The organism is Pseudomonas sp. IT-93MI4, assembly GCF_949767635.1.
Classification (GTDB): Bacteria; Pseudomonadota; Gammaproteobacteria; order Pseudomonadales; family Pseudomonadaceae; genus Aquipseudomonas; species Aquipseudomonas putida_A.
This window is the reverse complement of record NZ_CATKPP010000003.1, coordinates 1-226,458: the sequence shown is the minus strand read 5'-3', so window position 1 is coordinate 226,458 and position 226,458 is coordinate 1. Positions and strand designations below refer to the sequence as shown.

The window sequence follows — 226,458 nt, the reverse complement described above, 5'->3', positions numbered from 1 at the left end:
AAGCGCGACGCCGCCCCTTCAGCGCCACCCGCTCCGGCGGCGCCAGCCAACGATGCCGTGGCCGAGCAATTGGCGGCCAGCGTGTTGCTCAATCAGCAGTTGCAGAAGACCGTGGACGAACTCAACGCCAGACTGCAGGCGCAAGATGTGCAGATTGCCGACGGCAAAAAGCAGGTCAGTGATCTGCAAACGCGTTTGAGCGAATTGCAAAAGCCAGCGGCACCGGCCGTTACGCCGCCAACACCCGCGCCGGTCACCACCGCGCCTGAAGCTGCCGACGATGGCCTCAACTGGCCGCTGCTCGGTGGCTTGCTGGTGCTGTTGGGATTATTGGGTACCGGGTTGTTCGTACGACGTCGCCGGCAACTGGCTGAGGGCGCGGCGCCACTGGCAGCTCTGCCGGCAGATCGGCAAGCAGATCCTGAAGACCCGCCAGCCACTCAATCGGCGAGCATCCGCGCAGCCACCGAACACCGTGAAGAACCGGCGGCCGGCGATGTGCTGGAGGCGGTGGGGATCTATCTGGCTTATGGGCGTTTGAGTGAGGCGGTCGGGTTGTTGCGCAATGCCATGGACAAGGAGCCCGAGCGCACCGAATTGGGTGTGCAATTGCTCGAAGTGCTGGGGCGGCAGGGCGACAGCGCTGCTTATGAACAACAGGAACATCGCCTGCGTGATGCCGGGGTGGATCCTCAGCAACTGGCCGCGATCCGTGAACGGCATCCAAAATTGACCGGCGCTGCGCCGATAACCCCGGCAGTGCCGATGGTCGCTGCCGCAGCGGTGGCGCAGGCGCCCGAGGATGATTTCGAATTGAATCTGGGTGAGCTGTCGATGGCGTCCAGTTGGGATCTTGAGGGCAGTCGCTCTGCACCTGAGCAGCACCCGGATCTGTCTGCATCGAACTCAGGACTTGAGATCCTGCCAGCAGACTTCGAGTTACCCGAAACCGGGGCCAGCGAAGAGGCGGAGCTGGAGTGGATCCCCGAACCGGACGCGCAGCCGCTGGACGATGACTTTCTCAATGCGTTCGGCGATCCTCCGTCCACTCTGGCGCTGGAGCCGCTGAGCTTGCAGGAGCCGGAACCTGCTGTCGGGTCAGTGAAACTCGAACAGGCACAGACCTGCATTGATGATGGGGATATCGACAGCGCGATTGCCTTGCTTAATGAGTTGCTCAAGGAAGGGGATGAACCCCTCAAGCAAACGGCGCGGACGTTATTGGCGGGGATTCGCTGAAGGTTGAGTCAGCGGAATTGTTCGCTGACTGAACTATCGCCTTCGCGAGCAAGCCCGCTCCCACAGTTGGAATGCGTTTCAGTGTGGGAGCGGGCTTGCTCGCGAAGGCGGCCTGGCAGGCAATATAGATCCACCTGAATGATCAGAACGTCTGCCCCAGATTCAGATAAACCGCCTGCTCGTTCGCATCATTCAAGCCATAGGTGAAGTTCAGCGGCCCCAACGGCGTATCGAAGCCGATAAACACACTGGCGGCATTGATGTAGCCGCTGTCGAATTCATTGTCGTTGTTCCATGCCCGCCCACGCTCCAGCGAAGCCCCGGCATACAGCGGGAAATCGAGCGGCAAATAAGAGCGTGGCGTCAACCGGCGGTAGTACACCGCGCGCATCAGGCTGACGTTCTGCCCGGAAATCGAATCCTCGCGAAAGCCCGATAACTGTCGCGCACCACCGAGCAGGAAACTCGACGTCACCACATTGGCATCGTCCAGCGTTCGGCCATAACGGCCGCCGAGAATCAGTGTATCCGGGCCATGGCTCATGGCTTTGTCCAGCTTGAACTCCCATTGTCGGTAGCGCGTGTCCGAGCCGAGGCCCGGTTCGAATTGCATCAGGGTCAGGCTGACGTCCTTGCCCTCGTGGGGAAAGTAGACGTTGTCCAGCGAGTCGAACGAGTACTTCAGCGAGTAGAACCCTTCAGTGAAGTTTTCTCTCGGCAGGTCCTGATGGCCGATGCGCACATCCGCTTTGCCCCAGGCCTCGCCGACCCCGAAGCGGATTTCACCGTTATTGCCGATCTGCCGGCCGAAATTGAGGCCGAAACCGTAGCGTTCGACGCGGTATTGGGCGATCGGATCGTTGTCGAGCACGGCATCGACGTTCTGCGCCTCAAACGCAGCATACGGCGCGACGAAGTAGCGCGAGCCGACGTCCAGCGGCTGATAGAACTCGGTGTAGAGCTCCTGTTTGTCGCCGATCTGCGCCCGGGTCAGCCATTCCGCGCCGAGGCGGTTGATGCCGTTGATGCGGTAGCTGGCGCCGAGGTTGAAGGCGCTGTCACCGCGCATATCGTCAGACAGGTTCAGGCCGACCCGCAGGTAATCGGTGCCGCTGCGTTTGCCCCGGGCGCTGATCACCAGCGTGTGATCCTGGCCCTTGTGCACTACGCGGTACTGCACCTGTTCGAAGTAATCGAGGCCGTACAGCGTACCCATGTCCGAGTGCAGTCGGCCCAGATCCAGCGGCTCGCCGATCGGCTGACGGATGTAATAGCGAATCACCTCATCGCCGACTTTCGAGTCGTTCTCGACCCTGATCGCGGTGATGATCGGCGTGCGCTGGCCTGGGGCGCGGGCGGCATTGAGTTCGGCGTCTTGAGATTCGTGAGGTTTGAGCTGAGCGAGGCGGGCGTCGAGAATCCGCGTGGCGCGGTAACCGGCGTCAATCATCTCCTGGGCCTTGCCGAAATCGGTGACGCCGAATGCCGCCAGCGCCGGTTGGATCAGCACGTCGGTGGGTTTGAGGGCGGCCAGTTGCTCTTCGGAGTTACGCCGGGTCATCAGGGTGATCGACTGGTTCAGCACATCGACCACGGTCGTCAGTTGTTTGCGGTTGCGCAGCGGCGTACCGATGTCGACCACGATTGCCACGTCGACACCCATCTCCCGCGCGACGTCGAGCGGGATGTTGTCAGTCATGCCACCGTCCACCAGCAGCCGCCCGTCCAGTTCGACCGGGGCAAACACCGCCGGAATCGACATGCTGGCGCGGATCACCTGCGGCAGGTGGCCTTTGCGGAACACCACTTTTTCGCCATTGGCGATGTCGGTGGCCACGGCGCGGAACGGGATCGGCAGTTTGTCGAAGTCGCGGGTATCACTGGTGTGCGCCAGCAGGCTTTCCAGCATCAGCGCCAGGTTCTGGCCCTGAATCACCCCCAGCGGCAGGCCGAGGCTACCGTCATCGCGAAAACTCAGCTGCTGTTTCACCAGAAAGTCGCGGTCGTCCTGCTTGCGGCGAAACGGCACGTCTTCGCGTGGCGGCGCGTCGGACAGCGCCTGTTGCCAGTCGATGTTCAGCGCGAGTTTTTCCAGTTCATCGATCTTGTAGCCCGAGGCATACAGGCCACCGACCACCGCGCCCATGCTGGTGCCGGCAATCGCATCGATCTTGATGCCTTGCTCCTCAAGCGCCTTGAGCACGCCGATGTGCGCCAGGCCACGGGCAGCACCGCCGGACAGCACCAGGCCGACTTTCGGGCGGGGCGCTTCGGCGGCATGCACGGTGACATTAGCAAAGAGGGGCAGGAAGCCAAGCAGCAGGCAGAACAGCAAACGGCGCATGGTGAGTCTCGGGGCAAGCGATAAAGCCGGCTATTATAGCGGCGCCCTCTGTCTCAGGAGTTTCAGCGCACATGAGCGTGAAAAAAGCGGAAGTCGTCATCACCTATTGCACCCAATGCCAGTGGCTGCTGCGCGCTGCGTGGCTGGCGCAGGAACTGCTCAGCACTTTCGGCGATGACCTCGGCAAGGTGTCTCTGGTGCCGGGCACCGGCGGGGTGTTTCACATCAGCTGCGACGACGTGCAGATCTGGGAGCGCAAGGCCGACGGCGGTTTTCCCGAGGCTAAGGTGCTCAAGCAGCGGGTGCGCGATCAGATCGACCCTGAGCGCGACCTTGGCCACAACGATCGCACTCAGTGAGACGCGGCTTCGGCAGCCACGGTTTTCTTGTCGGCGCTGCCTGACATCCGCGCCGAGACCACGATGGCGATGATGATCAGCGCCCCCCCGATCAGCATGCGCACGGTCGGGTTTTCATCGAACAGCAACCAGGCGACGGTGATTCCGTAGACCGGCTCCATGGCGAACACCACGGCGGCGGTGCGCGCCTTGATCACCGCGAGGCTGGCGACAAACAGGCTGTGGGCGACACCGGTGCAGAACACTCCGAGCAGACCGATCCACAGCCAGTCCAGCGCGCGCACTTCGCTCAGTTGCGGGGCAGCGACCGGCAGCAGACACAGCGCCACCACCACGTTCTGGCACAGCGCGGCCTGCACCGCCGGAATCCGTCCAGAGCTGGCGCGGTTGGTCAGCGACAGCAGGGCGAACAGCAAGCCCGACAGCACCGCCCAGAGCAACCCGGTGGTGGCGCCGCTGGCCAGATCGAACGCCGGGGTCACCAGCACCAGACCGACGCTGACCAGCACCACCAGCACGATTTCATTGGCGCGGATGCGTTCGCGGAAAATCAGCCCTTCGAGAATCACCGTGAACGCCGGGAAACTGGTAAAGCCCAGGGTCGCGATGGCCACGCCGGCGACCTTCACCGCGATGAAAAAACTCACCCAGTGCCCGGCCAGCAACACGCCGCTGAGCGCCAGACGCCGCCAGTCGACCGCCTGCAGTGTCCGCCAGCCGTGCTGACTGGCGAAGCGGGCAAAAAAGGCCAGGGCGAGCACGGCAAACGCGGCACGTCCGAAGACGATCACTGCCGGCGAGGCGGCCGCGAGTTTGCCGAACACACCGGTCAGGCCGAACATTAAAGCGCCGATATGCAGGGCGCCGAGGGCGGTACGCGGAGTCATTGCAATCCTTAATCCGAACACGGTTTCAATGTTGCCCATTGAAACGTGTTGCGGCGCAGAAGTCTGTCGGCGAACTAGCGTTTTTTGTCGCAGGAGTCGCGGCGTAACTGCCCCGGTGAAGCGCCGAACTCGCGCAACACCGCCGCCGCGAACGCGCTTTGCGAACTGTAGCCGACCCGACTGGCGATCTCACCGATGGGCAGCGCCGTGTCACGCAGGAGGCAAACCGCCTTGTGCAGGCGCCGGCTGCGAATGTAGTCCATCGGCGTCTGCCCGCATTCAGCCATGAACCGCGCATGCAGGCGGGCGCTGGACAGCCCGGCGATCTGCGCCAGATCGGCCACCTGCAGCGGGTAGGCGGCGTATTGTTCGATGTGCGCATCCAGCGCCGCGTAGGGCAGGCGCCGCGCCGAATGTTCGGCAGGTCTGGCGTGATTCAGGCTGGCCAGCAGCAACACTGCGCCTTGCTGGGCGATCAGCGGATCGCTGACCGGGCTGTGTGCCAGCCAGTGGACCAATTGGCTTTGCCCGGCATCAAGCGACAATCGCGCAGGCTGGTCGAGCAAGCGCTGACTGGCGTCGGCGTGCTCGCCCAGTGAGTCGTTCAGCCATTGCCCGTCGGGCACGTCCAGCACCAGACAACGACTGCCATCGGGGCTGCCGCAGGCGTGATGCGCGCCGCCAGGGACGACCACGAAACTCTGCTGGCGCACCTGGCTGCCCTGACCCTCGACTTCGAAATCCAGCGCGCCGGACAGACCGAACACCAGTTGCGCGTGGTCGTGGCTGTGGACGATCAGGTCGTGGGTGTATTGGCGCAGGGTGAGGATCGGGCGCATGGAAGAAGTCTCCGAAGTGAGCGCCAGTCTACACCGGGGCGACGGGCTTGCGCGCTGTCACACGACTGACGCCTGTCTGTCATGGTCGATTCACCCGGCACGTGCACAGTGGCGAAAACATCGCAGAGGGTTGCCCATGACCAGCGCCGAGCTCGCCAAACCCAGCCGCAAACAACGGGTGCGTACCTTGTGGATTTCCGACGTGCACCTGGGCACGCGGGATTGCCAGGCCGAGCACTTGTCGCAATTTCTCAAGGGCTACCACGCCGACAAGATCTATCTGGTCGGTGACATCATCGACGGCTGGAAGCTGCGCGGTGGCATGTACTGGCCGCAGGCGCACACCAACGTGATCCGTCGCCTGCTGACCATGAGCAAGCGCGGCACCGAGGTGATCTACGTCACCGGCAACCATGATGAATTCCTGCGCCGCTATTCGAAGCTGATTCTCGGCAACATCCAGTTGGTCGACGAGGCGGTGCACGTCACGGCGGATGGCCGGCACCTGCTGGTGATCCATGGCGACCAGTTCGACGTGATCACCCGCTACCACCGTTGGCTGGCCTTCCTCGGCGACTCGGCCTACGAATTCACCCTGACCCTCAACCGCTGGCTCAATCACTGGCGAGCGCGTTATGGCTACGGCTACTGGTCGTTGTCGGCGTACCTGAAACACAAGGTGAAGACGGCAGTGAGCTTCATCAGCGACTTCGAAGAAGCCATCGCCCACGAATGCGTGAAACGCGAATTGCACGGCGTGGTCTGCGGGCACATTCACCATGCCGAGATCCGCAAGGTCGGCGAGGTGGATTACCTCAATTGCGGCGATTGGGTGGAGTCGTGCACGGCGTTGATCGAGCACTGGGATGGCACGATCGAGCTGTATCGCCTGGCGGATGCACAGGCGCGGGAGGCACAGCTCAAGGCCGCCAACGTTGCCGAGATTGCCTAGACCCCAGATATCTCCTGTGGGAGGGGGCTTGCTCCCGAATGCGGTGTATCAGTAAGTACATGTTTATCTGACACACCGCCTTCGGGAGCAAGCCCCCTCCCATGTTGAGTTGTGGTGTTCTCAGGCCGGGCTATGTTCTTCCATCGCCGCCTTGTAGATCGAGTGCTTCGGCTGGGCAAACAACCGCTCCATCATCGGCTCGAAGAAGCTCAGCGGCAGGGTTTCATAGGCCGGGTCGAACGCCGCCGCATCGTACCTGGCGCAAAATTCCGCCGTGGCCTGATACTGCGGATGCGCGGCGAATTGCTCGCGCAGATGCCGATCCATGCCCAGGTGATGGAAGAAGTAATAACCCTGAAAGATCCCGTGCTTCTCGACCATCCACAGATTCTCGGCACTGACGAACGGTTTGAGAATCGCCGCCGCGATGTCCGGGTGGTTGTAGGAGCCGAGGGTGTCGCCAATATCATGCAGCAGCGCACAGACCACGTATTCCTCGTCACGACCATCGCGATAGGCGCGGGTCGCGGTTTGCAGCGAATGGGTCAGGCGATCCACCGGGAAGCCGCCGAAGTCACCTTCCAGTAACTTCAGGTGCGCGACGATCCGCGACGGCAATTGCCGAGCGTAGGCGCTGAAGTCCGCGGCGATGATCGCCCAGTCTTCCTGCGTGCCGTCCTGCATGTGAGTGAAGCGGGCATTGGCGTTCATCGGCAAGGCTCCTGGTGGGTCGGGTTTCAGAACGCCACGCGGCCGAGGATCATGTCGCGGTACATGACGAAATCGCCGAGCAGACTGTACAGCGGATGCTGGAAAGTCGCCGGACGGTTCTTTTCAAAGAAGAAGTGGCCGACCCAGGCAAAGCTGTAACCGGCCAGCGGCAGGGCCAGCAACAGCAGCCAGGCGCCTTTGGCGATGGTCATGGCCAGAATGAAAATCACCAGCGTGGTGCCGATGAAATGCAATCGTCGGCAGGTACTGTTGGCGTGTTCGCTGAGGTAATACGGGTAGAACTCGGCGAACGTATTGAATTGCTTGATGTTTTCCACGACTGCGATCTCTGTGGTTATTGTTCTGACGGCAAGTTGTTCGGCGGGTAGCTTATTTGAGTCTAGAGTGAACACTGGCATCAGCCAGTGACAATGGGCGCCACTTTAGTATCCTTCGCAAATCGGGTCGTCACATGCGATCCATCATGTAAAAGAATAACGCCATGAGCGAACGAACGACTTCTGCAAGCTGGGCGATGGGGATTGTCAAAGCATTGGAGATGGACGGCCTGGATTGCCGGGTACTGTTCAAGCAACTGGGGCTCGATTACGCGGCCCTGGATGATCCGGATGCGCGCTTCCCGCAAGATTCCATGACCCGCCTCTGGCAACGGGCGGTCGAGCTGTCCGGCAACCCGGCGATCGGCCTGAACATGGGCAAGGTGGTACGCCCGGCGTCGTTCCACGTTGCCGGCTATGCCTTGATGTCGAGCAACACCCTGGCCGAAGGCTTCCAACGCCTGGTGCGTTATCAGCGGATTATCGCCGAGAGCGCCGACCTGAGTTTTCGTCTGCTCGAAGAAGGCTATGCGCTGATTCTGACGGTGCATGGCGATCACCTGCCGCCAACCCGGCAGAGCGCCGAAGCCTCGCTGGCCTGTGCGCTGGGCCTGTGCGGCTGGTTGACCGGGCGCACCCTGCATCCGGTCAAAGTGCTGTTTCAAGGCGACGAGCCCGCTGACCTGCAACCTTACCGACAAGCCTTTCATGCGCCGCTGATGTTCAACGCGCCGTACGATGCGTTGATTTTCGAACGGGCCGATATGGAAGCACCACTGCCCACCGCCAACGAGGCCATGGCGCTGCTGCACGACCGGTTTGCCGGGGAATACCTGGCGCGATTCTCTGAAAGCCGCGTGACCCACAAGGCGCGCCAGGTGTTATGCCGTTTACTGCCGCAGGGCGAACCCAAGCGCGATACCGTGGCGCAGACCCTGCATCTGTCGCAGCGCACCTTGCAGCGCCGGTTGCAGGAGGAGGGCACCAGTTTTCAGCAGTTGCTCGACGACACCCGCCGCGAACTGGCCGAGCAGTATCTGGCGCAGCCGAACATGACCTTGCTGGAGATCGCCTATCTGCTGGGGTTTGCCGATCCGAGCAACTTCTTCCGTGCGTTCCGCCGCTGGTTCGACACCACGCCCGGCGATTACCGGGCGCGGCTGTTGCAGGCGCCGGTCAGTGACGCCAAAAGGCCGGAATACACAGCACAAACACCGTAATGATCTCCAGTCGGCCGAGCAGCATGCCGAACGACAGAATCCACTTCGCGGCATCCGGCAAGGTGGCAAAGTTGCCCGCCGGGCCGATGGTCTCGCCCAGGCCCGGGCCGACGCCGGACACGGTGCTGGCAGCGCCGGTCAACGCGGTCATCCAGTCGACGCCGAGCAGCGACAGCAGCAGGGCGATCACGCAGATGGTGATGGCGAAGAAGAACGAAAAGGTCAGGATCGAACGCACGATCTCTTCGTCGAGACGGTGGCCGTTGTACTTTTGCTTGATCACCGCGCGCGGGTGAATCAGCTGGTTAAGGTTGGCCTTGAGCAGGATGTAGGCGACCTGGAAACGGAAGATCTTGATCCCTCCCGCCGTCGAGCCGGAGCAGCCACCGACAAAGCCCAGATAGAAAAACAGCATCAGCGAAAAGTTGCCCCACAGGCTGTAGTCGCCGAGGGCAAAACCGGTGGTGGTGACCACCGACGTTACGTTCAGCGCCACGTGCCGCAGCGCTTCCAGCCAGTGCAGCTTGGTGGTCCACCAATACCAGGTGCCGAGCACCAGCCAGGTCACCAGCAACATGCCGAGCAAACCCTGCACTTGCTGATCCTTGATCAGCGCACGACGGTTGCCGCGCATGGTCGCCACGTACAGGGTGAACGGCAGGCTGCCGAGAATCATCACGACCACCGCGACCCAGTGCACCGCCGGTTGCGTCCACTTCGCCAGGGACTGGTCGGAGGTCGAGAAACCGCCGGTGGAAATCGCCGACATCGCGTGGTTGATCGCATCGAACGGGCTCATCCCGGCCCACCAGAACGCCAGGCTGCCGAGGATGGTGATGCCGACGTAGGCCGCCACAATCAAACGCGCCACCATGTGCGAGCGCGGCATGACCTTTTCCGAGCGGTCGGACGATTCGGTCTGGAACAGGCGCATGCCACCGATGCGCAGCAACGGCAGAATCGCCACCGCCATGCCGATGAAGCCGATACCGCCGAGCCAGTGCAGCAGCGAGCGCCACATCAGAATCCCCGGCGACATGGTGTCGAGCCCGCTGAGTACGGTCGAGCCGGTGGCGGTGATGCCGGACATGCTTTCGAAGAACGAGTCGGTGTAGCTGATGTGCTGGGTCAGCAAAAACGGCAGCGCGGCGAAAATACACACCACCAGCCAGCTGCTGACGGTCAGCAGGTACATGTCGCGCGGGCGCAGGTGGATATGTTCGGGGCGGCCGGGGATCACCAGTGCGAGGCCGGCGAGGAAAGTGATCATGCTCGCCCAGAGGAACGACGGCAGATCGCCGGTGCGCTCGAAAATCACCAGGGTGGCCATGGGCACAACCATGGCGATGGCCAGGGTGATCAGGAAGATGCCGATGATGAAACCAATGATCCGTAAGGTCGGCAACGCCATGAAGTCCGCTCGGGCTGATGTAGGAAGGGCGCCATTCTACCCGTGGGGCAGGGCATGTAAACCGGCACCCTGTTGCCGGATACCGCTAGAATAGCCGCACATTTTTCTCAGGAGGTGGCCGATGCAGGCTCTCGACGCTTTGCTCAACCGTGTTTCCGTTCCACGTCTGGTCGAACCGGCCCCTACCGCCGAGCAGCGCGAAGCCCTGTTTGGCGCAGCCCTGCGCGCGCCGGATCACGGCCACTTGCAGCCGTACCGTTTCCTCACCGTCGAAGGCGCGGCACGTGAGCAAATGGGCGAGTTGCTGGCCGAAGCGGCGCAGATGCAGGAAGGCGAAGTCACTGAAGCGATGATCGACAAGGCGCGCAACGGCCCGCTGCGGGCGCCGCTGGTGGTCGTGGTGATCGCGAAACTGCAGGATCACGTCAAGTATCCGAAGGCCGAGCAGTTGCTGGCGGCGGGGTGTGCGGCTCACGGGATTCTGCTGGCGGCGTATGCTCAGGGGATCGGGGCGGTGTGGCGTACTGGTGATCTGGCGTATTCGAAACATGTGGCCCAAGGGTTGGGGCTGGCAGAGGGCGAAGAGGTGATCGCGTTCCTGTATCTCGGCACGCCGCAGAAGGAGCCGCGTGTGGCCGAGAAGGTTGATCTGGCCGAATTCGTCAGCGCCTGGCCGGGCAAGGCCTGACACCACCGATCAAATGTAGGAGTGAGCCTGCTCGCGATAGCGGTGGATCAGTCAATGAATTTTTGTCTGATCCACCGCTATCGCGAGTAGGCTCACTCCTACAGGTTTGATCAGGGTTGCACGACGGCGCCCGGCACTAACGGCAATTCCAGGCTGGCGACAAACCCGCCCTCAGGATGATTGGCCAGCAGCAGGCTCCCGCCATGCCGCTCCGCCGCGCGCCTGGCAATCGCCAACCCCAGACCATGTCCCGGCGCCGTCTGACCCGGCGCCCGGTAGAACGGCTCGCCCAACTGGCTCAGATGCTCGGCCTGCACACCCGGCCCGTGGTCGCGCACACTCACCACAATTCGTTCGCCCTGACGCGTGGCCTGCATCTCGATTGCCTGATCCACCGGGTTGAAGCGTTGGGCGTTGCGCAAAAGGTTATCGACGGCGCGCTCGATCATGGTCGGCCAGCCGGTCAGCGTCAGGTGTGGTTCGGCATCCAGGCGCACGGTCTGCTCCGGCGAGCCAAGTTGCGCGTCTTTCTGCAAGGTGCCGAGCAGCGCATTCAGGTCTACCGCTTCGGCACTGGCGTTGTCGGCATCGACCCGTGCCAGCACCAGAATCTCGCTGATCAGCGCTTCCAGCCGATCACATTCGCGGGTCAGGCGTGGCCAGAGCTTTTCCCGTTCTTCGGGGTTGGCCCGTTCCGCCAACGCCAAGGCGATGCGCAGCCGTGCCAAGGGTGAGCGCAGTTCGTGGGACACATCGCGCAGCAACTGGCGCTGACTGCCGATCAGGCTTTGCAGGCGCGCGCCCATGCGGTTGAAGTCGTTGGCCAGCACGCCGAACTCATCGCGACGGTTGGCCAGTTTCGCCAGGCTGTTCTGCTGATAGGTGGTCTGCCCCAGATCATGCACCGCACCGCGCAAACGGCTGAGCGGGCGGGTGATGGAGAAGGTCACCAGCAGGCTGAACAGGGTCAGCACCACCAGCGCAATGCCCAGCGCACTGAGCGGCCAGAGCAGACTTTCGCGGTGCCAGGCGTCGAGCTCCGGGTGCGGGATGCGGAAGATGAACAGATAGGTGTCGCCGGTTTTTTCGCTGGTGAATTCGTCGGTCAGGCGCCGCCAGGGCAGGCGTCGGTCATCGTTGTTCTGCCGGGCTTCGAAGGCGGCGGCGCGACGCGGGAAGGTGCCACGCACCACCGGGTCGCCGCTTTCGTTCAGCACCTGCACATCGATGTGATATTGGCGTTTGCGCTGTTCGAGGATGTCCTGCGCGGCGTCTTCGCCCTGGGCTTCGTAGGTTTGCGTCCATTCGGCGGCCAGAGTGTTGAGGCCCGGATGGCGGCTGAGGATCCACGCGTCCTGGTTGAGCATGTGCCCGAGCAGAATCGACAGCCCCGCCACCAGAGCAATGGCCAGCCAGAAGCTTGCGAGAATACGCCAGAACAATGAACGCACAGAAAATCCTCAATCAAACAAAAAACTCAACAATGTGGGAACGGGCTTGCTCGCGAATGCGGTGTGTCAGTCAACATTACTTTGTCTGATACACCGTATTCGCGAGCAAGCCCGCTCCCACATTTGGATTGAGTGGCAACAGAACCGACGGCGCTTAGCCGTCGGATCCGAGGTTATCGCATTATTGCGCTTTTTGCGGTTGTTGCTCTTTCCACGCTTTGAACTCGGCCCATTCGGCGCGGCGTTCAGCCTGTTTCTTCTGGATCTCGTCGAATTTCTTCTGTTGATCCGGTTTCAGCAGGTTGCGTACATCAGCTTCGGCTTTCTTGTGGTTGGCGGCCATCTCGTCTTTCATGGCTTTCTGGTCGGCCGGCGAGAGTTTTTCCAGGTACTTCTCGACTACCTGGCGACGCTCATGCATCTGCTCGCCCATGATCTTGCGGATCTGATCACGTTGTTCACGGGACAGGTCGAGTTGGCTGTACGGGCCTTTGCCGTGCTCGCCGTGCATCTGACCGCCGTGGCGTGGGCCGTCGAGCGGGCCACCCATCGGGCCGCCATCCTGTGGCATGGCCATGGCGACGGTTGGCAGAGCGGCAGCGAACATCAGAGCGATAAGAGTCTTGCGCATGGTGTATCTCCTTGTCTCGTTCCCGGTACGTTCCGGATGAGTTCAGATTACGGAGATCAAGGTCAGCGGCGGTCAGCGCTGCGTAAAGCTTGGGTAAAGACGCTTCGATCCCGACCTGACAAATATCTCTGGCAATCCGCCTGTGGCGAGGGAGCTTGCTCCCGCTGGGCAGCGAAGCGGCCCCTCGCTTTTCAAATCAAAAACGAGGGACTGCTGCGCAGTCCAGCGGGAGCAAGCTCCCTCGCCACAGAGAAGCAAACGGTTTACAGGCTGTAGTAATAACCACGGCTGCGCAGGGCGACGATTCGCGGGCGACCGTCGGGGTGGGGGCCGATCTTCTTGCGCAGGTTGCTGACGTGCATGTCGAGGCTGCGGTCGTACAGGGTCAGCTTGCGGCCGAGGGCCAGTTGCGCCAGTTCCTGTTTGTCCAGCGGCTCGCCGGGCTGCTTGAGCAGGGCTTCGAGCAAACGACTTTCGGAAACGGTGAGAGTCAGTTCTTTCTCGTCGATGCTGACCACGCCACGCACCGGGCTGAAGCTCAGGTCGCCGAGTTCGAGCTGGGTCGATACAGCGGCCGGGTGACTGCGGCGCAGCACGGCGCGCAGGCGCGCGGTGAGTTCACGCGGATCGCAGGGTTTGGCCAGGTAATCGTCGGCGCCCAGCTCCAGACCGAGGATGCGATCCAGCGGTTCGCCCCGGGCCGAGAGCATCAGCACTGGCAAATCGGCGTGTTCGCTGCGCAATTGCTTGAGCAGTTCCAGACCGCTGCCGTCGGGCAGCATCACGTCCAGCACCACCGCCGCAGGCGCCGATTCGGCCAGCGCCTTGCGCGCGCTCTGGCCATCGTGGCAGGCGCGTACCTGGAAGCCTTCCTGGCTCAGCCAGCTACTCAGGAGTTCGCACAACTCCTGGTCATCATCAATCAGTAACAGCTCGCTCATGACTCACTCAATTTAGCCATTGCCGACGTTTTCGGCTTGCTCCACTGGCAAAGATACCGCACAGCAGCGCCAATAGCGCTACCCCGGCGCCGGTGACGAACCATTGTTGCTGTTCGGTCAACAGACGCGGCAATGGACTGGCCTGGGCTTCCTTGAGTTGCAGCTTCAGGCGCTGATTCTCCTGGCGCAACCGGGCAAGCAGGGCGCTTTCGCGGGTGTTGTCGGCATTTTGCAGTTGTTTGCTCAGTTCTTCCCGCTGCTGCTCGCTGGCCTTCAGGCGCTGCTGCAGTTCGGTAATCTGACTGCCGGCACTTAACGACAATGGCGTGGAGCTGCCGCTTTCGGTGGTTTCCTCACCATGGGCGGGCGCCATGATCGACAACGTGACCCACATCAGACACAACGGACCTTTGCGCATTGCGATTCCTGCTTGCAAATGGATATTGGGCAGGTTGTCGGCAGGCAAACGAGAATAATGAGCGATTGAGAGCGGTGAGAAGCGTGAAGGTTCAGTGCTTGGAGTGGGTTGAGTGTGGCGAGAGAGCTGTTGTGGTGAGGGGATTCAGCGAAACGTCGCACCGCCCCGATGGGCTGCGAAGCAGACCTGAAATGGGAGCATGCGGTGTGTCAGGCACACCGCATTGGATGGCTTTGGGTTGCTGCGCAACTATCGGGGATAAATCCCCTCGCCACAGAGCCCCTCCACATTCCTTGGTTACGGCAAAACTTGCTTGAACGGCTTGACGATCACGTTGGCGTACACGCCGGCGGCGATGTACGGATCGGCGTCGGCCCAGGCCTGGGCGGCGCTCAGGGAGTCGAATTCGGCGACGATCAGGCTGCCGGTGAAACCCGCAGCGCCCGGATCATTGCTGTCGACCGCCGGGTGCGGGCCGGCCAGTACGATGCGGCCTTCGCCCTTGAGCACTTGCAGGCGTTCGAGGTGGGCCGGGCGCGCGGCGAGGCGGGCTTCGAGCGAGTTGGCGACGTCGGTGGCAATGATTGCGTAAAGCATGTCAGTCCTCGGTTTTTGGCGTTGTGGTATCGGCGTCATGCAGATGGCGGGACAGGTAGATGCCCTGACCGACCAGGAACAGCACGGTCATGCCCAGGCTGCCGAACACCTTGAAGTCGACCCAGATGCTCTGGAAGGTGAATGCCACAAACAGGTTGGCAGCGCCGCAGAACAGGAAGAAGGCGATCCAGGCGATGTTCAGGCGGGTCCAGACCGGATCCGGCAGGGTCAGCGCGTGGCCCATGATGCGTTTGATCAGCAGGCGGTCACCGATGAAGTGGCTGCCGATGAAGGCCAGGGCGAACAGCCAGTTGACCACCGGGGCTTTCCATTTGAGGAAGGTCTCGCTGTGGAAGGCCAGGGTCAGGCTGCCGAACACCAGGCAGGCGATCAGGGTCAGCCATTGGCTCTTTTCCAGCTTGCGCTGTTTGATGAACAACGCGCCGTAGACCACCAGGGAGCTGATGATCAGCATCGCCGTGGCGCTGTAAATACCACCTACAGTGACTTCGTGACCGGCGATATCGACAACCCGTGGATCAAGTTTGTAAACGATGAAAAACAGCAGAAGCGGGATGAAATCGATGAATTGTTTCACAGTGAGAGCCAGAAGCTGGATGTGGCGGCATAATAACAAACATATGGGCGCGCGATAGCGCCAGCTGATTTGAGGTTACAACTCCCCGTGAATGTTGATTTGCACTGCCACAGCACGGCCTCCGATGGCGCCCTGGCGCCGGCGGTTCTGGTTGCGCGTGCGTTCGAAAACGGCGTGCGAGTCCTGGCGTTGACCGATCATGACACCCTCGAAGGCCTCGCCGAAGCGCGCAGCGCCGCCGAAGAACTGGGCATGCAACTGGTCAATGGCGTCGAACTGTCCTGCACCTGGGGCGGCGCGACCATCCACGTGCTGGGCTACGGTTTCGACGTCAACGCCGCGCCACTGGTCGAGGCGATCGCCCGATTGCACGATGGCCGCTGGCTGCGGTCGGAAGAAATAAGCCGCAAGCTCGGCCTCAAAGGTATGCCCGGTGCCCTCGACGGCGCCCGGCAGATCCAGCAGGAGCTGGGCGACAGCGGCAACGCCCCGGCCCGTCCGCATTTTGCCGACTGGATGGTGCGTGAAGGTTTTGTAAAGGATCGCGCCGAGGCGTTCCGTAAATGGCTCGGCGCCGGCAAGCTGGGTGACGTCAAGCAACACTGGCCGACGCTGGAAGACACCGTCGGCACCCTGCGCGCCGCCGGAGCGTGGGTCAGTCTGGCGCATCCATGGCACTACGATTTCACCCGCAGCAAGCGCCGAAAGCTGATTGCCGACTATATTCAAGCGGGCGGGCATGCAATCGAAGTGGTCAATGGCCATCAGCCCGCGGAACAGGTCGGCAGCCTGGCAATCCTTGCCCGCGAGTTCGGTCTGCTGGTCAGCGCCGGCAGTGATTTCCATGGCCCTGGAGGCTGGTCCGAGATTGGCCAGTACCGGCCGGTTCCCGAGGACCTTCCACCCCTGTGGTGTCGGTTCAAACATGACACAGATATTGCCGCCGTCTGAACAGGTAGAAAACGTGAGTCAATTTTTCCAGATCCATCCGGAAAACCCGCAAGCGCGCCTGATCAAACAGGCAGTCGAGATCATCCGCAAGGGCGGGGTGGTGATTTATCCCACGGACTCTTCCTACGCCATCGGTTGCCAGATCGGCGACAAGACCGCGATCGAGCGCGTGCGCCGTCTGCGCCAGCTCGACGAGAAGCACAACTTCGCGCTGATCTGCAGCGACCTGTCGCAACTGGGCAACTACGCCAAGATCGACACCGGCACTTTCCGCATTCTCAAGGCGCATCTGCCGGGGCCTTACACCTTTATCCTCAACGCCACCCGCGAAGTGCCGCGTCTGCTGCTGCATCCGAAGAAACGCACCATCGGCCTGCGGGTGCCGAGCCATCCGATTGCCCTGGCGTTGCTGGCCGAACTCGGCGAGCCGCTGATGAGCGTGACCCTGATCATGCCCGGCGATGAAGATCCGCTGAGCGATCCGTACGAAATGCGTCAATTGCTCGAACACCAGGTGGACCTGATCATCGACGGCGGTTTCGGCGGGATCAAGGCGTCCACCGTGATCGACCTGACCGGCGACGACCCGGAAGTGATCCGCGTCGGTTGCGGCGACCCCGCGCCGTTCATGGTCGAGGCCTGAATGTCCGCAGTGGAAACCGTTGTCGATCCCCAGGCCGGCGCCCAGCAGGAACTGCCGTTTGCCATGGTCTATGGCCAAGCGGTCACGGAAATGCCGCTGGACCTGTACATCCCGCCGGATGCGCTGGAAGTGTTTCTCGAAGCCTTTGAAGGCCCGCTTGACCTGCTGCTGTACCTGATCCGCAAACAGAACATCAACATCCTCGACATCCCGGTAGCGGAAATCACCCGTCAGTACATGGGCTATGTCGAACTGATGCAGTCGGTGCGTCTGGAGCTGGCCGCCGAGTACCTGGTGATGGCGGCGATGTTGGCCGAGATCAAGTCGCGGATGCTCCTGCCGCGCGCCGAAACCGTCGAAGACGAAGAGGACGACCCGCGCGCCGAACTGATCCGCCGCTTGCAGGAATACGAGCGCTTCAAGGCTGCCGCCGAAGGCATCGATGGCCTGAGCCGGGTCGGTCGCGATGTGGTCGTGCCCAAGCTCGACGCCCCGGAAGCCCGGGCGCGCAAGCTGTTGCCGGATGTCGCGCTGGAAGAGATTCTGATGTCCATGGCCGAAGTGCTGCGCCGGGGCGACATGTTCGAGAGCCACCAGGTCAGCCGCGAGGCACTGTCGACCCGCGAGCGCATGAGCGATGTGCTGGAACGGCTCAAGGGCGGTGGTTTTGTGCCATTCGTCGAGCTGTTCACTGCCGAGGAAGGTCGCCTCGGTGTGGTGGTGACCTTTATGGCGATCCTTGAACTGGTCAAGGAATCCTTGGTCGAGCTGGTGCAGAATGAGCCGTTCGCCGCGATCCACGTGCGAGCCCGAGCCGAATAACGAGTCGAAACATGAACCTGACTGAACCCCGCGAGCTGGCGCCCCTGCTTGAAGCCTTTCTGTTGGCCTCGGGAAAACCGCAATCGCTTGAACGCCTCTACGAACTTTTCGAAGAAGGCGAGCGCCCCGAACCGCCGGTCTTCAAGAAAGCCCTGAGCCTGCTGGCCAAGTCCTGCGAGGGCCGCGCGTTCGAGCTCAAGGAAGTCGCCTCCGGCTACCGCCTGCAGATCCGCGAGAAGTTTTCGCCGTGGGTCGGACGTTTGTGGGAAGAACGTCCGCAGCGCTATTCCCGGGCGCTGCTGGAAACCATGGCGCTGATTGCCTATCGCCAGCCGATCACCCGCGGCGAGATTGAAGACGTGCGGGGCGTGGCGGTCAACACCAACATCGTCAAAACGCTGATCGAGCGCGAGTGGATCCGCATCGTCGGTTACCGCGACGTGCCGGGCAAACCGGCGATGTTCGCCACCACCAAGGCGTTTCTCGATCACTTCAACCTGAAGAACCTCGAAGACCTGCCACCGCTGGCTGAGCTGCGCGAGATGGAAACCGAGCCAGTTCTCGATTTCGACGACGCACCGGTACCGCAGGGTCTGCAGGAACAGGCCGACGCCAGCGCCGAGCCGGAAGAACCGAAGGAAGAAACCAGTTTCCACACGCTGTTGCTGGAGCTGGACAGCATGGAGGAGGGGATCAAGACCGACTTCGATGATCTGTTACGCGATGCGGCTGATGGTGAAGCGTCGACGACTGAGCCGGAAGTCGAGACCGTCGAGCCAGCGATTGAAGTTGAACTCGAGACCGAGCCAGAAGCCGAACCGGAAGAGGACATTCTTGGCGTTGCCGAAGCCCGGGAAAAACTCCTGGCCGCCGTCGCCGCCCTCGAACAACCGGTGCCAGCGCCCGAACCCGAGCTGAGCGAAGAAGAAGCCGAAGCCCGTGCGCTGGCGGAAGCCATCGAGGCCGAACGCCGCGAGTTCGAGGACTGACACGGTTTTCAAGATCACTGGTCAACCCCTGTGGGAGCGGGCTTGCTCGCGAATGCGGTGTGTCAGATATGCATGTATTGCCTGATACACCGCATTCGCGAGCAAGCCCGCTCCCACAGGGGCAAGTGTCGTTCTGGAGTATTCGATGAGCTCAACCAAAGACCCGTGCATCAGCCTGTGCAAGTTCAGCGACGACATCTGTCTCGGCTGTGGCCGCAGCAAGCGCGAGATCCGTGCCTGGAAGAAACTCGACAAGGACGACAAGCGCACGGTGCTGGCCGAAGCCGCGCTGCGCCTGATCAAACTGGGCGCCGCCGGTCGGCGGAAAAAGAAATAACTGGCGATCGATCAGCTAGTCTCTGATGCGCGATGGCGCACATCCGCGTATGATTCGCGACCCTTCGGCGATCCCTTCGCCCGAAAACCAGATTTCAATGCTTCAGGCGTCGCCTGAACAGACCACACCGGGAGGTGCCCAGATGAGTGACATCAATCAGCAAGACGACCAGGAAATCGGCCCAGCAGGCGAAAAACTGCAGAAAGTCCTCGCCCGTATCGGCGTTGGCTCGCGCCGTGACGTCGAAGCCTGGATCAGCCAGGGCCGGATCAAGGTCAATGGCAAAGACGCCACCCTCGGCCTGCGCGTCGACATGCACGACGCGATCACCATCGATGGCAAGGTGATCAAGCGCGAAGAGGCTGCCGAATCGGTGCGCCGCGTGATCATGTACAACAAGCCCGATGGCGAGATCTGCACCCGTGACGACCCGGAAGGCCGTCCGACCGTGTTCGACAAGCTGCCGCGTCCGAAAGAAGGCCGCTGGATCAACATCGGTCGTCTCGACATCAACACCACCGGTCTGCTGATGTTCACCACTGACGGTGAGCTGGCCAACCGCCTGATGCACCCGTCCTACGAGATGGACCGTGAGTACGCCGTGCGTGTACGCGGTGAAGTCGACGATGAAATGATCGAGCGCCTGAAGGCTGGCGTGGTGCTGGAAGACGGCCCGGCGCGCTTCACCGACATTCAACAGGCACCGGGCGGCGAAGGCTTCAACCACTGGTATCACTGCGTGGTGATGGAAGGCCGTAACCGTGAGGTTCGTCGTCTGTGGGAATCTCAAGGGCTGGTGGTCAGCCGTCTGAAGCGCGTGCGTTTCGGTCCGGTGTTCCTCAACTCTGATCTGCCGATGGGCCGCTGGCGCGAAATGAGCCAGTACGAAGTCGACGTGCTGAGTGCCGAAGTCGGTCTGACCCCGGTGGCGATGCCGCAACTCAACGCCAAGAGCAAGGACAAGCTGGAACGTATGCAGCGCAAATCGTCGCGGCCGATGGCCAAGACCGAGCGCGTGCGTACCCTGCGTCCAGCCGCTGGCGCGCCGACCGGTCCGCGTCCGAGCCGCGAGCCGCAGATCGAAGGCGAGCGTCCTGGCCGCAAGCCGGTTGCCCGTGATGGCGAGCGCGCACCGCGCCCGGCCAACGGTCGTACCGAGCGTGGCGAAGGTCGTGCGCCGGCCGGTCGCGGTACGCCGGTGGCGGATCGTCCTGCCGACACCACCAACAAGCGTCCGGCCAAGCCTGCACCGAAGCGTCCGGGGATCAAACTGGTCGACGGCGACAAGCCGTCGGGCAAGCGTCGTGGTGCTCCGGCCGGTTCCGGTCAGCGTCCGGGTTTCGGTCGCAAGAAGCCGGAATAAGCAGTTGTGTGCTTTGAGCGGCAAGCTTCGAGCTAAAGCAAAAAACGCCAACCGCAGGGTTGGCGTTTTTTTTCGTCTGGCGGAAGGTATGTAGCGTCTGATTCGGCCTCTTCGCGAGCAGGCTCGCTCCCACATTAGAATTGCGTCGAACACAAATCTCCTGTGGGAGCGAGCCTGCTCGCGAAGGCGTCAGTCGCCTAAAACACAAACCGCCCATCAAACACTGGCTTGTCATCCAGCGCCAACACCCCGCCGGAGAAGATCAGGTCCAGGTGATGACTGCCCTTGGCCCCACCGCCCAGTCCCAGATGCAACCCACAATGCCGCTCTTCGAACCCGGCATTGCGCGCATACAGATCTTTCACCCCTTCATTGGTACCAATCCCCAATTCCTCGATGCGTCGGTTTGACGGGTTGGCGTCCAGGTATTTGTTGAAGTCGTGTTCCAGCCCCGGCACATCGGTGGCGATGCGGCTGATGGTCGAATTCTCGATCCACAGTTCCAGTGGCGACTCCAGCACGCCGTACTTGCGTGCAAACGGGATGGTGCTGAGGAACGTACCCTTGAATTTCACATGGCCGTTGATGGCTTCGCTGTGGGTGGCGATTTCGCCGGGGGCCAGGTCGAAGTTGCCGACACCGTTGATGTCGGTCCACTTTTTGATGCTGCTCAGCGGCGTTTCAAACCAGGAGCCGTGGTCGTCCTTGAAGCTCAGCGTTGTCGCTTGGGACATGCGCTGGATCAAGTGGCTGTTGAGCCCGGCGATGCGCTGCGGGGTGACGCTGAAAGTGTCGTAGAAATAGTCGCCGTAATCCTTGAACAGCAGCGACTTCTTCCAGTTTTCCGCCATCACTCCCTGCAGGGCGCGAACGAACTCCGGGCCGTCGGGGCGCGGGTTGGGCAGGGTGGAAGAGTCGTAGAAGAAAATGTACAGATCGCTGTCGGCAATCGCCGCGGTCAGCGTTGCGGTGCTTTCCAGATCCAGGCGACGGGCACTGAACGTGAAGCGGGGATGATCGCCGGCCTGTTCGGCGATGGCGCCGGTCAGGGCTTCGTAATCGGCGGTGTGGCCGAGCAGTACCTTCGCCGAATCGAGACCGGCAAGGGCAGGGTGATGTTCGAGGTAGTAAAGGAAATGCGAGATCGCGCGGGGCTTATCCATGAGTCCTCCCTGACTGACCGTGAAGAAAGTGGCAGGCACGACCGGCCGGATCGTGCCTGCCCGGGGATGTCTTACAGAGGCCACATCGCCGTGCCGAACGGAACCACCGCGTCGGCTTGCATCATTTCCACAGCCGCCTCATGGGTCGGTGCTTCGAACCATTCGTCCAGTTGCAGTTCGGTGTCCAGGTCTTTTTCCAGTGCTTGCATGGTCGATCTCCTAGATGACTTTCACGGTTATGACTGGCCGGTCGAGTTGGCCGGCAAGACGTGAAGAACCTAGTTCAGGGTGTTTTGTAATGCAAAAAATTATTTATTTAAAATTTAAATAAACTTTTTATTCTGTTTTTAAGCGGCGGATTTCTTATTTGAAAACAAAAAACTAAGCGGCAACTTTCATTAGCAAGCTTGCTACCGTCAATTTGCAGACGTCCTACAGAATTTTCCGAAATGGAAAATCTGCGTTACGCCTCGTAAAGAAAAGTTTACGAAAACACCGGTAAAGCCCAGTGGATTTACCCCTCTGCAGACGCTGTAAGGAAAACCTGCCGAAGCCCGGCTGCAAAGGCGTCGCGCAGGGCTCTGGCGCGCTTGTTTCAGCGCTGTTTGCAGGGTGAGATGCGCCTCATGCCTGTCGTGCAGGTGCATAACAAGAAGGAGGCGCAATGAACGCCGTGATCGATCTCCACTTCTCTCCGTGGGGCGGTTTTTCGCTCGTCCCCGTCGATGGCCTGCAAAGGCCTGACTCAATTTTTGCAGCCGCCCGATTGTCTCGAGGCGGACCCACGCAATCCCGGCAAGCGCCACGCTGATCCAGCGGGGTCTGGCAGCAGGGGGTTAGCGGTGTACAATGCGCCGCGTTTTAACTGTGACCCTCTGCGTAATCGCGCAAACCTCAAGGTTATCCGCCTTGTTCACTCCGCCACGTCACAAGCGTGTCGGGTTCGATTTCGTCACAGATAAAAACAAACAGGTGACGCATGACCGTTGTAAAAACGCTGAATTCCTGGTGCTTGCGCTGGGGTTTGATCGGGGTTGTCTGAAATCGCAACCTTGCAGCAACGTCTACTGAACATCATCAAACCTTGCGTGGGACCTTTTTCATGAGTGGACAAAACTCGCAATCAGGCGAGCTGAAACGCGGCCTGAAAAATCGCCATATTCAACTGATCGCCCTCGGTGGCGCGATCGGTACCGGATTGTTCCTCGGCTCGGCCGGGGTCCTGAAATCCGCCGGCCCGTCGATGATCCTCGGCTACGCCATCTGCGGCTTCATCGCCTTCATGATCATGCGCCAGCTCGGCGAGATGATCGTCGAAGAGCCGGTGGCCGGTTCCTTCAGCCATTTCGCGCACAAGTACTGGGGCGGTTTTGCCGGTTTCCTGTCGGGCTGGAACTGCTGGATTCTGTACATTCTGGTCGGCATGTCGGAGCTGACCGCGGTCGGCAAGTACATCCACTACTGGGCGCCGGACATCCCGACCTGGGTCACCGCCGCCGCCTTCTTCGTGCTGATCAACGCGATCAACCTGGCCAACGTCAAAGTCTTCGGGGAGGCCGAATTCTGGTTCGCGATCATCAAGGTCGTGGCGATCGTCGGCATGATCGCGCTGGGCAGCTACCTGCTGGTCAGCGGCCATGGCGGCCCGCAGGCCTCGGTCAGCAACCTGTGGTCGCACGGCGGGTTCTTTCCCAACGGCGTCAGTGGCCTGGTGATGGCCATGGCGATCATCATGTTCTCCTTCGGTGGCCTGGAAATGCTCGGTTTCACTGCAGCCGAAGCCGACAAGCCGAAAACCGTGATCCCGAAAGCGATCAACCAGGTGATCTACCGCATCCTGATTTTCTACATCGGCGCGCTGGTGATCCTGCTGTCGCTGACTCCTTGGGACAGCCTGCTGGCAACCCTCAACGCGTCCGGCGATTCGTACAGCGGCAGCCCGTTCGTGCAGGTGTTCTCGATGCTCGGTAGCAACACCGCCGCGCACATCCTCAACTTCGTGGTGCTGACCGCAGCGCTGTCGGTGTACAACAGCGGCACCTACTGCAACAGCCGCATGCTGCTGGGCATGGCCGAGCAGGGCGATGCGCCGAAAGGTCTGGCGAAGATCGACAAGCGCGGCGTGCCGGTGCGTTCGATCCTGGCGTCCGCGGCTGTCACGCTGGTGGCGGTGCTGCTGAACTATCTGATCCCGCAGCAGGCGCTGGAACTGCTGATGTCGCTGGTGGTTGCAACGCTGGTGATCAACTGGGCGATGATCAGCTTCTCGCACTTCAAGTTCCGACAGCACATGAACAAGACGCAGCAGACACCACTGTTCAAGGCGCTGTGGTACCCGTACGGCAACTACATCTGCCTGGCGTTCGTGGTGTTCATCCTTGGCGTGATGCTGCTGATCCCGGGCATCCAGATCTCGGTGTACGCGATTCCGGTGTGGGTCGTGTTCATGTGGGTCTGCTACGTGATCAAGAACAAGCGTGGAGCGCAGCAGGCGCTGCACGCGGCGGGTTCTGCCGCGAAGTAAGCCAGACGCAGAAAGTGAGAAACCCGGCCAATGTGCCGGGTTTTTTATTGGTCGTCAGACGTATTCGGCGATGGGATGGGCTGTGCAGAACGCTTCGGTCTGCAACCGGAATTGCTCGCGCAAGGCCGGTTCCAGCAGGTAATCCTGCTCGCTGATCGGTCTCACACTGTCGAGGATCCGGCAGATCAGATCGACGATCTGGCGACATCCCTGCGGATCGATTCTGCGCTGCGCGATGGAGCCCGTGCCGATGCGCAGACCGCTGGTAATGAGTGAAGGGCGTGTCTCGCCCGGTACACGATATTTGTCCACGATAATTGCGCAACGCTCCAGCGCCGACTCGGCAATGGCGCCGGTGATGCCGCCACGCAACCGAATCAATACCGTATGGTTCTCACTGCCCCCGCCGACGACTTCGTAGTCGTGAGCCTGAAAGGCGCTGGCGAACTCGTCAGCCGTGCTGCGAATCCGCCCCATGCTTCTGTCGAACTCCGTGGACTTTGCGTAAGCCAGAGCCGCCGCCTTCGCAGCGATCATGTTGACGGCAGGCGCGCCCTGCATTCGCGGATAAACGGCTTGGTCGAGGGCGCGGCTGAATGTCGTCCTCAAGCCGGGCACCTTGGTGTTCGCCGCTTGACCCGAAAGGATCAGACCGCCGCGCGGGCCCATGAGTTGTTTGTGGGTGCAGGTGGTGGTGACGTGTGCGACGTCGATCGGACTGGGATGCCGCCCTGTGGCAACCAGTCCGGCGATATGCGAAATATCGGCGAGCAGGATGGCGCCGGCTTCATCGGCAATCTCGCGAAATCGTTGGAAATCGATGACCCGTGAGTACGCCGTCGCGCCGCACATGATGATGCGTGGGCGATGGGCGAGCGCCAGTTTGCGCACCTGGTCGTAATCGATGACCCCCGCTGAAGTCGTGCCGTACCGAATCGCCTTGTAGTAAATGCCGGCGAATGAGGTGGAACTGCCATGGGTATGATGGCCGCCGTATTTGACGCCCATTCCCAGCAAGGTATCGCCTGGTTCGAGCAGGGCGGTCAGCACGTGGTAATTGGCGTTTGATGCCGAATGCGATTGCACGCTTGCGTACTGGGCATCGAACAGTTCCCGCGCTCTGCGGATGGCAAGCGCTTCGACCAGATCGACGTTTTCGCACCCGCCGCCGTAACGTCTGCCGGGCAGCCCCTCGGCCGTCACATTGACCAGTGCCGAAGCGGAGGCGGCCAGGGTCATGGGCCTGACGGCGCAAGAGGAGGAGACCAGCGACAGCACCTGGTGCTGACGGGCAACTTCCGCGTCGAGGATCCCTGCCAGTTCGGCGTCTTGCGCCCACAGATCCGCCAGGCCCCGTTGCAGCAGATCAGCCTGGTTCATGAGCGGTTCGGTATGGACTGCCATTGTCTGTATTCCTTCCCTGTGTGCAGCGCGCTGCGAACGAGCGCGACTTCCTTGGTTTTACCGGAGGGTGCGTGCGTTTCTGCCCTTGCCCGACCGGATACAGCGGATTCCTTGTTTTCGCGGCACTGCGCGCAAACTAATCTCTGTATCGCCGGCCCGTTTTCTGTTGACTGCGGTCGCTGCCGACAGTCCGGTCTGCCCGACGCATCATAGGTTTTTCACGGCGGAACACCAGAAAATTAATCAGAAAAATGAACATTGTTCAAATAAAATGATTCTTTTCTCCGGGCCTCAGGGTGTAAAACTGCAGGCGGGAAGGATCGCTATTCACGAGATTCTGCTGCCCGATAAGCAGAACTGACGGGTCAGTACAGAATTCGAATTGTTCTTTCTGGTTCACACCAGCGGTGTTGTTCACACTATGTTTATGCCGAAATCAGGGAGGGGGAATGCTATGATCTGCCGCGGCTCTAATACCCGTATAACTATTTCCTAGTGGGCCTGTTGAGTCCCTGAATGATGATTCGAGGGGTATTTCCAAATTGCCTTTATAAAAGACGGTAAGCATTCCATGCACAGAAGAGAACGATCGGAGAATCTGAAGAACAATATCAAGTACCTGATAAAGAGTCGCGGGGAAACGCAGCTGTCGTTATGTAATTCCAGTGGACTGACCCGAACCACGATCTACAACATTCTTGAAGGTAAAGTGGTCAACGTACAGCAGTCCACTGTGCGCAAGATTTCCGACTTTTTCGGAGTGTCCTACGAAGAGATAGAGACGATCTCGTTTGAAGAAAAGGAAATCATCGACAGCAGCATCTCGCCGCAGGGCAACATGAACCCGGCGGCAGTGCCTGTCATCAAGGAAAGTCTGCTTCTGCAGAATCTGGATAAGCGAATCGGCGAGTTGGCGACGATTTTTCCACTGACTTACTATTTTGGAACGTCCTTCAATTTGATAGGCGTCCTGCTGGAAAATGAAGTCAGTGGCATGAATGAACCGGGCGACCTGCTGATCGTGCAGAAAGGCGCGGCAAGCATCGACAAGGAAAAACTGGTGTATGACAAGGTCAGTAAAAGGTTATTCATAACAACTGAAGTTGATCTTGCGCTGGAGAGTGTTTGTGTTGTCGGGGATATAATCGAGGAACGATTTAATGGATTGCAGCGTTGAAAGGGAAAATACCAAATATAAGCTGTTGGGGTTCGAAAACGGAAAAAGCCTGGCGGTGATCATGGTCATTGCGACAGGCAAGATAATTAAAATAAAGCTGAGTGAAGTGTTGAATAGTGAGATTATGGATAATCTGAACAAGATAGAAGTAAAGAATCTGTACAAGAAATTCTACTCCCAGGGAGGGTCGCTTACCGCTTATGAAATAAATGATCGCCACGAGAGTTCCTGGATGATTTATATCATTCTGAACCTGATGCTGTTCACGCTTTATATTTTTACCAGCATTGCGGCGACCAAGCCTATCTATCTGGAATATTTTGATATTGTCGTAACACCGGGTACTTTCCTGTATCCGCTGACGTTTTTGATCGTTGACTTGCTGAATGAAACCTTCGGCCTCCGGTTGGCGCGCAAGGCGATACTCTTCGCGTTCATCAGTAATGCGGCCATTATCATTTTGCTGGCCATGACTACGTACCTTCCCGGGCTACCCGGGTGGAAACTCGACGGGCCTTACAATGATGTGATCAGTCAGTTGTCGTCGGTGCTGGTAGCTTCGTCTATATCGTTTCTGGTGTCGGAAAATATAAACTCTTATCTGTTGTGCAAAATCAAAGAACTGACCAACTCCCGATTTCTCTTCTTGCGGGTGTTTCTGAGTACTTTGTTTGCGGTGATAATCGACAGTTTTCTTTTCTGCTACATCGCCTTTTACGGGACGATGGAGAACAGCGCGATACTCAGCATGATTTACGTCCAGATCGCGATAAAGGTCGGTTTTGCGTTCTTCAATATCATGCCGGCATACGGTGCCAGGTCATTGTTCAAGAGGTATCTGACGGGTAGTCAGGCTTGATGGATTAAATAATGCGCTCACTCGAAATTTTCAAGTGAGCGCATTTTTATATGCTGGGTGCTTTATTGCAGATTCAGCTTCGTTTTCAAGCTGTTCATCACCTCATCCTTGTTTTCCAGAAACTCATTGAGGCCTTTTGCGCGAAGATTGCAAGCGTCGCAATTTGCACATCCGCTACCGGTTATGCCGTTGTAGCAGGTCAGTGTCTGGTGGCGAACCAAATCAAGCTGATGGTAATGATCGGCCAATGCCCAGGTTTCCGCCTTGTTCAGCCACATCAGCGGAGTATCAAGTTTCAATGGGTAATCCATGCCCAGCTCAAGGGCTTTGTTCAGTGCCTTGACGAACTCGTCCCGGCAATCCGGATAGCCCGAGAAGTCTGTTTCGCAAACCCCGGTGATGACCGTTCTGGCTTGTACCTGATAGGCGTAAATAGAGGCGAGGGTCAAAAACAGGATGTTTCTTCCCGGCACAAAGGTGCTTGGCAGACTTTCGCCAGAACTATTAACCGTCGGAACCGGGATGTTGTCGCGAGTCAGGCTGCTGATGGCCAGCTCATTCAGCAAAGATACATCCATCACTTTATGCACGGTCACGCCGAGCTGTTTGGCCAGTTGCTGCGCGACTTCGATTTCCGCGCGATGACGCTGACCATAGTCAAACGTGATGCAATGAATTTCGTCATAGTGGCTCAGTGCATGGATCAGACAGGTCGTCGAGTCCTGTCCGCCACTAAAAACGATAACTGCTTTATTGCTCATGCTTATGCTTCCTGCATTGAACTGGTAAATTTTCGCTGGGGATCATAACGCGAAACGATTGATGCAAGAAGTTGCGCATGGCCGCAGGAGGCCTGCTTTGTGGTTAATCGCGGTATCCTGCACGCTCTGAATTCGGACTTTTTTCCATGCTGGTGATTTCCAACAACGTGCATCTGCCGGATGCCGAGATCGAACTGACGTACATCCGCGCGCAAGGCGCCGGTGGGCAGAACGTCAACAAGGTCTCCAGCGCCGTGCACCTGCGCTTCGACATTCCGGCCTCGTCCTTGCCCGAGTTCTACAAGGAGCGACTGCTGGCGCTGCGTGACAGTCGCATCACCAGCGATGGCGTGCTGATCATCAAGGCTCAGCAATACCGCACGCAGGAAGCCAACCGTGCCGATGCGCTGGAGCGTCTGACCGAGTTGATCCTCAGCGCCACCAAGGTCGAAAAGAAGCGCCGCCCGACCAAGCCGACCCTCGGCTCGAAGAAGCGCCGGCTCGAATCCAAGACCAAGCGCGGCAGCATCAAGGCCGGGCGCGGCAAGGTGGATTTTTAAGGGTTGGTGTCATGGAGTTGTTCCATTTCATCCGGAGCGGGCATTGTATCCATTACGCACCTCTCAACTTAAATCAATTTCCGGACATTGAACGACTCTTTTATAACTAATTGGTCTACATGACTGTCATATCTGACAGGTGTGCCGGATTGCTGTTACACGTTTACTGAGCTCTCTTTTCATTGATTGAGCAAAAGTAAATGAATAACTTAAATGTTGTGCGTGGTACTCCCGATACTGATTTTGGTGTGCGCAGTGAGGTCGTTTTATACGGAGAACAAGGTCAGAGGCTTCAACCTCGGGTCGTCACTCTTCTCTCAGAACCGAACAGGATTCTTTGCGCAGCAACTGACGAGGAGCGGCAAGAGATTTACCTGTGCATGCTTGATGAGGAAGGAGGTATCGACGAGAGTTTCGGAAAAGCGGGTAGTGTTTTTTTTAAACTCTCGGAGTTTTTTCCTGGGTGGGATTTGCCGCAGCCCTATAGCGTGAAGTTTGATAGTGTTCATGGCAAGTATGTGTTGGGGTTCTTCGCTCGTAAAGACGGCTTTAATCGTGCTACGGGCCTGGCTCGATTCGATTTGAATGGGAAACTTGATGAAGGGTTTGGCAGCGAAGGCGTCATGTTGTGGAGTCTGGATCTGAAAGAGGTTGTTCCTGCAAGTTTAGATGTTCCAAAGATGAAGCAACCTCTGGCGGATAAAGGCCGCGACTACCACGGAACTATGGAATTGTTGGACGATGGCGGAGTTTTGCTTCTGACCACGCTTGACGACAGAGGATTTTTCGATAGGGCGTTTGTGGTCAAGTTAAAAAATAATGGTGGGTTGGACGAAACGTTCGGTAATGGCGGGTACCGATTGGTTTCTCGAGGTCCATCTGTTTTAGTCATAGGACAGGATATGTTTCGCCAAGGGAATGGTTATGTTGTCGCCGCGTCAGACGGTCTGCGTGATAAACGTTGGTTTGTTGGCCGGTATGATGCCCGTGGTGATCTTGACTCCAGTTTTGGGGCCGGAGGTTATTATGATGGAGTACCTTCGGTTAAAAATGTGATTCTGAAACGTGACGATAAGTTTTATATTGTAGGTACTTCGGATAATGGAGTTCCGCAGTATCTGTTTCTCCAGCTTCAACGTCGTGGGTCGAATGGTGAGGAAGATGACCTTTTTGGCAAACAAGGATGGGGAAGATTTATCAGTGATGATTTCAGCGATATCTATATGACGAAAGCAGTACTCTATAATTTGAAATCAACCGTTGTGGTAGCAGGTTATGCTTATTTGCGTGGCGGGTCGGATAGTCAGGCATTTATTGCCAGTCTTGAACAAGACATGGGTTGGGACGAGGGGTTTGGTAATGTTGGAAAGGTTGTATTTCCAAAAGACCAGATTATTCACGATCTCGCGGTCCAGGAAGATCGAAAAATTGTGTTTGTATCCAGTAAAAATAGAGAAAACGGTAGCTTCGCCATTTTCCGTTTGCATGGATAGCTTATAAAAGCCGCGGTTGTGCATTGGCCATTCGGAACCAATGAATGGCCAATATTGGGCGATCAATGAAAGTGGTGTTTTGGTTTAATGCGGTACAAATACACACTCAGCATCAGGCCGCTCAGTGAGGCAATGGCGGCAAACAGAAAGATCGAAGCAAAACCGAAGCCCGCCGCAATCGCCCCCGCCAATGGTCCGGTGATCCCCAGCGACAAGTCGATGAACAGCGAGTACGCGCCGACCGCCGCGCCACGGCTGGAGGCCGGCACCAGATTCACCGCCTCCACGCCCAGCGCCGGGAACACCAGCGAGAAACCGAAGCCGCTCAACGCCGCCCCGGCCAGCGCCCAATGTGCATCCGGTGCCAGCCACAGCAGCAACAGGCCGAGGGTTTCCACCGAGAGGCAGGCGATCGCTACGCGGAAGCCGCCGAGGCGGTTGATCAGGTTGCCGAACAGCAGTCGCGCGCCGATGAAGCTGGCGCCGAACAGGCTCAGGCACAGCACTGCGTTGTCCCAGTGCCGGGTGGCGTAATACAGGGTGATGAAGGTGGCGATGGTGCCGAAACCAATCGAGCCTAGCGCCAGGCCGCAGCCGTGGGGGAACACGCGACCGAGCACATGCATGAACGGTAAGCGCTCACCGGCGACAATCGGCGCCGCGGTTTTCGGCCACGCCAGCAGCAGTCCCAGCACTGCCAGCAGAATGATGCTGACGCCCATGCTCCACAATCCCAACTGACCGACCAGCCACACCCCGAACGGCGCGCCGACCGCCAGCGCGCCGTAACTGGCGATGCCGTTCCACGAGATCACTTTGGCGGTGTTCGCCGCACCAACGCGGCCGATGCCCCAGCCGATAGAGCCGGAGCCCACCAGACTTTCCGCGCTGCCCAGCACCAGACGCCCGATCAACAGGCTGATCAGGCTGAGCATCGGCAAGTTCGGTGTCCACGCCGAAATCAGCATGAACACGCCACTCAAGCCACAACCGGCCAACCCAATCATCACCGCGCGCTTGCTGCCCTGGTTGTCGATGATCTTACCGGCGTACGGACGGCTGAGCAGGGTGGCGAGGTATTGCACGCTGATCACCAGCCCGGCGATCACCGCGCCGAAACCCAGGTCACTGTGGACGTAACCCGGCAGCACGGCGAGCGGAATGCCGATGTTCAGGTAGCCGATAAAGGTGAAGAGGACGATGGACACGACTTGCAGCGTGACCGCCAGGGGGCGCTGGGGTTGTGGCATAGAGGACGACATGAGAAACGATCCACGGCAAAGCAGAATTAGATAGGCTGCTTATGATACCGGCGCGAACGAGTCAGGGGCGGGGAAAAGTAAAACTATTTGCCGCAGGGCAGATTCATGACTTGGCCGGGGCGACCAGTTGTGTGGTGACGAGGGCGGCGAGGGCGTTTTCTTCGCTGCCGAAACGGGCGAGCAGGGCGGCCTGTTTTTCCGGGGAGAGGCGGTTCCAGATCTCGATCATTTTCTCGGTGGCGCCGATCAGGACGGCGGCTTGGCTTTCAGAGAATTCGTCGGTCATGGCGGGCTCGGTTTCAGGCAGTGTGGAAAGCGCATCTTAGCGCTTTCCACACGGTCTGTACGGCGGGTTTTACTCTTCGCTGTCGGCCTGGCGGCTCTCAACGGCTTCTTTCGGCTCGGGCTGTTGGGCACCGGCTTGTTGCGTGGTCGTCTGCTCAGGTACGTGCAGGCTTGGGAAGGGGAGATTAGGAATCTCGTGCATGGTTGCGCTCCTCGCTAAGTCTGTTGATAGATCTGGTAGATCCGCGCTTCTTGAAAGCCTGCGCAGGATACAGCAGGAAAAATGACAATCAGACTTTTAATTGAAAATAATGCGACAGATGGCCGCAGGGGGGGCGCGATAACAAAGGTCGCCGCAAAAACAACTGTAGGAGTGAGCCTGCTCGCGATGGCGGTGTGTCAGTCAACTCATATGCTGGCTGATACGCCGCTATCGCGAGCAGGCTCACTCCTACAGGGGGATTGCGGGGTTATTTGCAGGCGTTGGCGATGGCCTCGGCCAGCAATGCCAGGCGCGTGGCGTCGATCCCGGCGACGTTGGCCCGACCCGAGCTGACCATGTACACGCTGTGCTGCTCACGCAGTTGTTTGACCTGCTCCGGCGACAGCCCGGTGTAGGAGAACATTCCGCGTTGCACGCCAATGTGCGCAAAGCGCTCGCGCAGACCGTGTGGTTCCAGTGCTTCGACCAGACCGCTGCGCAATTGGGCGATGCGCAAACGCATGGCTTCCACTTCATCGGCCCAGCGCGCTTTCAGCTCAGGGTCGGCGAGGATGGTCGCCACCACGGCCGCGCCGTGATCCGGTGGCGTCGACCACAGGTTGCGGGCGATGTTGGCCAGTTGGCTGCGGATGTCGATCAGCTTGTCGGCGGTTTTCGCGCAGACAATCAGCGCGCCGGTACGGTCGCGGTAGAGGCCGAAGTTCTTTGAGCAGGAACTGGTGATCAGCAGCTCGGGCACTTCGGCGGCGAACAGTCGGGTCGACCATGCGTCCTGCTCCAGCCCATCGCCAAAGCCCTGGTAGGCAAAGTCGATCAGCGGCAGCAGGTCACGGCGGCGCACCACGTCGAGCACACGCTGCCAGTCGTCATGGTTCAGGTCGAAACCGGTCGGGTTGTGGCAGCAGGCATGCAGCAGCACCACGTCGCCTTGCGGCACTTCGTTGAGTGCGGCGAGCATCGCATCGACGTCGAGGCGGTTGTCGCTGCCCACGTACGGGTAGTGACTGACCTTGACCCCGGCGGCGGCGAAAATCGTTTCGTGGATCGGCCAGGTCGGGTTGCTCAGCCACACGCCTTTGCCCGGCAGGCACTGGGCGATGAAGTCGGCCGCCAGACGCAGGGCACCGGTGCCGCCAGGAGTCTGGGTGGCGCCGGCGCGCTGTTCGGCGATCAGCTTCGAGTCGGCGCCAAGCACCAGTTCATTGATGACTTTGCCGAACAGCGGATTGCCGTGCCCGCCGATGTAGGTCTTGGTGTCCTGGCTTTCGACCAGTTGCGCCTCGGCGATTTTCACCGCTTCGGGGATCGGCGTCAGGCCCTGGGCATCCTTGTAGACGCCAACGCCGAGGTCGAATTTGCGCGGGTTAGTGTCCTGCGCATAGGCCTCCATCAAACCGAGGATCGGGTCGCCGGGTACCCGGCCGATGGCGTCAAAGTGCATTACTTGCGTCCTTCTGCGGTCTTGGCTACTTCGTCAGTGCGCGCGGCCATGATGAAGTCGTTGCGGTGCAGGCCTTTGATCGAGTGGCTCCACCAGGTCACGGTGACTTTGCCCCACTCGGTCAGCAGACCCGGGTGGTGCCCTTCGGCCTCGGAGATCTCGCCGACGGCGTTGGTGAACGCCAGAGCATGCTTGAAGTTCTTGAACAGGAAAACTTTCTCCAACTGCATGATGCTGTCGCGTACTTCGATGTTCCAGTCCGGGATCTGCTTGATCAGGATCGGCAGTTCTTCGTCGCTGACTTGTGGCGCATCGGCACGGCAGGCTTCGCAGTGGGCTTGGTTCAAAGTGGACATGGTGTGATTCCTGAAATCGAGTGTGTTTTTTTTTATAGAAGCTATCGGCCCGTCAATGCCGTCACGCTAAAACAAAGTGACGGCGACTGACAGACTCAATTGTCAGCAAAAGACGCGGATCACGCGGCTTTCGGTTTTGGCGGAAACTTCGGTGCGTGCAACCCCAGCTGCATGCCTTGGCGAACCATGGCCATGATGTCTTCATGGGCGACGTCGAACAGGCGCTTGAGGTTCGGCAGGACAAAATACAGCGGCTGCAGGATGTCGATGCGATACGGTGTGCGCATGGCTTCCAGCGGATCGAAGGCCTGATGCTCGGGTTCGTCCGACAGCGAGTAAACGGTTTCCTTCGGCGAGGACAGGATGCCGCCGCCATAGATGCGTTGGCCTTGCGGGGTGTCGACCAGGCCGAACTCGATGGTCATCCAGTACAGGCGCGCCAGATACACGCGCTCTTCCTTGGTGGCCTGCAGGCCGAGCTTGCCGTAGGTGTGGGTGAATTCGGCGAACCATGGGTTGGTCAGCAGCGGGCAGTGGCCGAAAATCTCGTGGAAAATGTCCGGCTCTTGCAGGTAGTCCAGTTCTTCGCGGGTACGAATGAACGTGGCCACCGGAAACTGTTTGCTGGCGAGCAATTCGAAGAAGGTCTGGAAGGGGATCAGTGCCGGGACGCGGGCAACCTGCCAACCGGTGGTCTCACCGAGCACCTTGTTGATCTCGCCCAGCTGCGGAATGCGGTCGTGGGGCAGACCGAGTTTTTCGATACCGTCCAGGTACTCCTGGCACCCCCGACCCTCGATCACTTTCAACTGGCGGGTGATCAGCGTGTTCCACACCGCATGCTCTTCGGCGGGGTAGTCGATAAAACCTTGCGCATCGGGCTCGCGGGCCACGTATTGCGTCTGCTTCATACTGCTCTCCTGCTAGGGGAATTCGTTCTTGTTATGTCCAGCGATGGACTGAGAATTACCCGAGAGTGCGGCGTGATGCAGCAGGTTGAGTGCGTTCCTAGTAGGAACAACCACTGCATTTCGTAAAAAAATCGTTACGCTTTGGCTGATATCGCGCATTTGCAGTGATTTGCAGGTTTGAAAAGGGCTGTGGCTGTCACATAATCTTGACAACTATCTGCGCGCCTCGACAGAAAAGTCGGGGCGCTATCCCTGTGGGAGCGGGCTTGCTCGCGAAGGCGGTGTGTCAGTCACCATTCATTCAGCTGACACACCGCCTTCGCGAGCAAGCCCGCTCCCACAGGGATTGTGTTTAACCCCTCATCCTCGTCGGGCCTCTTTATATGCGTATCAAAGTCCACTGCCAAAACCGCATCGGCATCCTGCGCGACATCCTCAACCTGCTGGTGGAGTACGGGATCAACGTTGCACGCGGCGAGGTCGGCGGCGAGCACGGCAACGCGATCTATCTGCACTGTCCGAACCTGATCAACATCCAGTTCCAGGCGCTGCGGCCGAAGTTCGAGGCGATTGCCGGGGTGTTTGGGGTCAAACGCGTCGGGCTGATGCCCAGCGAGCGTCGGCACATGGAGTTGAACGCGTTGCTCGGTGCGCTGGAATTTCCGGTGCTGTCGATCGACATGGGCGGCTCGATCGTTGCGGCCAACCGCGCGGCGGCGCAGTTGCTCGGAGTGCGCGTGGATGAAGTGCCGGGGATTCCGCTGTCGCGCTATGCCGAGGATTTCGACCTGCCGGAACTGGTGCGCGCCAACAAATCGCGAATCAACGGCATGCGCGTCAAGGTCAGGGGCGACATCTTTCTCGCCGACATCGCGCCGCTGCAATCGGAGCACGACGACAGCGAAGCCATGGCCGGTGCGGTACTGACCTTGCACCGCGCCGACCGCGTAGGTGAGCGCATCTATAACGTGCGCAAACAGGAATTGCGTGGCTTCGACAGTATCTTCCAGAGCTCGAAAGTGATGGCCGCTGTCGTGCGTGAAGCGCGGCGCATGGCGCCGCTGGATGCGCCGCTATTGATCGAAGGCGAAACCGGCACCGGTAAAGAGTTGCTGGCCCGTGCCTGTCACCTCGCCAGTCCGCGTGGGCAGTCGCCGCTGATGGCGCTCAACTGTGCAGGGCTGCCAGAGTCGATGGCCGAGACCGAACTGTTTGGCTACGGCCCCGGCGCGTTCGAAGGGGCGCGCGCCGAAGGCAAGCTTGGTCTGCTGGAACTGACGGCGGGCGGCACGCTGTTCCTTGATGGCGTCGGCGAAATGAGCCCGCGCTTACAGGTGAAGTTGCTGCGCTTTCTGCAGGACGGCTGCTTCCGCCGGGTCGGCAGTGATGAAGAGGTGTATCTGGACGTGCGGGTGATCTGCGCGACCCAGGTCGACTTGTCCGAGCTGTGCGCTCGCGGCGAGTTTCGTCAGGATCTGTATCACCGCTTGAACGTGTTGTCGCTGCACATCCCGCCGCTGCGCGAATGCCTCGACGGTTTGACCCCGCTGGTCGAGCACTTCCTCGATCAGGCCAGCCGCCAGATCGGTTGCTCGCTGCCGAAACTGGCGCCGGCGGCGATGGATCGCCTCAGTCATTATCACTGGCCGGGCAACGTGCGGCAGCTGGAGAACGTGCTGTTCCAGGCGGTTTCACTGTGCGAGGGCGGCACGGTCAAGGTCGAACACATCCGCCTGCCGGATTACGGCGTGCGTCAGCCGCTTGGCGATTTCTCGCTGGAGGGTGGGCTGGACGAGATCGTCGGGCGTTTTGAGAAAGCCGTACTGGAGCGGCTGTACTCCGAACACCCGAGCAGTCGGCAACTGGGTAAGCGGTTGGGGGTTTCGCATACCACCATTGCTAATAAGTTGCGTGAGTATGAGGTCGGTAAAGACCCCGAGATTTAACAGCAACACTGTGGTGAAAAGAGCTTTTGTGGTGAGGGGATTTATCGCCGATGGGTGGCGAAGCCGCCCCAAACCCGGCAAATGCGGTCCATCCGATACACCATCAATGGATGGATTGGGCTGCTGCGCAGCCCATCGGGGATAAATCCCCTCACCACAGGTTCTTTTTCCATCTGCAACAATCGGGATTGCCGCCCAGCGGCATAACACCGCCGGTTTTTCGACTTCGATACATTTCCAATTTCCCCGCAAAACCCCGCAAGTCCTTTGTTTACCGGGCCGCAAGCCGCCAGAAAAAAGTTGGTCTGCAAATTGCTTATGGCTCAGCAGTACAGCGGTGGGCGGCAAACGTCCGGCATGCAGAGGAAAGAGTGTGGACAAGTACCTTTATGTGGCAATGACCGGCGCCAGTCAGAACGCACTGGCGCAAAAGGCCCATGCCAACAACCTGGCGAACATCTCCACCAATGGTTTTCAGCGCGACCTGGAGCAGGCGCGTTCGATGCCGGTGTTCGGTGACAGCTTTCCGGCGCGTGCGTTTGCCATGAGCGAACGGCCCGCCACCGACTTCACCGCCGGTTCGCTGGTGCAGACCGGGCGTGACCTCGACGTCGCCGTGACCGGCAACGGTTTTATTGCCGTGCAGAACCCTAACGGTGGAGAAAGCTACGTGCGCACCGGCAGCCTGAACATCGACGCCCTCGGCGTATTGCGCGCCGGCAACGGCATGCCGGTACTCGGCAACGGCGGTCCGATCGCCGTGCCGCCGGAGCAGCAGGTCGAAGTCGGGGAAGACGGCACCATCAGTATTCGTGCGATGGGCGAAGGCCCGCGCGTCATGGCGGAAGTCGACCGGATCAAACTGGTCAACCCGGACATCAAGAACCTCAACAAGGGCCTCGACGGTTCGATCTACACCAAGGATGGCCAGCCGGCGCCGGCCGATGCCAACGTCAAACTGGTGTCGGGTTTCCTTGAGTCGAGCAACGTCAACGCCGTGGAAGAAATGACCTCGGTGCTGGCGCTGGCCAAGCAGTTCGAGTTGCACGTCAAGATGATGAACACCGCCAAAGACGACGACCAGGCCATGGCTCGGGTCTTGCAGATCAGCTAATTATCAGAACGTCGCGCCGTAAAACAGGCGCACGAGGAGAATCGAATGCTTCCGGCTCTATGGGTTGCCAAAACCGGTCTGTCCGCCCAGGACACCAACCTGACCACCATTTCCAACAACCTGGCGAACGTCTCGACCACGGGTTTCAAACGTGACCGTGCCGAGTTCCAGGACCTGCTGTATCAGATCAAGCGTCAGCCAGGCGCCCAGTCGACCCAGGACAGCGAACTGCCGTCGGGTCTGCAACTGGGTACCGGTGTGCGCATCGTCGGCACCCAGAAAAACTTCACCGCCGGCAGCCTGCAAACCACCGAGCAGCCGCTGGACATGGCCATCGACGGTCGCGGTTTCTTCCAGATCCTGCAGCCGGACGGCACCACGTCCTACACCCGTGACGGTACTTTCCACCTCGACTCCAACGGTCAGATCGTCAACGCCAGCGGTTTCGCCCTGGAACCGGCCATCGTCATCCCGAACAACGCGCAGAGCTTCACTGTCGGCACCGACGGCACCGTGTCGATCACAGTGCCAGGCAACCCGGCCGCTCAGGTGATCGGCAACCTGCAAACCGCCGACTTCATCAACCCGGCCGGTCTGCAGGCAGTGGGCAACAACCTGTTCCTGGAAACCGCTGCTTCCGGCGCGCCGCAAATCGGCACCCCGGGCCTGAACGGTTTCGGTACCACGCTGCAGAACACCCTGGAAGGTTCCAACGTCAGCACCGTTGAAGAGATGGTCAACATGATCACCACTCAGCGCGCCTACGAGATGAACTCCAAGGTGATCTCCACCGCCGACCAGATGCTCTCGTTCGTAACGCAGAATCTGTAATCAAGTCTATGGGGCGGCCATGAGGTCGCCAGCAACACCGTGAGGTAGGGTCATGAAACGCTTCGTATCTGTTCTGGCATTGGGTGGGGTCGTCTCGCTCGCGGGCTGCGTCGCACCGACGCCCAAGCCCAATGACCCTTATTACGCTCCGGTGTTGCCACGCACGCCATTGCCGTCTGCGGCCAACAACGGCTCGATCTATCAGGCCGGCTTCGAGCAGAACCTGTACAGCGACCGCAAGGCATTCCGGGTCGGTGACATCATCACCATCACCCTGAACGAGAAGACTCAGGCGAGCAAAAACGCCAACTCGCAAGTGGCCAAGAACAGCAAGACCGGCATCGGCCTGACTTCGCTGTTCGGCGGCAGTGGCACCACTAACAACCCGTTGGGTGGCAATGACCTGAGCCTCGACGTCGGCTACAGCGGCGACCGTGCGACCAAGGGCGATAGCAAAGCGGCGCAGGGCAACACCCTGACCGGTTCGATCACCGTGACCGTGGCCGACGTGCTGCCCAATGGCATCATCGCCGTGCGCGGCGAGAAGTGGATGACCCTCAACACCGGCGACGAGCTGGTGCGCATCGCAGGTCTCGTGCGTGCCGATGACATCGCCACCGACAACACCGTGTCGTCGACCCGTGTCGCCGATGCGCGCATCACCTACTCGGGCACCGGTTCGTTTGCCGATGCGAGTCAGCCAGGCTGGTTCGACCGTTTCTTCCTCAGCCCGCTGTTCCCTTTCTAGGTGGCGACTTTGAATTTCAAGAGCCTCATGCTGGCTGCGGCCCTGTTGTCCGCAACCTTTGGTGCCCACGCCGAGCGGCTGAAAGATATCGCCAGCATTTCCGGCGTGCGTTCCAACCAGTTGATCGGTTACGGCCTGGTGGTCGGGCTTAACGGTACCGGCGACCAGACGACGCAAACCCCGTTCACCCTGCAGACCTTCAACAACATGCTGTCGCAGTTCGGCATCAAGGTGCCGCCGGGATCGGGCAACGTGCAGTTGAAAAACGTCGCAGCGGTGTCGGTCAGTGCCGATCTGCCGGCGTTCGCCAAACCAGGGCAGCAGGTCGACATCACCGTGTCTTCGATCGGTAACTCCAAGAGTCTGCGCGGCGGCACCCTGTTGCTGACCCCGCTCAAGGGTATCGACGGCAACGTCTACGCCATCGCTCAGGGCAACCTGGTGGTCGGTGGTTTCGATGCCGAAGGTCGCGACGGTTCGAAGATCACCGTCAACGTTCCGTCGGCCGGTCGCATCCCGGGTGGTGCGTCGGTGGAGCGTTCGGTACCGAGCGGTTTCAACCAGGGCAACAGCCTGACGCTGAACCTCAACCGTTCCGACTTCACCACGGCCAAGCGTATCGTCGACAAGATCAACGACATGCTCGGCCCTGGCGTGGCGCAAGCCATCGACGGCGGCTCGATCCGTGTGACCGCGCCGCTCGATCCGAGCCAGCGCGTCGACTATCTGTCGATCCTCGAAAACCTCGAAGTCGACCCGGGTCAGGCGGTGGCGAAAGTCATCATCAACTCGCGCACCGGCACCATCGTCATCGGCCAGAACGTGAAAGTTTCGCCGGCCGCCGTGACTCACGGCAGCCTGACCGTGACCATCACCGAAGATCCGATCGTCAGCCAGCCGGGTCCGCTGTCCAATGGGCAGACGGCCGTCGTGCCACGTTCGCGGGTCAATGCTCAGCAGGAAGCCAAGCCGATGTTCAAGTTCGGCCCGGGCACCACCCTCGACGAGATCGTGCGGGCGGTGAACCAGGTTGGCGCGGCACCGGGTGACCTGATGGCCATTCTCGAAGCACTGAAGCAGGCCGGCGCGTTGCAAGCCGACCTGATCGTGATCTGAGGACGCCGACCATGGATATGCGCAAAGGCAGTCTGGTGGGCACTGGCGATTCGGGTTCGTACTCCGACCTCAATCGTCTGAACCAGCTCAAGGTTGGCGACAAGAACAGCGATGCGAACATGCGCAAGGTGGCGCAGGAATTCGAATCGCTGTTCCTCGGCGAAATGCTCAAGTCGATGCGTTCGGCCACCGAGGCGTTGGGTAAAGACAACCCGATGAACACGCCGGCGGCCAAGCAATATCAGGAAATGTACGACCAGCAACTGGCGGTGTCGCTGTCCCGCGAGGGCGGCGGTATCGGGCTGGCCGACGTGCTGATGAAGCAGATGTCGAGGAATAAACCGCTGGCACCGGGTGAGGCTGCAGCCGCGTCCGCCGCCAAGCAAGAGGCGGCGAAAGCCGCTGCGGTGCAGACCCCGATTGCCGCCGGCACCACCGCCACCAATGGGCCGTTATCGCGGCTCAATGGCGAGCGTCCGTTGTGGGCCTCGCGTTCCGGGCGTGTGGCTACTACCGAAGCCTCGCACAGCAATGACATGGCAATGATCAACAAACGTCGCCTGGCGCTGCCGCCGAAACTGGCCGATCGTTTGCTCGCCGGTCTGGTGCCGTCCGCCACGCCGACCGCCACCAATGCCTTGCCACAACGTGCCGTGACCACGGCCGCCACCGGCGCCGGCCCGCTGTACAACGGCGACTGGCTGACCCGTGCCGAAGACGCCAAGGCGTCCGGCGGGCAGATGCAGATTTACGGTCGGGCGATGGCGCAGATTCCGCTGGCGCCGGCCAAGCGCGCTTTCAGCTCCGCCGACGAATTCGTCAACACCATGCTGCCGATGGCCAAAGAAGCCGCCGCGCGTATTGGCGTCGATCCGCGTTATCTGGTGGCGCAAGCCGCACTGGAAACCGGCTGGGGCAAATCGGTCATGCGTGCCCAGGATGGCAGCAGCAGTCACAACCTGTTCGGCATCAAGGCCAGCAGCAACTGGACCGGCGATTCGGCCCGAGCGATCACCAGCGAGTTCCGTAACGGGCAGATGGTCAAGGAGACGGCGCAGTTCCGTTCCTATGCCTCGTACAAGGACAGTTTCCACGATCTGGTGACTTTGCTGCAGACCAATAATCGCTATCAAGATGTGGTGAAGTCGGCCGATAACCCAGAACAGTTTGTACGCGAGTTGCAAAAGGCCGGTTACGCGACCGACCCGAACTACGCGACGAAGATTTCGCAGATAGCCAAGCAGATGAACAGTTTCGAAAACTACGCTGCGGCCGGCGTTTCAACGACGCCTCTATAAACACACGGTAAGGTTTGAATCATGAGTTTGCTCAATATCGGGATGTCGGGGTTGTCTGCGAGTTCTTCCTCTCTCGCGACCACAGGTAACAACATTGCCAACGTCGACACCGCCGGGTATTCACGCCAGCAAACCGTGCAGAGCACCAAGTCATCGCAGCAGTTCGGCAACGTCTTCATCGGTACGGGGACGACCCTGGCCGATGTGCGCCGGGTCTACAACTCTTACCTCGAAAACCAGCTGCATACCGCGACCTCGCTCAATAGCGAAGCGGCTGCGTACGGTGCCCAGGCCACTGCGCTGGATGCCTCGATGTCCGATACCAACACCGGCCTGACCGGTGTGCTGCAAAAGTTCTTTACCTCGATGCAGGGCGTGGCGACCTCGGCCACTGATGACACCTCCCGTCAGTCGGTGCTGACCGGTGCGCAGGCCCTGACCAGCCGTTTCAATGCGCTGGCCAAACAGCTGAACGATCAGAACACCACGATCAATGGCAACCTGGGCGACATGACGTCCCAGGTCAACAAGCTGGCGACTTCGATTGCCAACCTGAACCAGAAGATCGGCGAGATTTCCACCAGCGGCGGCCAGCCGAACGATTTGCTCGACAGTCGTAACGAAGCGGTGCGCCAGCTCTCCGAGCTGACCGGGGCGCAGGTTGTCGAACGTGGCACCAGTTTTGACGTGTACATCGGCACCGGCCAGCCGCTGGTGATCGGCAACACCACCAACACCCTGAGCACCGTGCCGAGCAAGGACGATCCGACGCGCATGGCGATTCAGCTGGACCGCGGCTCAAGCGTGATCGACATCACGTCGGCCATGAGCGGTGGCGAAATCGGTGGCCTGCTGACCTATCGCAAAGAAGTGCTCGACCCTTCGCTCAATGAGTTGGGGCGTGTCGCGCTGGTAGTGGCCGATCAGGTCAACAGCCAACAAGCCCAGGGTATCGACAAGAACGGTGACTTCGGCGCCGCGATCTTCAACAACATCAACAGTGCCGCACTGGTCAGTCAGCGCAGCATTGCGCAGTCGACCAATAGCGCCGGCTCGGGCAACCTCGATGTCACCATCAAGGACACCGGCAAGCTGACCACCAGCGATTATCAGGTGACCTTCACCAGCGCCACCAACTATTCGGTCAAGCGCTCCGATGGCACCGACATGGGCTCGTTCAGCACCACGACCACGCCACCGCCAGTGATCGATGGCTTCACCCTGGCGCTCAACGGCGGCGCCCTGAGCGCTGGCGACACCTTCAAGGTGACCCCGACCCGTAACGCGGCAAGTACTATTCAGACCGTGCTGACCGATCCGAAGAAAATCGCTGCGGCAGCACCGCTGACCGGCGTGGCCAGTGCGAACAATTCCGGTACCTACACCCAGCCGACGCTGACTGATTCGTTCGACATCTACAACCCGGCGTCGCAGACCGAGTTGCAGAATGCGCTCAAATATTCGACGCCGGTCAAACTGGTGTTCGGTGCGGTCGCCAGCGGCAGCCAGTCGTACAACATGGTCGACGCCAAGGGCAACACCATCGGTTCGGGCACCATCGTGCCGGGGCAGGCCAACACCTTGAACCTCAAGGTCGGCATGGTCGACTCCACCGGTGCTCCGGTGATGGACACCACGGTCACGCCGAACGTGCAGAAGACCTTCACCGTACAGACCACCGTGGGCGCGACGCCGAAGTCCGGCGAAACCTTCACCATCAACCTGACCGGCGCGGCGTCTTCGGACAACCGCAACGCACAGACACTGGTTGGCCTGCAGACCAAGCAGACCGTGGACACCGGCAGCGGCAGCAAGGGCATCAGCCTGACCGACGCCTATAACAAACTGGTGACCAACGTTGGTACCAAGGCTGCGCAGAGCAAGTCCGACAATGAAGCCACCTCGGTGATCCTCGATCAGGCCAAGGGCGCGCGTGATTCGCTGTCCCAGGTCAACCTCGATGAAGAGACCGGCAACCTGGTCAAGTATCAGCAGTACTACACAGCGTCTTCGCAGATCATCAAAGCTGCGCAGGAAACTTTCGCCACGCTGATCAACAGTCTTTAAGGAGTCGTAATTCATGCGCATTTCCACCGCCCAGTATTACGCGACGCAAGCTGCTCAATATCAGCGCAACTACAGCAAGACGGTCGCGACCGCCAACGAAGCGAGCAGCCTGCAGCGCATCAACACCGCTGCCGACGATCCGATCGGCGCCGGTCGCCTGCTCAAGCTGGGGCAGCAAAGTGCGATGCTCGACCAGTATCAGGGCAACATCGACACCACCAAGAGCTCGCTGACCGTGCAGGAGTCGACGTTGAACTCCATCACCACGGCTCTGCAGCGCGCCAAGGAAATCGGCCTGGCCGCCAACAACGGTATCGCTACCGACGACAACCGCAAGGCGTACGCGGCGGAACTGAGCCAGATCCAGCAACAAGTGCTGGGCCTGATGAACTCCAAGGATGCCAACGGCAACTACCTGTTCTCCGGTTCCAAGACCGATACCGCGCCGTACTCGCAAAACGTCGACGGCACCTACACCTATAACGGTGACCAGACCCAGATCAACCTGGGCATTGGCGACGGTATGTCGGTCGCGACCAATACCACGGGTTGGGACGCCTTCCAGCAGACCATCAACACCAGCCGCACCCAGACCACCATGACCGCTCCGGCGGTGGATGACGGTCGTGTGGTGCTGTCCAACGGTACGGTCGGCACCGCAGCGACCTACAACGCCAAGTTCACGGCGGGCCAGCCATACACCGTGGATTTCATCAGCAGCACGCAGTTGAAAATCACCGATGCCCTGGGCAACGACGTGACGTCCGAGGCCAGCCAGAACGGCCTGATCAGCAACAGCAATGGTGCCAACCAGACCGTCAGCTTCCGTGGCGTCGACATGAAGTTGAACATCAACCTCAAAGCCGGCGACACCAACCCGGATGCGGTCATCGCCGGTCACAGCTTCCAGCTGTCGGCCACACCTGACTCGTTCACTACCGCGCGCAGCCCGGGCAACCCGTCGACGGCGGTCATCACCGGCTCCAGCGTGACCAACCAGGCGGCGTACAGCGCGGCCTTCCCGTCGGGCGGCGGCGCGGTGCTGAAGTTCACCAGCGCCACCGATTTCGACCTGTACGCGGCCCCTGTGACCGCTGACAGCAAACCGGTGTCGTCGGGCACCATGGTCGGCAGCAACGCCACGGCCGCCGGTGTGACCTTCGCCATTGGCGGTACGCCGGGTGCGGGCGATCAGTTCTCGATTCAGTCCAACAACCACCAGACCCAGAACGTGCTCGACACCCTGGGGCAGATGGTCACGGCGCTGAACATGCCGGTCGATGGTGATCCGGTAGCCAAGCAGAAATTCCAGGGGGCCATGGAGTCGGCGCTGGGCAACATCGACAGCGCCTCCAACCAGATTGGCGCTGCGGTGACCTCGATCGGTGCGCGCGGTCAGTCGCTGGATGACCAGGACACCACCAACCAGAGCCTGATCCAGGCCAACACCACGACCCAGGGTTCGATCCGTGATTCGGATCCGGCCGAGGTGATGACCCGCCTGACGTTGCAGCAGACCATGCTGCAAGCCTCGCAACTGGCGTTCAGCAAGATCAGTCAGTTGGGTCTGTTCAACAAGATCTGACATTGGACGGGCGCGCAGGCGCCCGTTTGTCTTGTCCTTCAGTTAATGTTTTTTTGCGGTTTCATGGGCTCGCTTTACCGAGCGGGCTCGTACCGCCTGTGAGCCCGCCGTGAATCCACTTCCTCTCGTCAGTCTGGTCATTCCCGCCTTCAATCCGCGCTTCTTCGAGCGGACCTTGAACAGTGCGGTGAGCCAGACTTATGGCCAACTCGAAATCATCGTTTGCGACGACAGCCGCGGCAGCGAGATTGAGGCCATCGTTGCGGCGGTAGTCGAGCAGTCCGGCGTCGCCGTGCGTTACGTGCGCAATCCGCGCACCCTGGGCATGGTCGGCAATCTCAAGGCCTGCCTGGAACAGGCGCAGGGCCAATTGGTCAAATTTCTGTGCGACGACGACCATCTCTATGCCGCCTGTGTTGAACAGCAAGCGCAGGAAATGGTGCGTGAGGAAGTCCGGCTGGTGCTGGCTCAGCGTCTGTTCTGGGACGCTGACGACATCATTCTTCCGGCACGTCTGGAAAACACTTCGCTGTCTCCGCTCAGTGGCTTGTTCAAGGGCGACGACCTGCTGGGCATCTTTGAAAAGTTTCCGGTCAATGTGCTGGGTGGGTTCACCAATGCGCTGTTTCGCCGGGAAGATCTTGTCGAGTTGCTGCCGGCGTTGACCCAGGAAGGCCACTGCTTTGTGGCAACCCTGGATTTCGCGCTGTTCGTCTGTCTGATGCGGCGCGGCAATGTGGCGGTGTCCAACAATGTGCTGAGTGCCGAGCGACTGTACCCGGAGCGCCTGTGCGCCCAGCAGTCGATGAAAGATGCGGTTGAAGTCGAGCGCGAGTGGATTCTGCAAATGCTCAAGGCGCGCAGCGGCGAATCTGCGCCTGCGCCGGGTTGGGTTCGCTACATCCCGCTGACCAAGGCTGATGAGACACCCCGGGTCTGGGAAGAGCTGCCTCTGAGCCGCACCCTGGGTACCAAACAAAGTCGCCAGGAGTGGTGTGTCGGCATCGACAGCTGGAGTTTTGCCGAGCTTTATGCGCAATGGCTGGAGTGCCGGGTGCTCACCGAGGGGCAGCGCAAGTTGCTGCCGGAGACCCTGGCTGGCTGGTCGCATCAGCCGCGCATCGTCCCGATCGTCATCGATCGCGACGGCAGTCGCGAGGGTGTCGAGCGCACGCTGGAGGCGCTTGCCGCACAGGATTATCTGCCGGAGTTGATTCTGGTGCTGTCCGCTGCCTGTTCCGAGGCCGAGCTCGATGGTCGGGTGTTCCGCATGCCGTTGCAGGACGACGGACTGGAGCAGATCAATGCATTGTTACCGCAACTGGAAGGGGCCGACTGGTTCTACCTGTTGCAGGCCGGCGATCGTCCGGTGGTGCCGGCGTTGTTGATCATGGCCGAGCGCATCGCCTATTCTCCGGCGCTGACGTGTCTGTACAGCGATGAAGGCAGCCTGCGCAACGGCGAATCGGCGGAGCCTGCGTTCAAACCGGATTTCAACCTCGACCTGCTGCGCAGTTACCCGTACGTCGGGCGCGCGCTGGCGTTCAAGCGCGAACGCTTTCTGGCGCTGGGCGGATTCGCGGCGATGTTCGCCGAACTGGCCCCCCACGACGTGCTGTGGCGCATGGTCGAGAGTGATGGTACGCAGGTGGTCGGGCATGTCGCCGAAGTTCTGGTGCAATCGCCCTTCGATCTGTCCGCCTGGCTCGCCGCTCCGGCGGTCATCGAGCAGAATCCGCGTGTACTCGAGGCCCATCTGCAGCGCCTGGGGATTGCCCACGAAATCCGCCGTGGCAGTTCCGGGTTGCTCAATCGTGTCGACTATCGCCATGCCCGGCGTCCGCTGGTGTCGATCATTATTGTGACCAAGGACCAGACGGCTGCCTTGCAGCGCTGCGTCGAGACGCTGTTGGAGAAGACCGCTTACTCCGAGTACGAGTTGTTGCTGGTCGACAATGGCAGTGAAAGCCACGAGGCGCGGGCCTGGCTGGACGGTATGGCGCAACTGGGCGGCGAGCGGATTCGTGTCCTGAACTACCCGCAGCAGGGCAACGCAGCGGCGCTGCATAATTTTGCGGTAGGGCAGGCGCGTGGTGAATACGTGCTGCTGCTCAATTCGTTTGCGGTAATCACCCAGGCCGACTGGCTCGACGAACTGCTCAATCATGCGCAGCGTCCGGAAGTCGGCGTGGTCGGCGCCAAGCTGTTCAATCCTGATGGGTGCGTACTGCACGCGGGTCTGATTCTTGGTCTGCAAGGTGCAGTGGGTTTGCCGTTCTATGGTCAGTCGTTGCAGTCGGATGGTTACATGTTCCGGCTGCAAGCGGTCCATGACCTGAGTGCCGTCAGTGGCGATTGCCTGATGGTGCGCAAGGCGGTTTATGAAGCTGTCGCCGGTCTCGATGAGCAAGCGCTGAAACAGGCGCTGAATGTCGTGGATCTGTGCCTGCGGATCGGTCAGGAAGGATACCTGGTGGTGTGGACCCCTTATGCCTTGCTGGCACTGGGCGCACGCCCCAGTGTTCAGGCGACGGCAGAGGAGGAGCAATTGCAGCTTCAGGAGCAGGAAACCTTCTACCAGCGCTGGTTGCCGCGCATTGCCCGTGATCCGGCCTTCAACGTCAATTTGTCGTTGCAGGGTGTCGGTGCGACGAGCTTCAGCCTGGAACCGGGCCTGCGTACCGGCTGGAGTGCATTTTCCCGGGCGCAGTTGCCGAACGTGCTTGCCGTGCCGATCAACGCCTCGGCCATCGGTCACTACCGCATGAGCCAGCCGCTGATCGAACTGGAAGCGGCCAACCGCGCTGAAGGGCGGATTTGCTATGGACTGCCGTCGATCATTGATATCGAGCGTCAGTCCCCGGACGTGATTGTGCTGCAGGGGCGTTATTCGCAGGGTGCCATTGATGAGATTCCGCCACTGAAGAAATTCAGTCATGCCCGGCGCATCTTTGAGCTTGATGACTATGTGATCGACGTTCCTCATCGCAATGCGCATATTCGCAACATGCCCAATAAACAGGAAATGGAGCGGATGGTGCGCAGTGCGATCAGCCTGTGTGATCGGGTGGTGGTATCGACCCAGCCACTGGCCAATGCGTTGTCGGACATGCACCACGACATTCGCGTCGTCCCCAACATGCTCGCACGCAACTTGTGGACTGACTTGCGCAGCCAGCGCCGCACTTCGAAAAAACCACGGGTCGGCTGGGGCGGTGGGACCAGTCACCACGGCGACCTGGCGGTGATCGCCGATGTCGTGCGTGAGCTGGCCAACGAAGTCGACTGGGTGTTCTTCGGCATGTGCCCGGATGATCTGCGTCCGTACATGCATGAATTCCACGGGGTAATCCCGTTGGAAGTGTACCCGGCGAAACTGGCAAGCCTGAATCTCGATCTGGCGCTGGCGCCACTGGAATTCCACATCTTCAACGACTGCAAGAGCAACTTGCGTCTGCTGGAGTACGGCGCCTGCGGTTACCCGGTGATCTGCACCGATACCGAGGCCTATCGCGGCTACCTGCCGTGCACCCGGGTCAAGACCAACAGCACCGATGAATGGCTGCAGGCGATCCGCATGCACCTGGCCGATCCCGATGCGAGCTATCGCATGGGCGATGAACTGCGAGAAATCGTATTGCGCGACTACGTACTGCGGGGCGACAACCTGCGCTATTGGGAAAACGGCTGGCTGGCGGATTGACCGGCACTGCTGAAAAAGGCGACTTTCGAGTCGCCTTTTTTGCGTCTTCAATATCCTGTTTGTATCAGTATCGACACTTTTTTACCGCAGAGCCTCAAGCATAGCGCTTTTCCTGTCGATACTTCTCTATTCGCTGACCTCGGACGGTTGCTGCTGGCGTGATCGGCTTGTTACCGGGAGGCAGGTTTCCGGATTCAACAACAATGCAAGGAAGAAGCAAATGGCAGTGATTTATGGGACGAGTGAAGCCGATGTCATGAGCGGCAGTGAAGGCAATGACGAGCTCTTCGGACTGGAATCGGATGATCAGATCTGGGGGACTGCCGGAGCCGATCTGCTGGATGGTGGCGAGGGTTTTGATTCCGTGGATTATCGAATCATGTCTTCGGGCGTCAGCGTCGATATCCGCCAAGGGCTTGCCAGCGTCACGAAGGCAGATGGTTCCATTGACACGCTGGTTGCCATCGAAAAAGTGGTCGGCAGCTTCCTTGATGACACCCTTGCCAGTTCGGTTTCCGGCGTCACGCTGGAAGGCAGCGGCGGGGATGACGTTTACATCATCGGCAGTGAGGGCGTGACGATCATCGAAGACGAGCGCGGCGGCTACGACGAGTTGCGCACCAGCGTTAACATCCAGAAGATGGACCCGTTCCTCGACAAAATGACCTTCACCGGAACCGGCGACTTCAAGGGCTACGGCAATGCCGAGCACAACGTGATCATTGCCGGCGCCGGTAATGACTGGCTGTGGGGTGGTGACGGTGGCGACCGGTTTGTTGGCGGTGAAGGATTCGATACCGTCAGCTACACCGACAGCCTTGAAGGCGTCAGTATCGAGCTCTCGAGCATGTGGGGCGCCACTGGTATTGCATTCGGCGATACCTACTCGAGCATCGAGGCCGTGCAGGGTTCGAATTTCAACGATGTGATCTTCGCCGGCGCAGGCGCAATGGTCATGGACGGTGCCGATGGCTTTGACGCCGTCGATTACAGCCGTTCCAACGACGCGGTCAGCATCGAGTTTCGTGATGGCAAGGGCTTCGGTTCCGGCGACTACGCCGAGGGCGACACCTTGATCAATGTGGAAAAGGTTGTCGGGACTAACCTGGACGATCACTTCACTGCCAACTCGGGCGGCGTGACCTTCGAAGGTGGCTGGGGCAGCGACGTCTACACGATCAACAGCGAGGGTGTGACCATCGTCGAGACAGACTCAGGCATGGGGTTTGACGAGCTGTACACCAGCCTGTCGGTCATGAAGATGGACCCGTTCATCGAGAAAATGACCTACACCGGTACAGCCGATTTCACCGGTTATGGCAATGATTCCGACAACTACATCTTCGGCGGCAGCGGCGATGACCTGTTCTACGGTGGCGCCGGACGGGATGTCTTCGTGGGCGGCGCGGGAACGGACATCGTCAGCTATGAGGACAGCGACACGGGTGTGGTGGCCACGCTGTGGAGAATCGGCCAGAACGGCACGGCTGACGGTGACACGCATTACGATGTCGAAGGCTTGCGTGGCAGCCATTTTAACGATGAGCTGGGTGCCAACAGGGAAGATACGATTCTGGAAGGCAGCAGTGGTGACGATACCCTGAACGGCAACGATGGCAACGATCATCTCTATGGCGGGCTGAAGTCCGGTCTCGACGGCGACGCGGCGCAGGCTGACAAATTATTCGGCGGCAACGGCGATGACGTCATCGTTAGTGCTGCGAATGACCTGGGCACTGTGGCGGACGGTGGACAAGGCAGTGACACCATCACGGTCCACAACGGCAGTGCCTTTGGTAATGACGGTTTTGACGTGCTCACCGGCACCGGCAACAGTTATCTGTTGTCAGGTGGCAGTGGCAACGACGTGCTGAACCTCAATCTCACGGGGCAGTCGGGCACTGGCGGCATCGCATTGGGCGGTATGGGTGACGATACCTATATCGTGAACACCACTGGGTTGGTATCGATTCAGGACGAGGGCTGGGATATCAATGACACCCTGATCCTGAACACCATCGCCAATATCAGCCAGTTGAACGTCACCCGCATCGGTGACGACGCCTATCTGCATGGTGCCAACGACGGCAGCGCCGGCGTTCCCGACAACGGCGTGAAGCTGCAGGGCTGGTACGCCGGGTACAACAACATCGAACATCTGCAGACCGCTGACGGCCAGTCCTACGACCTGCCGGCCACGATCGATGGATTCGCGATGTTTGGCTGATCCGTCCGTTTCATTGAAGTCGCTTGATGAAGGGGATGATTCCGGCAACGGACTCATCCCTTTTTCATGCCTTGAATTCCCGCCGACGCAGCGTTCGCGGAGCTGGCGCGTTTCCTGCAAGTCCCCCTCAAATCGCCATAAAACGAGCGCTCGCGGTCATCGCAGCGGCGCCGCAGGCGGCAAAAGGGTTAGCCAGACGGCCCGCATCGCTCAACCAAGCCATGCGCAGCCCGGTGACGAACGAGAGGGGAGACGATGAAGGCAGTTATTTTGGCGGGTGGCCTCGGCACGCGCATCAGTGAAGAGTCGCACCTCAAGCCCAAACCCATGATCGAGATCGGCGGCAAGCCAATTCTCTGGCACATCATGAAGCAGTATTCCGCTCACGGAATTCACGACTTCGTGATCTGCCTGGGCTACAAGGGCTACGCGATCAAGGACTTCTTCGCCAACTACTTCCTGCACACCTCCGACGTCACGTTCGACATGCGCAACAACCGCATGGACGTGCACCAGAACTACAGCGAGCCGTGGAGCGTCACCCTGATCGACACCGGCGAGGAAACCATGACCGGTGGCCGTCTGCTGCGTGCCGGCCGTTACCTCAAGGATGAAGAGGCGTTCTGTTTCACCTACGGCGACGGCGTTTCCGACATCAACATTGCTCAACTCGTCGATTACCACAAAGCCCACGGTCGCCTGGCCACCGTCACCGCGGTGCAGCCGCCGGGACGTTACGGTGCCCTTGAGCGCCAGGGCGATCAGGTGCTCGGTTTCACCGAAAAACCGCGTGGCGACGGTGGCTGGATCAACGGCGGCTTTTTCGTGCTGTCGCCCAAAGTCCTGTCCTACATCGCTGGCGATGAAACCACCTGGGAAGCCGAGCCGCTGGCGCGTCTGGCTCAGGACGAACAGCTCAACGCCTTCGAACACGAAGGCTTCTGGCATCCGATGGACACCCTGCGCGACAAGAACCACCTCGAAGCGCTGTGGCAGAGCGGGGAGGCCCCATGGAAGCAATGGGCCTGAGTGCGGATTTCTGGCGCGGCAAACGCGTACTGATTACCGGCCACACCGGTTTCAAAGGCAGCTGGCTGACCCTGTGGCTGCAAAGCCTCGGCGCGCAAGTCAGCGGTTTCTCGCTGGATCCGTCGACCGAACCGAGCCTGTATGAACTGGCGCGGGTTCACGAAGGGATCAACGATCAACGCGGTGATCTGCGCGATCTCGGCGCGTTGCTGGAGATCATCGCCGACACCGAGCCGGAGATCGTCCTGCACCTGGCCGCGCAACCGCTTGTGCGTGAAGGCTATCGCGATCCGCTGGGCACTTACTCCAGCAACGTCATGGGCACGCTGAACCTGCTCGAAGCGATCCGTCAGGTCGGTTGCGTGCGCGCCTGCGTGCTGGTGACCACCGACAAGGTCTACGCCAACAAGGAATGGCTGTGGCCGTACCGCGAGGACGAAGCCCTCGGCGGCCACGATCCCTACAGCAGCAGCAAGGCTTGCTGCGAACTGTTGGCGCAGTCTTACGCCGCGTCGTTTTTCCCGGCTGACAAGTACGCCGAACACGGTCTGGCCCTGGCCACCGCGCGCGCCGGCAACGTCTTGGGTGGCGGTGACTTCGCCCCTGAGCGGCTGATTCCCGACGTGCTCAAGGCCTGGACTGCAGACGAGCCGGTGACCCTGCGTTACCCGCAAGCCGTGCGCCCGTGGCAGCACGCGCTGGAACCGCTGGCCGGTTACCTGCAACTGGCTGCCGGCCTCTACGAACAAGGCCCGGAATACGCCGGGGCGTGGAACTTCGGTCCGGGCGAGGCGGACATGTGCAGCGTCGGCGAAGTGGTCGAACTGCTCGCCAGTCGCTGGCCACAGGCACGTGGTCTGCGCATCGAAAAAAGCGAACTGCACGAGGCTGGTCTGTTGCGTCTGGACAGCAGTCGCGCCCGTCAGGTACTCGGCTGGCAGCCACGCTGGACCTTGCAGCAATGCCTGACCCAGACCCTCGACTGGCATCTGGCGTGGCAGAACGGCGATGACATGCGCAACGTCACTCTCGGCCAACTGAACCTGTACCGAGGCGCGCTGTGAGCGAGTTTTCCTTGAAACCGTTGCCGCTGGCCGGGCTGTTCAGCGTCCAGCACAGACGCTTCGAAGATCAGCGCGGGCATTTCGCCCGGCTGTTCTGCGAAGGCAGCCTGAGTGCGTTCGGCAGCGAATTTCACATCCGCCAGATCAACCATTCCTGCACCCGCGAGAAGGGCAGCGTGCGCGGTCTGCATTATCAGAATGCCAATGCGCCGGAAGCCAAGCTGATCACTTGCCTGCGCGGTGAAGTGTGGGACGTGGCGGTGGATCTGCGTCCGGATTCCGCAACCTTTCTGCACTGGCACGCCGAGCACCTCAAGGCTGGCGACGGTCGCAGCCTGTTGATTCCGGCCGGGTTCGCCCACGGTTTCCAGACCCTGACCGATGACGCCGAACTGCTTTACCTGCACAGCGCCGATTACGCGCCGGAGCACGAAGGCGGCTTGTCGGTGAACGATCCACGGCTGGCGATTGCCTGGCCGTTGCCTGTCAATAATTTGTCAGCGCGTGATGCCAGCCATCCCGCGCTTGATCAACACTTTGCCGGAGTGCGTCTATGAACTGCCGTGGGTGCGCCGCACCGCTGAGCCTGCCGCTGATCGACCTCGGCACCTCGCCACCGTCCAACGCCTACGTGCACGCCGAGCGCCTGGAACAGGCCGAGCAATGGGTGCCGCTCAAGGTTGCGGTGTGCCAGCAATGCTGGCTGGTGCAGACCGAGGATTACACCCGCGCCGACAGCCTGTTCGATGCCGAGTACGCCTACTTCAGTTCGTTCTCCAGCACCTGGCTGGCCCATGCCGAGCGTTATGTCGCCGAGATGGTCGAGCGCTTTGACCTGAGCGCCGACAGCCGTGTGGTCGAAGTCGCAGCCAACGACGGTTACCTGCTGCAGTACGTCGCCGCTCGCGGCATTCCGTGTCTGGGTGTCGAGCCGACCCGCAGCACCGCGCAAGCGGCGCGGGAAAAGGGTCTGCAGATTCGTGAAGTGTTCTTCGGTCGCGACAGCGCTGCGCAGCTGCACAGCGAAGGCTGGGGCGCCGACCTGATGGCCGCCAACAACGTGCTCGCGCATGTTCCGGACATCAATGATTTCCTGGGTGGTTTCGCCACGCTGCTCAAGCCGACCGGCGTCGCTACTTTCGAATTTCCGCAACTGCTGACGCTGATGGCTGGCGCGCAGTTCGACACGCTGTACCACGAGCACTATTCCTACCTGTCGCTGACCGCCGTGCAGACCTTGTGCGAGCGCAATGGTCTGGAAGTGTTCGACGTCAGTCAGTTGAGCACTCACGGCGGTTCGCTGCGGGTGTTCGTGCAGCGCCAGGACGGAGAGCGTCGTGCTGTGCAGCCGGCGGTGCAGCAACAGTTGCAGGCCGAGCTGGATGTCGGGGTGAAAACCCCTGAGTACTACGCGACCCTCGCGCCTGCTGCCGAACGCATCAAGCATGAACTGCTGCGCTTTCTGTTGCAGGCCAAGGCCGACGGCAAGCGGGTGGTCGGTTACGGCGCGGCGGCCAAGGGCAACACCTTGCTCAACTACGCCGGGGTCAAGCCGGATCTGCTGGCGTGGGTGGCCGATGCCAACCCGCACAAGCAGGGCAAGTTTCTGCCGGGCAGCCGTATCCCGATTGTCGCGCCGGCGCAGATCGACATCGAAAAACCGGACTACGTGCTGGTGTTGCCGTGGAACCTGCTGCACGAAGTCAGTCAGCAACTGGCGCAGGTGCGTCAGTGGGACGGGCGCTTCGTGATCGCCGTGCCTGAGATGAAAGTCCTGTGAAAGTCCTGGTTACCGGGGCCACGGGCTTCGTCGGTCGGCATCTGGTCGCGGCGTTGCTGGCGCGTGGCTGCGCGGTACGTGCGGTGGCGCGTAACGTCGAGACTGCGGCGAGCATGCCGTGGATCAACCACGTCGAATTCGTCGCGGCGGATATTCACGCGGCGGATCTGGACATTGCGGCGCTCACCGACGGTATTGACATCCTCGCGCACCTGGCCTGGCCGGGGTTGCCGAACTATCGGGCGCTGCTCCATTTCGAGCACAACCTGATGGCCGACTACCGCTTTATCAAAGGCGCGGTCGAGGCGGGTGTGGCGCAAGTATTGGTGACCGGCACCTGCTTCGAGTACGGCATGCAAAGCGGGCCTCTCAGTGAGCAGGTCGAGCCGCAGCCGAGCAATCCTTACGGTCTGGCGAAACACACGCTGCACCTGTTTTTGCAAAATCTGCAGCAGGAAAAACCGTTCACCTTGCAGTGGGCGCGTCTGTTCTATCTGCATGGCGAAGGGCAGAACCCCAACAGTCTGCTGGCGGCGCTGGACCGGGCGATCGATGCCGGCGAGACGTCGTTCAACATGTCTGGCGGCGAGCAACTGCGCGACTTTTTGCCGATCGCCAGCGCTGCTGATTACCTCGCCGCGATCCTGCACCAACGTGATTTCAACGGCGTGATCAATTGCGCCAGTGGCCAACCGGTATCGGTGCGCGCACTGGTTGAACAACGGCTGCGCGAGCGCGGTGCGGCACTGAAACTGAACCTCGGCCATTACCCGTATCCGAGCCATGAACCGATGGCGTTCTGGGCCGTGACCGAGCGTTTGCAACAGCTACTGGGAGAGCCGCAATGAGGCACGAGTTGTATCGGGTCACCGACCTGCCGGTGTTGCAGAACCGCACCTTCGCCGACCCGGAGTCGGCCAAGGCTTCGGCCAGCGCCGACATGCTGCTGGTGCAGGATGAGCGCAGCGGCCTGATCTTCAACGCCGCGTTCGATGCCGACAAGCTCAGCTATGACGCCGACTATCAGAACGAGCAGGCCCATTCGGGCCAGTTCCAGAAGCACTTGAGCGACGTCGAAGGCATCATCGCCAAACACTTCAAGGGCCAGGAGCTGATCGAAGTCGGCTGCGGCAAGGGCTACTTTCTTGAGCTGCTCAAGGGCCTCGGTTATTCGATCACCGGGATCGATCCGGCCTACGAAGGCGAGAACGCCGACGTGATCAAGGCGCCGTTCACCCGTGGTCTTGGCCTGGCAGCTGACGCCATTGTCCTGCGCCATGTGCTGGAACACATCGAAGACCCGGTGAGCTTTCTGGCGGTGATCGCCGAAGCCAATCAGGGCGGGCAGATCTACATCGAAGTGCCATGCTTCGACTGGATCCTCGAGCACAAGGCCTGGTTCGACCTGTTCTACGAGCACGTCAATTATTTCCGCCTCGATGACCTGCGCCGGATGTTCGGCACCGTGCACGAGGCCGGCCACCTGTTTGGCGGCCAATACCTGTACATCGTCGCCGACCTTTCGACGTTGCGCCTGACCCCGGAGCAACCGGTGCCACGCCTGACGCTGCCGGACGGTTTCACCGCCAGCCTTGAGCGCGCGGTGCAGATCATTCAGTCCGCACCCGAGCAGGGTTCGGCGATCTGGGGCGCGTCGTCCAAAGGCGTGATCTATTCGCTGTTCCTGCAACGCGCCGGTGTGGCGGTGGATCGCGTGGTGGATATCAACCCGGCCAAGCAGGGGCGTTATCTGCCGCTGAGCGGCGCGCGGGTGTCCTCGCCGCAAGAGGCGATGGATGCGCTGCCCGAAGGCGCCCACCTGTTTGTGATGAATTCCAATTACCTCGAAGAAATCAAGCGGATGACCGGTGGACGCTACGTCTATCACGCCGTCGACAGCGCTTCGTTCCAGTGACCATTGAGACTTTGAACATGACCGACAACAGCATCAACCAAGCTTTCGAAGCCGAGTGCCGCGAGCAGATCGCCCAGCAGGGTGACGACCAGAAACTCACTGGCCTGGCCCGTGATTTCTTCAACGAATCGGCCAAACACAAGTACAGCTATCACTTCTCGTGGATGGGCCGCCCGATCATCCAGCTGCCGCAGGACATGATGGCAATGCAGGAGATCATCTGGCAGGTCAAGCCGGATCTGGTCATCGAGTGCGGCATCGCCCACGGCGGTTCGATCATCTACTACGCCTCATTGCTGGAACTGCAAGGTCACGGTGAAGTGCTGGGCATCGACCTCGACATCCGCCCGCACAACCGTGAAGCGATCGAAAGCCACCCGATGGCCAAGCGCATCAAGATGATCGAAGGTTCGAGCATCGACCCGGCCATCGCCGCTCAGGTGCAGGCTGCGGCCAAAGGCAAGAAGGTCATTCTGGTGCTCGACTCCAACCACACCCACGACCACGTGCTCGAAGAGCTGCGCCTGTATGCGCCGCTGGTCTCGGTCGACAGCTACTGCGTGGTGATGGACACCGTGGTCGAAGACATGCCGGCCGATTTCTTCCCGGATCGTCCATGGGGCCCGGGCGACAATCCGAAAACCGCGGTGTGGAAGTACCTGGAAGAGAACCAGGACTTCGAGATCGACCAGCAGTTGCAGAACAAGCTGCTGATCACCGTGGCGCCGGACGGCTATCTGCGTCGCGTTCGTTAATTCGCACCATCACCAAAGCGTTATCTCGGCGAGTCGCCGGTTGTGGAGAGAAGTTATGCAAGGCAAGTACAGTTCTGAACTGGCGCTACCGCTCAACGAGCTGTTGACCGTGGTGCTGATTACTCACAATCGGCCGGCGTTCCTGCGTCGGGCGGTGAAGTATTACAGCAGCTTGCCCTGCCGGATCATGGTGCTGGACTCCACACCCGAGCGGCCGGAGGGGGATTTTTCCGCCGTCGATTACCATCACGTGCCGCAATTCGCCTACTGGGGCATGCAGGCCAAACTGGCGTACGGTGTAGAGCGACTGACCACGCCATACATGGTGCTGGCGGCTGACGACGATTTCATCCTGCACGATTCGCTGGCCGAGTCCGTCGGTTTCCTGCAGGCGAATCAGGACTACGGCATGTGCCACGGCTATTGCCTGATGTACCTGACGCTGTCCGGTGGTGTGAGCTATTACCGTCGCGACAAGAAAGTCCAGGAAGATTATGCGTCCGAGCGGGCTCAGGATCGGGTTATCGACTACATGAGTCAGTACATCCCGCCGTTTTATGCGGTGACCCGTACTGACCTGATGAAAACCTGGCACTCGGCATTGCCGCCGGGGACCAATTTCCAGTGGCAGGAAATCGGCCACGTGTACTTCCTGCTGGCGAGTGCCAAGGCGCGGATTCTGCCGATGCCCTATGTGGTGCGCGAGATCAACTACGGCAATTCCGAGCACAGCACCGAGGTGTATCACTCGTTGACTTACGTCGACGCCAAATCGGTCGCCGAGCGAGAAGCGTTCGCTGAATTCCTCGCGTCGCTGCCGACCGGTATCAAGGATCTTGATGCGCAACAGGGCAAGGCGTTTGCCCTGCAGAGCTTCGAGGCGATGGTCGACAGCCTGCAAAGCGGCCGGGCACTGACGGCGGAGCTGATTATTCAGTCCACCTGGAATCAGTCGCTCAAGAGGCCTGATCGGCGGTTCGGGCCTTTGCAATACGTCGAGATGCCGTTTTACAACCAGCCATTTTTCGATCGTCTGGAACAGTTCGAATTCATGCTGCACGCCATGCCCGCCGGGCGCATTCAACTGCGCGACCTGGAGGGTGTGTGGACTCGTCAGGCGCACTTGCTGCAGGCGCGCAACAACGATACCCCGGAAAGTGTTCTGGATCGCTTGTGGCAGGCGCACGACCTCAATGCGTTCAACCGCACCGTGGTCAAGCGTCTGGCACAACAGCTGGAACTGGCCGGCGAGGACGAAGAAGCGCAGAACATGCGCGACTGGAATGCTCGTCTCGAAGCGTTGACGCTGGAAGACCATCATCAGGTGTTCGACCAGACGCAGTCCGGCCGACTGCTCAAGTGGCTGGATTCGCGTCAGGCCGATGGTGCTCAGTTGGCATCGATTGCCGAGCACCTGTCGGTCAACGGCGGTGGCCCGCAGTTCGGCATCTTCCTGCTGGATCTGGACGATGACATCGACAAGTTGCAGGTCAGCCTCGACAGCCTGCTCGAAGGCCAATGCAAGGCGTTCAGAATTGTCGTGTTCACCACCGGCGAAGCGCCGGCGGCCACCACGGCGCAGAACACTTTGCACTTTGTCCGGGTTACGCCGGCCAACCTGGTCGATAAACTCAATCAGAGTGCCCGTCAGTCGCCGTGCGACTGGGTGCTGCTGGCCGAGGCGGGCGACGAGTTCACCGCCAGTGGTTTGTTGCGCGCCAGCCTGGAGTTGATGTCCGCAGGCGATTGCCGTGCTGTTTCCACCGACGAGATTCAGCGCGGGGAGAAGGGCGCGCTGATGGATGTGTTCCGTCCCGGCTTCAACCTTGACCTGCTCTTGAGCCTGCCGGGCCTGATGGCGCGACACTGGCTGGTTCGGCGTGACGCTTTGATCGAGATAGGCGGCTACCGCGTCGATTTCAACAAGGCGCTGGAATTTGACGTGCTGCTGCGCATCATCGAAGAGCACGGTTTGAACAGCCTGGCCCACCTCGACGAGCCGCTGCTGATCACCGAAGCCGCGTCGCTGGAAGAAAACGCGCATGAGCGTCTGGCGCTGTTGCGCCACCTGGGCAATCGCGGCTACAAGGCCAAGGTCACCTCGGCGGTGCCGGGCATTTATCAGATCGATTACCACCACAGTGATCGTCCTCTGGTATCGATCGTGATTCCGGCCGGCGATGACCTGCCCGCCCTGCAACGCTGTCTCGAAGGGGTGCAACTGCGCACCCGTTATCACCATTACGAGATCCTGATCGCCACCACGGCCACGCAATCGGCCCAGGTCAATGACTGGCTGGGTACGTACCAGCATCCGAAAGTCCAGGTGCTGCGTGCCGATCAATCGCTGAGCGTACCGGCATTGCTCAACGCCGCCAGCCGCCAGGCGCAGGGCGAATACCTGGTATTGCTTGCGGCCGACGCGGAAGTGGTCAACCCGAACTGGCTGGACTCGCTGCTCAACCATGCCCTGCGTCCGGAAATCGGCGTGGTTGGGCCGAAGCTGGTCGATCGCGACGGCAAAGTCAGCCAGGCCGGGCTGATCCTTGGTATGCATGGCGGGGTGGGTTCGGCGTTCGTCGGTGAGAAACATGATGCCGACGGCTATCTGTACCGGTTGTCGGTGGAGCAGAACTGCTCGGCGGTATCGAGCGTGTGCCTGATGGTGCGCAAAGAACTGTTTGAAGCATTGGGTGGTCTGGACGACAGCACATTCGGCGACGCTTTCAACGATGTCGATCTGTGTCTGAAAGCCGCTCAGGCCGGTTACCTCACGGTATGGACGCCGTCGGTGCAGGTCCTGCATCAGGGCGCGATTGCCCAGGCACCCCAGGCACTGGCAGCGCTACAGGAAAAATGGGCCGCCGCGTTCGCTCAGGATCAGGCGTACAACGCCAACCTGAGCCTGAGCGGCAAAGGGTATGGTCTGAACGACAGTGCGTCGCTGGACTGGTCGCAGTTACTCGCTTGAGTCCGTCGGACAAGGAACAGGAATCAGCACATGTTCAACGGTAAATCGATCTTCATCTCCGGCGGCACCGGCTCGTTCGGGCGCAAATTCATTGCCCGTCTGCTTGAGCAATACCAGCCCAAGCGCGTGGTGGTGTTCTCCCGCGATGAGCTCAAGCAGTATGAAATGCAGCAGACGTTCAACGCGCCGTGCATGCGCTACTTTCTCGGTGACGTACGCGACGCCGATCGTCTGCGGCAGGCCATGCGCGGCATCGACTACGTGGTGCACGCGGCGGCGCTCAAGCAGGTGCCGGCGGCGGAGTACAACCCGACCGAATGTATTCGCACCAACGTCAATGGTGCGGAGAACATCATCGCCGCCGCCATCGACAATGGCGTGAAGAAAGTCGTCGCGCTGTCCACCGACAAGGCCGCCAGCCCGATCAACCTGTACGGTGCGACCAAGCTGCTCTCGGACAAGTTGTTCGTCGCCGCCAACAACATTGCCGGCGAACAACAAACGCGTTTTGCCGTGGTGCGCTACGGCAACGTGGCGGGCTCGCGGGGTTCGGTGGTGCCGTTCTTCAGCAAGCTGATTGCCGACGGTGCGCAGGAATTGCCGATCACCGACGAGCGCATGACCCGCTTCTGGATCACTCTGGATCATGGCGTGCAGTTTGTCCTCGACAGCTTTGCGCGGATGCACGGCGGTGAAGTGTTCGTGCCGAAGATCCCGTCGATTCGCATCGTCGATCTGGCGCGGGGCATGGCCGAGCATCTGCCGCACAAGAACGTTGGTATTCGTCCCGGGGAAAAACTGCATGAACTGATGGTGCCGCTGGACGATGCGCGGATGACCCTGGAGTTCGAAGACCACTACACCATCCAGCCTTCCATCCGCTTTACCAGCGTCGATGTCGATTTCTCCATCGACAAGCTCGGCGAACATGGGCGGCCGGTGAGTGAGGATTTCGAATACCGCTCCGACACCAACCCGCACTACCTCTCGGTCGGGCAGATCGCCGAGCTGCACGCGAAGTTGTCGGCATGATTCCCTACGGTCGGCAGAGCGTTGATCAGGCGGACATCGATGCAGTGGTCGAGGTTTTGCAATCGGACTGGCTGACTCAAGGCCCGACTATCGAGCGTTTCGAGCAGGCAATGGCCGAACGATGCCAGGCCGACTTCGCGGTGGCGGTGTGCAACGCCACCGCGGCGCTGCACATCGCTTGCCTCGCTGCCGGCCTTGGCCCGGGTGATCGCTTGTGGACCACGCCGAACACTTTTCTGGCCTCGGCCAACTGCGGGCGCTATTGCGGCGCCGATGTGGATTTCGTCGACATCGATCCGCTGACCTGGAACCTCGATGCCTTCGCCCTCGCCGCGAAGCTCGATCAGGCCGAGCAGGACGGCACGCTGCCGAAAGTGTTGGTGGCGGTGGCGTTCTCCGGGCAGAGCTGTGACCTGCGCAAGATTGCCGAACTGGCCGAGCGCTACAACTTCACGGTGATCGAAGACGCCTCGCACGCGGTGGGCGCCAGCTACGCCGGGCGCCCGGTGGGGTGCGGGGAATTTGCGGCGATGACCGTGTTCAGTTTCCACCCGGTGAAGATCATCACCAGTGCTGAAGGCGGCATGGTCCTGACCAATCGCCCGCAACTGGCCGAGCGTCTGCAACGCCTGCGCAGCCACGGCATGACCCGCGATCCGCAGCAGATGAACGAACCCAGCCACGGCCCGTGGTATTACCAGCAGATCGAGCTGGGCTTCAATTACCGGATCACCGATTTGCAAGCGGCGCTGGGTCTGTCGCAACTGGGCAAACTGGACAGCTTTATCGCCCGTCGCCGCGAACTGGCGGCGCGCTACGACCGTTTGTTGGCCTACCTGCCACTGAGCTTGCCCAGCGCGCAGCCGGAGGCGGAATCGGCGTGGCACCTGTACGTGGTGCGCCTGCAGACCGAGCGCATCGGCCTGACCCACCGTCAGGTGTTCGAAGGCTTGCGTGCCGCCGGCATCGGCGTGAACCTGCACTATATTCCGGTGCATTTGCAGCCGTACTATCGCGACCTGGGCTTTGCCGAAGGTGACTTCCCCGAAGCCGAACGTTATTACGCCGAGGCGATCAGTCTGCCGCTGTATCCGCTGCTCAGTGACGAGCAGCAGGATCATGTGGTCGAGCAATTGCGCCGGCTGACCGAATGAATCCCGCTGCGGCGGCGAATGAGACTGTGCAATGCGTGATCTGAGTGAACAGGAAAAATTCTGGCAGGGCGATTTCGGCAACCAGTACGTCGATCGCAACGTCGGTCAGCCGCTGGTCGCGGCCAACCTGGCGTTGTTCGCCAAGGCCCTGAGCCGCGCCGGGCGCATCGACAGTGTGGTCGAGCTGGGCACCAATGCCGGCAACAACCTGCAGGCGCTGCGTCAACTGCTGCCGCAAAGTGAATTGTTCGGGGTCGAGATCAATGAAAACGCCTGTGCTCAGGCGCGGGCACTGGGCATCGCGCAGATCTGGCACGGCTCGCTGTTCGACTTTCCGCGCGAGCGCAGTTACGACCTGACTCTGAGCAAAGGCGTGCTGATCCATCTGGCGCCGGAGCTGCTGCCGACCGCCTATGCGCAGTTGTATGCGTTGAGCCAGCGCTACATCCTGATCGCCGAATACTACAATCCGGCACCGGTGGAAGTGTCCTATCGCGGCAACAGCGGCAAGCTGTTCAAGCGCGATTTCGCCGGGGAAATGCTCGATCGTTATGCCGATCTGCACTTGCTCGATTACGGCTTTGGTTATCACCGTGACCCACAATTCCCGGTGGACGACATCACCTGGTTCCTGCTGGAAAAACGTCCTTGAACAGCGTCGCAATCATCCCGGCCCGTGGCGGCAGCAAGCGCATCCCGCGCAAGAATCTGTTGCCGTTCGACGGCGTGCCGATGATTGTCCGCTCGATCCGAACGGCGCTCGACAGTGGCCTGTTCGAACAGGTCGTGGTCAGTACCGATGACGCGGAAATTGCTGAGTTGGCGCTGGCCCACGGTGCGCAAGTGCCGTTCCTGCGCCCGGCTGAACTGGCGGATGATTTCACCGGCACCGCTGCGGTGATCGTGCATGCCTTGCAGCAACTGCCAGCCTTCGATTACGCCTGCTGCGTGTACGCCACGGCGCCGTTGTTGCAGGCGCGCTTCCTGCGGCAAGGATTTGAGCTGTTGCAGCAGCACCCGGACAAAGCCTTTGCGTTCTCCGTGTGCAGCTTTGGTTTCCCCGTGCAGCGGGCGCTGACGCTGGACGGGCAGGGCGCATTGACCGCGTTGTACCCGGAATTTCGCCAAACCCGCTCGCAGGATCTGCCCGAGGCCTTTCAGGACGCCGGCCAGTTTTACTGGGGTCGCAGCGAGGCGTGGTTGCGCGGTGAAGTGTTGTATTCGTCCGCGAGTCTGCCGGTCATTCTGCCGCGACATCTGGTGCAGGACATCGACACGCTGGAAGACTGGAAACGCGCCGAATACCTCTACGCCGCGCTCAAGGCCGGCGGAGAACTGCAATGAGAGTGCTGATCCGCGCTGACGCTTCGCCGACCATCGGCAGTGGCCACATTGCCCGTTGCCTGACGCTGGCGCGAGTGCTGCGCAAACAGGGCAGTCATGTCGCGTTTGCCTGTCGGCGGTTGCCCGGGCATCGGCTCGATGCCTTGGCTGCCGAAGGTTTCGAGACCTTCGCCTTGCCGGACGTCTACCTCGACGAAGACCCGCAGCAAGCCATCGAATCGATGCTGCCGTGGCAGGCAGACATCGAGGAGCTGGACGCCTTGCTGGCAGGTCACGGCGCATTCGACTGGATCATCGCCGACCACTACGGCCTCGATCATCATTGGCAAACCGCTGCCCGTCGTTGGGCGCCACGGATTGCGGCGGTGGACGATCTCGCCACCCGCCGCTACAGCGTTGATCTGCTGCTCAATCAGAATCTGTCCGGTCTCAGCGCAAACTATGCGCCGCTGCTGCCCGAAGACTGCCGCACCTTGCTCGGTCCGCGCTACGCCATGCTGCGCGAGGAGTTCGTCTGTCCGGCCATTGCGATCAAGCCCAAGGCGCGCCGGGTGCTGGTGAATTTCGGTGGTTTCGATGCGGCGATGCAGACCCATCACGCGATGTTGGCGCTGAAGGATTTCGCAGAGCTGGAAGTGGATTTCGTCGCCGGTGCAGACAATCCTGCGTGGGCGCAAATGCAGGCACTGGCCGCAACACGGCCGCATTGGCGCCTGCACAGTTTCGTCAGCGATTTCCAGCAACGCATGACCGCGGCCGATCTGTTTATCGGCGCGGGTGGCGGCACCAGTTGGGAGCGTGCAGCCCTCGGCCTGCCAACCCTCTGCATCGCGGTATCGAACAATCAGCAGGCCAACGGCGAAGTCATGGCAGCGGCGGGGGCGCATGTGTTCATGGGCGCCCGCGAGCAGGTCAGCGTCGAACAACTGCGCGACGCCATCGGTTTTGTCGTCGACAATTTCTATCTGCGCCTGAGTCTGGCCGAGCGTTCACGGCAACTGGTCGATGGGCGCGGTGCTTTGCGCGTGGCGGCGGCACTCGCCGGTGCAGTGCTCAAGCTGCGCCTGGCGACTCTGGATGACGCGCAATTGCTGTTCGACGGGCGCAATGCCGAGGCTGTACGCCGTTGGTCACTGGACACGGCTGCAATCGAATGGCCGCAGCACCTGAGCTGGCTGAATGCGAGCCTGCGCAATCCGCAGCGTCTGCTGTTGATTGCCGAGGCCGATGACGGCGCGGTCGGCGTCTTGCGTTATGACTTGCGCGGCTTTGAAGCCGAAGTGTCGCTGTATCTGCTGGAAGGACGGCTCGGTCTCGGCTGGGGCAGGGCGCTCCTGGCGCGAGGCGAGGTATTCGTCCGCGAGCACTGGCCGCAGATGACCGTTGTCACCGCTCAGGTGCTGCCGGGCAATCGCCCCTCTTTGAATGTGTTTCGTGACGCCGGATTCACCCAGAGTGCCTGCGCGTTCACCAAGGTTTTGAAGGATCACCGCGATGAGTAGTTTCAAGATTGGCGAGCGTCTGATCGGTGCCGATGCGCCGCCGTTCATCATTGCCGAGATGAGCGGCAACCATAACCAGTCGCTGGAGGTGGCCCTGCAGATTGTCGAAGCCGCCGCCAAGGCTGGCGCGCACGCCTTGAAGTTGCAGACGTACACCGCGCAGACCATGACCCTGGATCTGGCCGAGGGCGAGTTTTTCATCAAAGACCCGAATAGCCTGTGGGCGGGTACTTCGCTGTACGACCTGTATGAGAAGGCCCACACCCCGTGGGAGTGGCACGCGCCGATTTTCGCCCGGGCCAAAGCGTTGGGCATGCTCGCGTTTTCGACGCCGTTCGATGACACGGCGGTGGACTTTCTCGAAAGCCTCGATGTGCCGGCGTACAAGATCGCCAGTTTCGAAAACACCGACCTGCCGTTGATCCGCCGTGTGGCCGCGACCGGCAAACCGCTGATCATCTCCACCGGCATGGCCAGCATCGCCGAGCTCGACGAAACCGTGCGCGCCGCCCGCGAGGCAGGGTGCAAGGATCTGGTGCTGCTCAAATGCACCAGCACTTACCCGGCAACCCCGCTCAACAGCAATGTGCGCACGATCCCGCATCTGCGTGAGCTGTTCGGTTGCGAGGTGGGTCTTTCCGATCACTCCATGGGCGTTGGCGTGTCTGTGGCCGCTGTGGCGCTCGGGGCGACGGTGGTGGAGAAACACTTCACCCTCGACCGTTCGGCGGGCGGGGTCGACGCCAGTTTCTCGCTGGAGCCGGCGGAACTGGCCAGCCTGGTGGTGGAAACCGAACGCGCCTGGCAGGCCATGGGCCAGGTGCATTACGGCGTCACCGAGGCCGAGCGCAAGTCGCTGGTCTATCGCCGCTCGCTGTACGTCACTGCCGACATGGCGGCCGGTGAAGCCTTTTCCGGGGACAATCTGCGCGCCATTCGCCCAGGTCTGGGTCTGCCGCCCAAGCACACCGAGTCCGTCCTCGGTCGCCGCGCTCGCCAGGCGATCAAACGTGGCACGCCGCTGGACTGGTCGTTGGTCGAATAACCCGATCTGCAACCGATTCGGCAAAATAGCGTGACCTGCGAGTCATAACGCGCATCTTCACTGTATTGTATTGACCGGGGAGATGGCGCCTGGCCGTGTAATCGGTTCCAGTGATAGCCCTTTGCGCTCCCCGTGGCTGCCCTTTGTGGCGGCCGTTTTCTGTTTGTCGGCGCCCCTCGAATCCTTGCGAGCGGTGGTTTTGGGCTGTTTTTTATTGGGAAGCCGTAATGATTGGCATAAAAAGCATTGCGAGCTACGTTCCTGTAGCCGGCGTGGACAATTACGCACAAGGTGCAAAATTCGAGAAGGATGAAGAATTCATCCTCGGCAAAATCGGTTCGGCTTTCCTGCCGCGCAAAGACGCTGAACAGGAAACCTCCGATCTGTGCGTGGAAGCGGCCAATGCGCTGTTTGCCAGCAACCCTGAACTGAAGCGTGAATCGATCGACGCGCTGATCGTCGTCACCCAGAACGGTGACGAAGAAGGTCTGCCGCACACCGCGGCGATCGTCCAGGACAAGCTCGGTCTGCCGACTAATGTCGCGGCGTTCGATATTTCCCTGGGCTGCTCCGGTTACGTCTACGGCATCTACGCGATCAAGGGCTTCATGGAAGCCGCCGGCCTGAAGAACGGCCTGCTGATCACCGCTGACCCGTATTCGAAAATCGTCGACCCGGAAGACCGCAACACCACCATGCTCTTCGGCGATGCCGCCACCGCGACCTGGATGGGCGAAGATCCTTCATGGGCGCTGGGCAAGGCCAAGTTCGGCACCGACGGTTCCGGCGCACCGCACCTGAAAGTCACCGATGGCGTGTTCTTCATGAACGGCCGTCAGGTGTTCAACTTCGCGCTGCTCAAAGTCCCGGCGCACTTGCACGAATTGCTCGACGACTCCGGCCTCAAGGCTGACGACATCGACGCCTTCTGCATTCACCAGGGCAGTGCGGCGATTGTCGATGCGGTGGCCCGCCGTTTCGAAGGCGAGCCGGAGAAGTTCATCAAGGACATGGTCGAGACCGGCAATACGGTGTCGTCGAGCATCCCGCTGCTGCTGGAAAAACACGTACTCGATTCCGACTGGCAGCGCATTGCCCTGAGCGGTTTCGGTGTCGGTCTGTCGTGGGGCTCGGCGATCATCTATCGTCCTTGAGTTGGTCAAAAACGGCGGATACAAAAATAGCGTTCAAGGTTACCCTTGAACGCTATTTTTTTGCCTGAATGGAGCGCTAGGCGGCATGAGCGAGTTTTTCCAACCCAACGCCCAGGTCATCCAGCAACGCTGGCCGGCGTTGTTCGAGCGGCTGATGGCGGAAGACAGTTCAGCTCTTCAGGCCGAGCTGGTGCAGGGCTTGGGCTCGACGCTCAGCGTCAATGGCATTCAACTGACCAGTCGCCACGACCGGGTCCACGAAGCCCGCATCCAGGCTGCCAGTCTGGCGGAAAAGCCGCAGTTGCACGTCTATGGCACCGGCCTCGGCGATTTGCCAACGGTGCTGCTGGAGCGCGCCGGCCTTGAGCGGTTGTACGTGCATATCCTCAATGGCGCGTTGTTCGCGCTGGTGCTGCAACTGCTCGATCAGCGCCAATGGCTGGAAGATCCGCGTGTGCAGCTGTTCTATGCCGGTGATCTGTCAGACATCTGCACACCGTTTTTCGCCCTGCCGGCCGAGATGCTGCTGGCTGATGACTTCAACGCGAAGATCCGCGATCGGCTGGTCAGCGAAGTGCACCTGAGCTTCAACAATCGTGAGTTCGATCCGCACTTGCCGTTCATTCAACAGCGTTTGCAGGACTGCCTGCCGGTGTTGCTCGGCGATGATGATGTGGCGCAGTTGTTCGGCAGCGCCAATGGCCGGGAAATCTATGTGATCGGCACCGGGCCGACGCTGGAAGGGCATTTCCAGCGTCTGGCGGCGGTGCATGCGCAGGCTGAACGTCCATTGTTGATGTGCGTCGATACCGCTTACCGGCCACTGCGCGAACACGGCATCGTCCCGGATCTGGTGGTCACCATCGATCAGCGCATCAGCTTCCGGCATTTGCCGTTCGAGGACTCCGCTGGCATCCCGCTGGTGTATCTGCCTATGAGCGATCCTGCGGTGCTGACCGCCTGGAAAGGCAAGCGCTATGGCGGTTACTCGGCCAGCCCGGTGTACGCCGCGTTGCGTGAGCAATACCCGCGCGGACAACTGCATGTCGGTGGCAGCGTGATTCATCCGGCGGTGGATCTGGCGGTGAAGATGGGCGCGTCGCGCATTACCCTGTTTGGCGCTGACTTCGCGTTCCCGATGAACAAGACCCATGCCGGTTGGAATGACGGTGATCTGGGCCCCGGTGTTGATCAGGCGCGGCATTGGGTGCAGGACGGCCATGGCCAGCGGGTCAGCACCCAGCTGAATTTTCGCGGCTATCTGTGCGTACTGGAGCGCTATATCGCCGCGCATCCGCAGGTGCAGTTTTTCAACAGCAGTCGAGCGGGCGCACTGATCGCCGGGACGCAGTTCAATCAGGAGTTTGTGCAATGAAGACGATTGAGCGCTGCGTCGACGAGTGCCGCCACTGCGCCGGGCTGTTTCGTCTAGGGCGTGATGTCGAGGCGGCGCTGGATATGGTCGAGGTGTTCGAGGGCGCGCAGCAGTTGTTGATAGCTGCGTCTACGCCGATTCAGCAGGACTGGTCCTTTGTACTCACGCACATGCTCGATTGTCAGGAGCGTCAGGACTGGTTGGGGCTGGCTGACTGGATGGAGTACGAGTTGATCGAAGTGTTGCAAAAAGCACGATCGGCAAAATGAGCGACCGCACTGGCCCGCGGCTTTGCGCGCGGGTCGGTTTTATGGCGTCATTTTTTCGCAGGTGGGGGGCGCTAAGCCCTTGTTTTCTCGGGGGTGGCAGGGTGATGGCAAATTTTTTTCAAAAAGCCCTCAAGCAACTTGCCAACCCGACGATAACTATTACGAAGGTTCTCTAGGCCATTCCAGGCGGTTGCCAGGGCCGGAAGCCGCAGTACCCAACCAACGAGGAATTCGTCATGGCTTTAACAGTAAACACCAACACCACGTCGCTGAACGTTCAAAAGAACCTGAACCGCGCTTCCGACGCTCTGTCGACTTCGATGCAGCGCCTGTCTTCCGGCCTGAAAATCAACAGCGCAAAAGACGACGCTGCTGGCCTGCAGATCTCGAACCGTATGTCTTCGCAGATCCGTGGTAACACCCAAGCCATCCAGAACGCCAACGACGGTATCTCCGTTGCTCAGACCGCTGAAGGCGCTCTGCAAGCTTCGACCGACATCCTGCAGCGTATGCGTGAACTGGCTGTTAAAGCACGTAACGGCACCAACGGCACTGCTGACCAGACCGCAACCAACGCTGAATTCGCTCAGATGTCTGACGAAATCACCCGTATCTCGGCTGCTACCAACCTGAACGGCAAAAACCTGCTGGACGGTTCGGCTGGTACTGTAACCCTGCAAGTTGGCGCAAACACCGGTTCGGCTAACCACATCGACCTGGTACTGAGCTCCAAGTTCGACGCCGTCAGCCTGTCCGTAGGTAGCGGTACTGTAGTTCTGACTGGTACCACCGGTACTGGCGCTGGTTCTGCTTCGCAGAACATCGACAACGCGATCACTGCAATCGACGCCGCTATCGCTGCAATCGGTGCAACTCGTGCCAGCCTGGGTGCTTCGCAAAACCGTCTGACCAGCACCATCCAGAACTTGCAGAACATCACCGAGAACACCACTGCTGCACAAGGTCGCGTACAAGATACCGACTTCGCCGCAGAGACTGCTAACCTGACCAAGCAGCAAACCCTGCAACAGGCTTCGACCTCTGTTCTGGCTCAAGCCAACCAACTGCCTTCCGCTGTACTGAAGCTGCTTCAGTAATTTCGGAATGAGTTTGGGCGGGAGGGTGCGCTGGTCGCGCTCTCTCGCTTTTTTACGTTAGGAGGTGATGAGCATGGACATGAGCGTAAAGCTTAACGTGTCTTATCCGGCTCCCAAGCCAGCGACGCCTGTTGCTGATAAGCCGTCGGAGACGCCAAAGGCTGTACCGGCCGACGCACCGGTCGCTGACAGGAAAAGTCAGCAAACGGATGACGCCAAGTTGAAACTGGCCGTGCAAGAGATCGAGAAGTTCGTTCAATCGATCAAGCGTAACCTGGAGTTCTCGATCGACGAGCACTCTGGCAAGGTCATCGTCAAGGTGATCGCAAGCGAGACGGGTGAGGTCGTACGCCAGATCCCCTCCGCAGAAGCACTCAAGCTCGCAGACAGCCTCGCCAACGCAAGCCATGTGTTGTTCGACGCCAAAGTCTGATAGCTGGCATGAATAGTGTTTGTCTTTCTTGAATGACGCCTGGATGGGTCAAAAGTCTGGCAACAATCTGAAGGGAGATGCACATGGCAAGTCCAATTCTACCGGGTTCCGGACTGGGTTCCGGCCTGGACATCGGCGCGATCGTGACCGCGCTGGTCAACGCCGACAAGTCGCCGAAGCAGACGCAGATTGATTCCGCGACCAAGACCAATACCCTGAAGATTTCCGGTGTCGGTACGTTGAAGAGTGCGCTGACCGCGTACCAGACGGCGATGACCAACCTGGGCAGCAAGACCAACCCGGCATTTGCCGGCTTCACGGCGACCTCGAGCAACACAGCGATTCTCGGCGCCACCTCCGATAACACCGCGGTGTCGGGGACTTACAACGTTGTTGTCAATCAATTGGCCACTGGCTCGAAAGTTGCCAGCGCTTCTTTCGCCGGCGGTGCTGCCAGTGCCATTCCGAGTGGTACCCTGAAAATCAGTCAGAATGGCACTGATTACAATGTCACGATCCCGGCCAATGCGACCTTGCAGAGCACCCGTGACGCAATCAACACGGCTCAGGGCTCAAATGGTATTTCTGCCAACATCGTGACCGACAGCAGCGGTGCTTCACGCCTGGTGATCAGCTCGAACAAGACGGGCGCAGGTACCGACCTCTCTGTCAGCGGGATTGCCGGTCTGGAGATCGACGGTACTCAGCCGATGGGTACCAATCCGGCGGCAGGCGCCTCTGGCAACGTCAATGGCCCTGCACAAGATGCCAAGGTGACCATCGACGGCCTGCAGGTTTCCAGCAAGAGCAATACGGTCAGTGGTGCAATCAGCGGCCTGACCCTGAATCTGACCACTGTCAGTCCTCTCGTTGGTGGCGTTGCCACGCCGACCGTTGTCAGCGTCGATACCAACACCAAGGGGCTGCAGGCGTCGGTTCAGGCGTTTGTTGACGCCTACAACACCCTGAAGACCACCATCGACACGCTTTCCAAGGCTACGCCTGATGAAGACGGCAAACTGACAGTGCAGGCGGCGTTTACCGGTGACTCGTTGCCGCGTTCGCTGATCGCCGACATCCGTGGCCAGTTGACTGCTCCTGGTGCTGGTGCAAAGGGTTCTTTGTCCTATCTGTCGGAGATCGGTGTGATGACCGACCGCAACACCGGCAACCTGACATTTGATACTGCTGCGTTCACCAAAACCATGGCTCAGCCCGGCAAGGCTGGCCAGGTGCAGCAGATGTTCACCGGGACCGACGACACCAACGGTCTGCTGGCGCGCATGAACAAGGCAGTGGATCCGTATCTGAAGGCGCCTGCCGGTAGCGCCCCTACTGCCGTAGGCCTGCTTGATCAGCGCATGTCCATCCTGAACAACAACACCAAGAGCCTGACCAGCCAGCAATTGGCGCTGGATCTGCGTGTTGCCAACCTGACCAAGACGTTGACTGCCAAGTACAACGCCATGGACTTGCTGGTAGGGCAGATGAAGGCGACGGCGAGCAATATCACGTCGTTCTTCAGCTCGCTGAACGCTCAGCAATCCGCGAAGTAACAGGCAATAACGACAAAAACCCGGCTACGCTTTATCGGCGTGCGCCGGGTTTTTGTCTTTTGATCTAAAGTTCTGTGATTCGTTGGCGATACACTGGTTATACGAGTCATTGTGGCAATGAGGTAGAACATGAACCCAATGTTAGCCCTTCGGCAATATCAGAAAGTCGGCGCGCACGCCCAGACCTCCGAGGCGAGCCCGCACCGTCTGGTGCAAATGCTGATGGAAGGCGGGTTGGCCCGCATCGCTCAGGCCAAGGGTGCCATCGAGCGCAAGGATATTCCTGGCAAGTGCACCTCGATCAGCAAGGCCATTGGCATTGTCAGCGGGCTGCGCGAAGGTCTGGATCTGGAAAAATGTGCCGATGAACTGGCCGATCTGGACGGGCTGTACATCTACATGATGAAGCGTCTCGCCGAGGCCAACATCACCAGCGATCCGCGCATTCTCGATGAGGTCGCCGGCTTGCTGAGCACGGTAAAAGAAGGCTGGGATGCCATCGCCCCCGAGCCTGCTCCGCAGTTTTAAAGGAGAGCACCATGAGTCTTGTATTGCAGCGAATCGCCGACACCCGTGAAGCGCTGGTCAGTGCGCTGGCCGAACGCAACTGGGAAGCCATTGGCGAGCTGGATCTGGCTTGCCGTTCCTGCATGGAAGACGTCATGGCCGAGGCCTCGCTGGATGAGGAGGCCTTGCGCAGTAACCTTGAGGAATTGCTCCATGTCTACAAGGAGCTTCTGGAGGCGGCGATGGGTGAGCGGCAGGCGATAGCCAATGAGATGTCGCAGATCACCCAAGCGCAAAAGGCGGCAAAGGTTTACCATCTGTTTGGTTAATTAACCCCCAGTTAATCCAGACATGTGCGCCATAAATTTGACTGTGCACGGTTTTTTGACTTAACTAGTGGCTGTTTTCAGATTTCAGGCGTCTACAGGCACAAGGTGTCCTGCAAGCGTCTCGCTTGCCCCATTTTTCGGGCATTGAGTTGACTAGGGAAGTTGCTATTGCATGTGGCGTGAAACCAAAATTCTGCTGATCGATGACGATAGCGTCCGCCGCCGCGACCTGGCGGTGATTTTAAATTTTCTCGGCGAAGAAAATTTACCCTGCGGCAGCCATGACTGGCAGCAGGCTGTCGGCTCTTTGTCATCGAGTCGTGAAGTCATCTGTGTACTGATCGGGACGGTAAATGCTCCGGGTGCACTTTTGGGCTTGTTAAAGACACTCTCGACGTGGGATGAGTTCCTTCCGGTTTTGCTGATGGGCGATAATTCTTCCGTCGACCTGCCGGAAGATCAGCGCCGCCGGGTGCTTTCGACCCTGGAAATGCCGCCCAGCTACAGCAAACTGCTCGACTCCCTGCACCGTGCCCAGGTCTATCGCGAGATGTACGACCAGGCCCGCGAGCGCGGTCGTCATCGCGAGCCCAACCTGTTCCGCAGCCTTGTCGGCACCAGCCGGGCGATTCAGCACGTCCGGCAGATGATGCAGCAAGTGGCTGATACCGACGCCAGCGTGCTGATCCTCGGCGAGTCCGGCACCGGCAAGGAAGTGGTTGCGCGCAACCTGCATTACCACTCCAAGCGTCGCGACGCGCCTTTCGTGCCGGTCAACTGCGGGGCGATCCCGGCAGAGCTGCTGGAAAGCGAACTGTTTGGCCACGAGAAGGGCGCCTTCACCGGTGCGATCACCAGCCGTGCCGGGCGTTTCGAACTGGCCAACGGCGGTACGCTGTTCCTCGACGAAATCGGCGATATGCCGCTGCCGATGCAGGTCAAGCTGCTGCGCGTGCTGCAGGAACGCACTTTCGAACGCGTGGGCAGCAACAAGACCCAGAGCGTCGACGTGCGCATCATTGCCGCGACCCACAAGAATCTCGAAAGCATGATCGAGATCGGCACCTTCCGCGAAGACCTCTACTATCGCCTGAACGTGTTCCCGATCGAGATGGCGCCGCTGCGTGAGCGCGTCGAAGACATCCCGCTGCTGATGAACGAACTGATCTCGCGCATGGAACACGAAAAGCGCGGTTCGATCCGTTTCAACTCGGCCGCGATCATGTCGCTGTGCCGTCACGGCTGGCCGGGCAACGTCCGCGAGCTGGCCAACCTGGTGGAACGCATGGCGATCATGCATCCGTACGGGGTGATCGGCGTGGTCGAGTTGCCGAAGAAATTCCGCTACGTCGACGACGAAGACGAGCAGATGGTCGACAGCCTGCGCAGCGATCTCGAAGAGCGCGTGGCGATCAACGGTCATACGCCGGACTTTACCGCCAACGCGATGCTGCCGCCGGAAGGCCTGGACCTCAAGGACTACCTCGGTGGTCTGGAACAGGGCCTGATCCAGCAGGCGCTGGACGACGCCAATGGCATCGTGGCGCGTGCCGCCGAACGCCTGCGTATTCGTCGCACCACGTTGGTGGAGAAGATGCGCAAGTACGGCATGAGCCGGCGCGAAGGAGACGAACAGGCGGATGATTGACGCCTGTTTTTCAACGCCTTCATTTATAAGCAGTTTTTTTTAGGCACGGGTATTGCTACATCCCTCGCAACGTTCCGTTTAACTGACGGTCAGCCAAGCGAGAGAACACAATGCCCCACGCCCAGATGTCATCTGCCTCCCATGCCGAGGGGCAACCGTCGTCCGTAGAGCAGGCGAGCCGTCAGGGTCTTGAGCACGCGTTCGCGCTGTTCAATCAGATGTCCAGTCAACTGACCGATTCCTACAGCATGCTTGAAGCCCGGGTTACCGAGCTCAAGGGCGAGCTGGCGGTGGTCAGTGCCCAGCGCATGCAAGAGCTGGCCGAAAAAGAACGCTTGGCCAACCGCCTGCAAAACCTTCTTGATCTGTTGCCCGGTGGCGTCATCGTGATCGACGGCCACGGCATGGTGCGCGAAGCCAACCCGGCGGCGATCGATTTGTTGGGGCTGCCGCTGGAAGGCGAGTTGTGGCGCCACGTCATCGCCCGTTGCTTCGCCCCGCGTGAAGACGACGGTCATGAAATTTCTCTGAAAAACGGTCGACGCCTGTCGATTGCCACCCGCTCGCTGGATGCCGAGCCGGGGCAGTTGGTGCTGCTCAACGACCTGACAGAAACCCGCCACCTTCAAGATCAACTGGCGCGCCACGAGCGTCTGTCGTCGCTGGGACGCATGGTCGCCTCGCTGGCCCATCAGATCCGCACGCCATTGTCCGCTGCGTTGCTCTACGCCAGTCATTTGACTGAGCAGGAATTGCCCGTCGCCACCCAGCAGCGCTTCGCCGGCCGTCTCAAAGAACGCCTGCATGAGCTGGAGCATCAGGTGCGCGACATGTTGGTGTTCGCCCGTGGCGAGCTGCCACTGACCGACCGCATCACCCCGAATACTCTGATGCAGGCGCTGCAAGCGGCGGCGCTGACTCATGTGCAGGATCTGCCAATCCGCTGGCAGTGCGACAGCCATGCCGGCGAACTGCTGTGCAACCGCGACACCCTGGTCGGGGCGATTCTCAATCTGATCGAAAACGCGATTCAGGCCAGCGATGGCAACGTGCGCCTGAAGGTGCACTGCTACACCCGCGACAACAGCCTGCGCCTGTGCGTCAGCGACAGTGGCAGCGGCATTGATCCGCTGGTGCTCGAGCGTCTCGGCGAACCGTTTTTCACCACCAAAGTCACCGGCACCGGGCTGGGCCTGACCGTGGTCAAGGCAGTGGCGCGAGCGCATCAGGGAGAATTGCAGCTGCGCTCGCGGGTCGGGCGCGGCACGTGCGCGCAGGTGATCCTGCCGCTGTTTTCCGCTGTACACGGAGCTGAGTAAACGTCATGGGCATCAAGGTTTTGCTGGTCGAGGATGACCGCTCGTTGCGCGAAGCGCTGGCCGACACGCTGTTGCTGGCGGGCCACGACTACCATGCAGTCGGCAGCGCCGAAGAGGCGTTGCAGGCGGTCGAGCGCGAAGCGTTCAGTCTGGTGGTCAGCGACGTCAACATGCCCGGCATGGATGGCCATCAACTGCTCGGTTTGCTGCGTGCGCGGCAGCCGCAATTGCCGGTGTTGCTGATGACTGCGCATGGCGCGGTCGAGCGCGCAGTGGATGCGATGCGTCAGGGCGCAGCGGATTATCTGGTCAAGCCGTTCGAGCCAAAGGCTCTACTGGACCTGGTGTCGCGACATGCCTTGGGCAGCATCAGCACCACAGATTGCGAAGGTCCGGTGGCGGTCGAGCCGGCCAGCGCGCAGTTGCTCGAACTGGCGGCGCGGGTGGCGCGCAGTGATTCCACAGTGTTGATCTCCGGCGAGTCCGGTACCGGCAAGGAAGTGTTGGCGCGTTATATCCACCAGCATTCCCATCGTGCCAATCAGCCGTTCATCGCGATCAACTGCGCGGCGATTCCCGACAACATGCTCGAGGCCACGCTGTTCGGCCACGAGAAAGGCTCGTTCACCGGCGCCATCGCGGCGCAGGCCGGCAAATTCGAGCAGGCCGATGGCGGCACCATTCTGCTCGACGAGATTTCCGAGATGCCCTTGGGCCTGCAAGCCAAGTTGTTGCGGGTGCTGCAGGAGCGTGAAGTCGAGCGCGTCGGTGCGCGCAAGCCGATCACCCTGGACATTCGCGTGGTCGCCACCACTAACCGTGATCTGGCCGGCGAAGTGGCGGCGGGGCGTTTCCGTGAAGACCTTTTTTACCGTCTGTCGGTTTTCCCCCTGGCCTGGCGTCCACTTCGCGAGCGCACTGCCGATATCTTGCCGCTGGCCGAGCGGTTGCTGAACAAACACGTCAATAAAATGAAGCATGCGGCGGCGAAACTTTCGCCAGAAGCCCAGGCTTGCCTGACCCACTACCCGTGGCCGGGCAACGTGCGTGAGCTGGATAACGCGATTCAACGCGCGCTGATTCTGCAGCAGGGCGGTTTGATCCAGCCGCAGGATTTCTGCCTGACCGGCGCAGTGACCTACACCGCGGCGCCGGTGCAACCGCTGGTGCGCGAAATCGAAGTCGAGGCTGAATCCGCCGGGGCGCTGGGCGATGACCTGCGGCGCCGGGAGTTCCAGATGATCATCGATACCCTGCGCACCGAGCGTGGCCGGCGCAAGGAGGCTGCGGAAAAGCTCGGTATCAGCCCGCGTACCCTGCGTTACAAACTGGCGCAGATGCGTGATGCCGGGATGGACGTCGAAGGTTATCTGTTCGCCACCTGAAACTCGCCGCGAACAATGTGGAGCGAGCCTGCTCGCGAAGAGGGTGTGTCATTCAAGCTTGTGTGCGCCTTCGCGAGCAGGCTCGCTCCCACAGTTGTTTTTCAGTGTTTGTAGTTGAGCCACAGCCTCTAGCCGCTTTTATGAAACAAGACCAGCCGAGCTGGCACCCTTGTTGCTAACACCTGTGTACCCGCCGAGTGAGTGTCAAAAAATTGCGGGCCGCCCAAGAGAGTAGACCATGAGCCAAGGTATTGAATTCAATCGGTTGATGATGGACATGAAGGCCATGAAAATGGACGCCATGGCCACGCCGAAAACGACTGCCGCCGTCCCTGAACTGGCAGGCAGCAGCTTTTCCGACATGCTCGGTCAGGCCATCAACAAAGTCAGCGATACCCAACAGGCGTCGACTCAGTTGGCCAACGCATTTGAAATCGGCAAGAGCGGCGTCGATCTGACGGACGTGATGATCGCCTCGCAGAAAGCCAGCGTGTCGTTCCAGGCTCTGACCCAGGTGCGCAACAAGCTGGTTCAGGCTTATCAAGACATCATGCAGATGCCGGTTTAAGGACGAGATTGAGTCATGGCAGAAGCAGTCGCCGATAACGTTCCGGCCAAGGCCACCCCGATAGACGGCAAACCGCCGCTGTTCGGCCTGTCCTTCCTGGAAAACCTCTCCGAGATGACCATGCTGCGTCAGGTGGGCCTGTTGGTCGGCCTGGCTGCGAGCGTGGCGATTGGCTTTGCCGTGGTGCTGTGGTCGCAGCAGCCGGATTACCGTCCGTTGTACGGCAGCCTTGCCGGCATGGACGCCAAGCAGGTCATGGACACCCTGGCCTCCGCCGACATCCCTTACACCGTCGAGCCGAACTCCGGCGCCTTGCTGGTCAAGGCTGACGACCTGTCCCGTGCGCGGATGAAACTCGCGGCCGCTGGTGTCACTCCCAGCGACGGCAACATCGGTTTCGAAATCCTCGACAAGGAACAGGGTCTGGGCACCAGCCAGTTCATGGAAGCGACGCGTTACCGTCGCGGTCTCGAAGGCGAACTGGCGCGCACCATCTCCAGCCTGAACAACGTCAAGGGCGCCCGCGTGCACCTGGCGATTCCGAAGAGTTCGGTGTTCGTGCGTGATGAGCGCAAGCCAAGCGCTTCGGTACTGGTCGAGCTGTACTCCGGGCGTTCGCTGGAGCCGGGTCAGGTGGTCGCGATCATCAACCTGGTGGCGACCTCCGTGCCTGAGCTGAGCAAATCGCAGATCACCGTCGTCGATCAGAAGGGCAACCTGCTCTCCGATCAGGCGGAGAACTCCGAAATGACCATGGCTGGCAAGCAGTTCGATTACAGCCGCCGCATGGAAAGCATGCTGACTCAGCGCGTGCACAACATTCTGCAGCCGGTACTGGGCAACGATCGCTACAAGGCTGAAGTGTCGGCCGACATCGATTTCAGTGCCGTCGAATCAACTGCCGAGCAGTTCAACCCGGACCAGCCGGCATTGCGCAGCGAGCAGTCGGTCAACGAACAACGCACCGCCAGCAATGGCCCGCAAGGTGTGCCGGGTGCCCTGAGCAACCAGCCGCCAGCGCCGGCCTCGGCCCCGCAAACCACCGGTGGTGCGCAAGGCTCTACCGGCATGATTCAGCCAGGTCAGCCACTGGTCGATGCCAACGGTCAGCAGATCATGGACCCGGCCACCGGCCAGCCAATGCTCGCGCCGTACCCGGCGGACAAGCGTCAACAATCCACCAAGAACTTCGAGCTCGACCGTTCCATCAGCCACACCAAACAGCAGCAGGGTCGCCTGAATCGTCTGTCGGTGTCGGTGGTGGTCGACGATCAGGTCAAGGTCAATGCGGCCAACGGTGAAACCACCCGCGCGCCGTGGAGCGCCGATGAACTGGCGCGCTTCACCCGTCTGGTGCAGGACGCGGTCGGCTTCGATGCCAGCCGTGGTGACAGCGTCAGCGTGATCAACATGCCGTTCTCCGCCGAACGCGGTGAAGTGGTTGCCGATATTCCGTTCTACTCCCAGCCATGGTTCTGGGACATCGTCAAACAAGTGCTGGGTGTGTTGTTCATCCTGGTGCTGGTGTTTGGTGTGCTGCGTCCGGTGTTGAACAACATCACCGGCGGCGGCAAAGGCAAGGAGCTGGCCGGTCTGGGCAGCGACGTGGAACTCGGTGGCATGGGCGGCCTGGACGGCGACCTGGCCAACGACCGCGTGAGCCTCGGTGGTCCGCAGAGCATTCTGTTGCCGAGCCCGAGTGAGGGTTACGACGCACAACTGAATGCAATCAAGAGCTTGGTGGCCGAGGATCCGGGTCGCGTGGCTCAGGTCGTGAAAGAGTGGATTAACGCAGATGAGTGATAACCGAGCCGCAACCGTCAAACTGAACAAGGTCGACAAAGCCGCGATTCTGCTGCTGTCCCTGGGTTCGACCGATGCCGCGCAAGTGCTGCGCCACATGGGCCCGAAAGAGGTTCAGCGGGTCGGTGTGGCCATGGCCCAGATGGGCAACGTCCATCGCGAGCAGGTCGAGCAGGTCATGAGCGAGTTCGTCGACATCGTCGGCGACCAGACCAGCCTCGGCGTCGGCTCCGACGACTACGTGCGCAAAATGCTTACCCAGGCGCTGGGTGAAGACAAGGCCAACGGCCTGATCGACCGCATCCTGCTCGGTGGCAACACCAGCGGCCTCGACAGCCTGAAATGGATGGAGCCGCGCGCTGTTGCCGACGTGATCCGTTACGAACACCCGCAGATCCAGGCGATCGTGGTGGCGTACCTCGATCCGGATCAGGCCGGTGAAGTACTGGGCAACTTTGACCACAAGGTGCGTCTGGACATCATCCTGCGCGTCTCGTCGTTGAATACCGTGCAACCGGCGGCGCTGAAAGAGCTGAACCAGATTCTCGAGAAGCAGTTCTCCGGCAACTCGAATGCCTCGCGCACCACCCTGGGTGGCATCAAGCGTGCGGCGGACATCATGAACTTCCTCGACAGCTCGATCGAAGGCCAGCTCATGGACTCGATCCGCGAAGTCGACGAAGACCTGTCCGGTCAGATCGAAGACCTCATGTTCGTGTTCAACAACCTGGCCGACGTCGACGACCGTGGCATCCAGGCGTTGTTGCGCGAAGTGTCCTCCGACGTGCTGGTGCTGGCCCTCAAGGGTTCGGACGAAGGCGTCAAGGAGAAGATCTTCAAGAACATGTCCAAACGTGCGGCCGAACTGTTGCGCGACGACCTCGAGGCCAAAGGCCCAGTGCGCGTCAGCGACGTGGAAACCGCGCAGAAAGAAATCCTCACCATTGCCCGTCGCATGGCCGAAGCCGGCGAAATCGTGCTCGGTGGCAAGGGCGGCGAGGAAATGATCTAAGCCCATGGACAAGCATGACGAGTCAGTAACGGATCTGATCCGCGCCCGCGATGTCCGTGGTTTCGAATCCTGGGCACTGCCCAGCTTCGATCCGCCGAAACCGGAACCCGAGCCGGAACCGGAGCCCGAACCGCCGGAAATGGAAGAAGTGCCGCTGGAAGAAGTCCAGCCACTGACCCTGGAAGAACTCGAAAGCATCCGTCAGGAGGCTTACAACGAGGGCTTTGGCATCGGCGAGAAGGAAGGTTTTCACAGCGCCACGCTCAAGGTGCGGCAGGAAGCCGAAGTGGCGCTGGCGGCAAAACTGGCCAGCCTCGAGCAACTGATGACCCACCTGTTCGAGCCGATTGCCGAGCAAGACACCCAGATCGAAAAGTCGCTGGTCGACCTCGTGCAACACATCACCAGACAGGTGATCAAGCGCGAACTGGCCATCGATTCCAGCCAGATCGAACACGTCATGCGTGATGCGCTCAAGCTGCTGCCGTTGGGCGTGGACAACGTGCGTCTGTACGTCAATCCGCAGGACTTCGAACAAGCCAAGGCCTTGCGCGAGCGTCATGAGGAATCCTGGCGCATCGTCGAAGACGACTCGCTGCTGCCGGGCGGTTGCCGGGTTGAAACCGAGCACAGCCGCATCGACGCCAGCATCGAGACCCGCGTGACCCAAGTCATGGCCAAACTGTTTGACCAGTTGCACGAACAGGCTCTGCACCCGGCCGCGCCGGACCTGAGTCTGGACATTCCTGAAGAAAGCCAACTGGCGGCTGCGCCTGAAGAGCCGCTCGCGGACACCCCCGATGCGCCTTGAACGCACCAGTTTCGCCAAGCGCCTCAGCACCTATGCCGACGCCACTGAAATCGCCGGCGCGCCGATTCTCGAAGGCCGCCTGCTGCGCATGGTCGGCCTCACCCTCGAAGCCGAAGGCCTGCGCGCCGCCATGGGCACGCGCTGCCTGGTCATCAATGACGACAGCTATCACCCGTCCCAGGTGGAAGCGGAAGTCATGGGTTTTTCCGGCAGCAAAGTCTTTCTGATGCCGGTCGGCAGCGTCGCCGGCATTGCCCCGGGCGCCCGTGTGGTGCCGCTGGCCGAAACCGGGCGCCTGCCGATGGGCATGAGCATGCTCGGTCGCGTACTCGACGGCGCCGGACGTGCACTGGACGGCAAGGGCGGGATGAAGGCTGAAGACTGGGTGCCGATGGACGGCCCGACAATCAACCCGCTCAACCGCGACCCGATTCACGAACCGCTGGACGTCGGCATCCGTTGCATCAACGGTCTGCTGACGGTCGGGCGTGGTCAGCGTCTGGGTCTGTTCGCCGGTACCGGTGTCGGTAAATCGGTGCTGCTGGGCATGATGACCCGCTTCACCGAGGCCGACATTATCGTCGTCGGTCTGATCGGTGAGCGGGGTCGAGAAGTTAAGGAGTTCATCGAGCACATCCTCGGTGAAGAAGGCCTCAAGCGTTCGGTGGTCGTCGCCTCGCCGGCGGACGATGCGCCGCTGATGCGTCTGCGCGCGGCGATGTATTGCACGCGCATCGCCGAGTATTTCCGCGACAAGGGCAAAAACGTTCTGTTGCTGATGGATTCGCTGACCCGTTTCGCCCAGGCCCAGCGGGAAATCGCCCTGGCCATCGGTGAGCCGCCAGCGACCAAGGGCTATCCGCCCTCGGTGTTCGCCAAACTGCCGAAACTGGTGGAGCGTGCCGGTAATGCGGAGAAGGGCGGCGGTTCGATCACCGCGTTCTACACCGTATTGTCCGAAGGCGATGACCAGCAGGACCCGATTGCCGACTCGGCGCGGGGCGTGCTCGACGGCCACATCGTGTTGTCCCGGCGTCTGGCCGAGGAAGGGCACTACCCGGCCATCGACATCGAAGCGTCGATCAGCCGGGTGATGCCGGCCGTGGTCTCGGCGGAGCACATGCAGCGCGCGCAGTATTTCAAGCAGCTGTGGTCGCGCTATCAGCAGAGCCGCGATCTGATCAGCGTCGGCGCTTACGTCGCCGGTGGCGACCGCGAGACCGATCTGGCGATCTCGCTGCAACCGCAACTGACTCGCTACCAGCGACAGGGCCTCAACGACAAGATCAACATGGGCGAGAGCCAGGCTTACCTCGAAACCCTGTTCGCGCCTGCGGCGGGTGGGTAACCGGCCATGGCCGTGAGCCGAGCTGCGCGTCTGGCACCGGTGGTGGAAATGGCCGAACAGGCCGAGAAAACCGCCGTGCAACGCCTGGGTTACTTTCAGGGTCAGGTCAAAGTCGCTGAAAGCAAACTCGCCGACCTCGACGCCTTTCGTCTGGATTATCAGGAACAGTGGATCGTGCGCGGCAGCGACGGAGTTTCCGGGCAATGGCTGCTGGGTTATCACGGCTTCCTCGCGCAACTGGACACCGCGATCGACCAGCAGCGCCAGAGCCTGGTCTGGCACCAGAACAACTTGATCAAGGCGCGCGACGCCTGGCAGCAGGCATTCGCCAAAGTCGAAGGCCTGCGCAAACTGGTACAGCGCTACCGCGAAGAGGCGCAACGCCTCGAAGACAAGCGTGAGCAGAAGCTGCTGGACGAGTTGTCGCAGCGCTTGCCGCGGCACGATCCGTATTAACGTGCCGCAGCAGTAGTGCTAGAGGATGGTCTGGGTCATTTGTCCAATATATTGAACTTGAACATTTCGGATAAGCCAAGATACTTGCCGTCACGTATTACGGTGAAGAACGCATATATCTGTTTGCCCACAACATCCCAATCAACGTGAGTATTGATATGTCTGCGGAATTCAAACCTATCATCTGTGGGTGTATGTATATATATGGAGGGATAGCCGATGTCGGCTATAAAGTAAATGGTGATTAAGTCGCCTTTTTTACCAGGGTAGCGCGCCACAACGGCGGATTTCTCATCTTCGTATTCTGCGTATGTGACGATGGTTGGTGACGCGGTCTTATACAGGGACGGTTTTTCGAAAATTGCATTAGGCGATTTCATGATGCAGTCCTTTGACCTTAGCGCAGCGAAATTGCTGCCGCTTGATTAAGGGCTATGCTTCTTTCCTCGGTCTACTGTCAGATCTGACAGTGGCGACAAGCGGCAGTCGCGGAGTGGCTGCCGGGCATCGGTTCTCCTGCGCAAACGGGTGCAGCGCTACGGCGAAGAGGCGCAACGCCTCGAAGACAAGCGCGAGCAGAAGCTGCTGGATGAGTTGTCGCAGCGCTTGCCGCGGCACGATCCGTATTAACGTGCCGCGGCAGTGGTGCTGGAGGATGGTCTGAGTCATTTGTCCAATATTGTGAAGCTGAAGCCTTTGGAACGACCCAGGAGCTTGGAGTCACGGATCACTTCGAAAAACACACATATTTGTTTGCCCATGAACTCCCAATCCAAGGCGTAATCGAAGGTTTTAGCGTAATCCGGCCGATCACTAAGGTTTATTTGCTCCTTTGTACTGGTATAGGTGTCGTCGGCAACCAGGTAAAACGAAAGTTTGTCGCCTGTTTTACCTGGGTAGGTCGCCTTCACGCCGGAATCACCCCCTAGGAGTTCATCATGAGTAATGATGGTTGGTGACAGGGTTCTAATCAGGGACGGTTTTTCGAAAATTGCACTAGGCGAGTCCATGATGCAGTCCTTTTGACCTGAGCGCAGCGAAATTGCTGCCGCTTGATTAAGGGCTATTCATATTTTCTCGGTCTACTGTCAGATCTGACAGTGGCGACGAGCGGCAGTGGCGGATTGGCTGCAGCGCACTGTTTCTCCTGCGCAAACGGGTGCAGCGCTACCGCGAAGAAGCGCAACGCCTCGAAGACAAGCGTGAGCAGGAGCTGCTGGATCAGTTGTCGCAGCGCCCCCCGCGACACAACCCTTTTCAAATTGCCCAAAAACTCCCTGTGGGAGCGGGCTTGCTCGCGAAGGCGGTGTGTCAGAGACAGCAATGTTGACTGACACACCGCCTTCGCGAGCAAGCCCGCTCCCACATTTGCTTGTGCGCTGAGCCTTGCCCCAACCCTGTCCAGGTGCTAAACCTTGTACACGTTCGTCAATGACAAGGAAGCCAGTCAATGTCAGTCGTTACAGAAGTCTCTCCGGATGGTCAAAAACTGACGATTTCGGTCAAGGGGCGGTTCGATTTTGGGCGCCATCAGGAGTTTCGCGAGTCCTATGAGCGACTTGACCAGAAACCCGACTCCATCGTGGTTGATCTGAAAGATGCCACCTACCTCGACAGCTCCGCGCTGGGCATGTTGCTCCTGCTGCGCGATCATGCCGGCGGCGACGACTCGGACGTGCGCGTGATCAACAGCAACTCCGACGTGCGCAAGATTCTCGCCATCTCCAATTTCGACAAACTCTTCGACATCAGTTGACGGCCATGCAGGCGCAAGAGCCGCTGACGATCCTGATCGCCGAAGACAGCGCCGCCGACCGGCTGCTGTTGTCGACCATCGTCCGCCGTCAGGGCCATGAAGTGCTGACCGCCGCCAATGGCGCCGAAGCGCTCGAGGTATTCAAGCGTCAGCCACCGCATCTGGTGCTGATGGACGCAATGATGCCGGTGATGGACGGCTTCGAAGCGGCGCGGCAGATCAAGGCGCTGGCGGGGGAAACCCTGGTGCCGATCATCTTTCTGACTTCGCTGACCGAAAGTGAAGCGCTTGCCCGTTGTCTGGAGGCAGGTGGCGACGACTTTCTGGCGAAGCCCTACAACCAGGTGATCCTCGCCGCCAAAATCAAGGCGATGGATCGCTTGCGCCGCTTGCAGGCCACGGTGTTGCAGCAGCGCGACCTGATCGCCAGACATCACGATTACCTGATCAACGAACAGCGCGTGGCCAAAGCCGTTTTCGACAAGGTCGCGCATTCCGGTTGCCTGAGCGCGCCGAACATCCGCTACCTGCAATCACCGTATGCGTTGTTCAACGGCGACCTGCTGCTGGCGGCCTACACCCCGGCCGGCGACATGCATGTGCTGCTCGGTGATTTCACCGGTCACGGATTGCCGGCGGCGGTGGGGGCGATGCCGCTGGCCGAAGTGTTCTACGGCATGACTGCCAAGGGCTACGGCCTGGCCGAAACCCTGCGCGAGATGAACGCCAAGCTCAAGCGCATCCTGCCGGTGGACATGTTCTGCTGCGCGACCATGCTTTGTCTGAGTTTTCAGCGGCGTTCGGTAGAGGTGTGGAACGGCGGCATGCCTGACGGTTATCTGCACCGGATCGCCACCGGCGAACGTGTGCCGCTGGCGGCGCGCCATTTGCCGCTGGGGGTGCTCAGTCCGCAAGCGTTTGATGATCGCACCGAAGTACAGACCATGGCCGTGGGTGACCGGGTGTTCCTGCTGTCGGACGGTGTGATCGACACCACTGACGCCGACGACCGCTTGTTCGGTGTCGAGCGTTTGCAGCAGCTGTTTGCCGCCAATCGTGAGCCGGACAACCTGTTCGCCGAGATCGAGCAGGCCTTGCACGCCTTTCGCGGCGAGCCCCGCGACGATGTGAGCATGGTCGAGATCAGCTTGCTGGAGGCGGCGCAGGTGATGCCGTCGGCGCCGGTGTATTCCGACAGCGGTCAATCCTGTCCGCTGGACTGGTCGGTAAGTTTCGAGTTTCGCGGGGCGACGCTCAAACGCTTCAATCCTTTGCCGTATCTGCTGCAGTTGTTGCAGGAAGTGCACGGTTTGCGCACCCAGGGCGGGGCGATCTACAGCGTGCTCGCCGAGCTGTACTCCAACGCGCTGGAGCACGGTGTTCTTGGCCTGGATTCCAGCCTGAAGCGTGATGCCAGTGGCTTCGCTCGTTACTATGAACAGCGCAACGAGCGGCTCGAAGCCCTGCAGGACGGTTACGTGCGCGTGCATCTGCAGGTCAAGCCGCAAGGTGCCGGGGGGTGTCTGGTGATCCGCGTCGAGGACAGCGGCAAGGGTTTTGACGTGGCGCGGGTGATGGAGCGGCCGCTGGATGGTGTCCGTCTGTCGGGGCGCGGGGTCAGCCTGATCCGGCAGTTGGGGCATAACGCCAGTTGGTCGGACGAAGGTCGCAGTGCTTGCGTGGAGTTTTTCTGGGAGGGTTGAGGCATAATTCGCCGATTCTTGATCAAGGAGTGAACAAGTGACTGACACACATATTGATCGCGAGGCGCTGAGCGTACTGCGCGAAGTCATGGAGGAGGGTTATCCGGAGCTTCTGGATACCTTTCTGGCCGATTCCGAAAGTCGCTTGGCTGAGCTGCAGAACACGGCAGATGCCAAGGCTTTGTCTGAAGTTGCCCACAGCTTCAAGGGCAGCGCCAGCAACATGGGGGCTGTCCGGTTGGCGGCGCTCTGCCAGGAGCTGGAATCGGAAGCCAAAAATAAAAGCCCCTCGGATATTGCCAGGCTGGTGGCTGACATCAGTCGCGAGTTCGCCGATGTTCGCCCGATCTACGAAGACGAACGCCAGCACGCCCTGACCCATTGAACCCTGCCGTCCGGCGCTTTTCGCAAGCGCCGGACAAATCTGGCCCGACACTTGCAATAATCCCCGTCAACTGTACCTACGATCCCAGTGCAGCGGAGACCGTGTCATGCCTGCGACCCCCAATGTTCTTCTTCAATCTGCCGCCCAGGCCAAGGCGCAAGCCGCCGCCGCGAAAACGCCGGTCATGGCCGCAGACACCGGGGACAAGGCCTCAAGCTTCGCTCAGGTGTTCGCCGATCAAGGCCCGAAAAAGACTCTTGCGAACTCTGACAGTTCGTTGAAACCGGCGCGCGACAAGGTGGCCGACAACAGCGACAAGAAAGATTTCGCCAAGGATAAGTCTGCCGCCACACAACAGACCGTTGCCGATAGCGGCAATGCCTTGCCTGCCGACAAGACCGCGTCGACCACCTCCGATGATCAGGCCGCCGCTGACAAGGCCGCCGCCGATGCGGCCGCCGACAGCGCGCAGACGCCAGTGGCCGACACCACCCCGGTGGATCCGGCGCTGGATCCGGCACTTGCGCAAACCGTGCAGCCGCTGGTGACCGCGCCGGTGGTGGCAGCGCCAGTCGCTGCAACACCGGAACCGGGCAAAACCGAAACGCCGGTCGTGGCCGCCACTTTGGCGCCAGCCGTGGTCAAAGATCCGGCGGCATCAACCGATAGCGCGTTCGACCCGGCGGCCGATCCACTCGACTCGTTGCCGGCGCTGCGTATGGCGATGGAGCAGGGCGGGCACATTTCCGCCAGCAGCCAGGCCCAACCCAAAGCTACACCGGCCCAGGCTCAGGCCGACGGTGAATTGACTGCGGCGCAGAACTTCGCTGCCGGCATGGCGAGCATGCTCGACGTGCAGGCCGACAAGGACAGCACCAGTCAGAATGGTGAAAAGGCCTTCAGCGGCCTGATCGACGATGGCCTGAAAGATCTGAAGGCTGCTACCAGCGACACCCGTGTCGATGATTTCGCCAACCGTCTGGCGGCGCTGACTCAGGCGGCCACTCCGAAAACCGCGAACGCGGTGCCGGTGAATCAACCGATCGCCATGCATCAGAGCGGCTGGACCGAAGAAATCGTCAACCGCGTCATGTACCTGTCCAGCGCCAACCTGAAGGCGGCGGATATTCAATTGCAGCCGGCGGAACTGGGGCGTCTGGATATTCGGGTCAACATGGTTCCGGACCAGCAGACCCAGGTGACCTTCATGAGCGCGCACCCAAGCGTGCGCGAAGCGCTCGACGGTCAGATGCATCGCTTGCGTGACATGTTCACCCAGCAGGGCATGGGCCAGGTCGACGTCAATGTCTCCGACCAGAGCCGTGGCTGGCAGGGTCAGCAGGGTCAGGAACAGGCGCAGCAGGGCCAGAGTGGTCGCACCAGCGCTGCGGGTGGTCGACTGGATTCGGCGGAAGAGGAGCTGACGCCGGCAGCGGTGGCGGAAGCTGCTGCGCAAACCACCAGCGTGATCGGCAGCAGCGCCGTCGACTACTACGCCTGATTCAAAGTATCCACAAAAACCTGTGGGAGCTGGCTTGCCAGCGATGGCGGCGGCACATTCAAAACTAATGTGTCAGACAAATCGCTATCGCTGGCAAGCCAGCTCCCACAGGGCTTGCATCGATTCATGCTCCCACTCCTCCAAAGCTCCGACACTTCTGGCATAACACTTGCTCTTGCCTTGCCGTGCGACTGTGAAAACCCGATTAGTGACGGATTATTGGCATGGCGAAGAGCGAAGCAGCAGCTGTAAAAGACCCCGCGACCAAAGGCAAACTCAAGATGATCATCCTGATCGTGGTGGCTCTGCTGCTGGCGATCGGTGTGTCCGTGGGCGCGACCTGGTACTTCATGCACAGCGCTCAGAGCAAGCCTGCCGCAGCGGCCGAGGCTGCGCCGGTCGGCAAGCAACCGGCGATCTTCGAGCCGATGGCGCCGGCGTTTGTCGCCAACTACAACCAGAACGGCCGTCAGCGCTACATGCAGGTGAGCATCACCATGCTGGCGCGTAACCAGGCCGATCTGGAAGCGCTCAAAGTGCACATGCCGGTGATCCGCAACAACTTGGTGATGCTCTTCTCCGGTCAGGATTTCGCCACGCTGGCGACCCCGGTCGGCCAGGAGATGTTGCGCCAGAAGGCTACCGCCAGCGTCCAGGAAGTGGCGCAGAAAGAGCTGGGCAAAGTGGTGATCGAACAGTTGCTTTTCACTAATTTCGTACTGCAGTAGGAACACGACATGGCCGTGCAGGATCTGCTGTCCCAGGATGAAATCGACGCGCTGTTGCATGGCGTCGACGATGGTCTGGTACAGACCGATAACGCTGCCGAACCCGGCAGTGTCAAAAGCTACGACCTGACCAGCCAGGATCGCATCGTCCGTGGACGCATGCCGACTCTGGAGATGATCAACGAGCGTTTTGCCCGTTACACCCGCATCAGCATGTTCAACATGCTGCGCCGCTCGGCGGACGTTGCCGTCGGTGGCGTCCAGGTGATGAAGTTCGGCGAATACGTGCACTCGCTGTACGTGCCGACCAGCCTCAACCTGGTCAAGATCAAACCGCTGCGCGGCACCGCGCTGTTCATCCTTGACGCCAAACTGGTGTTCAAACTGGTGGACAACTTCTTCGGCGGCGACGGCCGTCACGCCAAGATCGAGGGGCGTGAATTCACCCCGACCGAATTGCGTGTGGTGCGCATGGTGCTGGAGCAGGCGTTCGTCGATCTGAAGGAAGCCTGGCAGGCGATCATGGAAGTCAATTTCGAGTACATCAACTCGGAAGTGAACCCGGCCATGGCGAACATCGTCGGCCCGAGCGAAGCGATCGTGGTCTCCACCTTCCACATCGAACTCGATGGCGGTGGCGGCGACCTGCACGTGACCATGCCGTACTCGATGATCGAGCCGGTGCGTGAAATGCTCGATGCCGGTTTCCAGTCGGACCTCGACGATCAGGACGAGCGCTGGGTCAACGCCCTGCGTCAGGACGTGCTCGATGTCGATGTACCGATCGGCGCCACTGTGGCTCGCCGCCAGTTGAAGCTGCGCGACATCCTGCACATGCAGCCGGGGGATGTGATCCCGGTCGAGATGCCGGAAGACATGATCATGCGCGCCAACGGCGTACCGGCCTTCAAGGTCAAGATGGGCTCGCACAAAGGCAACCTCGCGTTGCAGGTGATCGAGCCGATCGAGCGTCGCTGAAGCGGCGCTTTTCCCCCACGCACTTAACTGAATTGTTGCCCGCCGAGGACAAATGATGAACGACGAAATGAACGCCCAGGACGATCAGGCACTGGCCGACGAATGGGCTGCGGCCCTGGAAGAGACCGGTGATGGCAGCCAGGCCGACATCGACGCGCTGCTGGCCGCCGACGCTGGCGCTGCAAGCTCCAACCGTCTGCCGATGGAAGAGTTCGGCAGCGTGCCGAAGAACAACGATCCGGTGACCCTGGACGGTCCGAACCTGGACGTGATCCTCGACATCCCGGTGTCGATCTCGATGGAAGTGGGCAGCACCGACATCAACATCCGTAACCTGCTGCAACTGAACCAGGGTTCGGTGATCGAGCTCGATCGTCTGGCCGGCGAGCCGCTGGACGTACTGGTCAACGGCACGCTGATCGCGCACGGTGAAGTGGTGGTGGTCAACGAGAAGTTCGGCATCCGCCTGACCGACGTGATCAGCCCAAGCGAACGCATCAAGAAGCTGCGCTGAGTGAAACGGTTTCTCTGGGCTTTGCTGGCACTGCCATTGAGCGTGCTGGCCGCCGAGCCGTCGACGGCGACGACCGTGCCTGCTGCCACCGCGCCGATGGTCAGCAGCGGCGTGGCCGGGCAACTGACGCAACTGGTGTTCGGTCTGTTGCTGGTGCTGGGCTTGATCTTCTTCCTCGCCTGGCTGCTGCGCCGGGTGCAGCAGGCAGGGCCGGCGGGCAAGGGCCAGGTGATCGAGCTGATCGGCTCCCGTGCGCTCGGTCCGCGTGACCGCTTGATGCTGGTGCAGGTCGGCAACGAGCAGATTCTGCTCGGCCTCAGCCCCGGCACCATCACCGCGCTGCATGTGCTCAAGGAGCCAGTGCAAGTGCCGAGCAGCAGCGAAAAAGCGACCCCGGAATTTGCCCAGCATCTGCTGAAGATTCTCGGCAAGGATCAGAAGGATAAGAAGTAATGGGTGCGCTACGCATCGTCTTTTTACTGGCCCTGATGCTGGCCGCGCCGCTGGCATTCGCCGCCGACCCGTTGTCGATTCCGGCGATCACGCTGGGCACCAACGCCGATGGCGCGCAGGAATATTCGGTCAGCCTGCAGATCCTGCTGATCATGACGGCGCTGAGCTTCATTCCGGCGGCCGTGATTCTGATGACCAGTTTCACCCGGATCATCATCGTCTTCTCCATCCTGCGTCAGGCCCTCGGTCTGCAGCAGACGCCGTCGAACCAGATCCTCACCGGCATGGCCCTGTTCCTCACCATGTTCATCATGGCCCCGGTGTTCGATCGGGTGAACAACGATGCGCTGCAGCCGTATCTGGCGGAAAAACTCACCGCGCAGCAGGCGGTGGAAAAGGCTCAGGTACCGATCAAGGATTTCATGCTCGCCCAGACCCGCACCAGCGATCTGGAGCTGTTCATGCGTCTGTCCAAGCGCACCGACATCGCCACCCCGGATCAGGCGCCACTGACCATTCTGGTGCCGGCGTTCGTCACCTCTGAGCTTAAAACCGCCTTCCAGATCGGCTTCATGATCTTCATTCCGTTCCTGATCATCGACCTGGTCGTGGCCAGTGTGCTGATGGCGATGGGTATGATGATGCTCTCGCCGCTGATCATTTCGCTGCCGTTCAAGATCATGCTGTTCGTGCTGGTGGATGGCTGGGCGCTGATCATCGGCACCCTGGCCAGCAGTTTCGGAGGTGTCTCGCCATGACGCCGGAAGTTGCGGTCGATATCTTTCGTGAAGCGCTGTGGCTGACCACCTTGATGGTCGCGATTCTGGTGGTGCCGAGCCTGTTGGTCGGTTTGCTGGTGGCGATGTTTCAGGCGGCGACGCAGATCAACGAACAGACCCTGAGCTTCCTGCCGCGTCTGCTGGTGATGCTGGTGACCCTGATCGTCGCCGGCCCGTGGATCGTGCAGACGTTCATGGAATACATCATTCAGTTGTACAAAAACATTCCGATGGTCATCGGCTAAGCCATGCAATCGCTGCTTCAGTTGACCGACACCCAGATCAGTACCTGGGTGGCGTCGTTCATGTTGCCACTGTTTCGCGTCGCCTCGATGCTGATGGTCATGCCGGTGTTCGGCACCACGCTGGTGTCGCGGCGGATACGCCTGTATTTCGCCGTGGCCATTACCGTGTGCATTGCGCCGAGCCTGCCGCCGATGCCAGCGGTCAGCCCGCTGGATCTCAGTGGCCTGCTGCTGATTGCCGAGCAGATTCTGGTCGGTGCGGTGCTGGGGTTTTCCCTGCAACTGTTTTTTCAGGCGTTTGCCGTGGCCGGGCAGATTGTCGCGATCCAGATGGGTATGGGCTTCGCCTCGATGGTTGACCCGGCCAACGGCGTCTCGGTGGCGGTGATCGGGCAGTTTTTCACCATGCTGGTGACCTTGCTGTTCCTGTCGATGAACGGCCACCTGGTGGTCTTCGAAGTGCTCACCGAAAGCTTCACCACGCTGCCGGTCGGCGGCGGCTTGATGACCGCGCAATACTGGGAGCTGGCCGGCAAGCTTGGCTGGGTTCTCGGGGCGGCGTTGTTGCTGGTGCTGCCGGCGGTCACCGCGCTGCTGGTGGTCAACATCGCCTTCGGCGTGATGACCCGCGCCGCGCCGCAACTGAACATTTTCTCCATCGGTTTCCCGCTGACTCTGGTGCTGGGCCTGTTCATCGTCTGGGTCGGTCTGGCGGACATCCTCAATCAGTATCAACCGCTGGCCTCCGAGGCCTTGCAGTTGTTACGCGAACTGGCACGGGCGCGCTGAGCCATGGCAGAGAGCGAAAGCGGTCAGGACAAAACAGAAGACCCCACGGACAAACGAAAAAAGGACTCCCGTGAGAAGGGTGAGATTGCCCGTTCCAAAGAGCTCAACACCCTCGCCGTGATGATGGCCGGTGCCGGTGCGCTGCTGGTGTTCGGCGGCATGCTGGCCGAAGACCTGATGGAGCTGATGCGCCTGAACTTCACTCTCTCGCGCGAGGTGATCATGGATCAGGGGGCCATGGGCAGGTTCCTGTTGCAGTCGGGCCAGATGGCACTGTTGGCGATCCAGCCGATCATGATCACCCTGTTGCTTGCGGCGCTGATCGGGCCGATCTCCCTCGGTGGCTGGCTGTTTGCCGCCGGTTCCATGGCGCCCAAATTCAGCCGGATGAACCCGGCGGCAGGCCTGAAGCGGATGTTCTCGTTCAAGGCTGTGGTCGAGCTGCTCAAGGCGCTGGCCAAGTTTCTGATCACCCTGGGGGTGGCGTTGGTGGTGTTGTCGGCGGACGTCGATGATTTCTTGCGGATCGCCCACGAGCCGCTGGAAATGGCGATCATTCACAGTGTCACGCTGGTCGGCTGGAGTACGTTGTGGCTGGCCTGCGGCCTGATCATCATCGCCGCCGTCGACGTGCCGGTGCAGCTCTGGGAAGCCCACAAGAAACTGCTGATGACCAAGCAGGAAGTGCGCGACGAGCACAAGGATCAGGAAGGCCGGCCGGAGGTCAAGCAGCGTATCCGCCAGACCCAGCGCGAGATGTCGCAGCGGCGGATGATGGCGGCGATTCCCGACGCCGACGTGGTCATCACCAACCCGACTCACTACGCCGTCGCGCTCAAGTACGACTCGGAGAAGGGCGGCGCGCCAGTGCTGCTGGCCAAGGGCAGCGACTTCCTCGCGCTGAAGATCCGCGAAATCGCCGTCGCCAACAACGTCATGCTCCTCGAATCGCCGGGGCTGGCGCGCTCGATCTACTACTCCACCGAACTCGAGCAGGAAATCCCCGGCGGCCTGTACCTGGCGGTCGCCCAAGTATTGGCCTACGTCTACCAGATCCGCCAGTACCGCGCCGGCAAGGGCAAACGCCCGGATCCACTGAAAGACGATCTGCCGATCCCGCCGGATCTGCGGCGCGATTCCTGACTTGACAGTGACGCAATAAAAACCGCCATCCCGATTGAACGGGGCGGCGGTTTTTTTATGCCTGAAGACATGTGTCGGCTGTGAGGCCGCCTTCGCGAGCAAGCCCGCTCCCACAGGTTCGGCGTGCAGGCACAGGTTTGTGATCGACCCCAATCCCTGTGGGAGCGGGCTTGCTCGCGAAGACGTCAGCAGCCACAACGCTTCATTCAAGGCTTGTCACCAATTCCTGCTACTGCGGCAACCCCAGATTATCCAGCGCCCGATTCACCGCCAACTCGCCGAGCATGATCAGTTGCGCGATGCCCAACAGCGTCCTGCGCTGCGACGCCGGTATCAGATGGGCGAAGTCATTGGCGATGGTTCTGGCTGAAGCGAGTGTTTCGCAAGCATCGGCCAGCAGTTCTTCGTTTTTGAAGTCTGCGGTCACGGCGTACATCGAGCGGGTTTCAAGCGCCCCAATTGAGGCGCTTACAGAAATCAGTTGAACATAAAGTTATCGAAAATTACTTGCTCTTCGCCTCCGTTATAAAATTCAATGTAATTGATGTTCGCCGCTGAAAAAATTAACTGTGAAGTGCCTGCGCCGCTTATTAGTGGTCTTTCGTCTATATATCCATCTGGGCCGTAGAATAGGATTTTGCCTTGGGTGGCTTGAACGTCAGCGTAGTGGAAGCTTAATCTTTGCACGGGGGCTTTGAGCTCTATCCTGAATTTGGTTACAGCGCTCTCGTTAATTAACACGTTTCCTTCTATCGCCCCTGAAGCGCTATCCCTATTAAATGTGACGATTTTCAGTGATCCTGTTGAGCTTTGATTAATGATGCTTATCGCACCAGTATCCAAAGTTTCCAATGGCCCTATAAGTTGAGGCGGGACATTATCAAAGTTTTCATCTCTCTGGGTGCCTCTAAGGTTATAGATTCGAGGTGGGCAGGCTGTCGCGGTCAACTCACTGGCTATTCCGTCAAGATTTACTTTCACGCTGATCGTCAGCTCAGTTCCGTCCTTCAGTTCTTTTAACCACTCAATCGGAGCCGCCAGGGACAATCCATCCGGCGAATCATTGGGCTCTCCCGACCTGACGTCGTTGGTTATCGGCTCGCCGTTCTTGTCAAAGCCTCTACAGGTTGCCCAGATCGGTTGTCCTGGTTCGAACAACGGCCATCTTTCCGCGAGAATCCGTGCGTCTGTTGTGAGGTCTTGAACGCTCAACTCTTTACTGGTGTTGCCGTCGATATCAGGTGTAGGAAGGCGCGGGTCTTCATCGATAATTTTCAGCAGTCTCACCTTGATCGCGTCTGATTGGCCAGCGTGGCCACCATTGCGATACAAGTTCCCGCGCAGCTCGATCACCGTTCCATGTCGCGCCGCCAGGAATGCGGGGCTCAACAGTGTGTTCACTCGCTTGTTGCTGTTGAATTCCACCAAAGGAAACGGCGGCCAACCTGCCGGTGGATTGTCTTCCTCCAGGCATGCCTGGTCGCCGCTCAATGCTTCAAGGAATTCGATACGCACCGTCACCCCGTCCGGGTAGGCCAGGATATCAATCGGATCGGTGGCCGGTGCTACAAGGAACGGTGGCGGTAGCTCCCCCAGCGCCGTCCCGATGCGCAACGTCAACTCATGAGAATGCCCCAGCGTCTCGCCCGCCCGCTGAATGCTGTAATCGGCGACCACAGTACCGTTCAGGTTGGTGGTCACGTATTTTTTATCCACGGTAATGCGCACAGGCCTGCCGGCGGTGGCGGGGATGAGGTCGACATGGTCGCTGACGCTGCCGCCGCTGGCAGAGCCGCGCCAACGGTAGTTCACACGATCCTTGTCGCGGGTGCCGAGGTACGGCATCACCAGCGTGGCACCGGTGGGTGGCACGTTGTCCGGATCGAGCACGTCGTTGGCATCTGCGCCCTCGACTTCCGGCCGGTCGAACGTCGGCAGTGCCACGCCGACCTGCATCATGAACGGCAGCGACTCGCGAACGCTCAACAGCCCGGTTTCGCTGTTGGTGACGACGTAATAGACCTTGACGTTCAGGCCGTTGAAACGCTGGATTTCGGCATTGCTCACGCTGCGCAGGACGGGCTGATTGTCCTCTACGTTGCCGACCGGGCGGGGATCTTCGTAATAAACGGTGTCGTTACCGGGCGCCTGGGCCGACCAGATCAGGTTGATCAGGTCGCTGCTGTTGCGACCGGGATACCAAGGGATCTGCACGGTTGCCCAGCGCGTTTCGGGTGGCAACGTTCCGCCCGGTGCCTCGTCGACGGTAGGGGCAACTAACTGGCTGATGTCGCCAATCACGGTGACGCTGGCATTTTTTGAGCGGCGGTCGCTTTCATCGCTGCGACGGCGCACATAGCCGACCGAGGCTGCGCCTTTGGCAATGGCTTTGACGGCGGCGTTGGGGATGGGGAAATCGAGTTGTAAGGGCACGTACGACACCTCTTTCTCCAGCGGCCCGACGATGATCTGCGAGCCTTGCGCCGGGGTGCCGATCCAGGTCAGGAGCACCTTGTCGCCCACCGCAAAATCGTCCTTGGTGATGTACACGCGGGCGATCACATCGTCATCCCCGAGCTGGTCGAGGTCGATGCTGGTGGTTGGAATGCCGTTGACCAGCACCTGCGGTTCGTCCAGCCGATTGCCCCCCAGGTCCACCAGCAATTCACGCGTCGCTGACCACGGCGCACGTTCGTCCGGGTAATTACCGCAGCGGTCAATGACCTGATAAGCCACCGCGACACGATCACCGTCCCCGGCGGCGTCGATAACGGCGCGGCTGAAGACAACCTCGATCGGGTTTCTGATCGGGTCCTGGGCCTGTTCCGGCGTAACGACATGCACCACTTGCTGGCTGCCCCAGCGGGCGAGAATGCGGTCGTATCGGGTGAGGTTGCGGTAGGGCACGATGTGCATCGTCACCCCGCTGGGCGGCAGGTTTTCATCGACCTCTTTATGGGAGAGGGAGAACTTGAGATCGGAGTGGCCGTCATCGCCGGGAATGTCATCGTACCCCCCGGGACGCGTGAGTTTGACCAGCAGGGTCATGACCGGTTTCGAGTCCTCCGGGGCGCCCTGGTTCTTGCGCGTGATCCGGTAGAACACTGGCGTGGCATCCCCCTCAAGTACCTGGCCCTTGGCAATGGTGAAAACCAGGTCCTGGTTGAGCTCGGCATCGTGCTCTAGGGTCTTGCTCCAGACCGCGGCGCTGTCATTGCCCCAGAACACCTCGGCCAGATCGCCAATGGACATGGTCAGCCAGGCGGGGATGATGCCTTGCAGATCGCCTTCCACGGCTCTGATGGGTATGCCGCCGTCATAGTGTTCGGCAGGGCTGAGGTTGACCAGTGCCGGAAAATACGGAGGTCTGAGGGCTCGAGGGGGTTGCTGGCTGGACATTTGGCGAACTCCGGTCGGGGGGCTGGGTGACGGAGTTATTGAGCGCGCGTTGGAGGAATTAGGCACCTGTCAGATCTGACAGGTGCTGGCGGGTTTCCGACAAGTGGTCATGTGGGCTGAAGAAAAGAGCCGACAAACCGCAGCCCGGTTAAATGAGGTGGCGGTTTTTTTATGCCTGAAGACATGTGTCGGCTGTGAGGCCGCTTTCGCGAGCAAGCCCGCTCCCACAGGGATTGGGGTCGATCACAAACCTGTGCCTACACGCCGAACCTGTGGGAGCGGGCTTGCTCGCGAAGACGTCAGCAGCCACAACGCCTCACTCAGGGCTTGTCACAGATCCCTGCTACTGCGGCAACTGCAGATTATCCAGCGCCCGATTCACCGCCAGCTCGCCGAGCATGATCAGTTGCGCGATGCCCAGCAGCGTCCTGCGCTGCGACGCCGGTATCAGATGGGCGAAGTCATTGGCGATGGTTCTGGCCGAGGCGAGTGTTTCGCAGGCATCGGCCAGCAGTTCTTCGTTTTTGAAGTCTGCGGTCACGGCGTACATCGAACGGGTTTTACGTTGAATGGGCGTGGCGCCGGGCGAGCAGAGGTAGTGGTCGAGGGCGCGGTCGGCGGCTTCGTGGAGCTTTTTTGAATCGAGGGATTCGTAGGGGGAGGTGGCGTCGGTTTCGGGTGGGTTGGGTGTTGGTTTGATCATGCTGAGGCTCCTAGAGTCGACGGAGCTGCCACATTTCGCTGCGATACGAAAGGGAGGTGGCAGCTATACGCGGGTCGCAGACCGGGACTCTAGAACCGGCAGACCCAAAGGTCTCCCACGTACAGCCGCCATAAAACGAGGACGGAAGTTGTGCGTCTAGAAATCAGCGGGCTGCGAGACCCGATCGCTGATTCGTCAGCGACCGACCCACAATAGAACCCGCCCCCAAGGCGCACAAGCCGGCGGATTCTGGCGTAGCTGTAGGCAATGGCGCAAGGATGTGTAGCCCGCAAGGCGTGTCTGGAGGTGTCTATCAAACGCCAGCGTTTAAAAGTGCTGCTCATGACTCTGTGGTGTCGCGGATGGCCTCTTCGCGAGCAAGCCGCTCCCACAGGGGATCTGTGTGATACCGCCAATCTGTGTTCATTGCGGCGCGATTCCTGATAAATCAAAAGACCGCGGCCTTCCGTTTATCTGAAAAAGACCTCTACCTGTTAGTTCTGACAGTGGACACAATGGGCATTCAGCTATTCCATGTTCCTTGGCAGGTTTCACGGGCAAGTCGCCTTCTGACCTGTCTTTAACATTCGCCAAGGAGAAGGTCATGCCAGATAACTACAGAAAGCTTGAAGGAATGAGGTTTGAGTTCGTTTCCGGGTCGGTGGTGAAAGAGTCTGATCATATCGCTTGCACGTTCTCTTTTATGGCGATGTTGGACTTCACGCATTTCGTGCACATGAGCGATGCGTATGTGCCGGGCTATCTCGATTCGTATATCAATGCGATCACGCCAAGGTTGGACGGGGTAGCCCACCATGGTCTCTACAACAGATTCAATAGTGCCGCTGGCAACATTGGCACCGTTAAAGAGTTGGTCAGCGTTTTCTCTTCGCCCAACAACTACTACGATATATGGAGCAGCATTGGCGGTGGCCTACTGATGCGTTATCACAAACCACAATTTCACATGGTCGGTGATCAGTTACAGGTCACGGGAGGACAGGACTTTCGATGGGAGATCGAGCCGCGGATCAAGAGGAAGATCGAGCCGCAGGATGTGCCGGACATTTACTTTGTCTGGGCACTGAGTGTGTTGAAGGCAGATCCCGACAATCCTTTTCATGAGCCTGAGAAAATCGTGACTTTGGGCGATTCTGAGGAGGCGCTTGTCGACGTGGGAGGGAAGCAGATCCGTAAGGGTACGCGCTACCTGGTGGGCCGCAATTTGCGTCTTGGTGAGATTAATCCAGAGCAAATTTTGACTGCCGGGTATCCGTGAGTACGCGGGTTTTCTGATTTTTTTCACCTGGGCTAAGGGTGATAGCCGTCTGCGTCTGTTTTGCGGTCGGCTCCATGGCGCCCAGCTTCTGGCAAGACAATTCCCCTGAAGCAAACCTCAATTTCAATCCCCGGCAAAAGTTGGAAGGCTTCTTGCAGTAGCCGCCGTGCGCCTGCTTTGGGCGTCAAAAGTTTGCTTTAAAGGAACGGGGAAAACCGGTGGATCGCTCTCAGTTATTCAACACTGCTCGCTCGAATGTTGCCGACCTCAGTCGAGGCAATCTGGGCGTGCCGTTGTTGCTGCTGGTCATGCTGGCGATGATGATGTTGCCGGTGCCGCCGTTCCTGCTGGACGTGTTCTTCACCTTCAACATCGCCCTGTCGATCGTCGTCCTGCTGGTCTGCGTGTATGCGCTGCGGCCGCTGGATTTCGCGGTATTCCCGACCATTCTGCTGGTGGCGACGCTGCTGCGGCTGGCGTTGAACGTGGCCTCGACGCGGGTGGTGATGCTCCACGGTCAGGACGGCCACGCCGCCGCCGGTAAGGTGATCCAGGCCTTCGGTGAAGTGGTGATCGGCGGTAACTACGTGGTCGGTATCGTGGTGTTCGCGATCCTGATGATCATCAACTTCGTCGTGGTGACCAAGGGTGCCGGGCGGATTTCCGAGGTGAGCGCACGCTTCACCCTCGACGCGATGCCCGGCAAACAAATGGCGATCGACGCCGACCTCAACGCCGGTCTGATCGACCAGAACCAGGCCAAGGCCCGCCGTCAGGAAGTGGCCCAAGAGGCCGAGTTCTACGGTTCGATGGACGGTGCCAGCAAGTTCGTCCGTGGTGACGCCATCGCCGGCCTGCTGATTCTGTTCATCAACCTCATCGGCGGTATGGCCGTCGGTATCTTCCAGCACAACATGACCTTCGCCGACGCGGGCAAGGTGTACGCCTTGCTGACCATCGGTGACGGTTTGGTGGCGCAATTGCCATCACTGTTGTTATCGACAGCGGCGGCGATCATGGTGACCCGTGCTTCCGGTTCGGAAGACATGGGTAAACAGATCAACCGCCAGATGTTCGCCTCGCCCAAAGCCTTGGCGGTGGCGGCCGGCCTGATGGCAGTCATGGGCCTCGTCCCGGGCATGCCGCACTTCTCGTTCCTGAGCATGGCCGCGCTGGCTGCCGGTGGTGCGTACCTGTTCTGGAAAAAACAGAACGTCGCCAAGGTCCAGGCGCTGCAAGAAGTTCAGCGTCAGCAGGAACTGTTGCCGTCGCCGGCCCGCGCCATGGAAACCAAGGAGCTGGGCTGGGATGACGTGACGCCGATCGACATGATCGGCCTGGAAGTCGGCTATCGCCTGATCCCGCTGGTGGATCGCAATCAGGGCGGTCAGTTGCTGGCGCGGATCAAGGGCGTGCGCAAGAAGCTCTCGCAGGATCTGGGCTTCCTGATGCCGACCGTGCACATTCGCGACAACCTCGATCTGGCGCCGAGCGCCTATCGCCTGACCCTGATGGGCGTGATCCTGGCCGAAGCCGAGATCTACCCGGACCGCGAACTGGCGATCAACCCGGGGCAGGTCTACGGCACGCTCAACGGCATTACCGCCAAAGATCCGGCTTTCGGCCTGGAGGCGGTGTGGATCGAAGTCAGCCAGCGCGCCCAGGCGCAATCGCTCGGTTACACCGTGGTCGACGCCAGCACCGTGGTCGCGACCCACTTGAACCAGATTCTGTACAAGCACTCCAGCGAGCTGATCGGCCACGAGGAAGTGCAGCAACTCATGCAATTGCTGGCCAAAAGCTCGCCGAAACTGGCTGAAGAGCTGGTGCCGGGTGTGGTTTCGCTGTCGCAGTTGCTCAAAGTGCTGCAGGCGTTGCTCGCCGAACACGTGCCGGTACGCGATATCCGCAGCATAGCCGAGGCTATCGCCAACAACGCCGCCAAGAGTCAAGATACCGCCGCCTTGGTCGCCGCAGTACGCGTCGGCGTATCCCGCGCCATCGTCCAAAGCATTGTAGGCACTGACTCCGAGCTGCCTGTGATCACCTTGGAACCAAGGTTGGAACAAATATTGCTCAATAGTCTGCAGAAGGCAGGACAAGGCTCTGAAGAGGGCGTTCTGCTGGAGCCAAGCATGGCCGAGAAGCTGCAGCGTTCGCTCATCGAAGCGGCGCAGCGCCAGGAAATGCAAGGTCAACCGGTGATCCTGTTGGTAGCAGGCCCGATCCGCGCGATGCTCTCGCGTTTCGGCCGCCTCGCAGTTCCAGGGCTGCACGTGCTGGCCTACCAGGAAATTCCGGACAACAAGCAAGTGACCATCGTTGCGACAGTAGGGCCCAACGGCTGAGGTAGTGGTTTATGCAAGTTAAGCGTTTTTTCGCCGCCGATATGCGTCAGGCCATGAAGCTGGTTCGTGATGAGCTGGGCGCTGATGCCGCCATCATTGGCAACCGCCGCATTGCCGGCGGCGTCGAGCTGACGGCGGCGCTGGATTACAAATTGTCGGCGCTGGCGCCACGGGTTCCGAACATGGAACTCGAGGACGAGCTGCGCAAGACCCAGTCGCGCATCGTGACCGCCCAGGCCGAACTGAGCCTGCGTGGCGAAGCCGACGGCAACACCAATCGCCAGTTGTTCGCCGGGCTGCCGTTGACGGCCGGCCTGCCGCTGACCGCTGCCGAGCCGTTGAGCGAACCGACTTACGCCGCCCCGGCGCGTCCGGCGCCCGCGCCTGCCCAGTCGTCCGCCGGCATCGATCCGCGTGCGCTGGATTCGATGCGTTTCGAATTGAACAGTTTGCGTGAGCTGATGGAAGTGCAGCTCGGCACGCTGGCCTGGAATCAGCTGCAAGGCAGCCGTCCGGCACAAGCCAATCTGTATCGCCGTCTGCAGCGAATCGGTCTGTCCGGGCCGTTGTCGCGCGATCTGCTGGCGATGATCACCGATATTGAAGAACCACGTCAGGCCTGGCGCATGCTGCTCGCGCACCTGGCGCGAATGATTGCCGTACCGGAAGTCGAGCCGCTGGAAGAGGGCGGGGTGATTGCCATGGTCGGCCCGGCCGGCATGGGCAAGACCACCACCCTGGCCAAACTCGCCGCGCGCTACGTGCTCAAGTACGGCGCGCAGAATGTCGCGCTGGTCAGCATGGACAGCTTCCGCATCGGCGCGCAGGAACAACTGAAGACGCTGGGGCGGATTCTCAATGTGCCGGTGACCCACGTCGATCCGGGCCAGTCGCTGGTTCAGGCGCTCGACCCGCTGCTGCGCAAGCGCGTGGTGCTGATCGATACCGCCGGCTTGCAGGCCAGCGATCCGGCCTTGCGCATGCAGCTGGAAAGTCTGGCCGGGCGTGGCATCCGTTCAAAAAATTATCTGGTGCTGGCAACCACCAGCCAGAAACAGGTTCTAACCGCCGCGTACCACAGTTACAAGCGTTGCGGGCTAGCCGGCTGCATCCTGACTAAACTGGATGAGACGGCCAGCCTTGGCGAAGTGTTGAGCCTGGCGATCAGTCATGAACTGCCGGTCGCGTACCTGACCGATGGCCCACGGATTCCGGATGATCTGCATCTGCCGCGCCGTCATCAACTGGTCAGCCGCGCCGTCAGCGTGCAAATGCAGGAAGAACCCAGCGAAGAAGCCATGGCTGACATGTTCGCTGATATCTACCACAGCCCGACCAAGCAGGTTGGCTGAGGTAATGAACCGTTTTTGTACCTACATCGATGGTCTGCCATGCATTGTTCCGGTTGAGAACGCGCAGCCAGTAATGTGGCCTCCGTCTATGCAAGACAAGGTAAAGAAATAACATGGGCAGCATGCATCCCGTACAGGTGATCGCGGTGACCGGCGGCAAAGGTGGCGTCGGCAAGACTAACGTGTCAGTGAACTTGTCTCTGGCGCTGGCAGAGCTTGGCCGTCGGGTCATGCTGCTGGACGCCGATCTGGGGCTGGCGAACGTCGACGTTCTGCTGGGACTGACCCCCAAACGTACTCTGGCCGATGTGATCGAAGGCCGCTGTGAGCTGCGCGACGTGCTGTTGCAGGGACCCGGCGGGATCCGCATCGTGCCGGCTGCTTCCGGCACCCAAAGCATGGTGCACCTGAGCCCGGCGCAACATGCCGGTCTGATTCAGGCCTTCAGCGACATCGGCGACAACCTCGATGTGCTGGTGATCGACACCGCTGCGGGTATTGGTGACTCGGTAGTCAGTTTTGTCCGCGCCGCGCAGGAAGTGTTGCTGGTGGTCTGCGACGAGCCGACCTCGATCACCGACGCCTACGCGCTGATCAAACTGCTCAACCGCGACTACGGCATGAACCGCTTCCGCGTGCTGGCCAACATGGCGCAGAGCCCGCAGGAAGGGCGCAACCTGTTCGCCAAGTTGACCAAGGTCACGGATCGCTTCCTCGACGTCGCCTTACAATACGTCGGCGCCGTGCCGTACGACGAAAGCGTGCGCAAGGCAGTGCAGAAGCAGCGAGCGGTCTATGAAGCCTTTCCGCGTTCCAAGTGCGCGCTGGCGTTCAAGGCGATCGCGCAGAAGGTCGATACCTGGCCGCTGCCTGCCAACCCGCGTGGCCACCTTGAGTTTTTCGTCGAGCGCCTCGTGCAGCAAACAGCAGGGCCTGTGTTATGACCGCGAGCGGTATGAACTACTACAAGAAGTCGGCACGTGACGCGCAGTACGAGTTGATCGAGCGTTACGCGCCACTGGTCAAGCGCATTGCCTATCACTTGCTGGCGCGCTTGCCGGCGAGTGTGCAGGTTGAAGACCTGATTCAGGCCGGGATGATCGGCCTGCTCGAAGTCTCGACCAAATATGACGCCAGCAAAGGCGCCAGTTTCGAAACGTACGCGGGCATCCGGATCCGCGGCGCGATGCTCGATGAAGTGCGCAAAGGGGATTGGGCACCGCGCTCGGTTCACCGCAATACCCGTATGGTCAGCGATGCCATTCGCTCAATTGAAGCTAAAACCGGCCGTGACGCTAAAGATCACGAGGTTGCGGCCGAACTCCAATTGAGTCTCGACGATTACTACGGGATTTTGAATGACACCCTGGGCAGCCGGCTGTTCAGTTTCGACGACCTGTTGCAGGACGGCGAACACGAAGGGCTGCACGAGGATGGCGCCAGTGCTCATCTTGAGCCGTCACGCGATCTGGAAGATGAACGCTTCCAGGCGGCGCTGGCGGACGCGATTGCCAATTTGCCGGAGCGTGAGCGACTGGTGTTGGCGCTGTACTACGACGAAGAGCTGAACCTCAAGGAGATCGGTGAAGTCCTTGGCGTCAGTGAATCGCGGGTCAGCCAGTTACACAGCCAGTGCGCGGCCCGTTTGCGGGGGCGTTTGGGGGAGTGGCGAGCGCGCTGAAGGCAGTGTGGGGACACTGCGAACGAGGCTGGTGCGGTGAGAACGGCACCGGTCTTGCTCTGTTGTGCTCCAGACAGTCTTCGAGTGCTGCGCCGATTGATTGAAGTGGCGCGTCCAGGTGCTGGGCGCGTTTAAGACTGCTTGGAGGTCGAATTGAACAAAGACATGAAAATCCTCATCGTTGATGACTTCTCAACGATGCGGCGGATCATCAAGAACCTGCTGCGCGATCTCGGGTTCACCAACACCGTCGAGGCCGACGATGGCACTACCGCCATTCCGGTACTCAACAGCGGCAGCATCGACTTTCTGGTAACGGACTGGAACATGCCGGGCATGACCGGTATCGACTTGCTGCGCCACGTGCGTGCCGATGAAAAACTCAAGCATCTGCCGGTGCTGATGGTGACCGCTGAAGCCAAGCGCGAGCAAATCATCGAAGCCGCTCAGGCCGGTGTGAACGGCTACGTGGTCAAACCTTTCACGGCTCAGGCGTTGAAAGACAAAATCGAGAAGATTTTCGAACGCATCGGCTGATGACGCGCGGGGGAGCTATGGAGCATAACGAATCTTCACAGGGCGATTTCGAGTCGACCCTGAAAAAACACGCGGTCGAACTGGTCGAGAGCCTTGAAAAAGGCAGGTTCGGCGACGCTGTGCAACTGATCCATGAGCTCAATCAGACCCGTGACCGCGGCCTGTATCAGGAAGTGGGCAAGCTCACACGCGAACTGCACAGTGCGATCGTCAATTTCCAGATCGATCCGCACATGCCGCAGGCCGAGGAAGTGTCGCAAATCACCGACGCCACCGAACGCCTGGGCTATGTGGTCAAGCTGACCGAAGCCGCGGCCAACCGCACCATGGATCTGGTGGAAAGCGCCACCCCGGTGGTCAATGGCCTGGCTGAAGAAGCCCAGGCGCTGAGCACCGATTGGGGCCGCTTCATGCGTCGTGAAGTCGGAGCTGAAGAGTTCCGCGAACTGGCGCGCCGGGTCGACGGTTTTCTGTCACGCAGCAGCACGGACAACCGTGCGGTGTCGAGCAACCTCAACGACATCCTGCTGGCTCAGGATTACCAGGACCTCACAGGTCAGGTGATCAAGCGTGTGACCCAACTGGTCACCGAAGTCGAAAGCAATTTGCTCAAACTCGTCCTCATGGCCAGTCAGGTTGACCGCTTTGCGGGCATCGAACACGACCGTGCCGCGATGCTTGCAGAAAAAGATCCACAAAAACATCTCTCGCAGGGTGAAGGTCCGCAGATTCATGCCGATAAACGAGAAGACGTTGTGTCCGGTCAGGACGATGTGGACGATTTGTTATCCAGCCTCGGATTCTAGAGTTTTGGAATTTTAGGTTTTTTGGGTTTTTAGACCTGTAGGAGCACCCCATTAATGAGCTTCGGCGCCGATGAAGAGATCCTTCAGGATTTCCTGGTTGAGGCCGGCGAGATTCTTGAGCAACTGTCCGAGCAACTGGTCGAGCTGGAAAGCCGCCCGGATGACGCAGATCTGCTCAACGCAATTTTTCGCGGTTTCCACACTGTAAAAGGGGGCGCCGGCTTCCTTCAGCTCAACGAGCTGGTGGAGTGCTGTCACATCGCCGAAAACGTGTTCGACATCCTGCGCAAGGGTGAGCGTCGCGTTGATGCAGAACTGATGGACGTGGTGCTTGAAGCACTGGACGCGGTGAACAGCATGTTCAGCGAAGTCCGTGAACGTGCACCGATCACTGCTGCAACCCCGGAACTGCTGGCCGCGCTGGCGCGTCTGGCCGAGCCGCAAACGGCCGACGAAGCCCCGGCTTCGCCAGTGGCCGAGATGATCGAAGAGCTGGTCGTCGAAGGCGATGCGAGCGATTCGGGCGACATCACCGATAACGAATTTGAACAGCTGCTGGATTCGCTGAACGCCGTCAAGGCCGAAGCCGAAGCCCCGGCTGCTGCTGCACCTGCGCCGGCTGCCGATGCGGCCGCCAGCGATGAAATCACCGACGCCGAATTCGAGTCGTTGCTCGATCAACTGCACGGCAAAGGCCAGTTCGCGCCAGACGCCGTCGCACCGACTGCGGCTGCTCCGGCGGCACCGGCGGCGGGCGACAGCTCGGACATCACCGACGACGAATTCGAAGCACTGCTCGATCAGTTGCATGGCAAGGGCAACTTTGCCGTGGAAGCGCTGGAGTCGGCGATCGCCTCGGCACCGGTTGCGCCTGCCGCACCGGCGGCCGCCGCTGCCGGCAGCGATCTGATCAGCGATCACGAGTTCGAATCGCTGCTCGACGAGTTGCACGGCAAAGGCAAGTTCACCGACGTTGGCGCCGCTGCTGCGGGCACCGCGTCGACTGTGGCCGCGCCTGCCGCCAAGGCTGCTGCCGCTCCGGCTGCTGCGCCGAAGGCTGCGCCCAAGCCTGAGCCGAAAGCCGAAGCGCCAAAACCGGCCGCCGCTGCTGCACCGGCCCCGGCCCGTGCTGCCGCTGCTCCGCCGCCGGAAAAACCGGCGAGCGAAGCCGAGACCACCGTGCGGGTCGATACCGCGCGTCTCGACGAAATCATGAACATGGTCGGCGAGCTGGTGCTGGTGCGTAACCGCCTGGTGCGCCTGGGTCTCAACAGCGGCGACGAAGCCATGTCCAAGGCTGTGTCGAACCTCGACGTGGTCACGGCTGACTTGCAGACCGCGGTGATGAAGACCCGGATGCAGCCGATCAAGAAGGTCTTCGGGCGCTTCCCGCGTCTGGTTCGCGACCTCGCGCGTCAGCTCAAGAAAGAGATCAACCTGGAACTGGTGGGTGAAGAAACCGACCTCGACAAAAACCTTGTCGAGGCCCTGGCCGACCCGTTGGTCCACTTGGTGCGTAACGCGGTCGACCACGGCATCGAATCGCCGGAAGAACGCGAAGCTTCGGGCAAGGCCCGTGGCGGTCGCGTGGTGCTGGCAGCCGAGCAGGAAGGCGACCACATCCTGTTGTCGATCTCCGACGACGGCAAGGGCATGGACCCGAACGTCCTGCGTTCGATCGCGGTAAAACGCGGTGTGATGGACAAGGACGCGGCCGATCGCCTGAGCGATACCGAGTGCTACAACCTGATCTTCGCCCCGGGTTTCTCGACCAAGACCGAGATCTCCGACGTGTCCGGCCGCGGTGTCGGCATGGACGTGGTGAAAACCAAGATTTCCCAGCTCAACGGTTCGATCAACATCTACTCGACCAAGGGCCAGGGCTCGAAGATCGTCATCAAGGTGCCGCTGACGCTTGCGATCATGCCGACCCTGATGGTGATGCTCGGCAATCAGGCGTTTGCGTTCCCGTTGGTCAACGTCAACGAAATCTTCCACCTCGACCTGTCGACCACCAACGTGGTGGATGGCCAGGAAGTGGTGATCGTGCGGGACAAGGCGCTGCCATTGTTCTACCTCAAGCGCTGGCTGGTCAGCTCCGCCGCTCACGAAGAGCAGCGCGAAGGCCATGTGGTGATCCTTTCGGTGGGCACCCAGCGGATCGGCTTCGTCGTCGATCAACTGGTCGGCCAGGAAGAAGTGGTCATCAAGCCATTGGGCAAAATGCTGCAGGGCACTCCGGGCATGTCCGGCGCCACCATCACCGGTGACGGCCGCATCGCGCTGATTCTCGATGTTCCAAGCATGCTCAAGCGTTACGCGACGAAGCGTATTTGAATCCGGGGCAGCGGGGCGACGACGTCCCGCCGCACCTAATGGAGTGTTTATGGCAGTCAAAGTCCTGGTGGTGGACGATTCGGGTTTTTTCCGCCGCCGCGTCTCGGAAATTCTTTCAGCGGATCCGAGCATCCAGGTGGTCGGCACGGCCACCAACGGTAAAGAGGCGATCGATCAGGCCCTGGCCCTCAAGCCGGACGTGATCACCATGGACTACGAGATGCCGATGATGGATGGCATCACGGCGGTGCGGCACATCATGCAGCGCTGCCCGACCCCGGTGTTGATGTTCTCCTCGCTGACGCACGAAGGCGCCCGGGTCACCCTGGATGCGCTGGACGCCGGCGCGGTGGATTTCCTGCCGAAGAATTTCGAAGACATCTCGCGCAACCCCGAGAAGGTCAAGCAACTGCTGTGCGAGAAGGTCCACAGCATCTCGCGCAGTAATCGTCGTTTCAGTGCCTACAGTGCGCCGGCTCCGGCCGCTGCACCGACGCCTGCGCCAGCCCCGGCGGCTTCGAGCTTCAGCAGCCACAGCGCTGCTGCACCGACGCGTCCGGCGCCTGCTCCAGCACCTGCGCGTGCGCCAGCCGCCAGCGCGTCGTCGCCGGCACCGAAACGCAAAGCCTACAAACTGGTTGCCATCGGCACTTCGACCGGCGGCCCGGTTGCCCTGCAACGGGTGCTGACCCAGTTGCCGGCGAACTTCCCGGCGCCGATCGTGCTGATCCAGCACATGCCCGCGGCGTTCACCAAGGCCTTTGCCGAGCGTCTGGACAAGCTGTGCCGCATCAGCGTCAAGGAAGCCGAGGATGGCGACATCCTGCGTCCGGGCCTGGCGCTGCTGGCCCCGGGTGGCAAGCAGATGATGATCGACGGCCGTGGCGCGGTGAAAATCCTGCCGGGCGACGAGCGTCTGAACTACAAGCCGTGCGTGGACATCACTTTCGGTTCCGCAGCCAAATCCTACGGTGACAAAGTTCTGGCGGTGGTGCTCACCGGCATGGGCGCCGACGGTCGTGAAGGCGCGCGTCTGCTCAAACAGGGCGGCAGCTCGGTATGGGCGCAGGACGAAGCAAGCTGCGTGATCTACGGCATGCCGATGGCCATCGTCAAAGCTGATCTGGCTGACGCGGTCTACGGCCTGGACGACATCGGCAAGCACATCGTCGAGGCGTGTATCTGATGGATGTTCTAAGCCTTATCGGGATTATTCTGGCGTTCGTCGCCATCATCGGCGGCAACTTCCTTGAAGGCGGCCACCTCGGCGCGCTGGCCAACGGCCCGGCGGCGCTGATCGTGCTCGGGGGCACCATCGGTGCCGCGCTGTTGCAATCGCCGATGAGCGCCTTCAAGCGCGCCATGCAGATTCTCGCCTGGATCCTTTTTCCGCCACGGGTGGACCTGGCCGGCGGCATCGACCGCGTGGTCAACTGGAGCCTCACCGCACGCAAGGAAGGCTTGCTCGGGCTGGAAGGCGTGGCCGATGCCGAACCGGACAACTACTCGCGCAAGGGCCTGCAACTGCTGGTCGATGGCGCCGAGCCGGAAGCGATCCGCAGCATTCTCGAAGTGGATTTCTACACTCAGGAAGCCCGCGACATCGAGGCTGCCAAAGTTTTCGAAAGCATGGGCGGCTATGCGCCGACCATCGGCATCATCGGTGCGGTGATGGGCCTGATTCATGTGATGGGCAACCTCGCTGATCCGACCCAATTGGGCAGCGGTATTGCCGTGGCATTCGTCGCGACCATCTACGGCGTGGCCAGTGCCAACCTGGTGTTGCTGCCGGTGGCGGCCAAGCTCAAGTCAATCGCGTTGCGGCAGTCGCGTTATCGCGAAATGTTGTTGGAAGGTATTTTGTCGATCGCCGAAGGTGAAAACCCTCGCTCTATCGAGCTGAAGCTTCAGGGCTTCATGGATTGATGGGGGTAATGGACTATGGCTCGCCGCAGGCATCAGGAAGAACACGTTAATCACGAGCGCTGGCTCGTGTCCTACGCGGATTTCATCACGCTGCTGTTCGCGTTCTTCGTGGTGATGTATTCCATCTCGTCGATCAACGAAGGCAAGTACAAGGTCATTTCCGAGGCGCTGATCGGGGTTTTCACTGACTCCGATCGCTCGCTCAAGCCGATCCCGATCGGTGAGGAACGGCCGAAAACCGTGACCCCGGCCAAGCCGCTGGTCAAGGACAGCGAGCAGGTCGATGCCGGTATCGCCGGGGCCAGCGATCCGCTGAAAAGCATTGCCGATGACATCAGTGCCGCGTTCGGCGACTTGATCGCTTCCAACCAGATGACCGTGCGCGGCAACGAGTTGTGGGTCGAGATCGAACTCAATTCCAGCCTGTTGTTCGGCAGTGGCGACGCAATGCCGAGTGATATCGCGTTCAACATCATCGACAAGGTCGCGGCGATCCTCAAACCGTTCGACAATCCGATTCACGTCGAAGGCTTCACCGACGATCAGCCGATCCGCACCGCGCAGTACCCGACCAACTGGGAACTGTCCTCGGCGCGTTCGTCGAGTATCGTTCGGATGCTGGCGATGCAGGGCGTCAACCCCGGGCGTCTGGCCTCGGTGGGTTACGGTGAGTTTCAGCCGGTGGCCAACAACGCCACCGCCGAAGGCCGGGCGAAAAACCGTCGTGTGGTGCTGGTGGTGTCGCGCAACCTCGATGTGCGCCGCAGCCTGACCGGTACCGGTACCGCCAATGCGCAACCGGACGCGGCATTGAAGCGCGCTGGCACACAAACTGCACCGTCCCCGGTCAAGACGCCGGGACGCGAGAGTGCCGTCAATTCTCCGTCGCCCGCATTAATACGCTGAGCTATGTCTCGGTCGAGCATCTCGGCCGGGAGGAACGAACCGAATGAGAGTCTGGGCAGTCGCCAATCAAAAGGGTGGTGTCGGTAAAACCACATCTTCCATCGCTTTAGCCGGATTGCTGGCGGAGGCGGGCAAGCGCGTGGTTGTGGTCGATCTCGACCCGCACGGCTCGATGACCAGCTATTTCGGCTACGACCCCGACAGCCTGGAACACAGCAACTACGACCTGTTTCTGCACAAGGGCAGCGTGCCGCAAGGCTTGCCCGGACAGTTGCTGCTGTCGACCAGCGACGAACGCATTTCCCTGTTGCCGTCGAGTACCGCACTCGCCACCCTTGAGCGCCAGTCGCCGGGGCAGAGTGGTTTGGGCCTGGTGATCGCCAAGAGTCTGGCGCAGCTGTGGCAGGACTTTGATTACGCGATCATCGACAGCCCGCCGTTGCTCGGCGTGTTGATGGTCAACGCCCTGGCCGCGAGCCAGCAACTGGTGATCCCGGTGCAGACCGAGCACCTGGCCGTCAAAGGTCTGGAGCGCATGGTCAACACCCTGGCGATGATCAACCGCTCGCGCAAACAGGCGCTGCCGTTCAGCATCGTGCCGACCCTGTTCGACCGCCGCACCCAAGCGTCGCTGGGCACCTTGCGCGTGCTGCGTGACAAATTCCCGGAAGAGATCTGGCAGGGTTACATCCCGGTCGACACGCGTCTGCGCGACGCCAGCCGGGCCGGGGTCACGCCTTCGCAGTTCGACGGCAAGAGTCGTGGCGTGCTGGCTTACCGCGCGCTGCTCAAGCATCTGCTGGCGCAACAACTTGTTCCGCAGGTGGCTTGAGATGACCGTGTTCCGATCACCCATGCCTGACTTGCACAAATCCTGTGGGAGCGAGCCTGCTCGCGAAGCAGGCGACGCGGTTCTCCTGTCTGGCGCTGTTGACCGATGAACCGCCCAATCAAGCTGACATCGCGTCCGCAACTGGCGTTGCAGTCCTATCTGGACAGCTTGCTGCAGGAAATCCCTGACGAGTTGCCGCCAGTGGAAGTGCCGGTCGAGGCGCCGGTCGAGGTGGTCGAAAGCGCTGCGGCGCTGGATGAATTCCAGGCTGCGGTACTGGAAGAGCAGGCGCGTGATGCGCAGAAAACCACCAAACCTGCCGCCCCGGTTGTCGCGCCTGCCGCCGCACCGATCGCCAAGGCGCCAGTGGCGTTGATCGAAGAAGCCGAGCCGCCGCGCGCGCCGGTTTCGACACTCGCACCGCTGTTGCAAACCCAATTGCTGAAAACCGCGCCGGAACCGGTCGTGGCCGAACCGGCGCCGGTGGTACCGGCACCCGTCGAACAGACGCTGGTGCCGCCAGTGGTGGAAGTGCACCTGCCACCGAGCAACACGCCGCCCCCGGTGGAAACCGATGGCCGTCCGGCCTGGGCTTCGGAAGCCTTCGAATGCCTGTTGTTCGATGTTGCCGGACTGACACTGGCGGTGCCGCTGGTGTGCCTCGGTTCGATCTATTCGCTGGCCGGCCACGAGTTGACGCCGCTGTTCGGGCAGCCGGAATGGTTCCTCGGGATTCTGCCGAGCCAGGCCGGCAATCTGAAAGTCTTGGACACGGCGCGTTGGGTCATGCCGGATCGCTATCGCGATGACTTCCGTCAGGGCCTGCAGTACGTGATTTCGGTACAAGGCTACGAGTGGGGCCTGGCGGTGCATCAGGTCAGCCGTTCGTTGCGTCTGGATCCGAATGAAATCAAATGGAGAAGTCACCGGGGTCAGCGGCCATGGCTTGCCGGCACGGTGATCGAGCACATGTGTGCATTACTTGATGTAGCCGCGCTGGCCGAGTTGATCGCCAGCGGCGGGGCAAAGCACTTGGGCGGCCACAAGCCGCTACATAAATCGACATAGCAGCCGACATAACAGTCAGGCGAAGGCATTTTTCAATGCCTCCACACAGAACACACACCGCCCAGTGCGGTTTTTTCGAGGGGTCAGGGTATGAGTAGTCAGGCGACGAATGCAAAAGGTTCTGAAGATCCGATCCTGCAATGGGTGACCTTCAAGCTGGACAACGAAACCTACGGCATCAACGTGATGCGCGTTCAGGAAGTCCTGCGTTACACCGAAATCGCGCCGGTACCGGGTGCGCCAAGCTACGTGCTGGGCATCATCAACCTGCGCGGTAACGTGGTCACCGTGATCGACACCCGTCAGCGCTTCGGCCTGAACAGCGGCGAGATCAGCGACAACACCCGTATCGTCATCATCGAAGCCGACAAGCAAGTGGTCGGGATCATGGTCGACAGCGTGGCCGAAGTGGTTTACCTGCGTCAGTCGGAAATCGAGACTGCGCCGAACGTCGGCAACGAAGAGTCGGCCAAGTTCATCCAGGGCGTGTGCAACAAGAACAACGAGTTGCTGATCCTGGTCGAACTGGACAAGATGATGAGCGAAGAAGAATGGTCGGAACTGGAGAGCATCTGATTGATTCTCGAGGTTGCGGTCATTGTCCTGTTCCTCTTCTGGGCAGGCACGCTGGCAATGTTTCTGGCGTACATCAAGGCGCAGCGGGTGATCGCTGCGCAACAGGCTCAGGGCGATGCGCTGCGTGATCAGCGCATCAAGGACCTGGCCAAGCGTGTCGACGACTACCAGAACGGCAACGTGCGCATGGGCGAAGCCCTGCACGAGCTGCGCTCGGTCGTCGGTCCGTTGCCGGACAAGATAGTCGCGCTGGAACAACGCGACCCGTCGAGCCTGTCGTTCGCCCAGGCGGCGAAACTGGTGGGCATGGGCGCGAGCGTCGATGAGCTGACCCAGTCCTGCGGCTTGACCCAGGCTGAGGCGGAGTTGATGCGCAAGCTGCACAGAAGTTGATATGCGTTGAGGCATGTCATTTGAATAAGAATCGCCGGTCATGCCGGCGATTTTTTTTGCGCTCGATTTTGTTGCCTGATTCGCCCATGGCCGTCTGTCTGAACTGTTATTTCTGACAGTAGAGAATTTCGCTCATCGCTCCTCACACTGCTCGTGACTCGCGATAGTCCCGTCGGCTTTTCAGGCAGACGCGTCTGATCGCCAATTCACCGATCCAGCCAATCGTGGAGTGGGTATGCATTTGCCAGCCAGAATCGAGCGCGCGAGAAAAGTGCAGTCACCCGGTGTTGCCGCCCTGTGGCTGGCAGTCGTGCTGCTCCTGACGGCTTGTCAGGCTCAGGTCAGCAGGCTTGCTCCAGAAGCCAATATGGCCGACCGGCAAAATTGTCACGGTGTCCACCTGGTCAATGTCGTTGCGCATATGGACGACGATCTGCTGTTTATTGATCCGCGGATTTCGCAAGTTCTGGCTGCCGGCGGCTGTGTGACCAGTATCTTCATGAACGGTGGCAGTTCTGGCGCCGGCTTCGACTATGTACTGAAGCGCGAAAGCGCATCGACAAAAGCCTATGAGAAAATGCTGGGTTTTGCGACCGGATGGACGCCTTACCTGATATTCACTGATTCAGCCATTGTGATGAGCGTCAAGGCCAATGAGCGACCTGGATTGAAGCTCATATTTTTGCGTGTGCCGGGAGGGGACGTTCGTGGTGGAGATGTGCCGCTGGCCGATTTGCTCGACCTCGATAAAACTGTTCGGAGTTGGCCCTATCTGGACTCGGCTTCAGGTCCGGTAAACCTCTACAGTCGAACATCTTTTGTGCAGCTCTTGACTGAGCTGATCGTCAATGAAGGAGCCACCCGGGTGTATGCACTCAATCCGGACACCGTCCCGTACACGGAGCATCCTGACCATATTTATTCGGCACGTTTGACGCGCCTGGCCTTGCGCGGGATCAGTGCAGATATCCCGGTGGTTTATCACGAGACCTATCCCTCGGCGGCCGTCGCTCCTAACGTGGACCCGGCAGCGGTGCAGGCGAAACGGCATGTTGTCGCCAGTTACTTTCATTTTGAAGGGGCTGAGCCAGTCAGCAGTGCGTACAGTGAAGCCACCTGGAATGGCAATTGGGTGGCGCGACTCAATTTCACGCTCAGCCATGCTCACGCTGCCGGGCCACTGGTCAATATCCCTTTCAGACCGCTAGTCAATTTCCAGACGCAACAGTGCCTGGTTGCCAATGGATTGGGGCAGCAGGTGACACTGGATGGATGTGAGCCAGACGCTGACCAGCGCTGGGCGTTTGTGCCCTCCGACATTGCAGTCGGCGCGAGCAGGGGAGTTGCACTGCTGAAAACAGCCTCTGGCCATTGCATAGCGCGTCAGAATGGCCAATTGGTCGAACGCGCATGTGAAAGCAATGAGCCCTCTCAACACTGGACTCCGTGGGATTTCGGGAAAATCTATGTTCCCGGAGCGCAGGGGCAATGCCTGGACGGAGTACAGCCGAGCTTGATAGCGGATTGCAGGGAGTTTGCGGGTTCTACGTTGTGGGTGCGCAGCATCGATAACATCGACAGCAATGATTCGATGGAAGTGGCGCTGACGGGGGATGTCATCGGTGACGGGACGAACCGGACGGTACAAGTGCAGCGCCGGCAGGATGGTCCAGGTGTCGATATTTGGGTCACGTCGCTGGACGCAGACGCGATTGCATCCGAGAAATGGTATGAGGACAGACTTCTATTTGATCCAGACTCTTTTGATTCCGGGTGTGCTACAGCCCTTTGCTACGACACTACGCGCTATCTGCTGGCGGATTTCACAGGTGACGGCAAGGCTGATCTGATGGCGATATCGCCCGGAAACGCTGACGAAACCATTTTCAGGCTATTGAAGAATGAAGGCGGGCATTTTGCTGATCCGGTTATCTGGCGTTCGGTTCCGCAAGGGCATGCCTACCGGCAAGCTCAGCAATATCTGGCTGGCGACTTCAGAGGCGTCGGCAAGCAAGATGTGTTGATCGTGCAAACCCTGAATAACACAGTGTCCGATTTTTGGCTGATGGAGAATAAAGGGGCGAGTCTGGGCGTTCCTGCTCACTGGGGAGATGCTCGAAAAAACCCATTGCCGGTCCATTTCTACAGCGCCAGGCTGGACAGCGATGGCAAAGATGATGTGCTCGCTGTTGATTCAAGTGCACAGTTCTTGAAGCTGCTCACCTACAGGAGCAGCGGCCGTTCTCTGGATTTTGAGAAAGCCTTGGAGTTGCGGGGCTTCTATTCTGCGCGTTCAAAGACCGCAGTGCTGGATTCGCCGATTACCAAACTGACCGATGTATGGGTGCTGCACGCTCGATCAGACGGTAGTGATATCAATTTCTGGAAAGTCGCAAATCTTGGCGGCGGAGAGTTCGAAGAGCCTTCGTCTCCGGCTTTCGAGACGAGCGTGCTTAATTGGGCCGACGTGCGGCCTTATGGGCTGGGGACGGGCAGGCAGATCCTGCTTCCCTATCGCGTCAACGATCCTGTGCATGAGTATTACTGGCGAATCGGGAAAATCGGCTTCAAGGCACTGAATCTGTCCGAGCAAGGTAGGCCCCTCGAGATCAAGGATTATGGACGTTCACCACGGTTTGAATGGGCGAACCTGCAGTGGCGAGCGCGCTTGAACTGAATGTCGAGCGGGGACGCGTGCACTTGAGCTTGTATCCGGCGCGGCCTAGTAATCAGCCCCGCGTTCGGTAACGTCCTTCTCGACCATCGGCGCATCCGGATCCTGCCCCTCGGGGAATTTCCCCTTCAGATTCCACGCGAACGCGATGATCTCGGCGATCGTGCGGTACAGCTCCTCGGGAATGCTGTCGCCCAGTTCCATCCGCGCCAACAGCCGCACCAGCTCGGCGTTTTCATAGATCGGCACTTCGCAGTCGCGGGCGATGCGCAGGATTTCTTCGGCCAGTTCCTCGTCGCCCTTGGCGGTGAGGGTCGGGGCGTTGTTGCCGTCGTATTTGAGGGCGATGGCCTGGCGTGGAGCAGTGGAGTCGTTCATGCGGTTTCGTCGACCCAGCGATGTTCGAGGCGGGTTTGGTTGCCTTGCGGCGGGGTGCCGAGGTGGCAGTCGAGATCGCCGACATTCAGGCCGCGATCGAGCAGGCGCTGGCGCAGGGCGAACAGATTGTTGCCGATCAGGTCGGCGGTGTATGGGCGTTCGGCCCAGAGCTGGCTCGACAGGCTGCCGGCAATCAACTGCGCCTGAATCTGCATCGGCCCCAACGGCTCCATGTCGAACGCCAGGTCGACGCGCCACAGCTGCTGTTTGGGCTCGCGTTCGTCACGGCGTTCGTTGGGTTGCGGTTCTCTTTCCGGCGCTTCTTCGCGCTGAAACTTGACCTGCAACGGCACGATGTCCTGCAGGTTGCGCATGGGGATTTCCAGCTGCCAGGTGCTGAGCAGACGGCCGTCATCGGTGACACCGGTCTGTTCCAGGCTCGACAGCTGATGGCTTTGCAGGCGCGACACGGCTGCCGCGGCGAGGCGTAGCAGATGTTCCAGATCGCCTTCACCTTCGAGGCTTTGCAGCAGGCGGTCGGGCAGCGGGAAACTGCTGGGCAGCGGTTTGGCGCTGACCTGACCGAGGGTGCCGAGGGCGTTGCGCACGAAGCTCGGCAGTGCTTGCGCCAGCGTGTTTGCAGCGATGATCGCGTTGAAACTGGCATTGCCCGGCGCACCCGGCGACAGTTGCGCGATCAGCTTGAGCAGATCGGCTTTCATGTCCGGGGCCAGCGCCGGATTCTGTCCGGTCAGCAATTTGGCTTCGAGGAAGGCGCCACTGTTGGCCAGGGCCAGGGCCACGCCTTTGGCGGTGCTCATTTGCTGCACATCGGGCAGGTTGGCGAGCAGGCGCGTGACGGCAGCGCGCAGATCCTGCGAGGTCTGATCGTCGTCGCTCGGCAGGTTTTGCAGAGCATTGAGCAAACCGTCCAGCGAACCTTGGCGAGTCTGTTGGCCGAGCAGTTGCTGGCTCACCGCCAATTGCTCCTGACGGCTGCTCAGTGGCACGAACTTGAGGGTTTGCGAATCTTCGACCAGTGCCGAGAGCAGGGTGCCGATGCGCAGTGGCGTCGGGCTGTCGATGTCCAGTGTGGCGCCACTTTGCGCGGTGTTGAGCAGGCTCACCAGCGAGCGGTACACCGTCGGCTGTCCCGGCACTTGCGGCAGTGTCTGCGAGGTCAGCACCTTGCCTTGCAGCAACGTGCCGACCGGCAACTGCGCCGTATCGATGCGGGTGAGGGCGGCGACGCTGCTGGCGATGGCCTGTTGCACGGTGATCGCCAGATTGCCCGCCGACGGCTGAGTGACGGCCAGGTTGGTGCCGGTTGGCAGCGGCAGGTTGCTGCTGGCTTGCACGGTGGTCTGCCGACCGCCGTCGACGGTGACCTTGAGCAGCAGTTGAAAGGTCTGATCCGCCTGCTTGAGTGACAACACCTCGGCCTGAGCGCTTTGCCCGGCGCCGATCAAGCCTTCGACCGGGGTCAACAGCTTGAGCAACTCACCGCTCATCACCAGCGGACGCGTGTTCGCCGGGGTGGTGGGCGGGAGCGGGAGGATGTTCATTTCGCCTGTCATACGCGGACACAACCTGAGGAAATTGCGCTCTTGGGAGTAAGGCACGGCATGTATAATGCCGCGCGTCTTGCGCTTCGTTCAGAAAACATAGCAATTGTTTGATCCAGCTCTCTGCTTCGCACCGTCATTGCATTTATCCTGCATCTCTTTAACGGCCGCGCCAGAGCCGACTTGAACCGTATAAGGCCCGTGATCCCTTGACCAGTCCTGTCCTGCAAACCGTTGCCCTTGCCTGTGAGCGAGACCTGCGGCTGCTCTTCGAAAATCTCGAATTAAGACTGGCCAGTGGCGATATGGTGCAGATCAGCGGCCCCAACGGCAGCGGCAAGACCAGCCTGCTGCGTCTGTTGTCAGGGTTGATGCAGCCGACCAGCGGTCAAGTGCTGCTCAACGGCCAGCCCTTGACTGCACAACCGAGCGAACTGGCGCGCAACCTGTTGTGGATCGGCCACGCTGCCGGGATCAAGGACCTGCTGACCCCGGAAGAGAACCTGTCCTGGCTCTGCGCCCTGCATCGGCCGGCCGAACGCGAGGCGATCTGGCAGGCACTGGCAGCCGTAGGATTGCGCGGATTCGAAGATGTTCCCTGCCACACCCTGTCCGCCGGTCAGCAACGCCGCGTGGCGCTGGCGCGGCTGTATCTGGACAGCCCGCCGCTGTGGATTCTCGACGAGCCGTTCACCGCGCTCGACAAACAGGGCGTGGCGCAGCTTGAAGAACACCTGGCCGGGCACTGCGAGCGCGGCGGTCTGGTGGTTCTGACCACGCACCACACACTGAGCCGGATGCCGGCCGGTTATCGCGATATCGATCTGGGGAACTGGGCAGTATGAGTGTGTTCGGCCTGCTGGTTGCCCGTGAGTCCCGTTTGCTGTTTCGTCGCCCGGCGGAACTGGCCAATCCGCTGATTTTCTTCGCCATCGTCATCGCCTTGTTCCCGCTGGCCGTCGGCCCGGAAACTCAAGTCTTGCAAAACCTGTCCCCGGGGTTAGTCTGGGTGGCCGCGTTGTTGTCGGTCCTGCTTTCGCTGGACGGACTGTTTCGCAGTGATTTCGAAGATGGCTCCCTGGAACAGTGGGTCCTTTCGCCGCACCCGCTGCCCCTACTGGTGCTGGCCAAGGTGCTGGCACACTGGCTGTTCTCGGGACTGGCACTGGTTCTGCTCTCGCCGTTGCTGGCGTTGATGCTCGGTTTGCCGGTCGCCTGCCTGCCGGTGTTGCTGTTGTCGTTGCTGCTGGGTACACCGGTGCTGAGCCTGCTCGGTGCGGTGGGCGCGGCGCTGACGGTTGGTTTGAAACGCGGCGGCCTGTTGCTGGCGCTGCTGATTCTGCCGTTGTACATCCCGGTGTTGATCCTGGGCAGTGGCGCTTTGCAGGCCGCCCTGCAAGGGATGCCGGCGACCGGGTATCTGCTGTGGCTGGGTAGCCTGACCGCCCTGGCGATCACCCTGACACCTTTTGCAATAGCGGCTGGCCTGAAGATCAGCGTCGGCGAATAATGAGGTCTGGTTAAAATTTAACCAGCAAAGACCCTGAGACTGCTCACACCGATGAGCGGCACCCGTGATGGAAACAGTATGAACTGGACCTGGTTTCACAAGCTCGGCTCGCCCAAGTGGTTCTACGGCATCAGCAGCAGGTTTCTGCCGTGGCTGAGCATTGCCGCGTTGCTGCTGATCAGCATTGGCGTCGTCTGGGGCCTGGCCTTCGCGCCGCCGGATTATCAGCAGGGCAACAGCTTCCGCATCATCTATATTCACGTGCCGGCGGCAATGCTGGCGCAGTCGATCTACGTGATGCTGGCGGTGTGCGGCGTGGTCGGGCTGGTGTGGAAAATGAAACTGGCCGACGTCGCCCTGCAATGTGCGGCGCCGATCGGCGCGTGGATGACCGCTGTGGCGCTGGTCACCGGGGCGATCTGGGGCAAGCCGACCTGGGGCTCGTGGTGGGTCTGGGATGCGCGGCTGACGTCGATGCTGATTCTGCTGTTCCTGTATTTCGGCGTGATCGCGCTGGGCAATGCCATCAGCAACCGCGACAGCGCCGCCAAGGCCTGCGCCGTGCTGGCGATCGTCGGGGTGATCAACATTCCGATCATCAAATACTCGGTGGAGTGGTGGAACACCCTGCACCAGGGCGCGACCTTCACCCTCACGGAAAAACCGGCAATGCCCGCTGAAATGTGGCTGCCGCTGTTGCTGACGGTGCTGGGTTTCTACTGTTTCTTCGGCGCCGTGCTGTTGTTGCGCATGCGCCTTGAAGTGCTCAAGCGCGAAGCCCGCGCCAGTTGGGTGAAAGAAGAAGTGCAGAACAGCCTGGAGGCCGCGCGATGAGTTTTGCTTCATTCGGCGACTTCCTCGCCATGGGCCACCATGGTCTGTATGTCTGGACGGCCTACGGCATCTGTCTGGCGGTGCTGATCCTCAACGTGGTCGCACCGATCGCGGCCCGCAAGCGCTATCTGCAACAAGAGGCGCGTCGTCTGCGCCGGGAGAACGGCAAGTGAATCCGCTGCGCAAAAAACGTCTGACCATCATTCTGGCGATCCTGGTCGGGGTCGGCGCTGCCGTCGGCCTGGCCCTCAGCGCCCTGCAGGAAAACATCAACCTGTTTTACACGCCGACCCAGATCGCCAACGGTGAAGCGCCGCACGACACGCGCATCCGCGCCGGCGGCATGGTCGAGAAGGGCTCGCTGCAGCGTTCGCCGGACTCGCTGGACGTCAAATTCGTTGTCACCGACTTCAACAAAGCCGTGACCATCACCTACCGCGGGATCCTCCCGGATCTGTTCCGCGAAGGGCAGGGCATCGTCGCATTGGGCAAACTCAACGCCGACGGCGTGGTGGTGGCCGATGAAGTGCTGGCCAAGCACGACGAGAAGTACATGCCGCCGGAAGTGACCAAAGCGCTGAAAGACAGTGGTCAATCGGCACCGACCCCAGCGAAGGAGGGTTGATTGATGACTTCTGCACTGTTTATTCCCGAGCTCGGCCATCTGGCGATGATTCTGGCGCTGTGTTTTGCGCTGGTGCAGGCCGTGGTGCCGCTGTTCGGTGCGTGGCGCGGCGATCGTATGTGGATGGGCCTGGCCCAGCCGGCAGCGTGGGGTCAGTTTGCGTTCCTGCTGTTTGCCTTCGGTTGCCTGACCTACGCGTTCATGACCGACGATTTCTCGGTCGGTTATGTGGCGATGAACTCCAACAGCGCCTTGCCGTGGTACTACAAGTTCAGCGCGGTGTGGGGCGCCCACGAAGGGTCGCTGCTGCTGTGGGCGTTGATCCTCGGTGGCTGGACCTTCGCCGTGTCGGTGTTCTCCCGGCAGTTGCCGCAAGTCATGCTCGCCCGTGTGCTGGCGGTGATGGGCATGATCAGCACCGGTTTCCTGTTGTTCCTGATCCTCACCTCCAACCCGTTCTCGCGGATCCTGCCGCAGATTCCGGCCGACGGTCGTGACCTCAATCCGCTGCTGCAAGACATCGGCCTGATTGTGCATCCGCCGATGCTCTACATGGGGTACGTCGGCTTCTCGGTGGCGTTCGCCTTCGCCATCGCTGCACTGCTCGGTGGTCGTCTCGACGCCGCGTGGGCACGCTGGTCGCGCCCTTGGACGATTGTCGCCTGGGCCTTCCTCGGCATCGGCATCACCCTCGGTTCATGGTGGGCGTACTACGAACTCGGCTGGGGCGGCTGGTGGTTCTGGGACCCGGTGGAAAACGCCTCGTTCATGCCATGGCTGGTCGGCACCGCGCTGATTCACTCGCTGGCCGTCACGGAAAAACGTGGCGTGTTCAAGAGCTGGACGGTGTTGCTGGCGATTGCCGCGTTCTCGCTGAGCCTGCTTGGCACGTTCCTCGTGCGTTCCGGTGTACTGACTTCGGTGCACGCGTTTGCCTCCGACCCTGAGCGCGGCGTGTTCATTCTGATCTTCCTGCTGTTTGTGGTCGGCGGTTCGCTGACGCTGTTTGCGTTGCGCGCTCCGGTGGTCAAGAGCCAGGTCGGCTTCAACCTGTGGTCGCGGGAAACCCTGCTGCTGGGCAACAACCTGGTGCTGGTGGTGGCGGCGTCGATGATTCTGCTCGGCACGTTGTATCCGCTGATTCTTGATGCGATCAGCGGCGCCAAGCTGTCGGTAGGCCCGCCGTACTTCAACGCGCTGTTCATCCCGTTGATGGCGTTGCTGATGCTGGTGATGGCGGTCGGCGTGATCGTCCGCTGGAAAGACACCCCGGTAAAATGGCTGGCGAACATGCTGACCCCGGTGCTGCTCGGCAGCGTCGCATTGGCCGTGGTGGCCGGTGTCGCTTACGGCGATTTCAACTGGGCGGTGATCGCGACGTTCCTGCTCGCTGCGTGGGTGCTGCTCGCCGGTGTGCGCGACATCTTCGACAAGACTCGCCACAAGGGCCTGATCAAAGGCCTGCCAACCCTGACCCGCAGCTACTGGGGCATGCAGATCGCTCACCTCGGCATCGCCGTATGCGCCCTCGGTGTGGTGCTGTCGAGTCAGAACAGTGCCGAACGCGACCTGCGTCTGGCGCCGGGCGAGTCGATGTCCCTGGCCGGTTATCAGTTTGTGTTCGAAGGTGCCAAGCACTTCGAAGGGCCGAACTTCACCTCCGACAAGGGCACCGTTCGGGTGATCCGCGACGGCAAGGAAGTCAGCGTGCTGCACCCGGAAAAGCGCCTGTACACCGTGCAGAGTTCGATGATGACCGAGGCCGGGATCGACGCCGGTTTCACCCGGGATCTCTACGTCGCATTGGGCGAGCCGCTGGAAAACGGCGCGTGGGCGGTACGGGTTCACGTCAAACCGTTCGTGCGCTGGATCTGGTTCGGCGGTCTGCTGACCGGTCTGGGCGGATTGCTGGCGGCGCTGGATCGGCGTTATCGAGTCAAGGTCAAAGCCCGGGTGCGTGAAGCCCTCGGCCTGCAAGGAGCGGCTGCATGAGACGTTGGTTGATGCTGGTACCCCTGGCGATTTTCCTGCTGGTGGCGGTGTTTCTTTATCGCGGTCTGTACCTCGATCCGGCGGAACTGCCGTCGGCGATGATCAACAAGCCCTTCCCGGAATTCAGCCTGCCGAATGTGCAGGGCGACAAGACCCTGACCAAGGCCGACATCCTCGGCAAACCGGCACTGGTCAACGTCTGGGGCACCTGGTGCATTTCCTGCCGGGTCGAGCACCCGGTGCTGAACAAACTGGCCGAGCGCGGCGTGGTGATCTACGGCATCAACTACAAGGACACCAACGCCGATGCGTTGAAGTGGCTGGCCGAATTCCACAACCCGTACTCGCTGGATATCCGTGACGACGAAGGTTCGCTGGGCCTCAACCTCGGCGTGTACGGCGCGCCGGAAACCTTCTTCATCGACGCCAAGGGCATCATCCGCGACAAGTACGTCGGGGTGATCGACGAACAGGTCTGGCGCGAAAAACTCGCAGCCAAGTATCAGGCACTGGTCGATGAGGCCAAGCCATGAAGCGCTTTATCGCTGCCGTGGTCTTGGGCCTGAGTCTGGCCGGTGTGGCGCATGCCGCGATCGACACCTACGAGTTCGCCAAGGAAGGTGATCGCGAGCGCTTTCGTGAACTGACCAAGGAACTGCGCTGCCCCAAGTGCCAGAACCAGGACATCGCCGATTCCAACGCGCCGATTGCCGCCGACCTGCGCAAAGAGATTTTCCGCATGCTCGGCGAGGGCAAGGACAATCAGCAGATCATCGATTTCATGGTCGATCGCTACGGTGATTTCGTCCGCTACAAACCGGCGCTCAATGCAAAGACAGCCTTGCTGTGGTTCGGCCCGGCCGGCCTGTTGTTCGGCGGTCTGGTGGTGATCGCAGTGATCGTTCGCCGACGCCGCGCGCAACGCACCGAGACCCCGCCATCGCTGTCCACCGAAGAGCGTCAGCGCCTCGACCAACTGTTGGATAAAAACCAAGAATGATTGATTTCTGGCTTGCCGCAGGGCTGTTGCTTCTGGTCGCCCTGAGTTTTCTGCTGATCCCGGTTTTGCGTGGCCGTCGCGCCCAGCGTGAAGAGGATCGAACTGCCCTGAACGTGGCGCTGTATCAGGAGCGCGTGGCCGAGCTGCAAGCGCAGCAGGCTGAAGGCGTACTCGATGCCGCGCAAATGGACAGCGGTCGCGCGGAAGCTGCGCGTGAGCTGCTCGCCGATACCGAAGGCGTTGCCGCACCGCGTGTGTCGAAACTGGGCAAGCCGTTGCCGCTGCTGGCGGCGGTGCTGGTGCCGGTGTTGGGCCTGGGTCTGTACCTGCATTTCGGTGCTGCCGATAAAGTCGAACTGACCCGCGAATTCGCCCAGGCGCCGCAGTCGATGGAAGAGATGACCCGGCGTCTGGAGCGTGCCGTCGCCGCGCAACCGGATTCGGCGGAAGGCCTGTACTTCCTCGGGCGCACCTACATGGCCCAGGATCGTCCGGCAGATGCGGCCAAGATGTTCGAACGCGCCGCCAACCTGGCCGGTCGCCAGCCGGAGCTGCTTGGTCAGTGGGCGCAGGCGCAGTATTTCGCCGATGGCAAAAAGTGGTCGGACAAGATCCAGGCCCTGACCGATGAAGCGCTGAAAGCCGATCCGAAAGAAGTCACCAGCCTCGGCCTGCTCGGCATCGCCGCGTTCGAGGGTGAGCGTTATCAGCAGGCAATCGACTATTGGAACCGGCTGCTGGCGCAGTTGCCAGAGGGCGACAACTCACGCGCCGCCTTGCAGGGCGGGATCGAGCGAGCCACCGAGCGCCTGCAAGCCAGTGGCGGTAAGGACGCGGCCGCGCCAGCAGCCAAGGTTGCCGCTCTGCTCAAGGTGCGCGTCGATCTGGCCAGCGAACTCAAAGGCAAGGTGCAACCGGGCGACAGCGTGTTCATCTTCGCCCGCGCCGTTTCCGGCCCACCGGCACCGCTGGCGGCCAAGCGTCTGACCGTGGCCGATCTGCCGGTCACTGTCGAACTGGGCGATGCCGACGCGATGATGCCGCAGTTGAAACTGTCGAACTTTCCTGAAGTCCAACTGGTTGCGCGCATTTCCCGTGCCGGTCAGCCGACCGCAGGGGAGTGGGTAGGTCGCAGCGGCCCGCTGGCCAGCAGCACCACCGCGCCGCAAACACTGACCATCGACAGCCCGGACAAATAACTCCGGAACCCACAGGAAAGCACCGCCATGCACAGCCTCGCCCGCATCTCCGTCATCACATTGGCCTTGAGCATGAGCGCATGTGCGGTGCACCGGCCGGAACCGACCACCAACCTACCGCCGATCCCGCCGTCACAACCGAGCCCGACCCCGTCGACCTCGCCGACCCCGGGCAAAAGCATCCCGGCCAAACCGTCCAAGCCAGTCCCGCGCACCTCAGCCAGCTTCGCCCCACCACCGGGCGGCAACAGCCACTGGGACCAGAAGCTCGGCGTCTACGTCCTCGACGACCAGCCCAACACCTTCTACCGCCAGCGCACCTACTTCCGCTGGAACAACGGCTGGACTCGCTCCGTCAGCCCCAACGGCCCTTGGGAAGACACCGATATCCACGGCGTACCGCCGGGGTTGGGCAAACAGTTCGGGCAGTGATGAACAAACGGCGATCTCTGGATCGCCGTTTTTTTGTGTGTTGCCGGGCATTGATGATGTCCCTGTAGGAGCTGGCGAAGCCTGCGATCTTTTGATTAGCTGTTTTTCACAATCCGCTGGTCAACAACCCCTGCACATAATCCACAAACTCCCGCGCCTTCGCACTGACCATCCGCCCCGTGGGAAACACCGCCCACAAGTCCTGATCCGGCAAACGCCAGTCACTCATCACCGCCCTGACCGCACCGCTTGCCAGCTCCGGGGCGAACATCCATTGCGAGGCGATGGTCAGGCCCTGGTCGGCCAGCACGGCTGCACGCAAACCCTCGGCGGCGCTGACCCGCAGGCGGCCGGTGAGGGTTTGCGTCTGTTGTTCGCTGCCCTGAGTGAAGGTCCAGGTGGCGCCGCCGCTGAGGTTGTAGACGATGCCTTGGTGCTTATCCAAATCGGCAGGGCAGCTCGGCTCGCCGTGGCGGGCGAAGTAGGCCGGGGTGCCGAGCACTACGCGGCGACAGTCGGCGATTTTACGCACGGTGAGGCTGGAGTCGCTGAGCGGGCCCATGCGCAGGGCGACGTCGATACCTTCTTCGACCAGATTGATATTGCGGTCATCGAGCATCAGGTCGATGTTCAGCTGTGGATGCTGCTCGAGAAACGGCCCCAGCTGCGGCACGACGTGCAGGCGGCCGAAAGTCACCGCAGCGCTGATCCGCAGGTTGCCGCTTAAACCGCTGGCGCTGCCACGGGCGGCGTTATCGGCTTCGTTGGCTTCGTCGATGGCGCGTCTGGCCCGTTCGAAAAACGCGAGTCCGGCTTCGGTCGGGGTCAGGCCGCGAGTCGAGCGCAGCAACAGGCTGACCGCCAGGCGTTTTTCCAACTGAGCGATGGTTTTCGACACGGCGGGCTGGCCGATATTCAGCCGTCGGGCGGCGGCGGAAAAGGAGCCGGTTTCGACCACGTAGACGAAGGTTTCCATGGCGGCGAGGCGGTCCATCATTCTTCCTGCAAATCTGAAAGTTGTCGTAGTCCCCTTGTGGGAGCGGGCTTGCTCGCGAAAGCGGTCTGACATTCAGCACATGTATTGGCTGATCCAACGCCTTCGCGAGCAAGCCCGCTCCCACAGGGAATAGGGTGCTGAGTGTAATCCGCGTCCATTCAATCACATGCGGTAAAACAACCAAACGTCGTCCTGCAGATTTATGTGCTTGAGTAAAGATAACTCTAGGGTTACTTTTATTCGGCCGAAGCAAGGAGGCGGTAGGTGCAAAGCAGGCTATTGATCAAGGAGCTGGAGGAGGCAGGCTGGACGCTGGATCGAGTCACCGGCAGTCATCACATCTTCACGCATCGTTACAACCCGTACACCATTCCCGTTCCTCACCCTAAAAAGGATTTGCCGCTGGGGACGGTCAAAAGCATCAGGAGGCGTGCCGGGTTGTACCACCCGCCAGCCAGCTACAAGGGAGATCCATAATGCAATATCCGATCTGCATCGAATGGGGTGACGACAACACCGCCATCGGTATTCAGATACCTGACATTCCCGGCGCCGTCACGGCCGGGGACACTTTCGAGGACGCCTATAACGCAGCCGTTGAAGTCGCCCATCTCATGTTGCAGGAGATGGCGGCGGACGGGGAATCGATTCCGATGCCGACGTCGGCAGCGGCCCATCGCAATAATCCGGAGTTTGCCGGCATGGGCTGGGGGATGCTCGAGCTGGATATCTCGCCGTACATGGGCAAGACCGAGAAGGTCAACGTGACGTTGCCAGGCTATGTGATACAGCGCATCGATCGCTATGTGCGTGAACACAATGTCAAAAGCCGCTCTTCGTTTCTGGCGGATGCGGCGATGGAAAAACTGGTTCGGTATTAAGCGTCTTCGCTCCCACAGGCCCAGTGAGCAACCTGTGGGAGCGAGCCTGGATGCCTATGCCGTTGCCAAAGAACCACGCTGCGAAGCACTCAAAAACCGCAACAGCGCCAGCAGCGGGAACGCGCTGCCGACAATCACGATCCACAACCAGCCGCCATGCTCATACACCGCACTGGCAACCGACGAGCCGAAGGCGCCGCCGATGAAGATGCTGGTCATGTATAGCGCATTCAGGCGACCACGGCTTTTGGCGTCCAGCGAGTAGACCGCGCGCTGGCCGAGAACCATGTTCATCTGCACGCAGAAGTCCAGTACCACGCCGGTCACCGCGAGGCCGATGACGCTGTAGGCCGGGTGAATGAAGGCCGGCAGGAAGCTCAGGCTGGCGAACAGCATGGCCAGCAAGGAAGCGATGCGGGTGTGGCCAGCGTCAGCCAGGCGTCCGCTGATCGGCGCGGCGATTGCACCGATGGCGCCGACCAGCGCGAAGATCGCGATCTCGCTTTGCGACAGGCCATGGTTGCGCGCCAGTTCCAGCGGCACCGCTGTCCAGAACAGGCTGAAGGTGGCGAACATGCAGCCTTGATAAAACGCCCGCTGACGCAGCACCGGTTGTTGGCGCAGCAGCGTCCACAGTGAGCCGAGCAACTGGCCGTAGGACGCGCTGTGATCCGGTTGGCGCTTGGGCACGGTCAGCGCCAGCACCACGCTGATCGCTGCCATCAACGCCGCAGCAATCATGAACATCGCACGCCAGCCGAAATGGTCAGCCACCACGCTCGACACCGGTCGCGCCAGCAGAATGCCCAGCAACAAGCCGCCCATGATCCCGCCGACCACCCGGCCCCGGGATTCTTCCGGCGCCAGGTGCGCGGCCAGCGGAATCAGGATTTGCACCGACACCGAACTGAAGCCCACCAGCAACGAGATCAGCAAAAACACATTCGGCTGGCTGGTGAACGCTGCACCGAGCAGGCTGGCAATCGCCACTACAGTGGTGATGATCATCAGTCGGCGGTTTTCCAGCAGGTCGCCCAGCGGCACCAGGAAGAACAGGCCCAGCGCATAACCGATCTGCGTCAGCGAGACGATGAAGCTGGCCATGGTGTCGGAAAGACCAATGTCCGGCGCGATCAGCCCGATGATGGGTTGCGCGTAGTAAATGTTGGCGACGATCGCGCCGCAGCAGAAGGCGAACAGCAGCACCATGCCTCGGGTCATTGCGTGAGTTGTGGCGTTCATAAGGTTTCTCGATCCAGCGAAAGGGAATGCGGTGAGGCTAAGGGACGCACCGAAGCGGCGGTAGAAGCCTTGTATCGATATCAGTTATTCCGTTGCGGAATGATTGGCTTCAACGGCGGTGTCGTCCATCGGCGAACCTTGCGTCCGGCCGGGGAGGGCTGATGATACATTCACTTACATCTTCTTCGATAGCGTGCTTATGTTTACCGCTGCGCTTTTACTGTTCATCACCGGAGGATTGCCATGTTGCGCCAGCTGCTGCGTCACACCACCACGATTGCCTTGATCGGCCTACTCAGTGCCAATGCGGTGCAGGCCGCTGATGCTCCCGGTATGCGTCTCGGCGTGCGCGGTGAGATCACCGGGGCCAGCGCCGATTCGCTGAAAGTCCACGTCAACAGCGGCGAGAATGTGGTGATCCGGTTGACTGCGGACACCAAGGTGCGTGCCGTCACGCTGGCGAATATCGAAGACATCAAACCCGGCAGCTACATTGGCTCGGCCGCCATGCCGCAGGAAGATGGCACGCTCAAGGCAATGGAAGTGCACGTATTCCCGCCGGAACTGGCCGGCAGCGGTGACGGTCATCGGCCATTCGACCTGGCCAAGGGCAGCAGCATGACCAATGGCAGTGTCGGTGATCTGGTGGTCAGCAATGGCCGGGTGCTGACCGTCAACTACAAGGGCGGGCAGCAGAAGATTCTGGTACCGGAGGACGTGCCGATCGTCAACCTGACGCCGGGGGATCGCAGCTTGCTCAAGGTCGGGGTGAAGATTGTCAGCTTCGTGACCCAGGACGCAGACGGCACGTTGACGGCGCAATCGATTTCCGCCGGCAAGGATGGCGTGACCCCACCGATGTAACTGGCTGACAAACAATCCCCTGTGGGAGCGGGCTTGCTCGCGAAGGCGGTGTGTCAGTCAAATACATGTATCTGACACACCACCTTCGCGAGCAAGCCCGCTCCCACAGGGGGAAGTGTGGTGATTTCCAATGCCCACAAAAAAGGCGACCTGTAGAGGTCGCCTTTTTCGTTACGGCCTAAGCCTTACTGGCCGGTATAAATCTGATCAAAGATCCCGCCATCATTGAAGTGGGTCTTCTGCACCGAACGCCAGTCACCGAAGGTCTTTTCAACCGACAGGAAGTCGACTTTCGGGAAACGGTCGGTGTACTTCGCCAGCACTGCCGGGTCCCGTGGACGCAGGTAGTTAGCGGCGGCGATTTCCTGACCTTCCGGCGACCACAGATATTTCAGGTATTCATCGGCGGCGGCGCGGGTGCCTTTTTTGTCGACCACTTTGTCGACCACCGACACCGGTGGTTCGGCCTCGGCGGAGACGCTCGGGTAGATCACTTCAAACTGATCGCGACCGAATTCGCGAGCGATCATCTCGGCTTCGTTCTCGAAGGTCACCAGCACGTCGCCGATCTGGTTGGTCATGAACGTGGTGGTCGCGGCGCGGCCACCGGTATCGAGCACTGGCGCTTGCTTGAACAGTTTGCCGACGAAGTCCTTGGCCTTGTTCTCGTCACCGCCATTTTTCAGCACGTAGCCCCAGGCCGAGAGGTAGGTGTAGCGGCCGTTGCCCGAAGTTTTCGGGTTCGGCACGATCACTTGCACGCCGTCCTTGAGCAGGTCCGGCCAGTCTTTCAGGGCTTTCGGGTTGCCTTTGCGGACGATGAACACGGTGGCCGAGGTGAACGGTGCGCTGTTGTTCGGCAGGCGGCTGACCCAGTTTTCCGGCACCAGTTTGCCGTTGTCGGCGAGGGCGTTGATGTCGGTCGCCATGTTCATGGTGATGACGTCAGCCGGCAGGCCGTCGATCACCGAACGCGCCTGCTTGCTCGAACCGCCGAAGGACATTTGCACGGTGATGTTTTCGTTGTGCTCGGCCTGCCAGTGTTTCTGGAACGCAGTGTTGTAATCCTTGTAGAAATCGCGCATCACGTCATAGGAGACGTTGAGCAGGGTCGGTGCGGCTTGAGCCACGCTGCCAAAGGCAAGACCGGCGGCGAGAAGTGAGGCGCCAAAGAGTTTTTTCACTGCGCATTCCTTGTTGTGTCGGTGATAACGGTCGGGGGTGATACCGTTTTGCCAGCGACTATAGCCGGGCTGGCATAGTCGTTTAAAGATTAAAAAGCTCTGTGCTTATTCCACTTTCTTAAACAGCTGACTGCCGCACCGCGAGCAAAACGCTGCGTTCTGTTCATGGCTGTTTTTCTTGCAAATCGGGCAGTCATGTTGCAGCTGTTCGCCGCGCATGGCGTTGGCCAGTTCTGCAGTGAAAATCCCGGTGGGCACGGCGATGATCGAGTAACCGGTGATCATCACCAGCGACGAAATCACCTGGCCCAGCGGGGTCTTCGGCACGATGTCGCCGAAGCCGACGGTGGTCAACGTCACAATAGCCCAATAGATGCCTTTGGGGATGCTGGTGAAGCCATGTTCCGGGCCTTCGATCACGTACATCAGGGTGCCGAACACCGTCACCAGGGTGCAGACGCTGACCAGAAACACCACGATCTTCTGCTTGCTGCCACGCAGCGCCGACATCAGGTAGTTGGCTTGCTTGAGGTACGGGCTGAGCTTGAGCACGCGGAAAATCCGCAGCATCCGAATGATGCGGATGATCAGCAGGTACTGCGCATCGCTGTAATACAGCGCGAGGATCCCCGGCACGATCGCCAGCAGGTCCACCAGTCCGTAGAAACTGAAGGCGTAGCGCAACGGTTTCGGTGAGCAATACAGGCGCAGGATGTATTCACCGAGAAAAATGACGGTGAAGCCCCACTCGATGTAGGCCAGCACATCGGCGTAGTTCTGGTGAATGCTGTCGATGCTGTCGAGCATCACCACCACCAGGCTGGCGAGGATGATCAACAGCAAGGTGCCGTCGAAGCGCCGCCCGGCGAGCGTGTCGCTCTGGAAAATCATCACGTAAAGCCGTTCGCGCCAACTGTTGCTGCTGTCCATGGATAACGCCTGAATTGAAGATCAGCGCAGCCTAGGTTGATTGTCCCCCTGTGCGCAAGGCGTGGCGTCGACGGCCGCTTTGCCAAGCATCTGGATCCCGGCGCGGATCAGCCAGCAAGCGAGGATGAACGGCGCGGTCAGCGTCGCCAGACCGAGAGCGACGAACAGCGGGGTGACCAGCAGCGCAAGGACGATGCCCAGCAGCGGCAACCACGGTTGCTGGCGCTGCGCACTGAAGGCGAGGGCGGCGAGTACCGCGTTGTAACTGCCCAGTCCCAGCAATGCCGCGCCGGTTTCGTGGTGCAACAGACTGGACGCAAGGCCGATGGCTGACGCGAATAATGCCCAGCAAAAGGCGCGGCGATCAGCGATCAACAAGCCAATGGCGATCAATGCGCCGGCCAGTGGATGATCAAGGAACATCACCTGACCCAGTCCACGCAACTCAGCGGCGAGCAAATTCAGCGTGTTCATCTCGATGTGCGCTGTCGGCGCGGACGGCTCGGCGAACAGCAGCAGGATCCAGCCGATGGCCACGAATGGCGAGGTGTAGGCCGGTATCGATCGACTGCGGTAAACGTGTTTGAGCCATTGCTGAGTGAGCATCGCACTGACGCCGCCAGCCGCCAGAATCAGCGGCGGCAGCAGCGGTGACCAGGGGAAATACAGACTCAGCAACAAGCCGAGCAGCACGCCGTTGTAGCTGAACAAACCGGCCTGACGATCAGCCTTGGCATAGTTACGTCGCTGTGCAGTGAGCAATCCAGCGACCGCCCCGAGCAGCGCGCCGGCAAACAGCACCGGCGCAGTGAGCAGGATCGCCAGCAGGCACAACAGGCCGCATAGCGGGTGGCGCTTAAGGAATATCTGACTGAAACCGTTGAGCAAAGCCTCGGCCCAGTCGGGGCAGTGGGTGTTGAAATGATTGGCAGGCATGGGCAGTTCTGAAAGTCAGTGAAACCGAGTTGCCTTCTTCGCCAGCAGGCTGGCTCCCACATTGAATCTTTGTTCAGTCATTGAGTTTGTGATGCACACAAATCAACTGTGGGAGCGAGCCTGCTCGCGAAGAGGCCGGTACAGGCGCTAAATCAATGTTTCAATCCGTAGCGAGTTAGTCGAACCAGGCTGCCCGAACGGCACCCCCGCAGTGATCAGCAAGGTATCGCCACGCTCGGCCATGCCTTGCGCCTGGGCGATTTCCAGGGCGGTCGAACACACCTCATCGACCTGACGCAGACGATCGTTGACCACCGAATGAATGCCCCACGCCACGCTCAAGCGCCGCGCGGTCTGCAGGTTCGGCGTCAGGTTGAGGATCGGCGCTTTCGGCCGTTCCCGCGCGGCACGTAATGTCGAGGCGCCCGATTCGCTGTAGTTGACCAGCACCGCCACCGGCAGCACGTTGCTGATGCGGCGGATCGCGCAGCTGATGGCATCGGACACCGTTGCCTCGGCTTTCGGTCGGCTGACGTCGAGTTGAGTCTGATAGTCCGGACCGTTTTCCACTTGGCGAATGATCTTGCTCATCATCTGCACCGCTTCCAGCGGGTATTCACCGGATGCGGTTTCCGCCGAAAGCATCACTGCGTCCGCGCCTTCAGCCACAGCGTTGGCCACGTCAGTGACTTCAGCACGGGTCGGTGCCGGGGAGAAGCGCATCGATTCGAGCATCTGCGTCGCCACCACCACCGGTTTGCCGAGTTCGCGGCAGGTGCTGATGATGTTTTTCTGGATCTGCGGCACGCTTTCCGCCGGCACTTCGACACCGAGGTCACCGCGAGCGACCATGATCGCGTCGCTCAGCTCGGCGATTTCGCGCAGTTGTTCAACCGCTGACGGCTTCTCGATTTTCGCCATCAGAAAGGCCTTGTCGCCGATCAGTTCGCGGGCCTCGAGAATGTCTTGCGGACGTTGCACGAACGATAGCGCCACCCAGTCCACGCCCAGCTCCAGACCGAAGCTCAGGTCGCGGCGATCCTTGGCGGTCAGCGGGCTCAAATCGAGCACCGCCTGCGGCACGTTCACGCCTTTGCGGTCCGACAGTTCGCCACCGTTGAGCACGGTGGTGTCGATCGCGTCGGAGTATTTGCTGACCACGCGCAGGCGCAGTTTGCCGTCATCCAGCAGCAGATCCATGCCGGCTTCCAGCGCGGCAATGATCTCCGGATGCGGCAGATTCACCCGGCGTTCATCGCCGGGTGTGGCGTCCAGATCGAGGCGGAACGCCTGACCGCGATGCAGTTGCACCTTGCCGTCGGCGAACTTGCCGACGCGCAGTTTCGGCCCCTGCAAATCCATCAGGATCCCCAGCGGATAGTTGAGCTGGCGCTCGACTTCGCGGATCCACTGATAGCGCTTGGCGTGGTCGGCGTGATCGCCGTGGCTGAAGTTCAGGCGGAAGATGTTGACCCCGGCCTCGACCAGTTCACGGATGTCTTCGATGCCATCGACGGCAGGCCCGAGGGTGGCGAGGATTTTGACCTTTTTATCAGGCGTCATGATTTGCAGTTCTCAAGGATCAGGATGGCGCGGAAGTCGTTGACGTTGGTGCGGGTCGGCTCGGTGACGATCAGCGCATCGAGCGCCTCGAAGTAACCGTAACCGTTGTTGTTATCCAGCTCGTCGCTGGCGCTCAAACCGAGGGCGGCGGCGCGGGCGTAGCTGTCCGGGGTCATGATTGCGCCGGCGTTGTCTTCCGAACCGTCGATGCCGTCGGTGTCGCCGGCCAGCGCGTAGACGCCGGGTTGGCCCTTGAGGCTGTCGGTGAGGCTCAAGAGGAATTCGGCGTTGCGTCCGCCACGACCATTGCCGCGCACGGTCACGGTAGTTTCGCCGCCGGACAGAATCACGCACGGCGCTGCCAGTGGCTGCCCGTGATTGATGATCTGCCGAGCGATGCCGGCGTGGACCTTCGCCACTTCACGTGACTCACCTTCGAGGTCGCCAAGGATCAGTGTGCTGAAACCGGCCTGACGACATTTCACCGCCGCTGCATCCAGCGATTGCTGCGGGCGGGCGATCAACTGGAAATGGCTGCGAGCGAGGCTCGGATCACCGGGTTTGACCGTTTCCGATTCCGCGCTTTGCAGCCAGTTGCGCACCGACGCCGGGACTTCAATGTTGTAGCGCTTGAGGATCGCCAGCGCTTCGGCAGAAGTGCTCGGGTCGGCCACGGTCGGGCCGGAGGCGATGACCGTGGCGAGGTCGCCCGGTACATCGGAAATTGCGTAGGTGTAGACGGTGGCAGGCCAGCAAGCCTTGCCGAGGCGGCCGCCCTTGATCGCCGAGAGGTGCTTGCGCACGCAGTTCATCTCGCCGATGGTCGCGCCGGATTTAAGCAGGGCTTTGTTGATCGACTGCTTGTCGGCCAGGGTGATGCCTTCGGCTGGCAGCGCGAGCAGGGCAGAACCGCCGCCGGAGAGCAGGAAGATCACGCGGTCGTCTTCAGTCAGATTGCTGACCAGTTCCAGCACGCGTTTGGCCACGGCCAGACCGGCAGCGTCCGGTACCGGATGCGCGGCTTCGACCACTTCGATTTTTTCGCACGGAGCGCCGTGACCGTAACGGGTCACCACCAGACCGGATACTTCACCCTGCCAGCAGCGCTCGACCACCTGCGCCATGGCGGCTGCGGCCTTGCCGGCACCGATGACGATCACCCGACCGCTGCGATCAGCAGGCAGATGGGCTTCGAGGACTTGGTTCGGATGGGCCGCGTCGATGGCTGTGGCAAACAGCTCGCGCAGCAGTTGTTGCGGATCGACCGACATGGCGGGCTCCCGGAATTCTTGTTATTCGAAAGGGCAACTCGGACCCCTTGTGGGAGCGAGCCTGCTCGCGAAGGCGGTGTGTCAGCCAACATCGATGTTGAATGTGCAACCGTTTTCGCGAGCAGGCTCGCTCCCACAGGGTTTTGTGCAGGCTTTATTTTTTGTCGCGAATCGAGAAGTTGGCCATGTGTTCCAGACCCTTGATCAGCGCCGAGTGGTCCCAGTTGCTGCCACCGATGGCCGCGCAGGTGCTGAACACTTGCTGGGCGTTGGCGGTGTTCGGCAGGTTGATGTTCAGTTCCTTGGCACCTTGCAGGGCCAGGTTCAGGTCCTTCTGGTGCAGGCTGATACGGAAGCCCGGATCGAAGGTGCCTTTGATCATGCGCTCGCCGTGCACTTCGAGGATCTTCGACGAAGCGAAACCGCCCATCAGCGCTTCACGCACCTTGGCCGGATCAGCACCGTTTTTCGAAGCGAACAGCAGGGCTTCAGCCACGGCCTGAATGTTCAGCGCGACGATGATCTGGTTCGCCACTTTGGCGGTCTGACCGTCGCCATTGCCACCGACCAGGGTGATGTTCTTGCCCATGGCCTGGAACAGCGGCAAGGCGCGTTCGAAGGCATCGGCATCGCCACCGACCATGATGCTCAGGGTCGCAGCCTTGGCGCCGACTTCACCACCGGATACCGGGGCGTCGAGGTATTGCGCGCCTTTCTCGTTGATCTTCTTGGCGAAGGCCTTGGTGGCGGTCGGCGAGATCGAGCTCATGTCGATCACGACTTTGCCTTTGCCGATGCCGGCAGCAACGCCGTCGGCGCGGAACAGCACGTCGTCGACCTGTGGGGTGTCCGGGACCATGACGATGATGAATTCGGCTTCCTGCGCCACTTCGCGCGGGTTGGCCAGAGCGACGGCGCCAGCGGCGACCAGATCGGCTGGAGCGGCGTCGTGGTGCGCCGACAGGAACAGGCTGTGACCGGCTTTCTGCAGGTTCGAAGCCATTGGGTGGCCCATGATGCCGGTGCCGATAAATCCGATTTTAGCCATGAGAAAATCCTCTTGTTTTTGTCTTGCTCAAGCGAAATAGGGGGTGTTGCTTTGGGTGGGAGCGGGCTTGCTCGCGAATGCGGTGGAACATTCAATATCCGTGTTGACTGAACCACCGCATTCGCGAGCAAGCCCGCTCCCACAGGTTTTTTTGCAGTGTTCTTAAATGGCGTTGTGGGTTTTCAACCAGCCAAGACCCGCTTCAGTGGTGGTCAGCGGCTTGTATTCGCAACCCACCCAACCCTGATAACCAATGCGATCCAGGTGTTCGAACAGGAACCGGTAGTTGATTTCACCGGTGCCCGGTTCGTTGCGCCCCGGGTTGTCCGCGAGCTGCACGTGGTTGATCTCGGCCAGGTGCGATTGCAGGGTGCGAGCCAGATCGCCTTCCATGATTTGCATGTGATAGATGTCGTATTGCAGGAACAGATTGGCGCTGCCGACCTGCTCGCGAATCGACAGGGCTTGCGCCGTGTTGTTCAGGTAGAAGCCCGGGATGTCGCGGGTGTTGATCGCTTCCATCACCAGTTTGATACCCGCCGCCTGCAGCTTGTCGGCTGCATATTTGAGGTTGGCGACGAAGGTTTTTTCCACGGTGGCATCGTCCACGCCTTGCGGACGGATACCGGCCAGGCAGTTGACCTGGGTGTTGCCCAGCACTTGCGCGTAGGCAATCGCCAGATCGACCCCGGCGCGGAACTCTTCAACGCGATCCGGCAGACACGCGATTCCGCGCTCGCCCTTGGCCCAGTCACCGGCCGGCAGGTTGAACAGCACTTGGGTCAGACCGTTGGCATCGAGCCTGGCCTTGATTTCGGCAGAGCTGAAGTCGTACGGGAACAGGTATTCCACACCACTGAAACCGGCCTTGGCGGCGGCGTCGAAACGGGCAAGGAAATCCTGTTCGGTGAACAGCATGGACAGGTTGGCAGCGAAACGCGGCATGGTGGTCTCCCGTAAATCTTGTGAGGATCCCCCTTGTGGGAGCGGGCTTGCTCGCGAAAGCGTTGGGTCAGTCAACATCGTTGGCGGATGTGAAATTGCTTTCGCGAGCAAGCCCGCTCCCACAGGGAGAGCGGTCAGCAGTTAATCAAGCAACGAAATCGCCGTTGGCGCGTCGTTGCCGACCAGTGCCAGGTCTTCGAATTCGTTGACGGCGTTGATCTCGGTCCCCATGGAGATGTTGGTCACACGCTCCAGGATGATCTCGACAATCACCGGTACCTTGAACTCTTCGATCATCTGTTCGGCCTTGCGCAGGGCAGGGGCGATTTCCGATGGTTCGAACACCCGCAGCGCTTTACAGCCCAGGCCTTCGGCGACTGCGATGTGGTCGACACCGTAACCGTTGAGTTCCGGCGCGTTCAGGTTATCGAAGGACAGCTGCACGCAGTAGTCCATTTCGAACCCGCGCTGGGCCTGACGGATCAGCCCCAGGTACGAGTTGTTCACCACGACGTGGATGTAAGGCAGTTTGAACTGAGCGCCGACCGCCAGCTCCTCGATCATGAACTGGAAGTCATAGTCCCCCGACAGGGCCACGACTTTCCGGCTCGGATCGGCCTTGACCACGCCCAGCGCTGCCGGAATGGTCCAGCCCAACGGGCCGGCCTGACCGCAGTTGATCCAGTGACGCGGCTTGTAGACGTGCAGGAACTGCGCGCCGGCAATCTGCGACAGACCAATGGTGCTGACGTAGCAGGTGTCTTTGCCGAACACCTGGTTCATCTCTTCGTAAACGCGCTGCGGCTTGACCGGCACGTTGTCGAAGTGGGTCTTGCGGTGCAGGCTGGCCTTGCGCTGCTGGCAATCCTGCAGCCAGGCGCTACGGTTTTTCAGCTTGCCGGCGGCTTGCCATTCACGGGCGACTTCGATGAACACGGTCAGCGCGGCAGCGGCGTCGGAGACGATGCCCAGATCCGGAGTGAACACGCGGCCGATCTGCGTGCCTTCGATGTCAACGTGAATGAACTTGCGGCCTTCGGTGTAGACATCCACCGAACCGGTGTGGCGGTTGGCCCAACGGTTACCGATACCCAGTACCACGTCGGATTTCAGCAGCGTGGCGTTGCCGTAACGGTGCGACGTCTGCAGACCGACCATGCCGACCATCAGCGGGTGATCGTCCGGGATGGTGCCCCAGCCCATCAGGGTCGGGATCACCGGAATACCGGTCAGTTCAGCGAACTCCACCAGCAGATCGCTGGCGTCGGCGTTGATGATGCCGCCGCCGGCCACCAGCAATGGACGCTCGGCCTGATCAAGCAGGGCCAGCGCCTTCTCGACCTGAACGCGGGTCGCGGTTGGCTTGGCCAGTGGCAGCGGCTGGTAGGCGTCGATGTCGAATTCGATTTCTGCCATCTGCACGTCGAACGGCAGGTCGATCAGCACCGGGCCCGGGCGGCCGGAGCGCATTTCGTAGAAGGCCTTCTGGAACGCGTAAGGCACCTGGCCCGGTTCCAGAACCGTGGTCGCCCACTTGGTGACGGGCTTGACGATGCTGGTGATGTCGACCGCCTGGAAGTCTTCCTTGTGCATACGGGCGCGGGGTGCCTGGCCGGTAATGCAGAGGATCGGAATCGAGTCGGCCGAGGCGCTGTAGAGCCCGGTGACCATGTCGGTACCGGCCGGGCCGGACGTGCCGATGCACACGCCGATGTTGCCGGCCTTGGTGCGGGTGTAACCCTCGGCCATGTGCGACGCGCCTTCGACGTGGCGAGCGAGGACGTGATCGATGCCACCGACTTTCTGCAGGGCGGAGTACAGCGGGTTGATCGCAGCACCCGGAATGCCAAAAGCGGTATCAACCCCTTCACGGCGCATCACCAGAACGGCGGCTTCGATTGCTCTCATTTTGCTCATGGTTTTGTGCCTCTTTACGTTTTGTAATTGTATACAAGTGGCTTTGCGCAGAGTGTATTCACGGCGGACGGCGCAGGTCAATCCATTTTCTCAAGCGCCTGTTTCATTCGTCGTAAGCCCGGTTCTGCTGTGGCTTTTCGTCGCATGTGGCGCTTTTCGATAATTATTGTATACAAAAAAATAATTCATTGTGTTCTATTTGTGGCATCGGGCTGCGGCACTTGAGCGCAGCCCCACGACTTTCCCAATAACAAAATGAGGACGGCACCATGAGCGCTTTAACCTTGAAAGTCGCAGTCAACCTGGTCAACCAGGCCATCAGCACCGGGCGCGGGATCAACGCCGCGCCGCTGACCATCGCGGTACTCGATACCGGCGGCCACCTGATCACCCTGCAACGCGAAGACGGCGCCAGCCTGCTGCGCCCGAACATCGCCATCGGCAAAGCCTGGGGCGCCATCGCCCTGGGCAAGGGCTCACGCCTGCTGGCGCTGGACGCCCAACAACGCCCGGCCTTCATCGCCGCACTCAACAGCATGGGCCAGGGCAGCGTCGTCCCGGCCCCGGGCGGGGTGTTGATTCGTGATCAGGCGGGGAATGTGCTGGGGGCGATCGGGATCAGCGGCGATCTGTCGGATATTGATGAGCAGGTGGCGATCAAGGCTGTGGAGGCACTGGATTTGAGGGCGGATGCGGGGGTGGCTGCTTGATTTTGTAGCGGATGATTAACCGCCTTCGCGAGCAGGCTCACTCCTACAAGGGATCTTGGTTGGACACAAAATGTCTGAACACCACAAACCCCTGTAGGAGTGAGCCTGCTCGCGATAGCTCTCTCCCAGAAACATCCAGCCAAGAGTCTGTCCCATCAACTTGAGCACGCAGAACTAGTCTTCTCATGAGCTGATCATGGGAGGCAAAGGAATGCCTGATCTACCCGCTGCACACCGATTGCGAGCCGGTCGCTATGCCGAGCCCAATCGAATCTACCTACTGACGACCAACACTCTTGATCGCAAACCGATCTTTGCCGATTTTGCTTTGGGCCGATTGGTGGTTCATCAATTTCGCCGTGCACAAGATCTCGGCTTGGCGAACTCACTGGCGTGGGTGGTAATGCCAGATCATTTTCATTGGTTAATCGAATTACAGAGCGGGTCTTTGAGCGAACTGATGCAAAAGACCAAGTCGCTAAGTACCAAAGCGGTGAATCAGGCTACCGGTAGAAATATTGGCCTCTGGCAAAGAGGGTTTCATGACCGGGCACTGCGGCGGGAGGAGGATTTAGTGAAGATGGCAAGGTATGTCGTCGCCAACCCTTTGCGGGCTGGACTGGTGGAGAGGCTTGGCGACTATCCGCTGTGGGATGCCATTTGGGTTTGAGCCGAAACCGTGTCGCCTCGATCGCGAGCAGGCTCACTCCTACATTTGGAATGCGTTTCCCTGTAGGAGTGAGCCTGCTCGCGATGGCGTCAGCGCGGTCTCACTGATCCGGCTCACACCCCTTCAACACCAGCCGGATAATCGTCTGCGCCGCCGCCTCGTAATCCGCCTCGTCCAGCTTGTCCTTGCCGGTTACAGCAGAGATCTGCCAGTCGAAGTCGGCGTAGGTCTGGGTCGCGGCCCAGATGCTGAACATCAGGTGGTTGGGGTCGATCGGGGCGATCTGGCCGCGGTCGATCCAGCTCTGGATGCAGTCGATGTTGTGCTTGGCCTGGCTGTTGAGCTGCTCGACCAGGTCGGCGCTCAGGTGCGGAGCGCCGTGCATGATTTCGCTGGCGAACACCTTGGAGGCGAAGGGCAGGTCGCGGGAGATGCGGATCTTCGAGCGGATGTAGCCGCTGAGCACTTCGCTCGGTACGCCGTCCGGGTTGAACGGGGTCGAAGCCTGCAGGATCGGCACGATGATGCTTTCCAGGACCTCGCGGTAGAGGTTTTCCTTGGATTTGAAGTAGTAGTAGACGTTGGGCTTGGGCAATCCTGCCTTGGCGGCGATGTCGCTGGTTTTGGTCGCAGCGAAGCCCTTGTCGGCAAATTCCTCACTGGCGGCACGCAGGATCAGTTCTTTGTTGCGCTCGCGGATTGTGCTCATAAACCCGGTGGTTCCTTGCCTGTTCTGGCGGTTGCGCATGGTAGCACCGGCCTCGCGCACGGCTCAAGAATGCCCCGTGTGGCCTGCAGTCGCGGTATGCTGCGCGACATTATTCACATAAGGAAACAAGATTCATGGCAGGAAGCAGTTTGCTGGTGCTGATCGACGATATTGCCACCGTTCTGGATGATGTGGCGTTGATGAGCAAAATGGCCGCGAAGAAGACCGCCGGCGTACTCGGCGACGATCTGGCGCTCAATGCCCAGCAAGTCTCCGGGGTGCGCGCCGAGCGGGAAATTCCGGTGGTCTGGGCGGTCGCCAAGGGCTCGTTCCTCAACAAGCTGATCCTGGTGCCCTCGGCCTTGGCGATCAGTGCGTTTGTGCCGTGGCTGGTGACGCCGCTGCTGATGGTCGGTGGCGCGTACCTGTGTTTCGAAGGTTTCGAGAAACTCGCGCACAAGTTCCTGCACAGCAAGGCCGAAGTTGATGCCGACCACGCGCAATTGAGCGCGGCGGTGGCCGAGCCGACCACCGATCTGGTGGCTTACGAGAAGGACAAGATCAAAGGCGCGATCCGCACTGACTTCATCCTCTCGGCGGAAATCATCGCCATTACCCTTGGTACCGTGGCCGACGCATCGCTGACCCAGCAAGTGATCGTCATGTCGGGCATCGCCATCGTCATGACCGTGGGGGTTTATGGCCTGGTGGCCGGCATCGTCAAACTCGACGATCTAGGCCTGTGGCTGACACAGAAATCGGGTGCGGCAGCAAAAAACATCGGCAATGCAATCCTGCGCGCCGCCCCGTACATGATGAAAGGCCTGTCGGTGATCGGCACGGCGGCAATGTTCCTCGTCGGTGGCGGCATCCTCACCCACGGCATTCCCGTGGTGCATCACTGGATTGAAAGTGTCGGTGTGGCGGCCGGTAGCGCCGGGTTCGCAGTCCCTGTGCTGCTCAATGGCGTGGCGGGGATCATCGCGGGCGCGGCAGTGCTGGCGGTGGTTTCGGTGGTCGGTAAAATCTGGCGCACGATCAAAGGATAAACACATCACCCCTGTGGGAGCGAGCCTGCTCGCGAAGGCGTCGAGTCAGCCACCCCCTTCGGGTCTGAGACACCGCATTCGCGAGCAGGCTCGCTCCCACATTGGATTTCAGTGATCCATGAAAAAGGGCCATTCGACTCGCATCGAATGGCCCTTTTTTGTTGTCGCTGAGGTTACTCGGCGATCTGCAGCTTGCGCGACTCGGTGTAGACGTAACGCACTTTCTCGTACTCGAACGGCGAGTTCATCTGACCGTAGCGGAAGTTGGTCTGGTAGCGCTTGTCGACCGCACGCAGGGCCCAGATTTCCGGGTGGTTGGAGCTGACTTCCGACACGTTCAGGTAGTTGATCGCCGATTCGGCGGTGTAGTCCACGGCGAGGCCGGCGGTGTCGCGAATGTTCGACGGGCCGAGGATCGGCAACACGAAGTAGGCACCGCCCGGTACGCCGTAGAAGCCCAGGGTCTGACCGAAGTCTTCGCTCTGGCGCGGCAGGCCCATGGCGGTGGCCGGATCCCACAGACCGGCAATGCCGATAGTGGTGTTGAGCAACAGGCGCGCGGTGGTTTCCATCGAGCGCTTGCCCTTGAACTGCAGCAGGCTGTTGACCAGGTTCGGCACGTCGCCAAGGTTGTTGAAGAAGTTGCTCACCCCGGTGCGCAGGAAGCTTGGCGTCACGTAGCGATAGCCGTCGACCACCGGCAGGAACACCCATTGGTCGAAGCGGTAGTTGAAGTGGTAGACGCGGCGGTTCCACGACTCCAGCGGGTCGTAGACGTTGAGTGCGTTGAGCGTCGAGCGCTCGAACTCACGCTGGTCCAGCCCCGGGTTGAACTTGAGTTTGGACAGCGGCTCCTTGAAGCCGTCGCTATCGACCACCACCGGCGCGTTGGCTTTGCTGTTGTCGGCCTGGGCCACGCCTGCACTGAGGAGCGCTGCAATCAGCAGGAGATATTTAGCCACGGAAAAACTCCAGCATGGCGTCGCTGTTGACGCGGTAGTTAAGGTTGCCGCAATGGCCGCCCAGTGGGTAAACGGTCAGGCGATCGCCAAAGGTCTTGCGCAGGAAACCGAGGTCGCCAGGGCCGAGGATCACGTCATCAGCATTGTGCATGACGGCGATTTTCGGGCTGTCGTGCAGGTAATCCTTGAGTGCGTACAGGCTGACCTGATCGATCAGTTGCAGCAGGCTGCCGCCGTCAGTGCGCGCGCGCCACATCGGAATCACTTGTTCGGTCAGGTAGCAGTCGAAGTCGCATTGCAGCGCACGCTTGAGGAACGGCGTGAGGCTGGTGCCTTCGGTGATCGGGAATTTCGGCGGGGTGATCAGGCCACGACGGTTGATCAGGTCGGAGGTGAAGGCAATGTCGGCCGCCGAGAAACGGAACGAAGTGCCGATCAGCATCGCCATCTGTTCGTTGGTCAGGTGCTGCTTCGACTGCTGGAAGTCGTAGAGCAGGGCGTCATTGAGGTCGATGTAGCCTTTCTGCTGGAAGTAGCGGGTCAGCTTGTTCAGCACCAGTTCATAGAAGGTGGTGCTGTTGTTGATGCCCTTTACTTCGGTCTGCACCAGTTTGTCGAGGTTGCTGATCGAGGTGTAGAGGTTGACCGGCGGGTTGAGCAGCAGCACTTTCTTGAAGTTGAAGCTGCGTCGGGTCTCGTCCAGATGCGCGACGAACGCGGCATCCAGCGCGCCGAGGCTGTAGCCGCTGAGGTAGTACTCGGTGACCGGCAGTTTTGGATGCTGCGCACGCACGGCCTGCATCACCCGGTACATGTCTTCGGCGTCTTCCTTGGTGATGCCCGGGGTGGCGAAGCGTGAAGCGGCGCTGATGAAGTCGAAGCTGGTCGGCGACGACAACTGCACGACGTGGTAGCCGGCCTTGTAGTAGAGCTTCTTCAGGTACTCATTGAGCGTGCTGTCATAGCGCGCACCGGTGCCGGCGATCAGGAAGATCAGCGGCGCCGGTTTGTCCTGCTCGGCGATGCGGTAGGTGAGTTTTTTCACCGCCCAGAAATTGTCCGGGAGGATGAAGGCCCGTTCCGGGCGCAGGGTGATGCTGTGGTCGGACTGATTGATCTCGTCGTTCGACGGCAATTCCGGGCGCAGGTCCGGTGGCGTGGTGGCGATGGTCGCCTCGAACGGGTTGGTCAGGGGATAGCCATAACTGGCGGCATCGATATCCACCGCCAGTGCGGACGCACTCAGAATAAGGCCGCTGAACAGCGCGGCGAAGCGCAAGGAACGGAGCATGACTGGATCCCTTAAAGGAAGGTGCCGAATGAAGTTCGCAGGCTATGACCACCGGGCTTGCGCCAAAGTGCCATGCCTCGGCACCAAACAGGCAGAATTCGGAGTAATAGTAGCTGGACGATACACTTTGCAAGGCGCGGATGACCAGTTAACAGTTGTTAGTGCTTGCCAATGCGTGCGGGCAGATTAAGCTGGCCGCCGATTTCGTTGATTGGAGAGATTCATGTCCCACCGCTTGCCCGTGATTCTGTTGCTCGTGCTGTTGCCGCTGTGGCTGGCCGCCAGTTATGGCGTGCGTTATGGCTTCATGGAAGATGGGCAGTGGGTCGGCATCTGCGTCGATGAGGCGAGCCGCTGGGAGTGCACGGTGCGCTCGAACCTGGGGCTGATGATTCACTTCAAGGTGCTGGGCTGGACGGCATTGGGCGCAGCGCTGCTCGGTTTTGTGCTGCCGGGACGGGCAGGGTGGTGGCTGGCGGTGCTGGCGCTGGTGTTCGGGCTGCCGGCGCTGGCGTTGTACAACACGACGTTGGCGGTGTTTGCGCTGGTGATTGGCGGATTGCGGTTGGTCCGGGCATCCCGTAGCGCCTAAGAGTCAGCCTTCGCGAGCAAGCCCGCTCCCACATTCGATTGCATTCCAACTGGAGGAACCCGATTAAATGTGGGAGCGGGCTTGCTCGCGAAGGGGCCAGACTGGCCTCGGGAGATCAGCCTTTGCGAACCCGCAGGCAGCGCCACAGCGCCGCCGCCATCAACCCACTGACCAGCGCCCAGCCCCACGCCTGCTGATTCAACAATCCCTCTTCATACAACTGCGGCGCAATGCCGGCACCGATGATAACGGTCAGCAGGGCAATTTCCCGGCGCGGTACGCTGACCGGACGGCATACGTACACCAGCGCCGGCAGAATGAACGCCATGCTGGCGAAACTGCGATAACGCGCGTCGAACACCATCTCCAGCATCATCACCGCCGCCGCAAATCCTGCTGCCGCAACCAGCCAGCCAGCGCGGCGTTCCAGCAGATTGAACGCGCGTTCACGCCAACCCTGACGGTTGCTCAAGGTCAGCGCGGCATGCGCCAGCACCAACAGATTCAACGCTGTCAGCAAGCCGACCCACAGCCATTCGCTGGCAAACCGCGTGGTCACTCGCGCCAGATCGCCCCAGGCGCCGATAGAGCAGGCTGCAACTGCCGCAAGCAGGGGCAGAACCAACGCCGATTGCGTGGTGCGAACCCGGCCGCCGAGTAGCAGCGTGCCGAGGAAAATCAGCCCACCGACGCCCAGCCATTCCTTCCAGTACGGCACATTGGTCACTGGCCCGGCGAGCACGCCCTTGTCCTGGCGATCGGCGTCGAACAGGCCCCAGTAACCGCCGACCGCACCTTCGCTGCCCCGTTTCCATGGCTGGTCGAACGCTTCGATCAGGTTGTAATGCCAGCCTTCCTTCTCGGCCATCGCGACAAAACCGCGAATGAACTTGGCCTCGTTGACCCGGCTCGGCAGGGCGGTCTCACGCTGGCGGCCTTCACTGGGCCAGCCGGTCTCGCCGATCATCACGTCCTTGGGCGCGAATTTGTTGCCGAACACCTGACGCGCATCCGCCACGTGTTGCAGAGCGACGTCGATGTTTGACGGATCATCTTCCCAGTACGGCAGCAAATGAATGGTCAGGAAATCCACCGCCGGCGCGACTTCCGGGTGCTTGAGCCAGAACTCCCAGACATCGGCATAGGTGACCGGTTGCTTGACCTGGCTTTTGACCTTGTTGATCAGCTTCGCCAGTTGCGCGCCGGTGACTTCCTTGCGCAGCAACGCTTCGTTGCCGACGATCACCGCGCTGACCACATCCGGGTTGGCGTTGGCCGAAGCAATCAGCAGGTCGACTTCTTTCTCGGTGTCCGCCGGGTTGCTGTTGACCCAGGCGCCGATCATCAACTTCAGACCGTGCTTGCGCGCCAGTTGCGGCAGGGCTTCGAGGCCGGTCATCGAGTAGGTGCGGATGCATTCGAAGCGCGTCGCCAGCAGGGCGAGGTCGGCGTCCATGCGCGCCGGGCGCAGCTTGAACGGCACGTCGAACGGCGACTGGTCCTTGTCGAATGGCGTGTAGGAGGCGCATTGCAACTTGTGCGTCGGGGTCGCGGCGTCCGGCAGGATCACCGGTTTGCCGAGGCCGTACCAGAAGCCGCCAAGGGCAAACAGGCCGAGCAGGCAGGCGAAGAGATAAGGAACAAACGGGAAGCGGGAAGTCGCGGACATGGTTAGGCCGAGTGGCTGCAAAGCGACGCATGTTACCTGCATTTATCCGCGGGTTGGTGGCCTGCATGATTTGCACATGCAAAGTTCGGGCGGATTGTCTGGCGCCAATTATTCAGAGGTGATTAATGGCCTTCTGATGTCGTTTCTCGGTGTATTGAGGTCGCTGACAGAGCAGGTCGCTGCGGGCGTCAGGCCGATGATCGAAAGCGTCAGTACTCCACTGGCATTCGAGCGAGTTTGCGGTCAGGCGTGATGGGGGCGCTGTGCACCATAACAATACGTTGACGATGCCCGGCATCCGTCGGGCGCAGCATTTCGGGGAAGTAAACGATGAAGATGCGACGACTTTTAGGCGCAGGTGCCGCTCTGGTGCTTGCGATGAGTTCCACATTCGCCAGCGCTGAAAAACAGACCCTGAACATCGGTTACGTTGACGGCTGGTCCGACAGCGTCGCGACCACCCACGTGGCGGCCGAGGTGATCAAGCAGAAACTCGGCTACGACGTGAAGCTGCAAGCCGTCGCCACCGGGATCATGTGGCAGGGCGTGGCCACCGGCAAACTCGACGCGATGCTCTCGGCATGGCTGCCGGTGACCCACGGCGAGTACTGGACGAAGAACAAGGATCTGGTCGTCGATTACGGCCCGAACTTCAAGGACGCGAAAATCGGCCTGATCGTGCCGGAGTACGTCAAGGCGAAATCGATCGAAGACCTCAAGACCGATGACACCTTCAAGAACCGCATCGTCGGCATCGACGCCGGTTCAGGCGTGATGCTCAAAACCGATCAGGCGATCAAGGATTACGGCCTGGACAAATATACGCTCAAGGCCAGTTCCGGCGCCGGCATGATTGCCGAGCTGACCCGTGCCGAGAAGAAGAACGAATCGATTGCCGTCACCGGTTGGGTGCCGCACTGGATGTTCGCCAAGTGGAAACTGCGCTTCCTCGACGACCCGAAAGGTGTGTATGGCGCGGCTGAAACCGTGAACAGCATCGGCAGCAAAGAACTCGCGACCAAGGCTCCGGAAGTCGCCAAGTTCTTGAAAAACTTCCAGTGGGCGTCGAAAGACGAGATCGGCGAAGTCATGCTGGCCATCCAGGACGGCGCCAAGCCTGAGGCGGCGGCCAAGGATTGGGTCGCCAAACACCCGGATCGCGTGGCTGACTGGACCAAATAACCCAAAATCGCTTCGGTTCACCGCACATCCTGTGGGAGCGGGCTTGCCCGCGATAGCGGTCTGTCAGTCAACTGATTAGTTGGCTGATACGACGCCATCGCTGGCAAGCCAGCTCCCACATTTTTTTTGTGTGCTGAAAATTGGCGAAAACGTCATGTCGTTCTAATACTAAGGTCGTCTGGAACCCTTTCCGCAGCCGCATACAGTGGATACGTTCCAACAATAATCTGTGCTGCGAGGATAAAAACAATGAACGACAGCATTTACCTCTCGATTCAAAACAGCCCGCGCTTCAAGGAGCTGGTGCGAAAAAGAGAAAAGTTCGCCTGGATACTCTCGGCGATCATGCTCGGGCTGTACTCCGGATTCATCCTGCTGATCGCATACGGGCCGCAAGTGCTCGGGGCGAAACTCAGTCCCGGTTCGTCGATTACCTGGGGTATTCCGATTGGTGTCGGTCTGATTGTCTCGGCCTTCATCCTGACCGCGATCTACGTACGGCGCGCCAACGGCGAGTTTGACGACCTGAACAATGCGATTCTCAAGGAGGCTCAGCAATGATCCGGCGTCTACTGGCTCTTTTGAGCATCGCAGCGTTCGCTCCAGCCGTCTGGGCCGCTGACGCCTTGACCGGCGAAGTCCACAAACAACCGCTCAACGTTTCCGCGATCGCCATGTTCGTGGTGTTCGTCGGCGCCACCCTGTGCATCACCTACTGGGCGTCCAAGCGCAACAAGTCGGCCGCCGACTACTATGCGGCGGGTGGCAAGATCACCGGGTTCCAGAACGGTCTGGCGATTGCCGGTGACTACATGTCGGCGGCGTCCTTCCTGGGGATTTCCGCGCTGGTGTTCACCTCCGGCTACGATGGCCTGATCTATTCGATCGGCTTCCTGGTGGGCTGGCCGATCATTCTGTTCCTGATCGCCGAGCGCCTGCGTAACCTGGGTAAATACACCTTTGCCGACGTGGCGTCCTACCGCCTCGGGCAAACCCAGATCCGCACCCTGTCTGCCTGCGGTTCGCTGGTGGTGGTGGCGTTCTACCTGATCGCGCAAATGGTCGGTGCCGGCAAGCTGATCCAGCTGCTGTTCGGTCTCGACTACTACGTCGCGGTGATTCTGGTCGGTATCCTGATGTGCATGTACGTGCTGTTCGGCGGCATGCTGGCGACCACCTGGGTGCAGATTATCAAGGCGGTGCTGTTGCTGTCCGGTGCCTCGTTCATGGCGCTGATGGTGATGAAGCACGTCAACTTCGACTTCAACATGCTGTTCTCCGAGGCGATCAAGGTTCACCCGAAAGGTGAGGCGATCATGAGCCCGGGCGGTTTGGTGAAAGATCCGATTTCGGCGTTCTCCCTCGGTCTGGCCCTGATGTTCGGTACTGCCGGCCTGCCACACATCCTGATGCGCTTCTTTACCGTGAGTGATGCGAAAGAAGCGCGCAAGAGTGTGCTGTACGCCACCGGCTTCATTGGTTACTTCTACATCCTGACCTTCATCATCGGCTTCGGCGCGATCCTGCTGGTCAGCACCAACCCGGCCTTCAAGGATGCGGCGGGCGCTCTGCTCGGCGGCAACAACATGGCGGCGGTGCACCTGGCTGACGCGGTGGGTGGCAGTATCTTCCTCGGCTTCATCTCGGCGGTGGCGTTCGCGACCATTCTGGCGGTGGTGGCCGGTCTGACCCTGGCCGGTGCTTCGGCGGTGTCGCACGACCTGTATGCCAGCGTGATCAAGAAGGGCAAGGCCAACGACAAGGATGAAATTCGCGTGTCGAAGATCACCACCATCGCCCTGGGCGTGCTGGCGATCGGTCTGGGCATCCTGTTCGAAAGCCAGAACATCGCGTTCATGGTAGGTCTGGCGTTCTCCATCGCGGCGAGCTGCAACTTCCCGGTGCTGTTGCTTTCGATGTACTGGAAGAAGCTGACCACCCGCGGTGCGATGGTCGGTGGCTGGCTGGGGCTGGTGAGTGCGGTGGGGCTGATGATCCTTGGCCCGACCATCTGGGTGCAGATTCTGCATCATGAGAAGGCGATCTTCCCGTACGAGTACCCGGCGTTGTTTTCGATGATCATTGCGTTCATCGGTATCTGGTTCTTCTCGATTACTGACAAGTCGGCGGCGGCCGAAAACGAGCGGGCGCTGTTCTTCCCGCAGTTTGTGCGTTCGCAGACGGGGTTGGGGGCGAGTGGGGCGGTTTCGCACTAAGCGCTGATTACGTGGTTTGAGTGAAATGCCCTGGTTGAGAGATCGGGGCATTTTTTTTGTGGGCGGTTATCGGACTGGAATTGTGTGCATATCCGTTGCTGCGGTCACGGCCTCCTATGGTTCCGCCCTTACGGCGGGTCACTTTTGGCAAACGCCCGGAATGCCGGCCCAGCCAAAAGTAACCAAAAGGTCTGTGCCCTGACGTTCGGCCCTCGCTTAGGCTCGGGTTCCTTCGCTCCGGTATTCATCCGGGGGCAGCGCCTACGGTTTGCTTCGCTGCACCTCCTCTCGCTGTGTTTGGCTGCGCCAAACGGTCGCTGCGCTCCCACCCCCGGATAAACCCCTCCACTCAGCCTGCCGACGGGCCCTCAGATCAAAAGCGGTACTCGAGCTAACGCTCATTGTGTTGAGTGGGGCGGCCTCGCCGCAGGGGCAGCATGCAATCTGAACTGTACCTGCTGGCGATGGCGGCCTGCGAGCCGACCGATCTCTAACTGAATGCACTTAATCCAAATGTGGGAGCGGGCTTGCTCGCGAAAGCGGCCTGCCAGTCGACAAATTTCTTACTGAATGTACCCAGTTCCATGTAGGAACTGCCGAAGGCTGTGATCTTTTGATCTGCTTGGGCTTTGGCTCTTGATGTGGCTTTTGATCTTCTGCCCCTTCGGCAGGCCGAGCGTAGGTGTCCATCAGGGGGTTAGGCGCGCAGCGCCATGCGGCGGAGCCGCATACATCGAGAGGAGGTGCAGCGAAGCAAACCGGAGGCGATGCCCCCGGATGGACACCGTAGCGAGGGAACACTGAGCCTCAGCGAAGTGCCGTACGCCGGGGCAAAGCCTTTTGGGTTACCTTTTCGGCGTTTGGAAAAGGTGACTCGCTGTAAGAGCGAAACCGCCAGCGGCAGCACCCGAAGCAACGGATATGCCCACAAACGCCCAAAAGCCAGTCGGCCCACAGGCCGCTGCGACCAGACAAACAAAAACGGCCTCTATATAAGAGGCCGTTCCCGATACAACTCAAAGACGTTATCGCAAGACAAGCCTTATTTGCGGTCTTCCAGCTTGGTGATATCACGCGACTCGTAGCCAGTGTACAACTGGCGCGGACGGCCAATCTTGTACGGGCTGGAGAGCATTTCTTTCCAGTGCGAGATCCAGCCCACAGTACGCGCCAGAGCGAAGATCACGGTGAACATGCTGGTCGGAATGCCGATCGCCTTGAGGATGATCCCCGAGTAGAAGTCGACGTTCGGGTACAGCGAGCGCTCGATGAAGTACGGGTCGGTCAGCGCGATCTCTTCCAGGCGCATGGCCAGTTCGAGTTGCGGATCGTTGTTGATGCCCAGTTCTTTCAGTACTTCGTCGCAGGTCTGCTTCATTACAGTGGCGCGCGGATCGCGGTTCTTGTAAACGCGGTGACCGAAGCCCATCAGCTTGAACGGATCGTTCTTGTCCTTGGCCTTGGCGATGAATTTGTCGATGTTGGACACATCGCCAATCTCGTCAAGCATGGTCAGAACGGCTTCGTTCGCACCGCCGTGGGCAGGGCCCCACAGTGCGGCGATACCGGCGGCGATACAGGCGAACGGGTTGGCACCCGAGGAACCTGCCAGGCGCACGGTGGACGTCGATGCGTTCTGCTCGTGGTCGGCGTGGAGGATGAAGATCCGGTCCATGGCCTTGGCGAGTACCGGGCTGATCGGTTTGATCTCGCACGGGGTGTTGAACATCATGTGCAGGAAGTTTTCCGCGTACGTCAGGTCGTTGCGCGGGTACATCATGGGTTGGCCCATGGAGTACTTGTAAACCATCGCTGCCAGGGTCGGCATCTTGGCAACCAGACGGATCGCGGAGATTTCGCGATGCTGCGGGTTATTGATGTCCAGGGAGTCGTGGTAGAAGGCCGAAAGGGCGCCGACTACGCCGCACATGACGGCCATCGGGTGGGCGTCGCGACGGAAGCCGTTGAAGAAGGTTTTCAGCTGCTCGTGAACCATGGTGTGGTTTTTCACGGTGCTGACGAACTGGGCCTTCTGTTCTGCAGTCGGCAATTCGCCGTTGAGCAGCAGGTAGCAGGTTTCCAGGTAGTCCGACTTTTCAGCCAGCTGTTCGATCGGGTAGCCGCGGTGCAACAGAATGCCGTTGTCGCCGTCGATATAGGTGATCTTCGATTCGCACGAGGCGGTCGACATGAAACCCGGGTCGAAAGTGAAGCGGCCCGTGGCCGTCAGGCCCCGAACATCGATTACATCGGGACCAACGGTGCCGGTTAAAATGGGCAGCTCGACGGGGGCTGCGCCCTCGATGATCAACTGCGCTTTTTTGTCAGCCATGTGGCCTCCTATTTATGCTTGAACCATCAGACAGACCCCCCACGCAGGGCCCGCACCACTATAGTGAGATAAATTCGAATGTCAATTTGCCTAAAGTCTTGCTCCAGAAGGCTTTAAGCGCACTTTTTCCTCGAAATTGACTGCCATTTACGCCTTTTATACGACTTGTGCAATCAGCTATTTGGGGTAGGTGATTGCGTTGTCATTAGTAGCCTAACTGTCTATACTCGGCCACCGACCGCCAAGGGCTTTTGGGCTTGCTTTCATTGGGGGTCGCATCCCTGGGTGGTGGTTACCTGACCAGTGCACTCCCCAACAACTTTGCCCTGATTGTTAGGGGCTCTTCAGTGTGAAAAAAAAGCCGTGAAAAGCCAACGACCTGTAAACCTAGACCTAAGGACCATCAAACTCCCAGTCACTGCTTACACGTCCATTCTTCACCGTATCTCCGGTGTCATCCTCTTCGTGTGCCTTGCCATCATGCTTTACGCATTGGACAAGTCGCTGAGCTCCGAGGAAGGCTTCGGTCAGGTGAAAGCGTGTCTGACCAGTCCGCTAGCCAAGCTAGTGATTTGGGGCATCCTGTCCGCTCTGCTGTATCACCTGGTTGCCGGTGTGCGCCATTTGATCATGGACATGGGCATCGGTGAGACGCTGGAAGGCGGCAAGCTGGGCTCGAAAATCGTTATCGCCGTTTCCGTGGTGGTAATCGTTCTGGCAGGAGTCTGGATATGGTAACTAACGTCACGAACCTCTCGCGTTCGGGCCTCTATGACTGGATGGCGCAACGTGTGTCGGCGGTCGTTCTCGCGGCTTACTTCATTTTTCTGATCGGATACGTCGTGGCCCACCCAGGCCTCGAGTACGCCCAGTGGCATGAACTGTTCGCCCACAACGGGATGCGTATTTTCAGCCTCCTGGCCCTTGTTGCTCTCGGCGCTCACGCCTGGGTCGGCATGTGGACCATCGCGACTGACTACCTGACGCCAATGGCGTTCGGCAAGTCCGCGACGGCTATACGTTTCCTTTTCCAGGCAGTATGCGGCGTTGCGATGTTCGCTTACTTCGTCTGGGGTGTGCAGATTCTCTGGGGTATCTGAGTCATGGCTAACATTCCAACGATTTCTTTCGACGCCATCATTATTGGTGGTGGCGGTGCCGGCATGCGCGCTGCGCTGCAGCTGGCGCAGGGCGGTCACAAGACTGCGGTGATCACCAAGGTTTTCCCGACCCGTTCGCACACTGTATCCGCCCAGGGCGGCATCACCTGCGCGATCGCGTCCGCTGACCCGAACGATGACTGGCGCTGGCACATGTACGATACCGTCAAGGGTTCCGACTACATCGGTGACCAGGACGCTATCGAATACATGTGTCAGGAAGGCCCGGCGGCCGTTTTCGAGCTGGACCACATGGGTCTGCCGTTCTCGCGTACCGAGCAAGGCCGTATCTACCAGCGTCCGTTCGGTGGTCAGTCCAAGGACTACGGTAAAGGTGGTCAGGCTGCCCGTACCTGCGCAGCGTCCGACCGTACCGGTCACGCACTGCTGCACACCCTTTATCAGGGCAACCTGAAAGCCGGCACCACGTTCCTGAACGAGTACTACGCTGTCGACCTGGTGAAAAACCAGGAAGGCGAGTTTGTCGGTGTGATCGCGATCTGCATCGAAACCGGCGAAACTTCGTACATTCGCGCCAAGGCCACCGTACTGGCTACTGGCGGTGCTGGCCGTATCTACGCCTCCACCACCAACGCCCTGATCAACACCGGTGACGGCGTTGGCATGGCGCTGCGTGCTGGCGTGCCGGTACAAGACATCGAAATGTGGCAGTTCCACCCGACCGGCATCGCTGGCGCCGGTGTACTGGTGACCGAAGGTTGCCGTGGTGAAGGTGGTTACCTGATCAACAAGCACGGCGAGCGTTTCATGGAGCGTTATGCTCCGAACGCGAAGGACCTGGCTGGTCGTGACGTGGTTGCCCGCTCGATGGTTAAAGAAATCATCGCCGGCAACGGTTGCGGTCCGAATGGCGACCACGTAATGCTCAAACTCGACCACCTGGGCGAGGAAGTGCTGCACAGCCGTCTGCCAGGCATCTGCGAACTGTCGAAGACTTTCGCACACGTTGACCCGGTGGTTGCTCCGGTTCCGGTTGTTCCGACCTGCCACTACATGATGGGCGGCGTTGCCACCAACATTCATGGTCAGGCGATCACCCAGAACGCCGAAGGCGTGGATCAGATCATTCCTGGTCTGTTCGCCGTAGGTGAAGTGGCTTGCGTATCGGTACACGGTGCCAACCGTCTGGGCGGCAACTCGCTGCTCGACCTGGTGGTATTCGGCCGCGCTGCCGGCCTGCACCTGGAAAAGGCGCTGACCGACGGCATCGAATACGACGACGCTACCGAAGCCGACATCGAAGCTGCCCTGTCGCGTTTGAATGCGCTGAACGGCCGTACCGATGGCGAAGACGTGGCTACCCTGCGTCGCGAGCTGCAAAGCTGCATGCAGAACTACTTCGGTGTATTCCGCACTGGCGAATACATGCAGAAGGGTATCGCTCAGCTGGCCGATCTGCGCAAGCGCATCGCCAACGTGAAGATCAACGATAAGTCGCAAGCGTTCAACACCGCGCGTATCGAAGCTCTGGAACTGCAAAACCTGCTGGAAGTGGCTGAAGCTACCGCCATCGCGGCCGAAGTACGTAAAGAGTCCCGCGGCGCTCACGCCCGTGAAGACTTCGAAGACCGTGACGACGAAAACTGGCTGTGCCACACCCTGTACTTCCCGGGTGAGAAACGCGTCGCCAAGCGTGCCGTAAACTTCTCGCCGAAGACTGTTCCGACTTTCGAACCTAAAGTCCGGACTTATTAAGGGTGACCGCCATGTTGCAAGTCAGTGTTTATCGCTACAACCCTGATCAGGACGCTGCGCCGTTCATGCAGGAATTCCAGGTCGATACCGGTGGTAAAGACCTGATGGTGCTGGACGTGCTGGCCCTGATCAAAGAGCAGGACGAGGGTTTCTCCTATCGTCGCTCTTGCCGTGAAGGCGTCTGCGGCTCCGACGGCATGAACATCAACGGCAAGAACGGCCTGGCGTGCATCACGCCGCTGTCCGCTGTCGTAAAAGGCAATAAGTTGATCGTTCGTCCGCTGCCAGGTTTGCCGGTCATCCGTGACCTGGTTGTCGATATGAGCATCTTCTACAAGCAATACGAGAAGGTTAAGCCTTACCTGCAGAACGACACGCCGGCTCCGGCCATCGAGCGTCTGCAGTCCCCTGAAGAGCGTGAAAAGCTCGACGGTCTGTACGAGTGCATCCTGTGCGCCTGCTGCTCGACCTCGTGCCCGTCCTTCTGGTGGAACCCGGACAAGTTCCTGGGCCCGGCTGCCCTGCTGCAAGCGTACCGCTTCCTGGCAGACAGCCGTGACACCAAGACGTCCGAGCGTCTGGCTTCGCTCGATGACCCGTTCAGCGTCTTCCGCTGCCGGGGCATCATGAACTGCGTCAACGTATGTCCGAAAGGCCTGAACCCGACTAAGGCCATCGGTCACATCCGTAACATGCTGCTTTCAAGCGGCGTGTGATTCAGCTGCTGTAACCGTAGAACCGCTGTAACGAAGAGGCTGTGGCGCGGGCTTCAACCCGCGTCATGGCTATAACCAGAGCAGTAGCCACAAGCTGCAGCTCTTATTTTGAAGAAATGAGACAAGCAGGGGCATCCGGGCTGGTACCCGGACTATCAGCGTGATCCTAAGTGGCTTGTTTTGGTCGCTGCATTCGGACTTCTGCAAGTTTGCTCGGTATTGACGCCGATGGTGTTCCCCTAACCGAGGGTGACCAAGCATGCAAGAAAGCGTGATGCAGCGCATGTGGAACAGCGCCTACCTTTCAGGTGGAAACGCTGCCTATGTGGAAGAGCTTTATGAGCTCTACCTGCACGACCCTAACGCTGTGCCAGAAGAGTGGCGCACCTACTTTCAGAAGCTGCCTGCCGACGGCAGCTCTGCCACTGATGTTTCGCACTCCACAATTCGCGATCATTTCGTGCTGCTGGCAAAGAACCAGCGCCGCGCCCAACCGGTTTCCGCCGGGAGCGTGAGCAGTGAGCACGAGAAGAAGCAAGTTGAAGTGCTGCGATTGATCCAGGCCTACCGTATGCGTGGCCACCAGGCAGCCCAGCTTGACCCGCTGGGGCTGTGGCAGCGTCCTGCACCTGCAGACCTGTCGATCAATCATTACGGCTTGACCAATGCCGATCTTGATACGACCTTCCGTGCCGGCGACCTGTTCATCGGCAAAGAGGAAGCGAGCCTACGCGAAATTCACGAAGCGTTGCAGCAGACATATTGCCGCACCATCGGCGCTGAATTTACGCACATCACCGATTCCGAGCAGCGCCAGTGGTTCCAGCAGCGTCTGGAAAGCGTGCGTGGTCGTCCGACGTACTCCGCCGACATCAAGAGCCACCTGCTTGAGCGCGTGACTGCCGGTGAAGGCCTGGAAAAATACCTGGGCACCAAATACCCGGGCACCAAGCGTTTCGGTCTGGAAGGCGGCGAAAGCCTGATCCCGATGCTCGACGAGCTGATCCAGCGTTCCGGTTCCTACGGCACCAAGGAAGTCGTCATCGGTATGGCCCACCGTGGCCGTTTGAACGTGCTGGTCAACACCTTCGGCAAGAACCCGCGCGAGCTGTTCGACGAGTTCGAAGGCAAGAAGAAGGTCGAGCTGGGTTCCGGTGACGTCAAATACCACCAGGGCTTCTCGTCCAACGTGATGACCACCGGCGGTGAAGTTCACCTGGCCATGGCGTTCAACCCGTCCCACCTGGAAATCGTTTCCCCGGTGGTAGAAGGTTCGGTTCGCGCCCGTCAGGATCGTCGTAACGACCCGACCGGTGAGAAGGTGCTGCCGATCTCCATCCACGGTGACGCTGCATTCGCAGGTCAGGGCGTGGTCATGGAAACCTTCCAGATGTCGCAGACCCGCGGTTTCAAGACCGGCGGTACCGTGCACATCGTGATCAACAACCAGGTGGGTTTCACCATCAGCAACCCGCTGGACTCGCGTTCCACCGAGTACGCCACCGACGTTGCGAAGATGATCCAGGCGCCGATCCTCCATGTGAATGGTGATGATCCGGAAGCCGTGCTGTTCGTGACCCAGCTGGCCATCGATTACCGCATGCAGTTCAAGCGTGACGTGGTGATCGACCTGGTCTGCTACCGTCGTCGCGGCCACAACGAGGCCGACGAGCCAAGCGGCACCCAGCCGCTGATGTACCAGCAGATCACCAAGCAGCGCACCACCCGTGAGCTGTACGCTGATCGCCTGACTCAGGCCGGTGTACTGGACGCTGAACGTGTTCAGGCCAAGGTCGACGAGTACCGCAACGCGCTGGACAACGGTCTGCACGTAGTGAAATCGCTGGTCAAAGAGCCGAACAAAGAGTTGTTCGTGGACTGGCGTCCGTATCTGGGCCACGCCTGGACTGCGCGTCACGACACCCGTTTCGATCTGAAGACCCTGCAGGAACTGTCCGCCAAGCTGCTGGAAATTCCGGAAGGCTTCGTGGTTCAGCGTCAGGTCGCGAAGATCTACGAAGACCGTCAGAAGATGCAAGCCGGCGGCCTGCCGATCAACTGGGGTTACGCCGAAACCATGGCGTACGCGACCCTGGCGTTCGAAGGTCACCCGATCCGCATGACCGGTCAGGACATCGGCCGCGGTACGTTCTCGCACCGTCACGCTGTACTGCACAACCAGAAAGACGCGGGCACCTACATTCCGCTGCAGAACCTGTACGACGGTCAGCCACGCTTTGACCTGTACGACTCGTTCCTCTCGGAAGAAGCGGTACTGGCCTTCGAATATGGTTACTCGACCACCACGCCAAACGCGCTGGTGATCTGGGAAGCCCAGTTCGGCGACTTCGCCAACGGTGCACAGGTTGTTATCGACCAGTTCATCACCAGCGGCGAACACAAGTGGGGCCGTCTCTGCGGTCTGACCATGCTGTTGCCACACGGCTACGAAGGTCAGGGCCCTGAGCACAGCTCGGCTCGTCTTGAGCGTTACCTGCAGCTGTGCGCCGAGCACAACATTCAGGTGTGCATGCCGACCACCCCGGCCCAGATCTACCACTTGCTGCGTCGTCAGGTGATTCGCCCGCTGCGCAAACCTCTGGTAGTGCTGACGCCGAAGTCGCTGCTGCGCCACAAGCTGGCCGTCTCGACCCTGGAAGATCTGGCTGAAGGTTCGTTCCAGACCGTGATCCCGGAAATCGATGCCCTGGACCCGAAAAAGGTCGAGCGCGTTGTTCTGTGTAGCGGCAAGGTCTACTACGACCTGCTGGAAAAACGTCGTGCCGAAGGCCGTGACGATATCGCCATCGTGCGTATCGAGCAGCTGTATCCATTCCCTGAGGACGACTTGAAAGAGGTCCTGGCGCCTTACACCAACGTCAAGCATGCCGTCTGGTGTCAGGAAGAGCCGATGAACCAGGGCGCCTGGTACTGCAGCCAGCACCACCTGCGTCGCAGTATCGGTAACCTCGACAAGTCTCTCGTACTCGAGTACGCGGGCCGTGAGGCTTCTGCTGCCCCAGCTTGTGGTTACGCATCGATGCACGCCGAGCAGCAGGAAAAACTGCTGCAAGACGCGTTTACCGTTTAACGCCTTCGCGCACCTGAAACCGAATTTAAGGAACCACAGATAATGGCTATCGAGATCAAAGCCCCCACTTTCCCGGAATCGGTTGCCGATGGCACCGTTGCCAGCTGGCACAAAAAACCGGGCGACGCCGTCAAGCGTGACGACCTGATCGTCGACATCGAAACCGACAAAGTCGTACTGGAAGTGCTGGCGACCGCCGACGGCGTGCTGGGCGCAATCGTCAAAAACGAAGGCGACACCGTTCTGTCCGACGAAGTCCTGGGCTCCATCGAAGCGGGCGGCGCTGCTGCCGCTGCTCCAGCCGCCGCTGCTGCTCCGGCCGCTGCTGCCGCTGCCCCGGCGGCTGCCGAAGGCGAAGACGATCCTGTTGCTGCTCCGGCTGCGCGCAAGCTGGCTGAAGAAAACGGCATCAACATCGCTTCCGTTGCCGGTACCGGCAAAGGCGGTCGTGTGACCAAGGAAGACGTGGTGGCTGCTGTAGCCGCGAAGAAAGCCGCTCCGGCTGCTGCTCCTGCAAAAGCCGCTGCTCCAGCCGCTGCTGCTCCGGTATTCGCTGCCGGTGACCGCGTTGAGAAGCGCGTACCGATGACCCGTCTGCGTGCCAAGGTTGCCGAGCGTCTGGTTGAAGCCCAGTCGAACATGGCAATGCTGACCACTTTCAACGAAGTCGACATGACCGAAGTCATGGCTCTGCGTTCGAAGTACAAGGACCTGTTCGAGAAGTCCCACAACGGCGTACGCCTGGGCTTCATGTCGTTCTTCGTCAAGGCTGCCACCGAAGCGCTGAAACGCTTCCCGGCGGTCAACGCTTCGATCGACGGTGCGGACATCGTTTACCACGGCTACGCCGACATCGGTGTTGCGGTTTCCAGCGACCGTGGTCTGGTCGTTCCGGTTCTGCGTAACGCCGAGCTGATGAGCCTGGCTGAAATCGAAGGCGGCATCGCCACGTTCGGCAAGAAAGCCCGTGACGGCAAACTGTCGATGGAAGAGATGACCGGCGGTACCTTCACCATCACCAACGGTGGTACCTTCGGTTCGATGATGTCGACCCCGATCGTCAACCCGCCGCAGGCAGCGATTCTGGGCATGCACAACATCATCCAGCGTCCTATGGCCATCAACGGTCAGGTCGTGATCCGTCCGATGATGTACCTGGCACTGTCCTACGATCACCGTCTGATCGATGGCAAAGAAGCTGTAACCTTCCTGGTGACCATCAAGAACCTGCTGGAAGATCCGGCTCGTCTGTTGCTGGATATCTGATAGAAGCAGCCATGCGCTGCGGGCCGTACCGTCGGCAACGGCGGTACGGCCCGCAGCGCGCGGCTTGAAGCTTTTCGCTAAAGAGGATTTTTTGAATGTCGCAGAAATTTGACGTAGTAGTGATCGGTGCCGGCCCTGGCGGCTATGTAGCTGCCATCAAGGCCGCGCAGCTGGGTCTCACCACTGCCTGCATCGAGAAGTACACCGACGCTGAAGGCAAACAGGCCCTCGGCGGTACTTGCCTGAACGTCGGCTGCATTCCGTCCAAGGCGCTGCTGGACAGCTCCTGGAAGTACAAGGAAGCCAAAGAGAGCTTCAACGTTCACGGTATCTCGACCGGCGAAGTCAAAATGGACGTCGCTGCGATGGTTGGCCGCAAGGCTGGCATCGTCAAGAACCTGACTGGCGGCGTTGCCACCCTGTTCAAGGCTAACGGCGTTACCTCGATCCAGGGCCACGGCAAGCTGCTGGCTGGCAAGAAAGTCGAAGTCACCAAGCCGGACGGTTCGGTTGAAGTCATCGAAGCCGAAAACGTCATCCTGGCACCAGGTTCGCGTCCGATCGACATTCCACCGGCTCCGGTCGATCAGAAAGTCATCGTCGATTCGACTGGTGCTCTGGAATTCCAATCCGTACCTAAGCGTCTGGGCGTGATCGGCGCTGGCGTGATCGGTCTGGAACTGGGTTCGGTGTGGTCGCGTCTGGGTTCCGAAGTGGTTGTCCTCGAAGCACTGGACACCTTCCTGATGGCAGCGGACACCGCTGTTTCCAAGGAAGCGCTGAAAACCCTGACCAAGCAAGGTCTGGACATCAAGCTGGGTGCTCGCGTAACCGGTTCGAAAGTGAACGGCGACGAAGTCGTGGTTAACTACACCGATGCCAACGGCGAACAGTCCATCACTTTCGACAAGCTGATCGTAGCCGTTGGTCGCCGTCCGGTGACCACTGATCTGCTGGCTGCCGACAGCGGCGTGACCCTGGACGAGCGCGGTTTCGTGCACGTTGACGATCACTGCGCCACCACCGTACCGGGCGTTTACGCCATCGGTGACGTGGTTCGCGGCATGATGCTGGCGCACAAGGCCTCGGAAGAGGGCATCATGGTTGTCGAGCGCATCAAGGGCCACAAAGCCCAGATGAACTATGACCTGATCCCTTCGGTTATTTATACTCACCCGGAAATCGCGTGGGTTGGCAAAACCGAGCAGGCCTTGAAAGCCGAAGGCGTTGAAGTTAACGTCGGCACCTTCCCGTTCGCCGCTTCCGGCCGTGCCATGGCCGCCAACGATACCGGTGGTTTCGTCAAGGTCATCGCTGATGCCAAGACTGACCGAGTATTGGGCGTGCACGTGATTGGCCCGAGCGCTGCAGAACTGGTTCAACAGGGCGCGATCGGTATGGAATTCGGCACCAGCGCTGAAGACCTGGGCATGATGGTTTTCTCCCATCCGACCCTGTCTGAAGCCTTGCACGAAGCTGCTCTGGCTGTGAATGGCGGCGCCATCCACATTGCCAACCGCAAGAAGCGTTAAGACACACAATAAGAAACCACGGCGGTTGCGGCCCGTCGTGAGCCTTGCGAGCAAGTCTCACCGCGGAATGTCCGCTGGACGCAGTCTTGCGTAGCTGCACCGGGTATCCGGAAAGGCTACGCAAGCAGCAGTCACAGGTGGCGCGGCACTCATCAAGAGCGCAGCGCCGAATGCGCAGTACCTAACGAAGACGGTAAAAAGCATGAATCTTCACGAGTATCAGGGTAAGCAGCTGTTCGCTGAATACGGCCTGCCAGTTTCCACTGGTTACGCAGTAGACACCCCGGAAGCAGCAGCAGAAGCTTGCGACAAAATCGGCGGCAGCGAGTGGGTTGTCAAAGCCCAGGTCCACGCCGGTGGTCGCGGTAAAGCGGGCGGCGTCAAGCTGGTTCGCAACAAAGAAGACGCCAAGGCCTTCGCACAGCAGTGGCTGGGCAAGCGTCTGGTGACTTACCAGACTGACGCCAATGGTCAGCCAGTCACCAAGATCCTGGTTGAATCGTGCACTGATATCGCTAAAGAGCTGTACCTGGGCGCTGTCGTTGACCGTTCGAGCCGTCGCATCGTGTTCATGGCTTCCACCGAAGGTGGCGTGGACATCGAGAAAATCGCTCACGACACTCCAGAAAAAATTCTGAAGGCCACTATCGATCCACTGGTTGGCGCTCAGCCATTCCAGGGTCGCGAGCTGGCGTTCCAACTGGGTCTGGAAGGCAAGCAAGTTGCCCAGTTCGCCAAGATCTTCGTTGGTCTGGCCAAACTGTTCCAGGATCACGATCTGGCCCTGCTGGAAGTGAACCCGCTGGTGATCAAGGCTGACGGCGATCTGCACTGCCTGGACGCCAAGATCAACATCGACGCCAACGCCATGTATCGTCAGCCTAAGCTGAAGACTTTCCACGATCCGTCGCAAGACGATCCGCGCGAAGCGCACGCTGCCAAGTTCGAACTGAACTACGTAGCCCTGGAAGGCAACATCGGCTGCATGGTCAACGGTGCCGGCCTGGCCATGGGTACCATGGACATCGTCAACCTGCACGGCGGCAAGCCAGCCAACTTCCTCGACGTAGGTGGTGGTGCTACCAAAGAGCGCGTGACCGAAGCATTCAAAATCATTCTGTCCGACACCAACGTCGCTGCAGTACTGGTTAACATCTTCGGCGGCATCGTTCGTTGCGACATGATTGCCGAAGGCATCATCGGTGCAGTGAAAGAAGTCGGCGTGAAAATCCCGGTTGTTGTTCGCCTTGAAGGCAACAACGCTGAGCTGGGCGCTAAAGTACTGGCAGAAAGCGGTTTGAACATCATCGCTGCTACCAGCCTGACCGACGCTGCTCAACAAGTTGTCAAAGCTGCGGAGGGCAAATAATGAGCGTCCTGATCAATAAAGACACCAAAGTTATCTGCCAGGGTATTACCGGTTCGCAAGGTAGTTTCCACACCCAGCAAGCCATCGAATACGGCACCAAGATGGTTGGTGGCGTAACTCCGGGCAAAGGCGGCACCGAGCACCTGGGTCTGCCAGTGTTCAACACCGTTAAAGACGCAGTAGCTGCCACTGGCGCTACGGCCAGCGTGATCTACGTTCCGGCTCCTTTCTGCAAGGACTCGATCCTGGAAGCTGCTTTCGGCGGCATCAAGCTGATCGTCTGCATCACCGAAGGCATTCCTACCCTGGACATGCTGGACGCCAAAGTTAAGTGCGACGAGCTGGGTGTTACCCTGATCGGCCCTAACTGCCCAGGCGTGATCACCCCAGGCGAATGCAAGATCGGCATCATGCCAGGTCACATTCACTTGCCAGGCAAGGTCGGTATCGTTTCGCGTTCCGGCACCCTGACCTACGAAGCTGTGAAGCAGACCACTGACGCCGGTTTCGGTCAGTCGACTTGCGTCGGCATCGGTGGTGACCCGATCCCGGGTTCGAACTTCATCGACATCCTGAAGCTGTTCCAGGAAGACCCGAAGACCGAAGCGATCGTGATGATCGGCGAGATCGGCGGTTCGGCTGAAGAAGAAGCGGCTGCCTACATCAAGGCACACGTGACCAAGCCGGTTGTTTCCTACATCGCTGGTGTGACTGCTCCTCCGGGCAAGCGCATGGGCCATGCTGGCGCAATCATCTCTGGCGGCAAAGGCACTGCAGACGAGAAATTCGCTGCGCTGCAAGACGCAGGCGTAAAAACCGTGCGTTCGCTGGCAGACATCGGCAAGGCCCTGGCCGAGCTGACCGGTTGGGCGGTCAAGTAAGCCTCGTGCTTGACTGACGCTTCACCAGACAAAGGCCACCTTCGGGTGGCCTTTGCTGTTTCTGGCATCTGCGTTTTAGCGGGCATTTGTGGTGAGGGGATTTAGCGAAACGTCGCACCGCCCCGATGGGCTGCGAAGCGGTCCCCTAAGCCGGTGAGTGCGCTCAGTCTGAAAAAACCATACGGTCTCAATCGGGGCCGCTGCGCGCCCCATCGGGGATAAATCCCCTCGCTACATGTGCTGGTTCTTCCTGCAGAGTGCTCCGTAGGAAAAATAGATGCGTAAACGCGACACGGACACGTCGTGTATCGGATAGTTCGCCCTCAAACAGTGCGTTTGTCAGACAAATTCGTTAGGCTAGCAGCCATTTTTGCGTCTGCCGCCCACAAGGCATGCAACGCGCTAAACGGGTCAGTCTTATACGGACTGACAGCATTTCCCTAACCCCACAGGGAAATCCCCCTCTAAATTCCGATTCAGTAGTGTGGTATTTCCTTAATGAAAGTTTTGAAAGGTCAGGACATCCTGGCACTGGGCTTTATGACATTTGCCCTGTTCGTCGGGGCCGGCAACATCATTTTCCCGCCTATCGTCGGCCTGCAGTCCGGACCTAACGTCTGGATGGCGGCGTTGGGCTTTTTGATCACGGCTGTCGGTCTGCCGGTGGTCACCGTCGTCGCCCTGGCCAAGGTCGGTGGCGCGATGGATGCGCTGAGCAGCCCGATCGGCAAGATCGCCGGTGGTGTGCTCGCCGCGGCATGCTACCTGGCGGTCGGCCCGCTGTTCGCCACCCCGCGGACCGCGACCGTGTCGTTCGAAGTGGGTCTGGCGCCGCTGACCGGCGAAAGCCCTCTGGCGCTGTTCCTCTACAGCTCGGTGTACTTCCTGCTGGTGTTCTTCATCTCGCTGTATCCGGGCCGTCTGCTCGATACCGTGGGGCGTTTCCTCGCGCCGCTGAAAATCATCGCCCTGGCGGTACTCGGCATCGCCGCGTTCGCCCTGCCGGCCGGGGATATCGGTCAGGCCACGCCGGAATATGTCGCGGCACCGTTCTCCCAGGGCTTCATCAATGGTTACCTGACCATGGATACCCTCGGCGCGCTGGTGTTCGGTATCGTCATCGTCAACGCGATCCGCTCCCGTGGCGTCGAGTCGCCTGCGCTGATCACCCGTTACGCGATCATTGCCGGCCTCATCGCCGGTGTCGGACTGGCGCTGGTGTACATCAGCCTGTTCCGCCTCGGCTCCGGCAGCCACGAAGTCGCGGTCGGTGCCACCAACGGTGCGGCGGTGCTGCATGCTTACGTGCAACACACCTTCGGTTCGCTGGGCAGCGGTTTCCTCGCGGTGCTGATCTCGCTGGCGTGCCTGGTGACCGCGGTCGGTCTGACCTGCGCCTGCGCTGAATACTTCAGCCGCGTGCTGCCGCTGTCCTACAAGACTCTGGTGATCATCCTGGCCGCGTTCTCGCTGCTGGTGTCCAACCTGGGCCTGACCAAGCTGATCGCGTTCTCGATCCCGGTGCTGACCGCGATCTACCCGCCATGCATCGTTCTGGTGGCTCTGAGCTTCTGCAAGGACTTCTGGCATGAACACGGGCGGATCCTCGGCCCGGTCATGCTGGTATCTTTCCTGTTCGGCACCATCGACGCGCTCAAGGGCGCCGGTCTGGCTGACTGGATGCCGTCGCAGCTGTCGCACCTGCCGCTGAGCGAGCAGGGTCTGGCGTGGCTGGTGCCATGCGTGATGACCCTGGTGGTCGCCGTGGTCTGCGATCGCCTGCTGGGCAAGCGCAGCGAAGCCGTTGCCTGACGTTGTCTGACCCGCCACAAGCGGGTCTTCAGCGCTTAAACAGAAATGCCCCGTATCAATCGATACGGGGCATTTTTTATGGGCGTCTGGCAGTGTCTTTTTCCGCGAGCTAACGTCGAAGGGTTGCCGAAGTCTTAATGTAGGAGCGAGCAGGCTCGCTCCTACAGGTAGCATCCATACTCCACAGGGAATTGCATGTCGTTCATCCAAGCCAATCTGATCCACCTGCTGGCCGCGCTCTGGTTTGTCATTTGCTGGGGCGGCTACACCCGTTATGCGTCGTGGAAGGCCCGCGATACCGCGTGTCTGGCCAGTGTGCTGCACCTGTACCGCGAAGACTGGATGCGCCGCATGCTCCTGCGTGACAACCGTATCGCCGACGCCAGCGTGATCGGCAATCTTGAGCGCAACGCCTCGTTCTTCGCCTCCAGCACCCTGATCATCCTCGCCGGCATTCTCACCGTGCTCGGTGCATCCGAGCGCGCCGTGTCGTTGCTGGCGGATATCCCGATGGTGCAGCAGGCATCGCAGGGCATGTCGGAGATCAAGTTGCTCTGTCTGGCGCTGGTGTTCGTCTATGCGTTCTTCACGTTCAGCTGGTGCATGCGTCAGTACAACTTTGCTGCGGTGCTGGTCGGTTCCGCGCCGATGATCGGTGAGCGTCAGGTCTCGGAGCAGGAGCGCAAGGCGTTCGCACTGCGGGCGGCGCGAGTGATTTCGATGGCGGCGAACCAGTTCAACTTCGGTCTGCGTTCTTATTACTTCGGCATGAGCATGCTGGCGTGGTTTGTCAGCCCGTGGCTGTTCATGTTGATGAGTGCCGGGGTGGTCATCGTGTTGTACCGCCGCGAGTTTCATTCCGACGTGCTCGATGTGATGGTCTATACCCCTACAGAGGCGCCATTGCCCGAAACCAATAAAGAGGCCGCTTGATGAGTATTCCGTTCTGGTGTGTGTTTATCAGTGCATTGTTGATCTACATCGCGCGCATGCCGGTGGGTAAAGCCATGAAAGAGCAGGGTGGTTACAACAACCATCTACCGCGCCAACAGCAGGCGCAACTCACTGGCTATGGCGCGCGGGCGCTGGCGGCACACCAGAACTGCATCGAAGCGTTCATCCTGTTCGCCGTGGGTGTGCTGATGGCGCACACCACGCAAACCCAAGGCTGGTTGATCGATGCGCTGGCGATCATCTTTGTGATCGTGCGAATTCTTTACGTGTGGTTATACCTGGCGGATAAACCATCCCTGCGCAGCCTGGTGTGGCTGGTCGGCCTGATCTGCAGTTTGTTGCTGATGATTAGTCCGACTTTTAGAACCGTATTGCTCTAAGAAAGCCTCTAAGCCAAGACTGACAAAAAATCGCAGGCAAAAGAAAACCCGCACTTGGCGGGTTTTCTTTTTCTGCATCAAGTCGCAATTATTGCTTCTTGGCAGCTTCTTCCTGAGCAGCTTGATTCGATTCAGCCTGAGCTTTGGCAGCTTCGGCGTTTTCTTTTGCTGCGTCGTTCACTTTATCCTGAGCTTTGTTCATGTCTTGCTGAGCTTGCTCAGCATGTTGGTTGGCATCTTGAGCTTTGTCCTCGGATTTTTTATCGCAGGCAGCGAGACCGAGGGAAGCGGTCAACATCAAGGCAATAGCTAAAGTCTTACGCATGGGGTGTTTCTCCTTATGGAAAATAACTACTGGCCTTAAGAGCACTGGCCCAAAGGTTAAGTTCCTCATTTCGTTCAGATATATAAGTTTGTTTTTTAGTGGAACTTTTGCCGTATTTCTTACTACTGGCAAAAGGCTCTGACGAGAGTAATTATCAAATGGCTGAAAACCCCGTTTTTGAGCGCGCGACACGATTTCTTTTGGCCCTGCGCCATTGTCAGGTGCTCGGTTTGACGGTACACAGCGCCAGCAGCGAAGGGCTCACTGTGAGGTTGCCGTACAGCGCGCAAATCGTCGGCAATCCACAGACCGGGGTCATCCACGGCGGCGCCATTACCTCGCTGATGGACACCGCGTGCGGCATGTCCACGTTGTGCGTGCTGGCGGAGTTCGAAGTCTGCCCGACCCTGGACCTGCGTATCGACTACATGCACGCCGCCGAGCCGAACAAGGACGTCTATGGCTTTGCCCAGTGTTACCGGGTCACCACCGATGTGATCTTCGCTCGCGGCTTTGCTTATCAGGATGACCCGAATCAGCCGATCGCCCATGTCGTCGGCACTTTCATGCGCATGGGCAAAAACCTGAAAGGCACCCAGGGATTTGGCGGCAAGGTCAAAGGAGAGAATCGATGAGCGATGACTGGAAGCAACAGCTGCTGCAGGCTCACGCTCAGGGCGATTACGCGCCGTTGTTGCGGATAATTCCTTACGCCGGGCTGATCGGCGTCGAATGTTCCCGGGTCGGCGATGAATTGCTGTTCAAGCTGCCAGCGAACAAGGACAACATTGGTAACCCTTTATTGCCGGCGATCCATGGCGGGGTGATTGCCGGGTTCATGGAGCTGGCAGCCGCGTTACATTTGCTGATCTTCACCGGTTCGCCCGGGGTGCCGAAGATCATCGACTTTTCTCTGGATTATCTGCGCGCCGGGCAGTTTCGCGACACTTGGGCCAAATGTCAGGTCTGTCGCCAGGGGCGGCGCGTGGCCAACGTCGCCATCACGGCCTGGCAAAGCACCGAGAGCGAACCGATTGCCACCGCACGTGCACATTTCAAAATTGATGAGCCCTTGAAATCCTGAACGCTGCCCCCAACTCAGTGAACAACCCGCCGCCGACCCCTCTGGATCGCGGCCACTGCCATCTGATTGGAGTTTGATGACCATGAGTGTGGAAACTCAAAAGGAAACCCTGGGCTTCCAGACCGAGGTAAAGCAGCTGCTGCACCTCATGATCCATTCGCTGTATTCCAACAAGGAAATCTTCCTTCGCGAATTGATCTCGAACGCCTCTGACGCTGTCGACAAGCTGCGCTTCGAAGCCCTGGCCAAGCCTGAGTTGCTCGAAGGTGGCGCTGAACTGAAAATCCGTGTGAGCTTCGACAAGGACGCCAAGACCGTCACCCTCGAAGACAACGGTATCGGCATGAACCGTGACGATGTGATCACCCACCTGGGGACCATCGCCAAGTCGGGCACCGCCGATTTCATGAAGAATCTCTCGGGCGATCAGAAAAAAGATTCTCACCTGATCGGCCAATTCGGTGTCGGCTTCTACTCGGCATTCATCGTTGCCGACCAGGTTGATGTGTATTCCCGTCGCGCCGGCACTCCTGCCAGCGAAGGCGTGCACTGGTCGTCGAAAGGCGAGGGCGAGTTCGAAGTCGCCACCATCGACAAGCCAGAGCGCGGCACCCGTATCGTCCTGCACCTGAAATCCGCTGAAGACGAGTTCGCCGACGGCTGGCGTCTGCGCAACATCATCAAGAAATACTCCGACCACATCGCGCTGCCGATCGAGCTGCCGAAAGAAGTCACTGCCGCTGAAGGCGAAGAGAAGCCTGCCGTTGAATGGGAAACCGTCAACCGCGCCAGCGCCCTGTGGACCCGTCCGCGCACTGAAGTGAAGGACGAGGAATATCAGGAGTTCTACAAGCACATCGCTCACGACTTCGAAAACCCGCTGGCCTGGAGCCACAACAAGGTCGAAGGCAAGCTCGAATACAGCTCGCTGCTGTACGTGCCGGCCCGCGCGCCGTTCGACCTGTACCAGCGTGAAGCGCCGAAAGGCTTGAAGCTGTACGTGCAGCGCGTGTTCGTGATGGATCAGGCCGAGTCGTTCCTGCCGCTGTACCTGCGCTTCATCAAGGGCGTGGTCGATTCCAACGACCTGTCGCTGAACGTGTCGCGGGAAATCCTGCAGAAAGATCCGATCATCGACTCGATGAAGTCGGCGCTGACCAAGCGCGTGCTGGACATGCTGGAAAAACTGGCGAAGAACGAGCCTGAGCAATACAAGGGCTTCTGGAAAAACTTCGGTCAGGTCATGAAAGAAGGCCCGGCAGAAGATTTCGCCAACAAGGAAAAAATTGCCGGTCTGCTGCGTTTCGCATCGACTCAAGGCGACGACGGCGAGCAAGTTGTCGGTCTGGCTGACTACCTGGCGCGCGCCAAGGAAGGTCAGGACAAGATCTACTACCTCACCGGCGAAACCTACGCGCAGGTCAAGAACAGCCCGCACCTGGAAGTCTTCCGCAAGAAAGGCATCGAAGTGCTGCTGCTGACCGATCGCATCGACGAGTGGCTGATGAGCTACCTCAGCGAATTCGACGGCAAGACCTTTGTCGACGTGGCACGCGGTGACCTTGATCTGGGCAACCTGGACTCGGAAGAGGACAAGAAAGCTGCAGAAGAAGTCGCCAAGTCCAAAGAAGGTCTGGTCGAGCGCCTGAAAACCGCGCTGGGCGACTCCGTTGCCGAGGTTCGCGTCTCTCACCGTCTGACCGATTCGCCAGCCATTCTGGCCATCGGCGAACAGGACCTGGGCCTGCAAATGCGCCAGATCCTCGAAGCCAGCGGGCAGAAAGTGCCGGAATCGAAACCGATTTTCGAATTCAACCCGAGCCACCCGCTGATCGAGAAACTCGACGGCGAGCAGAACGAAGGGCGTTTTGGCGACCTGTCGCACATCCTCTTCGATCAGGCCGCCCTGGCGGCTGGCGAAAGCTTGAAAGACCCGGCCGCGTACGTGACCCGTCTGAACAAGCTGCTGGTTGAACTGTCAGCTTGATCACGTTGTAGAAAAACCCGCTTCGGCGGGTTTTTTCATTCTGGTGTTTAACTAATCAGGAGTCAGAAATGAGCCAAGTTACTGTACGTTCCGTGGTCTATCAGTTGGATGGCCAGCCTTATGAAGGTCGTCTGGCATTCGACGCTGAGCACAAGGGCGCTCGCCCGGGCCTGTTGATGGCGCCGAACTGGATGGGCGTCAGTGCCGGGGCGGAGGAGATCGCCAAGTCGGTCGCGGCCAAGGGTTACGTGGTGTTGATCGCGGACGTGTATGGCCAGGCAGTACGTCCGCAGAACGCTGACGAGGCCGGCGCCGCGATGATGCCGCTGAAGAACGATCGGGCACTGCTGCGCAAGCGTATGCAGGCGGCGTTCGAACAATTGCAGAAGCAGGGCGAGGCAGCGGTCGATACCTCGAAACTGGCGGTGTTCGGGTTCTGCTTTGGTGGTTGCTGTGCGCTGGATCTGGCGCGTACCGGTGCGCCGGTGAAGGCGGCGGTGTCGTTCCACGGCACGCTCGACTCGCCGAACGCGGCCGACGCAAAGAACATCAAGGGCTCGGTGCTGGTGCTGCACGGTGCCTCCGACCCGTTGGTGCCGAAAGAGCAATTGCCGGCGTTCGAAGAAGAAATGAACGCGGCGAAGGTCGATTGGCAGTTGCTCAGCTATGGCGGTGCCGTGCATTCGTTCACCGATCCACATGCCAATGTGCCGGGCAAGATGATGTACGACGCGAAGACTGCCAAGCGTGCGTTCAAGTCGATGCATGACTTGCTGGAAGAAGTGTTCAAGGGCTGATTTTTCGGCGCCTTTACTGGCCTCTTCGCGAGCAAGCCCGCTCCCACAGGGGGGATTGTGATGTGTACTCAGAACTCATACACACCACAATTCCCCTTGTGGGAGCGGGCTTGCTCGCGAAGGCTTACCCTCTAGCGACACAACACTCAGGGCAGTTCGATCCGCTCGACTTCCCCCGGCACCGTCGGCCAATCCCCGGCCGCCCATTTACGCCGCGCCTCATCGATCGCCGCCGGATCGCTCGCGACGAAGTTCCAGTTGATCCGCCGTGGCCCGTCCAGCGCAGCGCCGCCAAACACCACTGCGTGCACATCGCTTTCGGCAAACAGGCTCATCTGTTCCCCGGCCGGCAACACCGCCAGCGCATGGGGTTCGAGGGGCTCGCCATTCAACTGCGCATCGCCACTCAGCACATAAATCGCGCGTTCTTCGTGCTCGGTCGGGATCAGCAAAGTGGTCGCGGTCTGCATCTTTACTTCGGCGTACAGCGTAGGAGAAAGCACCGGCACCGGCGATTCCAGGCAAAAGCCTGACCCGGCGATCATCCGGATCTGCACACCAAGGTTATCGCTGACCGGCAAGGTTGCCGCCGGGTGATGGCTGTAATGTCCCGGACCTTGCTCGTGATCCTTGGGCGAAGCGAGCCAGATTTGCAAACCGTGCATGGTGAAGCTTTGCTCCCACAGCGGCTCGGGCGTGCGCTCGACATGGGCAATCGCACTGCCGGCGGTCATCCAGCTGACATCGCCGGCGCTGACCACTTGATCGGAGCCAAGGCTGTCCTTGTGCTGGATCTGCCCTTCGAAGAGGTAGGTCAGGGTCGACAGACCAATGTGCGGATGCTGTCGGATGTTCATGCCTTTGCCCGTCGGATAAACCGTTTCGAGCATGTGGTCGAAAAACACGAAAGGCCCGACGCTACGGCATTTGGCTGACGGCAGCGGGCGCAGGATCGGCTGGCCTTCGACGTCTTCGGCGCGCGGGCGGATGATCAGTGGTTGCGTATCCATGGTGCATTCCAGGCTGAGCGGGTGATGCCAGAAGCATAACCCGCCGCTGGCAAGAGGGTGATTACTGGCTGTCGAAGCCTTGTGGGGCGTGGGTTTCGATGCTGACGTCGGTGGTGGTCATCAGTTTGTGGATCGGGCAGCGATCGGCGACGCGCAGCAGTTCTTCACGCTGGGCATCGGTGAGGACGCCCTTGAGGGTAAGCGTCACGTGCAGGGCGTATTTGCCTTTTTGCTCTTCGCTGTTGTCGCGTTTGACCTCGACACCCACGCCGGTCAGCGGGATGTCTTTCTTCTTTGCGTACATCTTCAGGGTCAGTGCCTTGCAGGCACCGAGCGCGGCGTCGAAGTAGTCGTGTGGCTCGGGGGCCGAGCCCTCGCCGCCGGCAGACTTCGGCACGTCGGCAAACAATTCGTGGTCATCGATCTGTACGGTGTGACGAAAACCTTCGGCGGAGACGGTATTGACGGTAACAGTCATGGCAACCTCACTGGCAGTAGGAAAAAGTCGTGCGATCAAAAAAGGACCTTGCAGTTATAGAGCATTCCTACAGAGCCGCGTTCCACTTTCCTGCAGGATGAACCCTTGTCATCGGCTCAGGGTCTAGGCTATGCCTACCTGCCGGAGATTACTTGTGTCCTTGTTTCGTTTGAGTCTTGCCTGCCTGCTGGCATTTGCCGGTAGCGCCAGCGCCCGCGATTACACCTACAGCGATGCGCACTTGCACTACGTGGATTTTTTCCAGGAAACCGCCGGCATGGCGAAATTGCTCACGGCCATGCAGGACAATTCCATCGACCATGTGATGATTTCCGGGATTCCCGTGGCGAAGAAATGGCATGAGGACGAACCCAAGCGTCCGCGTTATTACGCCGGCGATGATGCCGATGCCTACTGGTACAGCGCCACCGACGTGATCGTTGCCGATGCCGTGCAAAAGCTGACTCCGGAGCAGCGTCAGCACTTTCATCCGTTCCTGTCGGGCTTCAACCCCAATGACAAGAACTCCGCCGCGCACATTCAGCGCATGCTCGATCTGTATCCGGGGCTGTGGCAGGGCATTGGTGAAGTGTTCACCCGCCATGATGACTTGACGGCGTTGACCGCCGGCGACACGCCACGGGCCAATAATGAGGCGATGAAGCGCATTTATCACCTGGCCGCCGAAAACGATTTGCCGGTGATGCTGCATTCCAACATCACTTCCAAGCGTGAGAAAAATCCGCTGTACCTGAAGGAAGTCGAGGAACCGCTGCGTAATCATCCGCACACGCGGTTCATCTGGGCGCACGCCGGCACCAGCGCGGAAATTCATCGGCACCAGACGCAACTGGATTTTCTCCTGCCCACGGTGAGTCGGATGCTTGAGGCTTATCCGAATCTGTACATCGATCTGTCGTGGAGCATGCTCACACCGTACCTGCTGGACGAGCAGGGCAAGCCGCGCGCCGAATGGCTGGCCTTGGTCGAGAAATACCCTGATCGGTTCATGATCGGCTCGGATGTTGTAGGCCGTTTCACCAAGCTCGGTCAGGAAATGCGCAGCTTCACGCCGTTCCTTGATGCCTTGCCTGAAGAAGTTGCGCATAAGGTCGCCCGGGATAACTTCCTGGCGATATTGCCGCGAACAGCGGCAAAGTCCGGGAAACCGCGCTGAATCGTTAATGCCGAGGGTTCGAAGTATCAAGGCCTTTTGATATCACCTTTTGGTCTTACGCAAATTTTCGCCGGGCCGATACCTTCTAAAGCAACCAGCTGCAGGGTTGATGCAGCGCTTTTGGAAGGAACCAGAGTCATGAGCATCCGTAGTCTCAATATCGCGCCGCGAGCCGGCCTGGGTTTTGGTGTGTTGGCGCTGATGGTGTTTGCCCTGGGGGCGTTCGCCCTGCTGCAAATGGCGAACATGCGCGCCCAGTCTGATGAGGTCGACAACAACTGGCTGCCGAGCGTGATGGCGGTCGGCGAGATGAGTCAGGACATGTTGCGCCTGCGTGCGCTGACCATGCGCCTGCTGCTCAATCGTGACCCGCAGGCGCTGGCGCAGAATGTCGCCAAGCTCAATGATCTGCGCGGTGTCTTGAGCGAAGCCCAACAACGCTATGACGTGTTGATCGTGCTGCCCGAAGAGCGCAAGTTGTTCGACCGCTTCAAGGTTGCCGAGCACAAGTACCTGGAGTTTCAGGCGCAGGTCATGCAATTGTCCGCGCAGAATCGGGTGGAGGAGGCGGCGGCGATTCTCAACGGTGAAATGAGCCCGTTGGCCGACGACATGGCGGCCACCCTGAAGGAGTTGGTCGAGCTGAACAAGCACAACGCCAACCTTGCCACCGAAGCTGCGCGCCTGGTCTTCATCAATTCGCGGGTGTGGGTGGGGGTAATGATCGGCATCACCGCGCTGATCACCATCGGTCTTGCATTGCTGTTGACGCGCAGCATCGTCCTGCCGCTGGCGCAATCACTGGGCGTGGCGGAAGTGGTGGCCGGCGGTGATCTGACGGGCGATATCAACATCTCCGGCAAGGACGAACCGGCGCGGCTGCTGCAGGCGCTGAAAAGCATGCAGCACAACCTGCGCGACACCATTCGGCAGATTTCCGAATCGTCCAGCCAGTTGGCGTCGGCCTCGGAGGAACTCAGTTGCGTCACCGAGGACGCCACGCGCGGGCTGCACCAGCAAAGCCTGGAGATCGAGCAGGCCGCCACGGCGGTCAATCAGATGACCGCTGCCGTGGAAGAGGTCGCGAGCAACGCCGTGGCGACTTCCGAGGCGTCGCGCGAGTCTGACCGGATTGCCCAGCATGGGCGCGAGCAGGTCAACCAGACGGTGACTTCGATCCAGTCCCTGGCTGACGACGTCACGTCCAATGCAACGCAGGTCGAGGATCTGGCGCAGAAGGTTCACGGCATCAGCAAAGTGCTCGACGTGATCCGCTCGATTGCCGAGCAGACCAATCTGCTGGCACTGAACGCAGCGATTGAGGCGGCGCGGGCCGGGGATGCCGGGCGTGGCTTCGCGGTGGTGGCCGATGAGGTGCGGGCGCTGGCCCATCGCACCCAGCAATCGACCCAGGAAATCGAGCAGATGATCGGTGGCATCCAGCAGGGCACCGATTCGGCGGTCAGTTCGATGCAACAGAGCAGCGTCCGCGCCAATTCGACTCTGGAACTGGCCAAGGCTGCGGGTTTGGCGCTGGAGGAAATTGCCTCGGCGTTCACCTTGATCAACGAGCGCAACCTGGTGATCGCCAGCGCCTCGGAAGAGCAGGCAGCGGTGGCGCGGGAGGTGGACCGCAACCTGATGAACATCCGCGATCTGGCGATGCAGACTTCGGCGGGGGCAAATCAGACCAGTGCGGCAAGCCAGGAGTTGTCGCGGCTGGCGGTGGATTTGAACAATATGGTGGCCAAATTTTCGGTCTGATCTGACCCTCGAAGATCGAGCTGAACCCTGTGGGAGCGAGCCTGCTCGCGAAAGCCGTGTATCAGCCATAAACAAGTCGGCTGAACTGACGCCTTCGCGAGCAAGCTCGCTCCCACAGGGGATATGTGTCGTCGCGAAAACTGCAGGCATAAAAAAGCCCCGCAATTGCGGGGCTTTTCGTTGTAGCGGCGGATCAGCTGCCTTTAACGGTTTTGCCGTTGACCGTGCCGTCCTGGAGCATGATGTTGTACTCCTTGCCATCGGTTTCAACCTGTTGCAGGCGCACCAGCAGGTAATCCCAGTCCTTGGCGAACCACAGCACCGTGATGCGCTTGCTTTGTGTCGGGTCGCGCACGCGCTCGACCTTGATTGCATCGATCTTGCCGGCCTTGGTGTCGACTTTCTCGGCACCCAATACACGGAAGTCATAGGTGTCGACTTCACCGTCGTCGACCACCTGATAGCTCATGGTCTTTTTGCCGGCGGCCACGTCATGCTGCAGCGCCAACTGGTAGGTCGACTTGTCGACCATGCCACGGTTCAGCGGGATCTTCACCGCGTCGCCCCGGTCAGTGCCGGTGACCATCTTGCTGTTCCAGTCGAAGTCCAGATCAGCCTTTTTTGCTTTGCCCAGACCACCACGTTCGAAGTGGTAGGACTGTGGCAGCAGGGTGTCCTTGTCCAGGGTCAGCGTGCTTTCTTCGGTCAGGCTGGCGATCATCATCGACGCCTTGAAGCTGAGTTTCCAGACGCCGTTGGCTTCCTTGGTCAGGCTGCGTTCGGCGGTGCCGCTCATGGGCAACTGTTTCCAGTCGGCGGTGTAGCTGGCGGAGAACGGTTGAAGGTCTGCCGCCTGCGCGAAAGGCAGGGCGAGCAGAGCGCAAGCGAAGAGCAGGGCGCGACGCATAAAATCTCCTAGTGTCGAATCAAGTGGCCGCTGGCCGCGAGTAACTGGCCATCCAGTAAAGCACCTTGCTTACCGAGTGCCAGTCGGCCTTCGGCAAACCAGCGTACAGCCATCGGGTAGATCAGGTGTTCCTGGACATGCACTCGCTGCGCAAGTGTCTGCGGCGTGTCGTGCAACTCTACCGGTATTACTGCCTGTACGACCAGTGGTCCACCATCGAGTTCCTCGGTGACGAAGTGCACGGAGCAGCCGTGCTCGGCATCGCCGGCCTCCAGCGCGCGCTGATGAGTGTGTAACCCTTTGTATTTGGGCAGCAGCGACGGGTGGATATTGAGCAGGCGACCCTGGTAGTGACGCACGAAATCAGCGCTGAGAATGCGCATGAAGCCGGCCAGTACCACGAGTTTCGGTTTGAATTCGTCGATCAGTTCGATCAGGGCAGCATCGAAGGCCTCGCGACCTTCGAAAGCCTTGTGATCCAGCGAGCGGGTGGCGATACCCGCGTCACTGGCGCGTTGCAGGCCGTAGGCGTCGGCGCGGTTGGAAATCACCGCAGCGATGCGGACCGGGCTGTCGCCGGTCCGCGTGCTGTCGATCAGAGCCTGCAAGTTACTGCCGGTGCCGGACAACAGCACCACGACATCACAGGTTGCGGACATTAATGAGCCTTAAGGTTCTGCAGATCAACCTGGGCAGCGCCTTCGGCAGCGGCAGCGATCTGGCCGATGACCCAAGGCTGTTCGCCGGCGTCACGCAGGGTGTTCAGGGCCACTTCAACGTGCTCCTGAGCCACGCAGATCACCATGCCCACGCCGCAGTTCAGTACGCGGTGCATTTCGGTCTCGTCGACGTTGCCTTTCTCTTGCAGCCAGTCGAAGACCGCCGGGCGAGTCCAGCTGGCCACGTCAACCACGGCCTGAGCGCCTTTTGGCAGAACGCGCGGAATGTTGTCCAGCAGGCCGCCACCAGTGATGTGGGCCATGGCTTTGACCGCGCCGGTGTCTTTGATCAGCTTGAGCAGCGGCTTCACGTAGATGCGGGTCGGGGCCATCAGCAGTTCGGTCAGTGGCTTGCCGTCGAGCTGAACGGTTTCAATGTCGGCACCCGACACTTCGATGATCTTGCGGATCAGCGAGTAGCCGTTGGAGTGCGGGCCGGACGATGGCAGGGCGATCAGTGCGTCACCGGTGGCGACTTTCGAGCCGTCGATGATTTCGGCTTTCTCCACGACGCCGACGCAGAAGCCGGCCAGATCGTAGTCTTCGCCTTCGTACATGCCAGGCATTTCAGCGGTTTCGCCGCCGACCAGCGAGCAGCCTGCCAGTTCGCAGCCTGCACCGATACCGGTGACCACGGTGGCAGCTACGTCGACGTTCAGCTTGCCGGTGGCGTAGTAGTCGAGGAAGAACAGCGGTTCTGCGCCGCACACCACCAGATCGTTGACGCACATGGCGACCAGGTCCTGGCCGATGCTGTCGTGCTTGTTCAGGTTCAGCGCCAGGCGCAGCTTGGTGCCGACGCCATCAGTACCGGAAACCAGCACCGGCTGTTTGTAGCCGGCCGGGATCTCGCAGAGGGCGCCGAAACCGCCCAGGCCGCCCATGACTTCCGGGCGCGCAGTGCGCTTGGCGACGCTCTTGATGCGTTCGACCAATGCTTCACCGGCGTCGATGTCTACACCGGCGTCCTTGTAGCTCAGGGAGGGTTGCTTGCTCATGATCCAGGCCTTTAGGGGAGGGGATTCAGGGTAACGACCGAGTTCAGCGGGAACATCGAAATCGAGAGGGCGATGGCCTTACGCGAATTTCGGGGTGCCCGGCTGTTGCCGGTCTGCGAAGGCGCGCGATTTTATCAGGCTTGAGGGGCAGCGGCCATCCTCGCGCCGACGGGCAGGGGCATAATCGACTGAAATTTTTTGCAATTGTGCCGGACGGCTGCCTGTATAAGGTGTGCCGATTAACCGTCTATCGTTATCACTGTGCAAAAACTTACCGCTAGCGTGTGAATGTTTTGCGATGGCAGATTGTCACAGCCTTGCTTAACCGGTTCACGCGGCCTGTTCCAGCCGCTCCTGTCGACGGGAATTTTCCATGCGTTTTTGTAAATTGTTGGTTGTGGGTTGTTTGTCGTTGGTCAGCCTGGCGAGTCATGCCGAAAACCTCAAAGGTCTCTATCAAGTGCGCCAGCCAGTCAGCAGCCAGGCGCCGGAAGAGCGTGATCGCGCCACGCAGGCGGCGCTCGATACGCTGGTGTTGCGCCTGACCGGTGACCCCAAGGCGCCGCAAAATCCCGGGCTGGCGGCGATTCGCAAGGATCCGCAGCAGATCATCAGTCAGTTCGGTTTTGATGCCGGGCCGCCGGAGGTGCTCAAGGTCGATTTCGATCCGGCCACCACCGAGCAGGCGCTGCGTCGCGCCGGGCTGTCGTTGTGGGGGGCGAGTCGGCCGTCGATTCTGAGCTGGTGGCTGAACGATTCGACTGAAGGTTCGAGCCTGGTCGGCGACGGTCAGGCAGCGGCTGCACCATTGCGTTCTGCGGCTCAGCATCGCGGCTTGCCGCTGCGTCTGCCGCTGGCGGATCTGAGTGAGCAACTGGTGGCTACCGCGCCAGTGCTGGATGGCACCGATCCCGCGCCATTGCGCGGCGCTTCGGAGCGTTACGGCGCGGATGCGTTGCTGGCGGTGCATGCGCACGAAGAGGGCGGGCAGTGGCAGGCCAAGTGGCATCTGTGGCTGGGCGATCAGAAAGAGGCCGGCAGTGTGCAGGGCGCCGACCAGGCTGCCGTGGCCGATGCCGTGATGCTGGCGGTGGCCGAGCGTCTGGCGCCGCGCTTTGTCGCCAAGCCTGGCGCTTCGGGCCAACAGACTCTGGAAGTGCAGGGCATGAATCTTGAGCATTACGCCACGCTGCTGCGGTTACTCGAACCCTTCGGTGTGCGTCTGCAAAGTGTCGATGGTGATCGCATCGTGTATCGGGTCAACGGCAGTGCCGATCAGTTGCGCGCGCAGTTGTCGTTGGCGAAGTTGCAGGAGTTGCCGGCCGAAGCACCGACGCCAGTGGCAGCGCCGCAGCCAGCGGTGGCAGGTGCAGCGCCTGTTGCGGCTTCAGCGCCTGCACCGGTAGCACCTTCGTTGCGGTTTCGCTGGTAAGTCTTTCCTTATATAGAAGCAGTGGGAGTGGTAAATGGCCGATACGCGGCGTTGGTTCTGGCTCGGTGGGGTAGTCCTGCTTTGCGCATTTGTCTGGTTGCTGCATCCGATCCTCACGCCGTTTCTGGTGGCGTTGCTGCTGGCGTATCTGTTCGATCCGCTGGTGGATCGGTTGGAGAAACTCGGTTTGTCGCGAACCTGGGGTGTGATCGCGGTGTTCGCCTTGTTCACTCTGATCGTCACCACGTTGCTGTTGGTGCTGGTGCCGATGCTTGCCAAGCAGTTGGTGCGTTTGTATGAGTTGGCGCCGCAAATGCTTGACTGGCTGCAGCACACGGCGCTGCCGTGGGCGCAATCGAAGCTGGGCTTGTCTGACGGCTTCTGGAAGTTTGACAAGGTCAAGGCGGCGATCAGCGAACACATGGGGCAGACCACTGACATCGTCGGTGTGGTGCTGAGTCAGGCGACGGCCTCGAGTCTGGCGCTGATCGGCTGGCTGGCGAATCTGGTGCTGATCCCAGTGGTGAGTTTTTATCTGCTGCGCGACTGGGACGTGATGATGGCCAAGATCCGCAGCCTGCTGCCGCGTGATCGTGAAGAAACCATCGTCTCGCTCGCCGGTGAGTGCCACGAAGTGCTCGGCGCGTTCGTGCGCGGACAGTTGCTGGTGATGCTGGCGCTGGGCGTGATCTACGCAGCGGGTCTGATGATTGTTGGTCTGGAATTGGGGCTGTTGATCGGCCTGATCGCAGGCCTCGCGGCCATCGTGCCGTACATGGGTTTTGTGATCGGTATTGGCGCGGCGCTGATTGCCGGGCTGTTCCAGTTCGGTGGCGACCTGTACCCGATGATCGGCATCGTGGCGGTGTTCATGGTCGGGCAGGCGCTGGAAGGCATGGTGCTGACGCCGCTGCTGGTCGGCGACCGGATCGGCCTGCATCCGGTGGCGGTGATCTTCGCGATCCTGGCCGGCGGCGAGCTGTTCGGCTTTACCGGAGTGCTGCTGGCATTGCCGGTGGCGGCGGTGGTCATGGTGCTGGTGCGTCACGTGCACGATTTGTACAAGGACTCGGATATTTACAGCGGGGCAGATGAGCCCGAGTTGTAATCCGATCACGGGCGGTCCGGCATTGTGCCGGGTTGGCCCGGGTTTTGCGGCGGGTTCGTTCGATACCGCGTCAGAGAAACTGTCATAAAACCAGCGTGTTAACGCAAACCTTTGATTTTGCTTGGGGTCTGTCGCATTGTGCGCTCAGCTTCACGGGTATAAACTTCGCAAACTTTACACAGAGGCCACTAACGGTTCCTTGAGAACTGTTCAGTCAGCATGAAACCGATTCAGCTGCCCCTAGGTGTGCGTCTGCGTGACGACGCCACCTTCATCAACTACTACCCAGGCGCCAATGCCGCTGCACTCGGCTATGTCGAGCGCCTATGCGAAGCCGACGCCGGCTGGACCGAAAGCCTCATCTACCTGTGGGGCAAGCATGGGGTAGGGCGTACGCATCTGTTGCAGGCGGCGTGTCTGCGTTTCGAGCAGATGGGTGAACCGGCGGTGTATCTGCCGCTGGCCGAGCTGATGGATCGTGGTATCGAAATCCTCGACAACCTTGAGCAGTACGAACTGGTCTGCCTGGATGACTTGCAGGTGATTGCCGGCAAGCCGGACTGGGAAGAGGCGATGTTTCATCTGTTCAACCGCCTGCGTGACAGCGGTCGACGTTTGCTGATTGCCGCTTCAACCTCGCCGCGCGAGCTGCCGGTGAAACTGGCTGACCTCAAATCGCGCCTGACCCTGGCGCTGATCTTCCAGATGCGGCCGCTCTCCGATGAAGACAAATTGCGTGCCCTGCAATTGCGCGCGTCGCGTCGCGGTCTGCATCTGACCGATGAAGTCGGACACTTTATTCTGACTCGCGGCACCCGCAGCATGAGTGCATTGTTCGACCTGCTCGAACAGCTGGATCAGGCCTCGCTGCAGGCGCAACGCAAGCTGACGATTCCGTTCCTGAAAGAGACCCTTGGTTGGTAGCCAGCCCTTGAAATACGAGGCTTTCAGCACGTTTCGACATATTTCAGGCGCCAGAAAATCCGCGTTTCCGCAACGTATGCAGACCGCGTATCGAGTCAAATGGGCTTAAGCGCTTAGATGTAAACGAGAAACCGGGAAGTCACAAAAAGATCGATTGAATTTGCAAATGAGGCCGATAGCGGGCATAGTCTCGGCTTCTTTACAACTTCAGCCACGGTCGTGCCCATGCTAAATCGCTTCGCACCCCTCGTGCCTCTCGCACTCGTCACCCTGTTGTTCGGTTGCGCTGCTCATTCTCCAGTTCAAGAGCAGCCTCAACAGGTTAAAAATTCTGCCACTGCCCAGTCTTCTGTTATTTACCAGGAAGAGCTGGACACCGAAAAAGAACTCTCGGACTTCAACAAGAAGCCGTACGAGCTCCCGGTTCTGGCCGACAGCATCCTCGAACGCGGCATGTCCCTGATCGGTACCCGTTACCGTTTCGGCGGCACCTCTGAAGCCGGCTTCGACTGCAGCGGTTTCATCGGTTATCTGTTCCGCGAAGAAGCCGGCATGAATCTGCCGCGCTCCACCCGTGAAATGATCAACGTGGATGCGCCTCTGGTCTCGCGCGGCAACCTTGAGCCGGGCGATCTGCTGTTCTTCGCTACCAATGGTCGTCGCGGTCGTGTAAGCCACGCCGGGATCTACCTGGGTGACAATCAGTTCATCCACTCCAGCAGTCGTCGCAGCGGCGGTGTTCGCATCGACAGCCTGGGTGACAGCTACTGGAGCAAGACCTTCATCGAAGCCAAGCGCGCCCTCGCGATGGCTCCGACCGTGGTCACCGCTCGCAAGTAATTCCCCCGTTGTCGCCACGTCCGTGGCGACAAAAACGGTGCCCGGCAAGGGAGTAGACCTAGACTTTACAAGGTGAAGTTAAAGTCTTACTTGAAGTTTGCCGCGTAGCCGCTAGAATCCTGTATCTATATTGATGGCAAACCGCCTGCGTGCTCCGCAGGCGGTTTTGTTTCTGTCCATTCGGCAGAGAAAGCCGCAGCCAGATCAGGATGTTCTGCTTATGACGATGTCGGCCCGCCTCACAGTGATTTTCTTCGCAGCGCTGCTCAGCGCCTGCGCCAGCCGCACTTCGCCGCCTGCGCCAGTGGTACGCGCTCCGGTGGTATTCGGGCCTTCCCAAGCTTTTTCGCCTGCTGCTGAAGACGTGCTGTTTCGCGCGCTGGGTCTGGTTGGCACGCCTTATCGCTGGGGCGGCAACACACCGGATTCCGGGTTTGATTGCAGTGGTCTGATCGGTTTCGTCTACCGCGATGCCGCCGGTATCTCCTTGCCGCGCTCCACCCGCGAGATGATCGTGATGCAGGCGCCGAATGTCGGCAAAGAGGGTTTGCAGACTGGCGACCTGATCTTCTTCGCCACCAATGGCGGCTCGCAGGTCAGTCATGCGGGGATCTACGTCGGCGAAGGGCGCTTCGTGCACGCGCCAGCCACCGGCGGCACGGTGAAGCTGGACAGTCTGTCGAAGGCGTACTGGCAGAAGGCGTACCTGAGTGCCAAGCGGGTGTTGCAGCCGGAGCATCTGGCGCATAACCCGTAGAAAAATAGCAGCCATTCCAATGTGGGAGCGAGCCTGCTCGCGAAAGCGGTGTATCAGTCAACCCAATGGAGGCTGACACTACGCATTCGCGAGCAGGTTCGCTCCCACAGTTGTTTCAGGTCAGGCAAAAGTTACTTGGCGGACGAAACCCGCCAAACCTTGTTCCCCACATCGTCCGCCACCAGCAAACCACCTTGCTGGTCGATCACCACGCCTACCGGGCGACCCAAAGCGTTCTCGTCCTTGTCGAGGAAACCGGTCAGCACATCCACCGGTGCTCCGTTCGGCTTGCCGGCCGCGAACGGTACGAAAATCACTTTATAACCACTGTGCGGTTTGCGGTTCCACGAGCCGTGTTGACCGATGAACGCGCCTTCCTTGAACTGCGCCGGCAGGCTGTTGCCTTCGGCGAAGGTCAGGCCCAGCGAGGCAGTGTGCGGGCCGACGGCGTAGTCCGGGGCGATAGCTTTGGCCACCAGATCCAGATTTTGCGGCTTAACTCGCACATCCACGTGCTGACCGTAATAGCTGAAGGGCCAGCCATAGAAGCCACCGTCCTTGACCGAGGTGATGTAGTCCGGCACCAAGTCGCTGCCGATCTCGTCACGCTCATTGACCGCTGTCCACAGCGCACCCGTGGTCGGTTCCCACGCGAGGCCGTTGGGGTTGCGGATGCCCGAGGCGAAGATCCGGTGGTTGCCGGTGGCGCGATCAACTTCCCAGATCGCCGCGCGACCTTCTTCTTTATCCAGACCATTCTCGCCGACGTTGCTGTTCGAGCCGACAGTGACGTACAGCTTGCTGCCGTCCTTGCTGGCGATGACATTTTTGGTCCAGTGATGGTTCAGCGTGCCGCCCGGCAGATCGGTGACTTTGATCGGCTGGGTCTTGATCTCGGTCGCGCCGGATTCGTAGTGGAAGCGCAGCAGGCGATCGGTGTCAGCGACGTACAAATCGTTACCGACCAGGGTCATGCCAAACGGCGAATTGAGATTTTGAAGAAACACCGTGCGGGTCTCGGCCACGCCGTCGTGGTCGGCGTCTCGCAACAGGGTGATGCGGTTTGGGCTCGGCACACCAGCGCCGGCCTTGCCCATGACTTTCTTCATCACCCAGCCACGAATGCCGCTGCTGTCGTCAGGCTTGGGCGGAGCGTTGGTTTCCGCCACCAGCACGTCACCGTTGGGCAGCACGTAGAGCCAGCGCGGATGATCGAGGCCTTCGGCGAATGCTGCGACCTGCGTGCCGGCTGCGGCGGTCGGTTTACCGCCGGCGGGCCAGCCGACCGCCGGGGCGATGTTCACCGTCGGGATCAGGGTTTTGTTTGGTTCAGGCAGCTTCGGTGACGGACCGGTGCCGTCAGAAACTTGCAGGCTGGAGGATTCACCGCAGGCGGCGAGCCCTCCGGCGAGGGCGATGACGAGAGCGAGTTGGGTTTTGCGCATTACTGATCTTCCCTATGAATGCATGCCTAATCATAGAGGAGTGCGCGCACCCGATGGTTCAACCGCTCAACCACGGGCCTCTTTGAACAGCACGGCGATGCCTGGGTGATAGTTACCCGCTTCGCTGCGCAACTTGCGGTAGGCGTAGGGGAAATACCAGGCCACGGCGCAGCAGTGTTCCTTTTGCAGGTCGTCGACCATGTCCTGCAACTCTTCGGGGCTGGCGCTGTGTTGGGCTTTTTGCGGGGCGACGAACAGGCAACCGAGCTTGAGGTCGCTGGCAAAACTGATGCGTTTGGCGTCGCTGGTGATGTCCAGCAGGGCCTGGGTCAGATTAAGGTTGTTGACCCGTGGCCAGCGCTGGGTCGTCTGAAGGTAGGCGCGGTCTTCGGCGCCGGCGATGAACAGATCGGCGCGGGCATTGCGCTCGCCATCCTCGTTCTGCTTTCGGGTCGAGGTATCACAAAGGGTCACCAGCTCGGCCATCCAGGCTGCCGCGGAGAGCAAGCCGAGATTGGCTTTCTCGTCATGCCAGTAAGGGGTGTCGTTGTCGCCGCGTACAGCGTTGTAGCGGTCGATACAGTCAAACCAGCGTTCAAGCATCGGGCGCAGGAATTCCAGGCGCGGGTTGCTGATGATCATGCCTTGCATCGTCATCATCCTTATTGTTGTGGTGTGCTTTTTCAAACAAAAGCATGGCTCTTTGATATCACTTGTCTCAGTGTGGCACAAGATTGGCGTCAGATAATTGATCGACGGCAGTTATTCGCCCGACGGCCCCCTCTTTAATTGACGCTCCACCCCCAACCCTCTAACCTTCGCGGCTTGTTTCAGGTGCTCTGTGACGCGTGTCGACAGAGTGAAACAGGGAAGCCGGTGAGGGTTGTCTTCAGGCGAAGCACGATCACGATCCCGGCGCTGCCCCCGCAACGGTAAATGAGTGAAAACTGTGCATTGAGCCACTGTGTCGACGACGCGGGAAGGCGCGCAGTCAGGCGATTCGCCGCTCATGAGCCCGGAGACCGGCCTGATCCATCCAGCGGCATCACGGTGGGCGATGCCAGGCTTTTTGCCGTCTATTCTTGTGCCTGCCCGCCGTTATCCAGCCTCAACGGAGAGCTCCCCCATGACCGATTCCCCCGAGCGCGACGAACGCCATCTGGCGCGTATGCAGCGCAAAAAAGCCGTGATCGACGAACGCATCGCCAATTCCCCTGACGAGTGCGGCCTGGTGCTGGTGCTGACCGGCAATGGCAAAGGCAAAAGCAGCTCGGCGTTCGGCATGCTCGCCCGCGCCATGGGCCATGGCATGCAGTGCGGCGTGGTGCAGTTCATCAAGGGTCGCAACAGCACGGGCGAAGAACTGTTCTTCCGCCGCTTCCCCGAGCAAGTGCGTTTTCACGTGATGGGCGAGGGCTTCACCTGGGAAACCCAGGATCGCCAGCGTGACATCGCCGCCGCCGAAGCCGCGTGGGAAGTGTCCCGCGAGCTGCTGCGCGATCCGTCGATCGGCCTGGTGGTGCTGGACGAATTGAACATCGCCCTCAAGCACGGTTACCTCGATCTGGATCGAGTGCTCAGCGACCTGCAGGCGCGTCCGCCGATGCAACACGTAATCGTCACCGGTCGCGCGGCCAAGCCGGAAATGATCGAGATGGGCGATACCGTCACCGAAATGGGCATGCTCAAACACGCCTTCCAGGCCGGTATCAAAGCGCAGAAAGGCGTCGAACTTTGAATCAACCACGTCACTGCCCGGCGGTACTGATCGCCGCGCCGGCCTCCGGTCAGGGCAAGACCACCGTCACTGCCGCGCTCGCTCGCTTGCATCGCAATCAGGGGCGCAAGGTGCGCGTGTTCAAGTGCGGCCCGGATTTCCTCGACCCGATGATTCTCGAGCGCGCCAGCGGTGCGCCGGTGTATCAACTGGACATGTGGATGGTCGGCGAGCAGGAAAGCCGCCGCCTGTTGTGGGAAGCCGCCGCCGAAGCCGATCTGATCCTGATCGAAGGCGTGATGGGCCTGTTCGACGGCACGCCGTCCAGCGCCGATCTGGCGCGGCATTTCGGCGTGCCGGTACTCGGCGTGATCGACGGCACCGCCATGGCCCAGACCTTCGGCGCATTGGCGTTGGGGCTGGCGCGTTACCAGCCGGACCTGCCGTTTGCCGGCGTGCTGGCCAACCGTGTCGGCACCTTGCGTCATGCGCAATTGCTCGAAGGCAGCCTCACCGAAGGTTTGCGCTGGTACGGCGCATTGTCCCGCGAGACCGGGATCGAGTTGCCGAGCCGCCATCTCGGTCTGGTGCAGGCCAGTGAACTGAATGATCTGGATCTGCGTCTCGACGCGGCGGCTGAAGCACTGGCCAGCAGTTGCGAGGTAGCGCTGCCACCGGCCGTGGAATTCGCCGCGCCTGAAATGATCAGCGCTGAACCGCTGCTCGACGGCGTGCGCATTGCTGTCGCTCGCGATGAGGCCTTTGCCTTCACCTACGGCGCCAGTCTCGACCTGTTACGGGCGATGGGCGCCGAGTTGAGTTTCTTCTCGCCGATCCGCGATACCCAACTGCCCGAGGCCGACAGTCTGTATCTGCCCGGCGGTTATCCGGAATTGCACCATGTCGCGCTATCGCAAAACGTGGCAATGCTTGATGCAATCCGTGCGCACCACGCCGCCGGCAAACCACTGCTCGCCGAGTGCGGCGGCATGCTCTATCTGCTCGACGCGTTGACCGACGTTGACGGCACCCGCGCCGAACTGGTGGGGCTGCTGCGCGGTGAGGCGGTGATGCAAAAACGTCTGGCGGCACTGGCACTGCAAGCGGTGGATCTGCCGGAGGGCTCGCTGCGTGGGCATACCTATCACCATTCCCTGACCAGCACCGAACTGACCCCGATTGCCCGGGGCATCAGCCCGAATGGCGGGCGCGGGGCGGAGGCGGTTTATCGGGAGGGGCGGATGACAGCGTCGTACGTGCATTTTTACTTTCCGTCGAATCCGACGGCGATTGCCGCGTTGTTTGCGCCAGAATGTCAGGCCGCCTTCGCGAGCAGGCTCGCTCCCACAGGGGATCGCGTTTCTTGAGCAAGCACCCCGTCCAATGTGGGAGCGAGCCTGCTCGCGAAGAGTCCATGACCGACAACACATTCTCCGAAGCCGAGCGCCAAGCCGTCTACCGAGCCATCGCCGAACGCCGCGACATGCGCCACTTCACCGGCGGCACGGTCGAACCGGAGCTGCTGCGCCGTCTGCTGGAAGCCGCGCATCAAGCGCCCAGCGTCGGTCTGATGCAGCCATGGCGCTTCATCCGCATCAGCGATCGCGCCTTGCGTGGGCAGATCCAGAGCCTCGTCGAAGAAGAACGCTTGCGTACCGCCGAAGCCCTCGGCGAGCGCAGTGACGAGTTCATGAAGCTCAAGGTCGAAGGCATCAACGACTGCGCCGAAGTCCTGGTCGCGGCGCTGATGGACGATCGCGAAAAACATATTTTCGGCCGTCGTACGCTGCCGGAAATGGACATGGCCTCGCTGTCCTGCGCGATTCAGAACCTGTGGCTGGCGTCCCGTGCCGAAGGGCTGGGCATGGGCTGGGTGTCGCTGTTCGAACCGCAGGCACTGGCCGATCTGCTGCAGTTGCCGGCCGGGGCCAAGCCGTTGGCGGTGTTGTGTCTGGGGCCGGTCAAGGAATTCTATCCGGCGCCGATGCTGGTACTCGAAGGGTGGGCGCAGGCGCGGCCGCTCAATGAGTTGCTGTACGAAAATTATTGGGGAGTGAGTCAATGAGTGTGGCGTTGTTGAGTGTCGCCGCGGTCGCGCTGGATGCGCTGCTGGGTGAACCGAAACGCTGGCATCCGCTGGTGGCGTTCGGCAATTTTGCCGGGCGCATCGAGCGCCGTTTCAATGCGGGCGGGCGTGGCTGGCGCAGTCACGGGGTCACCGCCTGGGTGATCGCGGTGCTGCCGCTGACCTTGCTCGCCACCGCGTTTTCCTGGGCACCGTATGTAGGCTGGATCGTCGAGATTCTTGCGCTGTATTGCGCCCTCGGCATGCGCAGCCTCGGTGAGCATGTCGCGCCGGTAGCCGCCGCCTTGCGCGCTGATGATCTGGAAGAGGCGCGCAAACGCGTCGGCTATCTGGTCAGTCGCCAGACCAGCGAACTGGACAGCACCGCCGTCGCTCGCGCCGCGACTGAATCGGTGCTGGAAAACGGCAGTGACGCGGTGTTCGCCGCGCTGTTCTGGTTTGTCGTGGCCGGCGCGCCGGGCGTAGTGCTCTATCGCCTGAGCAATACGCTCGACGCTATGTGGGGCTATCGCAACGAACGCTTCGAACGCTTCGGCTGGTGCGCGGCAAAAATCGACGACGTGCTCAACTATATTCCGGCCCGGCTGGTGGCGCTGACCTACGCGCTGCTGGGCAACACCCGGCTCGCCTGGAAATGTTGGCGCAGCCAGGGCCCGCAATGGGACAGCCCGAATGCCGGTCCGGTGATGGCGGCCGGTGCCGGTGCATTGAATGTCGAACTGGGCGGCCCGGCGATCTATCACGGCGAACTGCATGAGCGTCCGCAACTGGGCGAAGGTTCGACGGCCGATGCCGATTCGATTGATCGCGGCTGGCAATTGGTCCAGCGCGGGGTATGGTTATGGCTGCTGATTCTCTGCGTGGGGGCTGAATTCTATGCTTGAGCACGGTGGCCGGCTGCGCAAGGCTGCACTCGATTACGGGATTGCCGAGGCTGACTGGCTCGACCTCTCCAGCGGCCTCGCGCCGTGGCCGTTTGCGGTGCCGGAAATTCCGCTGCGCGCCTGGGCACGCTTGCCGGAAACCGATGACGGGCTGGAACAGGCCGCGTGTGATTACTACGGCGCTTCGCAGGTGCTGCCGGTGGCCGGTTCGCAGATGGCGATTCAGTTGCTGCCGCGTTTGCGCCGCGCCGGCAAGGTCGGTGTGTTGTCGCCGTGTTATGCCGAGCACGCCGAGGCCTGGCGCCGCAGCGGTTACATCGTGCGCGAAGTGCTGGAGCAGGAAGTCGAATTCTTTCTCGATAGCCTCGACGTGCTGGTGGTGGTCAATCCGAACAACCCCACCGGCCTGAGTCTGACCCCGGCGCGGCTGCTCGACTGGCACGCGCGGCTGGCCCAGCGTGGCGGCTGGCTGGTGGTCGATGAAGCGTTCATGGATAACACGCCGCAGCTGAGTCTGGCGCCGCATGCCAACCAGATCGGATTGATTGTGCTGCGTTCCTTCGGCAAGTTTTTTGGTCTGGCCGGGGTGCGTCTGGGCTTCGTGCTGGCCGAGCGTAAATTGCTCAGATTGCTCGCGGAGCAGGTCGGGCCCTGGGCGGTCAGCGGGCCGACGCGGGTGCTCGGTCAGGCTTGCCTGCAAGACACCGAAGCGCACACCCGGCAACGCATTCGCAGCGATGAAGCCAGTGAACGCCTCGCGTTGTTGCTGGAGCGCTATGGCTTCAAACCCCACGGCGGTTGCGCGTTGTTTCAGTGGCTGATCACCGAGCACGCGCCTGCGCTGCACGAGTTCATGGCCCGACGCGGGATCCTCCTGCGCATCTTCACCCACAACAGCAGCCTGCGTTTCGGCCTGCCTGCCAACGCCGCTGAAGAAGCGCGTCTCGAACAGGCGCTGCAAGCTTTCGCCAAGGAAACCCAATGACAACCTTGATGGTTCAGGGCACCACGTCCGATGCCGGTAAAAGTACGCTGGTGACGGCGCTGTGCCGCTGGGCCACCCGTCAGGGTGTGGCGGTGGTGCCGTTCAAACCGCAGAACATGGCGCTCAACAGCGCGGTGACCGCCGACGGCGGCGAGATCGGCCGGGCGCAAGCGGTGCAGGCACAAGCCGCGCATCTCGAACCGCACACCGACATGAACCCGGTGCTGCTCAAGCCCAACAGCGATACCGGCGCGCAGGTGATCATCCATGGCCGCGCGGTCACCAGCATGAACGCGGTGGCGTATCACGACTACAAAGCCATCGCCATGCAGGCGGTGCTCGCGTCGCATCAACGGCTCAGCGCGGCGTATCCGCTGGTGATGGTCGAAGGCGCTGGCTCGCCGGCCGAGATCAATCTGCGTGCCGGGGACATCGCCAACATGGGCTTTGCCGAAGCGGTGGATTGCCCGGTGCTGCTGATCGCCGACATCAATCGAGGCGGCGTTTTTGCGCATCTGGTCGGCACGCTGGAGCTGCTGTCGCCGAGCGAGCAGGCGCGGGTCAAGGGCTTCATCATCAACCGTTTTCGCGGTGACATCGCCTTGCTCCAACCGGGCCTCGACTGGCTGGAACAGCGCACCGGCAAACCGGTTATCGGTGTGCTGCCGTACGTGATGGACCTGCATCTGGAGGCCGAGGACGGCATCGACCAGCGCCAGACCGACAAGGCCGAGCAAGTGCTGAAAGTGGTGGTACCGGTGCTGCCGCGCATCAGCAACCACACGGACTTCGATCCGCTGCGTCTGCATCCGCAGGTCGATCTGCAATTCATCGGCCCGGGGCAGGCTATCCCTGCCGCCGACCTGATCATCCTGCCCGGCTCGAAAAGCGTGCGCAGCGACCTCGCGTATTTGCGTGCTAATGGCTGGGACACGGCGATCAATCGGCACCTGCGTTATGGCGGCAAGTTGCTGGGGATCTGCGGCGGTCTGCAAATGCTCGGAGAGCAAGTGCACGATCCGCTGGGGCTGGAAGGCGCGTCGGGTTCGAGTGCCGGCCTGGGTTTGCTGGCGTTCGACACCACGCTGGAAGCCGAGAAGCAGTTGCGCAATGTCCGTGGGCATCTGGCGCTGGAAAACGCCGAGGTCAGTGGCTATGAAATCCATGCGGGCGTGACGGTGGGGCCGGCGCTGGAGAATGCGGCGGTGCATCTGGATGACGGTCGTTGCGACGGCGCGCAGAGTCTGGACGGGCAGGTGTTCGGCACTTATCTGCACGGCTTGTTCGAGTCGCCGCAAGCCAGTGCCGCGTTGCTGCGCTGGGCCGGGTTGAGCGAAGTGCAGGAGGTGGATTACCACGGCTTGCGCGAGCGCGATATCGAGCGGCTGGCGGATCTGGTGGAGCAGCATCTGGATACTGAATTGTTGCGTCAGCTCTGCGGGATTTAGGCTGGCTGTTACGGCCTCTTCGCGAGCAGGCTCGCTCCCACGTTGGAACGCATTCCCATGTGGGAGCGGGCTTGCTCGCGAAGGGGCCGGTTGCCTCAATACATAAATGACAGAACATCTCCATCCACCACAGGGGAGTGAGGTGTTTCAGCCACTGCGGTCACTGTGGGAGCGGGCTTGCCCGCGAAGAGGGCGATTGCCTCAACACATAATTTTCAGGATGTCCCCATGCTCCAACTGATCCTCGGCGGCGCCCGCTCCGGCAAAAGTCGCCTGGCGGAAAAACTCGCCAGCGACAGCCATCTGGCGGTCACTTACATCGCCACCAGCCAGCCGCTGGACGGTGAAATGAACGAACGCGTCGCCCATCACCGCGCCCGGCGTCCGGCCGAATGGGCGCTGATCGAAGAACCACTGGAGCTGGCCCGCGTCCTGCGCGAGAACGCCAGTGCCGAGCGTTGCTTGCTGGTCGACTGCCTGACCCTGTGGCTGACCAATCTACTGATGCTTGATGACGCCGCGCGTCTCGCCGCCGAGCGCGACGCCCTGCTGGACTGCCTGGCGTCATTGCCGGGGGAAATCATTTTTGTCAGCAACGAGACCGGAATGGGTGTCGTGCCGCTGGGCGAATTGACTCGCCGCTACGTCGATGAAGCCGGTTGGCTGCATCAAGCTCTGGCCGAGCGTTGTCAGCGAGTCGTCCTGACCGTCGCCGGCCTGCCCCTGACCCTGAAAGGACCTGCGTTATGACTCAAGCGTGGTGGTTGAACCCGTGCCAATCCGTGAATGCCGAGATCGTTGAACAGGCGGCGGCGCGCCAACAGCAACTGACCAAACCGGCCGGCTCCCTCGGTCGCCTCGAAAGCGTGGCGGTGCAATTGGCCGGATTGCAGGGGCAGATCAAACCGACGATTGAACAGGTGTGGATCGCGATTTTTGCCGGTGATCACGGGGTGGTCGCGGAAGGCGTTTCCGCGTTCCCGCAGGAAGTCACCGGGCAGATGTTGCTCAACTTCGTCAGCGGCGGTGCGGCGATCAGCGTGTTGGCGCGGCAGCTCGATGCACAGCTGGAAGTGGTCGATCTGGGCACCGTGACACCGACGTTGAATCTGCCGGGTGTGCGTCATCTGAACATCGGCCCGGGCACAGCGAATTTCGCCAAAGGCGCGGCGATGACCCGGGCGCAGGGCGAACTCGCCTTGCAGGCCGGTCGCGACAGCGTGCTGCGGGCCAAAGCCGCTGGCGCTCAGTTGTTCATCGGCGGCGAAATGGGCATCGGCAACACCACCGCCGCCAGTGCGCTGGCCTGTGCTTTGCTCGACTGTCCGGTGGTGCACCTGACCGGTCCCGGCACCGGGTTGAATGCCGAAGGGGTCAGCCATAAAGCACAGGTGATCGAACGCGCACTGGCGCTGCACGCGGCGCAACGTGGCGATGCGCTGCAAACCCTGTTCAACCTCGGGGGGTTTGAAATCGCCGCACTGGTCGGCGCGTACCTGGCGTGTGCGCAGGAAGGCGTCGCGGTGCTGGTCGACGGCTTTATCTGCACGGTCGCCGCGTTGGTCGCGGTGCGGCTGAACCCGGCCTGCCGCGAGTGGCTGCTGTTCGGTCATCGTGGGGCCGAGCCGGGCCATCGCCATGTGCTGGAAACCCTTAACGCCGAACCGTTGCTGGAGCTCAGCCTGCGTCTGGGCGAGGGCAGCGGCGCGGCATTGGCCGTGCCGCTGTTGCGTCTGGCCTGCGACCTGCATGGGCAGATGGCGACGTTCGCCGAAGCCGCAGTGGCGGATCGTCCGGCATGACCTTGCGTCTGGACCTGCTGCGCCACGGTGAGACTGAACTGGGCGGTGGGCTGCGCGGTAGCCTCGATGATGCGCTCACGGAAAAGGGTTGGGCGCAGATGCGTGTGGCGGTGATCGCGGGCGGGCCGTGGGATCGCTTGATCAGTTCGCCGCTGCAGCGTTGTGCACGGTTTGCCGCAGAGCTGGGCGAGCAACTGAATTTGCCGGTGCAGTTGGAAACGGATCTGCAGGAACTGCACTTCGGCGTCTGGGAGGGGCAGAGCGCTGCGGTGTTGATGGAGACCGATGCCGAGGCACTGGGGTTGTTCTGGGCCGATCCGTATTCGTTCACGCCGCCGCAGGGTGAGCCGGTCAGCGATTTTGCTGAACGTGTGCTGGGCGCGGTTGCGCGGTTGCATCAGGCCTATGCCGGTGAACGCGTTTTGTTGATCAGTCATGGCGGCGTGATGCGTCTGTTGCTGGCGCAGGCGCGAGGTTTGCCGCGTGAGCAGTTGCTCAATGTCGAAGTCGCGCATGCTTCGCTGTTTGCGCTCAGCGTCGAAGCAGATGGCGTGCTCAAGGAAGGTCACTGAGATGCTGCCACTGTGGATCGCCCTGCAATTTCTCAGCAGTTTGCCGATTCGTCTGCCGGGTATGCCGGAGCCGCAACAGCTCGGGCGTTCGCTGGTGTTTTATCCGCTGGTGGGGTTGCTGTTCGGAGGGATCCTCTGGGCATTCAACCTGGCGTTGGCCGGCGCGCCGTTGTTGCTGCATGCGGCGCTGTTGCTGACGGTGTGGGTGCTGCTCAGTGGCGCGCTGCACCTCGATGGTCTGGCTGACAGTGCCGATGCCTGGCTTGGCGGTTTCGGTGATCGCGAGCGCACGCTGACGATCATGAAGGATCCGCGCAGCGGGCCGATTGCCGTGGTGACGCTGGTGTTGGTGTTGCTGCTGAAGTTCTGCGCGTTGCTGGCGCTGATCGAGCAGGGGGATGCGGTGATGTTGATCATCGTGCCGTTGCTGGGGCGGGCGGCGCTGCTGGGGCTGTTTCTGACTACGCCGTATGTGCGGGCGGGAGGGTTGGGGCAGGCGTTGGCTGATCATCTGCCGCGCAGGATCGGTTGGTGGGTGCTTGGGGCGAGTGCGCTGGCGTGTTTGCTGATTGCCGGGGTGAAAGCGATTGCTGCGCTGGTTGTCGCGTTGGTCGGGTTCGTCTGGCTGCGGCACGTGATGATGCGGCGGCTGGGCGGGACTACGGGCGATACGGCCGGGGCGTTGCTGGAGTTGCTGGAGATGGTGGTGTTGGTTGGGGTGATGTTGGTCTGAATACTTATGTTGCCTGGTCTGGCCTCTTCGCTGGCAAGCCAGCTCCCACAGGTATTGAGGGCGTTTGCAAATTTGTTGAGCACTTGCAAAAACTGTGGGAGCTGGCTTGCCAGCGAAGGCGGTGTGTCAGACACCAAAAACTTCATTGATAAACTCATGTGTAACTTGATTTAACACAGTCGCGGGTATATACACGCATCATGCTTCCTTCTCAGTGTTTGTGCACCAACCTGCGTCGCGCCGCTCGTGGCGTCAGCAGGCATTACGACGGCGCTCTCGACGGCTTCGGGATCAACGTTGCCCAGTATTCTTTGCTGTGCAACCTGCAGCGTCTGGATCAACCGAGCATCTCGGAGCTGGCCGAAGCCATGGGCCTGGATCGCAGCACCCTGGGGCGCAACCTGCGGGTGCTCGAAGGCGAGGGCCTGGTGGCGCTGGCCGAGGGCGAGGACATGCGTAACCGCATCGTCCGTCTCACCGAAACCGGTGCACAGCGCCTCGCGGCGGCGCTGCCGGCCTGGGAAGCGGCGCAACAGCGATTGATCGATCGTCTGGGCGCCGAGAAGCGTGAAACCTTGCTGCGACTGTTGGATGAACTGGCCTGAGGGCCGGTTTTTCCGGATTTAAGCGGGTATATACCCGCGAACGGAGAATAACAATGACATCGATGTGGCGTACGTGCGGTTGGGTGTTGCTGGGAAGTGCGCTGATTCTGGCGTTGTCATTGGGCGTGCGGCACGGCTTCGGTCTGTTCCTGTCGCCGATGAGTGCGCAGTTCGGCTGGGGGCGCGAAGTGTTTGCCTTCGCGATCGCCTTGCAGAACCTGATCTGGGGTCTGGCGCAGCCGTTCACTGGCGCGCTGGCTGACCGTTTCGGGGCGGCGAAAGTGGTGCTGGTCGGCGGCGTGCTGTATGCCGCGGGCCTGGTGTGCATGGGGCTGTCCGATTCGGCACTGACCCTGTCGCTGAATGCCGGTCTGTTGATCGGTATCGGTCTGTCCGGTACGTCGTTCTCGGTGATTCTCGGCGTGGTCGGTCGTGCGGTGCCGCCGGAAAAACGCAGCATGGGCATGGGCATCGCCAGTGCCGCCGGCTCATTTGGCCAGTTTGCGATGTTGCCGGGCACGCTGGGGTTGATCGGCTGGCTCGGCTGGTCGGCGGCGCTGTTGGTACTCGGTTTGCTGGTGGCGATGATTGTGCCGTTGGTGAGCATGCTCAAGGACAAGCCGCTGCCGGTACTCGGTCATGAGCAGAGCTTGTCCGAAGCGCTGCGCGAAGCCTGTTCGCACTCAGGGTTTTGGCTGTTGGCGTTCGGCTTTTTCGTCTGCGGCTTTCAGGTGGTGTTCATTGGCGTGCATCTGCCGGCCTATCTGGTTGATCAGCATCTGCCGGCAACCGTCGGCACCACAGTGCTGGCGCTGATCGGGCTGTTCAATATCTTCGGCACTTACACCGCCGGCTGGCTCGGCGGGCGCATGTCCAAACCGCGTCTGCTGACGGCGTTGTACCTGCTGCGTGCGGTGGTGATCGTGCTGTTCCTGTGGCTGCCGGTGACGACGACCTCGGCGTACCTGTTCGGCATGGCCATGGGTTTCCTGTGGCTGTCGACGGTGCCGTTGACCAACGGCACGGTGGCGACCTTGTTTGGCGTGCGTAACCTGTCCATGCTCGGCGGTATCGTGTTCCTGTTCCATCAGCTCGGTTCGTTCCTCGGCGGCTGGCTGGGTGGGGTGGTGTATGACCGTACCGGGAGTTATGACTTGATCTGGCAAGTGGCGATTCTCTTGAGTCTGCTGGCAGCCGCGCTGAACTGGCCAGTGCGCGAGCGTCCTGTGGCACGTCTGCAGCCGGCTGTCGGCGCCGTATGAAACGCTCCTGGCCACAAATCGCCTTCACCGCACTCGGCGTGCTGTTGCTGGCGCTGGTGTGGTGGGGCTGGCATCAGGGCGGCCTGGCGTTAATGCAGTTGGGCCTGGGCGCTTGCTTGTAGGCTTGGATGGCGAGTAACGTCGGGAGTCTGATGACTGCTCAAAGGATGCCCCGACATGCTCATGCGCTGGTGTGCTGTACCCGCGTTGCTGATGGCGTTGACCGGACTGGCCCAGGCCGCTGACTGTCCGGAGGCGCTGCAAGGTTCGTTGCCCAAGTTGCGCGCCAAGGAATCCGTCGATCTGTGCCAGCGCTACGCCGGCAAGCCGCTGGTGGTGGTCAATACCGCCAGTTTCTGCGGCTTCGCCCCACAGTTCGAGGGCCTCGAAGCGCTCAATCAGCATTACAAGGCGCAAGGCCTGGAAATGCTCGGCGTGCCGTCCAATGACTTCAAGCAGGAGTCCAGGGACAGCGCCGAAACCGCCAAGGTCTGCTACGCCAACTACGGCGTGACGTTCACCATGACCGAACCGCAGAAAGTCCGTGGCGACGATGCTACTCACCTGTTCAAGGTGCTGGCCGAACAGAGCAGCGCGCCGAAGTGGAATTTCTACAAGTATGTGATTGATCGACAGGGCAAAGTGGTTGCCAATTTCTCCAGCCTGACCAAGCCGGATGACCCGGAGTTTATTGCGGCGATCGAGAAAGCTATCGCCTCAAAACCCCTGCAACCATGAAGATGCATGTCTTTGCCCCGTTCCTGTAGGAGCTGCGGCACGCTGCGATCTTTTGATTTTAAAGATCAGAATCAAAAGATCGCAGCGTGCCGCAGCTCCTACAGTGGCGGTCATGCGGGAACAAAAAAGCCCCGCTTTCTGCAAAGAGAGCGGGGCTTTTTTGTGGGCGAGGGTTTAGCCTCGCCGTGCAGCATCAGAAGCGGTAAGTTGCGCCAACACCGAAACCGTTTGCCGAGTTTTCATACTTGGCATCGTAGGTCTGGCCACGATCGTTCTGGTTGTGGATCTTGACCGACTCTTCCTTCAGGTACGAGTAAGCCACGTCGATGGTCAGGTCTTCGGTCGGGCTCCAGCCGGCACCGATGCTGAAGATCGTGCGGTCGCCAGTAGGAATGCGTGGCGAACGGTCGACGTTGTTGGTCGGCGACTGGTCGAAGGTCAGACCGGTACGCAGTACCCATTCCTTGTTCAGCTGGTACGAAGTACCCACGGCATAAGCCCAGGAGTCGTGCCAGTTCTGCTCTTCGGTGATCTCGCCGAACTGACCGGCCAGCAGCGGCTGTACGCCCGAGTTTTCAACGGTGATCTTCTTCAACTGGCTCCAGCGGGTCCAGGTCGAACCGGCGTAAACGTTCCAGCGATCGTTGATCGCCTGAGTGACCGAGAAGTCCACAGATTCAGGGGTGGTGATCTTCAGCGAAGCGTCGTACTTCTGCTGGGCGCTTAGGCCGACGGCGCCCAATACGCCGTAGTTGACCTTGGTGTTGCCTTCGAGCTTGTAATCGACTTTCGAGTGGTAGGTCAGACCCAGACGAGTGGTGTCGGTGGCCTGTACCAGCACGCCGATGTTGTAACCCAGCGCGGTGTCGTCACCCTTGATCTTGACCTTGCCGTCCGGCGCAGCCTGAGTAATCGACAGGTTGGATTCCAGCGTGCCGTCGATGCGGTTGATGGTCGGACCGAAACCGATCGACACCACGTCGTTGAACTTGTAGCTGACAGTTGGCTGGAAAGTGATGACTTGTACTTCGGACTTGCTGCCGAAGTAACGGCCGCCAAAGCCTTTTTCGTAGTCGGTAATCAGACCGAACGGCACGTACACGCCGAGGCCGAATGCCCAATGCTCATCGATCGGTTTGACGTAGAAGCCCATAGGTACAGAGGTGAAGGGCACCATGTCGCCTTTGTTGCTGCCGCCGTTAGGGCTGGAGCTGGCGTCGCTGATATCGGTCTTGGCATCGAGGAATGCAACACCGCCGGTGACTTGTTCGCGCGTGAGGCGCGACATGCCGGCAGGGTTGCCATAAACAGTGCTTGCGTCGTCGGCAGAAGAGGATCGCCCAGCGTAACCAGTGCCCATCCCGCTGATGCTGTGTTCGTTGATGGCAAAGCCAGCTGCGAAGATCTGGGTGGATGCCATGGTAACGGCGAGGCTAAGGGTGGTTTTGAGCATGACTTTTTTCATTATTAGAACTCCTGGTGATCACCGGGGCGAAAATTACCAACATTTTCGTCCCAGCGCTATAGTCCGTATGGCTTGAGTTAGAGCGGTTTTGTAGGACAATCCGACCAGATTCGCGACCTGTTGAGCGATCTTCTGAAACTCGCCAGTCAACACGCGACCTGATTCACCGGTGAAACACAGGTTTGCCAGGCGTAGGTGAAGTCGCGCAGACGACCTTGCGGCTGGAAGGTCTGACGCCAGATTCGCGCCATGCCCAGCAGATCGTCCGGGGCGGGGAGGGGGGTGTGTTGTTCTTCTACCAGCAGCCAGGCGATGGCGGTGGCGTAACGCAGGTTGACGGTCAATTCCAGGTGCGGGCCGCTCAAAAAGGCATGTTGGCTGGCGAGGCCGCGAACCAGGCTCGCACGCTCCGGATCGAGTGCCAGATAGTGATCCCAAAGGGCCTGGTGGCGGTGCTCGGCAATCCGGTAGAGGCCGTGGCCACGGCGGTCATGCAGGGCGGAACCGAGGGCGGACTGGCTGGCGGCAATGCCCAGTAGCAGGGATTCGGCAGTTGCGCAGTGGCGTCCCAGATAGATCAGTGTGGGACGGATCACATAGCGGCACAGTTCGCTGGCAGCGATACCCATAAAACCCTCGGATCTTGTAATTGGCCGGCGATACCTGAAAGGGCCTTGGCAGCAGTGGATCGACTCAGGCTCGCCGAAAGCGGATCAAGCCGCTTGAGTTGAAGTGTAGTGTCATATTCGCGACGTAAAGGCCTGTTTTTAAAATATTTCCGGCAGCGAGCCACAGGCGTTATATCCGAAGGTGCTTAGGCGTGAATGGCTAAAAGCGAAATATCGGGCAATAAAAAACCCCGCATTTTGTGCGGGGCTTTTGCTTTTGCAGCCTTTTCGGCTCTCAGGCAATCAATGCCTGACGCGTACGATCAATAATGGCCTGCAGCGGTTCGGCGCTGGAGTACTGATCTGGGTACAGACGCTCGCTGTGGCGAGCGATCCCGTGTTCATTGACCACGGTGAAGCTGAAGCAGCCTTTGCGAGCGGCCATGATCAGGCAGTTCATTGGGGCAAAAGCGTTGGTTAGGGTGCGAATGGCATCCTGAGTCTGGATTTGAGTAGACATAGTTATTAGGTGTTCCTACAAATGACACGGATAAGAGCCGTGCAACGTTAAAACGTTCCAGTAATGTCGACCACCATTGGTCGAACAAAGAACCCGACTGGAACAAAGCAGCCAGTTTGAAGCGCTATTAAGTTGGCGCGCTTGGGCTGGCAGGTAGGTACTTAGGAGGACAGGCAACACATCGAGGGCAAAGGTTCTGGGCCCGGGGTGAAGATCCTGATCAATTTGCAGGCTGGTTCGGTCAGAGTAAGTGGTCTTCGCAACACCCTTTGCATTCATTCAAAGGCAGTGTCGGCGCAAGATTTACCTGGAAACCATCGAGGGGTCGTTCCCGCTTTTTTCGGTGAAGGGCTTCTGGGAAGAAGGTTGACCGTGGGGATGTGTTCGACCGGAATTGACTTTCAGCTTGGTACTAACGCCGCGGATAGTAACGGAACGTCCTGGGCAATGCAAACCCGGCGGCAAAAAAAGATTTCGGTCGGTGGCGCGGATCACCGGGGACAGGGCTGGCCCCTTCGCGAGCAGGCTCGCTCCCACAGGAGAACGGGGCCGATTGCAGGAGCGAGCCTGCTCGCGAAGAAACCATCCGTCGCCACAAAAGCGTGCAGCCATGCCCAGCGCCAACCCGCTTATCCCCAGTCCGAGGCGCAAAACGGGCCAAAAAAGCGCATCGATATAACCGGGTAACAGGTACTTGTGCACATTAGTTGCGCAGACGGTAACCTTGCTGTCATATCAATCCTGACCCCGATGGCTGCCTGTATCAAAAGTTTAAGTCAATGAAAAATATCGTCTTTTTTTGTTGGTGAAAAAATCGTCAGTTTGACTGCGAGCCCCATTCCACAAGGCTTTGCGGAGGTTCGGGAGCGGTTGTCCACTGAGTTATCCACAGCTTCTGTGGATTGTCCCTAGCGCTTGCTCTAGGACGGGCGTGCCGGGTTTTTTTCGACTTTACCTGTACGAAAAAGAGAGTAGAGTGGCGCGCCTTCCGATCTGTCCCACAGTGTTTTATGAAGTTTCGCTCAGTATCAGACTCTGTTACCTCCGAACACCCTCGTGTTACCCCTCCCATGCGATTTTCCGTGCGTGTGGCCGAATGGCTGCTCGACAGCCCGCGCCTGGGCGATAGCCGTAATGCCAAGCATCTGGCGGGGCGCCTGCTCAAGCAACCGGCGCGCGAAGGCGTGGTCGCCGCGCAAAGTCGTCTCGGCCAATTGATGTGCCGCGAGTGCGGCAATGCCCGTGATCGGCGCATCGGGCAGGATCTGCTGCGCCAGGCCGCCCGCGCCGGCGACCGGCGTGCACAACGCGAACTCGGTCTGCTCGAAGACTGAGCTGTCCAACGCCCCATGCCTTGGTTAACCTTCAGGCTTTATCGAATCGGCAGGAGTGGCTATGGCTATGGACTTGACCAGCGTGTTGCTGGGTCTGGCGGGCGCGGGATTGCCGCTGCTGGCGCTGGCCTGGCAACTGCAACGGCGGGCCAGTGATCGGCAAGCCGAGGTCGCCTTGTTCGAAGAGCGCCTGGCCATGGCGCAACTGGCGCAGGACGGGCTCAACGCCCAACTTGAAGCCAGCCGCGATGAAATCGTCGACCTCGGCCAAGCCAATGCCGCCAAACAGGCGGAGCTGGCGGCCCTGCGCCGCGAAGTCGAGCTGCTGCAGATCGAGCGTGATGATGCCCGTGACGCTTCCCACGCCTGGAACATCGAGCGTGCCAACAAGGAAGCCGAATTGCGGCGTCTCGACGCCCAGGCCGCGTCGCTCAACGCCGAACTGCGCGAGCAACAGGAAAGCCATCAACAACGCCTCAACGACCTGCAAGGCTCGCGCGATGAGCTGCGCGCGCAATTCGCCGAGCTGGCAGGGAAGATCTTCGATGAACGTGAACAGCGTTTTGCCGAGACCAGTCAACAGCGCCTCGGGCAGTTGCTCGATCCGCTGAAAGAACGCATCCAATCTTTCGAAAAACGCGTGGAAGAAAGCTATCAGGCAGAAGCCCGCGAACGCTTCTCGCTGGCCAAGGAGCTGGAGCGTCTGCAAGCGCTTAACCTGCGCCTGAGCGACGAAGCGACCAACCTGACCCGCGCCCTCAAAGGCCAGAAGACCCAAGGCAACTGGGGTGAATTGATCCTTGAACGGGTGCTGGAACACGCGGGGCTGGAGAAGGGCCGCGAGTACCAGACCCAAGTCAATCTCAAGGGGCCGGACGGCGAGCGCTTCCAGCCGGATGTGATCATTTACCTGCCGGGCGACAAGCAGGTGGTGGTCGACTCCAAGGTCAGCCTCACTGCCTATCAGCAGTACGTTGCCGCCGAAGATGACACCCTCGGCCAGGTCGCGATCAAGCAGCACGTGCTGTCTCTGCGCAGCCACGTCAAGGGCCTCGCCGGCAAGGATTACAAGCGTCTGGAAGGCCTGCACAGCCTCGATTTCGTCTTGCTGTTCGTGCCGATCGAAGCGGCATTTTCCGCCGCCCTGCAAGCCGAGCCGGCGTTGTTCCAGGAAGCGTTCGACCGCAACATCGTGATCGTCAGTCCGACCACGTTGCTGGCGACGTTACGGGTGATCGACAGCCTGTGGAAGCAGGAGCGGCAGAGCCAGAACGCCCGGGAAATCGCTGAGCGTGCCGGCTGGCTGTACGACAAGTTCGTACTGTTCATTCAGGATCTGGACGAAGTCGGCAATCGCCTGCAACAGCTGGACAAGGCCTACAGCTCGGCGCGCAACAAACTCACGGAAGGGCGCGGCAACCTGGTCAGCCGCAGTGAGCAGCTCAAATTGCTGGGCGCGCGGGCCAGCAAGAGTTTGCCGGCGGATCTGCTGGAGCGGGCGATGACCGATGTCGATGGGCTGGTCGAGCTCCCGGAATAACCCGAAGAGCTTCGCGAGCAGCCTCGCTCCCACAGTGAAATGCATTCCAAAAGTGGGAGCGGGCTTGCTCGCGAAGGCGTCAGTGGTAGCGCTGCGACATTCAAGTCAAACGGTTACAGCGGCACATACCGACTCAACAACGCCCGCAACGCCGCCGGTTTCACCGGTTTGGCCAGATAATCCAGCCCCGCCGCATGCACCTGCGCCACCGTCTCCGGACGACCATCGGCGCTGATCACCACCCCTGGTACCGGCTCACCCAGCGTGGTGCGCAACCACGCCATCAGCTCGGTTCCAGTGTCGCCGTGGTCCAGGTGATAGTCGACCAGTGCCAGTTGCGGTCGCACACCCTCGTTCAGCAACGCCGCGCATTCTTCGCGATTGCGCGCCGTCCACACCTGACAGCCCCAGCGGGTCAGCAGGCTGTTCATGCCAATCAGAATGCTGTCTTCATTGTCGATGCACAGCACCTGCGCGCCGCTGAGCAGCTTGCCGTTCAACTCCACCGCAGTTTTCTGTGGCAGAGATTGCGCCCGGGCCAGCGGCACACTGACACTGAACACGCTGCCGCGCCCCGGCCACGAACGTACGCGCAGGGTATGGCCGAGCACGCGACATAAACCGTCGGCAATCGCCAGGCCCAGCCCAAGACCTTTTTCGGCGCGGGTCTGATGGCTGTCGAGGCGCTTGAACTCCTCGAAAATCACTTGTTGTTTGTCTTCCGGAATTCCCGGCCCGCGATCCCACACTTCCAGGCTCAACTCGCCATCGCGCCGACGTACGCCCAGCAGCACCGGGCCCTTGGCATAGCGGAAAGCGTTGGTCAGGAAGTTCTGCAGAATCCGCCGCAGCAATTTGATGTCGCTGTCGATGCGCAACTGGCTGCCGCGCACACGGAACTTCAGGCCTTGTTCCTGGGCCAGCGCCTTGAATTCGGCGCCGAGCGTATCGAACAGCTCATTGAGCGCGAACGGTTTGCGATCGGGGTTGATCTTGCCGTTTTCCAGGCGGGAAATATCCAGCAGGTCGCTGATCAGGTCTTCTGCCGAACGCAGCGAACTGTCGAGGTGTTGCACCAGTTTCTGCGCCTCGCTGCTCAAGCCGTCGTCCTGATGGGACAGGGCGGCAGAGAACAGGCGCGCGGCGTTCAACGGCTGCATCAAGTCATGGCTGACGGCGGCGAGGAAACGGGTTTTCGATTGGTTCGCCGCCTCGGCATGGCCCTTGGCTTCGGTCAGTGCGACGTTGAGCTGCGACAGCTCCTGCGTACGCTCGCTGACCCGTTGCTCCAGGCCTTCGTTGGCCTCAGTCAGCGCCTGCTCGGCTTCGCGGAACGCGGTGATGTCGGTGAAACTCATGACGAAACCGCCGCCGGGCATCGGGTTGCCGATCAGCTCGATCACCCGGCCGTTGGGGAACAAGCGTTCGGAGGTGTGCGCACGGCCCTGACGCATCCAGTGCAGGCGCCGGGCGACGTGGACTTCCGCCTCGCCGGGGCCGCACAGGCCACGTTCGGCGTTGTAGCGAATGATGTCGGCAATCGGCCGGCCGACGCTGATCAAACCGTCGGGGTAGTTGAACAACTCCAGATAACGCCGGTTCCATGCCACCAGTTTCAGTGACTGGTCGACCACGCTGATGCCCTGGGTAATGTTTTCGATCGCGCCTTGCAGCAAGGCGCGGTTGAACTGCAGGACTTCCGAGGCTTCGTCAGCGATTCGGACGACGTCTTCCAGCTGCATTTCCCGACCTTCAATCGCGGCTTTTACTACCGCGCGCGTCGACGAAGCGCCGAGCACGCCGGCCAGCAGACGTTCGGTGTGGGCGATCCATTCGCCGTCAGCATTCTGGTTCGGGTTGAAGCCCTTGCCCTGGCGGTAAGCGAAACGAATGAAGCTCTGTCGCGCGCGCTCTTCACCGACAAAGCGTGCCGCCAGTTGCAGCAAATCATCAATCTGCACCGCGAGCATCGAGCGCGCACTCGGCCGCGCGCTGATTTCCTGGCCGATGAAGCGCCCGGCCTGCCAGTGTTCCGAGACCCGCGTGCGCGACAACACCGAGACCCATGCAAACAGCGTGAAGTTGCCCGCCAGTGACAGCACCACGCCTTGGGTCAGCGGGGTGATCGGCAGGTTCAGCGGGTTGCTGTGCAGCCACGAAAGGCCCGGGAACGTGCTCAGCGACCAGCCGAGGCTGTGGGCGGCAATCGGCAGGATCAGCGTGTAAAACCAGAGGAACGTACCGGCGGCCAGACCGGCGAACACCCCACGGCGGTTGGCCTGTTTCCAGTACAGCGCGCCGAGCATCGCCGGGGCCAGTTGGGTGACGGCGGCGAAGGCGATCTGGCCGATGGTTGCGAGGCTTGCGGTGGAGCCGAGCAAGCGGTAGCTGACGTAGGCCAGCAGCAGAATCAGCACGATGCTCACGCGGCGCACCGAGAGCATCCACTGGCGGAACACTTCGAACGGGCGCTCGGCGTTGTTACGTCGCAGTAACCACGGCAAGAGCATGTCGTTGGAAACCATGGTCGACAGTGCCACGCTGGCCACAATCACCATGCCGGTGGCCGCCGACGCACCGCCGATGAACGCCAGCAACGCCAATGCCGGATGGGCCTGGGCCAACGGCAGGCTGATCACGAACGAGTCGGGCAACACGTGACTCGGCAGCATCATCTGCCCGGCGAGGGCGATCGGCACCACGAACAGCGCGGCCAGCGCCAGATAAGCCGGGAACACCCACTTGGCCAGACGCAGGTCCTGCGGGTCGATGTTTTCCACCACGGTGACGTGAAACTGCCGTGGCAGGCAGATGATCGCCATCATCGCCACCCCGGTCTGCACCACCATCGACGGCCAGTTAATCGTTTCCTTCCAGTATTCCTCAAGGCGTGGCGCGAGCATCGCCTGATTGAACAGGTCGTCAAAACCGTCGTACAGCCCGTAGGTCACGAACGCGCCAACGGCAAGAAAGGCGAACAGCTTGACCAGCGATTCAAACGCAATCGCCAGCACCATGCCGCGATGGTGCTCGGTGGCGTCGAGGTTGCGCGTACCGAAGACGATGGTGAACAGCGCCAGTACCAGCGACACGATCAGCGCGGTGTCCTGGGCGCGGGTACCCATGGCGTCGGCACCGGCGCCGATCAACAGGTTCACACCGAGGACGATGCCTTTGAGTTGCAGAGCGATATAAGGCAGGACGCCGACCAAACAGATCAGCGCCACCACCACCGCCAGCGATTGCGATTTGCCGTAGCGCGCGGCGATGAAGTCGGCAATCGAGGTGATGTTCTCCTGTTTGCTGATCATCACCATTTTCTGCAGGACCCACGGCGCGCCCAGCAGCAACAGGATTGGTCCGAGGTAGATCGGCAGGAATGACCACAGCTGTTCCGCCGCCTGACCGACCGCGCCGAAGAACGTCCAACTGGTGCAATAAACCGCCAGCGACAGGCTGTACACCCACGCGCGCATCCGCGGCGGCAACGGCGTGCTGCGACGGTCGCCGTAGAAGGCGATGGCGAACATGATGGCCATATAGGCCAGGGCGACGGCGGCGATCAGCCCGGTGGACAGCGACATGCAACACTCCCGACAAAAGACTCCCCGGCAGTCCTGCCCGGGCGGACAGTCTCGCATGAGTATGGCGGTTAGTCAGTGTCGACCAAGGTCGTGGCGTGGCGGGGTGTCGCAGGTTTGAAACCGGGTGGTTTTTGAGGTGACCGGTCATGCCCCATCGCTGGCAAGCCAGCTCCCACAAGGATCTGCAGTGGGCACAGCTTTTGTGAGCATCACAGACCCTGTGGGAGCTGGCTTGCCAGCGAAAGCGTCAGTCCTGCTTCAGCGCGATATCGATCAACCGATGCAGCTCATCCACCTCCAGCGCCGCCGCCGAAAACAGAATCCGGAACACCACCGGCGCCACCACCAGATTGATCAGATGATCAACGCTCGGCGCCGGCTCGTCAGGGTGACGCTCGATGATGGTCTGCAACTGCCCACCAAGAATCGTCACGCAGTACCCCGGCGTGGCGCTGGCCTGCACATCGCGCATCATGTTGCGCCCCGGCTCTGAGCTCATCTCGTCGAGATACTGTTCAGCCCAGGCGCGAATGTCACCACGCAGGTCACCGGTCACCGCCGGTTCGCTGTCAGGGCGCATGCGGGCGAGGGCGACGTCGGCGAGCAACGCCGCCAGATCACCCCAGCGCCGATAGATCGTCGACGGCGTGACCCCGGCGCGCGCCGCGATTTGCGGGACGGTCACGGTGCTGCGCTCCTGTTCTTGCAGAAGTGCGCGGACTGCCGAATGAATCGACTCTTGCACCCGGGCACTGCGGCCGCCGGGGCGTAAACCTTCTTTAGTAGCCATGCGTCAGACCTTAACACAAAGAATTTGCTTTAAGCCAAAGCCGGGAGCACACTCCGCAAAAGCAAAAAATTAGCTTTTGCGGAGTGTGCCCATGACCAGCCTTGCTTCCAACCGTGGCAGCCTGATTTTTCTGGCGATCACCTTACTCAGTTTTCTCGCCGCTTCCACGGCGCCGACGCCGTTGTATCACCTGTATCAGGATCAACTGCACTTCTCGGCAGCGGTGCTGACCCTGATTTTCGGCGTGTATGCGCTGAGTCTGCTGGCGGCGCTGCTGACGGTCGGATCGCTGTCCGATCACCTGGGACGTAGACCGGTGATTTTCACTGCCGTGCTGCTCAATGCGCTAGCGATGTTGCTGTTTATCAGCGCCGACAGTGTTGCCTGGCTGATCAGCGCCCGCGTATTGCAGGGTTTTGCCACCGGCATGGCCACCGCTGTTTTGAGCGCGACGCTGCTCGACACCGACCGTCAGCAAGGGCCGTTGATCAACAGCGTCGCACCGTTGCTCGGCATGGCGCTGGGCAGCATGGGCTGCGGCTTGCTGGCCGAGTTCGCCCCGGCGCCGTTGCAACTGACTTACTGGCTGCTGCTGGCGCTGTTTGTGTTGCAGGCGGTGTATGTCTGGCGTCTGCCGGAAAGCGTCACCCCGCAATCCGGGGCTTGGGCTTCACTGCGGCCGACCCTGCATGTGCCGGTTCAGGCGCGTTCGACCTTATGGCGTGTGCTGCCGCTGAACACCGCAACCTGGGCCCTCGGCGGCTTTTTTGCCTCACTGGCACCGTCGCTGGTGCGCACTGCTACCGGTTCGACTTCGAACCTGATCGGCGGCGCTACCGTTTCGGCGTTGACCGTGACCGGGGCGCTGATGATTTTCACTTTGCGCAATCGTCCCGCCGGCAAAGCCCTGCAAATCGGCGCCAGTCTGCTGCCTATCGGCGTGCTGCTGATTTTGCTCGGCGTGCACAGCGCCAGTCTGGCGCTGTTTTTCCTCGGCACACTGGTTGCCGGTTGCGGCTTTGGCTCGGGTTTCCTCGGCGCGGTGCGCAGCCTGGTGCCGCTAGCCCTGCCGCATGAGCGGGCCGGTTTGATGTCGGCGTATTACGCGCTGAGTTATCTGGCGTTCTGCCTGCCGGCGTTGCTGGCTGGGCATTTGACCCGCACTTACGGTTTGCTGGTGACTACCGACGGCTACGGTGCCGGATTGATCTTCCTGGCCGTCGCCGCGCTGTTGCTCAGCCTGCGCCCGCAAGCAGTCAAGGCTTGCAGCGCTCCATAAACGTTGTGCTTTCAGTTACCTTTGGCCGGCCTTCTTTTCACGGATCGACCGATGAAGATTATCCGCAGCAAGTCGTTCACCGCCGAGCGTGCCTGGGGTGCGCTGGACATCGCCAACATGAACGGCATCACCACGCGCCTGCACTGGACTGATCAGCCGTACAAATGGCATGTCAACGATGGCGAGGAAGTGTTCGTAGTGCTCGATGGTCAGGTGCGGATGCACTATCGCGAACAGGGCGAAGAAAAGCAGGCGCTGCTTGAGGTCGGGGACATCTTCTACGCTTCAGTCGGTACCGAGCACGTGGCGCATCCGCAGGGCGCGGCGCGGATTCTGGTGATCGAAAGCGAAGGCAGTGTTTGACTGCTTATCTGTAAAGTAGATAACAGATAGAGAAATTACCCGTTATATAGATATTCGATTCGGTTCTACCATGGGCTCAACCTCACCAGAGGACAGGAGTTCATGATGACTTGCCCCAACATTGCTAAACCCGGCATCAAGCCGTTCAGCCAGCTTCAGCATCCGCGTGAAGTGATCCGTCAATTCACCCCGAACTGGTTCGCCGCGACCATGGGTACCGGCGTGCTGGCCCTGGCGCTGGCGCAACTGCCGGTGGCGATTCCCGGGTTGCACGCGGTGGCCGAAGGTTTGTGGCTGTTCAACATTCTGTTGTTCACCCTGTTTACCTTCGCTTATGCCGCGCGCTGGATTTTATTCTTCGATGAAGCGCGGCGGATCTTCGGCCACTCCACCGTATCGATGTTCTTCGGCACCATTCCCATGGGCCTGGCGACCATCATCAACGGCTTTCTGCTGTTCGGCCTGCCACGCTGGGGCGAAGGCGTGATTCATTTGGCCGAAGTGCTGTGGTGGCTCGACGTGGCGATGTCGCTGGCCTGCGGTGTGTTGATCCCTTACATGATGTTTACCCGCCAGGAACACAGCATCGACCAGATGACGGCGGTCTGGCTGTTGCCGGTGGTGGCGGCGGAAGTGGCGGCGGCCAGCGGCGGCTTGCTCGCGCCGCATCTGGCCGATGCCCACGCGCAACTGGTGGTGCTGACCACCAGCTACGTACTCTGGGCATTTTCCCTGCCGGTGGCGTTCAGCATTCTGACCATCCTGCTGCTGCGCATGGCCCTGCATAAACTGCCCCACGAAAACATGGCCGCTTCGAGCTGGCTGGCCCTCGGCCCGATCGGTACTGGTGCGTTGGGCATGTTGCTGCTGGGCGCTGATGCACCGGCGATCTTCGCCGCCAACGGCCTGCCGGGCATCGGTGAAATCGCTGCGGGCCTCGGGCTGGTCGCCGGGATCACCCTGTGGGGCTTCGGCCTGTGGTGGATGTTGATGGCGCTGCTGATTACCGCGCGTTATCTGCGTGACGGCATCCCGTTCAACCTCGGCTGGTGGGGGTTCACCTTCCCGCTGGGCGTGTATTCGCTGGCGACCCTCAAGCTCGCCAGTACGCTGAACCTCGGTTTTTTCAGCGTGGTCGGCTGCATGCTGGTGAGCCTGCTGGCGGTGATGTGGCTGATCGTCGGTAAACGCACCGTGCAAGGCGCGTGGCGCGGTGAGCTGTTTGTCTCACCTTGTATTGCAGGGTTGAAGAAATAACCTGAAAAGTTTAGGTAAGGTGTGGCCTGGATCGCCGATCGAGATTCCAATAAGCAGATCCAGGCCATTCTCTACCGACCTCAGGGAAACACGGAAGATGAGTCACCCCTCACAGTTCAACCTGCTTCGCACTCGGCGCTTTCTGCCGTTTTTCATCACGCAGTCGCTGGGCGCGTTCAACGACAACGTGTTCAAGCAATCGCTGATCCTCGCCATTCTGTATCGGCTGACCATCGAAGGTGACCGTTCGATCTGGGTCAACCTGTGCGCGCTGCTGTTTATCCTGCCGTTCTTTCTGTTTTCGGCGTTGGCCGGGCAGTTCGGGGAAAAATTCGCCAAGGACGCGTTGATTCGTCTGATCAAACTCGCGGAAATCGCGATCATGGCCGTCGGATCGATCGGTTTCCTGTTCGATCACCTGTCGCTGATGCTGGTGGCGCTGTTTGCCATGGGCACGCATTCGGCGCTGTTCGGGCCGGTGAAGTATTCGATCCTGCCGCAGGCGTTGCGTGAGGATGAACTGGTTGGCGGCAACGGGCTGGTGGAGATGGGCACGTTCCTGGCGATTCTTGCCGGGACCATCGGCGCCGGGATCATCATGTCCTCGACGCACTACGCGCCGCTGGTTTCGACCGCGATTGTCGGCATTGCGGTGCTCGGTTATCTCGCCAGTCGCAGCATTCCGCGCGCGGCGGCGGCCTCGCCGGAAATGCGCCTGAACTGGAACATCTTCAGCCAGTCCTGGGCCACGCTGAAACTCGGTCTGGGCCAGACGCCTGCGGTGTCGCGTTCGATTGTCGGCAACTCGTGGTTCTGGTTTGTCGGGGCGATTTACTTGACGCAGATCCCGGCCTACGCCAAGGAATGGATGCACGGCGACGAAACCGTAGTCACGCTGATCCTCACGGTGTTCTCGGTAGGGATTGCGCTGGGTTCGATGCTCTGCGAGAAGCTTTCCGGGCGCAAGGTCGAGATCGGACTGGTGCCGTTCGGCTCGTTCGGTCTGACTGTGTTTGGCCTATTGCTGTGGTGGCATTCCGGCGGAATCCCGGAAAGCGTCAACGGCCACAGCTGGACCGAAGTGCTGGGCTTTGCGCATACCTGGGCGGTGCTGGTCGACATTCTCGGCCTCGGTATTTTTGGCGGCTTCTATATTGTGCCGCTGTACGCCTTGATCCAGTCGCGCACCGCCGAGAACGAGCGGGCGCGGGTGATTGCCGCCAACAATATTCTCAACGCCCTGTTTATGGTGGTGTCGGCGATCGTTTCGATCGTGTTGCTGAGTGTGGTCAAACTGTCGATTCCGCAATTGTTCCTGGTGGTGTCGCTGCTGAACATCGGCGTCAACGCCTACATCTTCAAGATCGTCCCCGAGTTCAGCATGCGTTTCATGATCTGGCTGCTCAGCCATTCCATGTACCGCGTCGAGCACCGCAACCTCGAGGCGATCCCGGACGAGGGCGCGGCATTGCTGGTGTGCAACCACGTGTCGTTCGTCGATGCGCTACTGATTGGCGGTGCGGTGCGTCGGCCGATTCGCTTTGTCATGTACTACAAAATCTACAACCTGCCGGTGCTGAACTTTATCTTCCGCACGGCGGGGACGATTCCGATTGCCGGACGCAACGAAGACATCCAGATCTACGAAAAAGCCTTCACCCGGATTGCCCAGTATCTGAAGGACGGTGAGCTGGTGTGCATCTTCCCCGAAGGCAAGTTGACCACCGATGGTGAGATCAACGAGTTCAAGGGCGGGCTGACGCGGATTCTCGAAGAGACGCCGGTGCCGGTGATTCCGCTGGCGTTGCAGGGGTTGTGGGGCAGTTTCTTCAGTCGCGATCCGAACAAGGGACTGTTCAAGCGGTTGTGGTCGCGGGTGACGTTGGTGGCGGGCTCGGCGGTCGAGGTTGAGGCGGCGCAGCCGGCGAAATTGCAGGGGATGGTGGGGGCGTTGCGCGGGGCAGTCAGATAGTCGTCGCCTGATCGGCCCTCATCGCTGGCAAGCCAGCTCCCACAGGTTTTCTGGATTTACACAAGATTTGTGTTCACCGCAGATCCCTGTGGGAGCTGGCTTGCCAGCGATGGGGCCAGTGGCCTAAGCGCTGACCTTGAGGCCAATCAATCCGGTAATGATCAACGCCACACTGGCCAGCCGAATCAACGCCATCGACTCGCCAAACAGAATGATCCCGGCAATCACCGTGCCCACGGCACCGACCCCGGTCCAGATTGCATAAGCCGTACCCAGCGGCAATTCCTTCATTGCCAGACCCAGCAGGCCAAGGCTGATGGCCATGGCCGCAACGGTCAGGACGGTGGGGAGCGGGCGGGTGAAGCCGTCGGTGTATTTCAGGCCGACGGCCCAGCCGACTTCGAACAGGCCGGCGAAAAACAGAATGATCCAGGACATGAGAGACCTCCATCGATTGACGGGGCCGTCCCCAGATTGATAACTCGATCGAGCCGCAGGGTCGTCCCCGCGTAACGCAACAGTCTGCCGAGCATTAATCCGGGGATCAAGTTTGCCGGTCAGTCGGCCGGCTGCTGCGCTAGCGCCTCACGGTCTTCTTTCTCGCTCATGCGCCGGAAGTACGTCGAGAGCAACGCCCCGGAAATATTGTGCCAGACGCTGAACAACGCGCTCGGCACCGCCGCCAGCGGCGAGAAGTGCGCGCTGGCCAAGGCCGCACCCAACCCCGAGTTCTGCATGCCGACTTCCAGCGCCAGCGACTTGCGCTGCGCCAGTGGCAACTTGAACAGGCGCCCGGTGAAGTAACCCAGCAGGTAGCCGAAGCTGTTGTGCAGCATCACCACGGCCATGATCAGCAGCCCGGATTCGGCAATCTTCGCCTGACTGGCAGCTACTACGGCGGTGACGATGATCACGATGCTGACCACCGACACCAGTGGCAACACGTCCACCGCGTGGCGCACCTTGTCGCCGAGCACGCGTTGCGCGACCACGCCGAGCACGATCGGCAGCAGCACCACTTGCAGAATCGACCAGAACAATTCCATGAACGAAACCGGCAACCACGCCGAAGCCAGCAGCCAGATCAGCGCCGGGGTCAGCAGCGGAGCGAGGAGGGTGGTGACGGCAGCAATCGCCACCGACAGCGCCAGATCGCCGCGGGCCAGCCAGGTCATGACGTTGGAAGAGGTGCCGCTTGGGCAGCAGCCGACCAGAATCACCCCGACCGCGATTTCCGGCGGCAGGTGGAAGATCTGGCAGAGCAACCACGCCACGCCGGGCATGATCACGAAATGTGCGACCACGCCCAGAGCCACGCGCCACGGATGGCGGGCGACGGCAGCGAAGTCATCGAGTTTGAGGGTCAGGCCCATGCCGAACATCACCAGCCCCAGCAGCGGCACGATTGCGCCTTTGAGGCCGAGGAACCACGCCGGTTGCAGGAACGCGATCACCGCGAAAATCAGAACCCAGTAAGCGAAGGTATTGCCGACAAAGCGGCTGAGTGCAGCCAGTGCGCGCATGGCCTGTTCCTTATTATTGAATGAACACCACAAAAACAATTGTGGGAGCGAGCCTGCTCGCGAAAGCGGCGTGCCAGACACATTAATGTTAACTGTCACTCCGCATTCGCGAGCAGGCTCGCTCCCACAGTTTTGAAACTCGTCAGGATTAGATCCCCTGCGGAGTCTCTTCACCGCCCAACGCTTCCACCAGTGCCGGCAGGAAGTCGCCGAAGGTCAGCATCATCAGGGTGAAGCTGGCGTCCAGTTGGCCCAGAGCCTCGTCGCCACCGTCCTGTTCCGCCTGATCCTGCAGCAGGTCTTCGAAGTTCAGGCGTTTGACGGTCATCTTGTCGTCGAGCATGAACGACAGTTTGTCCTGCCAGGCCAGCGACAATTGGGTGACCACTTTGCCGGTGCTCAGGTGCAACTGGATTTCTTCGCTGGTCAGATCCTGACGCTTGCAACGCACGATGCCGCCGTCTTCGTGGGTGTCGCGCAGCTCGCATTCGTCCAGAACGAAGAAGTCCGGGGCGGCTTGCTGGGTGGTCACCCACTCGGTCATCACGGCGGTCGGTGCGGTTTTCACGGTCAGCGGACGCACGGGCAGGGTGCCGAGCACTTCACGCATGGTGGAAAGCAGGTCTTCGGCACGTTTCGGGCTGGCCGAGTTGACCAGGATCAGGCCCTGTTTCGGCGCAATCGCGGCGAAGGTCGACGAACGACGGATAAAGGCGCGCGGCAGGAACGCCTGGATGATTTCATCCTTGATCTGATCGCGTTCCTTCTTATAGACCTTGCGCATCTGCTCGGCTTCGATCTCTTCGACCTTCTCCTTGACCGCATCGCGCACGACGCTGCCCGGCAGAATGCGTTCTTCTTTACGCGCAGCGATCAGCAGGAAGTCACCGCTGACGTGCACCAGTGGCGCATCTTCGCCTTTGCCGAACGGCGCGACGAAACCGTAGGTGGTCAACTCCTGGCTTGCACATGGACGCGCCAGTTTGGTGGCCAGTGCAGTTTCCAGCGCCTCGGCATCGACAGGCAGGTCTTGGGTCAGGCGGTAGATAAGCAGGTTTTTGAACCACATGGGGTGAGTCTCTCCTTTATACAAAGGGGGGCATTATTGTCTTCGCCGGGTCATAGGCCAACCCTTCTCTAAGCCTTTGGAAGGCCTGAGAAAATTAATTAAAAAAGTGCTTGCCAGAGGTTGGGTCGCTCCGTAGAATGCGCGCCACACCGAAGCGAAGGGTGATTAGCTCAGCTGGGAGAGCGTCTGCCTTACAAGCAGAATGTCGGCGGTTCGATCCCGTCATCACCCACCATTCGTTTCAAGTGTTTAGCGCAGCGGTAGTTCAGTCGGTTAGAATACCGGCCTGTCACGCCGGGGGTCGCGGGTTCGAGTCCCGTCCGCTGCGCCATATTCGGTAACCTGGACCACTGAACGCCAGGTCACCACGGAAAAACCCGCTGAAGCGGGTTTTTTTCTGTCTCAAGTTTGTACCTTGTTCCATCGGGTTTGTGTCGTTTCACCGGTTTTCGGATTTTTTTGAAAAAAACTTCAATTAAATCAACACATTACGAAAACTTGTGGCATAATGCGCCCCGTAACGAAGCGAAGGGTGATTAGCTCAGCTGGGAGAGCGTCTGCCTTACAAGCAGAATGTCGGCGGTTCGATCCCGTCATCACCCACCATTCGTTTCAAGCGTTTCGCGCAGCGGTAGTTCAGTCGGTTAGAATACCGGCCTGTCACGCCGGGGGTCGCGGGTTCGAGTCCCGTCCGCTGCGCCATATTCGGTCACCTGGACCCGCTGAACGCCAGGTCACCACAGAAAGCCCGCCTAGTGCGGGCTTTTTGCTGTCTGCGATTTGTGAAATCACTCGATCTCCTCTGTAGGAGCTGCGGCACGCTGCGATCTTTTGATCTTGCTTTTAGAGATCAAAAGATCGCAGCCTCGTTTCACTCGACAGCTCCTACAGAGGAATTCTCACTGTTCAGCATTGCGGCTATGCCGATAATCGCTCACCGCCTCATACACCGCTTTGCGCAAGCGGTTGATCCCGCCAATCGGTCGGTGCGCTTCGATACCAAACCACGGGTTGAACGACAGGTTGTCGCATTCTAGATTCAACGCCGGTGTGTCGAAGTCCTGCGCAGGCAGAGTGATTCGCGCCACACTTTCGAACGGTGAATCCTGTTCGCGCCATTCGATGCTGGTGTCCTCGATCGGCATGTACTTGTTCGCGTCCTGACGCTGAATCTGCAACACAAAACACGCTGGCACCCGATCCGTCGACAGTTGCTGATTCAAGGCGCTGCGCAGGAAATTCGGCAGGTCGTGGTTTTGCGGGGGCAGGGCATACGCCGGGCAATTGTCCGGATCCGGCGCGACCCGAAACTTCGCATTGGCCTCCCCGAATTTGTAGGGCGATACCGAAAAGTACGTGGTCGCCGTCGGGCTGTTCGGTGGCGGCGCCAGGGTCGCCAAGGCGATGAACAGGTGGCGGATCTGCCAGTTGCGCGGATCCCAGCCAGGAAAGAACGCCATGATCTTTTTGCCGTCAGCCTGAGCCGCCACATTCTGACGATACTCGGCGACATCGCTGACAAAGAAGTTCGGGTGGCTGAACATCACGAAGTCTTGCTCGTGGCGCTGCTGACGGTCGCCGAGCAATGGTTTGCCGGGCACATCGAGCAGTTTGATTGCCATGCCCCGGGCATCGCGGATGCTGTCGAACTGCGGGTAGGCGTTGCCATTGGACAGGCGAATCATCGCCTGCCAGGTTTTGCCCGGCTCACTGAATACGCCTTGGCGCAACGCAGGTGTCAGTTCCGGCAGCACCGTCACTTCGGCTTTCACGCAACCATGGGCCTTGGCATGCGCGTCACGCAGGTAGCGAGTGCCTTCGCGGTGTTGATCGACGATGCGTACGGCGGTCTGGATCACGTCCTGGGTCATCGCCGCTTCACCGGCGGGAATCTGTTCCTGCGCCGACACCGGGCCGCGGTGCTGCCAGGCGAACCACGCGCTGGCGATGGCCCAGCCCAGCAGGCCGACAATCAGCAATGCCAGCAGGGCTTTGCCTAGCAGGCGCCCCAGCCACAACCATACGCGGGCGAACATCGACGGTCTTTTGTACGGGTTGATCATCATGGCAATTGCGCCTCCAACGGTCCGCCCAGTACTTTCAGGTACTCCAGCAAGGCCCAGCGTTCTTCTGGTTGCAGCAGTCGGCCGATGACCCCATTGCCACGCTCGCCGGCGCGGAATTCGTGACCGCTGTTGTGGTTGCCGGAAATTCGTGTGTCGAACAGGAAACCATTGGTAAAGGCTTCGGTGCGATAGCCCAGATGACGCGGGTCGTATTCGAACGAACCTTTATAGAACGTCGTGGCGCGCTCATCCTGCGGTGACAGCAGTTGATAAAGGCTCGGTACTGAACCGTTGTGCAGAAATGGCGCGGTGGCCCAAACCCCGGCCAATGGTCTGGCCTTGTAAGCGACTTTTTCGCGCACGCCGATCGGCAGACCGAAGCCATCAAGTTTTGGCTTTTCCTGAGGGGTGACACCAGCCTCGCGATAAGCGCGGTTTTCGACGAATGCGGTGACGTAAGCCAGGCCCTTGGCCACCGATAGCTGGCTCAGATTCAGTGGTTCGGTGGGCGTCGGATGCAGTTTCACATCCATCTGCTCCAGCTCTTTCAGGTCCCATTGCAGTGGCGACAGGTCGAATCGGTGGGTGGCAATGTTGGTCGCGGCATTCGGATCGGTGCCGATCACCTCCACCGGCAGCATGTGCAAATGCTGCACCCAGCGCTCGCCCTCCTGGGTCTTGCGCGGCACGTGGCAACCGGCGCAGTTCTCCTCAAACAGAGCGCGGCCCTCGGCGGCCAGCGGTTTGTCGATGGCGCCCAGAACATCCTCCGGCCAGGCCGGCGGTTGCAGGCGTTGCAGGGTTTCTTCGATTTGGTGCAGATCGCGCACGCGCACACTCGAGGCATAACGCGCATCGCCCTGCAGCGGCTGGCCGTTGTTGTCGAAGAAATTCAGCGTGGCGCCGACCCCCAGTGCCTCACCGATATTGCGCGCCATCGGTTGCTGCGCCGAGCCGTTCCACTGCACCCAGTCGAACGTCCACATGTCCCACAGTTGCGGGTAGTCCACCGGTGCATTGGCCACGCGGTAGTTGGTGGGGGAGATCGCGTCGCCGAAGGTGGCGTTGGCGATACGGCCGAATGCGTCGGTGCGGCCCGGGCCTTCTTCGGTAGGGTAGAGGCCGCGATGCGTGTCGTTCCAGGCGACTTTGAGGAAGGTGTTCAGCGATTGCTTGAAGTCTTTGCGCAGTTGTTCGCGGCGCGCCTCGTAATCATCGCCCAGAACATTTCTGGCGAAGCGTTCGAATTTCCATGGGTTGTAGTAAGTCGAGGCCAGACTCGCGACCAAGGCTTGTCCGAAACTGCCACCGCGCAATGTAGGAACGCTGGAAGGCAAGACATGCTGCGCCGAACCACCGTCAATTCGCACGGCCTGGCCTTTGAAGCGCAATTCACCAGTGTGGCAAGCAGCGCAGGTGATATCGAGATATTGCTCGCTGCCACCGGGATTCGCGTGGCGGGCAAAGCCGACCGGCAGATTGCCGGGGTTTTTCGACGTGGCTTTCTGCTGTGGATCAACCAGAAAACCGAAGCGTGCGAGGTATTCCGGGGACGCGAAACGCTGCTGCGAGAAGGGCAGTTCCAGCGCCTCGAACCATTCATAGCGCAGGCCTTTGACCTGTGTGCCTTGCGGCGTGAAGTAGTAGGTCTGGCGTTCCTCCTCGCTCCACTGCTGCAGGTAATGCACCTGTTGGGCCGGGATATAGAATGGAAGTTTCGGGTTGGCGACGAAGTACAGAATCACTGCCAGAGCCAGGCCCAGCAGCACAATGATCAGTGCCAGCACACGGTATAAGAGGCGCAAGATAAACATCCTTGTCGAGTTGTTGCCTTGTTATGCCTCAGCTGTTGCAGGTGCGGCAAGTGGCCATTACGCCAACTGTCGTAGGAAGTCTCATCAGCCCTTGTCAGCTTCAGATGACAGAAGCTTCATCGTCCCTTGGCCCGAATGCGTTTTAATCCCTGAACTTATCGGACATTTCCTGCTCTCATGCCGGTAGCCATTGGTCGTGGCGGCCTGATAAGCTCGCGGCTTTACTCGATTGCCCTTTCGGCGCATGAACAAGGAAATAGCATGAAACAGCATCGGTTGGCGGCGGCGGTAGCCCTGGTTAGCCTGGTCCTCGCGGGTTGTGATTCGCAGACCAGCGTAGAGCTGAAAACCCCGGCGCAAAAAGCTTCCTACGGTATCGGCCTGAACATGGGCAAGAGCCTTGCTCAGGAAGGCATGGATGATCTGGACTCCAAAGCGGTAGCCCAGGGCATCGAAGATGCCGTCGGCAAGAAAGAACAGAAGCTGAAAGACGAAGAACTGGTCGAAGCCTTTGCCGCGCTGCAAAAGCGTGCTGAAGAGCGTATGGCCAAGATGAGCGAAGAGTCGGCAGCCGCTGGCAAGAAATTCCTCGAAGAAAACGGCAAGAAGCCTGGTGTCACCACCACCGCTTCCGGTCTGCAGTACGAAGTGGTCAAGAAAGCCGACGGCCCACAGCCTAAGCCTACCGACGTCGTGACTGTTCACTACACCGGCAAGCTGACCAACGGCACCGTGTTCGACAGCTCTGTTGAACGTGGCAGCCCGATTGATCTGCCGGTCAGCGGCGTGATCCCGGGTTGGGTTGAAGGTCTGCAACTGATGCACGTTGGCGAGAAGTACAAACTGTACATTCCTAGCGATCTGGCTTACGGCGCGCAATCGCCAAGCCCGGCAATCCCGGCCAACTCGGTTCTGGTCTTCGACCTGGAACTGCTGGCCATCAAGGATCCTGCCAAAGAAGACGCCGCCGCCAAGTAATCGGCTGTAGCTTCGAAGACAACGCCTCGCATATGCGGGGCGTTGTTGCATCTGGACGATGCTGGCGGTAAACAGAGCGAACGGATGGCGCTTACAGCAGTCCTAGAGATTGAGGCTGCCAGCGCTAGACGCCCTGAGCCGCCAAGTCAATGAAATATTGGGGTTTTTTATGTGAGTAAAAAACGCCCGATCTGAGCGCGGCCCTTATAAAACGGGGCTTTCAGCGCTGAAATGCAGCTCTGTTCACAAGGTTATCCACAATTTGTGTGGATAACATTTCAACGGGAGAAATAGATGAAAGCGCCGTGGAATTTCGCCCGATTTCTGCCCCTCGCCGGTCGATTGCTGGCGCGTGGGCGTCTGCCGACCCTGTTGTTCGCGGTGGCGAGCAAAGGTGCCGCGCAGGGTAATCGTCTTGGCAAACTCAAGGAAGATCTGCGTTTGCTCCAGGCACTGTGTCTTGCATACTGGCGTGGCGAATACCGAGCGATCAGCCCGAAAGCCATCGTCTCGGTGGTGGCGGGCCTGATGTACTTCCTCAGCCCGGTGGATGCGATTCCGGATTTCATTCCGGTGTTCGGTATGCTCGATGACATCGCCGTTCTGGCCTGGCTGATGAAAACCCTCGACGATGAGCTCAATGCTTTTCGGCTCTGGCGCAACCGCCTGCAGCCGGAAAAACTTGCGGTGGTCGAGCGCCTGCCTGATACCCCCGAGCAACTTCAGCTTCAGGGCCCGAAAAAGCCCTGATTCACCCCGCCTGCAGACAGATAGATCCCCCCCGCGACCTTGGCCGCTGTTAGGATTACACTTCTAGGGAAAAGTGCCGACTCGCTAAGTGTTGTTGTCCTACGGGGTAGTCATGGATATTCAGATAATTGCACGCGATGGCGAACCCGAGTATGCGGTTCTGCCATGGGTTCAGTATCAGGCTCTACTGAAAGCAGCAGGCATCAACGAAACACCGCAGCAGCAGGCGCCAGCGCCGGCCGCCGCAACGCCAGACCCGATTCTTCCAGGTCTGGACCAACTACGCAGTTTGCGCGAAGGGAAGGGCATCGCCATTGAGGCGCTGGCCCGCACGGTAGGCATCAGCCCGTCTTATCTGGCCATGATCGAAAGCGGCGAGCGTCAACCTGACGCCGCGATTCGTCGCAGCCTGGCCTGGGAACTGACGGTGCCGGGTTGGAGGGATGAATCGTGAGCGTACGCATCAGTCGTCAACATTGGGACGGATTGCTGGGGGAGCTGGATCAGGCGCGCAGGCAGCGCCATTTGTTGACCTATCGAGCCTTGCTCGAACGTTTGCAACTGCCGACGCCGGCGATGCAGACGCTGACCGCGGCACTTGAGCATCTGGCCGCACTCGACGCAAAGGCTGAACAGCCGTTGCGCAGTTCGCTGGTGATCAGCCAGGGTGCCAGCCGTTTGCCACGTACCGGTTTCTTTGAGTGTGTCGAGCGTCTGGGGCGCTTTTCCGGGCCATCCGATGGCGTTGCTGCTGCCTCCTGGCATGCGTCGGAAGTGGTCAGGGTTTTCGAATACGAGTACCCGGAATCGGCGGAGGCCTGAGTGTTCTTACGACTCAAGGCGTCGGCCAGTTACTGGTTGGCCCGCAGGCTGTTTCACTGGTCGTGGTTTGTCCGCCAGCCCAGTGGCTGGCGCTGGCTCGAAGGGCAGTTTGCGCGCATGGCCAATCTTGGCGATGTCGGCGCGCAAAGCTTTTATGGGCACATTCTGACGTTTCGCGGGGTTGGCCTGGGTGCCCGCGAAGAGGGTGTGCGGCTGTTGCGTCTGGCGGCGCTTGCCGGTGATGGCAAAGCGGCTTATCAGGTCGGCGTGATCAGCTTGGCCGGTACGCCGAGCAAAGCGCCGGATCCGGCCGAAGCGGCGCGCTGGTGGACGCTGGCCACCAAGGCCGGTCACCCGTTGGCCGAGCTCAAACTCAAAGAGTTGAGCGCTCGGGATTAAACCCGGTAAATCATTTTGTATCGCTCGATAAACGTGGCGTGAGGGAAACCTCACGCCACGTTTGCGTTTATCGCTATACGTTTTTTGTAGTAATCAGCCTTTTGCGGATTAGTCCTACAGCAAACACCTACTCGCCTGACTTCTTTCCTGATTGATCCCCCGCAAAGTCCCCGCGCCTAATTTTTGCGCGAGGGAACGCTCATGTTTGACCCGGTTTTTCATTCCACCCCGCATCGTCGCGTGCGCTGATGGAAGCCGTCAGCCGTATCGAGCAGGAACTCGACAGCTTCCCCGACACCCTCAGCCTCTATCGGCAGCAGCTTGAGCATTGGTTCAGCAAAGCGGCCGACCAGGTCAGCCACGCGGCGGACCTGCCGTCGCTGATGGGCATGGAGCGGATCATCCGCTTCGGTGATCGCGTCACCGCCGTCAGCACGGGCGACAGTGAGTTTGCCTCCGGCGTCGTGCAGTGCCCGAAAAGCGGGGTGCTGGCGATCGAGAGCAAATTCGAGTCGGTGTACGACATTCCGCTGGGCGATATCGTGGTGGATGTGGTGGCGGTGGATGATGGAAAAACCTCGCCCGTGGCACTGGATGCGCAAGGCCGGGGAACATTCGCCGGTACGCCAGGCAAGTTCTATCGCGTGCAGGTGCACAGCGACGTTACCCCGGAGCAGATCGAGGCGCTGTTCCAGTCCTACAACGGCTTGACCGGCGAGCTGGATGGCTGGTTGCGCAGCGAGTGGCAGGGGTTCAAGCCGCAGTGGTCGCAGTCGGTGGCGACGGCGGCGGGCAACGGCATGCTCGCCGGGAGCTGGGCGGCGATCGAGGGGGTATGGGACAGCATCGGCATGCTGTCGGAGATTCTCAAGGATCCAGGCGCATTTGCCGAGCGGCTGGGAAGCGGCGCGGCTGATCTGATTCATCTCGCAGAATCAGCTCCGGATGTCATGCAAAAGCTGCAGTTGCTGGTCAGTGATGAGGCGGCGCTGTGTTTGCTGCTGCGCAGTGCGAGTCTCTGGCTGGAGATGCTGCCGCCCAGCCAGATCGCCGGCAAAACCGCTGAAACGGCGTCGATGATGATCGTGCAGGTGCTGATCGATGTGCTGATCGGCGTTGTGTTGACATTCGTCGGAGCTGGCGCCGGGATCGCTTATCTGACGCTACGCCTGGCGGATCGCGCCGCCCAGTTGCTCTCGGTTGTGAAACGCCTGGTCAAGGCGATGTTCGGCATCGTCAACACGTTCATCCATTACGTCGACCAGTACAAAACTGTCGCCGCGCGGGGTATCGCCGCCGGGGTGAAAAAGGGCCGCATGCAATTGCGCTGGGATGCGAAGCGCAATGCCGCCCTGAAGAAAAACGAGCACCACGATAACGCTCCCGATCAAGCGAAAAACCCCAACGGCGACAGCGCCGATTGCGCCCCGTTGACCTGCACCAACGGCTGTCCGGTGTCGATGGTTACCGGCGAAGAACTGCTGACCCTGACCGACGGCACGCTCGATGGCTTGCTGCCGTTCGAATTCACCCGGTTGTACCGCACCAGCGCGGTGGAGATCGATGTCGGGCTGGGGTTTGGCTGGAGTCATTCGCTGGCGCATCGGCTGGAGTTCGATGGCGAGGCGGTGATCTGGGTCGATCACGAAAATCGCCGCACGCGGTTTCCGTTGCCCAGTGTGGAGCGGCCGCAGATTCACAACAGCTTGTCGCGGGCAGCGATTTTTCTCGGGGAGGAGCCGGAGGAACTGATCCTCGCGCTGGCCGGGGATACAGCGCGGTTTTATCACTTTCGTGCCGGGCGGTTGGTGGCGATCAGTGATGCGTATGGCAATCGTCTGACGGTGCATCGCGATTTTTCCGAGCGTGTGCAGCGCCTGGATAACGGGGCCGGGCGGTCGTTGTTGTTGCGCTACGACCGGGCGCATCTGGTG

At 60.3% G+C, this 226,458-nt stretch carries 215 protein-coding genes, 4 tRNA genes, 3 pseudogenes and 1 riboswitch (1 of these 223 only partly in view); of the genes and pseudogenes, 160 read left to right on the top strand and 62 right to left on the bottom strand.

Annotation, left to right across the window (positions count from 1 at the left end; genetic code table 11):
* Positions 1–1,239, top strand: partial view of a FimV/HubP family polar landmark protein gene (locus tag ACM6I7_RS03215; protein WP_414887936.1) — the 3' portion only. The gene continues 519 nt to the left of window position 1, outside the view; only the last 1,239 of its 1,758 coding nucleotides appear in the window; the start codon falls outside the window, past its left edge; its stop codon occupies positions 1,237–1,239.
* Positions 1,240–1,381: 142 nt separating this feature from the next.
* Here the strand turns inward: ACM6I7_RS03215 and ACM6I7_RS03210 are convergent, their stop codons facing one another.
* On the bottom strand, positions 1,382–3,583 hold the full coding sequence (locus ACM6I7_RS03210) for a patatin-like phospholipase family protein (RefSeq protein ID WP_414887935.1): 2,202 nt from the start codon (positions 3,581–3,583) through the stop codon (positions 1,382–1,384).
* 71 nt (positions 3,584–3,654) lie between these two features.
* Between ACM6I7_RS03210 and ACM6I7_RS03205 the strand changes: the two genes are divergently transcribed.
* Positions 3,655–3,942: a SelT/SelW/SelH family protein gene (locus tag ACM6I7_RS03205; RefSeq protein WP_414887934.1), complete on the top strand. Its 288-nt coding sequence runs from the start codon at positions 3,655–3,657 to the stop codon at positions 3,940–3,942.
* On the opposite strand, the gene ACM6I7_RS03200 is transcribed toward ACM6I7_RS03205, so the two are convergent.
* Positions 3,936–4,829, bottom strand: a complete 894-nt coding sequence (locus ACM6I7_RS03200; RefSeq protein ID WP_027613984.1) for a DMT family transporter — start codon at positions 4,827–4,829, stop codon at positions 3,936–3,938. The two genes, ACM6I7_RS03205 and ACM6I7_RS03200, sit on opposite strands and share 7 nt — an antisense overlap.
* 74 nt (positions 4,830–4,903) lie before the next feature.
* Positions 4,904–5,668: an AraC family transcriptional regulator gene (locus ACM6I7_RS03195; protein WP_285374055.1), complete on the bottom strand. Its 765-nt coding sequence runs from the start codon at positions 5,666–5,668 to the stop codon at positions 4,904–4,906.
* A gap of 136 nt (positions 5,669–5,804) precedes the next feature.
* Between ACM6I7_RS03195 and ACM6I7_RS03190 the strand changes: the two genes are divergently transcribed.
* Positions 5,805–6,620, top strand: a complete 816-nt coding sequence (locus ACM6I7_RS03190; protein ID WP_414887933.1) for a UDP-2,3-diacylglucosamine diphosphatase — start codon at positions 5,805–5,807, stop codon at positions 6,618–6,620.
* A gap of 120 nt (positions 6,621–6,740) precedes the next feature.
* Here ACM6I7_RS03190 and ACM6I7_RS03185 read toward each other — a convergent pair whose 3' ends face one another.
* Together ACM6I7_RS03185 and ACM6I7_RS03180 are read right to left on the bottom strand one after the other, a co-directional pair.
* On the bottom strand, positions 6,741–7,331 hold the full coding sequence (locus ACM6I7_RS03185) for an HD domain-containing protein (protein WP_247840246.1): 591 nt from the start codon (positions 7,329–7,331) through the stop codon (positions 6,741–6,743).
* A gap of 26 nt (positions 7,332–7,357) precedes the next feature.
* Complete coding sequence (locus ACM6I7_RS03180; RefSeq protein WP_003222750.1) at positions 7,358–7,669, bottom strand: DUF962 domain-containing protein; 312 nt, start codon at positions 7,667–7,669, stop codon at positions 7,358–7,360.
* Between the two features lie 164 nt (positions 7,670–7,833).
* Between ACM6I7_RS03180 and ACM6I7_RS03175 the strand changes: the two genes are divergently transcribed.
* The gene (locus ACM6I7_RS03175) at positions 7,834–8,889 is read left to right on the top strand and encodes an AraC family transcriptional regulator (RefSeq protein WP_218568261.1); all 1,056 of its coding nucleotides are present in this window, start codon (positions 7,834–7,836) and stop codon (positions 8,887–8,889) included.
* Here ACM6I7_RS03175 and ACM6I7_RS03170 read toward each other — a convergent pair.
* Complete coding sequence (locus ACM6I7_RS03170; protein ID WP_097090175.1) at positions 8,846–10,300, bottom strand: TrkH family potassium uptake protein; 1,455 nt, start codon at positions 10,298–10,300, stop codon at positions 8,846–8,848. The two genes, ACM6I7_RS03175 and ACM6I7_RS03170, sit on opposite strands and share 44 nt — an antisense overlap.
* A gap of 121 nt (positions 10,301–10,421) precedes the next feature.
* Here ACM6I7_RS03170 and ACM6I7_RS03165 point away from each other — a divergent pair, with 121 nt between their 5' ends.
* Positions 10,422–10,988, top strand: coding sequence for a nitroreductase family protein (locus tag ACM6I7_RS03165; RefSeq protein WP_258678931.1), 567 nt, complete (start codon positions 10,422–10,424; stop codon positions 10,986–10,988).
* A gap of 110 nt (positions 10,989–11,098) precedes the next feature.
* Here ACM6I7_RS03165 and ACM6I7_RS03160 read toward each other — a convergent pair whose 3' ends face one another.
* The 6 genes from ACM6I7_RS03160 to ACM6I7_RS03135 all read right to left on the bottom strand — a co-directional run bounded on the left by ACM6I7_RS03160 (position 11,099) and on the right by ACM6I7_RS03135 (position 15,624).
* Positions 11,099–12,439, bottom strand: a complete 1,341-nt coding sequence (locus ACM6I7_RS03160; protein WP_027613978.1) for a sensor histidine kinase — start codon at positions 12,437–12,439, stop codon at positions 11,099–11,101.
* A 181-nt stretch (positions 12,440–12,620) separates the two neighbouring features.
* Complete coding sequence (locus ACM6I7_RS03155) at positions 12,621–13,070, bottom strand: Spy/CpxP family protein refolding chaperone (protein WP_414887932.1); 450 nt, start codon at positions 13,068–13,070, stop codon at positions 12,621–12,623.
* 263 nt (positions 13,071–13,333) lie between these two features.
* Positions 13,334–14,011 carry a response regulator transcription factor gene (locus tag ACM6I7_RS03150; RefSeq protein ID WP_007966021.1) on the bottom strand — a complete coding sequence of 226 codons (678 nt, stop codon included), beginning with the start codon at positions 14,009–14,011 and terminating at the stop codon, positions 13,334–13,336.
* Between the two features lie 7 nt (positions 14,012–14,018).
* Entirely contained in the window at positions 14,019–14,429 is a 411-nt protein-coding gene (locus tag ACM6I7_RS03145; RefSeq protein WP_247267734.1) for a translation initiation factor 2, read from the bottom strand.
* A 297-nt stretch (positions 14,430–14,726) separates the two neighbouring features.
* Positions 14,727–15,026, bottom strand: coding sequence for a YciI family protein (locus ACM6I7_RS03140; RefSeq protein WP_007966019.1), 300 nt, complete (start codon positions 15,024–15,026; stop codon positions 14,727–14,729).
* Position 15,027: 1 nt separating this feature from the next.
* On the bottom strand, positions 15,028–15,624 hold the full coding sequence (locus ACM6I7_RS03135; RefSeq protein ID WP_027613975.1) for a septation protein A: 597 nt from the start codon (positions 15,622–15,624) through the stop codon (positions 15,028–15,030).
* An 87-nt stretch (positions 15,625–15,711) separates the two neighbouring features.
* On the opposite strand from ACM6I7_RS03135, the gene ACM6I7_RS03130 reads away from it, so the two are divergent.
* The 6 genes from ACM6I7_RS03130 (at position 15,712) to rluB (ending at position 20,729) form a co-directional block, all read left to right on the top strand.
* Positions 15,712–16,575 (top strand): PHP domain-containing protein, encoded by an 864-nt coding sequence (locus ACM6I7_RS03130; RefSeq protein WP_027613974.1) that lies wholly within the window; start codon positions 15,712–15,714, stop codon positions 16,573–16,575.
* A 13-nt stretch (positions 16,576–16,588) separates the two neighbouring features.
* Positions 16,589–17,218 (top strand): L-threonylcarbamoyladenylate synthase, encoded by a 630-nt coding sequence (locus ACM6I7_RS03125; RefSeq protein WP_007966016.1) that lies wholly within the window; start codon positions 16,589–16,591, stop codon positions 17,216–17,218.
* A gap of 123 nt (positions 17,219–17,341) precedes the next feature.
* Positions 17,342–18,040 (top strand): segregation and condensation protein A, encoded by a 699-nt coding sequence (locus ACM6I7_RS03120; protein ID WP_171061841.1) that lies wholly within the window; start codon positions 17,342–17,344, stop codon positions 18,038–18,040.
* Positions 18,041–18,051: 11 nt separating this feature from the next.
* Positions 18,052–19,029 (top strand): SMC-Scp complex subunit ScpB, encoded by a 978-nt coding sequence (gene scpB, locus ACM6I7_RS03115; protein WP_097090167.1) that lies wholly within the window; start codon positions 18,052–18,054, stop codon positions 19,027–19,029.
* Positions 19,030–19,174: 145 nt separating this feature from the next.
* Positions 19,175–19,366 carry a DUF1289 domain-containing protein gene (locus ACM6I7_RS03110; protein WP_414887931.1) on the top strand — a complete coding sequence of 64 codons (192 nt, stop codon included), beginning with the start codon at positions 19,175–19,177 and terminating at the stop codon, positions 19,364–19,366.
* 142 nt (positions 19,367–19,508) lie between these two features.
* Entirely contained in the window at positions 19,509–20,729 is a 1,221-nt protein-coding gene (gene rluB / locus ACM6I7_RS03105) for a 23S rRNA pseudouridine(2605) synthase RluB (protein ID WP_095139335.1), read from the top strand.
* A 197-nt stretch (positions 20,730–20,926) separates the two neighbouring features.
* Here rluB and ACM6I7_RS03100 read toward each other — a convergent pair whose 3' ends face one another.
* Positions 20,927–21,892 carry a hypothetical protein gene (locus ACM6I7_RS03100; RefSeq protein WP_041073062.1) on the bottom strand — a complete coding sequence of 322 codons (966 nt, stop codon included), beginning with the start codon at positions 21,890–21,892 and terminating at the stop codon, positions 20,927–20,929.
* Positions 21,893–21,963: 71 nt separating this feature from the next.
* Positions 21,964–22,101 (bottom strand): hypothetical protein, encoded by a 138-nt coding sequence (locus tag ACM6I7_RS03095; protein WP_003222780.1) that lies wholly within the window; start codon positions 22,099–22,101, stop codon positions 21,964–21,966.
* Positions 22,102–22,994: 893 nt separating this feature from the next.
* Here ACM6I7_RS03095 and ACM6I7_RS03090 point away from each other — a divergent pair.
* The gene (locus tag ACM6I7_RS03090; protein ID WP_027613968.1) at positions 22,995–24,416 is read left to right on the top strand and encodes an amino acid permease; all 1,422 of its coding nucleotides are present in this window, start codon (positions 22,995–22,997) and stop codon (positions 24,414–24,416) included.
* Positions 24,417–24,470: 54 nt separating this feature from the next.
* Here ACM6I7_RS03090 and glyA read toward each other — a convergent pair whose 3' ends face one another.
* Complete coding sequence (gene glyA, locus ACM6I7_RS03085) at positions 24,471–25,820, bottom strand: serine hydroxymethyltransferase (protein WP_097090166.1); 1,350 nt, start codon at positions 25,818–25,820, stop codon at positions 24,471–24,473.
* A gap of 571 nt (positions 25,821–26,391) precedes the next feature.
* Between glyA and ACM6I7_RS03080 the strand changes: the two genes are divergently transcribed.
* Together ACM6I7_RS03080 and ACM6I7_RS03075 are read left to right on the top strand one after the other, a co-directional pair.
* Positions 26,392–26,997, top strand: a complete 606-nt coding sequence (locus tag ACM6I7_RS03080) for a helix-turn-helix transcriptional regulator (protein WP_027613966.1) — start codon at positions 26,392–26,394, stop codon at positions 26,995–26,997.
* Complete coding sequence (locus tag ACM6I7_RS03075; RefSeq protein ID WP_150367971.1) at positions 26,981–27,856, top strand: queuosine precursor transporter; 876 nt, start codon at positions 26,981–26,983, stop codon at positions 27,854–27,856. The genes ACM6I7_RS03080 and ACM6I7_RS03075 overlap by 17 nt, the downstream gene beginning before the upstream one ends.
* A gap of 62 nt (positions 27,857–27,918) precedes the next feature.
* On the opposite strand, the gene queC is transcribed toward ACM6I7_RS03075, so the two are convergent.
* Positions 27,919–28,617 carry a 7-cyano-7-deazaguanine synthase QueC gene (gene queC / locus ACM6I7_RS03070; protein WP_098967794.1) on the bottom strand — a complete coding sequence of 233 codons (699 nt, stop codon included), beginning with the start codon at positions 28,615–28,617 and terminating at the stop codon, positions 27,919–27,921.
* A gap of 146 nt (positions 28,618–28,763) precedes the next feature.
* On the opposite strand from queC, the gene arfB reads away from it, so the two are divergent.
* Positions 28,764–29,177, top strand: coding sequence for an alternative ribosome rescue aminoacyl-tRNA hydrolase ArfB (gene arfB / locus ACM6I7_RS03065; RefSeq protein WP_027613963.1), 414 nt, complete (start codon positions 28,764–28,766; stop codon positions 29,175–29,177).
* A gap of 200 nt (positions 29,178–29,377) precedes the next feature.
* Positions 29,378–30,670 (top strand): hypothetical protein, encoded by a 1,293-nt coding sequence (locus ACM6I7_RS03060; RefSeq protein WP_414887930.1) that lies wholly within the window; start codon positions 29,378–29,380, stop codon positions 30,668–30,670.
* 62 nt (positions 30,671–30,732) lie between these two features.
* Here ACM6I7_RS03060 and ACM6I7_RS03055 read toward each other — a convergent pair whose 3' ends face one another.
* From ACM6I7_RS03055 to phhA, 6 genes are all read right to left on the bottom strand, one after another.
* Complete coding sequence (locus tag ACM6I7_RS03055) at positions 30,733–31,932, bottom strand: MFS transporter (RefSeq protein ID WP_414887929.1); 1,200 nt, start codon at positions 31,930–31,932, stop codon at positions 30,733–30,735.
* Positions 31,933–32,035: 103 nt separating this feature from the next.
* Complete coding sequence (locus ACM6I7_RS03050; protein WP_025113527.1) at positions 32,036–32,218, bottom strand: hypothetical protein; 183 nt, start codon at positions 32,216–32,218, stop codon at positions 32,036–32,038.
* 69 nt (positions 32,219–32,287) lie between these two features.
* Positions 32,288–32,419: a hypothetical protein gene (locus tag ACM6I7_RS03045; protein WP_256214475.1), complete on the bottom strand. Its 132-nt coding sequence runs from the start codon at positions 32,417–32,419 to the stop codon at positions 32,288–32,290.
* Positions 32,420–32,687: 268 nt separating this feature from the next.
* Positions 32,688–33,881: an amino acid aminotransferase gene (locus ACM6I7_RS03040; RefSeq protein WP_333988232.1), complete on the bottom strand. Its 1,194-nt coding sequence runs from the start codon at positions 33,879–33,881 to the stop codon at positions 32,688–32,690.
* Positions 33,881–34,237 carry a 4a-hydroxytetrahydrobiopterin dehydratase gene (locus tag ACM6I7_RS03035; RefSeq protein WP_003222798.1) on the bottom strand — a complete coding sequence of 119 codons (357 nt, stop codon included), beginning with the start codon at positions 34,235–34,237 and terminating at the stop codon, positions 33,881–33,883. Before ACM6I7_RS03035 ends, ACM6I7_RS03040 begins: the two co-directional genes overlap by 1 nt.
* A 119-nt stretch (positions 34,238–34,356) precedes the next feature.
* A complete protein-coding gene (gene phhA, locus ACM6I7_RS03030) occupies positions 34,357–35,148 on the bottom strand; it encodes a phenylalanine 4-monooxygenase (protein WP_414887928.1) in 792 nt (263 codons plus the stop codon).
* Between the two features lie 383 nt (positions 35,149–35,531).
* Between phhA and ACM6I7_RS03025 the strand changes: the two genes are divergently transcribed.
* The 41 genes from ACM6I7_RS03025 to fliJ all read left to right on the top strand — a co-directional run bounded on the left by ACM6I7_RS03025 (position 35,532) and on the right by fliJ (position 84,444).
* The gene (locus tag ACM6I7_RS03025) at positions 35,532–37,094 is read left to right on the top strand and encodes a sigma-54-dependent transcriptional regulator (protein ID WP_285374061.1); all 1,563 of its coding nucleotides are present in this window, start codon (positions 35,532–35,534) and stop codon (positions 37,092–37,094) included.
* Positions 37,095–37,467: 373 nt separating this feature from the next.
* The gene (locus tag ACM6I7_RS03020; RefSeq protein WP_007965507.1) at positions 37,468–38,208 is read left to right on the top strand and encodes a flagellar basal body rod protein FlgF; all 741 of its coding nucleotides are present in this window, start codon (positions 37,468–37,470) and stop codon (positions 38,206–38,208) included.
* 45 nt (positions 38,209–38,253) lie between these two features.
* Positions 38,254–39,039, top strand: a complete 786-nt coding sequence (gene flgG / locus ACM6I7_RS03015) for a flagellar basal-body rod protein FlgG (RefSeq protein ID WP_003222804.1) — start codon at positions 38,254–38,256, stop codon at positions 39,037–39,039.
* Between the two features lie 52 nt (positions 39,040–39,091).
* Positions 39,092–39,787 carry a flagellar basal body L-ring protein FlgH gene (gene flgH / locus ACM6I7_RS03010; protein WP_027613958.1) on the top strand — a complete coding sequence of 232 codons (696 nt, stop codon included), beginning with the start codon at positions 39,092–39,094 and terminating at the stop codon, positions 39,785–39,787.
* A gap of 27 nt (positions 39,788–39,814) precedes the next feature.
* Positions 39,815–40,903 carry a flagellar basal body P-ring protein FlgI gene (locus tag ACM6I7_RS03005; RefSeq protein ID WP_414887926.1) on the top strand — a complete coding sequence of 363 codons (1,089 nt, stop codon included), beginning with the start codon at positions 39,815–39,817 and terminating at the stop codon, positions 40,901–40,903.
* 11 nt (positions 40,904–40,914) lie between these two features.
* Complete coding sequence (flgJ, locus tag ACM6I7_RS03000; RefSeq protein WP_225137948.1) at positions 40,915–42,201, top strand: flagellar assembly peptidoglycan hydrolase FlgJ; 1,287 nt, start codon at positions 40,915–40,917, stop codon at positions 42,199–42,201.
* A 21-nt stretch (positions 42,202–42,222) separates the two neighbouring features.
* A complete protein-coding gene (flgK, locus tag ACM6I7_RS02995; RefSeq protein WP_115987967.1) occupies positions 42,223–44,268 on the top strand; it encodes a flagellar hook-associated protein FlgK in 2,046 nt (681 codons plus the stop codon).
* A gap of 13 nt (positions 44,269–44,281) precedes the next feature.
* Entirely contained in the window at positions 44,282–45,853 is a 1,572-nt protein-coding gene (locus ACM6I7_RS02990) for a flagellar hook-associated protein 3 (RefSeq protein ID WP_103368129.1), read from the top strand.
* 109 nt (positions 45,854–45,962) lie between these two features.
* Positions 45,963–49,556 carry a glycosyltransferase gene (locus ACM6I7_RS02985; RefSeq protein ID WP_414887925.1) on the top strand — a complete coding sequence of 1,198 codons (3,594 nt, stop codon included), beginning with the start codon at positions 45,963–45,965 and terminating at the stop codon, positions 49,554–49,556.
* A 220-nt stretch (positions 49,557–49,776) separates the two neighbouring features.
* A complete protein-coding gene (locus ACM6I7_RS02980; protein ID WP_414887924.1) occupies positions 49,777–51,783 on the top strand; it encodes a calcium-binding protein in 2,007 nt (668 codons plus the stop codon).
* A gap of 255 nt (positions 51,784–52,038) precedes the next feature.
* Positions 52,039–52,812 carry a glucose-1-phosphate cytidylyltransferase gene (gene rfbF / locus ACM6I7_RS02975; protein WP_047292487.1) on the top strand — a complete coding sequence of 258 codons (774 nt, stop codon included), beginning with the start codon at positions 52,039–52,041 and terminating at the stop codon, positions 52,810–52,812.
* Positions 52,794–53,876, top strand: coding sequence for a CDP-glucose 4,6-dehydratase (rfbG, locus tag ACM6I7_RS02970; RefSeq protein ID WP_098967814.1), 1,083 nt, complete (start codon positions 52,794–52,796; stop codon positions 53,874–53,876). Before rfbF ends, rfbG begins: the two co-directional genes overlap by 19 nt.
* Complete coding sequence (locus ACM6I7_RS02965) at positions 53,873–54,433, top strand: dTDP-4-dehydrorhamnose 3,5-epimerase family protein (RefSeq protein ID WP_414887923.1); 561 nt, start codon at positions 53,873–53,875, stop codon at positions 54,431–54,433. Before rfbG ends, ACM6I7_RS02965 begins: the two co-directional genes overlap by 4 nt.
* Positions 54,430–55,656 (top strand): class I SAM-dependent methyltransferase, encoded by a 1,227-nt coding sequence (locus tag ACM6I7_RS02960; RefSeq protein ID WP_027614217.1) that lies wholly within the window; start codon positions 54,430–54,432, stop codon positions 55,654–55,656. The genes ACM6I7_RS02965 and ACM6I7_RS02960 overlap by 4 nt, the downstream gene beginning before the upstream one ends.
* On the top strand, positions 55,653–56,504 hold the full coding sequence (locus ACM6I7_RS02955; protein WP_097090153.1) for an NAD-dependent epimerase/dehydratase family protein: 852 nt from the start codon (positions 55,653–55,655) through the stop codon (positions 56,502–56,504). The genes ACM6I7_RS02960 and ACM6I7_RS02955 overlap by 4 nt, the downstream gene beginning before the upstream one ends.
* The gene (locus tag ACM6I7_RS02950; RefSeq protein WP_097090152.1) at positions 56,501–57,571 is read left to right on the top strand and encodes a class I SAM-dependent methyltransferase; all 1,071 of its coding nucleotides are present in this window, start codon (positions 56,501–56,503) and stop codon (positions 57,569–57,571) included. Before ACM6I7_RS02955 ends, ACM6I7_RS02950 begins: the two co-directional genes overlap by 4 nt.
* Before the next feature lie 17 nt (positions 57,572–57,588).
* Positions 57,589–58,326, top strand: a complete 738-nt coding sequence (locus ACM6I7_RS02945) for a cephalosporin hydroxylase family protein (RefSeq protein ID WP_027614220.1) — start codon at positions 57,589–57,591, stop codon at positions 58,324–58,326.
* Positions 58,327–58,381: 55 nt separating this feature from the next.
* Positions 58,382–61,297, top strand: coding sequence for a TIGR00180 family glycosyltransferase (locus ACM6I7_RS02940; protein WP_414887921.1), 2,916 nt, complete (start codon positions 58,382–58,384; stop codon positions 61,295–61,297).
* Positions 61,298–61,327: 30 nt separating this feature from the next.
* Positions 61,328–62,329, top strand: coding sequence for a UDP-N-acetylglucosamine 4,6-dehydratase (inverting) (pseB, locus tag ACM6I7_RS02935; RefSeq protein ID WP_027614222.1), 1,002 nt, complete (start codon positions 61,328–61,330; stop codon positions 62,327–62,329).
* A complete protein-coding gene (gene pseC, locus ACM6I7_RS02930; protein ID WP_414887920.1) occupies positions 62,326–63,483 on the top strand; it encodes a UDP-4-amino-4,6-dideoxy-N-acetyl-beta-L-altrosamine transaminase in 1,158 nt (385 codons plus the stop codon). The genes pseB and pseC overlap by 4 nt, the downstream gene beginning before the upstream one ends.
* A 31-nt stretch (positions 63,484–63,514) precedes the next feature.
* The gene (locus tag ACM6I7_RS02925) at positions 63,515–64,135 is read left to right on the top strand and encodes a pseudaminic acid biosynthesis-associated methylase (protein WP_150367987.1); all 621 of its coding nucleotides are present in this window, start codon (positions 63,515–63,517) and stop codon (positions 64,133–64,135) included.
* Positions 64,132–64,827 carry a pseudaminic acid cytidylyltransferase gene (gene pseF, locus ACM6I7_RS02920; RefSeq protein ID WP_414887919.1) on the top strand — a complete coding sequence of 232 codons (696 nt, stop codon included), beginning with the start codon at positions 64,132–64,134 and terminating at the stop codon, positions 64,825–64,827. Before ACM6I7_RS02925 ends, pseF begins: the two co-directional genes overlap by 4 nt.
* A complete protein-coding gene (gene pseG / locus ACM6I7_RS02915; RefSeq protein ID WP_414887918.1) occupies positions 64,824–66,329 on the top strand; it encodes a UDP-2,4-diacetamido-2,4,6-trideoxy-beta-L-altropyranose hydrolase in 1,506 nt (501 codons plus the stop codon). The genes pseF and pseG overlap by 4 nt, the downstream gene beginning before the upstream one ends.
* Positions 66,322–67,374 carry a pseudaminic acid synthase gene (pseI, locus tag ACM6I7_RS02910; RefSeq protein ID WP_414887917.1) on the top strand — a complete coding sequence of 351 codons (1,053 nt, stop codon included), beginning with the start codon at positions 66,322–66,324 and terminating at the stop codon, positions 67,372–67,374. Before pseG ends, pseI begins: the two co-directional genes overlap by 8 nt.
* A 227-nt stretch (positions 67,375–67,601) precedes the next feature.
* Entirely contained in the window at positions 67,602–68,528 is a 927-nt protein-coding gene (locus ACM6I7_RS02905; protein ID WP_096796272.1) for a ketoacyl-ACP synthase III, read from the top strand.
* 85 nt (positions 68,529–68,613) lie between these two features.
* Complete coding sequence (locus ACM6I7_RS02900; RefSeq protein ID WP_150367991.1) at positions 68,614–69,903, top strand: motility associated factor glycosyltransferase family protein; 1,290 nt, start codon at positions 68,614–68,616, stop codon at positions 69,901–69,903.
* Entirely contained in the window at positions 69,900–70,172 is a 273-nt protein-coding gene (locus tag ACM6I7_RS02895; protein ID WP_103368116.1) for a hypothetical protein, read from the top strand. The genes ACM6I7_RS02900 and ACM6I7_RS02895 overlap by 4 nt, the downstream gene beginning before the upstream one ends.
* A 236-nt stretch (positions 70,173–70,408) precedes the next feature.
* The gene (locus tag ACM6I7_RS02890; RefSeq protein WP_007958307.1) at positions 70,409–71,269 is read left to right on the top strand and encodes a flagellin domain-containing protein; all 861 of its coding nucleotides are present in this window, start codon (positions 70,409–70,411) and stop codon (positions 71,267–71,269) included.
* 73 nt (positions 71,270–71,342) lie between these two features.
* Positions 71,343–71,702, top strand: a complete 360-nt coding sequence (locus tag ACM6I7_RS02885) for a flagellar protein FlaG (RefSeq protein WP_150367992.1) — start codon at positions 71,343–71,345, stop codon at positions 71,700–71,702.
* 83 nt (positions 71,703–71,785) lie between these two features.
* The gene (fliD, locus tag ACM6I7_RS02880) at positions 71,786–73,258 is read left to right on the top strand and encodes a flagellar filament capping protein FliD (RefSeq protein ID WP_103368115.1); all 1,473 of its coding nucleotides are present in this window, start codon (positions 71,786–71,788) and stop codon (positions 73,256–73,258) included.
* 129 nt (positions 73,259–73,387) lie between these two features.
* Positions 73,388–73,786: a flagellar export chaperone FliS gene (gene fliS / locus ACM6I7_RS02875; RefSeq protein ID WP_414887916.1), complete on the top strand. Its 399-nt coding sequence runs from the start codon at positions 73,388–73,390 to the stop codon at positions 73,784–73,786.
* Between the two features lie 11 nt (positions 73,787–73,797).
* Entirely contained in the window at positions 73,798–74,094 is a 297-nt protein-coding gene (gene fliT / locus ACM6I7_RS02870) for a flagellar protein FliT (RefSeq protein WP_007966233.1), read from the top strand.
* Between the two features lie 172 nt (positions 74,095–74,266).
* Positions 74,267–75,742, top strand: a complete 1,476-nt coding sequence (locus ACM6I7_RS02865) for a sigma-54 dependent transcriptional regulator (RefSeq protein WP_003222863.1) — start codon at positions 74,267–74,269, stop codon at positions 75,740–75,742.
* Between the two features lie 125 nt (positions 75,743–75,867).
* Positions 75,868–77,061, top strand: a complete 1,194-nt coding sequence (locus tag ACM6I7_RS02860) for a sensor histidine kinase (RefSeq protein WP_179353308.1) — start codon at positions 75,868–75,870, stop codon at positions 77,059–77,061.
* Positions 77,062–77,066: 5 nt separating this feature from the next.
* The gene (locus ACM6I7_RS02855; RefSeq protein ID WP_097090141.1) at positions 77,067–78,446 is read left to right on the top strand and encodes a sigma-54-dependent transcriptional regulator; all 1,380 of its coding nucleotides are present in this window, start codon (positions 77,067–77,069) and stop codon (positions 78,444–78,446) included.
* Positions 78,447–78,684: 238 nt separating this feature from the next.
* Positions 78,685–79,014: a flagellar hook-basal body complex protein FliE gene (gene fliE, locus ACM6I7_RS02850; protein ID WP_096796266.1), complete on the top strand. Its 330-nt coding sequence runs from the start codon at positions 78,685–78,687 to the stop codon at positions 79,012–79,014.
* A gap of 15 nt (positions 79,015–79,029) precedes the next feature.
* Positions 79,030–80,817, top strand: coding sequence for a flagellar basal-body MS-ring/collar protein FliF (fliF, locus tag ACM6I7_RS02845; RefSeq protein WP_027614236.1), 1,788 nt, complete (start codon positions 79,030–79,032; stop codon positions 80,815–80,817).
* The gene (gene fliG, locus ACM6I7_RS02840; RefSeq protein ID WP_007920042.1) at positions 80,810–81,829 is read left to right on the top strand and encodes a flagellar motor switch protein FliG; all 1,020 of its coding nucleotides are present in this window, start codon (positions 80,810–80,812) and stop codon (positions 81,827–81,829) included. The genes fliF and fliG overlap by 8 nt, the downstream gene beginning before the upstream one ends.
* A 4-nt stretch (positions 81,830–81,833) precedes the next feature.
* On the top strand, positions 81,834–82,640 hold the full coding sequence (gene fliH, locus ACM6I7_RS02835; protein ID WP_333988214.1) for a flagellar assembly protein FliH: 807 nt from the start codon (positions 81,834–81,836) through the stop codon (positions 82,638–82,640).
* Entirely contained in the window at positions 82,630–83,988 is a 1,359-nt protein-coding gene (fliI, locus tag ACM6I7_RS02830) for a flagellar protein export ATPase FliI (protein ID WP_007966241.1), read from the top strand. Before fliH ends, fliI begins: the two co-directional genes overlap by 11 nt.
* Before the next feature lie 6 nt (positions 83,989–83,994).
* Entirely contained in the window at positions 83,995–84,444 is a 450-nt protein-coding gene (fliJ, locus tag ACM6I7_RS02825; RefSeq protein WP_095139370.1) for a flagellar export protein FliJ, read from the top strand.
* A 35-nt stretch (positions 84,445–84,479) separates the two neighbouring features.
* On the opposite strand, the gene ACM6I7_RS02820 is transcribed toward fliJ, so the two are convergent.
* Complete coding sequence (locus ACM6I7_RS02820; protein ID WP_115990423.1) at positions 84,480–84,824, bottom strand: hypothetical protein; 345 nt, start codon at positions 84,822–84,824, stop codon at positions 84,480–84,482.
* Positions 84,825–84,960: 136 nt separating this feature from the next.
* On the opposite strand from ACM6I7_RS02820, the pseudogene ACM6I7_RS02815 reads away from it, so the two are divergent.
* Positions 84,961–85,074 (top strand): annotated as a pseudogene (locus ACM6I7_RS02815) (flagella biosynthesis chaperone FliJ); the annotation flags it as partial.
* A 35-nt stretch (positions 85,075–85,109) separates the two neighbouring features.
* Here the strand turns inward: ACM6I7_RS02815 and ACM6I7_RS02810 are convergent.
* Positions 85,110–85,454, bottom strand: a complete 345-nt coding sequence (locus tag ACM6I7_RS02810) for a hypothetical protein (protein ID WP_336841264.1) — start codon at positions 85,452–85,454, stop codon at positions 85,110–85,112.
* A 134-nt stretch (positions 85,455–85,588) separates the two neighbouring features.
* On the opposite strand from ACM6I7_RS02810, the pseudogene ACM6I7_RS02805 reads away from it, so the two are divergent.
* The 13 genes and pseudogenes from ACM6I7_RS02805 to flhB all read left to right on the top strand — a co-directional run.
* Positions 85,589–85,702, top strand: a pseudogene (locus tag ACM6I7_RS02805) (flagella biosynthesis chaperone FliJ); the annotation flags it as partial.
* A 192-nt stretch (positions 85,703–85,894) separates the two neighbouring features.
* Positions 85,895–86,200, top strand: coding sequence for an STAS domain-containing protein (locus ACM6I7_RS02800; RefSeq protein WP_166495475.1), 306 nt, complete (start codon positions 85,895–85,897; stop codon positions 86,198–86,200).
* Between the two features lie 5 nt (positions 86,201–86,205).
* Positions 86,206–87,903, top strand: a complete 1,698-nt coding sequence (locus ACM6I7_RS02795) for an ATP-binding SpoIIE family protein phosphatase (protein WP_414887915.1) — start codon at positions 86,206–86,208, stop codon at positions 87,901–87,903.
* 37 nt (positions 87,904–87,940) lie between these two features.
* Positions 87,941–88,288: an Hpt domain-containing protein gene (locus tag ACM6I7_RS02790; protein WP_414887914.1), complete on the top strand. Its 348-nt coding sequence runs from the start codon at positions 87,941–87,943 to the stop codon at positions 88,286–88,288.
* A gap of 106 nt (positions 88,289–88,394) precedes the next feature.
* A complete protein-coding gene (locus tag ACM6I7_RS02785) occupies positions 88,395–89,789 on the top strand; it encodes a flagellar hook-length control protein FliK (protein ID WP_150367854.1) in 1,395 nt (464 codons plus the stop codon).
* 224 nt (positions 89,790–90,013) lie between these two features.
* Positions 90,014–90,517: a flagellar basal body-associated protein FliL gene (gene fliL / locus ACM6I7_RS02780; RefSeq protein WP_047599975.1), complete on the top strand. Its 504-nt coding sequence runs from the start codon at positions 90,014–90,016 to the stop codon at positions 90,515–90,517.
* A gap of 9 nt (positions 90,518–90,526) precedes the next feature.
* On the top strand, positions 90,527–91,495 hold the full coding sequence (fliM, locus tag ACM6I7_RS02775; protein WP_003222890.1) for a flagellar motor switch protein FliM: 969 nt from the start codon (positions 90,527–90,529) through the stop codon (positions 91,493–91,495).
* A 55-nt stretch (positions 91,496–91,550) separates the two neighbouring features.
* Positions 91,551–92,009 (top strand): flagellar motor switch protein FliN, encoded by a 459-nt coding sequence (fliN, locus tag ACM6I7_RS02770; protein ID WP_003222891.1) that lies wholly within the window; start codon positions 91,551–91,553, stop codon positions 92,007–92,009.
* A complete protein-coding gene (gene fliO, locus ACM6I7_RS02765; protein WP_041072979.1) occupies positions 92,010–92,462 on the top strand; it encodes a flagellar biosynthetic protein FliO in 453 nt (150 codons plus the stop codon).
* Positions 92,462–93,220 carry a flagellar type III secretion system pore protein FliP gene (gene fliP / locus ACM6I7_RS02760; RefSeq protein WP_115990419.1) on the top strand — a complete coding sequence of 253 codons (759 nt, stop codon included), beginning with the start codon at positions 92,462–92,464 and terminating at the stop codon, positions 93,218–93,220. The genes fliO and fliP overlap by 1 nt, the downstream gene beginning before the upstream one ends.
* Positions 93,217–93,486 (top strand): flagellar biosynthesis protein FliQ, encoded by a 270-nt coding sequence (fliQ, locus tag ACM6I7_RS02755; RefSeq protein ID WP_007920026.1) that lies wholly within the window; start codon positions 93,217–93,219, stop codon positions 93,484–93,486. Before fliP ends, fliQ begins: the two co-directional genes overlap by 4 nt.
* A gap of 3 nt (positions 93,487–93,489) precedes the next feature.
* Positions 93,490–94,275, top strand: a complete 786-nt coding sequence (gene fliR, locus ACM6I7_RS02750) for a flagellar biosynthetic protein FliR (RefSeq protein ID WP_047599973.1) — start codon at positions 93,490–93,492, stop codon at positions 94,273–94,275.
* A 3-nt stretch (positions 94,276–94,278) separates the two neighbouring features.
* A complete protein-coding gene (gene flhB / locus ACM6I7_RS02745; RefSeq protein WP_027613915.1) occupies positions 94,279–95,418 on the top strand; it encodes a flagellar biosynthesis protein FlhB in 1,140 nt (379 codons plus the stop codon).
* Positions 95,419–95,647: 229 nt separating this feature from the next.
* Here flhB and ACM6I7_RS02740 read toward each other — a convergent pair.
* From ACM6I7_RS02740 to ACM6I7_RS02730, 3 genes and pseudogenes are all read right to left on the bottom strand, one after another.
* Positions 95,648–95,866 (bottom strand): annotated as a pseudogene (locus ACM6I7_RS02740) (DUF6124 family protein); the annotation flags it as partial.
* Between the two features lie 29 nt (positions 95,867–95,895).
* Positions 95,896–98,817 carry a hypothetical protein gene (locus ACM6I7_RS02735; RefSeq protein ID WP_414887913.1) on the bottom strand — a complete coding sequence of 974 codons (2,922 nt, stop codon included), beginning with the start codon at positions 98,815–98,817 and terminating at the stop codon, positions 95,896–95,898.
* A 343-nt stretch (positions 98,818–99,160) separates the two neighbouring features.
* The gene (locus ACM6I7_RS02730; RefSeq protein WP_097090135.1) at positions 99,161–99,520 is read right to left on the bottom strand and encodes a DUF6124 family protein; all 360 of its coding nucleotides are present in this window, start codon (positions 99,518–99,520) and stop codon (positions 99,161–99,163) included.
* A 604-nt stretch (positions 99,521–100,124) separates the two neighbouring features.
* Here ACM6I7_RS02730 and ACM6I7_RS02725 point away from each other — a divergent pair.
* From ACM6I7_RS02725 to ACM6I7_RS02650, 16 genes are all read left to right on the top strand, one after another.
* The gene (locus tag ACM6I7_RS02725; RefSeq protein WP_027613917.1) at positions 100,125–100,799 is read left to right on the top strand and encodes a hypothetical protein; all 675 of its coding nucleotides are present in this window, start codon (positions 100,125–100,127) and stop codon (positions 100,797–100,799) included.
* A gap of 218 nt (positions 100,800–101,017) precedes the next feature.
* On the top strand, positions 101,018–103,147 hold the full coding sequence (flhA, locus tag ACM6I7_RS02720) for a flagellar biosynthesis protein FlhA (protein ID WP_027613918.1): 2,130 nt from the start codon (positions 101,018–101,020) through the stop codon (positions 103,145–103,147).
* Positions 103,148–103,158: 11 nt separating this feature from the next.
* Positions 103,159–104,499: a flagellar biosynthesis protein FlhF gene (gene flhF, locus ACM6I7_RS02715; protein WP_003222914.1), complete on the top strand. Its 1,341-nt coding sequence runs from the start codon at positions 103,159–103,161 to the stop codon at positions 104,497–104,499.
* A gap of 113 nt (positions 104,500–104,612) precedes the next feature.
* Positions 104,613–105,443: a flagellar synthesis regulator FleN gene (fleN, locus tag ACM6I7_RS02710; protein WP_003222917.1), complete on the top strand. Its 831-nt coding sequence runs from the start codon at positions 104,613–104,615 to the stop codon at positions 105,441–105,443.
* The gene (gene fliA, locus ACM6I7_RS02705) at positions 105,440–106,180 is read left to right on the top strand and encodes an RNA polymerase sigma factor FliA (protein WP_007920004.1); all 741 of its coding nucleotides are present in this window, start codon (positions 105,440–105,442) and stop codon (positions 106,178–106,180) included. The genes fleN and fliA overlap by 4 nt, the downstream gene beginning before the upstream one ends.
* Before the next feature lie 165 nt (positions 106,181–106,345).
* Positions 106,346–106,717, top strand: coding sequence for a chemotaxis response regulator CheY (locus ACM6I7_RS02700; RefSeq protein WP_024012118.1), 372 nt, complete (start codon positions 106,346–106,348; stop codon positions 106,715–106,717).
* A 17-nt stretch (positions 106,718–106,734) separates the two neighbouring features.
* Positions 106,735–107,523 carry a protein phosphatase CheZ gene (locus ACM6I7_RS02695; protein ID WP_027613919.1) on the top strand — a complete coding sequence of 263 codons (789 nt, stop codon included), beginning with the start codon at positions 106,735–106,737 and terminating at the stop codon, positions 107,521–107,523.
* Positions 107,524–107,577: 54 nt separating this feature from the next.
* Positions 107,578–109,860: a chemotaxis protein CheA gene (locus ACM6I7_RS02690; RefSeq protein WP_414887912.1), complete on the top strand. Its 2,283-nt coding sequence runs from the start codon at positions 107,578–107,580 to the stop codon at positions 109,858–109,860.
* 49 nt (positions 109,861–109,909) lie between these two features.
* A complete protein-coding gene (locus ACM6I7_RS02685) occupies positions 109,910–111,046 on the top strand; it encodes a protein-glutamate methylesterase/protein-glutamine glutaminase (protein WP_095139385.1) in 1,137 nt (378 codons plus the stop codon).
* Positions 111,046–111,786 carry a flagellar motor protein gene (locus ACM6I7_RS02680; protein WP_007967839.1) on the top strand — a complete coding sequence of 247 codons (741 nt, stop codon included), beginning with the start codon at positions 111,046–111,048 and terminating at the stop codon, positions 111,784–111,786. The genes ACM6I7_RS02685 and ACM6I7_RS02680 overlap by 1 nt, the downstream gene beginning before the upstream one ends.
* Positions 111,787–111,801: 15 nt before the next feature.
* Entirely contained in the window at positions 111,802–112,692 is an 891-nt protein-coding gene (motD, locus tag ACM6I7_RS02675) for a flagellar motor protein MotD (RefSeq protein ID WP_414887911.1), read from the top strand.
* 43 nt (positions 112,693–112,735) lie between these two features.
* A complete protein-coding gene (locus ACM6I7_RS02670) occupies positions 112,736–113,524 on the top strand; it encodes a ParA family protein (protein ID WP_003222933.1) in 789 nt (262 codons plus the stop codon).
* Between the two features lie 105 nt (positions 113,525–113,629).
* On the top strand, positions 113,630–114,592 hold the full coding sequence (locus ACM6I7_RS02665) for a CheW domain-containing protein (protein WP_414887910.1): 963 nt from the start codon (positions 113,630–113,632) through the stop codon (positions 114,590–114,592).
* Positions 114,593–114,682: 90 nt separating this feature from the next.
* A complete protein-coding gene (locus ACM6I7_RS02660) occupies positions 114,683–115,168 on the top strand; it encodes a chemotaxis protein CheW (protein ID WP_003222936.1) in 486 nt (161 codons plus the stop codon).
* On the top strand, positions 115,169–115,561 hold the full coding sequence (locus ACM6I7_RS02655) for a DUF2802 domain-containing protein (RefSeq protein ID WP_007961680.1): 393 nt from the start codon (positions 115,169–115,171) through the stop codon (positions 115,559–115,561). It begins immediately after the preceding gene.
* A gap of 235 nt (positions 115,562–115,796) precedes the next feature.
* A complete protein-coding gene (locus ACM6I7_RS02650; protein ID WP_414887909.1) occupies positions 115,797–118,238 on the top strand; it encodes a carbohydrate-binding protein in 2,442 nt (813 codons plus the stop codon).
* A 45-nt stretch (positions 118,239–118,283) separates the two neighbouring features.
* Here the strand turns inward: ACM6I7_RS02650 and ACM6I7_RS02645 are convergent, their stop codons facing one another.
* Positions 118,284–118,613, bottom strand: coding sequence for an EscU/YscU/HrcU family type III secretion system export apparatus switch protein (locus ACM6I7_RS02645; protein ID WP_183781929.1), 330 nt, complete (start codon positions 118,611–118,613; stop codon positions 118,284–118,286).
* Complete coding sequence (locus ACM6I7_RS02640; RefSeq protein ID WP_414887908.1) at positions 118,610–120,190, bottom strand: flagellar hook-length control protein FliK; 1,581 nt, start codon at positions 120,188–120,190, stop codon at positions 118,610–118,612. Before ACM6I7_RS02640 ends, ACM6I7_RS02645 begins: the two co-directional genes overlap by 4 nt.
* Positions 120,191–120,387: 197 nt before the next feature.
* Between ACM6I7_RS02640 and ccmA the strand changes: the two genes are divergently transcribed.
* The 10 genes from ccmA (at position 120,388) to ACM6I7_RS02590 (ending at position 127,770) form a co-directional block, all read left to right on the top strand.
* Entirely contained in the window at positions 120,388–121,023 is a 636-nt protein-coding gene (ccmA, locus tag ACM6I7_RS02635) for a cytochrome c biogenesis heme-transporting ATPase CcmA (RefSeq protein ID WP_045122041.1), read from the top strand.
* Positions 121,020–121,688 carry a heme exporter protein CcmB gene (ccmB, locus tag ACM6I7_RS02630; protein WP_003222942.1) on the top strand — a complete coding sequence of 223 codons (669 nt, stop codon included), beginning with the start codon at positions 121,020–121,022 and terminating at the stop codon, positions 121,686–121,688. Before ccmA ends, ccmB begins: the two co-directional genes overlap by 4 nt.
* Positions 121,689–121,766: 78 nt before the next feature.
* On the top strand, positions 121,767–122,522 hold the full coding sequence (locus ACM6I7_RS02625; RefSeq protein WP_047599963.1) for a heme ABC transporter permease: 756 nt from the start codon (positions 121,767–121,769) through the stop codon (positions 122,520–122,522).
* Positions 122,519–122,695: a heme exporter protein CcmD gene (gene ccmD / locus ACM6I7_RS02620; protein WP_097090129.1), complete on the top strand. Its 177-nt coding sequence runs from the start codon at positions 122,519–122,521 to the stop codon at positions 122,693–122,695. The genes ACM6I7_RS02625 and ccmD overlap by 4 nt, the downstream gene beginning before the upstream one ends.
* Positions 122,692–123,147 carry a cytochrome c maturation protein CcmE gene (gene ccmE, locus ACM6I7_RS02615; protein ID WP_414887907.1) on the top strand — a complete coding sequence of 152 codons (456 nt, stop codon included), beginning with the start codon at positions 122,692–122,694 and terminating at the stop codon, positions 123,145–123,147. The genes ccmD and ccmE overlap by 4 nt, the downstream gene beginning before the upstream one ends.
* Positions 123,148–123,150: 3 nt before the next feature.
* The gene (locus ACM6I7_RS02610; RefSeq protein ID WP_414887906.1) at positions 123,151–125,139 is read left to right on the top strand and encodes a heme lyase CcmF/NrfE family subunit; all 1,989 of its coding nucleotides are present in this window, start codon (positions 123,151–123,153) and stop codon (positions 125,137–125,139) included.
* Positions 125,136–125,672 (top strand): DsbE family thiol:disulfide interchange protein, encoded by a 537-nt coding sequence (locus ACM6I7_RS02605; protein ID WP_150367860.1) that lies wholly within the window; start codon positions 125,136–125,138, stop codon positions 125,670–125,672. Before ACM6I7_RS02610 ends, ACM6I7_RS02605 begins: the two co-directional genes overlap by 4 nt.
* The gene (locus ACM6I7_RS02600; protein ID WP_003222948.1) at positions 125,669–126,139 is read left to right on the top strand and encodes a cytochrome c-type biogenesis protein; all 471 of its coding nucleotides are present in this window, start codon (positions 125,669–125,671) and stop codon (positions 126,137–126,139) included. The genes ACM6I7_RS02605 and ACM6I7_RS02600 overlap by 4 nt, the downstream gene beginning before the upstream one ends.
* On the top strand, positions 126,136–127,338 hold the full coding sequence (gene ccmI, locus ACM6I7_RS02595) for a c-type cytochrome biogenesis protein CcmI (RefSeq protein WP_414887905.1): 1,203 nt from the start codon (positions 126,136–126,138) through the stop codon (positions 127,336–127,338). The genes ACM6I7_RS02600 and ccmI overlap by 4 nt, the downstream gene beginning before the upstream one ends.
* 27 nt (positions 127,339–127,365) lie before the next feature.
* The gene (locus ACM6I7_RS02590) at positions 127,366–127,770 is read left to right on the top strand and encodes a hypothetical protein (RefSeq protein ID WP_134785764.1); all 405 of its coding nucleotides are present in this window, start codon (positions 127,366–127,368) and stop codon (positions 127,768–127,770) included.
* Positions 127,771–127,876: 106 nt separating this feature from the next.
* On the opposite strand, the gene ACM6I7_RS02585 is transcribed toward ACM6I7_RS02590, so the two are convergent.
* Positions 127,877–128,764 carry a LysR family transcriptional regulator gene (locus tag ACM6I7_RS02585; RefSeq protein ID WP_414887904.1) on the bottom strand — a complete coding sequence of 296 codons (888 nt, stop codon included), beginning with the start codon at positions 128,762–128,764 and terminating at the stop codon, positions 127,877–127,879.
* A 267-nt stretch (positions 128,765–129,031) separates the two neighbouring features.
* Here ACM6I7_RS02585 and ACM6I7_RS02580 point away from each other — a divergent pair, with 267 nt between their 5' ends.
* Both ACM6I7_RS02580 and ACM6I7_RS02575 read left to right on the top strand, forming a co-directional pair.
* A complete protein-coding gene (locus ACM6I7_RS02580; protein WP_027613935.1) occupies positions 129,032–129,244 on the top strand; it encodes a type II toxin-antitoxin system HicA family toxin in 213 nt (70 codons plus the stop codon).
* Positions 129,244–129,648 (top strand): type II toxin-antitoxin system HicB family antitoxin, encoded by a 405-nt coding sequence (locus ACM6I7_RS02575; RefSeq protein WP_414887903.1) that lies wholly within the window; start codon positions 129,244–129,246, stop codon positions 129,646–129,648. The genes ACM6I7_RS02580 and ACM6I7_RS02575 overlap by 1 nt, the downstream gene beginning before the upstream one ends.
* A 54-nt stretch (positions 129,649–129,702) precedes the next feature.
* Here ACM6I7_RS02575 and ACM6I7_RS02570 read toward each other — a convergent pair whose 3' ends face one another.
* Positions 129,703–130,890, bottom strand: coding sequence for an MFS transporter (locus ACM6I7_RS02570; protein WP_003222953.1), 1,188 nt, complete (start codon positions 130,888–130,890; stop codon positions 129,703–129,705).
* Positions 130,891–131,133: 243 nt separating this feature from the next.
* Here ACM6I7_RS02570 and ACM6I7_RS02565 point away from each other — a divergent pair, with 243 nt between their 5' ends.
* Positions 131,134–131,754 carry a DUF5666 domain-containing protein gene (locus tag ACM6I7_RS02565; RefSeq protein WP_150367863.1) on the top strand — a complete coding sequence of 207 codons (621 nt, stop codon included), beginning with the start codon at positions 131,134–131,136 and terminating at the stop codon, positions 131,752–131,754.
* Between the two features lie 185 nt (positions 131,755–131,939).
* Here the strand turns inward: ACM6I7_RS02565 and ACM6I7_RS02560 are convergent, their stop codons facing one another.
* The 8 genes from ACM6I7_RS02560 to gcl all read right to left on the bottom strand — a co-directional run bounded on the left by ACM6I7_RS02560 (position 131,940) and on the right by gcl (position 141,548).
* A complete protein-coding gene (locus tag ACM6I7_RS02560) occupies positions 131,940–132,938 on the bottom strand; it encodes a sulfate ABC transporter substrate-binding protein (protein WP_027613937.1) in 999 nt (332 codons plus the stop codon).
* Between the two features lie 105 nt (positions 132,939–133,043).
* Positions 133,044–133,868 (bottom strand): ion transporter, encoded by an 825-nt coding sequence (locus ACM6I7_RS02555; RefSeq protein WP_096796239.1) that lies wholly within the window; start codon positions 133,866–133,868, stop codon positions 133,044–133,046.
* Positions 133,869–133,889: 21 nt separating this feature from the next.
* Positions 133,890–134,804, bottom strand: a complete 915-nt coding sequence (locus tag ACM6I7_RS02550) for an urea transporter (RefSeq protein WP_414887902.1) — start codon at positions 134,802–134,804, stop codon at positions 133,890–133,892.
* Positions 134,805–134,951: 147 nt separating this feature from the next.
* Positions 134,952–136,367 (bottom strand): pyruvate kinase, encoded by a 1,416-nt coding sequence (gene pyk, locus ACM6I7_RS02545; RefSeq protein ID WP_007961656.1) that lies wholly within the window; start codon positions 136,365–136,367, stop codon positions 134,952–134,954.
* Positions 136,364–137,638: a glycerate kinase gene (locus tag ACM6I7_RS02540; protein WP_247842887.1), complete on the bottom strand. Its 1,275-nt coding sequence runs from the start codon at positions 137,636–137,638 to the stop codon at positions 136,364–136,366. Before ACM6I7_RS02540 ends, pyk begins: the two co-directional genes overlap by 4 nt.
* A 154-nt stretch (positions 137,639–137,792) precedes the next feature.
* On the bottom strand, positions 137,793–138,686 hold the full coding sequence (locus tag ACM6I7_RS02535; RefSeq protein ID WP_003222962.1) for a 2-hydroxy-3-oxopropionate reductase: 894 nt from the start codon (positions 138,684–138,686) through the stop codon (positions 137,793–137,795).
* A gap of 162 nt (positions 138,687–138,848) precedes the next feature.
* Entirely contained in the window at positions 138,849–139,631 is a 783-nt protein-coding gene (gene hyi / locus ACM6I7_RS02530) for a hydroxypyruvate isomerase (protein ID WP_096796235.1), read from the bottom strand.
* Between the two features lie 141 nt (positions 139,632–139,772).
* Positions 139,773–141,548, bottom strand: a complete 1,776-nt coding sequence (gcl, locus tag ACM6I7_RS02525; protein ID WP_096796234.1) for a glyoxylate carboligase — start codon at positions 141,546–141,548, stop codon at positions 139,773–139,775.
* Between the two features lie 269 nt (positions 141,549–141,817).
* Here gcl and ACM6I7_RS02520 point away from each other — a divergent pair, with 269 nt between their 5' ends.
* Together ACM6I7_RS02520 and ACM6I7_RS02515 are read left to right on the top strand one after the other, a co-directional pair.
* Entirely contained in the window at positions 141,818–142,258 is a 441-nt protein-coding gene (locus ACM6I7_RS02520; RefSeq protein ID WP_003222968.1) for a GlcG/HbpS family heme-binding protein, read from the top strand.
* Between the two features lie 211 nt (positions 142,259–142,469).
* Positions 142,470–142,928, top strand: coding sequence for an REP-associated tyrosine transposase (locus tag ACM6I7_RS02515; protein ID WP_414887901.1), 459 nt, complete (start codon positions 142,470–142,472; stop codon positions 142,926–142,928).
* Positions 142,929–143,028: 100 nt separating this feature from the next.
* On the opposite strand, the gene ACM6I7_RS02510 is transcribed toward ACM6I7_RS02515, so the two are convergent.
* Positions 143,029–143,637 carry a TetR/AcrR family transcriptional regulator gene (locus tag ACM6I7_RS02510; protein ID WP_034151540.1) on the bottom strand — a complete coding sequence of 203 codons (609 nt, stop codon included), beginning with the start codon at positions 143,635–143,637 and terminating at the stop codon, positions 143,029–143,031.
* Positions 143,638–143,771: 134 nt separating this feature from the next.
* Here ACM6I7_RS02510 and ACM6I7_RS02505 point away from each other — a divergent pair, with 134 nt between their 5' ends.
* Positions 143,772–144,686, top strand: a complete 915-nt coding sequence (locus ACM6I7_RS02505; RefSeq protein WP_414887900.1) for a DUF808 domain-containing protein — start codon at positions 143,772–143,774, stop codon at positions 144,684–144,686.
* 173 nt (positions 144,687–144,859) lie between these two features.
* On the opposite strand, the gene ACM6I7_RS02500 is transcribed toward ACM6I7_RS02505, so the two are convergent.
* Positions 144,860–145,648, bottom strand: coding sequence for a VacJ family lipoprotein (locus tag ACM6I7_RS02500; RefSeq protein WP_007969640.1), 789 nt, complete (start codon positions 145,646–145,648; stop codon positions 144,860–144,862).
* A complete protein-coding gene (locus ACM6I7_RS02495) occupies positions 145,641–146,939 on the bottom strand; it encodes a serine/threonine protein kinase (protein ID WP_027613946.1) in 1,299 nt (432 codons plus the stop codon). Before ACM6I7_RS02495 ends, ACM6I7_RS02500 begins: the two co-directional genes overlap by 8 nt.
* 223 nt (positions 146,940–147,162) lie before the next feature.
* On the opposite strand from ACM6I7_RS02495, the gene ACM6I7_RS02490 reads away from it, so the two are divergent.
* Positions 147,163–147,531, top strand: coding sequence for a hypothetical protein (locus ACM6I7_RS02490; RefSeq protein ID WP_414887899.1), 369 nt, complete (start codon positions 147,163–147,165; stop codon positions 147,529–147,531).
* Between the two features lie 115 nt (positions 147,532–147,646).
* Here ACM6I7_RS02490 and ACM6I7_RS02485 read toward each other — a convergent pair whose 3' ends face one another.
* Positions 147,647–149,242: a glycosyl hydrolase family 17 protein gene (locus tag ACM6I7_RS02485; RefSeq protein ID WP_414887898.1), complete on the bottom strand. Its 1,596-nt coding sequence runs from the start codon at positions 149,240–149,242 to the stop codon at positions 147,647–147,649.
* Between the two features lie 288 nt (positions 149,243–149,530).
* On the opposite strand from ACM6I7_RS02485, the gene ACM6I7_RS02480 reads away from it, so the two are divergent.
* The 3 genes from ACM6I7_RS02480 (at position 149,531) to ACM6I7_RS02470 (ending at position 152,598) form a co-directional block, all read left to right on the top strand.
* Positions 149,531–150,382 (top strand): glycine betaine ABC transporter substrate-binding protein, encoded by an 852-nt coding sequence (locus tag ACM6I7_RS02480; protein ID WP_098967873.1) that lies wholly within the window; start codon positions 149,531–149,533, stop codon positions 150,380–150,382.
* Between the two features lie 249 nt (positions 150,383–150,631).
* Positions 150,632–150,943: a DUF485 domain-containing protein gene (locus tag ACM6I7_RS02475; protein ID WP_027613950.1), complete on the top strand. Its 312-nt coding sequence runs from the start codon at positions 150,632–150,634 to the stop codon at positions 150,941–150,943.
* Complete coding sequence (locus ACM6I7_RS02470; RefSeq protein ID WP_097090116.1) at positions 150,940–152,598, top strand: cation acetate symporter; 1,659 nt, start codon at positions 150,940–150,942, stop codon at positions 152,596–152,598. Before ACM6I7_RS02475 ends, ACM6I7_RS02470 begins: the two co-directional genes overlap by 4 nt.
* A gap of 1,042 nt (positions 152,599–153,640) precedes the next feature.
* Here ACM6I7_RS02470 and gltA read toward each other — a convergent pair.
* Entirely contained in the window at positions 153,641–154,930 is a 1,290-nt protein-coding gene (gene gltA / locus ACM6I7_RS02465; RefSeq protein ID WP_003222994.1) for a citrate synthase, read from the bottom strand.
* A gap of 363 nt (positions 154,931–155,293) precedes the next feature.
* Between gltA and sdhC the strand changes: the two genes are divergently transcribed.
* The 12 genes from sdhC (at position 155,294) to ACM6I7_RS02405 (ending at position 169,807) form a co-directional block, all read left to right on the top strand.
* On the top strand, positions 155,294–155,668 hold the full coding sequence (gene sdhC, locus ACM6I7_RS02460) for a succinate dehydrogenase, cytochrome b556 subunit (RefSeq protein WP_016773673.1): 375 nt from the start codon (positions 155,294–155,296) through the stop codon (positions 155,666–155,668).
* Positions 155,662–156,030: a succinate dehydrogenase, hydrophobic membrane anchor protein gene (gene sdhD, locus ACM6I7_RS02455; protein ID WP_003222999.1), complete on the top strand. Its 369-nt coding sequence runs from the start codon at positions 155,662–155,664 to the stop codon at positions 156,028–156,030. Before sdhC ends, sdhD begins: the two co-directional genes overlap by 7 nt.
* 3 nt (positions 156,031–156,033) lie before the next feature.
* Positions 156,034–157,806 carry a succinate dehydrogenase flavoprotein subunit gene (sdhA, locus tag ACM6I7_RS02450; RefSeq protein ID WP_007962857.1) on the top strand — a complete coding sequence of 591 codons (1,773 nt, stop codon included), beginning with the start codon at positions 156,034–156,036 and terminating at the stop codon, positions 157,804–157,806.
* An 11-nt stretch (positions 157,807–157,817) separates the two neighbouring features.
* Positions 157,818–158,522, top strand: coding sequence for a succinate dehydrogenase iron-sulfur subunit (locus ACM6I7_RS02445; RefSeq protein ID WP_003223007.1), 705 nt, complete (start codon positions 157,818–157,820; stop codon positions 158,520–158,522).
* A gap of 259 nt (positions 158,523–158,781) precedes the next feature.
* Complete coding sequence (locus ACM6I7_RS02440; protein ID WP_027614036.1) at positions 158,782–161,613, top strand: 2-oxoglutarate dehydrogenase E1 component; 2,832 nt, start codon at positions 158,782–158,784, stop codon at positions 161,611–161,613.
* 42 nt (positions 161,614–161,655) lie between these two features.
* Positions 161,656–162,879, top strand: coding sequence for a 2-oxoglutarate dehydrogenase complex dihydrolipoyllysine-residue succinyltransferase (gene odhB, locus ACM6I7_RS02435; RefSeq protein WP_414887897.1), 1,224 nt, complete (start codon positions 161,656–161,658; stop codon positions 162,877–162,879).
* Between the two features lie 95 nt (positions 162,880–162,974).
* Positions 162,975–164,411, top strand: coding sequence for a dihydrolipoyl dehydrogenase (lpdA, locus tag ACM6I7_RS02430; RefSeq protein WP_007962860.1), 1,437 nt, complete (start codon positions 162,975–162,977; stop codon positions 164,409–164,411).
* Positions 164,412–164,613: 202 nt separating this feature from the next.
* Positions 164,614–165,780: an ADP-forming succinate--CoA ligase subunit beta gene (sucC, locus tag ACM6I7_RS02425; protein WP_003223015.1), complete on the top strand. Its 1,167-nt coding sequence runs from the start codon at positions 164,614–164,616 to the stop codon at positions 165,778–165,780.
* Positions 165,780–166,661, top strand: coding sequence for a succinate--CoA ligase subunit alpha (sucD, locus tag ACM6I7_RS02420; RefSeq protein ID WP_003223019.1), 882 nt, complete (start codon positions 165,780–165,782; stop codon positions 166,659–166,661). The genes sucC and sucD overlap by 1 nt, the downstream gene beginning before the upstream one ends.
* A 498-nt stretch (positions 166,662–167,159) precedes the next feature.
* Positions 167,160–168,473 (top strand): branched-chain amino acid transport system II carrier protein, encoded by a 1,314-nt coding sequence (brnQ, locus tag ACM6I7_RS02415; RefSeq protein WP_027614038.1) that lies wholly within the window; start codon positions 167,160–167,162, stop codon positions 168,471–168,473.
* Positions 168,474–168,668: 195 nt separating this feature from the next.
* Positions 168,669–169,406: a DUF599 domain-containing protein gene (locus ACM6I7_RS02410; protein ID WP_027614039.1), complete on the top strand. Its 738-nt coding sequence runs from the start codon at positions 168,669–168,671 to the stop codon at positions 169,404–169,406.
* Positions 169,406–169,807, top strand: coding sequence for an MAPEG family protein (locus ACM6I7_RS02405; RefSeq protein WP_097090115.1), 402 nt, complete (start codon positions 169,406–169,408; stop codon positions 169,805–169,807). Before ACM6I7_RS02410 ends, ACM6I7_RS02405 begins: the two co-directional genes overlap by 1 nt.
* An 88-nt stretch (positions 169,808–169,895) precedes the next feature.
* On the opposite strand, the gene ACM6I7_RS02400 is transcribed toward ACM6I7_RS02405, so the two are convergent.
* The gene (locus tag ACM6I7_RS02400) at positions 169,896–170,132 is read right to left on the bottom strand and encodes a hypothetical protein (protein WP_007962865.1); all 237 of its coding nucleotides are present in this window, start codon (positions 170,130–170,132) and stop codon (positions 169,896–169,898) included.
* A gap of 158 nt (positions 170,133–170,290) precedes the next feature.
* Here ACM6I7_RS02400 and ACM6I7_RS02395 point away from each other — a divergent pair, with 158 nt between their 5' ends.
* From ACM6I7_RS02395 to ACM6I7_RS02380, 4 genes are all read left to right on the top strand, one after another.
* Entirely contained in the window at positions 170,291–170,767 is a 477-nt protein-coding gene (locus ACM6I7_RS02395; RefSeq protein WP_414887896.1) for a PaaI family thioesterase, read from the top strand.
* A complete protein-coding gene (locus tag ACM6I7_RS02390; protein WP_027614042.1) occupies positions 170,764–171,216 on the top strand; it encodes a PaaI family thioesterase in 453 nt (150 codons plus the stop codon). Before ACM6I7_RS02395 ends, ACM6I7_RS02390 begins: the two co-directional genes overlap by 4 nt.
* A gap of 82 nt (positions 171,217–171,298) precedes the next feature.
* Entirely contained in the window at positions 171,299–173,203 is a 1,905-nt protein-coding gene (htpG, locus tag ACM6I7_RS02385) for a molecular chaperone HtpG (protein ID WP_007962872.1), read from the top strand.
* A 68-nt stretch (positions 173,204–173,271) separates the two neighbouring features.
* Positions 173,272–174,000, top strand: a complete 729-nt coding sequence (locus tag ACM6I7_RS02380) for a dienelactone hydrolase family protein (RefSeq protein WP_414887895.1) — start codon at positions 173,272–173,274, stop codon at positions 173,998–174,000.
* Positions 174,001–174,146: 146 nt separating this feature from the next.
* Here the strand turns inward: ACM6I7_RS02380 and ACM6I7_RS02375 are convergent, their stop codons facing one another.
* Positions 174,147–175,010, bottom strand: coding sequence for a pirin family protein (locus ACM6I7_RS02375; RefSeq protein WP_414887894.1), 864 nt, complete (start codon positions 175,008–175,010; stop codon positions 174,147–174,149).
* Between the two features lie 61 nt (positions 175,011–175,071).
* Positions 175,072–175,488 carry an OsmC family protein gene (locus tag ACM6I7_RS02370; protein WP_027614046.1) on the bottom strand — a complete coding sequence of 139 codons (417 nt, stop codon included), beginning with the start codon at positions 175,486–175,488 and terminating at the stop codon, positions 175,072–175,074.
* A gap of 130 nt (positions 175,489–175,618) precedes the next feature.
* Here ACM6I7_RS02370 and ACM6I7_RS02365 point away from each other — a divergent pair, with 130 nt between their 5' ends.
* Both ACM6I7_RS02365 and ACM6I7_RS02360 read left to right on the top strand, forming a co-directional pair.
* Positions 175,619–176,665, top strand: coding sequence for an amidohydrolase family protein (locus ACM6I7_RS02365; RefSeq protein WP_414887893.1), 1,047 nt, complete (start codon positions 175,619–175,621; stop codon positions 176,663–176,665).
* A 138-nt stretch (positions 176,666–176,803) separates the two neighbouring features.
* The gene (locus ACM6I7_RS02360) at positions 176,804–178,429 is read left to right on the top strand and encodes a methyl-accepting chemotaxis protein (RefSeq protein WP_103369304.1); all 1,626 of its coding nucleotides are present in this window, start codon (positions 176,804–176,806) and stop codon (positions 178,427–178,429) included.
* Positions 178,430–178,622: 193 nt separating this feature from the next.
* Here ACM6I7_RS02360 and ACM6I7_RS02355 read toward each other — a convergent pair whose 3' ends face one another.
* The 3 genes from ACM6I7_RS02355 to purM are packed head-to-tail and all read right to left on the bottom strand — an operon-like array spanning position 178,623 to position 181,053.
* A complete protein-coding gene (locus ACM6I7_RS02355; RefSeq protein WP_007962880.1) occupies positions 178,623–179,336 on the bottom strand; it encodes a DUF3108 domain-containing protein in 714 nt (237 codons plus the stop codon).
* Positions 179,337–179,344: 8 nt separating this feature from the next.
* Positions 179,345–179,995, bottom strand: a complete 651-nt coding sequence (gene purN / locus ACM6I7_RS02350; protein WP_027614050.1) for a phosphoribosylglycinamide formyltransferase — start codon at positions 179,993–179,995, stop codon at positions 179,345–179,347.
* Complete coding sequence (gene purM / locus ACM6I7_RS02345; RefSeq protein ID WP_027614051.1) at positions 179,995–181,053, bottom strand: phosphoribosylformylglycinamidine cyclo-ligase; 1,059 nt, start codon at positions 181,051–181,053, stop codon at positions 179,995–179,997. The genes purN and purM overlap by 1 nt, the downstream gene beginning before the upstream one ends.
* A gap of 373 nt (positions 181,054–181,426) precedes the next feature.
* On the opposite strand from purM, the gene ACM6I7_RS02340 reads away from it, so the two are divergent.
* The 5 genes from ACM6I7_RS02340 to ACM6I7_RS02320 all read left to right on the top strand — a co-directional run bounded on the left by ACM6I7_RS02340 (position 181,427) and on the right by ACM6I7_RS02320 (position 186,114).
* Positions 181,427–182,485, top strand: coding sequence for a DUF2066 domain-containing protein (locus ACM6I7_RS02340; protein ID WP_414887892.1), 1,059 nt, complete (start codon positions 181,427–181,429; stop codon positions 182,483–182,485).
* A 34-nt stretch (positions 182,486–182,519) separates the two neighbouring features.
* On the top strand, positions 182,520–183,593 hold the full coding sequence (locus tag ACM6I7_RS02335; RefSeq protein WP_414887891.1) for an AI-2E family transporter: 1,074 nt from the start codon (positions 182,520–182,522) through the stop codon (positions 183,591–183,593).
* Positions 183,594–183,812: 219 nt separating this feature from the next.
* On the top strand, positions 183,813–184,517 hold the full coding sequence (gene hda, locus ACM6I7_RS02330; protein WP_025111852.1) for a DnaA regulatory inactivator Hda: 705 nt from the start codon (positions 183,813–183,815) through the stop codon (positions 184,515–184,517).
* A 225-nt stretch (positions 184,518–184,742) separates the two neighbouring features.
* Positions 184,743–185,357: a C40 family peptidase gene (locus tag ACM6I7_RS02325; protein WP_007962885.1), complete on the top strand. Its 615-nt coding sequence runs from the start codon at positions 184,743–184,745 to the stop codon at positions 185,355–185,357.
* A gap of 220 nt (positions 185,358–185,577) precedes the next feature.
* A complete protein-coding gene (locus ACM6I7_RS02320; protein WP_414887890.1) occupies positions 185,578–186,114 on the top strand; it encodes a C40 family peptidase in 537 nt (178 codons plus the stop codon).
* A 131-nt stretch (positions 186,115–186,245) separates the two neighbouring features.
* On the opposite strand, the gene ACM6I7_RS02315 is transcribed toward ACM6I7_RS02320, so the two are convergent.
* A complete protein-coding gene (locus tag ACM6I7_RS02315) occupies positions 186,246–187,559 on the bottom strand; it encodes a PQQ-dependent sugar dehydrogenase (protein WP_096797404.1) in 1,314 nt (437 codons plus the stop codon).
* Positions 187,560–187,625: 66 nt separating this feature from the next.
* On the bottom strand, positions 187,626–188,210 hold the full coding sequence (locus tag ACM6I7_RS02310; protein ID WP_414887888.1) for a hypothetical protein: 585 nt from the start codon (positions 188,208–188,210) through the stop codon (positions 187,626–187,628).
* A gap of 164 nt (positions 188,211–188,374) precedes the next feature.
* Positions 188,375–188,605, top strand: a riboswitch (cobalamin riboswitch).
* Between the two features lie 80 nt (positions 188,606–188,685).
* Here ACM6I7_RS02310 and cobO point away from each other — a divergent pair.
* From cobO to ACM6I7_RS02240, 14 genes are all read left to right on the top strand, one after another.
* Positions 188,686–189,297 (top strand): cob(I)yrinic acid a,c-diamide adenosyltransferase, encoded by a 612-nt coding sequence (cobO, locus tag ACM6I7_RS02305; RefSeq protein ID WP_027614057.1) that lies wholly within the window; start codon positions 188,686–188,688, stop codon positions 189,295–189,297.
* The gene (locus ACM6I7_RS02300) at positions 189,294–190,643 is read left to right on the top strand and encodes a cobyrinate a,c-diamide synthase (protein ID WP_414887887.1); all 1,350 of its coding nucleotides are present in this window, start codon (positions 189,294–189,296) and stop codon (positions 190,641–190,643) included. The genes cobO and ACM6I7_RS02300 overlap by 4 nt, the downstream gene beginning before the upstream one ends.
* A gap of 47 nt (positions 190,644–190,690) precedes the next feature.
* Entirely contained in the window at positions 190,691–191,341 is a 651-nt protein-coding gene (gene bluB / locus ACM6I7_RS02295) for a 5,6-dimethylbenzimidazole synthase (protein WP_414887886.1), read from the top strand.
* Positions 191,338–192,246 carry an adenosylcobinamide-phosphate synthase CbiB gene (cbiB, locus tag ACM6I7_RS02290; protein ID WP_414887885.1) on the top strand — a complete coding sequence of 303 codons (909 nt, stop codon included), beginning with the start codon at positions 191,338–191,340 and terminating at the stop codon, positions 192,244–192,246. The genes bluB and cbiB overlap by 4 nt, the downstream gene beginning before the upstream one ends.
* On the top strand, positions 192,239–193,231 hold the full coding sequence (cobD, locus tag ACM6I7_RS02285) for a threonine-phosphate decarboxylase CobD (protein ID WP_414887884.1): 993 nt from the start codon (positions 192,239–192,241) through the stop codon (positions 193,229–193,231). Before cbiB ends, cobD begins: the two co-directional genes overlap by 8 nt.
* Positions 193,228–194,679: a cobyric acid synthase gene (locus ACM6I7_RS02280; RefSeq protein ID WP_414887883.1), complete on the top strand. Its 1,452-nt coding sequence runs from the start codon at positions 193,228–193,230 to the stop codon at positions 194,677–194,679. Before cobD ends, ACM6I7_RS02280 begins: the two co-directional genes overlap by 4 nt.
* Positions 194,680–194,907: 228 nt before the next feature.
* Positions 194,908–195,429: a bifunctional adenosylcobinamide kinase/adenosylcobinamide-phosphate guanylyltransferase gene (gene cobU, locus ACM6I7_RS02275; RefSeq protein WP_027614063.1), complete on the top strand. Its 522-nt coding sequence runs from the start codon at positions 194,908–194,910 to the stop codon at positions 195,427–195,429.
* Positions 195,426–196,481 carry a nicotinate-nucleotide--dimethylbenzimidazole phosphoribosyltransferase gene (cobT, locus tag ACM6I7_RS02270; RefSeq protein WP_414887882.1) on the top strand — a complete coding sequence of 352 codons (1,056 nt, stop codon included), beginning with the start codon at positions 195,426–195,428 and terminating at the stop codon, positions 196,479–196,481. Before cobU ends, cobT begins: the two co-directional genes overlap by 4 nt.
* A complete protein-coding gene (gene cobC, locus ACM6I7_RS02265) occupies positions 196,478–197,053 on the top strand; it encodes an alpha-ribazole phosphatase family protein (protein ID WP_414887881.1) in 576 nt (191 codons plus the stop codon). Before cobT ends, cobC begins: the two co-directional genes overlap by 4 nt.
* Position 197,054: 1 nt before the next feature.
* Positions 197,055–197,786, top strand: a complete 732-nt coding sequence (locus tag ACM6I7_RS02260; RefSeq protein WP_414887880.1) for an adenosylcobinamide-GDP ribazoletransferase — start codon at positions 197,055–197,057, stop codon at positions 197,784–197,786.
* A 200-nt stretch (positions 197,787–197,986) separates the two neighbouring features.
* A complete protein-coding gene (locus ACM6I7_RS02255) occupies positions 197,987–198,391 on the top strand; it encodes a MarR family winged helix-turn-helix transcriptional regulator (protein WP_007950413.1) in 405 nt (134 codons plus the stop codon).
* 53 nt (positions 198,392–198,444) lie between these two features.
* Positions 198,445–199,653, top strand: a complete 1,209-nt coding sequence (locus ACM6I7_RS02250; protein ID WP_414887878.1) for an MFS transporter — start codon at positions 198,445–198,447, stop codon at positions 199,651–199,653.
* Positions 199,650–199,775, top strand: a complete 126-nt coding sequence (locus tag ACM6I7_RS02245) for a hypothetical protein (RefSeq protein ID WP_257012810.1) — start codon at positions 199,650–199,652, stop codon at positions 199,773–199,775. Before ACM6I7_RS02250 ends, ACM6I7_RS02245 begins: the two co-directional genes overlap by 4 nt.
* 55 nt (positions 199,776–199,830) lie before the next feature.
* Complete coding sequence (locus tag ACM6I7_RS02240) at positions 199,831–200,391, top strand: glutathione peroxidase (protein ID WP_414887877.1); 561 nt, start codon at positions 199,831–199,833, stop codon at positions 200,389–200,391.
* A gap of 193 nt (positions 200,392–200,584) precedes the next feature.
* On the opposite strand, the gene ACM6I7_RS02235 is transcribed toward ACM6I7_RS02240, so the two are convergent.
* The 3 genes from ACM6I7_RS02235 to ACM6I7_RS02225 all read right to left on the bottom strand — a co-directional run bounded on the left by ACM6I7_RS02235 (position 200,585) and on the right by ACM6I7_RS02225 (position 202,984).
* The gene (locus tag ACM6I7_RS02235; RefSeq protein ID WP_027614069.1) at positions 200,585–201,856 is read right to left on the bottom strand and encodes an OmpP1/FadL family transporter; all 1,272 of its coding nucleotides are present in this window, start codon (positions 201,854–201,856) and stop codon (positions 200,585–200,587) included.
* A gap of 146 nt (positions 201,857–202,002) precedes the next feature.
* A complete protein-coding gene (locus ACM6I7_RS02230) occupies positions 202,003–202,485 on the bottom strand; it encodes a hypothetical protein (protein ID WP_007962906.1) in 483 nt (160 codons plus the stop codon).
* A 274-nt stretch (positions 202,486–202,759) separates the two neighbouring features.
* A complete protein-coding gene (locus ACM6I7_RS02225; RefSeq protein ID WP_007962908.1) occupies positions 202,760–202,984 on the bottom strand; it encodes a hypothetical protein in 225 nt (74 codons plus the stop codon).
* Positions 202,985–203,994: 1,010 nt separating this feature from the next.
* Here ACM6I7_RS02225 and ACM6I7_RS02220 point away from each other — a divergent pair.
* Together ACM6I7_RS02220 and rmuC are read left to right on the top strand one after the other, a co-directional pair.
* Positions 203,995–204,318 (top strand): sel1 repeat family protein, encoded by a 324-nt coding sequence (locus ACM6I7_RS02220; protein ID WP_096797719.1) that lies wholly within the window; start codon positions 203,995–203,997, stop codon positions 204,316–204,318.
* Positions 204,319–204,493: 175 nt separating this feature from the next.
* Complete coding sequence (gene rmuC, locus ACM6I7_RS02215) at positions 204,494–205,858, top strand: DNA recombination protein RmuC (protein WP_414887943.1); 1,365 nt, start codon at positions 204,494–204,496, stop codon at positions 205,856–205,858.
* 113 nt (positions 205,859–205,971) lie between these two features.
* Here rmuC and ACM6I7_RS02210 read toward each other — a convergent pair whose 3' ends face one another.
* Together ACM6I7_RS02210 and ACM6I7_RS02205 are read right to left on the bottom strand one after the other, a co-directional pair.
* Positions 205,972–209,442 carry a PAS domain-containing hybrid sensor histidine kinase/response regulator gene (locus tag ACM6I7_RS02210; RefSeq protein WP_027614071.1) on the bottom strand — a complete coding sequence of 1,157 codons (3,471 nt, stop codon included), beginning with the start codon at positions 209,440–209,442 and terminating at the stop codon, positions 205,972–205,974.
* Between the two features lie 247 nt (positions 209,443–209,689).
* Complete coding sequence (locus ACM6I7_RS02205; RefSeq protein ID WP_414887876.1) at positions 209,690–210,232, bottom strand: TetR/AcrR family transcriptional regulator; 543 nt, start codon at positions 210,230–210,232, stop codon at positions 209,690–209,692.
* A 91-nt stretch (positions 210,233–210,323) separates the two neighbouring features.
* Here ACM6I7_RS02205 and ACM6I7_RS02200 point away from each other — a divergent pair, with 91 nt between their 5' ends.
* From ACM6I7_RS02200 to ACM6I7_RS02185, 4 genes are all read left to right on the top strand, one after another.
* Positions 210,324–211,511, top strand: coding sequence for an MFS transporter (locus ACM6I7_RS02200; RefSeq protein WP_150368054.1), 1,188 nt, complete (start codon positions 210,324–210,326; stop codon positions 211,509–211,511).
* A 51-nt stretch (positions 211,512–211,562) separates the two neighbouring features.
* Positions 211,563–211,874, top strand: a complete 312-nt coding sequence (locus ACM6I7_RS02195; protein ID WP_150368055.1) for a cupin domain-containing protein — start codon at positions 211,563–211,565, stop codon at positions 211,872–211,874.
* 105 nt (positions 211,875–211,979) lie between these two features.
* The gene (locus tag ACM6I7_RS02190; RefSeq protein ID WP_096797724.1) at positions 211,980–213,131 is read left to right on the top strand and encodes a TDT family transporter; all 1,152 of its coding nucleotides are present in this window, start codon (positions 211,980–211,982) and stop codon (positions 213,129–213,131) included.
* A 97-nt stretch (positions 213,132–213,228) separates the two neighbouring features.
* Entirely contained in the window at positions 213,229–215,103 is a 1,875-nt protein-coding gene (locus tag ACM6I7_RS02185; RefSeq protein ID WP_414887875.1) for an MFS transporter, read from the top strand.
* A 123-nt stretch (positions 215,104–215,226) separates the two neighbouring features.
* On the opposite strand, the gene sugE is transcribed toward ACM6I7_RS02185, so the two are convergent.
* From sugE to rdgC, 3 genes are all read right to left on the bottom strand, one after another.
* Complete coding sequence (sugE, locus tag ACM6I7_RS02180) at positions 215,227–215,541, bottom strand: quaternary ammonium compound efflux SMR transporter SugE (protein ID WP_003223093.1); 315 nt, start codon at positions 215,539–215,541, stop codon at positions 215,227–215,229.
* 119 nt (positions 215,542–215,660) lie between these two features.
* Positions 215,661–216,626, bottom strand: a complete 966-nt coding sequence (locus tag ACM6I7_RS02175) for a bile acid:sodium symporter family protein (protein ID WP_096797726.1) — start codon at positions 216,624–216,626, stop codon at positions 215,661–215,663.
* Between the two features lie 148 nt (positions 216,627–216,774).
* Positions 216,775–217,695 (bottom strand): recombination-associated protein RdgC, encoded by a 921-nt coding sequence (gene rdgC / locus ACM6I7_RS02170; protein ID WP_414887874.1) that lies wholly within the window; start codon positions 217,693–217,695, stop codon positions 216,775–216,777.
* A 159-nt stretch (positions 217,696–217,854) separates the two neighbouring features.
* Here rdgC and ACM6I7_RS02165 point away from each other — a divergent pair.
* The 4 genes from ACM6I7_RS02165 to ACM6I7_RS02150 all read left to right on the top strand — a co-directional run bounded on the left by ACM6I7_RS02165 (position 217,855) and on the right by ACM6I7_RS02150 (position 218,397).
* A tRNA-Val gene (locus tag ACM6I7_RS02165) sits at positions 217,855–217,930 on the top strand.
* Between the two features lie 19 nt (positions 217,931–217,949).
* A tRNA-Asp gene (locus ACM6I7_RS02160) sits at positions 217,950–218,026 on the top strand.
* A 199-nt stretch (positions 218,027–218,225) separates the two neighbouring features.
* Positions 218,226–218,301: transfer RNA gene (locus tag ACM6I7_RS02155), tRNA-Val, on the top strand.
* 19 nt (positions 218,302–218,320) lie between these two features.
* Positions 218,321–218,397, top strand: a tRNA-Asp gene (locus ACM6I7_RS02150).
* Between the two features lie 197 nt (positions 218,398–218,594).
* Here ACM6I7_RS02150 and ACM6I7_RS02145 read toward each other — a convergent pair.
* The gene (locus ACM6I7_RS02145; protein WP_414887873.1) at positions 218,595–219,761 is read right to left on the bottom strand and encodes a catalase family protein; all 1,167 of its coding nucleotides are present in this window, start codon (positions 219,759–219,761) and stop codon (positions 218,595–218,597) included.
* The gene (locus ACM6I7_RS02140) at positions 219,758–221,566 is read right to left on the bottom strand and encodes a di-heme-cytochrome C peroxidase (protein WP_414887872.1); all 1,809 of its coding nucleotides are present in this window, start codon (positions 221,564–221,566) and stop codon (positions 219,758–219,760) included. The genes ACM6I7_RS02145 and ACM6I7_RS02140 overlap by 4 nt, the downstream gene beginning before the upstream one ends.
* A gap of 270 nt (positions 221,567–221,836) precedes the next feature.
* Between ACM6I7_RS02140 and ACM6I7_RS02135 the strand changes: the two genes are divergently transcribed.
* The 6 genes from ACM6I7_RS02135 to ACM6I7_RS02110 all read left to right on the top strand — a co-directional run.
* Positions 221,837–222,553, top strand: coding sequence for an FKBP-type peptidyl-prolyl cis-trans isomerase (locus ACM6I7_RS02135; protein ID WP_007966725.1), 717 nt, complete (start codon positions 221,837–221,839; stop codon positions 222,551–222,553).
* Positions 222,554–222,847: 294 nt separating this feature from the next.
* Positions 222,848–223,303 (top strand): YkvA family protein, encoded by a 456-nt coding sequence (locus tag ACM6I7_RS02130; RefSeq protein WP_414887871.1) that lies wholly within the window; start codon positions 222,848–222,850, stop codon positions 223,301–223,303.
* Between the two features lie 112 nt (positions 223,304–223,415).
* Positions 223,416–223,757, top strand: coding sequence for a helix-turn-helix domain-containing protein (locus ACM6I7_RS02125; RefSeq protein WP_027613366.1), 342 nt, complete (start codon positions 223,416–223,418; stop codon positions 223,755–223,757).
* Positions 223,754–224,125 (top strand): hypothetical protein, encoded by a 372-nt coding sequence (locus ACM6I7_RS02120; protein ID WP_003223109.1) that lies wholly within the window; start codon positions 223,754–223,756, stop codon positions 224,123–224,125. Before ACM6I7_RS02125 ends, ACM6I7_RS02120 begins: the two co-directional genes overlap by 4 nt.
* Entirely contained in the window at positions 224,126–224,524 is a 399-nt protein-coding gene (locus ACM6I7_RS02115; RefSeq protein WP_414887870.1) for a sel1 repeat family protein, read from the top strand. It abuts the gene before it with no gap.
* A gap of 248 nt (positions 224,525–224,772) precedes the next feature.
* A partial coding sequence (locus ACM6I7_RS02110) for a DUF6531 domain-containing protein (RefSeq protein WP_414887869.1) occupies positions 224,773–226,458 on the top strand: 1,686 nt, incomplete at its 3' end.

Coding starts and splice junctions, on each gene's coding strand:
- ACM6I7_RS03055 (WP_414887929.1), bottom strand. CDS start 31,932: ATGTCGTCCTCTATGCCACAACCCCAGCGCCCCCTGGCGGTCACGCTG.
- ACM6I7_RS02475 (WP_027613950.1), top strand. CDS start 150,632: ATGAACGACAGCATTTACCTCTCGATTCAAAACAGCCCGCGCTTCAAG.
- purN (WP_027614050.1), bottom strand. CDS start 179,995: ATGTCCGCAACCTGTGATGTCGTGGTGCTGTTGTCCGGCACCGGCAGT.
- ACM6I7_RS02645 (WP_183781929.1), bottom strand. CDS start 118,613: ATGAACGACTCCACTGCTCCACGCCAGGCCATCGCCCTCAAATACGAC.
- ACM6I7_RS02940 (WP_414887921.1), top strand. CDS start 58,382: ATGCAAGGCAAGTACAGTTCTGAACTGGCGCTACCGCTCAACGAGCTG.
- ACM6I7_RS02785 (WP_150367854.1), top strand. CDS start 88,395: ATGCCTGCGACCCCCAATGTTCTTCTTCAATCTGCCGCCCAGGCCAAG.
- ACM6I7_RS03095 (WP_003222780.1), bottom strand. CDS start 22,101: ATGCAAGCACTGGAAAAAGACCTGGACACCGAACTGCAACTGGACGAA.
- pseI (WP_414887917.1), top strand. CDS start 66,322: ATGAGTAGTTTCAAGATTGGCGAGCGTCTGATCGGTGCCGATGCGCCG.
- ACM6I7_RS03100 (WP_041073062.1), bottom strand. CDS start 21,892: ATGGATAAGCCCCGCGCGATCTCGCATTTCCTTTACTACCTCGAACAT.
- ACM6I7_RS02885 (WP_150367992.1), top strand. CDS start 71,343: ATGGACATGAGCGTAAAGCTTAACGTGTCTTATCCGGCTCCCAAGCCA.
- lpdA (WP_007962860.1), top strand. CDS start 162,975: ATGTCGCAGAAATTTGACGTAGTAGTGATCGGTGCCGGCCCTGGCGGC.
- ACM6I7_RS02410 (WP_027614039.1), top strand. CDS start 168,669: ATGTCGTTCATCCAAGCCAATCTGATCCACCTGCTGGCCGCGCTCTGG.
- fliM (WP_003222890.1), top strand. CDS start 90,527: ATGGCCGTGCAGGATCTGCTGTCCCAGGATGAAATCGACGCGCTGTTG.
- cobT (WP_414887882.1), top strand. CDS start 195,426: ATGACTCAAGCGTGGTGGTTGAACCCGTGCCAATCCGTGAATGCCGAG.
- ACM6I7_RS02925 (WP_150367987.1), top strand. CDS start 63,515: ATGCGTGATCTGAGTGAACAGGAAAAATTCTGGCAGGGCGATTTCGGC.
- rfbF (WP_047292487.1), top strand. CDS start 52,039: ATGAAGGCAGTTATTTTGGCGGGTGGCCTCGGCACGCGCATCAGTGAA.
- ACM6I7_RS03155 (WP_414887932.1), bottom strand. CDS start 13,070: ATGCGCAAGACTCTTATCGCTCTGATGTTCGCTGCCGCTCTGCCAACC.
- ACM6I7_RS02310 (WP_414887888.1), bottom strand. CDS start 188,210: ATGCAAGGCATGATCATCAGCAACCCGCGCCTGGAATTCCTGCGCCCG.
- bluB (WP_414887886.1), top strand. CDS start 190,691: ATGACCGACAACACATTCTCCGAAGCCGAGCGCCAAGCCGTCTACCGA.
- ACM6I7_RS02375 (WP_414887894.1), bottom strand. CDS start 175,010: ATGGATACGCAACCACTGATCATCCGCCCGCGCGCCGAAGACGTCGAA.
- ACM6I7_RS02175 (WP_096797726.1), bottom strand. CDS start 216,626: ATGCGCGCACTGGCTGCACTCAGCCGCTTTGTCGGCAATACCTTCGCT.
- ACM6I7_RS03175 (WP_218568261.1), top strand. CDS start 7,834: ATGAGCGAACGAACGACTTCTGCAAGCTGGGCGATGGGGATTGTCAAA.
- ACM6I7_RS02280 (WP_414887883.1), top strand. CDS start 193,228: ATGACAACCTTGATGGTTCAGGGCACCACGTCCGATGCCGGTAAAAGT.
- ACM6I7_RS02575 (WP_414887903.1), top strand. CDS start 129,244: ATGCAATATCCGATCTGCATCGAATGGGGTGACGACAACACCGCCATC.
- flgG (WP_003222804.1), top strand. CDS start 38,254: ATGCTTCCGGCTCTATGGGTTGCCAAAACCGGTCTGTCCGCCCAGGAC.
- sdhA (WP_007962857.1), top strand. CDS start 156,034: ATGGCTAACATTCCAACGATTTCTTTCGACGCCATCATTATTGGTGGT.
- ACM6I7_RS02210 (WP_027614071.1), bottom strand. CDS start 209,442: ATGTCGCTGTCCACCGGGCTGATCGCCGCCGTCGCCCTGGCCTATATG.
- ACM6I7_RS02980 (WP_414887924.1), top strand. CDS start 49,777: ATGGCAGTGATTTATGGGACGAGTGAAGCCGATGTCATGAGCGGCAGT.
- ACM6I7_RS02600 (WP_003222948.1), top strand. CDS start 125,669: ATGAAGCGCTTTATCGCTGCCGTGGTCTTGGGCCTGAGTCTGGCCGGT.
- ACM6I7_RS03025 (WP_285374061.1), top strand. CDS start 35,532: ATGCGTATCAAAGTCCACTGCCAAAACCGCATCGGCATCCTGCGCGAC.
- fliL (WP_047599975.1), top strand. CDS start 90,014: ATGGCGAAGAGCGAAGCAGCAGCTGTAAAAGACCCCGCGACCAAAGGC.
- hda (WP_025111852.1), top strand. CDS start 183,813: ATGAAACCGATTCAGCTGCCCCTAGGTGTGCGTCTGCGTGACGACGCC.
- fliH (WP_333988214.1), top strand. CDS start 81,834: ATGGACAAGCATGACGAGTCAGTAACGGATCTGATCCGCGCCCGCGAT.
- pseB (WP_027614222.1), top strand. CDS start 61,328: ATGTTCAACGGTAAATCGATCTTCATCTCCGGCGGCACCGGCTCGTTC.
- ACM6I7_RS02725 (WP_027613917.1), top strand. CDS start 100,125: ATGCCAGATAACTACAGAAAGCTTGAAGGAATGAGGTTTGAGTTCGTT.
- cbiB (WP_414887885.1), top strand. CDS start 191,338: ATGAGTGTGGCGTTGTTGAGTGTCGCCGCGGTCGCGCTGGATGCGCTG.
- hyi (WP_096796235.1), bottom strand. CDS start 139,631: ATGCCGCGTTTCGCTGCCAACCTGTCCATGCTGTTCACCGAACAGGAT.
- flhB (WP_027613915.1), top strand. CDS start 94,279: ATGGCAGAGAGCGAAAGCGGTCAGGACAAAACAGAAGACCCCACGGAC.
- ACM6I7_RS03140 (WP_007966019.1), bottom strand. CDS start 15,026: ATGCTTTACGCAATCATTGCCACCGACGTCGCCAACTCGCTCGAAGCC.
- ACM6I7_RS02865 (WP_003222863.1), top strand. CDS start 74,267: ATGTGGCGTGAAACCAAAATTCTGCTGATCGATGACGATAGCGTCCGC.
- ACM6I7_RS02540 (WP_247842887.1), bottom strand. CDS start 137,638: ATGTCGGTCGATCCGCAACAACTGCTGCGCGAGCTGTTTGCCACAGCC.
- ACM6I7_RS02490 (WP_414887899.1), top strand. CDS start 147,163: ATGTCCCACCGCTTGCCCGTGATTCTGTTGCTCGTGCTGTTGCCGCTG.
- ACM6I7_RS02365 (WP_414887893.1), top strand. CDS start 175,619: ATGCCTACCTGCCGGAGATTACTTGTGTCCTTGTTTCGTTTGAGTCTT.
- cobU (WP_027614063.1), top strand. CDS start 194,908: ATGCTCCAACTGATCCTCGGCGGCGCCCGCTCCGGCAAAAGTCGCCTG.
- cobC (WP_414887881.1), top strand. CDS start 196,478: ATGACCTTGCGTCTGGACCTGCTGCGCCACGGTGAGACTGAACTGGGC.
- ACM6I7_RS02470 (WP_097090116.1), top strand. CDS start 150,940: ATGATCCGGCGTCTACTGGCTCTTTTGAGCATCGCAGCGTTCGCTCCA.
- flgH (WP_027613958.1), top strand. CDS start 39,092: ATGAAACGCTTCGTATCTGTTCTGGCATTGGGTGGGGTCGTCTCGCTC.
- queC (WP_098967794.1), bottom strand. CDS start 28,617: ATGAGCAATAAAGCAGTTATCGTTTTTAGTGGCGGACAGGACTCGACG.
- sugE (WP_003223093.1), bottom strand. CDS start 215,541: ATGTCCTGGATCATTCTGTTTTTCGCCGGCCTGTTCGAAGTCGGCTGG.
- ACM6I7_RS02485 (WP_414887898.1), bottom strand. CDS start 149,242: ATGCAGGTAACATGCGTCGCTTTGCAGCCACTCGGCCTAACCATGTCC.
- ACM6I7_RS03200 (WP_027613984.1), bottom strand. CDS start 4,829: ATGACTCCGCGTACCGCCCTCGGCGCCCTGCATATCGGCGCTTTAATG.
- ACM6I7_RS02505 (WP_414887900.1), top strand. CDS start 143,772: ATGGCAGGAAGCAGTTTGCTGGTGCTGATCGACGATATTGCCACCGTT.
- ACM6I7_RS02145 (WP_414887873.1), bottom strand. CDS start 219,761: ATGATGATCAACCCGTACAAAAGACCGTCGATGTTCGCCCGCGTATGG.
- ACM6I7_RS02550 (WP_414887902.1), bottom strand. CDS start 134,804: ATGCCTGCCAATCATTTCAACACCCACTGCCCCGACTGGGCCGAGGCT.
- ACM6I7_RS02810 (WP_336841264.1), bottom strand. CDS start 85,454: ATGGACTCGCCTAGTGCAATTTTCGAAAAACCGTCCCTGATTAGAACC.
- ACM6I7_RS02625 (WP_047599963.1), top strand. CDS start 121,767: ATGAACTGGACCTGGTTTCACAAGCTCGGCTCGCCCAAGTGGTTCTAC.
- ACM6I7_RS02260 (WP_414887880.1), top strand. CDS start 197,055: ATGCTGCCACTGTGGATCGCCCTGCAATTTCTCAGCAGTTTGCCGATT.
- ACM6I7_RS02950 (WP_097090152.1), top strand. CDS start 56,501: ATGAGGCACGAGTTGTATCGGGTCACCGACCTGCCGGTGTTGCAGAAC.
- ACM6I7_RS02255 (WP_007950413.1), top strand. CDS start 197,987: ATGCTTCCTTCTCAGTGTTTGTGCACCAACCTGCGTCGCGCCGCTCGT.
- ACM6I7_RS02945 (WP_027614220.1), top strand. CDS start 57,589: ATGACCGACAACAGCATCAACCAAGCTTTCGAAGCCGAGTGCCGCGAG.
- ACM6I7_RS02205 (WP_414887876.1), bottom strand. CDS start 210,232: ATGGCTACTAAAGAAGGTTTACGCCCCGGCGGCCGCAGTGCCCGGGTG.
- fliA (WP_007920004.1), top strand. CDS start 105,440: ATGACCGCGAGCGGTATGAACTACTACAAGAAGTCGGCACGTGACGCG.
- cobD (WP_414887884.1), top strand. CDS start 192,239: ATGCTTGAGCACGGTGGCCGGCTGCGCAAGGCTGCACTCGATTACGGG.
- motD (WP_414887911.1), top strand. CDS start 111,802: ATGGCTCGCCGCAGGCATCAGGAAGAACACGTTAATCACGAGCGCTGG.
- ACM6I7_RS02800 (WP_166495475.1), top strand. CDS start 85,895: ATGTCAGTCGTTACAGAAGTCTCTCCGGATGGTCAAAAACTGACGATT.
- ACM6I7_RS02315 (WP_096797404.1), bottom strand. CDS start 187,559: ATGCGCAAAACCCAACTCGCTCTCGTCATCGCCCTCGCCGGAGGGCTC.
- ACM6I7_RS02195 (WP_150368055.1), top strand. CDS start 211,563: ATGAAGATTATCCGCAGCAAGTCGTTCACCGCCGAGCGTGCCTGGGGT.
- ACM6I7_RS02855 (WP_097090141.1), top strand. CDS start 77,067: ATGGGCATCAAGGTTTTGCTGGTCGAGGATGACCGCTCGTTGCGCGAA.
- ACM6I7_RS03205 (WP_414887934.1), top strand. CDS start 3,655: ATGAGCGTGAAAAAAGCGGAAGTCGTCATCACCTATTGCACCCAATGC.
- gcl (WP_096796234.1), bottom strand. CDS start 141,548: ATGAGCAAAATGAGAGCAATCGAAGCCGCCGTTCTGGTGATGCGCCGT.
- arfB (WP_027613963.1), top strand. CDS start 28,764: ATGCTGGTGATTTCCAACAACGTGCATCTGCCGGATGCCGAGATCGAA.
- brnQ (WP_027614038.1), top strand. CDS start 167,160: ATGAAAGTTTTGAAAGGTCAGGACATCCTGGCACTGGGCTTTATGACA.
- ACM6I7_RS02695 (WP_027613919.1), top strand. CDS start 106,735: ATGGAGCATAACGAATCTTCACAGGGCGATTTCGAGTCGACCCTGAAA.
- fleN (WP_003222917.1), top strand. CDS start 104,613: ATGGGCAGCATGCATCCCGTACAGGTGATCGCGGTGACCGGCGGCAAA.
- ACM6I7_RS02660 (WP_003222936.1), top strand. CDS start 114,683: ATGAGTAGTCAGGCGACGAATGCAAAAGGTTCTGAAGATCCGATCCTG.
- fliD (WP_103368115.1), top strand. CDS start 71,786: ATGGCAAGTCCAATTCTACCGGGTTCCGGACTGGGTTCCGGCCTGGAC.
- ACM6I7_RS02665 (WP_414887910.1), top strand. CDS start 113,630: ATGAACCGCCCAATCAAGCTGACATCGCGTCCGCAACTGGCGTTGCAG.
- ACM6I7_RS02390 (WP_027614042.1), top strand. CDS start 170,764: ATGAGCGATGACTGGAAGCAACAGCTGCTGCAGGCTCACGCTCAGGGC.
- htpG (WP_007962872.1), top strand. CDS start 171,299: ATGAGTGTGGAAACTCAAAAGGAAACCCTGGGCTTCCAGACCGAGGTA.
- pseC (WP_414887920.1), top strand. CDS start 62,326: ATGATTCCCTACGGTCGGCAGAGCGTTGATCAGGCGGACATCGATGCA.
- ACM6I7_RS02820 (WP_115990423.1), bottom strand. CDS start 84,824: ATGAAATCGCCTAATGCAATTTTCGAAAAACCGTCCCTGTATAAGACC.
- ACM6I7_RS02320 (WP_414887890.1), top strand. CDS start 185,578: ATGACGATGTCGGCCCGCCTCACAGTGATTTTCTTCGCAGCGCTGCTC.
- odhB (WP_414887897.1), top strand. CDS start 161,656: ATGGCTATCGAGATCAAAGCCCCCACTTTCCCGGAATCGGTTGCCGAT.
- ACM6I7_RS02225 (WP_007962908.1), bottom strand. CDS start 202,984: ATGTCTACTCAAATCCAGACTCAGGATGCCATTCGCACCCTAACCAAC.
- flgK (WP_115987967.1), top strand. CDS start 42,223: ATGAGTTTGCTCAATATCGGGATGTCGGGGTTGTCTGCGAGTTCTTCC.
- flgJ (WP_225137948.1), top strand. CDS start 40,915: ATGGATATGCGCAAAGGCAGTCTGGTGGGCACTGGCGATTCGGGTTCG.
- scpB (WP_097090167.1), top strand. CDS start 18,052: ATGAACCTGACTGAACCCCGCGAGCTGGCGCCCCTGCTTGAAGCCTTT.
- fliQ (WP_007920026.1), top strand. CDS start 93,217: ATGACGCCGGAAGTTGCGGTCGATATCTTTCGTGAAGCGCTGTGGCTG.
- cobO (WP_027614057.1), top strand. CDS start 188,686: ATGACCGATTCCCCCGAGCGCGACGAACGCCATCTGGCGCGTATGCAG.
- ACM6I7_RS02905 (WP_096796272.1), top strand. CDS start 67,602: ATGATTGGCATAAAAAGCATTGCGAGCTACGTTCCTGTAGCCGGCGTG.
- fliR (WP_047599973.1), top strand. CDS start 93,490: ATGCAATCGCTGCTTCAGTTGACCGACACCCAGATCAGTACCTGGGTG.
- pyk (WP_007961656.1), bottom strand. CDS start 136,367: ATGACGCCTGATAAAAAGGTCAAAATCCTCGCCACCCTCGGGCCTGCC.
- ACM6I7_RS02900 (WP_150367991.1), top strand. CDS start 68,614: ATGAGCGAGTTTTTCCAACCCAACGCCCAGGTCATCCAGCAACGCTGG.
- fliF (WP_027614236.1), top strand. CDS start 79,030: ATGGCAGAAGCAGTCGCCGATAACGTTCCGGCCAAGGCCACCCCGATA.
- ACM6I7_RS03150 (WP_007966021.1), bottom strand. CDS start 14,011: ATGAGCGAGCTGTTACTGATTGATGATGACCAGGAGTTGTGCGAACTC.
- ACM6I7_RS02395 (WP_414887896.1), top strand. CDS start 170,291: ATGGCTGAAAACCCCGTTTTTGAGCGCGCGACACGATTTCTTTTGGCC.
- ACM6I7_RS02360 (WP_103369304.1), top strand. CDS start 176,804: ATGAGCATCCGTAGTCTCAATATCGCGCCGCGAGCCGGCCTGGGTTTT.
- ACM6I7_RS02610 (WP_414887906.1), top strand. CDS start 123,151: ATGACTTCTGCACTGTTTATTCCCGAGCTCGGCCATCTGGCGATGATT.
- ACM6I7_RS03170 (WP_097090175.1), bottom strand. CDS start 10,300: ATGGCGTTGCCGACCTTACGGATCATTGGTTTCATCATCGGCATCTTC.
- ACM6I7_RS02400 (WP_007962865.1), bottom strand. CDS start 170,132: ATGCGTAAGACTTTAGCTATTGCCTTGATGTTGACCGCTTCCCTCGGT.
- rdgC (WP_414887874.1), bottom strand. CDS start 217,695: ATGTGGTTCAAAAACCTGCTTATCTACCGCCTGACCCAAGACCTGCCT.
- ACM6I7_RS03195 (WP_285374055.1), bottom strand. CDS start 5,668: ATGCGCCCGATCCTCACCCTGCGCCAATACACCCACGACCTGATCGTC.
- ACM6I7_RS03185 (WP_247840246.1), bottom strand. CDS start 7,331: ATGAACGCCAATGCCCGCTTCACTCACATGCAGGACGGCACGCAGGAA.
- pseG (WP_414887918.1), top strand. CDS start 64,824: ATGAGAGTGCTGATCCGCGCTGACGCTTCGCCGACCATCGGCAGTGGC.
- ACM6I7_RS02515 (WP_414887901.1), top strand. CDS start 142,470: ATGCCTGATCTACCCGCTGCACACCGATTGCGAGCCGGTCGCTATGCC.
- ACM6I7_RS02535 (WP_003222962.1), bottom strand. CDS start 138,686: ATGGCTAAAATCGGATTTATCGGCACCGGCATCATGGGCCACCCAATG.
- ACM6I7_RS02605 (WP_150367860.1), top strand. CDS start 125,136: ATGAGACGTTGGTTGATGCTGGTACCCCTGGCGATTTTCCTGCTGGTG.
- ACM6I7_RS02700 (WP_024012118.1), top strand. CDS start 106,346: ATGAAAATCCTCATCGTTGATGACTTCTCAACGATGCGGCGGATCATC.
- ACM6I7_RS02445 (WP_003223007.1), top strand. CDS start 157,818: ATGTTGCAAGTCAGTGTTTATCGCTACAACCCTGATCAGGACGCTGCG.
- fliP (WP_115990419.1), top strand. CDS start 92,462: ATGGGTGCGCTACGCATCGTCTTTTTACTGGCCCTGATGCTGGCCGCG.
- ACM6I7_RS03210 (WP_414887935.1), bottom strand. CDS start 3,583: ATGCGCCGTTTGCTGTTCTGCCTGCTGCTTGGCTTCCTGCCCCTCTTT.
- ACM6I7_RS03075 (WP_150367971.1), top strand. CDS start 26,981: ATGGATTGCAGCGTTGAAAGGGAAAATACCAAATATAAGCTGTTGGGG.
- ACM6I7_RS02325 (WP_007962885.1), top strand. CDS start 184,743: ATGCTAAATCGCTTCGCACCCCTCGTGCCTCTCGCACTCGTCACCCTG.
- ACM6I7_RS02895 (WP_103368116.1), top strand. CDS start 69,900: ATGAAGACGATTGAGCGCTGCGTCGACGAGTGCCGCCACTGCGCCGGG.
- rfbG (WP_098967814.1), top strand. CDS start 52,794: ATGGAAGCAATGGGCCTGAGTGCGGATTTCTGGCGCGGCAAACGCGTA.
- ACM6I7_RS02235 (WP_027614069.1), bottom strand. CDS start 201,856: ATGAAAAAAGTCATGCTCAAAACCACCCTTAGCCTCGCCGTTACCATG.
- ACM6I7_RS03145 (WP_247267734.1), bottom strand. CDS start 14,429: ATGCGCAAAGGTCCGTTGTGTCTGATGTGGGTCACGTTGTCGATCATG.
- phhA (WP_414887928.1), bottom strand. CDS start 35,148: ATGAAGCAGACGCAATACGTGGCCCGCGAGCCCGATGCGCAAGGTTTT.
- ACM6I7_RS02340 (WP_414887892.1), top strand. CDS start 181,427: ATGCGTTTTTGTAAATTGTTGGTTGTGGGTTGTTTGTCGTTGGTCAGC.
- ACM6I7_RS02585 (WP_414887904.1), bottom strand. CDS start 128,764: ATGGACCGCCTCGCCGCCATGGAAACCTTCGTCTACGTGGTCGAAACC.
- ACM6I7_RS02650 (WP_414887909.1), top strand. CDS start 115,797: ATGCATTTGCCAGCCAGAATCGAGCGCGCGAGAAAAGTGCAGTCACCC.
- ACM6I7_RS02135 (WP_007966725.1), top strand. CDS start 221,837: ATGAAACAGCATCGGTTGGCGGCGGCGGTAGCCCTGGTTAGCCTGGTC.
- ACM6I7_RS02200 (WP_150368054.1), top strand. CDS start 210,324: ATGACCAGCCTTGCTTCCAACCGTGGCAGCCTGATTTTTCTGGCGATC.
- sdhD (WP_003222999.1), top strand. CDS start 155,662: ATGGTAACTAACGTCACGAACCTCTCGCGTTCGGGCCTCTATGACTGG.
- ACM6I7_RS02735 (WP_414887913.1), bottom strand. CDS start 98,817: ATGTCCAGCCAGCAACCCCCTCGAGCCCTCAGACCTCCGTATTTTCCG.
- ACM6I7_RS02690 (WP_414887912.1), top strand. CDS start 107,578: ATGAGCTTCGGCGCCGATGAAGAGATCCTTCAGGATTTCCTGGTTGAG.
- ACM6I7_RS02860 (WP_179353308.1), top strand. CDS start 75,868: ATGTCATCTGCCTCCCATGCCGAGGGGCAACCGTCGTCCGTAGAGCAG.
- ACM6I7_RS02370 (WP_027614046.1), bottom strand. CDS start 175,488: ATGACTGTTACCGTCAATACCGTCTCCGCCGAAGGTTTTCGTCACACC.
- ACM6I7_RS03090 (WP_027613968.1), top strand. CDS start 22,995: ATGAGTGGACAAAACTCGCAATCAGGCGAGCTGAAACGCGGCCTGAAA.
- ACM6I7_RS03045 (WP_256214475.1), bottom strand. CDS start 32,419: ATGCACGAGATTCCTAATCTCCCCTTCCCAAGCCTGCACGTACCTGAG.
- ACM6I7_RS03190 (WP_414887933.1), top strand. CDS start 5,805: ATGACCAGCGCCGAGCTCGCCAAACCCAGCCGCAAACAACGGGTGCGT.
- ACM6I7_RS02990 (WP_103368129.1), top strand. CDS start 44,282: ATGCGCATTTCCACCGCCCAGTATTACGCGACGCAAGCTGCTCAATAT.
- ACM6I7_RS02245 (WP_257012810.1), top strand. CDS start 199,650: ATGAAACGCTCCTGGCCACAAATCGCCTTCACCGCACTCGGCGTGCTG.
- ACM6I7_RS03035 (WP_003222798.1), bottom strand. CDS start 34,237: ATGTCCACTTTGAACCAAGCCCACTGCGAAGCCTGCCGTGCCGATGCG.
- ACM6I7_RS02190 (WP_096797724.1), top strand. CDS start 211,980: ATGACTTGCCCCAACATTGCTAAACCCGGCATCAAGCCGTTCAGCCAG.
- fliE (WP_096796266.1), top strand. CDS start 78,685: ATGAGCCAAGGTATTGAATTCAATCGGTTGATGATGGACATGAAGGCC.
- ACM6I7_RS03060 (WP_414887930.1), top strand. CDS start 29,378: ATGAATAACTTAAATGTTGTGCGTGGTACTCCCGATACTGATTTTGGT.
- ACM6I7_RS02565 (WP_150367863.1), top strand. CDS start 131,134: ATGTTGCGCCAGCTGCTGCGTCACACCACCACGATTGCCTTGATCGGC.
- ACM6I7_RS03110 (WP_414887931.1), top strand. CDS start 19,175: ATGAGCTCAACCAAAGACCCGTGCATCAGCCTGTGCAAGTTCAGCGAC.
- gltA (WP_003222994.1), bottom strand. CDS start 154,930: ATGGCTGACAAAAAAGCGCAGTTGATCATCGAGGGCGCAGCCCCCGTC.
- ACM6I7_RS02380 (WP_414887895.1), top strand. CDS start 173,272: ATGAGCCAAGTTACTGTACGTTCCGTGGTCTATCAGTTGGATGGCCAG.
- sucD (WP_003223019.1), top strand. CDS start 165,780: ATGAGCGTCCTGATCAATAAAGACACCAAAGTTATCTGCCAGGGTATT.
- ccmB (WP_003222942.1), top strand. CDS start 121,020: ATGAGTGTGTTCGGCCTGCTGGTTGCCCGTGAGTCCCGTTTGCTGTTT.
- ACM6I7_RS02250 (WP_414887878.1), top strand. CDS start 198,445: ATGACATCGATGTGGCGTACGTGCGGTTGGGTGTTGCTGGGAAGTGCG.
- ACM6I7_RS02185 (WP_414887875.1), top strand. CDS start 213,229: ATGAGTCACCCCTCACAGTTCAACCTGCTTCGCACTCGGCGCTTTCTG.
- ACM6I7_RS02520 (WP_003222968.1), top strand. CDS start 141,818: ATGAGCGCTTTAACCTTGAAAGTCGCAGTCAACCTGGTCAACCAGGCC.
- ACM6I7_RS02640 (WP_414887908.1), bottom strand. CDS start 120,190: ATGACAGGCGAAATGAACATCCTCCCGCTCCCGCCCACCACCCCGGCG.
- ACM6I7_RS02890 (WP_007958307.1), top strand. CDS start 70,409: ATGGCTTTAACAGTAAACACCAACACCACGTCGCTGAACGTTCAAAAG.
- fliI (WP_007966241.1), top strand. CDS start 82,630: ATGCGCCTTGAACGCACCAGTTTCGCCAAGCGCCTCAGCACCTATGCC.
- ACM6I7_RS02670 (WP_003222933.1), top strand. CDS start 112,736: ATGAGAGTCTGGGCAGTCGCCAATCAAAAGGGTGGTGTCGGTAAAACC.
- ACM6I7_RS02795 (WP_414887915.1), top strand. CDS start 86,206: ATGCAGGCGCAAGAGCCGCTGACGATCCTGATCGCCGAAGACAGCGCC.
- ACM6I7_RS02230 (WP_007962906.1), bottom strand. CDS start 202,485: ATGGGTATCGCTGCCAGCGAACTGTGCCGCTATGTGATCCGTCCCACA.
- ACM6I7_RS02480 (WP_098967873.1), top strand. CDS start 149,531: ATGAAGATGCGACGACTTTTAGGCGCAGGTGCCGCTCTGGTGCTTGCG.
- rluB (WP_095139335.1), top strand. CDS start 19,509: ATGAGTGACATCAATCAGCAAGACGACCAGGAAATCGGCCCAGCAGGC.
- fliG (WP_007920042.1), top strand. CDS start 80,810: ATGAGTGATAACCGAGCCGCAACCGTCAAACTGAACAAGGTCGACAAA.
- ACM6I7_RS02680 (WP_007967839.1), top strand. CDS start 111,046: ATGGATGTTCTAAGCCTTATCGGGATTATTCTGGCGTTCGTCGCCATC.
- flhF (WP_003222914.1), top strand. CDS start 103,159: ATGCAAGTTAAGCGTTTTTTCGCCGCCGATATGCGTCAGGCCATGAAG.
- ACM6I7_RS02590 (WP_134785764.1), top strand. CDS start 127,366: ATGCACAGCCTCGCCCGCATCTCCGTCATCACATTGGCCTTGAGCATG.
- ACM6I7_RS02495 (WP_027613946.1), bottom strand. CDS start 146,939: ATGCTCCGTTCCTTGCGCTTCGCCGCGCTGTTCAGCGGCCTTATTCTG.
- ACM6I7_RS02355 (WP_007962880.1), bottom strand. CDS start 179,336: ATGCGTCGCGCCCTGCTCTTCGCTTGCGCTCTGCTCGCCCTGCCTTTC.
- ACM6I7_RS02125 (WP_027613366.1), top strand. CDS start 223,416: ATGGATATTCAGATAATTGCACGCGATGGCGAACCCGAGTATGCGGTT.
- ACM6I7_RS02220 (WP_096797719.1), top strand. CDS start 203,995: ATGAAGTTTCGCTCAGTATCAGACTCTGTTACCTCCGAACACCCTCGT.
- sucC (WP_003223015.1), top strand. CDS start 164,614: ATGAATCTTCACGAGTATCAGGGTAAGCAGCTGTTCGCTGAATACGGC.
- ccmD (WP_097090129.1), top strand. CDS start 122,519: ATGAGTTTTGCTTCATTCGGCGACTTCCTCGCCATGGGCCACCATGGT.
- ACM6I7_RS02240 (WP_414887877.1), top strand. CDS start 199,831: ATGCTCATGCGCTGGTGTGCTGTACCCGCGTTGCTGATGGCGTTGACC.
- glyA (WP_097090166.1), bottom strand. CDS start 25,820: ATGGCAGTCCATACCGAACCGCTCATGAACCAGGCTGATCTGCTGCAA.
- ACM6I7_RS02335 (WP_414887891.1), top strand. CDS start 182,520: ATGGCCGATACGCGGCGTTGGTTCTGGCTCGGTGGGGTAGTCCTGCTT.
- ACM6I7_RS02405 (WP_097090115.1), top strand. CDS start 169,406: ATGAGTATTCCGTTCTGGTGTGTGTTTATCAGTGCATTGTTGATCTAC.
- ccmI (WP_414887905.1), top strand. CDS start 126,136: ATGATTGATTTCTGGCTTGCCGCAGGGCTGTTGCTTCTGGTCGCCCTG.
- fliJ (WP_095139370.1), top strand. CDS start 83,995: ATGGCCGTGAGCCGAGCTGCGCGTCTGGCACCGGTGGTGGAAATGGCC.
- fliT (WP_007966233.1), top strand. CDS start 73,798: ATGAGTCTTGTATTGCAGCGAATCGCCGACACCCGTGAAGCGCTGGTC.
- ACM6I7_RS02730 (WP_097090135.1), bottom strand. CDS start 99,520: ATGATCAAACCAACACCCAACCCACCCGAAACCGACGCCACCTCCCCC.
- fliN (WP_003222891.1), top strand. CDS start 91,551: ATGAACGACGAAATGAACGCCCAGGACGATCAGGCACTGGCCGACGAA.
- ACM6I7_RS02685 (WP_095139385.1), top strand. CDS start 109,910: ATGGCAGTCAAAGTCCTGGTGGTGGACGATTCGGGTTTTTTCCGCCGC.
- fliS (WP_414887916.1), top strand. CDS start 73,388: ATGAACCCAATGTTAGCCCTTCGGCAATATCAGAAAGTCGGCGCGCAC.
- ACM6I7_RS03005 (WP_414887926.1), top strand. CDS start 39,815: ATGCTGGCTGCGGCCCTGTTGTCCGCAACCTTTGGTGCCCACGCCGAG.
- ACM6I7_RS02440 (WP_027614036.1), top strand. CDS start 158,782: ATGCAAGAAAGCGTGATGCAGCGCATGTGGAACAGCGCCTACCTTTCA.
- ACM6I7_RS03080 (WP_027613966.1), top strand. CDS start 26,392: ATGCACAGAAGAGAACGATCGGAGAATCTGAAGAACAATATCAAGTAC.
- purM (WP_027614051.1), bottom strand. CDS start 181,053: ATGAGCAAGCAACCCTCCCTGAGCTACAAGGACGCCGGTGTAGACATC.
- ACM6I7_RS02960 (WP_027614217.1), top strand. CDS start 54,430: ATGAACTGCCGTGGGTGCGCCGCACCGCTGAGCCTGCCGCTGATCGAC.
- ACM6I7_RS02555 (WP_096796239.1), bottom strand. CDS start 133,868: ATGGACAGCAGCAACAGTTGGCGCGAACGGCTTTACGTGATGATTTTC.
- ACM6I7_RS03165 (WP_258678931.1), top strand. CDS start 10,422: ATGCAGGCTCTCGACGCTTTGCTCAACCGTGTTTCCGTTCCACGTCTG.
- ACM6I7_RS02510 (WP_034151540.1), bottom strand. CDS start 143,637: ATGAGCACAATCCGCGAGCGCAACAAAGAACTGATCCTGCGTGCCGCC.
- ACM6I7_RS02570 (WP_003222953.1), bottom strand. CDS start 130,890: ATGAACGCCACAACTCACGCAATGACCCGAGGCATGGTGCTGCTGTTC.
- ACM6I7_RS02130 (WP_414887871.1), top strand. CDS start 222,848: ATGAAAGCGCCGTGGAATTTCGCCCGATTTCTGCCCCTCGCCGGTCGA.
- ACM6I7_RS03050 (WP_025113527.1), bottom strand. CDS start 32,218: ATGACCGACGAATTCTCTGAAAGCCAAGCCGCCGTCCTGATCGGCGCC.
- ACM6I7_RS03040 (WP_333988232.1), bottom strand. CDS start 33,881: ATGCACTTTGACGCCATCGGCCGGGTACCCGGCGACCCGATCCTCGGT.